Origin of the sequence: Pseudomonas sp. TMW 2.1634 (assembly GCF_001703595.1) — a bacterium.
GTDB lineage: Bacteria > Pseudomonadota > Gammaproteobacteria > Pseudomonadales > Pseudomonadaceae > Aquipseudomonas > Aquipseudomonas fragi.
Genome location: NZ_CP016849.1, coordinates 3603970 through 3777500, shown reverse-complemented (window position 1 = coordinate 3777500; position 173531 = coordinate 3603970). Strand labels below are relative to the sequence as shown.

Genomic DNA, 173531 nt, shown 5'->3' with positions numbered 1-173531 from the left:
TGGCACCTCGATGTCGGCTCATCACATCCTGGGGCTGAAGCCGGTCCCAAGGGTATGGCTGTTCGCCATTTAAAGTGGTACGCGAGCTGGGTTTAGAACGTCGTGAGACAGTTCGGTCCCTATCTGCCGTGGACGTTTGAGATTTGAGAGGGGCTGCTCCTAGTACGAGAGGACCGGAGTGGACGAACCTCTGGTGTTCCGGTTGTCACGCCAGTGGCATTGCCGGGTAGCTATGTTCGGGAAAGATAACCGCTGAAAGCATCTAAGCGGGAAACTTGCCTCAAGATGAGATCTCACTGGAACCTTGAGTTCCCTAAAGGGCCGTCGAAGACTACGACGTTGATAGGTTGGGTGTGTAAGCGCTGTGAGGCGTTGAGCTAACCAATACTAATTGCCCGTGAGGCTTGACCATATAACACCCAAGCAATTTGCTTAGAAGCGAATTGCGGTGTGTGAAGACGATACAAACCGAAAGTTTGCGGTTCACAAAACACCAACTATTACATACCCATTCGCTGGAGCGTGCGCCGTAAGGCAAACGACCTGGCTACCGAATTTCTTGACGACCATAGAGCATTGGAACCACCTGATCCCATCCCGAACTCAGTAGTGAAACGATGCATCGCCGATGGTAGTGTGGGGTTTCCCCATGTGAGAGTAGGTCATCGTCAAGATTAAATTCCAAAATCCCTGTCTGCTCGCGCAGACGGGGATTTTGTTTTTATAGAAGTCCCAAGTTTTCGCAGGCACGTTTTGATAACGGATCTGCCACAGAATTTCTTGACGACCATAGAGCATTGGAACCACCTGATCCCATCCCGAACTCAGTAGTGAAACGATGCATCGCCGATGGTAGTGTGGGGTTTCCCCATGTGAGAGTAGGTCATCGTCAAGATTGAATTCCGAAACCCCTGTCTGCTCACGCAGACAGGGGTTTTGTTTTTGCGGGCCGTAAATCCCCTGCGCCCCACCATTCTCCTGCCCCTCCCCAGCACGATGCCAAGAGCCATCCCTGCGCTTTCGTCGGATTAAACATATTTCAACTAAACGCGGCTAAGTATTGCGCGACTGGTGCCGACAGACTGTTGAGCAATGCGTGTGAGCAGAGCCGTGAAAAGGCTGTACATCACATACGCATCCCACCTTTTGGCATAAGAAGTCCCATGCTATGAATCTCAAGTTCAGCCATAAAATCCTTCTGGCCGCTTCAGGCGTCGTGGTTCTGGCGTTTGCGTTATTCACCTTGTACAACGACTACCTGCAGCGCGACACGATCAAGCAAAACATCGAGTCCTCGGTGCAGCAGGCTGGCAATCTAACAGCCAGCAGCGTGCAGAACTGGCTCGGTGGTCGCATTCTGGTACTGGAGAGCCTGGCCCAGAACGTTGCACATCAGGGCAATCAGGCCGATCTGCCAGGCCTGGTGGATCAACCGGCGTTCACCTCCAATTTCCAGTTCACCTACGTTGGGCAGGCCAATGGCGTGTTTACCCAGCGCCCTGACGCGACCATGCCAGCAGGCTACGACCCCCGCGAGCGGCCTTGGTACAAGCAAGCGGTCAACGCCGGCCAGACCATGCTGACACCGCCCTATAAGGCAGCGGTGGGTGGCTTGATTGTGACTATCGCCATGCCCGTCAAAAAAAACGGGGAGTTGTTGGGTGTGGTGGGTGGTGATCTGAGCCTGGACAGCCTGGTCAAGATCATTAACTCGGTGGATTCCGGTGGTCTGGGTTACGCCTTTCTGGTGAGCAGCGATGGTCAGGTCATCGTCAGCCCGGACAAGGACCAGGTGATGAAGAACCTTAAGGACATTTACCCGTCCAGCGCTCTGCATATTGAGAAGGGTATTCAGCAAGTGACGCTCAATGGCCAGGAGAGGATCATGTCCTTTACTCCGGTCACGGGCTTGCCTTCTGCAGACTGGTATATCGGCCAGTCGATCGACAAGGAAAAGGCTTATGCCCCTCTGTCGAAATTCCGTACCTCTGCGTTGATTGCGATGTTTATTGCGGTGGCCGCGATCGCCCTGCTGCTGAGCATGCTGATTCGTGTATTGATGCGCCCCCTGACAACGATGGGCCGTGCAATGCAGGATATTGCTCAGGGTGAAGGCGACCTGACACGCCGGCTGGTGATCGAGCACAAGGATGAATTTGGCGAGCTGGCCAGTTCATTCAACCAGTTTGTGGAACGTATTCACGCATCCATCAGCGAAGTGTCATCGGCCACTCGCCAGGTTCACGACTTGTCCCAGCGGGTGATGGCATCGTCCAACGCTTCCATTATTGGTTCGGACGAGCAGAGTGCGCGCACCAACAGCGTGGCGGCGGCTATCAACGAGCTGGGGGCGGCTACTCAGGAAATCGCCCGCAATGCCGCCGACGCTTCGCAGCATGCCAGTGGTGCCAGTGAGCAGGCTGATGATGGTCGCAAGGTGGTTGAGCAGACGATTGAGGCCATGACCGAGCTTTCGCAGAAGATCAGCCTGTCGTGTGAGCAGATCGAAACCCTGAATGCCAGCACCGATAATATTGGCCACATCCTGGATGTGATCAAAGGCATCTCTCAGCAGACCAACCTGCTGGCCCTCAACGCAGCTATTGAGGCCGCGCGTGCGGGTGAAGCGGGCCGTGGCTTTGCCGTGGTGGCGGATGAGGTGCGCAACCTCGCCCATCGCACTCAGGAGTCGGCTGAGGAGATCCACAAAATGATTACCTCGCTGCAAGTAGGCTCCCGCGAAGCGGTCAGCACCATGAATGCGAGCCAGGTGTCCAGCGAGGAAAGTGTCGAGGTGGCGAATCAGGCGGGTGCCCGTTTGATCAGCGTGACCCAGCGTATCGAAGAAATCGACGGTATGAACCAGTCGGTTGCAGCTGCTACCGAAGAACAAACCGCCGTGGTTGAAACCCTTAATGTGGATATCAACCAGATCAACCTCCTTAACCAGCAAGGTGTGGTCAACCTCAACGAAACCCTTAAAGACTGCGATGCGCTGTCGCAACAAGCCAGTCGCCTCAAGCAATTGGTCGACAGCTTCAAGATTTGAGGCTCGAAAGGCTGTAACGAGTTATCCACAGGCCTGGCGTTTAAAACGTCAGGCCTGTTTTGCTTTCAGGGTATCCAGATAATAGGTAATAGCCTTTACCCCGCGCTGTAGATGCAATTGCAGCTCTGCAATACAGGCTTCGACATCGTTGGCCCGGGCATGGCGCAGTAAGGCCCGGTGATCGTCCTGGCACAGCTTGCCCAAGTTCATCTGCTTGAGGTTAAAGCGCAGGAAGCGCTCCTCTTCAATAAGCCCTGCTTCAATCAATACCAGCAGCTTTTTATTAGGCGCCTTGCAGTAAAGTGCCTGATGAAACTGGCGGTTGAGTGTGCCGATTTTTTCGAAATCGGTCTCGATTTCGAGTGCCTCGATAAAGTCCCCGGCGGCCTTGAGTTCCTTATCGCTCAGCAGGGGCACGGACAAACGCAGTGCCTGGGCCTCCAGCAAAAAACGCAGCTCGTAGGTTTCCAGCGAGTTGTCTTCGATCAGGGGGGCAACCACTGCGCCCTTGTATTGCACAACCTGCAGCAGACCTTGAGCCTCCAGTTGGCGCAGCGCCTCGCGTACAGGCATGCGGCTGACACCAAACAACTGTGCCAATGCTTCCTGACGAATGGCTGTACCGCAAGGCAAGCGGCCATCAAGGATGGCGTTACGCAGCGTCTCTTCGATCACTGACCGTGCCAAATGGGCGGGTATGGGGTCAGATACAACTATGCTGTTTAGAGGGTTATTTTTGACGGCCACGTTGTAACTACCTACGCCGAAAGATCAGCACGCTTGTTTGGATCCAATTCAAGTTAGGTACTGACCCAATCCCTGTCAAACCTTGTTGCCTATAGTTTAACGTGACTGTGAGATAAGAGATTGCACCGTGCCACTATCTTTCTTGATCAAGGTTCACCACCACGCTCCCTTTTACCAGGAGCTGTGCCCTACAATCGCCGGACTCAGTGCTGCCCACGTCGCAGCGCCAATGCACAGCAGGTGAAGGATGGGCGTACTCAGCAATAACGATATGGGTGAACTGCGGCTGCAACTGCCTGAATCGTCCCATAACGCACTGACTCACCTGGTCCGCCAGCCGTGGCTGTGGTGTATTTTGCTGTTGGCTGCGGGGGTACGGTTTTACGGCTTCACGGCCTCTGCGATCTGGTGCGACGAAGGTTCGAGCCTGATGCTGAGCGCCTACCCGCTGGCCGAAATCTGGTCACATGCGTCCCATGATGTTCACCCACCGTTGTACTTCATGCTGTTGCACGGGTGGATGGCGATGTTCGGTGACAGCCTTGCCTCGATTCGTTCCCTGAGTGTGTTGCCCGGTATTGTGACGGTCATGTTGGGTATGTGGCTTGTGCGGTTGGTCGCCACGCAAAGGGCGGCGTTGCTGGCGGGTTTGCTGCTGGCGTTATTGCCCACCGCCGTGCGCTACAGCCAGGAAGTGAGGATGTATGCGTTGCTGGGGGTATGGCTGATCGCCGCCACGATTGCCCTGGTGTACTGGATCAAGACACCGCACTCATACCGTTATCCGCTCATTTATACCCTGCTGATGGCCGCGGCCTTCTACACCCACTATTTCACCGCATTCTGTGTGATCGCCCATTGGCTGTACCTGTTGCTTTGTGGCCGCGCTACCCGGTGGCTGATCAAGCGTCCTGCCTGGTGGCTGGCCAACGTCGCCATTGTGCTGTTGTTCCTGCCCTGGCTACCGGGGCTGGTGGATTTGCTGCAGCACATGGATGAACTCAAGAGTGGCGGTGATGTGGGTTGGGAGCCCGCTGTGGATGCCCGCTCCTTGCCGGCCATGCTGTGGCAGTTATTGACTCAGGATGAGGGTGATAACCTGCCTTGGCCGGTGTTCTGGCTGTCACCACTGGCGCTGCTGGGCAGCATGGTATGGATGGCGCTGCGTGATGCGACGCCACACAAGTTCACCAGCCTGATCGTGATTTACACCCTGTTGCCGATTCTGGCGATTTACGCGGTGTCTTTTGCTTCGCCGCTGTTTATCGAGCGCTATGTGATGTTTGCCGCCCTGGGTTTGCCGCTGCTGGTAGCCATTGCGGTGGACCGTCTGCTTACGCACAAGCGGGCGCTGGCCATCGCCATCCTGGTCTTGTTTATCGGCACCGAGGCCGTGGGGCTGCGCAGTAATTTCAGTAGCGATGCCGATCATTTCGATCGTCTGGTCGAGCATGTGAACCAGCAGTTCAAGCCCGGTGACCGGATTGTGGTCAGTGACCTGTTCTGGTACTTCAGCTTCGTTTACTACAACAAGACCGGATTCGAGCCCATGCTCTATACGCCGCCTCTGGAGGATGGTACATCCGGGCGCCCGAATGATTATGGGTTTGGCACGTTAGTGAATGCCCACGGTCAAACAATCTATGTCGACCGCTTGAGCGACCTGCCGCCCGGCCCGGGCCGCGTCTGGCTGATCAGCAGCAAAGTGCAGCCGGACGATTTCAGCGCAATTCCCGTGGCCTGGCACAAAGCACAGGACGTGGCCGTCGATGACACGCAGGCTCGTCTATATTTGACCTGCCCCGGTGCCGAATGCGGCGCTGAACCTGAATGGAGTCAACTCGATGCAAAAGCCCACCCATAGCCTGCCATCCTTGTTCAAACAACTGGGCCTGCCGTCCAGCCCGGAAGATATCGAAAAATTTGTCACCACCCATTCGCCACTCAAGCCTGATCTCAAGCTTGAAGATGCTTTTTTCTGGACGCCCGCCCAAGCGGCTTTTTTGCGCGAAGAGCATCTTGAAGACGCTGACTGGGCAGAAGTCGTCGACCAGTTGAACCTGATGCTGCGGCAAAAACCGATCGCAGGTAAGCAGAAATAAATAGCAACACTTGACTGTGATCCTCTGGCCGAGCAATATTAATAGTTAGCAAACTAACTTTATGTGACGCCCCTTGCCTGACACTCTTGATCCACTGCAAATGAGCATCAGCACCGGCATGGTGGTTGCGACTCGCCATTGGCGTCGTGTCTGCCAGGCTACGCTGGTCAACTACGGTATTTCCGAAGCCTGCGCCATGCCGCTGCTGATTATCGGCCGCCTGGGTGAGGGTGTGCGGCAAGTCACTGTGGCCCATGCTGCCGGGATGGAAAGCCCGTCGCTGGTGCGCTTGCTCGATCAACTGTGCAAGGCCGGCTATGTGCGCCGCTGTGAAGATGCCAGTGACCGACGCGCCAAAACCCTGAGCCTGACTGACACCGGGCGTGCTCTGGTGCAATCGATTGAGGCCCAGCTTGTACAACTGAGAAGGGCCGCTCTGGCCGATATCCCGGTGGCTGACCAGGAAGCGGCATTGCGTGTGATCAAAGCCTTTGAAGCGGCCGGACAACTGCCTGACGGAGCGGCCTCTTGAACGGTTTTTTCAGCAGCATGCCGCCTGCGCGTGACTGGTTCTACGGGGTGCGCACCTTCGCCGCATCGATGATCGCGCTGTATATCGCCCTGCTGATGGAAATGCCCCGTCCTTACTGGGCAATGGCCACGGTCTATATCGTCTCCAGCCCCTTTGTCGGACCTACCAGTTCCAAGGCCGTGTACCGTGCCCTGGGTACGCTGATAGGGGCGGCAGCGGCAGTGTTTTTTGTACCGCTGTTTGTCCAGACCCCCTTTTTACTGGTGCTAGTGATCGCCCTGTGGACCGGTATTTTGCTGTTTCTGTCGCTGCACCTGCGCACCGCCAACAGTTATGTGTTCATGCTGGCCGGGTACACCATGCCCATGATCGCCTTGCCGATTGTGGATAACCCGCTGAATGTCTTTGATATCGCAGTGTCGCGTACCGAGGAAATCATGCTCGGCATCGTCTGCGCCGCCGTGGTCGGCAGCATGTTCTGGCCCCGGCGCCTGACCCCGGTGTTTATTGACGCGGCCGCCAAGTGGTTTGCCGATGCGAGCAATTACAGCAAGCACTACCTGGCCCGCGATATTGAGCCGAGCAAGGTCAGCGGCCTGCGTTCATCGATGGTCACCACGTTCAACAGCCTTGAAATGATGATTGGCCAGTTGCCCCATGAAGGCGCGCACCCGCAGACCGTGCGCAATACCAAGGAGCTGCGCGGGCGCATGATCCACCTGCTGCCGGTGGTCGATGCCCTGGATGATGCGCTCTTTGCCCTGGAACGCCGCGCCCCGGAGCTGCTGGACAAGGTCACACCGTTGCTTGATCACGCCAGGGCCTGGCTTGAAAACACCCGCGATGGCGCCCCGGTCCAGCAGTGGCAAGCCTTGCGCCATGAACTCGAAGCATTGCAGCCCAGCGCCGCCGCCCTGGATGATCGCCGCCAACTGGTGCTTTCCAACGTGCTGTACCGGCTGGGTGAATGGATCGACCTGTGGCAAGACTGCCGCAGCCTGCAGGAAGCCATCTCGACCGGTAACCGTGAGGTCTGGCGTGCGGTCTACCGGCATTGGCGCCTGGGCCGGCTGACGCCGTTTCTCGATCGCGGGCTGATGCTTTATTCGGCGTTCTCAACCGTCACCGCAATTGTCGTCGCCTCGGTGCTGTGGATCCTGCTCGGCTGGACCGATGGCGCCAGTGCGGTGATTCTGGCCGCCGTGGCTTGTAGCTTCTTTGCCGCAATGGATGACCCGGCGCCGCAGATCTACCGGTTCTTTTTCTGGACTTCGCTGTCGGTGCTGTTCGCCAGCTTGTATCTGTTTGTGATCCTGCCCAACCTGCACGACTTTCCGATGCTGGTGCTGGCGTTTGCGGTGCCGTTTATCTGCGTCGGTACCCTGACCGTACAGCCGCGCTTTTATCTGGGCACCTTGCTGACCATCGTCAACACCGCCTCGTTTATCAGCATCCAGGGCGCTTACGACGCGGACTTCATGGTATTTATGAACGCCAACCTGGCAGGGCCTGTCGGCCTGCTGTTTGCCTTCGTCTGGACCCTGATCGCACGCCCGTTCGGTGCCGAACTGGCGGCCAAGCGCCTGACCCGTTTCAGCTGGCGTGACATTGTCAGCCTGACCCAGCCCGCCACCCTGGCCGAGCACCGGCAGATGGGCGCGCAAATGCTCGACCGCCTGATGCAGCACTTGCCGCGCCTGGCCCTGACCGGGCAGGACACGGGCAGCGCCCTGCGTGACTTGCGGGTGGCGCTCAACCTGCTCGACCTGCTGGCTTATGCGCCCAGGGTCACGGGTGGGCCGCAACTGTTACTGCGCCAGGTGGTCAGTGATGTGGGCGACTACTTTTGTGCCTGTCTCAAGGCGGGTGAGCGCCTGCCAATGCCAATGGGCCTGCAGATGACGATGGACCGCACCCGTCGCGCCCTCAACGCCAATGACCTGCAAGACGAAGGCGAGGCCCGGGTGCACCTGCTGCACGCCCTCAGCGGCCTGCGCCTGGCCCTGCTGCCGGGCGTTGAATTTATTGTCGATAACGACGACCTGCCACATCCCCGGGTCCAGGGTATTGATGGAGCGCCGCTATGATTGGTGACGTAGATATCAGCGGGGTATTCCTGCCCACGCTTCTGGTATTGATGGGCATTACCTATTTGTTGTTCCTGGTGGTTCACGGGTTACTCACCCGCGTGCACTTTTACCGTCTGGTCTGGCACCGGGCTTTGTTCAACGTCGGTCTCTACGCTCTGTTACTCGGCGTTGTGGATTCGTTCAGTCGATATCTGATGACATGAAAAAACCTTTATTGACCCTGGGCCGTGTCGTTCTCACCTTGCTGGTGGTGACGTTTGCCTGCGTCGTGGTCTGGCGCATGACCATGTACTACATGTTTGCTCCCTGGACCCGTGACGCCCATATCCGCGCCGACATTGTGCAAATCGCCCCCGACGTGTCGGGCCTGATCAAGCAGGTGGATGTGCGTGACAACCAGCCCGTCAGCCGTGATCAGGTGCTGTTTGTGATTGACCAGGAACGCTTCAAGCTGGCGCTGCGTCAGGCCGAGGCCACCGTGGCCGACCGCAAGGAGACCCTGGCCCAGGCCCAGCGTGAAAGCCGCCGTAACAAGGGCCTGGGCAACCTGGTCGCCCGCGAGCTGCTTGAAGAAAGCCAGTCCCGTGAAATGCGTGCCCAGGCCGCACTGATTGAGGCCCAAGTGGCCGTGGACAGCGCCCAGCTCAATCTGGACCGCACCGTGGTGCGCAGCCCGGTGGATGGCTACGTCAACGACCGGGCCCCCCGGGTTAATGAGTTCGTCACCGCAGGGCGGCCGGTGTTGTCGATTGTCGACAGCAGCTCGTTCCACATCGACGGTTATTTTGAAGAAACCAAACTCGATGGCATCCATGTCGGCCAGAGCGTCGATATCCGCGTGATTGGCGACAATGCGCGCCTGCGCGGGCATGTGGAAAGCATCGTGGCGGGCATCGAAGACCGTGATCGCACCAGCGGCCAGAACCTGCTGCCCAACGTTAACCCGGCGTTCAGCTGGGTACGGCTGGCGCAGCGGATTCCGGTGCGCATCGTGTTTGACGACGTGCCTGAAGACTTTCGCATGATCGCCGGGCGCACCGCGACCGTGTCCATAATCGAAGACTCGGCCAAGGCCCAGCCCACCCCGGAGCGCACGCAATGAAAGCCGTTCGCCTGGCAGCCGTAGGGCTGGGTCTGCTGTTGTCGGGCTGCCAGTTGCTGGGCCCTGATTACCAGTTGCCCAAGGACGCTGCGATGCAGCGCCCCGACCTGCAGGGCCAACTGGCGGGCGAGGGCGCCAACGTGGTGTCGGCCCCGGTCCCCGATGACTGGTGGAAGCTCTATCAAGACCCCAAGCTCAACGAACTGGTGCGCCAGGCGCTGGCCTCCAACACTGATTTGCGGGTCGCTGCGGCGAACCTGTCGCGGGCCCGGGCCCAGGTGGAGCAGGCGCAATCGGCCGGTGGCTGGAGCGGCTCGGTCAAGGCCGGCGCCCAGCGCCTGCAGGAGTCCGGTGAAGCCTTCCTGCTGGCGGACAAGGTGCCGGTGGCCAATGTCGGTGACCTGGGCATCAGCACCTCGTACCAGTTCGACTTGTGGGGCACCTTGCAGCGCGGGATCGAAGCCGCGCAGGCCAACGCCGATGCGACCCAGGCCGCGGCGGATACGGCGCGCATCACCCTGGTAGCGGATGTGGTAAGGGCCTACACCCAAGTGTGCGCCGCCAATGAAGAGCACCATATCGCTGAAGAGTCCCTCAAGCTGCAAGCGCAAAGCACCCGCCTGACCCAGCGCCTGCGTGACGCCGGGCGCGGCGATGCAACCCAGGTCACCCGTTCTGAAACCCAGTTCAAGTCGTTGCGCGCAGAATTGCCGCGCTACGAGGCCATGCGCCAGTCCGGCCTGTTCCGCCTTTCGATGTTACTGGCCAGGCCGCTGGACCAACTCCCATCGGGTGTTGCCACCTGCGCCGAGCTGCCGCATATCGCCCAGCTGTTGCCGGTGGGTGACGGCGCAGCGCTGCTCAAGCGCCGCCCCGACGTGCGTCAGGCGGAGCGCCACCTGGCTGCCGCCACCGCCGAAATCGGCGTTGCCACAGGCTCGCTGTACCCGGACATCAGCATCGGTGCCAGCATTGGCACGGTGGGGATTATCGACAATCTGGGCACTGCTCCCACCAACCGCTGGGGCTTTGGCCCGATGTTGAGCTGGACCATTCCGACCAACGGCTCGCGGGCGCGCATCCGTGAAGCTGAGGCCGTTACCCAGGGGGCATTGGCCAAATTCGACGGTGTGGTGCTCAACGCCATCCGCGAAACCCAGACCAGCCTGGTGCAATACACCGCCTTGCTGCAGCGCCGCGATGCGTTGGCAGAGGCCGAAGAGTCGGCCAAAACGGCGGCCGACCAGACCCATCAGTTCTTCCAGGCCGGGCGCGAATCGTTCCTGGCCGACTTGCAGGCGACCCGCACCTACACCGACATGCGTGCGCAATTGTCGGCCGCCAACACCCAGGTCGCCATGAGCCAGATCGACCTGTTCCTGGCCCTGGGCGGCGGCTGGGAAAGTGGACGAACGCAAGCCCCGGCAAACGCCAAACCCTGACAGCGTTGCTATGCTCTGAATTATCGGTATCAGAACGATGGTTCAGGGCGTTTGCGGTCTGTAGCCCTCCTCATCGTGCAGACCCTGCCTGATGGGGATACTAATAATGAAAAACCCTTACGCTCCCGGTTTCTGGTGTGCAGTGGCCGCATTGGTGCTGCTCTCGGCCACCTATTTCTACGGCATCATGCTGGCGCACCAGATCGACAAGGCGTTGATCTTCCTCGACAGCGCCAGCGCGCTGATCGCCGTGATGGCCATAGCCGTGGTGGCCTGCGCCTCAGTGCAAACCCGGCAAATCAAGAAGCGCCAGATCAACCAGGGCCAGACCCGTGTGCTGATCTGGGACACCAAGGTCGCCCTGCGCCGGGTAGAGACGGTATTTGACCGCTATTTCTGGGGCAGCTACTGGCAGCCGGGCCGCACCTTCCAGGAGTTCATGGGCGAACTCACCGGCACCCCGCTGGAAAAAAGCCTCGAAGCCCTGAAAATCCAGTGCCTGAAACTCGACAAGGCGCTGCCCTCCGATGACCGCCAATGGCTCGAAACCGCGCGTGAACTTGCCGATGTGGCGGCAGCGATGGCGCGTGAGCGTTACCAGCTAGATTACTCAGACGTTTCTTTTAATTCTGTAGGAGAAACCTGCATAGACCATGATCTGGAAGTGCTGGTGTACACCTGGAGTGCCAGCCTCAAGAGTTTCGACCATCAACTCGACGAAATTGACCGGCGTTACGCCCAACCGGCATGAAGGCGGTGTGACGCAAGAGCAGCGTCAGTTCTGTTGCCGGTGTTAACCTGCTTGTACTTTTCGGCCCATGAAGGGCTTGGCAAAGACCGCTTTACTTTCAACACAACGGACATTGAACGGGTCAATTGATGAATAAACCATTAGCTGTGCTGGTAGGGATCGTTGTTGTCGCCGGGGCGCTGAACACCGCTGGCGCGTGGTACACCGGCAGCAAAATCGAGGGCGTGCTGCAGACGTCGATTGCACAGACCAACCAGGAGCTGGCCAAGCAACTGCAAGGCACGACCACTCACGGCACCCTTGAGCTGGTTTCCATTGAGCGCAACCTCTACAGCAGCACCGCGCACTATCGTCTCAAGCTGCAGGACGACAAGGCCGGCGCGGATGCACAGCCGGTGGAGTTGCTGTTTGTCGACAATATCGAGCATGGCCCGTTGCCGTGGTCGCGTATCAAGACGTTCAAGTGGATGCCGGTGATGGCGGTCAGCAATTATTCGCTGGAAAAAACCCCATTTACCGAAAAATGGTTTGCCGCCACCAAGGATCAGACCCCACTCAAAGGCCAGGTCACCCTGGGTTACGACCGCTCGATTGACGGCCATATGGAGCTGACGGCCCTGCAGACCCAGCTGGACGAGCACTCGACCTTGAGTTTCTCGGGCATGACCATGCAGGCCCAGACCGATGCCGACGGCCAGAACCTCAAGGCCAAAGGCTACATGGACCACCTCAAGCTCAATGCAATCACGATTGAGAACCCGCCGGTAACAGTCGAGCTCAATGGCCTGACCCTGGCCAGTGACCTGAAGAAAACCGACTTTGGCTTCTATCTCGGGCAGAACGTGATGGCGCTGAGTGAAGGCCAGTTGACCTATGGCGTGAAGCAATCGGTGATCAAGCTCAAGAGCTTCGAGTACGCGGACTCGGCTTCCGCCAATGGCAATTTGATGTCCGGGCGCCTGGCCTACAACGTGGGTGATGTCACCCTGGACGGTAAACCAGTGGGCAGTGCGCAAATGGTCCTGACCGCCAACAGCCTGGATATCCCGGCCATGCAGGCGCTGCTGCAGATTTATCAGAACAAGTTCCAGCCCCAGACCGACGGCACCTTGCCGCAAACCCCGCTGACCCCGGCGGAGCAAGTGCAGATGCAGCTTCAGGTGGAAAAGATACTGGCCTCCAAACCGCAGCTGGCGCTGGAGAAATTCACCATCAAGACCGCCAATGGCGAAAGCCAGCTCAGCGTTGCGATGGGCTTGGCCAAGCCGACTTCATTCGAGCAGCCGCCGGTTGAGGTCACCAAGCAGATGCTGACCGCACTGGAGGCCAAGCTGCTGCTGTCCAAGCCGATGATTGCTGACTTGTCGGCGGTGCAGGCACAACTGGTGGGCCAGACCGACCCGCAAGCCATTGCCAAGATGGCCAGCATGAACAGCGAAATGGCGGGTGTGATGGCAGTGCAGACCGGGTTGGCCAAAGTGGAGGGCAACAACATCCTGGCCTCGCTCAATTACGCGGATGGCCAGGTGGATCTCAATGGTCAGAAAATGAGCCTTGAAGACTTCATCACGGCCATGACCACCCGTTTTGGTGGTGTCGCCAGCCAGTAACTCTGCTATGCCTGCAAATCCCTGTGATCCCTGTAGTCGCTGCCGAAGGCTGCGAGGGGATTTGCAGGGCTTTCGGAAAACGGGGGCTGTCGCCCCCTTCGCAGCCTTCGGCAGCGACTACAGACCCCATCCGTCAGTACGCCAATGACCAGGTCATGGTGTAGGTGCGGCCACGGCCCTGATAGTCATACAGATACTCCGGGCCGTAGGTCGGCGAGTAGAACAGCGCCGCACGCTGGCCCCATACGGTGCTGTACTCCTTGTCCAGCAGGTTCTGGATACCGGCGCTGAAGGTACCGAATTCAGTTTCCTGGCTGCCCATCAAGTCGAACGTGGTGTAACCGCTGATCTTGTGGTCGGAATCGTCTTTAAGCGTAAAGGCATGGTTACCCTGCAAGCGCACATTGCGCCCGTCACCGTGCCAGCCCACAAACGCGGTGGACTTGGACAATGACGCATAACGAGCGTCACGCTTCATCCAGTCGCCTTGGGCGTCCTCTTCCTCTGAACGCACCAGATGCAAGGTACCGCCTGCGTCCCAGCCGTTATTGAAGTGACGGGTCAGTGCGCCTTCAAAGCCAAAATCACGGCTTTTCTTGTCAGTGACATCAATGGTGAGCGTGGCAGCGTCCGTGGTGATGACCTTGTCCGACCAGATGTAGTAAATCGCCGCCTGTGCGTCCCAATCCACATCGGCAAAACGCCAGCCGGTCTCGACCTGACGGCTCTTGATCCCGGCCAGCGGGTTGTCTTTGACGCTCAGGCCCGCCTTGCCGTAGTACTTGGCCGGGTCCGGCAAATCAAAGCCTTCGCTGTAGTTGACCCAGGTTTGATGGCCATTTTTAAAGTCGTAGATGGCACCGAGGTTGAACAGGTTGACCGCGTAATCATTGCTGCCACCGGCAATGCCCTTGAACACACCGACATCGACGTCCATTTGCTGGCGCCGCGCGCCGCCAGACAGGGTCAGGGCATCGGTAAGTTTCCAGTCAAGCTGGGCGTAGGCCGAGTGCCCATCAACCCGGTAACTTGGGTAGCGCGGGGCCTTGCTTTGGGTAACCAGGTCCAGGCCACCGCTTTCGGACGAGATGGCCGAATCGAACACGCTTTGCTCGGCGTTGAAGCGCTCGCGGTCAAGGTCCACGCCATAGGTCAGCTTCAGGCTGTCCCATTGCTTGGCAAACAACGCCTTGAGGCTGGTGACTTCGAAGTTTTGCTGCGACGCGGCGAAGTACACACCTTTGGAGCCTTGCGGCTTGCCGGCGTTGTAGTACGGGAACGGGTAGAAATTGTTGTCTTCCTTGCGGTACGAGCCCTGCAAGTAGAAGTCCTGGCCCAGCAGGTCGGCGTGGTGATAGTTGGCGTTGAACAGCAAGCGCTTGGAGCGCGGCTCCAGGTCGGTGTCGTAGCCGCTGCGGATTTCAGCGTCTTCGAGGTTGGACGGCGCCTTGTCGTGCAGGTTGGGGAAGTAAATGCCGACGCTGCCGTTATTGCCCGAATCGTAGTACTGGGCCAGCAAGTCCAGGTCCTGCACGTCATCGAGCTTGATCGCCAGGCTGCCCATCAGGTCCAGGGTGCGGTTGTATTGCAGGTCGGTCTGGGTGTTGTCGATAAACACCTGGTCGCCCTTGCCATCGTAAAAGGCTTCGTTCTGTTCGCCGGAAATCCCCAGGCGACCATAGACCCGATCCGTGCCGCCGCTGACTGATTGCGAAATGCGGCTGGAGAGGTCGTCGCTGTTGTTGAAACCGCTGGTGGCCGACAGCTCGGTCTCGAATTGTGCGGGGCCGGGCGCGCCCTTTTTAGTCACGATATTGATGATCCCGCCCGTGGCGCCACCACCGTAAAGCGCGCTGGCGCCGGACAGCACTTCGACGCGCTCGACGTTGAACGGCGAGATGCTGTCGAACTGGCGCGACAGCCCTCGGGAGCTGTTCTGGCTGACGCCGTCGATCATCACCAGCACGTTGCGCCCGCGCATGTTCTGGCCGTAGTTGCTGCGCCCTTCGGGGGCCAGGTCGAGTCCCGGCACCAGTTTGCCGATGGCTTCCTTGAGGGTGACACCGGTGTCCAGTTGCTCCTGCAACTGCACCTGGTCGACCACCCACACGGTGCCCGGGATTTCACTGATGGCGGTGCTGGTACGGGCGCCGACGCTGACTTCCAGGGCCTTGAGTTGCAGGCTCTGCGCGGGGGCTTGAGGCTTGCGCAGGATTACCGTGCGGGCATCGCTGAATTGCCAGTCCAGGCCGCTGCCTTCCAGCAGGGCGTGAAGGGCCTGCTCAAGGCTCATCTGCCCTTTGAGCCCCGGGCTGTGTAGCCCGGCCACTTCGGCAGAGGTGAACAGCAGGTGCAGATCGGCCTGGTCGGCAAATTGGGTAAGGGCCTGGTCGAGTTCCTGGGCCGGGACGTCCAGGCTGACCTGGCGGGCGCTTACAGAGGCGCCGGGGGCGGTCGCAGACGCTGTCTGGGCACTGGCGTGCAGCGTGCCGCCCAGGCTGGCCAGCAAGGTTGTGGCCACAAGTACCTGGCGCAGTCGCTGTTCGTTGAGGTGTGCGCCGCGTGGCTTTTTGACGTGCTCGACCATTGCGTGTTTGATCCTTGTCCGGGTTTTTATATCGCGAATGGGAACGGATTCGTTCCTGGTCTTACTACGACGATATGCCCGAGAGGATCTTGCAGTGGCTGTGTGAAATTATTTTCAGTGGACCCATGCCACAAACGGCAGGTAGGTGATGTTGAGGCCGTAACGCTGCTCCAGCGTGTGCAGCAGGTTCTGCGGATCATTGAGGTCGAACACGCCGCTGATCTGCATCGCGCCGAGGGTGGCATCGGGCAGCACGATGCGCCCGTATTGATAGCGCTCCAGCTCGGCCAGCACCTCCTGCAGGGGCTTGCGGTTGAAGATCAGCTTGCCGCGCTGCCAGGCAGTGAGGGCATTGGCATCGACCTGCTGGCGCTCAGCGACAGCCTGGCCTGCTTGGTACAGCGCCTGCTGGTTGGGTTGCAGCTCCAGGGTTTGCGCCTGGTGCTGCACTTGCGCCGCGCCGGAGGCGACCAGGATACGGGTCTGCCCCGCATCGCGGCGCACGCTGAAGGTCCCGTTTTTAGCCGCCACGCGGTCTTGCCCGGCCTGGACAACAAAGGGGCGGGACGGGTCATCGGCCAGCTCGAACAGGGCTTCGCCCTTGCGCAAGGTGACGCTGCGCTGAGTGCCGGTGAAGTCCACCGACAACGCCGTGGCGCTATTGAGCGTGACCCGCGTGCCATCGCTCAACAGCCATTGCTGGCGCTGACCGACGCTGGTGTGATGGGTGTCGGACCAGCTCGGCACAGAGTCCGCAGCGCCATACCCGATCACGGCCAGCACCAGCCCCGCCGCCAGCCCGCTGGCCCAGCGATAAACCCGACGGCGCGGCTTTACGCGGTGTTGCTCGGCGCTGGCGGTGAGGCCGATATCCGCCCATAGCGCTTCGGCTTCCCGGGCGGCGGATGTGTGCGCCGGGCTCAACTGTTGCCAGCGCTGGTAGTCCAGGCGCTGGCGGGCTGTGGCCGTGCCGGAATGCAGCAGCGTTTGCCAGTCGATGGCCTGATCGTCGAGATCATCAGGGGAGGGCGTAGAAAGCATCACGGCACGCTCAGGCATGGTTGTGTTTGAGCCAGTCACGGCAGTGGCGCAAGGCCTGGCCGATGTATTTTGCCACCATACTTGGCGACACGCCCAGTTCGACGGCGATCTGCGCCTGGGTCATGCCGTCGATACGGCTGAGCAACAGCGCCTGGCGGGCATTGGGCGACAGCTGTTGCAGGGCGTCGTCGAGGATGCCGATGCGCTCGGTGGCCAGCAGCAGGCCTTCGGGCGGCAGCCCGGGGTCGGCGATTTCCAGCGATGGCGGCTCGGCACTCAGGTTGCGGGTCTGGCGTTGATCCACGCGCAAGGCATCAATGGCCAGATTGCCCGCCACCTTGAAAATAAAGTGCCGGTCATTAAGTACCGTGACCGTCCTGGGGTCGATTTTCGCCAGCTTGATCCAGGTTTCCTGCGCCACATCCGCCGCCCGATGTCGGTCACGCAGGCGCCGGGTCAGGAACGACAACAAGTCGTCGTAATGCTCCTGAAAACTGGCCAGCAGGCTGGAGGGGGAAGGCGGGGTCATGGAGCATGGGCTCGGGTGTTAATGAGAAGCTGTATCATTAACGATTGCGTGCGCGGGTGCAACGGCTCTTGTGGGGGGGAGCATTGGGTTATAGCGGTGTGGGAGCGTGGCTTGCCCGCGATGGCATCAACGCGGTCTGACAGGACGACCGCGTTGCCTGAATCGCGGGCAAGCCCGCCCCCACAGGTTTCTGCAGACGCGACAAAGCACTGCGCATATGCACATCGGGTTTGATTTTGAAGGGGGGAAAACGCGGTTCCCTTGAACAAGGGAACGCATTCAGGTGCCACAAATAATGGCGGAGAACGGGGGATTCGAACCCCCGACACCCTTTTGAGGTGTACTCCCTTAGCAGGGGAGCGCCTTCGGCCACTCGGCCAGCTCTCCGCGAAACGCCGCGTATAGTAACCAGCCTTTCGTCAGTTGCCCATAGAAAATTTAACCTGATCTGCGTTTTGCCCGCAAAAGCTCAAAATACAGGCGTGCGATCGCTCACCGGTTACTCGATGAGAGGCAAAAATGCTTTGGGATACAGGGATTTGACGCGATTCCCTTGGACAAGGGAAAGAAGAATGGTGCACCAGGCGGGATTCGAACCCACGACCCCTGCCTTCGGAGGGCAGTACTCTATCCAGCTGAGCTACTGGTGCAGCGCGGCGCCATCATACTCATCTGCGTGTCAGCCGTCCATGCCGCTGATTCGTCAGGTGTTTCCTGGCGCGTTATAGGCTATTAATGGGGGCCGGGTAATAAAACGGTGAAGTCTGATGCCTTGTTCTTTTTTTCGAACAGACTATTGTCCTTTACCCCCTTTGACCCTAGGATTCGTTTGAGATTTCAAACGCTCTTGTCTGAGTGCTGAATCGCACGTCCTGTTTTTTGTGCGTCATTTAGATACTTTGGCAGTGAATGACTTCCTGACGGCAGCCTTCTACGGCGCCTTTCTACTTAAATAATTCGCTCCGCGCCTGCGCGGTGCTGTTAAGGAAAGCCCACATGCAGCTCAAAGACGCACAGTTGTTCCGCCAGCAAGCCTATATCGATGGTGCCTGGGTGGATGCCGACGGTGGCCAGACCATCAAGGTCAACAACCCGGCGACCGGTGAAATCATCGGTACCGTGCCAAAAATGGGCGCGGTGGAAACCCGTCGTGCCATTGAAGCCGCAGACAAAGCGTTGCCGGCCTGGCGTGCCCTGACCGCCAAAGAGCGTGCAACCAAGCTGCGTCGCTGGTTTGAGCTGCTGATCGAAAACCAGGACGACCTCGGCCGCCTGATGACCCTGGAGCAGGGCAAGCCGCTGACCGAGGCCAAGGGCGAAATCGTCTACGCCGCTTCGTTTATCGAGTGGTTTGCCGAAGAAGCCAAGCGCATCTACGGCGACGTGATCCCGGGCCATCAGCCGGACAAGCGCCTGATCGTGATCAAGCAGCCGATCGGCGTAACCGCTGCCATTACCCCGTGGAACTTCCCGGCGGCCATGATCACCCGCAAAGCCGGCCCGGCCCTGGCCGCCGGTTGCACCATGGTGATCAAGCCTGCTTCGCAAACCCCGTTCTCGGCCCTGGCCCTGGTTGAGCTGGCGCACCGTGCCGGCATCCCGAAAGGCGTGTTGAGCGTTGTAACCGGCAGTGCCGGCGACATCGGCGGCGAGCTGACAAGCAACCCGATCGTGCGCAAACTGTCCTTCACCGGCTCGACCGAAATCGGTCGCCAGCTGATGGCCGAATGCGCCAAGGACATCAAGAAAGTGTCGCTGGAACTGGGCGGCAACGCACCGTTCATCGTGTTCGACGACGCAGACCTGGATAAGGCCGTCGAAGGCGCCATCATCTCCAAATACCGTAACAACGGTCAGACCTGCGTATGTGCCAACCGCCTGTACATTCAGGACTCGGTCTATGATGCCTTCGCTGAAAAACTCAAAGTGGCGGTGGGCAAGCTCAAGATCGGCAACGGTCTGGATGAAGGCACCACCACTGGTCCGCTGATCGATGACAAGGCCGTGGCCAAGGTCAAGGAACACATCGCTGACGCACTGAGCAAGGGCGCGACCCTGCTGACCGGTGGCAACAGCCTGGAAGGTAGCTTCTTCGAGCCGACCATTCTGGTGAACGTACCGAAAAACGCCGCCGTGGCGAAGGAAGAAACCTTCGGCCCGCTGGCGCCACTGTTCCGCTTCAAGGACGAAGCCGAAGTGATCGCGATGGCCAACGACACCGAGTTCGGCCTGGCGTCGTACTTCTATGCCCGCGACCTGAGCCGTGTGTTCCGTGTGGCTGAAGCGCTGGAGTACGGCATGGTGGGCGTCAACACCGGCCTGATCTCCAACGAAGTCGCGCCGTTTGGCGGGATCAAGGCGTCGGGCCTGGGCCGTGAAGGCTCCAAGTACGGCATCGAAGACTACCTGGAAATCAAATATCTCTGCCTGGGTATCTAACCCGGCGGGTGGTTCAAGCAGAGGGGGCACGAGAGCGATGCTTCCCCTGCGTTTCAAACTGTTAATTTTTGTGGCCGGGAGCGCCATGCCAGTCGATCATCGCATGCTGGCATGGGTGTCTGCCTGGCGCGTCAGCCTTGAACCACGCCGCTTGATCAGCGGCGAATGAGGAACACCATGAGCAACAAGACCAACGCATCCCTGATGAAACGCCGTGAAGCCGCTGTTCCACGCGGTGTTGGCCAGATCCACCCGATCTTTGCCGAATCGGCGAAAAACGCCACCGTTACCGACGTTGAAGGTCGTGAGTTCATCGACTTCGCGGGCGGTATCGCGGTACTGAATACCGGTCACCTGCACCCGAAGATCATTGCCGCGGTGCAAGAGCAACTGACCAAGCTGACCCACACCTGCTTCCAGGTGCTGGCGTACGAGCCTTACGTTGAGCTGTGCGAAAAAATAAACGCCAAGGTGCCGGGCAATTTCGACAAGAAAACCCTGCTGGTGACCACCGGTTCCGAAGCCGTTGAAAACGCCGTGAAAATCGCCCGTGCCGCGACTGGCCGTGCTGGCGTGATCGCCTTCACCGGCGCGTACCACGGTCGCACCATGATGACCCTGGGCCTGACCGGCAAAGTCGTGCCGTACTCGGCCGGCATGGGCCTGATGCCGGGCGGCATCTTCCGCGCCCTGTACCCGTGCGAGCTGCACGGCGTGAGCGTTGACGATTCCATCGCCAGCATCGAACGCATTTTCAAGAACGACGCCGAGCCTAAAGACATCGCCGCCATCATCATCGAGCCGGTACAGGGCGAGGGTGGCTTCTATGTGGCACCGAAAGCGTTTATGGCCCGCCTGCGCGAGCTGTGTGACAAGCACGGCATCCTGCTGATCGCGGACGAAGTGCAAACCGGCGCTGGCCGTACTGGCACCTTCTTCGCCATGGAACAGATGGGCGTGACTGCCGACCTGACCACCTTCGCCAAATCCATCGCTGGCGGCTTCCCGCTGGCCGGTGTGTGCGGCAAGGCCGAATACATGGACGCCATCGCTCCAGGCGGCCTGGGCGGCACCTATGCCGGTAGCCCGATTGCGTGCGCAGCAGCGCTGGCGGTACTGGATGTGTTCGAAGAAGAGCACCTGCTGGACCGCTGCAAGGAAGTCGGCGAGCGCCTCGTAACAGGCCTCAAGGCTATCCAGGCCAAGCATCCGGTGATCGGTGATGTGCGTGCCCTGGGCGCGATGATCGCGGTCGAGCTGTTCGAAGGCGGCGACTCGCACAAGCCGAACCCGACAGCCGTGGCCCAAGTGGTTGCCAAGGCGCGCGACAAGGGTTTGATCCTGCTGTCATGCGGCACTTATGGCAACGTCCTGCGCGTGCTGGTGCCGCTGACCTCGCCAAACGAGCAGCTGGACAAAGGCCTGGCCATCATCGAAGAGTGCTTCGCCGAACTGGTGTAAGCCCCGCGCTTGACGCTGTGACCTGATAGACAAAAAAACCGCTTCGGCGGTTTTTTTGCGTCTGATCCATCGAATTGGGTGTTTTTGCCTGTATCCGCGTGCGCCCTTTGACTAAGGTGCCTGTATCGCACGGGGAGCAAATTGGATGACGGTTGTAGATTTAAAAGCAGCACCCACTGTATTGATTGCCGAGGCCGACCCCTGGACCCGGGATTTGCTCAAGCAAGTGGTGCTGACTGTACGTTGCGACGCTCAACTGGATGTCTGTGGCGACGGCCAGCAGGCGCTTGCACAGTTGGGCAAGCACACCTACGGCCTGGTGATTGCTGACCGTGATCTGCCGGGCATCGGTGGCCTGGATTTGCTGCGCAGCGTTCGCCAGCGTCGCGCAGTTGCCGCGCAGCCCTTTATTTTGCTGAGTGCGCGCAATGACAGCGCCAGTGTGCGTGAAGCATTGCCCCTGGCGCCTACGGCCTACCTGACCATGCCACTGGACATTGCCGGGCTGACCAAGCGCCTCACGGGGTTATTGCTTGAGGCGGGGCAAGAGATCTTGTGTGACGTGCCGGCGCTGGCGCCCGGCATGACCCTCAAGCGTTTTCTGGAACAGCGCCGTGCGTCTTCAGACGGCGCGCCGCTCAGGGTTGATGCACAGTCGGCGCTCAGGAACAGCCTGGGTCCTGACGGGCTTGATCTTGCGCAGCTTGAGCAGCAGGTGCGTACCGATCCACACATCACTGCGGTGCTGATTGCGGCCGCCAACAGCGCGGCGCAGCACCTTGCGAGCCCGGCCCAGACCCTCGCACAAGCCATGCAGCGGCTGGGGCCTGCGCAAAGCCTGAACCTGATACAGGGGCTGACCCTAAAGCCCGGCGCGCAGTTAAGCGATGCGTGCCTGGCGGACTACGCCGAGGGTTATTGGGCCTTGTCACAGCGGGCGGCAGACTACGGCCACACATTGGCAGGCATGCTCAATCTGGATCAGGAGCGTTGTTACTGCGCCGGGTTGTTGCACTGCCTGGGTGATCTGGCCGTGTTGCGTTGCTTGCAGGAGTGGCGCCAGGCCGGTGGTGAACTGGATACCCAGGCCATTGATGTGTCGCTGGCCGAGTTTGGCGCCGCTTATGGCTCGGCGTTACGCACGCGCTGGCGCTTGCCACTGGAGATGCGCGAACTGATTGCGGCCATGTATGTAGTGGTCAACTAATCCCGGACACGACGTTAAGTTTTTTCTCGGCCTGAGCCGGCGTTAGCCCGCCATTAAATTGATGAGGCCGTATCCAGTTGTAGCGATGCATCAAATAATGACTGATGTCTCGTTGTGCCTGCTGAACCGACATATAACCCACTGAAGGTATCCACTCGGTTTTCAAGCTGCGAAATACTCGCTCCATCGGCGAGTTGTCGTAGCAATTGCCCCGGCGACTCATGCTCTGGCTGATGCGGTACCGCCACAGACGCTGACGGAAGTGGCGACTTCCATATTGCGATCCCTGATCCGAATGAAACAGCAGCCCTTGAGGCTTCCCGCGTTGCTCATAGGCCATATCCAGTGCTTTGGTGACCAAGTCAGCATCCGGGTTTCCTGATAACGCCCAGCCCACTATCCGGCGAGCATAGAGATCCATAACCACGGCCAGGTAGTGCCATTTCCCTTGCGCCCAGATGTAGGTGATGTCACCGCACCAAACCTTGTTTGGCTCGGGAACATCGAATTTACGATTCAGTGTATTTGGAATGTCAGGCCGCTCGACCGTTGCTTTTTTGTAGGCATGCGAGCCAGGCTGCTTGCTGATCAACCCCAGTTCCCGCATCAAGCCTCGCACCTTGAAACGCCCGATCTGCTCGCCATCATCCTGCATCATCGACACGATACTTCGGCTGCCAGCAGCGTTTCGGCTCTGGGTGAACAGTTCGTTGACTCGACTGCGTAATCGAATTCTCTCAACGCCCGGAGAACGCCGCCTGAGGTGATGGGCGTAGTAAGTCGAACGGGTGATTTCGAACACCTCGCACAAGCAGTCAACAGGTTCATGGGCGCTTAGCTGATGGATCAGTGCGAACGCTCGAGATCTTCCGACATCAAGAGCGCGGTAGCCTTTTTTAATATCGATTTCTCTCGTTCAAGACGGGCGATTCGGGCTTCCAGTTCCTGGATCTTTTGCTGCTCTGGGGTGAGCGCCTTGCTCTGCGGGGTGACGCCTGTGCGTTCCTGCAGAAGCTGACTGACCCAACGGCGCAGGGCCGACTCGCCAATGCCGAGTGAACGACTGGCTTCGATGCAGCTGTAATTTTGTTTGAGTACGAGGTCAGCAGCCTCGCGTTTGAATTCAGCGGAAAAGACACGACGTTGCTTGGTCATCTGACACCTCGATATGGCGAGCATTCTCGCCTAAATGAGTGTCCGGTTTCATTAGACCACTACAGTATCACTTGGGCGGCGGGGTGTATTCGCGTGAAGCGCTGGTGATGAACCTGGCGGCGCAAGTGGCCAATCTGGAATCTGAGGAGGGGATTGCCGAGGTGGCGGGCGGGAAGACCGCGCGCTTGTTGCGGGTGGGTATGTCGCAGCTCTTGCAACTGATCGATAAACCGTAAAGGTGGGAGCGGGCGTGCTCGCGATTCAGGCGCCGCGGGTGGTCAGGCAAACCGCGGTGGTTGCATCGCGAGCAAGCCCGCTCCCACCTGATCGGTGGAGGCGAGGCCCGTCTTTAAACCGCCGCAGGCCGCAGCGAATAGGTCTTGAGCTGGTGGGCAAAGTCGCGCAGCGACTGGTTCCCGCTGGCTTCAGCCTCGTGTACCCATTCCTTGATCGCCGCCAGCATGTCGTGGCCATTGGTGCTGGTCTTGACCCAGATCTGTTGCAGGGCCAGGCGCTTCTCGTAAATCACTTTCAGCGACTGGCTGTGCTCCAGCATCTTCTCGATCCGCTGGTGATGGCGATCTTCAAGCAGGCTGGTCTCGCGCGACAACAAGCGCTTGGCGCGGCGGAACTGGTGGCGCACCGAATGATCGACCTTGGCCAGCTCTTGCTGCACCAGCGGCGCGATCACCAGCTTGCGGTACTGGGCCATGATCTGGAAACGGTTGTTGAGGATCGCCATCGCGGTGTCCATGTCCAGGTTGCCCTTGCCTTCCACCCGATGGGCAATCGGCGCAACACGCTGAACCTTGGCCAGACGCAAAAAGCTGAAGACCTTGATCCAGGCCCAACCCAGGTCGAACTCCCACTTCTTGACCGACAGCTTGGCCGAGTTGGGGTAAGTGTGATGGTTGTTGTGCAGCTCTTCACCGCCAATGATGATGCCCCACGGCACCAGGTTGGTGGCCGCGTCGCGGCACTCGAAGTTGCGATAACCCACGGCGTGACCCAAACCGTTGACCACGCCTGCCGCCCACACCGGGATCCACATCATCTGGATGGCCCAGATGGTCAGGCCGATGGCACCGAACAGCAGCAGGTCGATGACCAGCATCAGGGCCACGCCGAGCATTTTGTAACGCGAATAAAGATTTCGCTCAATCCAGTCTTCAGGGCAGTTTTTGCCGTAAATGCGCAGTGTTTCAGGATTTTGCGCTTCTTCGCGATACAGCTCTGCACCTTTTCGCAAAACGGTCGATAACCCTTTGATCACTGGGCTGTGCGGGTCATCGACGGTTTCGCATTTGGCGTGGTGTTTGCGGTGGATGGCTGTCCACTCGCGGGTGTTCTGCGCGGTGGTGAGCCACAGCCAGAAGCGGAAAAAGTGTTTCAGGCCACCATTGAGCTCCAATGAGCGGTGGGCTGAGTAGCGGTGTAGATAAACCGTGACACCGATAATGGTCACGTGGGTCATCAACAGAGTGACTGCCACCAGTTGCCAGGCTGACAAGTCGAGAAAACCGTTGTACCACATAGGCTGTTTGGCCCTCGGGAAGATGAAAAAAACTGCAACACGCATTATCACCATGCAGCCAGATAAAACCAGTCGGCCTTTCAGATAAGAGTGCCGGGATGTTTCTTACACTATAATTCCCATTTTTTTGTAGGTGCATTAACTTTCTTATGTCTGTTTCTTCTCGCGATGCCTTGCGTACGGCCTTGTTATACGGGCTGCTAGCGGTTTTCTGGCTGCTGGTAACTGATCATTTATTGAACAGTTATTTCGATGATTCAGCACAATTGGTGCAGTGGCAGCAGGTAAATGGCTATGTTTTTGCCTTGTTCAGCGCCGTACTGATTTTTTTCGCCCGGGCCCGTTTGTTCGATTTTCTGGGCATGAACCCCGGCCTGAAGCGCCAGCGTCAGGATCAGGAGCGCTTGCGGCAGGCGGCAGTGGTGTTTGACTGCACCCGTGAAGGGGTGCTGGTTAGCGACAGCCGCGGGGTGATCGTTCACGTTAATCGTGCCCTGGTGGAGATCACGGGCTACCCGGCCGAAGAGGTGCTTGGCCGCCGCCCGAACATGTTCAAGTCGGGCCGCCACGGCCCCGAGTTCTACCAGGCAATGTTCAAGTCCATCGACGAGCACGGCGAGTGGCACGGCGAAATCTGGAACCGGCGCAAAAGTGGCGAGGTCTACCCGCAGTGGCAAACCGTGCGTGCGATTACCGATGACAAGGGCCAGGTTAGCCACTATGTCGCGGTTTTTTCGGATATCTCCGCGATCAAGAACTCCCAGACCGAGCTGGCGCGCCTGGTTCACCATGACCCCCTGACCGACCTGCCCAACCGCCTGCTGTTCACCGACCGTACCGAGCAGGCGCTGGCTTCTGCGCAACGCCACCAGACCGGCTGCGCGCTGCTGATGATTGACCTCGACCACTTCAAGATCATCAATGACAGCCTGGGCCACAACGTCGGTGACCTGCTGCTCAAGGCGGTGGCCGAGCGTTTGCTCAGGGTGTTTGGCAAGGGCTTTACCGTGGCCCGGCTGGGCGGCGATGAGTTCGCCGTGCTGATCGACAGCTGCGCGCAAGCGAGCCAGGCCGCCGGGCTTGCGCAGCAGGTGCTGGAGATCATGAAAGGCCCGTTTGATGTCGACAAGCATCAGCTGTTTATCAGCGCCAGCGTTGGCATCAGCGTGTTCCCCGGCGATGCGTTGAACGCCGAGCAATTGCTGCGCAATGCCGATTCGGCGCTGTTCAAGGCCAAAAGCTCGGGGCGCGAGGGCTATGCCTTGTACACCGAAGAGCTGACGGCCCACGCCCAGTACCGGGTCGAGGTGGCCAGCGATCTGCGCCGTGCCCTGGAGCAGCAAGAGCTGCGCGTGTACTACCAACCGGTGCATGACCTTAAAACCAGCCGCCTGATTGGCGTTGAAGCCCTGGTGCGCTGGGAGCATCCGCTGCGCGGGCTGTTGGCACCGGGTGAATTTATCCCGATTGCCGAGCGCACCGGGCTGATTGCCGAAATTGACGCCTGGGTGCTGGAGCAGGCCTGTTGGCAGATGGTGCAGTGGCAGGGAGCGGGGGTGGAGCTGGCGTTTGTGGCCGTGAACATTTCCAGCCGTCTGTTTGCCCGGCCCGAGCTGTTCGCGCTGGTGTCCACGGTGCTGGCGGACACCGGCCTGGACCCGGCCCTGCTGGAACTGGAAGTGACCGAAAGTGCGGTGATGGACAACTCGCAAGTGGCCCTGGAGCAGATGCATCGCCTGCGGGCACTGGGTTTGCGCCTGGCTATCGATGATTTCGGCACCGGCTTTTCATCGCTGCTGCGGCTCAAGCGCTTGCCCGTGCAGAAGCTGAAAATCGATCAGGGTTTTGTCGCCGGTTTGCCCGGGGACAATGATGATGTGGCGATTGTGCGGGCCGTTATCGCTTTGGGTCAAAGCATGGGCTTGCAGGTGCATGCCGAAGGCATAGAGCAGGTCGGGCAGGCGCAGTTCCTGCTCGACCTTGACTGCGACCTGGGCCAGGGCTACTGGTTCGGGCGCCCGATGCCTGCCCAGGATCTGGACTGGCAACGGGCGCCGGCGATTCGCCCCTGAACCGGGTTCAGTCCTTTTCTGGCGGCAGGGTCGGCAGCGCGCGCAGGGCGGCTTCGTACCACTCGGTGTTAAAGGCGCGATCTTCTTCGAGGATCGCGTCAATTTCCACGGCCAGCACATGGGCCATCATCTGCAGGATATCGTCGCGCTCGTAGCCAACCAGGGTCAGTTTGTTGAACGTGGCCTTGGCGGCAGGCGGGTTGTCGCTTTCAATCTGGTTTTCAATCGCCTGGATCAGGGTGGATTCGGCGAATTCTTCTTCTTCGTTGTCGATATCGGTTGGCTCGCTCATGGCAGGCTCCTCAAGTAAAGGCGGCCAGTCTAACTGCATTCAAGCCAGTGATGCTGCTAGCCAGCCTGACGGCGAAGCTCTATAACAGCTGCAGCCAACCCCAACACGGCCTGGAGGCTTTGTAATGCTCAAGCTTTATGGATTCGCAGTCAGCAACTACTACAACATGGTCAAGCTGGCGCTGCTGGAAAAGGGCGTGCCCTTTGAAGAGGTGCCGTTTTTCGCTGGCAAGACCCCAGAGGCCCTGGCCATCAGCCCCCGTGGCAAAGTCCCGGCCCTGGGCGTTGCGCAAGGTTTTATCAATGAAACCAGCGTGATCCTCGACTATATCGAGCAAACGCAAACAGGCCCGAAACTGCTGCCGGTTGACCCGTTCGAGCGCGCCCAGGTGCTGGCGCTGGCCAAGGAAATCGAGCTGTATATCGAACTGCCGGCCCGTGCTTGCTACCCCGAGGCGTTCTTCGGCATGCAAGTGCCCGACGTGATCAAGGAAAAGGCGCGCACCGAGCTGCTCGAGGGTATTGCTTCGCTGGGCCGCCACGGCAAGTTTGCGCCTTATGTGGCGGGCGACACCCTGAGCGTGGCGGATATCTACTTCGCCTTCAGCGTTGACCTGGCCTGTGCGGTGGCACACAAGGTGTTTGGCCTCGACCTGCTGGCAGACATGCCGGGGGCCGCGGCCTTGCTGGAGCGTCTGAAGCAAAACCCGCATGTGCAAAAAATCGCCGCGGACAAAGACGCTGCCATGCCACAGTTCCTGGCCTGGATCAGCAGCAAGAAATAACCCTCGCGTTGGCGCTGGATAAAAAAAACGGGCACCCCAGGGTGCCCGTTTTTTGTATTGCCTGACGCTTAACGGCTGGCCAGCAACGCCTTGCCGCGTACAACAGCTGCTTTCACTTGCGCCGGCGCGGTGCCGCCGATGTGATTACGCGCATTGACCGAACCTTCGAGGGTCAGCACGGCAAACACATCGTCTTCGATCTGATCGCTGAACTGACGCAGTTCTTCAAGGCTCATTTCCGCCAGGTCCTTGCCAGTCTCAACGCCGTACTTCACGGCGTGGCCAACGATTTCATGGCAGTCACGGAACGGCAGGCCACGGCGAACCAGGTAGTCGGCCAGGTCGGTCGCGGTGGAGAAACCACGCAAGGCGGCTTCGCGCATGATCGCGTGCTTGGGCTTGATCGCCGGGATCATGTCGGCAAAGGCGCGCAGCGAGTCGCGCAAAGTGTCGGCGGCGTCGAACAGCGGCTCCTTGTCTTCCTGGTTGTCCTTGTTGTAGGCCAGAGGCTGGCCCTTCATCAAGGTCAGCAGGCCCATCAGCGCGCCGAATACACGGCCGCTTTTGCCGCGCACCAGCTCCGGCACGTCGGGGTTTTTCTTTTGCGGCATGATCGAGCTGCCGGTGCAGAAGCGGTCGGGCAGGTCGATAAACTGGAATTGCGCGCTGGTCCACAGCACCAGCTCTTCGGAGAAGCGCGACAGGTGCATCATCGCGATGCTGGCGGCGGCGCAGAACTCGATGGCGAAGTCGCGATCGGACACGTTGTCCAGCGAGTTGCCGCCTACGGCGTCAAAGCCCAGCAGTTGCGCGGTGAATTCGCGGTCGATCGGGTAGGTGGTGCCCGCCAGTGCCGCGCTGCCCAGAGGCATGCGGTTGGTGCGCTTGCGGCAGTCGACCAGGCGCTCGTAATCGCGGCTGAGCATCTCGAACCAGGCCAGCATATGGTGACCGAACGTCACTGGCTGTGCGGTCTGCAGGTGGGTAAAGCCGGGCATGATGGTCTCGGCTTCACGCTCTGCCTGTTCCAGCAGGCCTTTTTGCAGGCGGGTGATTTCAGCCAGGATCAGGTCGATTTCGTCGCGCAGCCACAAACGGATATCGGTCGCGACCTGGTCATTACGGCTGCGACCGGTGTGCAGTTTTTTGCCGGTCACGCCGATGCGGTCGGTCAGGCGCGCTTCGATGTTCATGTGCACGTCTTCCAGGTCGATGCGCCAGTCGAATTGACCGGCTTCGATTTCGCTCTGGATGGTTTTGAGGCCGTCGATGATGCTGTCGCGCTCGGCATCGGTCAGCACGCCGACCTTGGCCAGCATCGTGGCGTGAGCCACGGAGCCCATGATGTCGTGGCGATAAAGGCGCTGGTCGAAAGTGACGGAGGCGGTGAAACGCGCAACGAAGGCGTCGACGGGTTCACTGAAGCGGCCGCCCCAGGACTGATTGGTCTTGTCGGTGCTCATGGATTCGCTCGTAATCGGCTGAGGGGAGTTACACAAATAGTTACCGCGGATCATAACAGGGTTGCCATTCATGGCGTTGACGCAGCTCGGCAGGTTTTTGTGTGAAGTGCGGTATAAATAAATTTCCGAAACGAAATGTATCGTTTGAATACTTTCGCCTTGGCAACCGTCTACAGTTGGTCGTATGGATCAGTCATAGCAGGTCTTTGTAGATTGCCAGACGTATCCGGTATTAAATCGAGCAATCGAGACAGGTGAATTTAGCTGCCAGGTTTGCGGCACTTTTTGGCCTTCGCGCTAGTCTTAGCGTGGATCGCCGTGACAGTCGTCACATCACCTGTCTACGCTATCCTTGTGCGAGACTCACGCAGGAATACAGCGCTATATGAATGTCCTGATCGTTGATGACGAAACCCTGGCCCGCGAGCATTTGAGCCATTTGCTCAGCACGCTCGGGGGTTATACGTTGCTGGAGCCTGGCGCCACCAATGGCGAAGAGGCACTTACCCTGATCGAAAACCTGAAGCCGGATGTCGTTTTGCTCGATATTCGCCTGCCAGGCCTCGACGGGTTGCAGGTTGCAGCCAAATTATGCGAGCGCGAGCTACCGCCTTCGGTGGTGTTTTGCGTGGCCCCTGATGAGTTTTCCGTGCAGGCCCTGCAAGACAGCGGTGTCAGCTATGTGCTCAAGCCGGTCACCGCGCAGGCCCTGAGTGCTGCCCTCAAGGAGGCGCACCGGCCCAATCGCGTGCAACTGGCCGCACTTACCCGGCCGGCTGCGCAAACCGGCAGTGGCCCGCGCAGTCATATCAGTGCCAGAACCCGAAAAGGCATTGAACTGATCCCCATCGACCAGGTGATCTACTTTATTGCCGACCACAAATACGTGACCTTGCGCCACGCGGGCGGTGAGGTGCTGCTGGATGAACCGCTAAAAGCCCTTGAAGACGAGTTTGGTGAGCGCTTTGTGCGTATCCACCGCAATGCGCTGGTGGCGCGTGATCGTATCGAGCGCTTGCAACGCACGCCGCTGGGGCATTTTCAGCTGTTCCTGCGCGGGCTCAACGGTGATGCGCTGATCGTCAGCCGCAGGCATGTGGCGGGTGTGCGCAAGATGATGCAGCAGCTGTAATTCGCGTTCAAAGAAGGCGCGGGCGCGCCGTTTTGGGCCAGGGAGGCCGAGGACTTTCTGATACAAGTCAAAGCTGTTTTGGCTGAGCTGTTATTATCAGCCGTATCTTTTCAGTACGGATTGATCCATGTCCTCTCGCGAAATCCGCATCGCTACCCGTAAAAGCGCCCTGGCTCTGTGGCAGGCCGAATACGTCAAAGCCCGTTTAGAGCAGGCTCACCCCGGTATTTTGGTGACGCTGGTGCCCATGGTCAGCCGTGGTGACAAGCTGCTGGACTCGCCGCTGTCAAAAATCGGCGGCAAGGGCCTGTTCGTCAAGGAGCTGGAAACCGCCCTGCTAGACAACGAAGCCGACATCGCCGTGCACTCCATGAAAGACGTACCGATGGACTTCCCTGAAGGCCTGGGTCTGTTTTGCATTTGCGAGCGCGAAGATCCGCGTGACGCGTTCGTTTCCAATACCTATGCCAGCCTCGACGATTTGCCCCTGGGCAGCATTGTCGGCACGTCGAGCCTGCGCCGTCAGGCCCAGTTGCTGACTCGTCGCCCGGACCTGCAAATCCGTTTTCTGCGTGGCAACGTCAACACCCGTCTGGCCAAGCTCGATGCCGGTGAATACGACGCCATTATCCTCGCGGCTGCCGGCCTGATCCGTCTCGGTTTTGAAGACCGCATCACGTCGGCGATCAGCATCGAAGACAGCCTGCCCGCCGGTGGTCAAGGCGCAGTGGGCATCGAATGCCGTAGCGCAGACAGCGAAATTCATGCCTTGTTGACGCCGTTGCATCACGCCGATACGGCTGTGCGCGTCACGGCCGAGCGTGCGCTGAACAAGCACCTCAATGGTGGCTGCCAAGTACCGATTGCTTGTTATGCCGTGCTTGAAGGCGAGCAACTCTGGTTGCGTGGCCTGGTCGGTGAGCCAAGCGGTGGTGTGTTGCTCAGTGCCGACGCCCGTGCGCCACGTGCAGCGGCCAGCGAGCTTGGGGTGCAAGTGGCCGAGGCGCTGCTGGCACAAGGCGCTGGCGATATCCTCAAGGCCGTTTATGGTGAGGCAGGTCACGAGTGACCGGTTGGCGCCTGCTGCTGACCCGGCCTGCCGAGGAGTGCGCAGCCCTGGCCGATGAGCTGGCGGCTGCCGGTATCTTCAGCAGCAGCCTGCCATTGCTGGCGATTGCCCCGTTGGCCATGAACGACGCCCAGTGTGCGCTGATGGCCGGCCTTGACCGTTATTGCGCGGTGATTGTGGTCAGCAAGCCGGCGGCGCGCCTGGGGCTTGAGCTGATGCGCCAGTACTGGCCGCAGGCGCCGCAGCAGAAGTGGTTCACTGTTGGCGCCGCGACGGCGCAGATTCTCGCCGCCCACGGCCTCGATGTTAGCTACCCTCAATGGGGCGATGACAGTGAGGCCCTGCTGGCAATGCCCGCGTTCACCTCGGCGGTGAGGGGCGTGCAGCCCAAGGTGCTGATCCTGCGCGGGGAGGGCGGTCGCGAGATGCTGGCTGAGCGTCTGCGCAGCCTCGGCGCGCAGGTCGACTATCTTGAACTCTATCGTCGCGAGCTGCCGTCATACCCGCCTGCGACCCTGCATAAGCGGGTTACAGGGGAACGCCTGAACGCGCTGGTGGTCAGCAGTGGGCAGGGTCTTGAACATTTACGCCACTTGGCAGGGGATGACTGGCCGCAGCTTGCACGCCTGCCATTGTTTGTTCCAAGCCCCCGGGTTGCTGAGCTGGCACGCAGCGCCGGGGCGCAACATGTTGTGGATTGTCGTGGCGCGAGCGCTGCGGCTTTGCTGGCGGCGCTGCGGGAACATCCCGCACCTGCTTTCTAATGCAAAGGATGGATTCGTGAGCGAAACAGTCTTGTCCAAAGAACCCGTACAGCCCGCGCCAGAGGCGCCGGTTAAACAAGCCGAACCTGCACCGCAAGGGCGGGGCAATGGCCTGGCCGTTGTCGCCCTGTTGCTGGGTGCTGCCGGTATAGCCGTGGGTGGCTGGGGGGTGTGGCAGGTGCGTCAACTGCAAGCTGCCACCACTGAGCAACTGAGCGACGTACCCGCCCTGGCCGCGCAAACGCTGTCGATCAAGCAGGGCGAGCAACAACTGCTGACCCGGCTCAACCAGTTGCCTTCGGCCAATGAGCTGGATAATCAGCGCCAATTGGTCGTGCAATTGCAAGGCGATCAGCAGCGCCTGAACCAGCGCCTTGAAACCGTGCTGGGCGAGAGCCGCAAGGACTGGCGTCTGGCCGAGGCCGAGCACTTGTTGCGCCTGGCCACCTTGCGCTTGTCGGCCTTGCAGGACATCAGCAGCGCCCAGGCCCTGGTGCAGGGCGCAGACGCGATTTTGCGCGAGCAGAACGATCCGGGTTCATTCGCCGCCCGTGAGCAGCTGGCCAAAAGCCTGACGGCCCTGCGCAGCGTTGAGCAACCGGACCGTACCGGCCTGTTTTTGCAGTTGGCGGCCTTGCGTGATCAAGTGGCGCAGCTCAGCGCCCTGGCCCCGGCCTATCAGAACGCGGGTGACTCGCTGGCAAGCCTCACCGCGGATGGCGATGGCGCGAGCCGTTGGTCCCAGTGGTGGGAGGAGATCTCGCATTACATCCGCATTGATTTCAATGCCGATAAAAATGTGCGCCCGCTGTTGGCCGGCCAAAGCCTGACCCAGGTTCGCCTGGCCTTGAGCCTGGCGCTGGAGCAAGCCCAGTGGGCCGCGCTCAATGGTCAGGAGCCGGTTTACACCCGGGCTTTGGAGCAGGCGCAAGACGTCCTCAAGGGCAACTTCAATGCGGATAACCCGCAGAGCAAAAAAATTCTTGAGCAAGTGGTTGAGCTCAGCAAGCAGCCGGTCACGGTCAAGACCCCGGATCTCGCCGGGGCCTTGAGTGCGGTGCAGGCTTACCTCGAACGTCGGCATGTGAGTGCCGACGAGCCGGGTAAAGCGGCCGACAGCCCTGCGCAGGAGGCTCGTCCATGAAGCGTTTCTATGTGATTGTGTTTTTGTTGATTGCAGCTGCGGCCTGCATCGGCCTGGCAATCGCTGAAGACGCGGGCTATGTGCTGATCGCCTATAAAAACTTCCGCTACGAATCCAGCGTGTGGGCAACCCTCGCCCTGCTGGCCGTGCTGTGGTTGCTGGTATGGGGCATCAAGCTGCTGGTGGAGCTGGTCACGGCGTCTACCGGGCTGGTGAACCCGTGGTCGCGGCGCAACCGCAGCCGGCGGGTACAGATCGCCATCGAGCAAGGCCAGATGGACCTTGCCGAGGGCCGTTGGGCCAGCGCACAAAAGCACCTGGCCCGTGCCGCCGAAGCCGAGCCGCAGCCATTGCTCTACTACCTGGGTGCTGCGCGTGCGGCCAATGAGCAGGGGCACTACGAAGAAAGCGACAACCTGCTTGAGCGTGCACTGGAGCGTCAGCCCCAGGCCGAACTGGCAATTGCCCTGAGCCATGCCCAGTTGCAGGTGGACCGCGCCGACACCGATGGCGCGCTGGCGACCTTGCAAGCGATGCATGAGCGTCATCCGCATAACGTCCAGGTACTGCGTCAGTTGCAGCGCCTGCACCAGCAGCGTGGCGACTGGACGGCGTTGATCCGCCTGCTGCCGGAGCTGCGCAAGGACAAGGTATTGCCGGCCAAGGAACTGGCAGAGCTGGAGCGTCGCGCCTGGGGCCAGAACCTGAGCCTGGCGGCCCAGCGTGAAACGGAGGGCGAGGCGGGGCTGCAGTCGTTGCAGCGCGCCTGGCAACAGCTTACCTCGGCCCAGCGCCAGGAACCCGCGCTGGTGCTGGCCTATGCCGAGCAATTGCGCCAGCTGGGCGCACAAGCCGAAGCCGAAGAAGTACTGCGTGGGGCGCTCAAGCGCAGTTACGACAGCCACCTGGTGCGCCTCTACGGCCTGCTGCGCGGCAGCGACCCGGTCAAGCAGCTGCAGACTGCCGAAGGCTGGCTCAAAAGCCATCAAGGCGACGCCAGCCTGCTCTTGACCCTGGGCCGCCTGTGCCTGCAAAACAGCTTGTGGGGCAAGGCGCGGGACTACCTTGAAAGCAGCCTGAAGGTTGAACGCAACCCGGAAACCTGTGCCGAGCTGGCGCGGTTGCTGGCCCAGCTGGGTGATACAGCGCGCAGCAACCAATTGTTCCAGGAGGGCCTGAATTTGCTCGATGAGCGTTTGCTGGCCTCGCCTTTGCCGGCCACTGCCACAAGCCTGTGACGGTGTCAGTCTGGCGTGTGTTTGGGCACACGTCAGGCTGGGCTGAGTCGTCCGTGAATGCTGTATGAGTTGGCAATTCCTACTCCGCAAGCTCTAAATACTTCACGCTTCTGTAGGTTTTTCCCCGCTTTCTTCAAGAAGTATCCCCTTAAGGCCACCTTGAAAGGGTCAATGGCTTTCATCTACCGTAACCAGCTGTCTATTTTGTTACGGAAAAGCCATGTTTTTGGCAGGCTCACGTTTCATTTTCTTTTTGGCCTTTGCAGTCGGTGCCTTGGTGCTGGGCGCTACTTTTTACCTGGAGTACGGGCCGGGGCTTAAACCTTGTTGGTTATGTCAGGTGCAGCGCTTTTTCTTGCTGGGTTTTTGCTTCGTCAACTTGATGGCTTATGCCCATGCCCCCAAAAGGGTTGGCTTGTGGTGTTACTCCCTTGCCTCCTCGTTGTTTGCGCTGGGCGGTGCGGCAAGTGCCTTGCGCCAGGTATGGCTGCAACAGCTGGGGCCCGATCAGTTGGTGGGTTGCCAACCGGAAGTGGCGTGCAATTGGCACGACATGTCGGCGGGTGAAATCATTTCGATGATTTATCGCGGCAGTGAAGACTGCGCGCATGTTCACTGGACTGTATTTGACTTGAGCATTCCCGAGTTGAGCTTGCTGGCCTTTCTCGTGCTCATTGCTCTTGGTCTCTTTCAGATAAGTCGCTCGATTAATCGCGACAAATTACCGCGTGGCTGCGACGTGAAGTAGCACTTGGGATTAAACACTTGTATGAATTTTCTCTCGTGCGTACCTTGAAGCAGTAGCCGCGCGGGCATAATCTGGCCCGCACGTATCACGGAGTTATGCCGCCCAATGCCCGTGCCATCGCGCAGGTTTTGGTTCACACAGGCCCGGCTGATGTCGGGTGGCATGGGCCCACAAGGGAAGAGAGATCATCATGCTCGAAAGATGCGAGAGTGCTCAGGAACGTTTCAACGGCGTCCACCAGCTGGTAGACCGCTGGTTGCATGAGCGCCGTAAACTTGTGAAGGCTTATGCCGCTCTGCTGGAGCAGCAAAACAACCCCAAGCGTGGGCCGCAAAAAGAGTTTTGCCAGTTGCTGGTCGACTACGTTTCCGCAGGCCATTTCGAGATTTACGAGCAGCTTAATCAGGAGGCCAAGGCCTTTAATGATGAACGCGGGCTTGCCTTGGCCGAGACCATTTACCCGCGTATCAACGTGATTACCGAAGCCGCCCTGGCGTTCAACGATCATTGTGACGGCAAGGCCCATCGCCCTGACTGTGACAAGCTGGCAGAAGAGATCAAGGTGTTGGGCGCTCTGCTCGATGAGCGCTTTGAGCTTGAAGACTGCCTGATCGAAGTGCTGCACAGCGCGCACAAGCAGAAAGAAGCCGCCCAGGCGTAGGCCGCAATCCATTAAAAAACGGTGCGCAATGGCGCGCCGTTTTTCGTTTTTGGGCGGTTATTTTCGCGTAGCGAACAGTTCGATCTCAAACACCAGTGGCGTATTGGGTGCAATCAAATCCCCGGCACCCTGGGCGCCGTAGGCTTGGCTGGAAGGTATCGCCAGGCGCCATTTGGCGCCTACTGGCATCTGCACCAAGGCACTGCGCCAGCCGGCGATCACGCTGTCCAGGCGAAACCATTGAGGTTGGCTGCTGTGGTCGAACACGCTGCCATCAGGCAGTAGCCCCACATAGCTTACATACACTGAATCCTGTGGCCCGGGTTTCGCCCCCTTGCCGGGCTTGAGCTCGGTCAGGATGATGCCGTCCGCCAATTCGCGAGCTTGCGGCTGCTGTTTTTCGACCATCAAGAAAACATCTTCAGCGCTAAGGGCCGCATTGATGCCTGGCTGCGCCTGCCCGGGGTCTGACTGAGCCTGATGCAGCGCCAGAATCTGCCCGATGCGTTCATTTGTCAGGGCCAGCGGTTTGCCTTGGTAGGCGGTATTCAGGCCATCGATCAAGGCCTGGATCTGCAGCTCGGGGACTTCCTGGCGCAAGCGTTCACCCAGGCTTGCGCCCATGCTGTAGGCCAGGTCGTGAGCGTCGCCGGGGGTCGAGGGCGGGGCGGCATGGGCCAAGGGCACAAGGCACAACAACGGCAAAAACAAGTAACGCGGCATGGGGGTTCTCCGGCGTGATGTGCGAGCGATTATGCCAGCGCACGAGCGGCGCCGAGGGTTTAATTCGAGGGCCTGGAAGACGTTTGGGCACTCATTGAATTTAGCGGTAGTGGCCGTTAAAGATTGATCCAGCACAAGTTTTTCGACGCCATGCAACGCGCAGCTATCCTTAGTGTCAACATGCTCTAGCGGCGGTAGTTGCAGAGGTCTAGTATGAGCCGCACTCACTTCAGCCAGGAGGTAAACCATGTCGGCCAATAAGAAGCCCGTTAATACGCCGTTGCACTTGCTCCAACAGCTCTCAGGCAGCCTGCTTGAGCATTTGGAAAACGCTTGCTCCCAAGCGTTGGCTGATGCTGAGAAACTGCTCGCCAAGCTTGAAAAACAGCGTGGCAAAGCACAGGAAAAACTGCACAAGTCCCGCGCCAAACTGCAGGACGCCGCCAATGCTGGCAAATCCAAGGCTCAGGCCAAGGCCAAGGCCGGAGTCAAAGAGCTTGAGCAATTGCTCGATTCGCTCAAGGACCGCCAGACCGAAACACGCACTTATATCCTGCAACTCAAGCGCGATGCGCAAGAAAGCCTGAAGCTGGCCCAGGGTATCGGTCGAGTGAAAGAGGCCGTTGGCAAGGCTTTGTCGAGCCGTGATGCCAAGCCTGCAGCCGCGGCAAAAAAACCGGCTGCCAAAGCGGCTGCCAAGGCTCCGGCAAAAGCCGCCGCCAAGCCCGCCACCAAAGTAGCTGCGGCTAAACCTGCAGCCAAACCTGTGGCGGCAAAACCTGCAGCGGCCCGGCCTGCAGCCAAGCCTGCAGCGGCCAGAACGGCTGCGGCCAAACCTGCCGCCAAGCCCGCAGCAGCTAAACCGGTAGCCGCCAAGGCACCGGTCAAGGCAGCGGTAAAAGCGCCTGTCAAAGCCCCGGTAAAAGTCGCGGCAAAACCTGCAGCCAAAACCGCAGCGGCCAAGCCTGCTGCCAAGCCTGCCGCGGCCAAACCTGCCGCCAAGCCCGCAGCCAAGCCTGCCGTAAGAAGGCCCGCTGCCGCAAAACCTGCCGCCAAACCGGCTGCGACACCTGCCAAGCCCGCTGTGGCATCCGCAGCTGCTGCACCGGCTACAGCCCCTGCGCCAACCCCGGCCACCGCAACAAACTCGGCTACGACCCCAGCCAGCGCTTCCTAAGCGCCATTGATTGCGACGCGCAGCGTCTGCAGCGCGTCGCAATCAGGGTGACCGGCATCGCTGGCCATCCTCTGCAGCCAATCGCAAGCGCCTTGCGATTGCTTCCAGCTTTGAGTCACTGACTCCAGGCGTCGCAACAATGTCCGTTCAGCCTCCAGTTCCAATGCCTTGACCTGCACGCGCAACGCCGCCAGCGCATCGTCGTGGGCGGCCGCTCCTCGCCATTGGGTGCGCAGCTGTCGCAAGGGCTGCACCACCTCGCGCTGCCAGGGCCCGGCACAGGCGCTTAACTGCCCCAGGCGCGATTGATCGCAGGCCACGCCACGCGTCTCAAGCCAGGCGGCGCACAGCAGCAGGCACACATCCATACCCCGGCTCTGCAGGTCAAGGCAGGCCTGCTCCACCCCGGGCCGGGCGTAGAGGTTCAAACAGTAATTCCACAGGTCAGTCTGCATAGTGCAATTCGCGCCAGTTGAGAGGGAAGCTGGTAGACTCCGCCGCCATTATGATCCGACTTCAGAACCTGACTTTACAGCGTGGCCCGCAACGTCTGCTAGAAGACGCCGAGCTGACCCTGCACGCCGGCCACAAAGCCGGTCTGGTCGGCGCCAATGGCGCCGGTAAATCCACTTTGTTCGCCTTGCTGCTGGGTGAGTTGACGCCTGATTCCGGGGATTGTCTGCTCCCGGCCGACTGGCGGATCGCCCACATGCGCCAGGAAATCGACACCCTCGACCGCATTGCGATCGACTATGTGCTCGATGGCGACCAGCGCTTGCGCCAGGTGCAGGCCGATCTGGCCAGGGCCGAAGCCGACGAGGACGGTGCCGCACAGGCGCGCCTGCACGCCGAGCTGGACAGCGCCGACGGCTACACCGCCGATGCGCGGGCACGCAAAATGCTCGCCGGGCTGGGCTTTACCAATGAACAAATGGATCGCCCGGTTGCCGATTTCTCCGGTGGCTGGCGGATGCGCCTGAACCTCGCTCAGGCCCTGATGTGCCCGTCGGATCTGTTGTTGCTCGATGAGCCGACCAACCACCTGGACCTCGACGCCATCCTGTGGCTGGAAGACTTCCTCAAGAACTACCCCGGCACCCTGCTGCTGATCTCCCACGACCGGGACTTTCTCGATGCCGTGGTCGACAACATCGCCCACGTCGACCAGCGCAAGATCACCCTCTACCGCGGTGGTTACAGCGCATTCGAACGTGCCCGTGCCGAGCGTCTGGCCCAGCAACAGCAGGCCTACGAGAAGCAGCAGGCGCAACGTGCGCACATGGAAAGCTACATTGCCCGCTTCAAGGCCCAGGCCACCAAGGCCCGTCAGGCGCAAAGCCGGATCAAGGCCCTGGAACGCATGGAAGAACTGAGTGCGGCCCATGTGGACTCGCCGTTCGACTTTGTGTTCCGCGAGGCGGTCAAGCTCTCCAGCCCGTTGCTGGACTTGTCCGATGCGCGTCTGGGCTATGGCGACAAAACCATCCTGGAGAAGGTCAAGCTGCAACTGGTTCCGGGCGCCCGTATCGGCTTGCTCGGCCCTAACGGCGCGGGCAAGTCGACCCTGATCAAAAACCTCGCAGGCGAGCTGGAGCCGCTGTCGGGCCGCCTGGCCCGTGGCGAGAACCTGGTGGTGGGCTACTTTGCCCAGCACCAGCTCGACTCGCTCGACTCCAAGGCCAGCCCGTTGCTGCATATGCAGCGTCTGGCGCCGACCGAGCGTGAACAGACCCTGCGCGACTTTCTCGGTGGTTTCGACTTCCGTGGTGCGCGTATTGACGAGCCGGTACTCAATTTCTCCGGCGGCGAAAAAGCTCGCCTGGCACTGGCGTTGATCGCCTGGGGCCGGCCGAACCTGCTGCTGCTCGACGAACCCACCAACCACCTTGACCTTGAAATGCGCCTGGCGCTGACCATGGCCCTGCAAGAGTTCAGCGGTGCAGTGCTGGTGGTGTCTCACGATCGGCATTTGCTCAAAAGCACCACGGATGAGTTCATGCTGGTCGCCGACGGCAAGGTGCAGGAATTCGACGGCGACCTCGAAGACTACGCCCGCTGGCTGGCCGACTACCGCTTGCGCAACGCGCCGGTGAGCAACACGCCGGTCAACCCTGACAAGACCGATAAAAAGGCTCAGCGTCAGGCCGCGGCGGCGTTGCGTCAGCAACTGGCACCGCACAAGCGCGAAGCCGACAAGCTTGAGAGCGAACTGGGCAAAATCAACGAAAAGCTGGCGAAAATCGAAACCAGCCTGGGCGACAGCGCCGTTTACGAAGCTGCGCGCAAAGATGAGTTGCGTGATCTGCTGGCGGAACAGGCCAAGCTCAAAGTGCTCGAAAGTCAGCTGGAAGAACGCTGGATGGAAGCGCTGGAATTGCTTGAGTCCATGCAAGCAGAACTGGAAGCCCTGTCCTGATGGAAGCCCTGCACTTGCCTGTGCCCGCAGAACTGATCGCCCCCCTGTGGATTGGTGTGCAAATTCTGCTGATCCTGCTGGCGGGTTACTTTTCCCAGCGTGTGGTGGCGCGTTTTCTGACGCGCCTGAGCGAGCGCTACCCGTTTCCGCCGCAACTGATGATGCCGCTGCGCGGGGGCTTGCGCTGGTTCATCATGGGCAGCGCAGTGATCGTTGTGCTGGAGCGCCTGGGTGTTTCGGCCACCGTGTTGTGGACGGCACTGTCGGGCTTTGTGGCGGTGGCGGCGATTGCCTTCTTCGCGATGTGGAGCGTGCTTTCCAACCTGCTCTGCGCGGTGCTGATCTTCACCGTGGGGCCGTTTCGCATCGGCGATGTGGTGGAGTTGCTCGACACGCTGGACAAGCCCGGCGTCAAAGGCCGCGTCGTGGCCATCAACCTGCTGTACACCACCCTGATCGAGCCTGCGGAATCGGGCAGTGGCAGCAGCATGGTACAAGTGCCCAACAGCCTGTTCTTTCAGCGCTCGGTGCGCCGCTGGCGCGAAGGCGACCTGTAGCGGTAACGGTGGAGAGAATACTCCTGAGTGTTGCCAATCCTGTGGGAGCGGGCTTGCTCGCGATGGCATCACCGCAATGCTCCAGATGCACCGCGGCGCCTTTATCGCGAGCAAGCCCGTTCCCACAGAATCAGCCGTCACCTCAAAAAACGGTGGTCAATTTTCAACCAGCGCATTAGCTTAAGGGACTTGTTACAGATCTTGTCCGAGGTGTGCGATGTCGTTGGAAACGTGGTTGGCCTTTTTTGCTGCCTGTTGGGTGATCAGCCTGTCGCCCGGCGCTGGCGCGATTGCCTCGATGTCGTGCGGTCTGCAGTACGGTTTCTGGCGTGGTTACTGGAACGCCCTGGGCCTGCAACTGGGCCTGGCGTTGCAAATCGCCATTGTCGCTGCCGGGGTTGGTGCCATCCTCGCGGCGTCGTCCACCGCTTTCTACGCGATCAAATGGTTTGGCGTCGCCTACCTCATCTACCTTGCGGTCAAGCAGTGGCGCGCGCTGCCAGCAGACCTGAGCGATGACGCGGCCGTACGCCCCATCGGCAAGCCGCTGGCCCTGGTGTTCCGTGGCTTTCTGGTCAATGTCAGCAACCCCAAGGCGCTGGTGTTCATGCTCGCGGTGCTGCCGCAATTCGTAAACCCGGCCGCGCCGCTGGTGTCCCAATACCTGACGCTGGGCGTGACCATGATCTGCGTCGACCTGATCGTCATGGCCGGTTATACCGGGCTGGCGTCCAAGGTCCTGCGCCTGCTGCGTACCCCCAAACAACAGCGGCGGATGAACCGCACCTTTGCCGGCCTGTTTGTCGGCGCAGCGGGTTTTCTGGCGACGTTGCATCGCGCCACCACCTAAAGGCCTTGAGTCGGGATGATGGGAAGTGAACAATATGTTACTTCTCATTTCCATCCGGATTGATCGATGACCTCCCGCTCGCGTTTTTTGGCATGGCTACTGCTGCCCGTGCTTGCGTTGTGCAGCCTTGTTGCTTCTGCCAACACCCCGGAAGGCGCCTCACAAGCGCTGCACCTGATTGACTACATTGGCGCGGACTATCCGCCCACGGTTGAAAACGGCAAGGTCATCGACGAGACCGAATACCGCGAGCAACTCGAATTTTTGGCAGTGCTCAAGGGCCTGATCGCGGACTTGCCGCAACGCCCTGAGCGTGACGAGCTGGTGCAGGGCGTGAATGCCTTGCAAACCGCCATCGAACAGCGCGAAGACGGCGCCGCCGTTGCCCGTGAAGCGCGCCAGCTGGGGGCCAAACTGGCCGTGGCCTACGAGGTCAGCCAGGCGCCCGCCATTACCCCCGATCCTACACGCGGCGCGCCCCTGTACGCCCAGCATTGCTCGGTGTGCCACGGTGAAACCGGCGCCGGTGATGGCCCGGCAAGCGTGGGCATGACGCCACCGCCAGCCAACCTGCGCGATGCCCAGCGCCTGGACCGCCTGAGCCTCTACGCGATCTACAACACCCTTGGCCTGGGCGTTGAAGGCACTGATATGCCGTCGTTTGCCGACCAGCTGGACGAACGCCAGCGTTGGGACCTGGCCACCTATATCGCCGGGCTGAGTGCCGACCCGCAGGCCGCCAAGGCAGACAAAACCTACAACCTGGCAGACCTTGCCCGTCAAACCCCGAATGAAGTGCTGGCGGCTGAAGGCCCCGAGGCGACAGCCACGTTCCGTGCCCAGCGGGCACAACCGCCGCAAGTCAAACGCGGCCCGGCGCAGTTGCTCGACTACACCAGCGCCACCCTGGACAAAAGCCTCGCGGCGTACCGCGCCGGCGACCGTGAACAAGCCTACGACCTGTCGGTAGCAGCGTATCTGGAAGGTTTTGAACTGGTCGAAAGCTCGCTGGATAACGTCGACGCCAACGTGCGCAAAAGCACCGAAAAAGCCCTGATGGCCTATCGGCAATCGTTGCAGGACGGCTTGCCGATCGAGCAGGTCGAGCAGCGTCTGGAGGCTGCCAAAGCCTTGCTGAAAGAGTCGGCCGGGCTGCTGGGCAGCGATGGCCTGAGCTGGACCTTGAGTTACGTCTCGGGCCTGCTGATTTTGTTGCGTGAAGGTCTGGAAGCGATTCTGGTGCTGGCTGCGATCCTGGCTTTCTTGCGCAATACCGGCCAGCAATCGGCGGTGCGCAGCGTCAATATTGGCTGGGGCCTGGCATTGGTGGCGGGGCTCGCGACCTGGGCGCTGGCGGCCTATGTGATTGACGTCAGCGGTGCCCAGCGTGAATTGCTGGAAGGCTGCACGGCCTTGTTCGCCAGCGTCATGGTGCTGTGGCTGGGTGTGTGGATGCACGACCGGCGCCACGCGGCGGCCTGGCAGGACTACATCAAAAGCAGCCTGGTCAGCGGAGGCGGGCGTTTTGGTTTCGCGATCTTGGCGTTCTTCTCGGTGTACCGCGAACTGTTCGAAGTGATCCTGTTTTACGAAACCCTGTGGCTGCAAGCCGGCCCGGCCGGGCACAACGCAGTACTGGCGGGCGGTGCCACGGCGCTGGTGCTGCTGATGGGGCTGGCATGGATCATCCTGCGGGGCTCGGCCAAGTTGCCTTTGGCGCTGTTTTTCAGCATCAATGCCGCGCTGCTGTGCGCCTTGTCGGTGGTATTCGCCGGGCATGGTGTGAAAGCGCTGCAAGAGGCGGGCATCTTCGGCACAAGGCCTGTGGCGTTCTTTGACTTCGACTGGCTGGGCATTCACGCCGATGCGTACTCGCTGACAGCGCAGGCTGTAGCGATTATGGCGATCATCGTGTTGTACAGCCGTAGCAAGCTGGCGGAAAAACGTCGGGTGCAGGCTTCGTAAATCGTTATACACCTCCCCTTTGTGGGAGCGGGCTTGCTCGCGATGCAGGCGGCGCGGTGCATCTGAAGCATCGCGCTAATGCCATCGCGAGCAAGCCCGCTCCCACAGGATCGGCAACCCTCAGGAGCTATTCTTTATGCGTGTCTGGATCGACGCAGATGCATGCCCCAAGGCGGCGAAGGATCAGGTCATCAAGTTTGCCCTCAAGCGCCAGTTTGAAGTAGTGCTGGTGGCAGGGCAGAGCCAGATCAAGCCAACCTATGCGCTGGTCAAACTGATTGTGGTGCCCAGCGGCCCGGATGCGGCGGATGATTATCTGGTGGAACACGCCGTGCCCGGCGAGCTGGTGATTTGCAGCGATGTGCCGCTGGCCGACCGCTTGGTCAAGAAGGGCGTCGCGGCGCTGGATCCGCGGGGCAAGGAGTTTGACCCGCAGAACATGGGCGAGCGCCTGGCGGTGCGCAATCTGTTTACCGATCTGCGCGAACAGGGCCAGGTCAGCGGCGGGCAGGGCGCCTATGGCGAACGTGACAAGCAGGCGTTCGCCAATGCCCTGGACCGGATCCTGACCCGACTGGCGCGGGGCTGATCAACTTTTTTGAGTCAGCTCCAGTACCCGGTCCACCATCTTGTTGATCCCCGACGCCGCTTCGCTGATGGATTGGGCTAGCATGTAGGCCGGGGTGCTGACCAGTTTGCGCGCCTTGTCTTCAACAATTTCCGATACTTCGCACTCCTGGTGAGTGCCGCCCATTTTGCTGACGGCCGCAGCGGTGTCTGCGTCGGTACCGATGGTGCAAATGACGCCCGGGCCATAAATCTTGGCGGCGATGGCGGGTGAGATGCACATCAGGCCTATGGGCTTGCCCGCTTCGGCAAAGGCCTCGGCCAGGTTCAGCACATCCGCCTGGACCGAGCACGCAGCGCCTTCGGTGGCAAAGCTGGAAAGGTTTTTGGCGGCGCCAAACCCGCCCGGAATGATCAGGGCGTCAAAATCCTCGACCCTGGCTTCACGAATGTCCTTGATCTCGCCCCGGGCAATACGCGCTGATTCCACCAGCACGTTGCGGGTCTCGGGCATTGGCTCGCCGGTCAGGTGGTTGATGACGTGCAGTTGCGCAATGTCGGGGGCAAAGCACTGCACTTTGGCGCCGCGCTGATCCAGGCGCAGCAGGGTGATCACGCTTTCGTGGATCTCGGCGCCGTCATAGACACCGCAACCGGAAAGAATCACGGCAACATTTTTTGTGGTCATATCGCTCTCCTTGTACATGGCGTTAATGTCGCCTGATTTGGCGCTTGATGCCATAGGGTTTCGCTGCAAGTGCGCCTACGCTTGATGGAATGCCGCTCGGGGTGTGCCATGAAGCTGATTCTCTATGCAGTGCCGTTTTTCTTTGTGCTGATTGCTGTCGAGCTGCTGGTCGACCGCTGGCGCGGGATGCGCACCTATCGCCTGGCTGACACCATCAGCAGCCTGAGCGCCGGTGTGCTGTCGACCACCACCGGCTTGCTGACCAAAGGCGTGGGGCTGATCACCTACGCGCTGGCGCTGAAACACCTGGCGCTGCTGCAACTGCCCGATGACAGCCTGTGGGTGTGGCTGTTTGCGTTTGTCTTCTATGACTTTTGTTACTACTGGCACCATCGCCTGGGGCATGAGCGCAACGTGCTGTGGGCCGCGCATTCGGTGCATCACCAGAGCGAGGACTACAACCTGTCCACCGCCCTGCGCCAGACCAGCACCGGGTTTGTGTTCGGTTGGGTCTTTTACCTGCCGATGGCAGTGCTGGGGGTGCCGCTGCTGGTATTTGTCACGGTGGCCACCGTCAACCTGCTCTATCAGTTCTGGGTCCATACCCGCCATGTGCCCAAGCTGGGCTGGTTCGAGTGGTGCTTTGTGACACCTTCCAATCATCGCGCTCACCATGCACAGAATGCTCTGTATATGGATCGCAATTACGGTGGCGTGTTCATTATCTGGGACCGTTTGTTTGGCACCTTTCAGGAAGAAGACGATGCCGAGCCGGTGATTTTCGGGGTGACCACACCGCTGCACAGCTGGAACCCGCTGTGGGCCAACTGGCAGTTCTATGGGCAGTTGCTGGCCGATGCGCAGCGCACCGAACGCTGGCGCGACAAACTGCGAATCTGGTTTATGCCCACAGGCTGGCGCCCGGCGGATGTGGCAGCGAAGTACCCGATGAGCAAGCCGGATTTGAGCCGGTTCGAAAAATTCGAAGTGCCTTTGCCGTTTCGCCAGCAGGTGTATCTCGCGTCGCAATTTGCAGTTTATGTGGCGCTGGGCAGTTATTTGCTGAATCTGGGCGAAACCCTGTCGCCCCAGGCGCTGATGCTGGGCTGGGGGTATATGGCGTTGGGGTTGTTTGTGCTGGGGGCGGGCCTGGAGAACCGGCCCTGGGCGTTGAAACTCGAGTGGCTGCGCCTGGCGCTCAACGTGCCACTGGTTTGGCTGGCCCCTGTGGCGGGGCTGTGGCCGGCCAGCGCATTGGGCTGGGTCGGCCTGTTCAGCTACACGGTGTTGAGCGTGATGGGCCTGTACTTGAGCAGAGACCGCATCACTCGGCTGGCGGGTTGCTGACTTCGATACTGCGCTTGTTCTTTTCTTCAAGTGCGGTCTGTCTGGCCAGGCGCGCATTCTTGAAGCGGCGTCTGGCCCACAGGCACAGGCCGATCAACAGCAAGGCACCGAGTACCCACAGCTCATACTTCTTGACGTTGCCCAGCAGGCCTTCGAGCACGGCGCCAAAGTGGTAGGCGGCGGTGGCCAGGGCAATGGCCCAGATCGCGGCGCCAATACCGTTGAGCAGCAAGTAGCGACCCGGCGGGTAACCCGACAGGCCAATGGCCACAGGCATGACGGTGCGCAGGCCGTAGACGAAGCGGAAGCTCAGAACCCAGATATCCGGGTGCCTGCGAATATGCTCCAGTGCCTTGTCGCCCATAAGTTGCCAGCGCGGTTTGCGCGCCAACAGTTTGCGGCCGTGCTTGCGCCCCAGGAAATACCACAGCTGGTCACCGGCATAACTGCCGAGGAACGCCACGATCATGACCAGTTTGAGGTCCATGTATCCGCGGAACGCCAAGAAGCCTGCGAGAACCAGAATGGTCTCACCTTCAAAGAACGTCCCTAGAAACAGGGCGAAGTAGCCAAATTCTTGAAGAAATTGTTGGAGCATTGTCTGGATGCTGGCGAAATGAACGCGCAGCCTACGCCTTAAGGGACGTTCGGGAAAGTATCGAAATGTGTCTTGACGTTAACAATTCCTACAATTGACGTCTATTTGACCTACATCATTGGCGTTGTCATCTAGTGTTCATGACGAGGCGTTATAACCGTGCGCGTGGAGATTATTGCCTCAAACCTATGGGAGCTGGCTTGCCTGCGATGGAGGCTACGCGACCTGGCAGGCAAGCACGGGTGATGCCATCGCGAGCAAGCCCGCTCTCACATGCCGGTGCCTTTGGAAACAATTTTAATAAATCGCCCTCTAACCAAGCTCTGGCCCACATAAAGCGCCTTGGAGCGGTTTAAACCCACAGGCGTTGATGGCATTCTGGCAACTTGACTGCTGGTGTCGCTTAACTGTTACGAGAGTCAAACCCGCTCTTACAGGAACAATCAATGAATACCGAAGGACTTGCAGAAATCGTTGCCACTGAAGCTCAGCCGATTGCCGAGCCAGTTCCAGAAACCCCGCCTGTATCGCAAGAGCCCGCGCCCGCCGTGGCCGAGGCGCACGCGGCGGCGCATCCGGCGATTGTTGTGCCTGGCCTTGATGACAGCAGCTTGTATATTCATCGCGAGCTGTCGCAGTTGCAGTTCAATATTCGCGTGCTGGAACAGGCGCTGGACGAGTCCTACCCGCTGCTTGAGCGCTTGAAGTTTTTGCTGATCTTTTCCAGCAACCTGGATGAGTTCTTCGAAATCCGGGTCGCGGGCCTGAAAAAGCAAATCACCTTTGCCCGTGAACAGGCCGGTGCCGATGGCTTGCAGCCGCACCAGGCGCTGGCCCGCATCAGTGAGCTGGTGCACGGCCATGTCGATCGCCAGTACGCGATCCTCAACGAGATCCTGCTGCCCGAGCTGGAAAAGCATCAGGTGCGCTTTATCCGCCGCCGGCACTGGAACACCAAGATCAAGGCGTGGGTGCGCAAGTTCTTCCGCGACGAAATCGCGCCGATCATCACCCCGATTGGCCTGGACCCGACGCACCCGTTCCCGTTGCTGGTGAACAAGAGCCTGAACTTTATCGTCGAGCTGGAAGGCATCGATGCCTTTGGCCGCGATTCGGGCCTGGCGATCATCCCGGCACCGCGCCTGTTACCGCGTGTGATCAAGCTGCCTGAAGACGTGGGCGGAGCAGGGGACAACTATGTGTTCCTGTCGTCGATGATTCACGCCCACGCCGATGACCTGTTTCAAGGCATGAAGGTGAAGGGCTGCTATCAGTTCCGCCTGACCCGTAACGCCGACCTGGCGGTCGATACCGAAGATGTAGAAGACCTGGCCCGCGCCCTGCGTGGCGAGTTGTTCTCGCGTCGTTACGGCGATGCCGTGCGCCTGGAAGTGGCCGACACCTGCCCTAAACACCTGTCCGACTACCTGCTCAAGCAGTTCAGCCTGCATGAGACCGAGTTGTACCAGGTCAATGGTCCGGTCAACCTGACGCGCCTGTTCAGCATCACCAGCCTCGACAGTCACCCGGAGCTGCAATACACGCCGTTCACCCCGGCTATCCCCAAGCTGTTGCAGAACAGCGAGAACATTTTTAGCGTGGTCAGCAAGCAGGACATCTTGCTGCTGCACCCGTTCGAGTCGTTTACCCCGGTGGTCGACCTGCTGCGCCAGGCGGCCAAGGATCCGCATGTACTGGCCGTGCGCCAGACCCTGTACCGCAGCGGTGCCAACTCCGAGATCGTGGATGCGCTGGTGGATGCCGCGCGTAACGGCAAGGAAGTGACGGCAGTGATCGAGCTGCGTGCGCGTTTTGACGAAGAGTCCAACCTGCAGCTGGCCAGCCGCCTGCAAGCGGCCGGTGCGGTGGTGATCTATGGTGTGGTCGGCTTCAAGACCCACGCCAAGATGATGCTGATTCTGCGCCGTGAGGCGGGCGAGATCGTGCGTTACGCCCACCTGGGCACCGGTAACTACCACGCCGGCAACGCCCGCCTGTACACCGACTACAGCCTGCTGACCTCTGATGATGCGTTGTGCGAAGACGTGGGCAAGCTGTTCAGCCAGTTGATCGGCATGGGTAAAACCCTGCGCATGAAAAAACTGCTGCATGCACCGTTCACGTTGAAGAAGGGCATGCTCGACATGATTGCCCGCGAGACCCAGTTTGCGCTTGAGGGCAAGCCGGCGCATATCATCGCCAAGTTCAACTCGCTGACCGACCCGAAAATCATTCGCGCGCTGTACAAGGCCAGCCAGTCCGGCGTGCGTATCGATCTGGTGGTTCGCGGAATGTGCTGCCTGCGTCCGGGTATTCCGGGGGTTTCGCACAATATCCATGTGCGCTCGATCATTGGCCGCTTCCTGGAGCACACGCGGGTCTTCTACTTCCTCAATGGCGGCGAAGAGCAGATGTTCCTGTCCAGTGCTGACTGGATGGAGCGCAACCTCGATAAGCGCGTTGAAACGTGCTTCCCGGTCGAGGGCAAAAAGCTGATATTGCGGGTCAAGAAAGAGCTGGAGTGCTACCTGACCGACAACACCCACAGCTGGAGCCTGCAGTCGGACGGGCGTTACATCCGTAACACGCCAACCGGCAACCAGAACCCGCGCAGCGCCCAGGCAACCTTGCTGGAGCGTCTGAGCCTGCCCGTCCTGACGGTGAGCACCGGGCCTTCGGTATAACGCGGTAATGACTGTGGGAGCGGGCTTGCCCGCGATTGGTTCGATGCGGTGTTCCTGAAACATCGCACCGTTTGAATCGCGGGCAAGCCCGCTCCCACAAGTGGTTTGAGTGGTGTCCGGTCAGGACACCGTCAGCACGATACCCACCCGGGTCAGCCATTGCGCTTCTTGCTCGAAGTCGGCCTGGGTCAGCGGGTTTTGTTCCAGCCAGCCTTCAGGGAAGATCACGTCAAGGTGATCGCCCTCGGCGCGCAGCTTGACCTGCGAGGCTTCCTGGTTGCCACGGATGTGGTAGAACAGGATCGCAAAGCGCAACAGCACGCACAGGCGAATCAGCTTGATGCCGTCGGCGCCAAATTCGGCGAACTTGTCTTTGGGAATATTGCGACGATGACCGCGCACCAGCAGCGCGAGCATCAGCTGGTCTTCGCGTGAGAAGCCGGCAAGGTCGGAGTGCTCGATCAAATAGGCGCCGTGCTTGTGGTAATGATAGTGGGCAATGTCCAGCCCCACTTCATGCACCTTGGCCGCCCAGCTCAGCAGTTCACGCCAGATGCCGTCCTTGAGGTCCCAGGACTTGGCCACTTGATCAAAGGCACGCAAGGCCTTGCGTTCAACCCGGGCTGCCTGCTCGCGGTCGACGTGGTAGCGGTCCATCAGAGAGCTCAAGGTGCGCTCACGCACGTCTTCATGGTGATGACGGCCCAGCAGGTCGTAGAGCACGCCTTCGCGCAGTGCGCCATCACAGTGGTCCATGCGCTGCAGTTCAAGGGCATCGAACACCGCTTCAAGAATCGCCAGCCCGGCCGGGAAGATGGTGCGACGGTCAGGCTTGATGCCTTCAAAGTCGATCTTGTCCACTTCACCCAGCTTGAACAGTTTGCGCTTGAGCCAGGACAGGCCTTCGGCGTTGACCTCGCCATTGCCATGCCCGCCGGCCTTGAGGGCCAGGCCAATGGCCCGGATGGTGCCCGAGGAGCCGATGGCTTCATCCCAGGTCAGGCGGTGCAGGGCGTGCTCGATGCTCATGATCTCAAGGCGCGCTGCGGTGTAGGCCTGGGCGTAGCGCGCCGGGGTGATCTTGCCGTCACGGAAGTAGCGCTGGGTGAAGCTGACGCAGCCCATCTGCAGGCTTTCGCGCAGCAGCGGTTCAAAGCGCTGGCCAATGATGAATTCGGTACTGCCGCCGCCGATATCGGCCACCAGGCGCTTGCCCGGCGTGTCGGCGAGGGTGTGGGACACACCCAGGTAGATCAGGCGTGCTTCTTCACGACCGGAAATCACTTCAACGGTGTGGCCCAGGATTTCCTCGGCCCGCACGATAAATTCGTTGCGGTTGCGTGCTTCACGCAAGGCGTTGGTACCCACGATGCGCACGGCACCCAGTGGCATACCGTTGATCAGCTGGGCGAAGCGCTTGAGGCAATCGAGCCCGCGCTGCATGGATTCTTCGGTGAGTTTGCGCTCTTCGTCGATGCCGGCAGCTAACTGCACCTTTTCACCAAGACGTTCGAGAATACGGATTTCGCCGTTCTGGGCCTTGGCCACCACCATGTGAAAGCTGTTAGAACCCAGATCAATGGCGGCGATCAGGGACGGATTCCTTGCTTGGGATTGGGGCATGGTTGAGGGGTCTCGGTCGATAACCTGATCATCGTGCCACGATCAAAGGCTCGCGCCAACGCGCGATGTCAGATGCATTGATATGGAGCACGAAAGCAATGACGTTAGCTGTTATCCCTCAACCCGGCTTTTCAGGTGACCTGAAACGGGCGATATCCGCTCTCATGCACCACTATAGTGAGAGTCAATCGCCCCTCACCTTCCTGAACGCGGTGATGACAGCTATGATGTGCTACGTTTTTGCTTACAACCACGGAGACTTCCATGAGCAGCGATCTTATTAAACACGTCACCGACGCTAGCTTTGAGGCCGATGTTCTCAAGGCTGAAGGCGCTGTACTGGTCGACTACTGGGCTGAATGGTGTGGCCCTTGCAAAATGATCGCGCCGGTTCTGGACGAGATCGCAGAGACTTACAAAGGCAAGCTGACTGTTGCCAAGCTGAACATTGATGAAAACCAGGAAACCCCGGCCAAGCACGGCGTACGCGGTATTCCTACGCTGATGCTGTTCAAGAACGGCAACGTTGAAGCCACCAAGGTCGGTGCGCTGTCGAAGTCGCAGTTGGCTGCATTCCTCGACGCCAATATCTAAGCGTCGATAAAAGCCCCGCTAAATGCGGGGCTTTTTCATGGCTCAAGGACTAGACGCTATGAAACTCAAGTGGTACATTCGGCCCCGCACTGGTTTCTCCACTGCCCCCTGCAAGCCGTCGCCGACGCACTCCTTATCGAATTAGTACGCGATCCTGTCGCCTTCTCTGCGGCGCGGCCTCATTAAGCCCAAAGCTTAATTTCCCTCCCCATAAATGATTACGTCATTCCTATATGAACCTGACTGAACTCAAGCAAAAGCCGATTACCGAACTGCTCGAATTGGCCGAACAGATGGGCATAGAAAATATGGCCCGTTCGCGCAAGCAGGACGTGATTTTCTCCCTGCTCAAGAAGCACGCGAAAAGCGGCGAGGAAATCTCCGGTGATGGCGTGCTGGAGATTCTCCAGGACGGCTTCGGCTTCCTGCGCTCCGCTGACGCTTCTTACCTGGCCGGCCCGGACGATATCTACGTCTCGCCTAGCCAGATTCGACGCTTCAACTTGCGCACCGGCGACACCATCGTCGGTAAAATCCGCCCGCCAAAAGAAGGCGAGCGTTACTTCGCACTGCTGAAAGTCGACACGATCAACTACGATCGTCCCGAGAACGCGAAAAACAAGATTCTCTTCGAGAACTTGACCCCGCTGTTCCCGACTGTACGCATGAAGATGGAAATCGGTAACGGTTCCACTGAAGACCTGACCGGTCGTGTGATCGACCTCTGCGCTCCGATCGGTAAAGGTCAGCGCGGTCTGATCGTTGCTCCGCCAAAAGCGGGCAAGACCATCATGCTGCAGAACATCGCGTCGAACATTTCGCGTAACAACCCTGAAGTGCACCTGATCGTTCTGCTGATCGACGAGCGCCCGGAAGAAGTAACCGAAATGCAGCGTACCGTGCGCGGCGAAGTGGTTGCCTCCACGTTCGACGAGCCGCCAACCCGCCACGTGCAGGTTGCTGAAATGGTGATCGAGAAGGCCAAGCGCCTGGTCGAGCACAAAAAGGACGTGGTGATCCTGCTCGACTCCATCACCCGTCTGGCCCGTGCCTACAACACCGTTATCCCGAGCTCCGGCAAGGTGCTGACCGGTGGTGTGGATGCTCACGCCCTTGAGAAGCCAAAGCGTTTCTTCGGTGCTGCGCGTAACATCGAAGAAGGCGGTTCGCTGACCATCATCGCTACCGCGCTGGTTGAAACCGGCTCGAAGATGGATGAAGTGATCTACGAAGAGTTCAAGGGCACCGGTAACATGGAACTGCCTCTGGACCGCAAGATCGCTGAAAAGCGCGTCTTCCCTGCGATCAACATCAACCGTTCCGGCACCCGCCGCGAAGAGTTGCTGACTGCAGACGACGAGTTGCAACGCATGTGGATCCTGCGCAAGCTGTTGCACCCGATGGACGAAGTAGCAGCCATCGAGTTCCTGGTCGACAAGTTGAAACAGACCAAGACCAACGATGAGTTCTTCCTGTCGATGAAACGCAAGTAATACGGTTTCTCGTACAAAAATAAGGCGCCCCGCGAGGGCGCCTTTTTTTTTACCAAAAATAAAAGGAAGGTTTGTGCTTAACTCCGGTCAATAAAAATAATCTATCGATGAGTTGCAAGCGTATATGACCTCTCTTGTTTATCGCAGGGACATTGATGGCCTGCGTGCTGTTGCCGTACTTGCCGTGGTGTTGTTTCATTTTGGAGTGCCGGGTTTTTCAGGCGGATTTGTTGGCGTTGATGTGTTCTTCGTCATTTCCGGTTATTTGATCACTTCAATCATCTGGCGCCAGCATCAGGCGGCGCGTTTCAGTTTTGTCGAGTTCTGGGCCCGTCGCGCACGGCGCATCCTGCCGGCCTTGTTCGTGATGATGGCTGCGGTGCTGGCCGTGGGCTGGTTCCTGATGGCGCCCAAGGACTACGAAGAGCTGGGTCGCTCGGTGCGTTACCAGGTGATGTTCGTGTCCAACCTGCTGTTTATGCGCCAGGAAGGTTATTTCGATGCTGCCAGTGACCTCAAACCGCTGCTCCACACCTGGTCGCTGGCGGTTGAAGAACAGTTTTATATTGTCTTTCCGTTACTGCTGACCCTGCTTTGCAGCCGGTTCAAGCACTGGCGGCTGGCGTTGTTCAGCCTGTTGCTGGTGTCGTTCGGGCTCAGCGTCTGGGCTGTGGCCCAGCATCCTGAAAAAGCGTTTTTCCTGTTGCCGATGCGGGCATGGGAGCTGTTGGCAGGTGCCATGCTGGCGATTGCGCCTGCCAGCCAGAAACGCCTGACCCCGGCGGCGGCGCAAGGCATCAGCCTGTTGGGCATGGGCCTGATTCTTGTTGCCGTGTTCGGTTATGACAACAGCACACCCTTCCCGGGTGCCGCAGCGTTGCTGCCCGTGCTGGGCGTGGTGGCCCTGATCTGGGCCAATGAGCATCAGAGCACCTGGGTCGGGCGCGTGTTGAGTACGCGGCTCATGGTCGGGCTCGGGCTGATTTCCTATTCCTGGTATTTGTGGCATTGGCCGGTTTTTGTGTTCGGCAGTTATGCCGGCGCGGATGAGTTCGGCCCTGCACTGACCGGCGCATTGATCGCGCTGACGCTGATCCTTGGCTATCTGTCCTGGCGCTTTGTCGAAACGCCGTTTCGTGAGCGTCGACTATTGGCTGGGCGTCGTCAGGTTCTCGTCGCGGCGGGTTTGGGCATTCTGGTATTGGGGATCGCCGGCCAGGCGCTGCGCTGGACCGATGGCCTGCCGTCGCGCTTGTCCGAGCAGGCGTTGCAATACGCACGGGCCAGCGAATGGCGACCTGAGCTGATGGCCTGCATCACCGATGACAAGAGCCCGGCCGACACGCCATTCTGCCGTTACGGCCAATCGCCCGCCGCGCCAGCTCAACTGCTGGTATGGGGCGACAGCCACGCCACGGCCCTGATCCCGGCACTGGACGACAGCGCCCGCCAGCATGGCGTCAATGTGATGCTGGCCAGTTCCGCCGGTTGCCTGCCACTTGAGGGGCTGGAGCACGGTACGCGGTGCGCCGAGTACAACCGTCGTGTCGAACGTACCCTGGCGACCGAGCCCGTGCGCGATATCCTGTTGGTGGCGCGCTGGAGCCTGTACTTGTATGGCGATGCCAAGGGCGATCACGGCCATGCGTTGCGCGATGGCAATGGTCACTATGACCGCGCGGTCGCCGAGCAACGGTTGGCCGATGGCTTGCGGGCGAGGGTCGAGCAATTGCGCAAGGCCGGGTACCGCGTATGGCTGATGAAGGAGGCGCCGTTGCAACCGTTCAATCCGCCGTACCGCCTGAGCCGCCTGGCGATGCTGCACCAGCCCACCGCCGATGTCGGCATGCCGGTCGAAGACCACCTCAGGCAAAAAGCGTTTATCAACCGGTTGTTTGCCGATATCGCGGCCGCTGATTCCCATGTACAGGTACTGGACCCGACCCCGCAGCTGTGCGATGCCTCGGGGTTGTGCCGGGCCGAACAGGACGGTCATTCGTTGTACACCGATGACAATCACCTGTCCGAAATCGGCGCTCGTCTGGTTCTACCGGCATTGGCCCCGCTGTTCGATGACCTGGCGTTGCGTGCTTCGGAGCAGGCCAATACCGCCCGCTGAGCAGCGATAAGCTGCCAGCGGCCGGCATAGCAGGTAGGATGTACGCCTATTTTAGGGGTGCCACCGTCAATGAAATTCAAGGATCTTCGGGATTTCGTGCAGCAGCTAGAGCAGCGCGGAGAATTGAAACGCATCCAGATTCCCGTTTCTCCAGTCCTGGAGATGACCGAAATCTGCGATCGCACGCTGCGAGCCAAAGGCCCGGCCTTGCTGTTCGAAAACCCGACTGGCCACACGATCCCGGTGCTCGGCAACTTGTTCGGCACGCCAGAGCGCGTGGCGATGGGCATGGGCGCCGAGTCTGTCAGCGAGCTGCGCGAAATCGGCAAGCTGCTGGCGTTCCTCAAGGAACCCGAGCCGCCTAAAGGTCTGAAAGATGCGTGGTCCAAGCTGCCGATCTTTCGCAAGATCATTGCTATGGCGCCGAAAGTCGTCAAGGACGCGGTGTGCCAGGAAGTGGTCATCGAGGGTGATGACGTCGACCTCGCCATGCTGCCAGTGCAGCATTGCTGGCCGGGCGACGTGGCGCCCCTGATTACCTGGGGCCTGACCGTGACCAAGGGGCCGAACAAAGACCGTCAGAACCTCGGTATTTATCGTCAGCAGGTGATTGGCCGCAACAAGGTCATCATGCGCTGGTTGAGCCACCGTGGCGGCGCGCTGGACTACCGTGACTGGTGCGAAAAACACCCCGGCCAGCCATTCCCGGTGTCCGTGGCCCTGGGTGCAGACCCGGCGACCATCCTTGGCGCCGTTACCCCGGTGCCCGACAGCCTGTCCGAGTACGCCTTTGCCGGCCTGCTGCGGGGCAATCGCACCGAACTGGTGAAGTGCCGCGGCAATGACCTGCAAGTGCCAGCCACTGCCGAAATCATCCTCGAGGGTGTGATTCACCCCGGCGAGATGGCCCCCGAAGGCCCCTATGGCGACCACACCGGTTACTACAACGAAGTGGACAGCTTCCCGGTGTTTACCGTCGAGCGCATCACCCATCGGATCAAACCGATTTATCACAGCACCTACACCGGCCGTCCACCGGATGAGCCAGCGATTCTGGGCGTGGCGCTCAACGAAGTGTTTGTACCGATCCTGCAAAAGCAGTTCCCGGAAATCACCGACTTCTACCTGCCGCCCGAAGGCTGCTCATACCGCATGGCCATCGTGACCATGAAAAAGCAGTACCCGGGGCACGCCAAGCGCGTAATGCTGGGTGTGTGGTCGTTTTTGCGCCAGTTCATGTACACCAAGTTCGTTATTGTGACCGACGACGACATCAATGCCCGTGACTGGAACGATGTGATCTGGGCCATTACCACGCGCATGGACCCCAAGCGCGACACGGTAATGATCGACAACACGCCCATCGACTACCTCGACTTTGCCTCGCCGGTTTCCGGCCTGGGGTCGAAGATGGGCCTGGATGCGACCAACAAATGGCCGGGTGAAACCACCCGTGAATGGGGTCGGGTTATCGTCAAGGATGAGGCGGTCACTCGCCGGGTCGATGACATCTGGAATCAATTAGGAATAGATTGATGCGTGTAACCTTGCAGCCTTCAGGTGCGGTGCTGGAAACCTTGCCTGGCGAGCGGATTCTCGATGCGGCGCAGCGCCTGGGCTATGAATGCCCGCAAAGCTGTCGCAATGGTAATTGCCACGTGTGTGCGGCCTTGCTGGTTGAAGGCCAGGTGGAGCAGGCGGGTGACGTGCGTGATCATGGCGAGTTCTATACCTGCCTGGCGGCCCCCCTTGAAGACTGCGTGGTGTTGTGGGATGGCGTGCTTGCGTTGGGAGAATTACCGGTGCGTAGCCTGGCCTGTCAGTTGACCGAATGCGTCGATATGGGTGGCGATGTGTGGCGCGTGCGCTTGCGTGCGCCTGCAGGCAAGCCGCCGCGTTATCACGCCGGGCAGTATGTGATGCTGGAGCGTGAAAACGGCGACAAGTCGGCGTTTTCCCTGGCCAGTGCTCCGCATTCCGGGCGCGACCTTGAGTTGCATGTGCTGGTGCGCGAAGACAGCGCCCGCAACTTGATCGAGCAGTTGCAGCGCAACAAGATGGTTCGCCTTGAGCTGCCTTTCGGTGATACGCACTTGTCCGAACTGCCGGACGGGCCGCTGGTGTTGATCGCGGCGGGCACCGGTATGGCGCAAATGCACAGCCTGATCGAGCATTGCCGGGCCAAGGGTTTCAAGCACCCGGTGCATCTGTATTGGGGCGTGCGTCGGCCTGAAGACTTCTACACCTTGGACGAATGGGCCGAATGGGAGAAAACCCCCAATCTGTTCCTGCACAAGGTGGTGAGTGATTTGTGTGGCTGGGAAGGGCGCTGCGGCATGCTGCATGAGGCCGTCTGTGAAGACATCAGCGACCTGGGCAGTGTGCATGTGTATGCCAGTGGCTCGCCGGCGATGATCTACGGCACGCTGGACGCGCTGGTGGCTGCCGGCATGGACGCGCACCAGATGCGCGCCGATGTGTTTGCCTATTGCCCACGGGGTTGAATGTGTGGGAGCGGGCTTGCTCGCGATGCAAGCGACGCGATGTAACTGTTACACCGCGTTGAAACTATCGCGGGCAAGCCCGCTCCCACAGCGACCAGTTGAGCCCTGGCCTTAAAATCGCAGGCCTGTGGTGATCATTGCCGCATTGAAGCCGAGCAACACCAGCTCGGCGGCGACCGGGCCGTAATACGTGCCGACCGAGGGGATGATCACTGGGGCCACGCCGAAGCGGTTGAGCGGGATCTTGTCCTGGTAGTCACCGTGGTAACCCTCCAGCAGGCCGCCTGTCAGCTTCAGATACACCGGGTAAGTGTCGCTATCAAAGCGTTTGCCCGCGTAGGCGTAATACGACCGCTGGCGGAACGAGTTGCGAAAGGTCGCCGCGCCGAACAACCAGTTTGAAGCGTCATGGCGCTCAATACCGATCAGGTCCTGATTGTTGTTGTGCTCAGGGTCGGGGGAGAAGTGCCGGGTATAGACACTGGTTTGCACATACCAGAACCCGTCGTCTTTTTGCTGCGTGCCGTCTTGTGCCAATGCTGAACTGGTATAGGCCAGGATCAACAGGTAGCAAATCCCAATGTATTTCATTCAACAACCTCGTTGGGTGTGCGCCTGCGGCTGGCAACTATAAAGGGGGCGCTTGAACATTCCCTGAACGAAGCGGGTTTAAGCGCAATTGCATCATTTCGCCATCGAACCATACGTCTTGCGGCGCGGGCCATAGACTATTGGGTGCTATAAGATTCATGTCGTTATTTTGTTTACCACATGTAATGCCTGTAGGACCCAATGCCACCTGCACTGACTACGCGTGAATCTGTCTGCCTGAATCTGGATTATCCGCCGCGACTCGATCTCGGGGCGCCGTTGACCCCGGAACAACTGCTCACCTCCCTGCACAGCACTATGGCGCGCCATCAAGGCGGGCCGGTGTGGCTATTTGCCTATGGTTCATTGATCTGGCGCCCGGAATGCGCGGCGGTTGAGCGTGTGCGTGGACGGGTGCATGGTTACCATCGCGGGCTGTATCTGTGGTCCCACGAGCATCGTGGCACGCCGCAATGGCCAGGGCTGGTGTTTGGCCTGGATCGTGGCGGCTCGTGCAGTGGCTTTGCCTACCGCTTGCCGGAAGACAACCTCGATGCTGCGCTGCACGCCCTGTGGCTGCGGGAGATGCCGGTGCCCTCGTATCGGCCGCACTGGCTCACCTGCCGACTGGAAGATGGCAGCCAGGTACAAGCCCTGGGCTTTGTGCTGGAGCGGCATTTGCCCAGCTATGCGGGCAACCTGCCAGATGGCGTGTTGAGCCAGGTACTGGCCAACGCCAGCGGCCGCTACGGCACCACTCGCGATTATGTTGAACAGACCGTGAGCGCTTTGCGCAGCCACGCCATGCCGGATCGTAACCTGGAGGCACGGCTCAAGCGTTGCGGGCCCTGCAAACCGACGACTTAAAGAGCGCGCTGGCCGTTGAATCGGAGCCATCCCACGAAAGGATCGGAGCCTGTGAACTGAGATATCGCGGGGCATACTCATAGTATTTGCCCTTTGCGCCCTTGTCGGCGCGGGGGGAAGACGATGAATCATCTGGTCTGGCTTGTGGTGATGTTGATGGCGTCCGTTGCGCAAGCGCAGGCGCCAACGGCCGATATCAGCGGCGCAACCTGTCTCAAATTGAACCGGGAAATCACCCGTCATATACGTCGCGGCGTCGACTTGCCCCTGGTTGAACTGACGTTGTTCAGGCAAACCCGCCATCGACTGATCGAGGAATATGAGGCAGGGCAGTATCCTCTCGAATTGTTGGCAACAGCTTTGTACGAACTGGCGCGGGACACCGTGAAGGTGGTTGAAGCCTGCCGGCGCAAGCCCAGTCGCAAGTTTGTCGAGATGTTGCCCGAGAGCGTCCAGGCGCTATTGGCACCCAGGGAGCGTTGAGTCAGCAGGCTACGGCTTTGCCGGGATTGGCCGATAAAGGTGGAAAGGCCCGGGTATGCTTGCCCGCCAAACTGTAAAAAAGGAGTGAATTGTGAAAGCGTGGATCATGTTGATGCTGGCCTTGACCTTGCCGATGGCGGCGGTCGGGGAAGAGGCGCAGGAAGGCGGCGACAAGGTCAGCTACATCAGCCTGAGCCCGCCATTTGTGGGTAACTACGGCCTGGACGGCAGTGCCCGGCTCAAGGTGTACAAGGCTGATATTTCCTTGCGCGTGACGGGCGCCGATGCGGCCAAGGCGGTTAAAACCAATGACGCCTTGATCCGTAATCAGTTGGTGGGGCTGTTTACCCAGCAGACCAGCGAAACCCTGGGCAGTGTTGAAGCCAAGGAGAAGCTGCGCCAGGAAGCCTTGAAACAAATCCAGCAGGTCATGACTGCCGAAACTGGCAAACCGATGGTGGACGACCTGCTGTTCAACAACTTGATTGTTCAGTAAAGACGCAGATACCGGCCTGGCTTTTGTGTGGGAGCGGGCTTGCTCGCGATAGTTTCACCTCGACCTGTCTGACGTATCGAGGCGCTTGCATCGCGAGCAAGCCCGCTCCCACATAACCCGTGCCCGGGCTTACGACGCCAGACTCTTGCGAAACCGTGCCAGGGCAATGGCGAAGAACACCAGGCCAATACCTGTCAGGGCCAGCAAGTCCGGCCACACCACGCTCACCCCCGCTCCGCGGAACAGGATCGCCGCGCTCAGGCTGACAAAGTGGGTCGACGGCGAGCATTGCATCACCCATTGCAGCCACACCGGCATGCTGTCCAGCGGCGTGCTGCCGCCCGAGAGCAAAAGCATCGGGATGATTACCGGGATGGCCAGCAAACCGAACTGCGGTGTTGAGCGCGCCAGGGTCGCAAGGAAGATCCCCAGCGCGGTACTGGCAAACAGGTACAGCGCGGTGACCAGCAGAAACAGGGTCAACGACCCCGCCAGTGGCACGCCCAGCGCCCATTTGACGATGACTTCCAGCGACACCCAAGTGCACAGCACCACCACCAGCATGTTGCTCCAGATTTTTGCCAACATGATTTCCAGCGCCGTCAGCGGCAGCACCAGCAAATGGTCGAGCGTGCCGTGCTCGCGCTCGCGCAGCAACGCGGTGCCTGTCAGCACAATGGCCAGAATGGTGATGTTGTTGACGATCTGGATGACGGCCAAAAACCAGCCGCCTTCCAGGTTGGCGTTGAACAACGCGCGGCTGGAAATCAGTGCCGGGCTTTTTGCCGCCGCGTCACCCTGGCCGGCATAGTTGAGCAGTTCGCGCTGGAAAATCTGCCCGATATAGCCCGCCCCCATAAATGCCTGGCTCATCGCGGTGGCATCGACGTTGACCTGCAGGCCGGGTTGGCGGCCTGCCAGCAAGTCGGCCTGGAAGTTGGCTGGCACATTGATCACAAAGGTGTACTGGCCGTTATCCATCGCTTGATCGAGCTGGTCATAAGGCAAGGCTTGTGGCGCTTTGAACTCCGGGGGCAGCAGCGATTCGCCGAGTTTGCGTGACAGGGGGCTGTGGTCTTCATCAATGATGGCAACGCTGGCGTTGTGCACACCGATGATCGAGCTCGACGCCGGCATATAAATCGCCACCGTAAAGGCATAGAGCAAAAACAGCAGCAGCACGCTGTCATGTCGCAGGCTGGTGAGTTCTTTAAGGCCTAGGCGCAGGATGTGCGAGAGCTTGTGCATCAAACCTCCTGCTTCTTGAGCATGATCAGGCTCAGCCCGGTAAACGCGACAAAAAAGCCGAACAGCGCCAGGCATTGCGGCCACAACTGGCGCAGGTCCAGCGCTTTGGTGAAGGTGCCCACTGCGATATCGAGGAAGTGCCCGGCCGGGAACAGCATGCCCATCACTGCCGAAGCACCTTCCAGCGAGGAGCGCGGCACCAGCAGGCCGGAAAACTGAATAGTCGGCAGGCTGGTGATGATCATGGTGCCCAGGATGGCGGCGATCTGGGTGCGGGTGAAGGCGGAAATCAGCAGGCCCATGCTGGTGGTCGACAGCACATACAACAGCCCGCCCAGCGCCAGGGTCAAGCCGCTGCCCTTGAACGGTACGCCAAACAGCCAGCGGTTCATGGCCACCAGCAAGGCCAGGTTGACCAGGCTTACCGCCAGGTACGGTGCCTGTTTGCCCAGCAGGAATTCGAGACGTGTCAGTGGTGTGGCGTAAAAATTGGTGATGGAGCCCAGTTCTTTTTCACGCACGATGCCCAGCGCGGTCAGCATGGCCGGGATAAACGCCAGGATCAGCGCCATGACGCCGGGACCGATGGCATTGACGCTGATGACATCCTGGTTGTAGCGAAAGCGGGTTTCCAGCTTGACTGCGGCTTGCCGGTTTTGCGCCTGACTGCTCAAGGTGGCCAGTTGCTCCAGGTTGGCCTGATGCACGGCCTGCACATAGCTGCGGCTGGTTTCGGCGCGAAACGGCATGCCACCATCGAGCCATGCGGCAACTGTCGGCTGGCGCCCGGCATACAAGTCGCGGCCAAACCCCGGGGGAATTTCCAGGGCGATTTTTATTTCCGAGCGTTGCAGACGCTTGTGCAATTCTTCGGCACTGCGGATCGGTGTGTGCTCTTCGAAATAGCGGGAACCGCGGAATGCTTCGAGATAGGCGCGGCTTTGCGGGCTTTGGTCCTGGTCGTAGACCGCGAAGGCGAGGTTTTCCACGTCCAGGGAAATGCCGTAGCCAAAAATCACCATCATGAACAGCGCGCCCAGCAAGGCAAAGGCCATGCGCACCTTGTCGCGCAGTAATTCCTTGGATTCGCGGCTGGCCACGGCAATCAGCCGGGTCAGGCTGAAACCCCTTTTGCTGACCGGTGGCGGCGCATTGACCGCAGGCTGCGCAGCCGAGGCGGCGCTGGCATCCTGATCGTTCTGGGCCTGCTCCAGGCAGGTGACAAACGCTGCTTCCAGGGTGTCACCGTGGAATTGCTGTTGCAGCGCATCGGGTGTATCGCAGGCCAGCACCTTGCCCGCATGCATCAACGAAATACGGTCGCAGCGCTGGGCTTCGTTCATAAAGTGGGTGGACAGGAAGATGGTCACCCCCTGCTCGCGGGACAGCTCGATCAGCAGGCGCCAGAAGTCATCGCGGGCGGCCGGGTCGACGCCCGAAGTGGGCTCGTCGAGGATCAGCACTTCGGGGCGATGCAGCACGGCCACCGCCAGCGACAGGCGCTGGCGCAGGCCCAGGGGCAGTTCGCCGGACTGTTGTGTGGCCACGTCCCCAAGATCGAAGCGCTCGATCAACTCTTCGATGCGCGGCTCGCTTTCGGCCTTGGGCAAATCGAACAGTTGCGCGTGCAGCACCAGGTTTTGCCGCACACTCAACTCGCCGTACAACGAAAAGCTCTGCGACATGAAACCCACGCGCTTGCGGGTGGCCAGGTCCTTGGCATTTACCGGGTTGCCCAGCAGTTTGGCGCTGCCTTCGGTGGCGGGCATCAGCCCGGTGAGGACCTTCATGGTGGTGGTCTTGCCGCAGCCGTTGGAGCCCAGAAAACCGAAAATCTCGCCCCGGCCAATGGCAAAGCTGACTTTGTTCACCGCGGTAAAGTCGCCGAATCTGAGCGTCAGGTCGTGGGCTTCAATGGCGATATCACTGTTGTCGCTGGTGCGCGGCGGAATCACCAGTGGCTCGCTGCTGTGGCCGCTGTCGCCCTGATAGTGGGTGAAGGCCTCGTCGAGCTTGCCGGTGGTGGTGACCGCCGCCAGTTCCTGGCTCAGGCCGGTGGCAATCAACTTGCCGCGATCCAGCATCAGGCAGTGTTCGAACTGCTCGGCCTCTTCCATATAGGCCGTCGCCACCAGCAGCGTCAGTTGCGGGCGCTGGCTGCGTACATCCTCTACCAGTTCCCAGAAGCGTCGACGTGACAACGGGTCGACACCTGTGGTGGGTTCGTCGAGGATCAGCAGGTCGGGCTCGTGAATCAACGCGCAGCACAGCCCGAGTTTTTGCTTCATGCCGCCTGACAGCTTGCCCGCCGGGCGCTCGGCAAACCGCTCAAGGTCGGTGGCCTTGAGCAGTTCGGCCATGCGTTGCTCGCAGTCGTCTTTCGACAAGCCAAACAGGGTGCCAAAAAAGCGGATGTTTTCGCTGATCGACAGTTCCGGGTAAAGGTTGCCGCCCAGGCCTTGGGGCATAAACGCAATCAGCGGGTACAGGGTGTTGCGATGCCGGCGGTTATCAATCGGGCCGCCGAGCACCTCAAGGGTGCCCTCCTGGAGCTTCTTGACCCCGGCAATCAGCCCCAGCAGGCTCGACTTGCCCGCGCCATCAGGCCCGATAAGCCCGCAGCGCGTGCCCTTGGGCAGGCGGAACGTGATGTCCAGCAGTGCCTGCTGGTTACCGTACCTGTGGCTGATGCCACTGGCGTTTAGCGCCAGATCGCTCATTGCAGATTAGCCGGCCACGGTACATCGGCGGTTCGTACATAACCGGCGCCCGGCATGCCCGGTTTGGCCTGTGGTACGGCGCCTGGGTCGGTAAGGCGCAGTTTTACCCGGAACACCAGTTTTTGCCGCTCGTCGCGGGTTTCAACTTCTTTGGGAGTGAACTGGGATTTGGCTGCAACAAAGGTGATTTTGGCTGGCAGTGCCCGGTCGGGCAGGGCGTCGAGCACGATGCGGGCTTCAGAGCCCACGGTCAATTTGCCGACCACCGAAGCGGGCATGTACAGGTTCATGTACTGATCGCTCGGGTCGATCATCATAAATACCCGTCCGCCCGAACCGAGGACTTCACCGGGCTCGGCCAGGCGCAGCTGGATCACGCCGTTGATGGGCGCGCGCAGGCTGCTGTCGTCAATTTCGCTGGTCAGCTGTGCGACCTGGGCCTGGGATGAGCCGATCGCGGCCTTGGCGGCGGCGACCTGGGCCTGGGCGGCGACGACTGCGGCGTTACTGGTGTCGAATCGGGCTTGTTGCTGGTCCAGTTGCTGGCCGCTGGCAAAACCGCGCTTGGCCAGTTGGCGAAAACGCGTGAGCTCCTGGCTGGCCAGCAGCTTCTCGCTCTGGCGCAGTTGCACGTTGGCTTCGTTGGCGGCCAGGGTCTGGCGGGCGCGCAGCACTTCGGCTTCGGCTTGCGCGCGGCTGGCCTCCAGGGTGCGGGTGTCCATGCGGGCCAGCAATTGGCCCTGGGTGACGCGATCACCTTCATCGACCAGTACTTCGGCCAGGCGCCCGGGTATTTTGGCTGCGATTTGTACTTCCGTGGCTTCGAGCCGACCGTTGCCCATGCTGATGCCTTTAGGGAGGCGGTCGTGCTGGGATTTCCAATAACCGAACCCGCCTGCTGCAATCAGCAAGACAGCCAAAGGGATAACGAAATAATGGGAAATACGGTGGTTGCTAGACATGCCGACATCCTGTGTCACAGAGCGCTCTAGTTTGACGGTTTCAAGGCGGTTGCGACTTGATGCCAGTCAAAGGAAGTCCAGAGCGTAGACGCTAAAAGCGGATGCTGCTTGTCAGGTGAGAGCGGGAGTGTTGTGGGAGCGGGCTTGCTCGCGATTCAGGCGGTGATGTCTGACAGGTAAACCACAGCGATCCCATCGCGAGCAAGCCCGCTCCCACACTAAGCCCGCTCCCACAGCGATCCGCTTTACAGCAACCCCATCACCACGGCCCATTGCTCATCGGTCACGGGCATCACCGAAAGGCGGCTGCCTTTTTGCACCAGCGGCATTTCGGCCAGGGCGGTTTGCTGCTTGAGGTAGTCGAGCTTGATCACCCTGGGGAACGTCTGCTCATGGGCCACCTGCAGCGCACTCCACGGGTTTTTTTCCGCACTGGCCTTGGGGTCGAAGTAATGGCTTTCTGGGTCCAGTGCGGTCGGGTCGGGGTAAGCGGCTTCAACGATTCGGCCTACCCCGGCAATACCCGGTTCGGGGCAGCTGGAGTGGTAGAAAAAAAACAGGTCACCCACCGTCATCGCCCGCATGAAATTGCGCGCCTGATAGTTACGCACACCGTCCCAGCGCGCTTCACCGAGCTTTTGCAAATCCTTGATCGAGAACTCGTCAGGCTCGGATTTCATCAACCAATAGGCCATTTTTCACTCCAGAAACATACTGTGGTTAATTTGCCCGACTATATTTAACTAAACCGACAGTCGGTTGACGCCAGCGTTTGCGTGTGTCTTCGTGTTGCCGCAAAATGCCCGCCTTTTAAGCTTGACGCTGCTGCACGGCCTATAACAAAAACCGTCGCTGACATCGTGTTGATTTGCCTTAAGGAGGGCAATCGATGAAACGCAAACCGGATTTACTGTGGATGCTGGTTATTTTGTTCGGTTTGGGTGTGGTTACAACGGGCTATGCGCAAAGTTTGTGGTCGAATTCGAGCGACGCGCCGATTGAACTGGCGCAACAGCAAGTACAACCTTTCAAACGCTAAACCTTGATGGATGGCCTGTCAGTGGGCGATGTACCACTGCCTGTCCGAGACCGTGCCCTGTAAAGGGACATCCCAACTGGCCTGGGCCAGGCTCTCTACCTTCTGACATTCGTGGGCCAGCCCTACCAGCGTCGGCTTGCGCCAGCATTGGCGTCTGGCCTGATACGCCAGGCTGCGGTCATAAAAGCCGCCGCCCATGCCCAGTCGCCCACCCATAGTATCGAACCCCACCAGTGGCAGCAGCACCAGGTCCAGTGCCCAGACCTTGCGCTGGCGTGCGCGGTTGATGTGGGGTTCGAGAATGCGAAAACGGTTGGGGCGCAGCGTTTCGCCGGGGGCAATGCGTTGAAACACCATTTTGGTTTTTGGCCACGCACTGAGCACCGGCAGGTAGGTGATCTTGCCCCGGCGCTGGGCTTCACGCAGCAGCAGGCGCGGATCGATTTCACCGTCAGTGGGCAGGTACAGGGCGATGTGTTTGGCGCGGCGAAACAGCGGGTGTTGCGCCAGTTGCCGGTACAGGCCACGGGCGGCCTGGCGTTGCTCGCAGGGCGACAGGTCGCGGCGGGCTTTGCGCAGCATTCGGCGAAGTTGCGGGCGGGTAGGCGTCGCAGGTTCGTTCATATGGCGTGCTGTTCAGGATCGAGGCACCGGGTGGTGGCTCGTGCAAGCCAATGCCAGCGGGTTGCTGGCATTGCGCTCGGAAATCAGGCTCCCCGACGTACCGCTGTCGGCTTGGCCCTTGAACCCGAAAGTTCAAGGTGGAAGTTGCAGTAGACCTTAAGGCTTTCCGTCTAGCGGACATGCACACCGGCCCAACGTGCAAGCTCCAGGGTAGTGCGAATCGGCTCAGGGACATCGCTAACTGGCGAATACTCCAGGGAGTGGCGCGAGTATACCCCAAAGTAACGTCTTGAATCAGCTTTGGCGTTCGTTCGGATCAGTGGCCAACACCAGGTCAACGCGATCCAGCAGGTCGCGCACCTGTTCGCGGGTGGAGCTGCTGGTCTGAACTTCGGCGACTTCCTGTTTGTGCAACAGATCGTGGGTGATATTCAGCGCGGCCATCACGGCGATACGGTCGGCGCCAATGACTTTGCCACTGCTGCGGATTTCACGCATTTTGCCGTCCAGGTAGCGGGCGGCGCTCACCAGGTTGCTGCGTTCTTCCTGGGGGCACATGATCGAATACTCTTTGTCGAGAATGTGCACGGTGACGCTACTGCTTGAACTCATGAGTCTTGCTCCAGGGCTTTGAGGCGCGAAATCATCGATTCCACCTTGTTCCGGGCGATTTCGTTTTTTTCAATGAGGTGCGCGCGTTCCTCGCGCCAAGTCTTTTCCTGAGCAATTAAGAGTGCGTTTTGCCGGTTAAGTTGCTCAACCCGGGCAATCAGCAGCTCGAGTCTGGCCATCAGTGCATGCAGGTCGGTGTCTTCCATTGTGTCCTACTGTGAATTTTCTGATGGATGGGGACTGACGCCTCGATGGTCTGGCACGTCTGCCGATGCTAGGATACAAGCCCTCCATTCTAGACATAGCGCCGCTTGGCGCCTAGCTGACCATGCCTATTCAGAATTCCCCGTATCAAGCCTTTGTAACCCTGCTGACCGCCAACGGCCATTCCGTCTCGCCTGCCGAACTGCATGGCCACCTGCTGGGTCGCAGCTGTGCCGGTTCCGGTTTCGATGCTGACGCCTGGCTGGTCGAAGCCGCCGAGCTGTTGGCAGGCGAGCCACAAGACAACGTACGCAATGCCTTGATCGGATTGCAAGAGATGGTCAAGGGTGAACTGACCAGCGACGACATGACCGTGGTGCTGTTGCTGCCCACCGACGACGCGCCGTTGACCGAGCGTGCCGCAGCCCTGGGCCAGTGGTGCCAGGGGTTCCTGTCCGGTTTCGGCCTGACCCGTCGCGCCTATTCGTTGAGCGATGAAGCCAACGAAGTGCTGCGTGACCTGGCGGCCATTGCCCAGGTGCAAGATGCTCTGGAAGAGTCCGAAGACGGCGAAAGCGACTATATGGAAGTGATGGAATACCTGCGCGTCGCGCCGCTGTTGCTGTTCACCGAAACCAAAAAAACCGCTGAAGCCGCGCCCGCCAAGCCTTCGCTGCACTGATTGAACGACAAGAGGGAAACCGTCTGCCCATGATCCATATCCCGAAATCGGAATACGCACGTCGCCGCAAGGCACTCATGGCGCAGATGGAGCCCAACAGCATTGCGATCCTCCCCGCAGCGGCGGTGGCCATTCGCAATCGCGATGTCGAACATGTTTACCGCCAGGACAGCAATTTCCAGTACCTGAGCGGCTTTCCCGAGCCTGCGGCGGTGATTGTCCTGATCCCGGGCCGGGTTCATGGCGAGTACGTGCTGTTTTGCCGCGAACGCAATGCCGAGCGCGAATTGTGGGACGGCAAGCGGGCCGGGCAAGAGGGCGCGATCCGCGACTTCGGCGCCGACGACGCGTTCCCGATCACCGATATCGACGACATCCTGCCGGGGCTGATTGAAGGCCGCAGCCGGGTGTACTCGGCGATGGGCGGCAACCCTGAATTCGACCGCAACCTCATGGAGTGGATCAATGCGATCCGCTCCAAGGCCAACCTCGGCGCCCAGCCGCCCAACGAATTCGTTGCTCTGGATCATCTGCTGCACGACATGCGCCTGTATAAATCGGCGGCAGAACTCAAGGTCATGCGCCATGCGGCGCAAATTTCGGCTCGCGCCCATGTGCGTGCCATGCAGGCCAGCCGCGCCGGTTTGCATGAGTACAGCCTGGAGGCCGAGCTGGATTACGAATTTCGTAAAAGCGGGGCAAAAATGCCAGCCTATGGCTCGATCGTCGCTTCTGGCGATAACAGCTGCATCCTGCATTACCAGGAGAACGACGCGCAGCTCAAAAGCGGCGACCTGGTATTGATTGATGCCGGCTGCGAGATCGACTGCTACGCCAGCGATATCAGCCGTACGTTTCCGGTCAACGGCCGGTTCTCGCCGGAGCAGAAAGCGATCTATGAGCTGGTGCTGGCGGCGCAGGAAGCGGCATTTGCCGAGATCGGTCCCGACAAGCACTGGAACCAGGCCCATGAAGCCACTGTGCGGGTGATTACCGCCGGACTGGTGGCGCTGGGGCTGTTGCAGGGCGACGTTGACGAACTGATCGCCAGTGAAGCCTATAAACCGTTTTATATGCACCGCGCCGGCCACTGGTTGGGGCTCGATGTGCATGATGTGGGCGAATACAAGGTCGGCGGCGAGTGGCGTGTGCTGGAAGCGGGCATGACCCTGACCGTCGAACCGGGTATCTACATCAGCCCCAATAACCTGGATGTCGCCAAAAAATGGCGCGGCATTGGCGTGCGCATCGAGGACGACGTGGTGGTCACCAAACACGGCTGTGAAATCCTGACCGGCGATGTGCCAAAAACCGTCGCCGAGATTGAAGCATTGATGGCGGGCGCGGCATGAGTCGGGTCAATCTGGCCATTATCGGTGGCGGCCTGGTAGGCGCGAGCCTGGCGCTGGCGTTGCAGGCCGGGGCCAAGGCCCGTGGCTGGAAGATCGTGCTGATCGAACCGTTCGCCCCCGGCAACAGCTACCAGCCCAGCTACGACGCCCGCTCCTCGGCGCTCAGCTATGGCGCGCGGATCATCTACGAGCGCCTGGGCCTGTGGCCGTCGATTGCCGAGCGCGGCGAGCCGATCAAGGACATTCATGTGTCAGACCGCGGGCGCTTCTCGACGGCGCGGCTGTCGGCCAGCGAAGAAGGCGTGCCAGCGCTGGGTTATGTGGTCGAGAATGCCTGGCTGGGCCAGTGCCTGTGGAAAAGCCTGGACCCGGACGTGATCAGCTGGCGTTGCCCGGCCGAAGTTATCCACATGCAACCGCTGGAAGACGGCTATCGCCTGACCCTTAACGATGAAACCACCCTGGACTGCGACCTTGCCGTCCTGGCCGATGGCGGGCGTTCGGGCTTGCGCGAGAAGCTGGGCATCCATGTGCGTCAGCAGCCGTACAACCAGAGCGCGCTGATTGCCAATATCACCCCGAGCCAGCCCCACGCGGGCATGGCGTTCGAGCGTTTCACCGACGAAGGCCCGATGGCCTTGCTGCCGTTGCCTGACAACCGCTGCGCCCTGGTGTGGACCCGTCTGGGGATGGACGCGCAGCGCCTGGCGGCCCTGGACGAGCGCAGCTTTTTGAGCGAGCTACAGGGCGTATTCGGCTATCGTCTGGGCACTCTCAAACAAGTGGGTGCGCGGCATCTGTACCCCCTGACCCTGATTGAAGCGCAAGAGCAGGTACGCCCGCATCTGGCGGTGCTGGGCAATGCCGCCCACAGCCTGCATCCGATTGCGGGGCAGGGCTTCAACCTGTCCCTGCGTGATGCCCAGGCGCTGGCCGACGCCTTGTTGGCCAGTGACAAGAACCCGGGTGATTTCGCGACCCTGTTGAGTTATCAACAGGCGCAACAACTCGACCAGCAATTGACCATTGGTTTTTCGGACAAGGTGACGCGGGTATTTGGCAGCGAGCAGCCACTGGTCTCGTTTGGTCGAAACCTGGGCCTGCTCGGCCTCGATCTGCTGCCCCCGGCCAAGCGCTGGTTTGCTCGCCAGGCGATGGGCCTGGGCACCCGCGCAGACAGTTGATGACGAGCGGGGCGAACGCGCCCCGTGTCGATCCATTTTTTCAGGTGCGGCGTACGCCGCTAGCGAGACAGGCTTAAAGCATGGAAATGCGCGCAGATCTGCTGATTGTTGGGGCCGGAATGGTCGGAAGCGCACTGGCGCTGGCGCTCAAGGACAGCGGGCTGAAAATCCTGCTGCTCGACGGCGGCCCGCTGAGCGTCAAGCCCTTTGCTGCCCAAGCGCCCTTCGAACCCCGGGTCAGTGCCCTGTCGGCGGCCAGCCAGCGCATCTTGCAGCGCCTTGGCGCCTGGGACGGCATCACCCGCCGCCGCGCCAGCCCGTATTCCCACATGCACGTGTGGGATGGCAGCGGCACCGGGCAGATCCACTTTTCGGCGGCCAGCGTGCATGCCGACGTGCTGGGGCATATCGTCGAAAACCGCGTGGTGCAGGACGCCCTGCTGGAGTGCCTGCAGGGCAGCTCTATCGAGATGCTGGCCAATGCGCGCATGGAGCAGATGCGCCGCTCTGGCGACGACTGGCTGCTGACCCTTGCCGATGGCCGCACCTTGCGGGCGCCGCTGGTGATTGCTGCCGATGGGGCGAACTCGGCTGTGCGCCGCCTGACCGGCTGTGAGACCCGCGAGTGGGATTACCAGCACCACGCCATCGTCACCAGCGTGCGATGCGCCGAGCCGCACCAGCAGACGGCCTGGCAGCGTTTTACCGATCACGGCCCGCTGGCGTTTTTGCCGCTGGAACGTGACGGTCAGCAGGACTGGTGCTCGATTGTCTGGTCGATCACCCCCGAACAAGCCCAATACCTGATGACGCTGGACGACGCAGCGTTCTGCCGCGAGCTGGAGCTGGCTTTTGAAGGCCGGCTGGGCAGCGTGTTGAATGCCGACCCACGGGTATGTGTGCCACTGCGTCAGCGTCATGCCAAACGCTATGTGGCCGAAGGCCTGGCGCTGATCGGTGATGCGGCGCACACCATCCACCCGCTGGCCGGGCAGGGCGTGAACCTGGGCTTCCTGGACGCGGCGGTGCTGGCGCATGTGCTGCTGCATGCGGTTGACCGTGGCGAGCGTTTGGCTGATGTGCGTGTGCTAAGCCGGTTCGAACGTCGACGCATGCCGCATAACCTGGCGTTGATGGCGGCGATGGAAGGCTTTGAGCGGTTGTTCCAGGCGGACTCGCTGACCGCCCGGTTGCTGCGCAATACCGGTTTGAAATGGGTGAATAAAATGCCCGAGGCCAAGGCCTTGTTTGTGCGTCAGGCACTGGGCCTGAGTGGTGACCTGCCGCCGCTGGCCAAACCCTGATTGATGCCTTTGATCTTGTAGCAGCTGCCGAAGGCTGCGTTCGGCGGCGAAGCCGTCGTAGAGTCAGTGTTCACCGTGAGCCTGACACACCGCAGACTTCGCGCTTGCGACGGCTTCGCCGCCGAACGCAGCCTGCGGCAGCTGCTACGAGTACTTAGCAACATCTGGTAACGGCTCCGCTTCGAGTTAGGTTGAGATGGGAAATGTGATTCACTACCATTTACGCCCGATTCGCATCAAGAGAGACCGCCCTCCATGTTGGCACCCAAGCGTCTACTGACTGCCCTGGCCCTTACCGTATTTGCGAGCAGCGTTTCTGCCGCCGATGAAGTGGTGGTTTATTCTTCGCGTATCGACGAGCTGATCAAACCGGTATTTGACGCGTACACCGCCAAAACCGGGGTCAAGATCAAGTTCATCACCGACAAGGAAGCGCCGCTGATGCAGCGCATCAAGGCAGAAGGCCAGAACGCCACCGCCGACCTGTTGCTCACCGTGGACGCCGGTAACCTGTGGCAAGCCGAGCAAATGGGCATCCTGCAGCCGTTCACGTCCGAGGTGATCGACAAGAACATCCCGCCGCAATATCGCTCCTCCAGCCATGAATGGACGGGCCTGAGCCTGCGGGCACGGACCATCGCCTATTCGACCGACCGGGTTAAACCTGAAGAACTGTCGACCTACGAGGCGTTGGCCGACAAGAACTGGGAAGGCCGCCTGTGCCTGCGCACCGCCAAGAAGGTGTACAACCAGTCGTTGACCGCCACCATGATCGAAGTGAACGGCCCGGAAAAAACCGAAGAAATCCTCAAGGGCTGGGTCAACAACCTGTCCACCGACGTGTTCTCGGATGACATCGCCGTGCTTGAGGCAATCAACGCCGGGCAGTGCGACGTGGGCATCGTCAACACCTACTACTATGGCCGCCTGCATAAGCAGAAGCCGGATCTGGCGGTGAAGCTGTTCTGGCCCAACCAGGCGGACCGTGGCGTTCACGTCAACCTGTCGGGTATTGGCCTGACCAAGTACGCGCCGCACCCTGAAGCGGCCAAGGCCCTGGTGGAGTGGATGACCACCCCTGAAGCGCAATCGATTTTTGCAGGCGTGAACCAGGAATTCCCGGCCAACCCGAGCGTTGCACCCTCGGCTGAAGTCGCCAGCTGGGGCAGCTTCAAGGCCGACGCAATGCCGGTCGAAGTGGCAGGCAAGCGCCAAGCCGAAGCCATTCGCATGATGGACCGTGCCGGCTGGAATTGATCGAACCATGAAGTAATACCTGTGGGAGCGGGCTTGCTCGCGATAGCATTGCCGGGGTTTTATTGGAAACCGCGGCGGTTGTATCGCGAGCAAGCCCGCTCCCACATTTGTTTTCGCATTGTCCCATCCACCTCCGAGAGTTTTTCGTGGCCCATCCTGCCCAACGTCGCTGGTACCCGCTGGTTTTTGTCATTGCTGCCCTGGTGCTGCTGCCGCTGAGCGTGCTGCTGCTGTCCTGGCAAAGCATTGATACCCAGATCTGGAGCCACTTGTGGGACACGCAGATGCCGCGCCTGCTGGGCAACACCCTGACCCTGATCGTGGGTGTGGGCATCGGCGTCACGCTGCTGGGCGTCAGCCTGGCCTGGTTGACCAGCCTGTGTGAGTTCCCCGGCAGGCGCTGGCTGGACTGGGCGCTGATGCTGCCGTTTGCGATCCCCGCCTATGTGCTGGCGTTCGTGTTTGTCGGTTTGCTGGATTTCGCCGGGCCTGTCCAGACCCTGCTGCGTGAATGGTTCGGCATGGGCCTGCGGCTGCCCCGGGTGCGCTCCACGGGGGGGGTGATCATCGTACTGATCCTGGTGTTCTACCCCTACGTCTACCTGCTGGCGCGCACGGCCTTTCTGGCCCAGGGCAAAGGCCTGATGGAAGCGGCGCGGGTGCTTGGGCAAAGCCCGTGGCAGGCGTTCTGGCGTGTCGCGTTGCCGATGGCGCGCCCGGCGATTGGCGCAGGTGTGGCGCTGGCGTTGATGGAAACCCTCGCCGATTTTGGCGCCGTGTCGGTGTTCAATTTCGACACCTTCACCACCGCCATCTACAAAACCTGGTATGGCTTTTTCAGCCTGTCGACGGCGGCGCAACTGGCCAGCCTGTTGTTGCTGGTGGTCATGGTGGTGCTCTATGGCGAGCGCCGCGCTCGCGGGGCCAGCCGGGCCGGTAACGAACGGCCACGGGTCAGCGCCCTGTATCACCTGCGCGGTCCCAAGGCGTGGCTGGCCAGCGGCTGGTGCCTGCTGGTATTTGCCTGTGCGTTCGTGATCCCGATGCTGCAACTGGTGGTGTGGTTCTGGCAGCGCGGGCGCTTTGACCTGGATGAGCGTTACACCGGCTTGATCCTGCACACTTTGTATCTGGGCGCGATGGCAGCCCTGATTACGGTCAGCGTGGCGCTGGTGCTGGCCTTTGCCCGACGGCAGGCACCCACCCCGGCCATCCGTGCCGGGGTCAGCCTGGCGAATCTGGGCTATGCCTTGCCGGGCTCGGTGCTGGCGGTGTCGATCATGCTGGCGTTCAGTTATCTGGACCGCGAACTGGTTATCCCGGTCTCGGGCTGGCTGGGTGGCGCGGGCAAGCCCTTGTTGCTGGGCAGCCTCTCGGCCCTGCTGCTGGCATATCTGGTGCGGTTTATTGCCGTGGCCTACGGCCCGCTGGAAAACAGCCTGGCGCGTATTCGTCCCTCATTGCCTGAAGCAGCCCGTAGTTTGGGCGTCAGTGGTCCGCGACTGTTTTTCAAAGTGTATCTGCCGTTGCTGCTGCCGGGCACCTTGAGCGCTGCGCTGCTGGTGTTTGTGGATGTGCTCAAGGAGATGCCGGCGACCTTGCTGATGCGCCCGTTTGGCTGGGATACGCTGGCCGTGCGCATCTTCGAGATGACCAGCGAGGGCGAATGGGCGCGGGCTTCGCTGCCTGCCTTGACCCTGGTGCTGGTCGGTTTGTTACCGGTCATCGGTTTGATCCGACGCTCGGCCCATCGCATCGGTTAGGTGCCAGTCCTCCTGCATGCGGCTACAATGCGCGGCATTCGGTGCGGTCTGTCTGTCAGGCCAGGTTTCTGCGTGATGTAAGAAAGCCACTTTTTTTGGCTTGAAATGCTCCGCAGCCTGTCCGCACCTTCGCCAAGCCCGGAAGGAGAAACCCATGGGACAGCGTACGCCTCTGTATGACCTGCATCTCGCCCTGGGCGCGAAAATGGTCGATTTTGGCGGTTGGGATATGCCCTTGCATTACGGCTCGCAGGTTGAGGAGCACCATGAGGTGCGTCGCGACTGTGGGGTTTTTGATGTCTCGCATATGACCGTGATCGACATCGCCGGGCTACAGGCCAAGCAATGGTTGCAGCATTTGCTGGCCAATGATGTCGAACGCCTGAACACCCCCGGCCGCGCCTTGTACAGCGCCATGCTCAACGAGCAGGGCGGCGTGGTCGACGACATGATCGTCTACCTGATGCCCGACGGTTACCGGCTAATCGTCAATGCCGCCACCCGCGATCAGGATCTGGCCTGGATGCAGGCGCAGTCCCGCGGTTATGACGTGCAATTGCAGGAGCGCCCGGAGCTGGCCCTGCTGGCCATCCAAGGGCCACAGGCGCGGCATAAAGTCGCCGAACTGGTGAGCCAGGCCCGTGGCCAGTTGATCCAGCAGCTCAAGCCCTTTGAAGGGCAGAGCTGCGGCGACTGGTTTATCGCCCGCACCGGTTACACCGGCGAAGATGGCCTTGAAATCGTGCTCCCTGCCGATCAGGCCCCGGCTTTTTTCAACGATCTGGTGGGTGCCGGTATTTCACCTATCGGCCTGGGCGCCCGCGACACCCTGCGTCTGGAAGCCGGCATGAACCTCTACGGGCAGGATATTCACCTGTCTGTTTCCCCTCTTTGCGCCAATATGGCCTGGACCATCGCCTGGGAGCCTGCCTCGCGCAAGTTCGTGGGCCGCGAAGCGCTGGAGGCCGAAATGGCCGGTGGCGTGCAGCTCAAACTGGTGGGTTTGGTGCTTGAAGAGCGTGGTGTTTTGCGCGCTCACCAGGTGGTTCGCATCGCCAATGTTGGCGAAGGGGAGATCACCAGTGGTAGTTTCTCTCCTACGCTAAGCAAATCGATCGCTCTGGCGCGAGTTCCGATGGCAACGGCTGACCGTGCCGAGGTCGAAATTCGTGGCAAGTGGTACCCGGTTCGCGTAGTCAAACCGACTTTTGTACGTCTTGGCAAAGCCTTGATCTAACGTTTACTGGCGGGCGTGCACTGAGTGCGCGCCGCTGACATTTCTTCTTGAGGACACTGAATATGAGCCTGATCCCTGCCGAGTTGCGCTTTGCTGAAAGTCACGAGTGGGCACGCCTGGAAGCAGATGGCACGGTTACCGTCGGCATCAGCGATCACGCTCAGGAAGCCTTGGGGGATGTGGTGTTTGTTGAACTGGCCGAAGTCGGCAAAGTGTTTGCGGCAGGCGATACCGCAGGCGTTGTGGAGTCGGTAAAAGCCGCGTCTGACATTTACTCGCCGGTATCGGGGGAAGTGATTGCCGTCAACGAAGCCCTGGCTGACAGCCCGGAGTCGCTGAACACCGAACCGTACGCCAGCTGGATCTTCAAGCTCAAGCCAAGCAACACCGCCGAGCTGGAAAAACTGCTGGACGCTGAGGGCTACAAGGCAGCCATCGGCGAGTAATATCGGCTTGATAATTGTGGCAGCGGGCTTGCTCGCGAGGGTCTCACTGCGGTTTACCTGACAGACCGCGTGAGCCGTATCGCGAGCAAGCCCGCTCCCACATGCCGCCTTATGCGGCGCTCAAGACTGCTTTTACTGCCGCCACCGAACGCTCTACATCGGCCTTGGTCATCGCCGTAAACATCGGCAACGACACGATCAGGCGCCCGACACGTTCGGCCACCGGGAACATACCTTCCTTAAAGCCCAACGCACGATACAGGCTCAGCAAGTGAATCGGCGGGTAGTGGTAGCCGATGCCCACACCCAGCGCCTGCATTTCCTTCATAAAGGTTGCGCGTGCAGGCTGGCCGTCCTTGCGCTCAGGCAGCACAAGCTGGAACAGGTGCCAGTTGGTGTTGTTGAAGTCCGCCACTGGCAGTTGCGCGCCGTATTCAGCCTCAAAATCCGCCCCGAAGCATTCGAAGTAATGCTTGGCCAGCGCCCGACGATGGGCGGTGATGGTTTCGATATGGGCAAACTGGCCCAGACCAATCGCAGCGGCAATGTCGGTCATATTGAACTTGCCACCCAGCACATCGACATCCAGACCGTCGAAACCGGTACGGGTCACGCCTTGCAGGCGATATTTCTCGGCCAGTCGTGCTTCTTCTTCATTGTTCAGTACCAGGCAACCGCCCTCGGATGAGGTGATGTTCTTGTTGGCCTGAAAGCTGAAAGACACGAAGTCGCCGCGTGCGCCAATGCGCTCACCTTGCCAGCTGGAACCCAGGGCTTGAGCCGCATCTTCAACCACGCGCAGGTTATGTTTTTTGGCAATCGCGTAGAGCGCGTCCATGTCCACCGGCAAGCCTGACAGGTACACCGGAATGATGGCCTTGGTGCGCGGGGTAATGGCTGCTTCGAGCTTGTTCAGGTCGATATTGCGGGTTACCGGGTCGATATCGGCAAATACTGGCGTGGCGCCGACTTCGATAATCACGTTGGCCGTGGCGACCCACGAAATCGGCGTAGTGATCACTTCATCGCCAGCACCGATACCGGCGATGCGCAGAGCGATTTCCATGGTGCAAGTGCCGGAGTTGAAGGTGCGCACCGGGCGCCCGCCAAAGTACTCGGACAATTGCGCTTCGAATGCCTGAACCTTGGGCCCGCTGGTGATCCAGCCCGAGCGCAACACGTCGCCCACGGCAGCAATGGTGGCTTCATCGATAGAGGGTTTGGAAAACGGCAGGAAAGGCAGCGAGCTCATAGAGGCAGGACGTCCGATGTGAGTGAAATGGGTTAATCGTAGAGCACTAGCATAGCGCCCAAGATCATACCCGCAGGATCGCTCACCTCGGGTGAAAATTCTGTATGGCGGCTGAACCGCAAGGGCCCCGGTGTGTATTGCGTAGCAGCTGCCGAGGGACGAAGGCTGCGTCCGGCTGCGAAGCAGTCGTAAAGTCTGCAATCGCACTGTGTCAGACACACCGTGGGAACAGCTTTTACGACTGCTTCGCAGCCGGACGCAGCCTTCGGCAGCTGCTACAGATGGAGATAATTACTCCGCTGAAGCGTTTTTAGCCAGGATCGCGTTGGCAAGATCCATGTCGCTGACTTTCAGGTTCGGGTTGTCAGCGCGCACTTGCTGCATGGCCGACTCCAGGTACGGGCCACGGATCGAACCGTTGCTGGCCACAAAGCTGCCCGCGTCATCTTGAGCGGCAATGACTTTGCGGTCTTTTTTGAACGTCAGGTAGGTGGACCCGGTCGTCGCACCGGAGGACAGCACATTGCGCCAGAAGCTGTCGGCCATCGCAGAGCCAACAGGAAGGGACAGCAAGGCAATAGCGGCTACAGCATATTTAAGACGCATGACGGTGACTCCGAATAGGTTAGCTATCGAATTGGATTGTATTTAGCCCCCCGGAGTTCCGTAACCTCAAGGCACAATTTCGACGCTCAGCACCGCACCGTTTTGCCCTGTCACGCGCACCGGTGTGCCCACGGCGGCGTCCGGCCCTATGGCCATCCACACACTGTCGCCCACCTTGATTTTGCCCCGGCCCTCAACAATCGCCTGTTGCACGATAAAGGTACGGCCGATCAGTTCGTGGCCGCGACGGTTGAGGTTCGGCTGGTCGCCACTTTCGCCAGCGCCACGCTGGCGCCGCCACCAGAAAACTGCCGTGAGGATCGCCAGCACGCCAAACAGGGGCAGCTGCAGTGTCCAGGGCAGCCCTGGGGCGAGGAACGTCAACGCTCCCACCATCAGGGCGGCCAGACCTGCCCACAGCAGGTAACCACCGGCGCCGAATACTTCCAGGATCAGCAGCACCGTGCCCAGCGCCAGCCAGTCCCAGTAGTTCAGGTGTTGCAGGAACTCCCACATGTATCAGGCCTTTTTGCTGTCAAAAGTGGCTTTGACGATTTCGCTGATGCCACCCACCGCGCCGATCACCTGGCTGGCCTCCAGCGGCATGAGAATGACCTTGCTGTTGTTGGCAGAAGCCAGCTTGCCCAACGCATCGATGTATTTTTGCGCCACAAAATAATTGATCGCCTGCACGTTGCCTGAGGCAATGGCTTCTGACACTACTTGTGTGGCCCGGGCTTCGGCTTCGGCCTGGCGCTCACGGGCTTCGGATTCCAGGAACGCCGCCTGGCGACCGCCTTCGGCTTCGAGGATTTGCGCCTGTTTTTTGCCTTCGGCCGTCAGGATGGCTGCGGCCCTCAGCCCTTCAGCCTCAAGAATTTGCGCACGCTTGATACGTTCGGCTTTCATTTGCCCGGACATGGCGGCCATCAGGTCGGCTGGCGGGCTGATGTCCTTGATCTCGATACGGGTGATCTTGATGCCCCACGGCGCCGTTGCTTCATCGACCGTGCGCAGCAGTTTTTCGTTGATGCCATCACGTTGGCTAAGCATGGCATCCAGCTCCATAGAGCCCAGCACGGTGCGGATATTGGTTTGCAGCAGGTTGCGAATGGCATGCTCGAGGTTGTTGACCTCATAGGCGGCTTGCGCCGTGTTGACCACCTGGAAGAAACACACGGCATCGATCTGTACCGTGGCGTTATCGGCGGTAATCACCTCTTGCGGCGGGATATCCAGCACGCTTTCCATTACGTTGATCTTGCGCCCGATGCGGTCCATCACCGGGATGATGATGTTCAAGCCCGGTTTCAGGGTGTTGGTGTATCGCCCGAAGCGCTCCACCGTCCATTGATACCCTTGCGGCACCACCTTGAAGCCCATGAAGAGCACGGCGATAGCCAGGGCGACAAATAACAGGATCACTGTACCCACTTGCATGATCATTCCTTGTTTTTGAGGTGTAAGAAACAAACGAACGCCGAGTGTAACGATCAAGAAAATTGCCAGGCTGATTAGATTTTAGTCAAAACAATTCAACTACGCGGGGGTAACTCGCAGTGCTTCTTCCAGGGAGGTCGCGGCAGAGGCGACTTTGTGAGCGGCTGCCAGCCTCAGGCTGAGCATGCCTTGAGCGCTTGCCAGCTGACGAATGGCGGTCAGGTCAGTCTGCGGGCCAATCAGTGCCTTGAGCTGTTCGCTCAATACCATGATTTCGCACACACCGACGCGCCCGTGGTAGCCGCTAGCCCGGCACTGGGTACAGCCCACGGGGCGGTACACCGTTATGGGGGTTGCATGGGCCCAGCCCGGGGCAAAGCCCGACCAGGCGTCCGGGTTCAGCGGCTGCGCGGCCTTGCAGTCAGGGCACAGGGTGCGCACCAGCCGCTGGGCCATCACCCCCAATAAGGTGGCTTTGATCAAATAGGGCGCGACCCCGAGTTCCAGCAGGCGGCTGATGGCGCTGGGGGCGTCGTTGGTGTGCAGGGTCGAGAGCACCAGGTGGCCGGTCAGGGCGGCCTGAATGGCCACTTCAGCGGTCTCCAGATCGCGTATTTCACCGAGCATGATGATGTCCGGGTCCTGGCGCAGCAGTGCCCGCACGCCATTGGCGAATGTCAGGTCGATGCCGGGTTGCACCTGCATCTGGTTAAACGCCGGCTCAATCATCTCGATGGGGTCTTCGAGAGTACACAGGTTGACCTGGGGAGTGGCCAGTTGCTTGAGCGTTGCATACAGGGTGCTGGTCTTGCCTGAGCCGGTGGGGCCGGTGATCAGGACAATGCCATTGGCGCGGGTGGTCATTTGCTGCCAGCGTTGCCTGTCTTCGGGGCTGAGGCCCAGTTGGTCGAAGCTCTTGAGCAGCACCTGCGGGTCAAAAATGCGCATCACCATTTTTTCGCCAAAGGCGGTGGGCAAAGTGGCAAGCCGCAGCTCCACCTCAGCACCCTGCGGCAGACGGGTTTTTATCCGGCCGTCCTGGGGCTTGCGCTTTTCGGCGACATTCATCCGGCCCAGGCTCTTGAGGCGACTGACCACGGCCACGGCGACCTGTGGCGGGAACTGGTAAACATCATGCAGCACGCCGTCGATGCGAAAACGCACGCCAGCCTTCTCTCGGCGGGGCTCCAGGTGGATATCGCTGGCGCGTTGTTCAAAGGCGTATTGAAACAACCAGTCGACGATATTGACGATGTGGGCGTCGTTGGCGTCCGGCTCCCGGTCGCCTGTGCCCAAGGTCAGCAGCTGTTCGAAATTGGCCAGGGGGCTGGTTTTCTGGTCGTTGAGCGCAGCCCCTGTGACCGATTTGGCCAGCTGGAAAAACTCCACGCTCAGGCGCTGGATTTCCAGGGGGTTGGCAATGACCCGCCGGATCGGGCGCTTGAGCGAGTGACGCAAGTCGGCCTCCCAACTGCTGACCCAGGGCTGGGCACTGGCAATCGTGATGGCTGAGGCATCGGCCGCCACCGCGATGATGCCATGCCGTTGGGCAAAGGCCAGGGACATTGCCCCGGTCACTGTGGCGGCATCCACCTTGAGCGGGTCAAGGCGCAGGTAGGGTTGCCCGGCATGGTTGGCAAGCCAGGCCGTTAAGGTTTCAAGGTCGAGCAACTTGCCGTCCCGGCCGCCATCGCAAAATTGTTGCTGTGCAAGAAATACCAGAGGGTGCAGGGCGGCGGGTGCTTCATGACTGCGCCGCAAGGCCTGCTCGGCGCAACGTTGCGAGATCCGGTTTTGCCCCAGCAGCGCGGATAACAGAGTGTCGAGGTCCAGCCAGCGGTCATGGGAGGGGGTGATGCGCATAACGGCTCCTTGAGGCATCGGCGCAGACAGATCCTTGTCCGGCCATGAACCTTTAAAGCCTAGTTGCGCTGCGGTGCCCTGCCGGCCGCCAATGGTTGCGAACTATTACCCGCAGGCTTGCATTGCCGGGTCCTTGGCGGCCGGCACGGGTTGCAGCTGCAGGTCGAAAACGCTGATCAGGTTGCGCAGTTTTTCGCCAATGATCTGGGCACGGTGCCAGCTCTGCTCGTGACTGCGAATTTCAATGCTCAAGGTGTCCCCATCGCGGACCGCTTGCACGTGCTGAGGGATCAGTTGCTGCAAGGCAAACAGGTTGAGCACCCGGCACAGCACGTCGGCATCGGCTTCGGCCTGGATACGGAACAGCACCTGGCAAGGCGCGGCATGGCTGGCCCAGACGTCGGGGCGAGGTGAGGGGGTGATGACTTCCAGATGCGGCATGCAAGGGCTCCAGTTCAGGCTGGGGAAATATTTACACGTCGCGCGGGAATTTTTTTATCTAAGATGCTTTGAATTGACGATAAATAGACTTGTTCAAGTCTCAAACTATTCATTCAAAGGTATTTCTATGCAAAGCGAGCTGGATGCTTACGACCGCCGCATATTGGCCCTGCTGCAAGAGGACGCTTCGCTGTCCAGTGCGCAGATCGCGGAGAAGGTGGGGCTGTCGCAATCACCTTGCTGGCGGCGGATCCAGCGGATGAAGGACGAAGGCATCATTCGTGGCCAGGTGACGTTGCTCGATCGCAAGAAAATCGGCCTCAACACGCAAATTTTTGCCGAGATCAAACTTAATGCCCACGGTCGCTCAAACTTCACCGAATTTACTGACGCGATCCGTGGTTTTCCCGAAGTGCTGGAGTGTTATGTGCTGATGGGTGCGGTGGATTTTTTGCTGCGCATCGTGACAGCCGATATTGAGGCCTATGAGCGGTTTTTCTTTGAAAAACTGTCGATGGTGCCAGGCATCCAAGAGGTGAACTCGATAGTGGCGTTGTCCGAGATCAAGTCCACCACCTGCTTGCCAGTCTGAAGCCCTGCACGCAAAACGGCCTTCGCAAGGAAGGCCGTCGGCAGAGGTTGCGCGGTGTTATCAGTGAACAAACAGCGCAATCAGAATAATGATCGGGATTGGAATACCGAGGAAAAACAGCAGAAGTGAGCGCATTTTATTCTCCAGTCAGCGGATAGCCCGAGTTAAACCAGCGGGGTTGTGGTGGTGGGGGTCAGATAGATCACGGCATCGCGGCGACGGCCGCCGAAGGTGGCGCACAGGCTGGCAAAGAAAGCGCCGATCAGCAGGGTGATAAACATCCACAGGGTGGACCAGGCGGCGACTTTGGCGGCCGTGTCAGCAGCTTCCTTGGCCTTGACCTTGGCCTCTTCAACGGCCTGATGGGCCTTGGCGTAAACCTGGTCGACCCGTTGTTCGGCTTCAGGCTGGCTGAGGTTAGTGCGCTGGGCGATGATCTGGGCCAGGTAGGTACGGTCTTCGCTGCTCAATTGGCCGTCATTGGCCAGGCTGTGGGCAAAGATGCGCGCCACGGTGCCATGAGCGGCGTCTTCACTGACAGCGGTACCGCGATCATCGCGAAACAGGCTGTCGATAAAGTAGTCCGAACCTTTATCGCTCTTGCCCGCGGCGGCGCTGCCGGCTGCACTGCTGATCGCCGATGCGGCACCTGAAGCCACGCTGGCCCCGGCTTGCACGCCGCTGCCGATTACGCTGCTGACCGAGCCTGCAACCAGGGTAGCAGTGACCAGCGTGGCCACGGCCCAAGCCAGAAAACCATGGGCGGTGTCGCGAAAGTAGGCTTCATCGCCATGCAAGTTGGTCCACTTGACCCGCAAGCGACCGGCCAGATAACCACCCATGCCGGAAGCAATGATCTGGGTGACCGCCAGCCAGATAATGGCGGTAATGCCCAGGCCCTTGGCGCCCACGCCTTCATTGGCCCAAGGCGAGACGGCAGAAAATCCAAGCCCCGCGCCCAGCATCAGCAGCAGCAGGGAAAGGACGGCAGCAGTGGCAGCGCCGGCAAAGATCGCGGCCCAGGAAACACCTGATTGGCCAGAGGAATCTTGCAGGGCTGCGGGATAGTGCTCAGTGGTCCCGATCATTGTTGTTGTGCTCCTGAATGGTAGGAAGTGCAGCGTTCATTCAGGTCATTGCAGGGGATGTGCCAACCGTATGCCTGCAGGTAATTCCATACCTTTCAATGGCTTGCAAATGGCTGGTTTTTTCGGTGCATGCAGATTGCATGATCAGGGCCAAAACAGGCGGGCGTAATGCATTGAAACAATTTGCCTGGAGCTGGCGCAGGCCAAAAAAAACGGGAGCCTTGCGGCTCCCGTTTTACGCATCAGTCGTTGTGACGATGCTTGTTTTTGCGATGGCCATACGCGTGGCCACGGCCGCGATGGTCGTCGCGGTAGTAGCGACGGTTATCGCGGTCGCGATAGCGGCGATCGTCGCTGTCGCTTTTATTGCCCATGTAGTTACCCAGCGCGCCACCGGCACCACCGCCAGCGGCCGAGCCTACCAGGGCACCTGTGCTGCCGCCGACACTGCGGCCCAGCACGTTGCCGCCTGCAGCACCCAGTGCGCCGCCAATGGCTGCTTCGCCACGGCTGCGTTTGTCGGCACCTACGGCACTACCTGCCGCACCACCCACACCTGCACCAATCGCAGAACCGGTCGAGCCGCCGAGCTGTTGGCCAACAACGGCGCCAAGAACCCCGCCTAATGCGCCGCCTACACCGGCTTCGGTGGTGCCACCGGCCGAGGCTACGCCACTGACCAGGCCAAGGGACAACAAGAGAATCGAGGTGAGCTTCATAAATGAGCCTCAAAGAGATGACGGCGCGATCCTGAGGCTGCAAGCGGTTGGTGACAATCGAAATCCGACGAGTAGCACGAGTTGTACACAATTCTATAAGTTGTTGTTTTTACTGGGGAACTTAATCGAATTTTGCCGGTCTGTTAGCTAGTTCGGTGAGGCCGTTTTCGTAGGAAAACGGCCTTTTTTGTGGCCGCAGTTCAGAGGCGCGCTGCTTGAATGTGGGAGCGGGCTTGCCCGCGATTCAGGCACCGCGGGATGACGGTCAAACCGCGGCGATGCCATCGCGGGCAAGCCCGCTCCCACAATGATCCTGCAAGCCGTGAATTCTGCTGGCCATGCATAATCTGTGGGAGCTGGCTTGCCTGCGATGCAAGCGACGCGGTCTGTCAGGTATTGGGCGGCGATGCCATCGCGGGCAAGCCCGCTCCCACCACAAACGAACAAAAAGTGCTTAGCTGGCCTTGGCCATGATCAACGCCGACGGGCTGGCCGGCTCAAGGCAAATCGCCACAAACTTCGACGTAGGCGTATGGCTACCATCGCCCGTGCTCTCCAGCGGCACCAGCGGGTTGACCTCCGGGTAATAAGCCGCGGCTTGCCCGGCAGGAATGTCGAAGGCCAGCAAGGTGAAGTTCTTCACCCTGCGCTCATGCTCGTCATCCCAGATCGACACGATATCGACCTTCTGCCCCGGCTTGAAGCCCAGGCGGATGATGTCGGCTTCATTGACGAACAGTACGTCACGCTGGCCCTTGACCCCACGGTAGCGGTCATCGAGACCATAGATGGTGGTGTTGTACTGATCGTGCGAACGCATCGATTGCAGGATCAGGTCCGGCTGTTTTCCGGTGGCACGGGTACGGGCGTCCACCAAGTCTTGCGGCAGGACGTTGGGGCGGAAGTTGGCGCGCCCGGACGGCGTATTCCACACCCGCGCACCGGCGGAGTTGCCCAGATAGAAACCGCCTGGGTGCTCAATGCGGGTGTTGAAGTCCTTGAAGCCCGGGATGGTGTCGGCAATCAGGTCGCGAATGCGCCGGTAGTCGGCGACCACCCAGTTCCAGTCAATCGGGTGTGCGCCCAATGTGGCCGCCGCAATACCGGCAATGATCGCGGGCTCCGAGCGCATCTGGTTCGACAGTGGCTGCAACTGGCCATTGGAGGCGTGGACCATGCTGAACGAGTCTTCCACCGTGACCGCCTGCGGGCCTTCGGCCTGGATATCGATGTCGGTACGGCCCAGGCATGGCAGGATCAGGGCTTCTTTGCCGTGCATCAGGTGGCTGCGGTTGAGCTTGGTGCTGATCTGTACGGTCAGCTCGCAATTGCGCAGCGCTTGCGCAGTACGCGGGCTGTCTGGTGTCGCCTGGGCGAAGTTGCCACCCAGGCCGATAAACACCTTGGCGCGGCCTTCAAGCATGGCGTGGATGGCTTCAACCACGTTATGGCCGTTGTCACGGGGCACCTTGAACTGGAAACGGCGTTCAAGCGAATCGAGAAAGGCCACCGGCGGGCGCTCGTTGATGCCCATCGTGCGATCGCCCTGCACGTTGCTGTGGCCGCGTACCGGGCAAAGGCCGGCGCCGGGGCGGCCGATATTGCCGCGCAACAGCATCAGGTTGGCGATTTCCTGGATGGTCTGCACCGAGTGCCGATGCTGGGTGATGCCCATCGCCCAGCACATGATCACGTTTTTACCCTTGAGGTACATGCGGGCGGCGCGTTCGATATCCACCAAAGGCAAGCCCGATTGCTCCACGATGTGATCCCACGAGGTGTCATCGAGGCTGGAGATGTAATCCAGAACGCCCGCCGTGTGTTCATTCAAAAAGGCGTGGTCGAATACCGCCGGCTCGCCTGCGGCCTGGGCATCGCGCTCCCACTGCAACAAAAACTTGGCCATGCCGCGCAGCAACGCCATGTCGCCGCCCAGTGCCGGGCGCAAGTAGGCCGTATTGGTCGGGCGGTCGCCGTTGGTGAGCATTTCCAGCGGGTGCTGCGGGTGCTGGAAGCGTTCCAGGCCGCGCTCCTTGAGCGGGTTGACGCACACCACCTGGGCGCCGCGTTTGACTGCTTCGCGCAGCGGTTCGAGCATGCGCGGGTGGTTGGTGCCGGGGTTTTGCCCCAATACGAAAATTGCATCGGCGTGCTCGAAATCGTCGAACGTCACGGTGCCTTTACCCACCCCGATGCTTTGCGCCAACGCCACGCCGCTGGCCTCGTGGCACATGTTCGAGCAGTCCGGAAAGTTGTTGGTGCCAAATGCGCGCACAAACAATTGATACAAATACGCCGCTTCGTTGCTGGCCCGGCCCGAGGTGTAGAACTCGGCTTCGTTGGGGCTGGCCAGGTTGAGCAAGTGCCTGGCGATCAAGGCGAAAGCCGCATCCCAACTGATGGGGGTGTAGCGGTCGGTTTCCGGGTCGTAGCTCATGGGCTCGGTCAGGCGGCCCTGGTATTCGAGCCAGTAATCGCTTTGCTCCAGCAGCGCGCTGACGCTGTGTTTGGCGAAAAACGCGGCATCGACGCGACGCTTGGTCGCTTCCCAGTTCACCGCCTTGGCGCCGTTCTCGCAGAACTTGACCAGGCCGCTTTCCGGCGAGTCACCCCAGGCGCAGCCCGGGCAGTCGAAGCCGCCGTTCTGGTTGGTCTTGAGCATCATGCGCAGGTTTTTCAGCGCGTTATCGCTGGTCAACCAGGCTTGCGCCACACTGATCAGCGCGCCCCAGCCACCGGCCGGGCCTTTGTAGGGCTTGTAGCGGGGAGTCGGGGTTTTATCGGCTTGATGGTGGATGCTCACGGTTGCTTCTCCTGCGCGGGGCTGTAGACCCGTGGCGCGCTTTTTTGTGGCAGATGAATAAGGTTGAGGTTGTGCCGCCGCGCCCACTGCAGCGCCAGGCCGGTGGGCGAGGACAGGCTGATCAGGGTCTGGATACCGGCGCGCAGCACTTTTTGAATCAGTTCCAGGCTGCAACGGCTGGTGACGATTGCCGCGCCGCCGGTCAGGTCGATGTTTTGGCGTACCAGTGCGCCGATCAATTTATCCAGGGCGTTGTGCCGGCCGATGTCTTCGCGGCCCAGCAGCAACTGGCCCTGGCCATCCATATAAACGGCAGCGTGTACGGCACCGCAGTGCTGGCCCAGGGGTTGAAAGTCGCTGATGCGCTGGCGCAGGCCTTCCAGCCACTGTGCCGGCGGCAAGGGCGCACCGGGCAAGACCTGCAGATCCGGCAAGGCCTGCTCCACTGCTTCCACGCCACACAGGCCGCAACCGCTGGTGCCGGCCAGTTGGCGGCGCTGCTGCTTGAGGTTCCAGAACGCCCGGCTGGCAATTTCGACCTGGGCATATTGCGCAGAGCCTGCACCGGTCAGTTTGAGGTCGTAGATTTCGCTGGGGTCTTGAATGATGCCGCTGCCCAGGCTAAAGCCGACGATAAAGTCTTCAAGGTCGGTGGGGGTGACCAGCATCACGGCCTGGCTGATGCCGTTATAGGCAATCGCCAGGGCGACCTCTTCAGCCAGTGCGGTTTGCGCACCCCCGCTGTGGTCCAGGTTGACGTAGTCATAGCTCTGGCTGGCAGCAGGCGCGGACGCAGCAATGGCAGGCGCCGCGCACAGGGGGCGCTTGGCGTTCATAAGGCGATACCGACAATCAATTGAGCCTTAAGCCTAGGCGCGACACCGTGTCGCGTCTAATCGTCAGTGCTGATCTATTGATAGATGGCGTCGATCATGAGGGGTTTGGCGATTTCGCATAGAACGCAAAACAGGCTTCGGCCAGGGCCGAGCGCGGGGCCTCGCGGCGCATGATCAAACCCAGTCGGGCCAGGGTGCGGGCGTCTTCAATGGGGTGCAGGCGCAGGTGCTCGGTCAGGGCTTCCAGGCCTCCTTCAAGGGGCATGACGGCGCAGCACAAGCCACCGTGGACAGCTTGTAACAGTTGATGAACGGCATCGGTTTGCAGCAGGGGTTGCGGTGTCAGGCCGCGGCTGTGGAAGTTGTGGTCGATGGACTGGCGAAAGTGCATGCCGCTGCTGAGCAGGGCCAGCGGCAGTGTGGTCAACGCCTCCCAGCTCAGGGGCGCTTCGCCAAAGCTGAAATACCGTTGGTCGTAAAGCAGGCCCATGCGGGTTTCTTCCAGGGCAAGGGCGTCGAAACGTTCATGGTCAAGGCGCTCCAGGTAGGAAACGCCCAGGTCCAACTGGTTACTGGCCAGTTGTTCGAGGATTTGCCCGGAACTGAGTGCCGACAGTTCAAACCGCAGCTCGGGATGTTGCTGGTGCAAGTGCTGCAACAAAGGCAGGGGGTCAAAACTGGACAGAGGCACAACCCCCAGGCGCAGGGTGCCGATGAGGTTGCCGCGACAGGCCGCGGCTTCGGCCTGCAAGCCGTCGTAGGCGGCCAGTACGGTGCGGGCCCAAGCCAGCACCCGCTCGCCGGGGGCGGTAAAGCTTTCGAAGCGCTGGCCGCGATTGACCAGTTGCAGGTCCAGTTCCTGCTCCAGGCTGCGCAAGCGCATGGACAGGGTGGGCTGGGTGATATGGCAACGGGCGGCGGCCTGGCCGAAATGCCGGGTTTCATCCAGGGCAATAAGGAATTTCAGCTGTTTGATGTCCATCGTCGCTCCGGGCGCATTTCAGTGCGCGATTCTAACGCGCTTGCTGGTGCCAATGATGGTCTACGCTCTGGGGTCTGGATCTTCCAACCCTAGGAGCGTGATGTATGAGTATTTTCAGCTTTGTGAAAGAAGCCGGCGAGAAACTGATCAACCTGCTGACACCGGGCAACGCCAATGCGGGTGAGGAACTCAAGAAACATGTGCAGGAAGTGGGCCTGGGCAACCCCAATATTACCGCCACGGTGGACGGTGACAAAGTGACGGTCAGCGGTGAGGTGGCGACCCAGGAAGAGAAAGAAAAAATCATCCTGGCGGCGGGCAATATCGAAGGCGTGGCCAGTGTTGAAGACCAGATTACGGTCACAGGCCCGGCCGTTGTGGCTTCGCGTTTTGTGGTGGTGAAAAAGGGCGACACCCTGAGTGCCATTTCGCTGCAGGTGTACGGCAACGCCAACCAGTACAACAAGATTTTCGAAGCCAACAAGCCGCTGCTCAAGGACCCGAACAAAATCTACCCGGGCCAGACGCTGCGTATTCCTGAGTAACCCGACAGCACCCGGTGGGAGCGAGCTTGCTCGCGATGCAGACGCCGCAGTCATTCAGTTAGACCGCGCCGCTGCCATCGCGAGCAAGCCCGCTCCCACGGTTCAGGGGGTCACAGCCCTTCCAGCAACTCGCGATAGTCGCCCAGAGCGGCAAATTCCGCGGTGTCTTTCGGGCCTTTCTGGCTGTCGGGCTGTTTGACTGCCAGCAAGTGGGCCACGCCGAAATCACGGGCACTGCGCAGTATCGGCAGGGTGTCGTCGATAAACAGGCTGCGGCCCGGGTCAAAGCCGATATCAGCCTGCAGGGCATCCCAGAACGCCGGGCTTTCCTTGGGGTAGCCGTAGTCGTGGGAGCTGATCAAACGCTCGAAATACGGAGCCAGTTCGATGCGCTCCATCTTCAACGACAGCGAATCACGGTGCGCATTGGTGATCATGATCACCCGCTTGCCGGCTTGTTTGATGGCCGCCAGAAAAGTGTCGGCGTCGGGGCGCAGGGCAATCAGATGAGCGGTCTCAAGCTTGAGTTCGCGCACCGGGATTTTCAGCTCCTGGCTCCAGAAGTCCAGGCAATACCACTTCAACTGGCCTGCGTTGCCCTCGAACAGCGGCGTCAGCTCCAGATCCGCCATCGCCCGGCTGATGCCATGCAACTCGGCATAGCGCTGGGGCAGGTGCTCCAGCCAGAAGTGGTTGTCGTAATGCAGGTCGAGCAGCGTGCCGTCCATGTCGAGCAGCACGGTATCGATGTCGCGCCAAGGTAAAACGGTCATGCAAAACTTCTCCCACAGGTAAAAATTTCCGACACAGACAATCGGATAAGCCGGGGTATAGTACCCCGTTCATATTGAGGAGCCGCTATGCGCCAAAAACCCACCGTACTTGCCCGTGAAATTGTTGCCAGTAGCCGATTGTTTCGGGTCGAAGAAGTGCAGCTGCGCTTCTCCAATGGCGTTGAACGCACTTACGAACGGTTGGTGGGGCGCGGCAATGGCTATGGCGCAGTCATGATTGTGGCCATGATCGATGCGGAACACGCGATCCTGGTCGAGGAGTATTGTGGCGGCACTGATGAATATGAAGTGTCGTTGCCCAAGGGCCTGATCGAGCCGGGCGAAGACGTGCTGGCCGCCGCCGAGCGCGAGCTGAAGGAAGAGGCCGGCTTCGGTGCTCGCCAGCTTGAGCATTTGACCGAGCTGTCCCTGTCGCCCGGTTACATGAGCCAGAAAATCCAGGTGGTATTGGCCACTGACCTCTATGAAGCACATCTGGAGGGCGACGAGCCTGAGCCGATGCGCGTTGATCGGGTGAATCTGCGTGAATTGTCGAGCCTGGTGCTCAACCCGCAATTCAGCGAGGGCCGTGCCCTGGCCGCACTGTATCTGGCCCGCGATCTGCTGACCCAGCGTGGAGTGTTCCAGCCGTGAGCGGTTTGCCCCATCCCCTGCTTGAAGGCGTGATCAAACTGGCCCATGCCGCTGGCGACGCGATACTGCCGTTCTGGCGTGCCGGCGTTGAAGTCACCGCCAAGGCCGATGATTCGCCGGTAACCGCCGCTGACCTGGCCGCCCATCATATTTTGCTCGATGGCCTGACCGCACTGGACCCGAGCATCCCGGTGCTGTCGGAAGAAGACGCCAATATCGCGCAAAGTGTGCGTGCCGGCTGGACGCGCTGGTGGCTGGTCGACCCGCTGGATGGCACCAAGGAATTTATTTCCGGCAGTGAAGAGTTCACCGTCAACATCGCGTTGATCGAGCAGGGTCGCGTGGTGTTCGGCGTGGTGTCCATGCCCACCAGTGGCCGTTGCTACTACGGTGGTGCAGGGTTGGGCGCCTGGCGTGCGGACGGTGATGCAGTGGTGCCTATCAGCGTGCGCAACTCCCCACCTGCGGGTGAAACGATGACCGTGGTCGCCAGCCGCCGCCATTCCAGCCCTGAGCAGGAACGCTTGTTGGCCGGGTTGAGTGAGCATCTGGGTGAATTGAAGCTGGTCAGTGTGGGCAGTTCGTTGAAGTTCTGTTTGCTGGCTGAAGGGGCGGCGGATTGTTATCCGCGTCTGGCCCCGACTTCGCAGTGGGACACGGCGGCGGCTCAGGGTGTGCTGGAAGGTGCCGGTGGTGTGGTGCTGCAACTGGATGGCGAGCCGTTCAGTTATCCGGCCCGGGCGTCGTTGCTCAATGAATCGTTTTTGGCGTTGCCTGCAAAGGCGCCGTGGCGCGAAAAATTGCTGGACGTGGCGCAACGCTAGTCCAAGCCTGTGGGAGCGGGCTTGCCCGCGATGCAAACGCTGCGGTCCTTCAGCCAGACCGCGCCGCGGCCATCGCGAGCAAGCCCGCTCCCACAAAAACCGACTTAGCGATGCAACACATATTGCCCGCTGAATTTCACCGCATCTTCCCCGCCTTGTGCATTGATCACCCGGGTGTCCAGCGTCAGCCGCGCCCGGCCGTGGCGTTTGTACATGGCTAAAAACTTGTTCCACGGCCCATCATCCGGCGCATCGCATACGGCAATGGCGTCCTCGGTCACCGGCAGCGGGTAGCTGATATGACCTTCCTGAATCACGATATGCCCGTCCTCGATCCCCGCTTCGCGCAGGCTCAAATGCAGCCAGCCCCAACCGGCCAGTACCGCACCGCAATACAGGCTGCCACCGAACATGGTGCTCTTGTGGTTGATGTTGGCTTCAAGCGGCAATTGCAGGCGCAACTGGCGGTCTTGCCAGCCCAGCACCTTGAGGCCCATTTCCCGGGTCAGCGGGATGTCGTGGTGAAGAACTGACTCCAGATAACGACTGTCGCGGTTCATGCTGCGGCCTCTTTAATCAAGTTCATCAGGGTGGGGATGGCTGGCGCTGTCGAAGTTCAGGCCGTGCTTGCGCAGTTTGTCGTGCAGGGTTTTGCGCGGTACACCCAGGGCCTCGGCCAGGCTGCGCATGGAGCTGTGGGAGCGCTCAAGTTCGGCGGCGATCAGGCTTTTCTCAAAATGCTCGACCTGCTCGCTCAAGCCACCCGCCACTTCATTGCCCGTTGCCGGCTGGCCATCTGCGGAGTCATCCAGTGCCAGTTCAAGGCCCAGGGCGAAGCGTTCGGCGACGTTTTGCAACTCGCGCACGTTGCCCGGCCAGGTGTGGCGCAGCAGCAGTGCCCGCTGTGCCGGTTGCAGCACGTTAGGGGTCAGGTCGTGGCGCACGCTGGCTTCACCGGCGAAGTAATCGAACAGCATCAGCACGTCTTCACCCCGTTCACGCAGGGGGGCGATGCGCAGGGGCGCCACGTTGAGCCGGTAATACAGGTCAGCACGGAAGCGGCCCTGATCGGCGGCCTGGCGCAGGTCTTCCTTGGTGGCGGCGATCACGCGGATATCCAGCGGGATCAGTTGATTGCCACCCAGGCGCTCGACCACGCGCTCTTGCAGCAAACGCAGCAGTTTGACCTGCACGTCCAGGCTCATGCTTTCGATTTCGTCGAGGAACAGGGTGCCGCCATTGGCAAATTCAAACTTGCCGATACGTCGCTTTTGCGCGCCGGTAAAGGCGCCGGGCTCATGCCCGAACAGCTCGCTTTCAACCACGGACTCAGCCAGGGCCCCGGCATTGATCGCCACAAACGGACCGTGACGCCGTGCCGATAAATCATGCAGCGCGCGGGCGACCACCTCTTTGCCCGAGCCGGTTTCGCCGAGGATCAGCACATCGGCCTTGGTGGCGGCCAGCGCGCCGATCTGTTCACGCAAGCGCAGCATGATCGGGGAGACCCCCACCAGGCGCGTGCTCAGCAACTGGCGGTCACTCAACGCCAGGCGCAGGCTGCGGTTGTCCAGCACCAGGGCGCGCAAGGCCAGTGCGCGGCGCACGCTGTCGAGCAGGGCATCGCTGGCAAAGGGCTTTTCGAGAAAGTCATAGGCGCCGGCGCGCATGGCCTGCACTGCCAGCGGTACATCACCGTGACCGGTGATCAGCAGCACCGGCAGTTCCGGGTCCTGGCCATGCAGTTGCGCCAGCAGCTCAAGGCCGTCCATGCCCGGCATGCGGATATCACTGACCACCACCCCCGGCCAGTCCCGGCCGATGCGCTCGGCCAGGCCGTTGGCTTCGGCCAGCGGCAGCACGTTGAGGCCGGCCAGGTCCAGGGTCTGGTACAGGGCCTGGCGCAGGTGTGGGTCATCATCGATCAGGATGACCTGAACCCGTGGATCGATAGGCTGGCTCATGACCTGGAGTCCTCCGAAGCTTGCAAGCTCACGCCCGGCGCACCGGCGCGCAGTCGCAAGGTAATTAAAGCACCGCCTTCCTTGTGGTTGGCAAATAGCAATTCGCCGCCAAAGGCGCGGATCAGCGTGTCACAAATGGCCAGGCCAAGCCCCAGCCCCTGAGTGCGCGTTTTGGTGGTGTAGAACGGCTCTCCGGCACGGCCCAGAGCCTCCATGCAAAACCCCGGGCCGTTGTCGCGAATGTACACAGTGACGCCCTCCGGCGTGGATTGGGCACTTAGCCACAAGCGTCGCGGTGGGCCTTTTTCGGTCAGGGCATCGAGGGCGTTGGCCAGCAGGTTGCCCAGCACCTGGCGCAGGCGGGTTTCCCCGGCTTCGACCCACAGCGTGGCGGCGGGCAAGTCGCGGATCAGCTCCACCTCCATGCTGCGTCGGCGCTTGGCCAACAGCGCCAGGGCATCGTCCAGCGCCGGCTGCAGGGCAACACTCTCCGGGGCATGGCGGTCGCGGCGGGCGAAGGCGCGCAAGTGGGCAATGATCGAAGACATGCGCCCGGTCAGTTCGTTGATCAGCTTGAGATTGCCGCGGGCATCGTCGATACGCTGGTGGTCGAGCAGCACTTCGGCGTTTTCGGCATAACTGCGGATGGCCGCCAGCGGCTGGTTGAGTTCGTGGCTGATGCTGGCCGACATGGTGCCCAGCGCCGACAGTTTGCCGGCCTGCACCAGATCGTCCTGGGCGCGCACCAGCTCCTGTTGTGCATGTTCACGCTCCAGCACCTCTTCACGCAGACGCCGGTTAAGCCCTTCAAGGTCGCTGGTGCGCTCTGCCACACGCATTTCCAGGGTGCGGCGGGCCTTGGCTTCAAACGCGATGCGGTCCAGGTAGTGGCGCCGGCGCTGCATCATCAGGCCGATTAGCAGCATGACCACCAGCAAGGTGGCGCCACCGATGGCCAGCACCGTGCGCACCGAGCGGTCGATAAGCACGCGCGGGGCGAGAATATTGACGCTCCAGCCGGTCTCGTCGATTTTTTGGGTTTGAACCAGCCAGGCATTGAGGTCCAGGTTCAGCGGTTTTGGGTCGCTGGTCGGGTAGGGCAGGATGGCGAAGATGGCCTGGCGTTCTTGCGGCGACAGTTCGCGGGTGGCACGGAAGCGCCATTCCGGGCGCGAAGTGAGGATCACCACGCCATTGCTGTCGGTGGTCAGCAGTTGCTCGGGGGTGTTGCCCCACAATTGCTCGGTGTGGTCCAGGTCGACCTTGACCACCAGTACGCCGAGTTTTTTATCGCCGTCGCGAATCGGTGCCGCGAAGTAATAACCGCGTTTGCCGGAGGTGGTACCTAGCCCGAAAAAGCGCCCGAGCTTGCCTTCCATCGCTTCGCTGAAATACGGGCGAAAAGCGAAATTGCGCCCGATAAAGCTGTCGCTCTGGTCCCAGTTCGAGGTGGCCAGGGTATCGCCGTGGGTGTCCAGCAGGTACATGACCACGGCGCCGGTCTGGTTGCTGATGTCGTCAAGCAGCTGGTTGGCCCGGGCCTGGATTTGCGGGTCGTCGGGGTTGGCCAGCACGGCGCGCAGGTCAGGCAGTTCGCCGAGGATTTGCGGCAGCACTTCATAGCGATGCAGCGTGCCCAGCAGGTTGGCGACATACAGGTCGAGGGTCTGGCGGTTTTGCCCGGCCAGCTCACTGCGGTAATAGCGCTCGGCCAGGTGTTGCAGCGGCCACAACAAAGGCGCGAGGCATATCGCCAACAAGGCCAGGCTGCGCCAGCGGGGTCTGCGAGGAACGGAGGAGGTGGTGATCATCGGAAAGCTGCGCCGCAAGAGTACGTTGCAGTATACCCAACGAACCCTGTGGGAGCGGGCTTGCTCGCGATGCAAACGGCGCGGTTTATCAGGCAGACCGCAGTGATGTCATCGCGAGCGAGCCCGCTCCCACAAGGGGATTGGCGTTAGTCTGGTTGCTCGGCCAGGCACGCGCTCAATGCAGCCTCCCAGTCGGGCTGGGTGACGCCCCATTCGCGGGCCAGCCGGCTGCAATCCAGGCGCGAGTTCTGTGGCCGTGCCGCAGGCGTCGGGTAGGCGCTGGCGGGGATGGGCTCCAGCGTTGCGCACGCCTTACCTTGTGCCGTCAGGTGGCCGGCGATGGCCTGGGTAAAGCCAAACCAGGACGTTTCGCCACTGGCGGTCAGGTGATAGGTGCCCCATGCCCCGGCATCACCCGCTTGCCAGCGCTCGATCAATGCCCGCGTGCTTTGGGCGATGGTGCCGGCCCAGGTCGGCGCGCCGACCTGATCTGCTACCACGCGTAGCTCTGAACGCTCCTGCAGCAAACGCTGCATGGTCAGCAGGAAGTTTTTACCGTGGGTCGAGTACACCCAACTGGTGCGCAGGATCAGGTGGCGGGCACCGCTCGCCGCGATCGCCAGTTCACCCGCCAGCTTGCTTTTGCCATACACGCCCAGCGGGTTGGTGGCGTCGTCTTCGGTATAGGGCGCAGCCTTGCGGCCATCGAACACGTAGTCGGTGGAGTAGTGGATCAAGGGGATGCCCAGGGCCGCCGCTTCTTCAGCAAACACGCCAGGGGCGATGGCATTGATCGCAAAGGCCAGTTCCGGCTCGTTTTCGGCCTGGTCCACGGCGGTGTGGGCTGCGGCAATGATGAGCAGATCCGGCTTGTGCGCCCGCACCTGGGCACGGATTTGCCCGGGCTGGCTCAGGTCCAGCACATCGCGGCCCAGGACGATCAACTCGCCCAGGCCGGCAAGGTGCTTTTGCAACTCAACGGCCACTTGACCGGTCTTGCCGCTGATCAGGATTTTCAATGGGGTTTTGAAATCAGTCACGCGATCAGGTCCTTTGGTTCGGTGAAGCCCAGGCGCTGGCCCTGGTAGCTGCCGTCTTGCACACGCTGGCACCACTCCAGGTTGTCCAGGTACCACTGCACGGTTTTGCGCAGGCCGGTGTCGAAGGTTTCTTCGGGTACCCAGCCCAGCTCGCGCTCGATTTTGCTGGCGTCAATCGCGTAGCGCTGGTCGTGGCCCGGGCGGTCCTGGACGAAGGTGATCAGGTCGGCAAACTGCGCCACGCCTGCCGGGTGTGCGGGTGCCAGTTCTTCGAGCAGGGCACAGATGCTGCGCACCACGTCGATATTCTTCTGCTCGTTGTGGCCGCCGATGTTGTAGGTCTCGCCCACCACCCCTTCGGTCACCACTTTAAGCAGGGCGCGGGCATGGTCCTCGACGAACAGCCAGTCACGCACTTGCAGGCCGTTGCCGTATACCGGCAGCGGTTTACCGGCCAGGGCGTTAAGGATCACCAACGGGATCAGTTTTTCGGGGAAGTGGAACGGCCCGTAGTTGTTCGAGCAGTTGGTCAGCAGCACCGGCAACCCGTAGGTGCGGTTCCAGGCGCGGACCAGGTGGTCGGACGCTGCCTTGCTGGCCGAATACGGCGAGCTTGGCGCGTAGGGCGTGGTCTCGGTGAACAGGTCGTCGACGCCGTGCAGGTCGCCATACACTTCGTCGGTGGAAATATGGTGGAAGCGGAAGGCGCTTTTTTCCGGCTCGGGCAGGGTCAGCCAGTAAGCGCGGGCAGCTTCGAGCAGGCTGTAGGTGCCGACGATATTGGTCTGGATAAAGTCCGACGGCCCGTCGATGGAACGGTCCACGTGGGACTCGGCCGCCAGGTGCATGATCGCCTGGGGCTGGAAACGCGCAATGATCGCGCTGACCGCCGCCTGATCGACGATATCGGCCTGCACGAACTCGTAACGGGTATCGGTGGCAATGCCTTGCAGCGATTCCAGGTTACCGGCGTAGGTCAGCTTGTCGAGGTTGAGGACTTCGTGCCCGGTATTTTTGATCAGGTGACGGATCAACGCTGAACCAATAAAACCGGCGCCGCCGGTGACTAAAATGCGCATGTGGTGATTCCTTATTCCCTGAAGGCCTTTAAACATATGAGGCATAGCTTGTGGGGATGCGCCGGGGGGTGCAAGTGGGCGTTGTCGGGAACTTGTGTGCGAACCTGGAAATACAGATTTATATCGATATATTTTCGACTAAATATCATTTTTCATGAGCAAATTGATTTTATTGCCGATATTTATCGGCTATAAGGATGCTCGCCGTTGACGCAGTACTGAGCTGCGTCCACTGTCATGTTTTTTCGTACTCAACACCCAGACGCTTTCCAGGAGTCCAGATGACCACTTTGCACAGTTCGCCGCGCGCTGACGGCTTTCATATGCCTGCCGAATGGGCTGCGCAGACCCAAACCTGGATGATCTGGCCCGAGCGCCCGGATAACTGGCGCCTGGGCGGCAAGCCGGCCCAGGCGGCCCATGTAGCGGTGGCCAAGGCCATTGCGCGTTTTGAGCCGGTAACCGTCGGCGTGTCGGCCGGCCAGTACGAAAATGCCCGCGCGCAACTCGATATGCCGAATATTCGTGTGGTCGAAATTTCCAGCGACGATGCCTGGGTGCGTGACAGCGGCCCGACCTTTGTGATCAACCACAGCGGCGAAGTGCGCGGCGTAAACTGGGATTTCAATGCCTGGGGCGGTTTTGACGGCGGTTTGTACTTCCCGTGGAACCGTGACCAACAAGTGGGCAGCAAGGTGCTGGAAATCGAACGTTGCCCGCGTTATTACACCGAAGGCTTTGTGCTTGAAGGCGGCTCGATCCACGTCGATGGTGAAGGCACGCTGATCACCACGGCCGAGTGCCTGATGAACCGCAACCGTAACCCGCATCTGTCACGCGAAGAAATCGAAGACGTACTGCGTTCGCACCTGGCCGTGGACAAGATCATCTGGCTGCCGGACGGCCTGTTCAACGATGAAACCGACGGCCATGTGGATAACTTCTGCTGCTACGTTGCGCCGGGTGAAGTGTTGCTGGCCTGGACTGACGACGAGCGTGACCCCAACTACGCGCGCTGCCATGCAGCGATGAATGTGCTGGCAACCAGCACTGACGCCAAGGGGCGGCCGTTCGTGGTACACAAAATGCCGATCCCGGGGCCGATGTATGCGACCCAGGAAGAGTGTGACGGTGTCGATAAAGTGGCGGGTAGCCAGGACCGTAATCCGTCCGAGCGTCTGGCGGGTTCTTATGTGAACTTCCTGATCGTCAACGGCGGCATCATCGCGCCGAGCTTTGACGACCCGATGGATGCGCAGGCCAAGGCCATCCTGCAAAAGATCTTCCCGCAGCACGAAGTGGTCATGGTGCCGGGTCGTGAATTGTTGCTGGGTGGCGGCAATATCCATTGCCTGACCCAGCAACAGCCTGCACCGTACAAAATCTGACTGGTGTGGGAGCGGGCTTGCCCGCGATAAATGCGCTGCGGTCTGTCTGACATACCGCGGTGATTCAATCGCGAGCAAGCCCGCTCCCACAGGGTCGCTATTTGTTCAGAACTTGTACGTCCCCGTCATCACCAGGCTGCGCGGCTCGCCCGGCATGATCTGCGCCGCACTGGTGGCCGACGCATAGTAGTAACGGTCGGTCAGGTTGGTCAGCGCCCCGCTCACATCCCAGTCTTTTTCGCGATAACCCGCCAGCGCATCCCAGCGTCCGTAGCCCGGCAATATCACGGTGTTCTGGTTGTCGGCGTAACGCTGGCCCACCAGGGTCAGGCCCGTTTCGGCGTACCAGCCCATCTCCGGCTTCCAGGTAATAAACAGGCTGCCATTGTGCTTGGCCACGCCATTGATGCGTTTGCCCTCAAGCCCGTTGTTGTCCTTGACCACCGTTGCATCCTGCACACCCACGCCGCCGCGCATGTACCAGTTGCCGCCCAGCTTGCCGCTGGCGGTCAGTTCGATGCCGCGTGAGCGTTGCAGGCCGGAGAGCAGGGTGATGGTCGGGTCGTCCGGGTCCTTGGTACGGCGGTTGTAGAGCTCCAGCTCATACACCGCCAGGGTGGTGCTCAGACGGTCATCCAGCCAGTCGCTCTTTACGCCGATTTCCTTTTGCTTGGTCAGCTCCGGGCTCAGGTCGTTGGTGTTGCCTGCAGCACCGGGGGTGATGCCGATCAGGCCGCCGCCCACCGGGGAGAAGGTCTTGGTCCACGAGGCGTAGAACGAGTGGTTTTGCAAGGGTGTCCAGACCACGCCAAGTCGCGGGCTGGTGCTGTGGCTTTTGCGTTCTTCGGTCGGGATCAAGGGCCTGAGATGGTTGGTGGTCTCGACGTTAAAGCGGTCGTAACGCAAGCCGGCCAGTACCTGCCATTGATCGTTGAGGCGAAGCTGGTCCTGAACATACAGGCCCTGGCTCTCGACTTCGGTGTGGTTGTCGCTGGAAATCACCATCGGCCCGGTCGGGCGCAGGCTGCGATCGGGGTTGTACACATCTACTGGCGGTACGCCCCCGGCTTTGTAGAGTTTGGGGTCGCGGCGCTGGCTGCCGAGTTCCAGCCCGGTCAGCAGGCGGTGCTCCAGGCCGAATGTGTCAAAGCCGCCTTCGATTTCGAGGTTGTTGAAAATATTGCGGGTGGTCATGTCCTGCTGCCAGCTCTGGCGGTTGACCTTGTTGATTTTCGGGTCGTAGCCGGTCAGGTAGGTGTTTTCGAACTGGCTGTCGAGCTTGAACACGCCCAGGGTATGGCGCAGTTGCCAGTTGTCGCTCAATTCGTAGCTCAGGCGCGAGCGCAGGTTCTGGACTTTATCGTCGATAAAATCGTTTTGCCCGCCGTAGGTGGTGCCACGGCTGACATCCGCCGGGCGCCCGTCGATGCTCGGAATGCCGCGATCCGGGGTGCGGTTGTAGCGGTTGTATTCGTATTGCACCAGCCAGTTCAGGTCGGGGGTGATTTGCCAGCTCATCGAGGGTGCGAACAGTTGGCGGTTACCGCTGACGTGATCGCGAAAGCTGTTTTTGTCTTCGTTGCCCATGTTCAGGCGCAGGCTGATGGTGTCACTCGGGTCGGTGCTGAGGTCGGCATACAGGCTGCGCAAATCCTCGCTGCCGCCCTGGGCCTGAACGCTCGACTGGCGACCGAACTGCGGCATTTTGCTGACGCGGTTGATGATCCCGCCCTGGCTACCGCGACCGTATAACACTGCCGCAGGGCCTTTGAGCACTTCGATGCGCTCGATGTTGTGCAGGTCGCGCACGTATTGGCTGTCGTCGCGAATGCCATCCAGGTAAAAGTCGTTGCTGGCGTCAAAACCGCGAATGCGCAGGCTGTCAAAGCGCGTGTCGGCCGTGCTGCTGACGTTGGGAATCCCGCTCAGGGCTTCGCCAATGCTGTTGATCCCGTAATCGAGGACGTTAGCGGTTTTTACCGAGTCGATGGCTTGTGGCACATAGCGCGCCGGGGTTGATGTGCGGGTGGCGGTGGTGACGTCCTTGACCCGTGGGTCATCTGCTTCGGCTTCGCTGGCGCTGATCGACAGTTCGGGAAGCACGGTGGCAGCGTTACTGAGTCCGGCGTACAGCAAGGCACACAGCCCCAGATTCAAGGGCGTTAAACGGCGAGGGGAGAGCATGGTTGAGGGGTGTCCGGCAGTTGTAATAGTTGGTTATATTTTTAGGGCGCGAATGGTAATGGTTCTTGTTGCTTTATGTTAAGAATTACCAATTGCGACGTCTGCAAATATGTATCTATTTATTTCTCAGTCCTGCAGTCCTTGCCGCAGCTGATTCGCCCGGTTCACGCAACACACTAAAAGGCAGACCGGCGTTTTTCCCCCGGCCGCGCAAGGCTAGGCTGGCATTCTGATTTTTTTGCTAATCCGGAGCCCGCCATGATCGCCACACCTGTTCTGCATTACCTCTACGACCCCCTGTGCGGTTGGTGCTATGGCGCCAAGCCACTGATCGACGCCGCGCGCAACATTTTGCCGGTCGTGGCCCACGGCGGCGGGATGATGACCGGCGCACAGCGCCAGACGGTGTCGGCGCAATTACGCGATTACGTGATGCCCCATGACCATCGTATTGCCCAATACACCGGGCAACCCTTTGGCGAGGCCTACTTTGAAGGTTTGCTGCGCGACACCACGGCAGTATTCGATTCGGCGCCGCCGACCACCGCGGTGCTGGCCGCCGAGCAATTGGCCGGACGCGGCCTCGACATGCTGGGGCGGTTGCAAACGGCGCATTACGCAGAGGGCCGGCGGATTGCCGATAAAGAAGTGTTGCTGGCAGTGGCTGCCGAAATGGGCCTGGATACCGATGGCTTCCGCGCCGCTTACGCTGCGATAAGCGGCGAAGTGACGCAGGCGCACTTCAAGGCCAGCCGCCAATTGCTGTCACGGGTAGGTGGCCAGGGCTTTCCGAGCGTTGTGCTGGAGCAGTCCGGGCAATACCGGGTGATCGATCTGGGGCCGTATCTGGGCAAGCCTGAAGCCTTTGCAGCCTGGCTGCGCCAGCAAGAGGGCATGCCCGCCGAAGGCGAAACTGTTTCAGCGCCTACCTGCGGTCTGAGTGGCTGCCAGTAACAATTGCTGACATATCGGTCAGAACTTTCTCAAGTGACGGCAATTAACAAATTTTTCACGAAATTGACACCTCGCCGTCACGGCGGCTAGGATCCCTGCCAACGCCTGTGGCGATAAGCCATACACCAACTTTTCGAAAGACCTGCACAGTCTTCGTGCGGGTCTTTTTTGTTTATGTGAAGCAACCACCACTCAATGTTTCAGCTTGAATCCCACAGCGCGCTTCTATTCAGAAATAAGGAAAATAATATGTTGAACAAACGGATAGGTCTTCTCGCTCTGGGCGTACTGAGTGCTACCCAGGCAATGGCTAACGATCAAGCTGACGCAAAAGGTTTTGTAGAAGACAGCCACCTCAATGTATTGGCGCGCAACGCCTACATCAGCCGTGACTACAAAGACCACAAACAAGACAAAGCCGAATGGGGCCAGGGTTTCCTCGGTACCTTCACTTCGGGCTTCACCCAGGGCACCGTGGGCGTGGGTGTGGATGCTTTTGGCATCTACGCACTGCGTCTGGATGGCGGCCGTGGCAAAAGCGGCGCGGGCGGTATCGACTTCTTCAAGCAGGGCGCCAGCGGTAAAGCGGCTGACGACATCGCCAAGGCTGGCGCTGCGGTGAAAGTGCGTTTCTCCAACACGGTGCTCAAGTACGGCGACCAAATGCCGGCGCTGCCAGTGCTGATGTATGACAACTCGCGTCTGATGCCGGAAAGCTTCACCGGTACCCTGTTGACCTCCAAGGAAATCAACGGCCTGGAAATCAACGTCGGTCGCTTCACGGCCGAGTCGCGTAAAAGTGCTGAAGCACGCGACAGCGGTGACCTGAAGAGCATCAACGTGTTCGGTGGTAGCTACAAGTTCACTGACAACCTGTCGGCGTCCCTGTACGGCTCCGAAATGGAAGACGAGCTGAACAAACAGTATGTGGGCGTGACCTACGCGATCCCGCTGCAAGACAAACAGTCCCTGACGTTTGACTTCAACGGCTACCGTACCCATGTCAAAGAAGACTACGCCCGTGACGTGCTGAAGGTGGATGGCCAGGACAACAAGATCTGGAGCCTGGCAAGCACCTACGCCTTTGGCGCACACACCGTGACCCTGGCGTACCAGAGCAGCACCGGCGAAATCGGCTACCCGTACGGCGGCTATCGCAACGCAGGCGGCGTGGGCGATGGCGGCAACACCATCCTGCTGGCCAACTCCTACTGGTCCGACTTCAACGCCAAGGACGAACGTTCGTGGCAGTTGGGTTATGGCTTCGACTTCGGTGCCGTTGGCATTCCGGGCCTGACCTACAACATCGCCTACGTTCGCGGTACCAACATCGACGACGGTTCCGACCGTGGCCGTGGCACAGAGCGCGAAATCTTCAACCAGGCCAAGTACGTCGTACAAAGCGGCCCGGTCAAGGACCTGAGCGTGCGTCTGCGTGGCTCGTGGTTGCGCGTATCCAACAATGCCAGCGACTACAACGTGGGCGGCAACGAAGTTCGCGTATTTGTTGATTACCCGATCAGCATTTTCTGATGCTACCCGCCTGCTAAACAGGCTGGACATCTGAACAAAAACGCCCCGACTGGTTCGGGGCATTTTTTTTTGGCCGCGATTAACCGCGCCGCAAGTTACCCATCCGGATGAAACCATCACTCACACTTGAGCTGGACCGAGAACTAGTTGGCCATTAGCTGAAGTGCTTAAGATTATTCCCTTGAGATTATATTCCTTGGGTGGCATATTTTGAGCATGACATGGAACGTTGAGTACACCGACGAATTTGGCTACTGGTGGGAAAGGCTCAGTGAAAAGGAACAGGTCAGCGTGGCGGCCAGTGTCAAATTGCTAGAGCTGCTCGGGCCGGCCCTGCGCTTCCCCCATTGCAGCGATATCAAGGGTTCGCGGCATGGCAACCTTCGAGAGCTGCGTGTACAGCATGCGGGCCGCCCTTATAGGGTGCTTTATGCCTTTGACCCGCGTCGCTGCGCCTTGCTGTTGATTGGCGGTGACAAGACCGGCCATGACCGGTGGTATGAAGAGAACGTCCCTGTTGCACAAAGGCTTTACGACGTTCATTTACAAACACTGATTGAAGAGGGCCAGAATAATGGCTAAAAAATTTTCCGGGCTTGAAGCGCGCATGAGCCCAGAGGCGCGGGCGCAAGCCCAGGCTTTGTACGTCCAGCATTTACAAGAAATGCCGTTGCATGAGCTGCGCAAAGCCCAGGCGCTCAGTCAGGAAACGCTGGCCAAAGCACTGAATATCAACCAGGCAGCCGTTTCTAAAATGGAGCGGCGTACGGACATGTATATCAGTACGCTGCGCAATTACATCCAGGCCATGGGGGGCGAGCTGGAAATTATCGCGACCTTTCCGGATGGTCAGATCAAAATCGAAAACTTTGCTGAGTAGAAGTGATCACGCAGACTCTGCAGATCCTTCCCCGGCACACTCGTGCAACCAGCTTATAAACACCTGCAAGCGCTTGGGCACTACGCTGAGCGGTGGGTGTACGAGGTAGTAATCGTAGTGGCCACACTGGCTGAAACCGCCAAAAGGCAGCACCAGTTCGCCGCGATCAATCCGTTTTTGCACCAGTTGCTGACGGCCGATGGCGATGCCTGCGTGGCTCATCGCTGCCGTGACACAGAGGTCCGAACGGTCGAAGGTCAGGGTGCGCTTGGGCAGTGCCGCGAGCAGGTGGTGCTGTTCGGCCCACAAGGTCCACTCGGCGTCATAGGCGGCATGATCCCAGGCCAGGGAGTCGTGCAGGGTGGTGCAGTGGCTCAGGTTTTGCGGGTTCTCATACAGACGGTGACGCTGCGCATATTTCGGGCTGCACACCGGCGCCATTTGTTCGCGCATCAATCGATGGCTGGTCAGGCCGGGGAATTCGCCGTTGGCGTAGTACAGGGCCAAATCTATTTTGCGTGTGCGAAAGTCGACATTGTCATTGCCCACCCGCAGGTCCAGTGATACCAGCGGGTAGCGCTCGATAAAGTCCGCCAGCCGCGGTACCAGCCAGCATTGGGCCACCGAAGGCCTTGCGTAGAGGGCGATGGAGCCGGCAATTTCCGCTTGTGAGGAGCGCTCGAGTGCCTCGGATAATTCCCCCATTGCACTCTGCAAAATCTCGAAAATTCGCTCGCCTTCGTCAGTCAGGCTGACCTGGCGGGTAAGGCGCTGGAACAGTTTCATGTTCAACGCGGTTTCAAGCCGACTGATGCGATGGCTGACGGCGCTGGCGGTCAGGCACAGTTCCTGCGCCGCTCGGGCAAAACTTAGATGGCGGGCGGCCACCAGAAAGGTATGCAGATTGGCGAACTGGCTGCTGTTGAGCCGTGAGCTGATGCGGGGCGGAAGGTTAAGCACGGTGGTTTTCCCTCAAGCCAAAGGCCGGCTTCTGGCGGGATGTGGCGATGGGAGCATCTTGCCACATCCGCTTTGCGCCTGAATCAGCCCAGCAGCTCACGGCCCTTGGCCAGGTAGGCCTCCATTTCGTCGGCAGGCACCATATTGCCCCCCGTTGCCCAAACCAGATGGGTGGCGTTTTGCATCGCTTGCGAGTCCAGCCCGGCGCGGGCCAGGTAGCCTTGCTGCTCGCCCTGCACCCGGGCAATCCCGGGTACACCCGCCAGCGCCGAAGGCTCAAGGCGCAGGCCTTCGCTGCGTTCCATCAGGGCCAGCAGGCTGTACATTTCTTTGTCGCTGACCGTGTAGAAACCGTCGAGCAGACGCTGCATGGCCTTGCCGACAAAACCCGATGCACGGCCGACCGCCAGGCCGTCTGCTGCCGTGACATTATCGATGCCGAAATCCTGCACGCTGACCTCATCATGCAGCCCGGTGTACACACCCAGCATCATGCACGGTGAATGAGTGGGCTCGGCGAAGATGCAGTGCACCGCGTCACCGAAGGCCAGCTTGAGGCCGAAAGCTACGCCGCCGGGCGCGCCACCTACGCCGCAAGGCAGATACACAAACAGCGGGTGCCTGGCATCCACGCTGATCTGCGCGCCAGCCAGTTGCTGCTTCAGGCGCTCGCCGGCCACAGCGTAACCGAGGAACAGATTGACCGAGTTTTCATCGTCGACGAAATGACAGGCCGGGTCGGACTCTGCCTGCTGGCGACCCTGGGCCACGGCCACGCTGTAGTCACTTTCGTACTCGACCACGGTGACACCGTGGGAGCGCAGTTTGTCTTTCTTCCATTGCCGGGCGTCCGCCGACATATGCACGGTGACATCAAAGCCCAGCGCGGCGCCCATGATGCCGATCGACATGCCAAGGTTGCCGGTGGAGCCCACGGCGATCTTGTACTGGCCAAAAAAGGCCCGCGCCTTGTCGCTGTGCAGCAGCGCGTAGTCGTCTTTGAGGGTCAGCAGGCCACCGGCCAGGGCCAGGTCTTCGGCATGCTTGAGTACTTCATAAATACCGCCACGGGCCTTGATCGAACCCGAAATCGGCAGATGGCTGTCGCGCTTGAGCCACAGTGCACCGTTCAAAGGCTGGCCGTAGCGCTCGGCGAGCAAGGGCTGCAGGTGGGTGAGCGGGACAATGTCCGACTCGATAATGCCGCCACTGCCTGCGGTTTCCGGGAAGGCACGCTCAAGAAAAGAGGCAAAGCGCGCCAGGCGGGCGCTGGCATCGGCGACGTCGGCAGCGCTCAGCCCTACATCGCCCAGCGCCTGCGCGACTGGTGCCACACCCGGGTTGAACCAGGTGGTCTCTTGCAGTGCGACCAGCTCGCGAATCAGCGGGTAACTGGCGCACCAGCTTTCAAGTGTTCTGCCCAAAATCATGACGGGGTCCCTTTAAACGTTAAGGCGAAAAATACCGGTTCAATCAAACAAAGCGCGACAGCAGCAGGGTCAGGCCCAGAGCGATCGTCGACGCCAGTACGGTGGCCGTGGTGAAGGTTTTCAAGGCGTCGGTCAGTGACACGCCCAGGTACTCCTTGACCACCCAGAAGGCCGAATCCGTAACGTGGGTCCAGCCCATTGCCCCGGCACCGATGGCAATGCAGATGATTTCTTTGCTCACCGTCGGGTGCGCGCCCAGCATGGGTAACACCATACCTGCGGCGCTGATCATTGCCACCGTTGCCGAGCCGACGGCGAAGTGCATCAAACCGGCCACCAGCCATGCCAGCACAATGGGGTTCATGTTCAGTTGGGTCAACGAGGCGGACAGCGCATTGCCCACGCCGCTGTCGATCAGGATGCCGTTGAATGCGCCACCGGCGCCGATAATCAACAGGATGCCGGCCAGCGGCGGAAAACTCTTTTGCGTGTGGGCGAGCAAGTCGGCCATCGACAGGCCGCGGCGTAAACCCAGCGCCCAATAGGCAAACACCACGGCAATCGACAGGGCGATCAGGGGCGTGCCCAGAAACGAAATCACGCTGAATGCCGTGGAATCATGGGGCAGGCCGGCAGCGAAACTTTTACCGACCATCAGCAGCAACGGCAGGGCGATGGTCAGCAGGGTGATGCCAAGGCCCGGTAAGTCACGGGTCTGGCTGTCATCACAATGCTCGTTCAAAAATGCTTCCTGAGTGGCTGGCGCCTCGGGCTTGCACACCAGCTTGACCCACAGTGGCCCGGCAATCACGGCGGTCGGCAGCGCGACAATCAAGCCATACAGGATCACTTTGCCGACATCGGCGCCCAGCATCCCGGTGATCGCCATCGCGGCAGGGTGCGGCGGCAGCATGCAGTGCACGGCCATCAGCGACACGGCCAGCGGTACGCCCAGGTACAGCAGATTGATTTTGGTTTCTTTGGCGACCACATAGATCAGCGGAATCAGCAGCACGAAGCCCACTTCGAAAAACACCGGGATGCCGGCAATAAAGCCGACCAGCATCATGGCCCACGAGGCGCGTTCCTTGCCCAGGGCGCGCAACAGCGCCTGTGCGATGCGCTCCGCGCCGCCGGACTCCTCCAGCATCTTGCCCAGAATCCCGCCCAGGCCAATGATCGTTGCCAGAAACCCGAGGGTTCCGCCAACACCTGCCTCATACGATGAAGCAATTTTTACCAGTGGCATGCCCGAACCGATCCCCACCACAAAGCTCGCAGCGGTCAGGGCCAGAAAGGCATGGACGCGGACTTTGACGATCAGGAAGACAATCAGGGCGATGGCGCAAAACAACACCAGCAAAAGAGTGGGACCGCTGTGCATGGAGGGTGCTCCGGGAGGCGCTTTTATTGTTGAAATAAGTGATCGACGTCACTTTGCTTCCGGTAATTAGAGGTTACATCTGCGCGGGCTGACAAAGGATGGTTTTTCACGGTACAGATGATGTGGGGTCATCTGTCAGGAGATATTCATGCGCACTGACGACTGGAGCCTTGATTACAGATGACATTATGTAAATTTGGTGGTTATAGTAACCACTCTTGAAGGTGGCGAATTTGAATAGCCGACAGCTGATAACCGCACTGGAAGCTGACGGTTGGTATCTGGTACGGAGCAAGGGAAGTCATCACCACTTCAAACACCCGACAAAGCCGGGGCTGGTAACGATTCCTCACCCGAAGAAAGATTTACTGACCAAAACGATCAACAGTATTTTGAAGCAAGCTCAGCTTTGACGAGCAGGCTGCTTTGACCAGCCCTGTGGAGGTTTTGAACATGCTTTACCCAATAGCCATTCGCCCTGGCGATGAACAACATGCCTGGGGTGTAGACGTGCCGGATATTCCCGGGTGCTTCTCTGCGGGGGAGGATCTTGACGACGCGATGGCCATGGCACGCGAAGCCATTGAAGGGCATCTGGAGATGTTGGCAGAGGATTGCAGCCGGATTCCTGTGGCAACCCCGGTAAGCGCTCATGTCTCCAACCCGGAGTATGAGGGCTGCATCTGGGCATTGGTCGATATCGATATCACCAGATACCTCGGAAAGGCGGAAAAGCTGAATATTACCTTGCCCGGGAACCTGCTGAATCGGATCGATGAGTATGTGAAACATCATCCTGAGCAAAAGAGCCGTTCAGGATTTCTGGCCTCGGCAGCATTGAAGGTTCTGCAACAAGCGTAAGCCGCAGGAAAGGGCACCTCGCGCAGCCCCATGATCGTGGGGGCGAGCCTGCTTGCGAAGTTCTGCAGGCCTTCGCGAGCAGGCTCATGCCCTCAGATCAGAAATCCCAGCGGGTGGTCAGCATAAAGTTGCGCGGCTCGCCGTAAATCGCCGAGTTATAGAAGCCGATGTTGGTGTAGTAGTACTTGTCGAACACGTTGTTGACGTTGAGCGTGGTCGACAGGTTTTTCGTGAATTGATAACGGGTCATCAGGTCCACCACCCAGTAGGGTTTTTGCGAGAAGTCTTCGTAGCGGTCTTTGGGGCTGTTGTACATCTCTTGCCAGGACGTGCTCTGCCAGCGTGCGCCACCGCCTACGGAAACCTTGTTCAGGTCGCCCTTGAGTTTGTAGATGGTGTAGAAGCTCAATTGATCCTCGGGCTCGAAGGTCGAGATTTTCTTGCCGGTGTCATCGCGTACCACCTTGTGCGTGTACCCCGCCTGCAGGCTCCAGCCCGGGCTCAGCTCACCGGATATTTCCAGCTCGTAGCCTTTGGTTTTCGCAGCGGTGCCCTTGAAGGCGTAGTTGGGCGGGGTGGGTTGCAGGTTGTTCCAGGCGTCGTCGGGGATGGGCCGGTTGCTTTCCTTGACCTCGAAGTACGCCAGGCTGGCGTTCAGGCGGCCATCGAAAAATTCGCTCTTGAGGCCGATTTCATAGTTTTCGCCCTCGTCCGGGTCAATCAGCTTGCTGTTGCGGTCCAGGTTGTAGAACTCCTGCGGCATAAACACATCGGTGTAGCTGGCATACGCGGTCAGGTAGTCAGTCAGGTCATAGGTGATGCCAGCATAGGGAATCAGGCGCCCCGACTCACGATAGGTATTGGTGGTGCCGGTGAGCGTGTAGTCGACCACCCGGCCGCCCAGAAACACTTTCAAGTCATCGGTGACATTCAGGCGGGTCGTGGCGTACATGCCGGTCTGGCGCACGGTGTCGTCGTTGATTTGTGAGGCATTGCCCCAGTCGGGCTTGGCCAGATGCCCGTCCCAGTTGAAGTAATCGACCAGGTTGGGTTGGGCGAAGGTCACGTCCCAATAGCCTTTGCCTTTCCAGTTGGCTGTGCTGATCGAGCCGCCCAGGACCAGGTCATGCTCACGGCCGAGGAATTCGTAAGGGCCGCTGACATACAGGTCGGCCGCGTCGCTGGTGGTATCGCCCTTGTAGCGCTGGGCGTTGATTTTGGCAGTGCCATCGGCCGCCGGCTGGTTGAACTGGATGGCACCCAGCTGGGCATCGTAGCCATTGAGCTTGTGGTCCAGTTGCAGCTTGGCCACCCAGCCGCTGCCCAGGTCCTGTTCAAGGGTGGCAAAGACGGTGCGGGTGTATTGCTGCCAACTGCTCCAGTCGGTGGCGTTGCTGAACGAGCGCTTGGCGCTGTTGATCTCGCCCGCGTAGTTGTACAGCGGGAAGCTCCCCGACCAGGTCGAGCCCTGGGGTTTGTTGTCCTGATAATCGGCGCCCACGGTGAGCAGGGTGTCGGGCGTGAGGTCGACTTCAAGGATGCCGTAGAACACCGAGGTCTGGTTGGAGTAGCGGTCGATATACGACTGCCTGTCCTGATAGGCCGCTACTGCACGGCCGCGCACATTGCCGCTTTCGGTCAGCGGGCCGCTGACGTCCACTTCAGTGCGATAGTTGTCCCACGAGCCTGCGCCTGTGGTGATATGGCCGTGAAAATCGCTGGTGGGCTTCTTGCGCACCAGGTTGATGGTGCCGCCCAGGGAGCCTGCGCCGCTGAGCAGGCCCGAGGCGCCCTTGAGTACCTCGATGCGGTCATAGATGGCCATGTCGCTCAGGGTATTGCCCGCCGAATAGGCAACGTTACGCACGGCAGAAGGAATGCCGTCGTACTGGAAGTTGTTGATCGAGAAACCGCGCGAGTAGTAGTTGGTGCGGTCGGTGTCATAGGCCGAGACGGTGATACCGGGCGTATGGCGCATCACGTCGTCGACATTGTCGAGCGCGAAGTCATCCATGTGCTGGCGGGTGACCACGCTGATCGACTGGGGTGTTTCGCGGGGTGTGAGCACCAGGCGGGTCGCGGTGGCAATGGCGCCCGGGGTGTAGGAGCCGGTACCTTCGGTGACAGTGCCCAGCTGGTTGGTGATCACCTGGGTGGCGCCCAGTTCCAGGGCATCGGCAGTGTCGCTGGCGACCAGCACATAACCGCCATTGCTCTGGCGCTCAGCTTGCAAGCCGCTGTTGGCAAGCAGGCGGTCCAGGCCTTCCTCGATGCTGTATGAACCTTCGAGCCCGGCGGTAGTGAGATGGCGGGCCTGTTCAGTATCGAACGAAATGGTAACCCCTGCTTGCACGTCGAACTGGGTGAGGGCGCTGCCCAGCGGGCCTGCGCCAATGCGATACACCGTCTGGCTTTGCGCCGACGCCTCGGTGGGCATCAGGGCAAAACCGTAGAGGCTGGCGAGGGACGCGCCCAATACCGCCAGGCGCACAGCGCGGGTTAGTTGAGTGGTGGCAATGCGGCGAAGCGGGGGCATTGGGTGATCCTTGCGTTGTCATGGCAGAAATTCGCTGTGATCGCGACTTATGTCATTGACGGATGAGAATCGAAATCAGCAAGGTTAAAGGCCAAAGCATTTGCCCCTGTCCTCAGGCCGGCTCGATGCTGGCCCAGTAGCGGGTCAGAAAACGCACCTTCACTGGTAGGGTTTTGCTCAGGTTTTCCAGGATTGTTTCAGTGTCATCGATACGAAAAGCCCCGGAGATGCGCAAGTCCGCCACCGCTGCCGCGCAGCGCAGAACCCCCGGGCGATAGCGGCCCAGCGCCTCGACAAAATCGCCCAGGCGCCAGTCGTCCACGCTCAACATGCCTTTTACCCAGGCCGTGGAGGCAAGGGGCAAAGGCTCGACCACGCCGATGTCATCGCTGTCGAACGTCACTTGTTGCCCGGCCTCCAGGCGCAGGCACTGGTCGATGTGCCCGTATGGACGAATCTCGACGGCCGATTGCTCCACGCCGACCCGCGTTTGCCCGGGCAACTGCCGGACGCTGAAGCGGGTACCGAGGGCGCGCACGCTGCCGTCTTCGGTGTGGACGATAAAGGGACGCTGGCTTGGGTCCCTGGCGGTCTGCACCAGAATTTCGCCACGGTGCAGGCGGATCAGCCGCTGTTTTGCGTCGAAGTGGATATCCAGCGCCGTGTCGGTGTTCAGCTCCAGCTGCGAGCCATCGTCAAGGCGCAGCGAGCGCCGCTCACGGATGCCGGTGCGGTGTTCGGCAAGCATCGAGCGATAGGGCACCTGCCCGGCAGCCAGCCATGTCCCGCTGCCAACGGCCAGCAGCATGCCGAGTATTTTCAGCACGTCTCGGCGCTGGGCCCTGGCGGCATCCAGGCTGCTGAGGGCTGCTTTTGGCGCGATCATCGCCCATTGGCGTTGCAACTTTTCGACCCGGGCCCAGGCTGCGGCGTGTTGTGGGCTGGCCTTGAGCCACGTTTGCCAGGCGAGGGTGCAGGCCTCGTCGGCGCTGCCGTCGTTAAGCTGTACATACCAGGTGGCAGCGGCTTCAAGGGTCTTGAAGTCCGGGGCGGCGGGCATCAACTGTCGACCAGCAACAGGCAGCGGGTCATGGCGCGAATCAAATGATTCTTGACCGTGGTGACCGACACCTCAGAACGCTCGGCGGCGGCCACATAGGTCAAGCCTTCAAGCTGCACGGCCAGGAAAATATCCCGTGTGCGGGGCCCCAGCTCATCGAGCAGGCTGTCGATGGAAACCAGGGTTTCGATAATCGACAGGCGGACTTCGGGGGAAATATCCACAGGCTCGGGCTTGAGGGCCAATGCCTGCAGATAAGCCTGCTCGATGGTGCGGCGGCGCACCTTGTCGATTAACAGCGAACGGGCGATGGCGCTCAGATACCCGCGTGGCTCGCGGATGGGGGCGTCATGGCGTGCGGTCATCACCCGCAGGAACGTGTCCTGGGCCAGGTCGCAGGCATCCGCCGTATTGCCCAGGCGCACGCGCAACCAGCCCTTTAGCCAACCGTTGTGCTCACTGTAGAGCCGCTGAAGAACTGAATGATCGAGCGCCGACATATGAATGCGACCAAAATGTAATTGGTAATTGTTCGCATTATTGTGATGGCAGAGTGTTTATGCAAGGGGGTTTTATTGGGAGGGGGCGGGCAGGGGCAGCACTGCTGGAAATTGATTCGTCCGAGTGCACAGCGTGTAACACAACTCTAAGTCGATCGTGTTTTTCTGTGTGTAGTGTGTGTATTTTTCGGTTGCGCCATTTTTCAGTGGTGTGTAGCGTACACACAATGCGTGGTGATCAAATGCGAAGTCGTGAACTTATCGAGTTGCTGATGGCGGATGGGTGGTTTGAGATCGCGGTTAAAGGAAGTCACCATCAGTTCAAGCACCCAGCCAAAGCGGGTCGGGTAACGGTTCCGCATCCCAGGACAGAAATTGCCAAAGGGACGCTGCACAGCATTCTCAAATCCGCAGGTCTCAAAGGAGAGTTACGGTCATGAAATTTCCAGTGGTAATACATAAAGACGCAGATTCTGAATTCAGCGTGACGGTGCCTGATGTGCCGGGCTGTTTTTCTGCAGGGGCCACCTTTTCGCAAGCGCTGGATAACGTGCAGGAAGCATTGGCTTTGCATCTGGAAGGCATTGTTGCGGACGGCGGTGAGCTACCCCAGGGCAAGGACGTGGACGCCCATCTGGAGAATCCGGATTATGTCGGCGGGATATGGGCAATCGTTGACTTTGATTTGACGCCTTATCTCGGCAAGTCGGTTCGGTTCAATGCGTCTTTGCCAGAGAACCTGTTGCAGCGTATTGATGAACGAGTCAGCAGGGACCACCGCTATGCGTCCCGTTCGGGGTTTCTGGCCACAGCGGCATTGCGCGAGCTGAGCGTTCAGAACTTTTGATCGGTTCAAGAGCGTCACCATGTGGTGCTCTTCAGTCTTCTCCAAACCCCGAAAACAAAAAAGGCCCACCTTGCGGTGAGCCTCTTTCGGTATTGCGTATGGTGCCGGCACCAAGAGTCGAACTCGGGACCTACTGATTACAAGTCAGTTGCTCTACCAACTGAGCTATACCGGCGTTATGGGCGACGAGTATACCCGGATGTTTGAGCTTGTAAACCCCTGATAACAGACTATTTTCACGTTTCTGACCGGCGCTCGTCGAAGTACTGGCGCAAGTGCTCGACCGTGACCCGGACTTTGGCCGAATTGGCCAGTGGCGCTGCGTAGACCGCCCAGATATTGGCCTGCTGGCGATAGTCCTGAAGGATATGTACCAACTTGCCGTTTTCCAGGCTTTCGCGCACGTCCCACTGCGAGCGCAGCAGGATGCCACGTCCGTCGATCCCCCATTGGTGCACCACTTCGCCGTGGTTGGCCGACAGCGCGCCGGTAACTTTCACGCTTTCTTCGCCCTGCGGTCCTTGCAGGCGCCACAGCCCGAACGGGTGGTCGCGCTCCTTGATCACCAGGCATTCGTGGCCCGCCAGTTCCGCCAGGGTGCGCGGCTCGCCGTGGCGTCGTAGGTACTCAGGGCTGGCGCAGAGCACGCGGGCGTTGTTGGCCAGCAGTTTGGCAATCAGGTTGGGCGCAATGTGGTCGCCGATGCGGATATCCAGGTCGTAGCCTTCTTCGATCAAGTCCACCAGGCGGTCGAACATGTCGAAGCGGATGTCCAGCGCCGGGTAGCGCCGCGACAGTTCTGATAGCGCGGGGCCAACATGGCGACGGCCTAATCCGAAGCTGCTGACGACATGCAACTGCCCCCGGGGCTCCTGATGCAGCGCCGACACTTCGTCGCTCATTTGCTCCACGGCATCAAAGATATGCAAGGCCCAGTGGTAGACACGTTCGCCATCATCGGTGACGGCCACGCGACGGGTGGTGCGGTGCAGCAGGCGCACGCCAATGCTTTGCTCCAGCAGTTGGATGCGTTTGCTGACATACGCCGGGGACACCCCCAGCTCGCTGGCCGCGGCGGCAAAACTGGAGCGCCGGGCCACGACCACGAACACGCGCAGGTCGTCGAGATTCGGCAGATTGTTCACGAATCGTGTCTTATCCATCATCAGTTCGCCTGATTATCTTTGTATTGGCGCTTTATATCATGGGCCCACTTCTCCTCATCAAGAGTTCGCCCCATGAGCAAGACATTCAGAATTGCCGCCATCGCCGGTGACGGTATTGGTAACGAAGTACTGCCGGAAGGCCTGCGCGTTGTGGAAGCGGCGGCCAAAAAGTGGAACCTGGACCTGTCGATCGAGATCATCGAGTGGGCCAGTTGCGATTACTACGAGCGTCACGGGCAAATGATGCCGGACAACTGGTTCGAGCAGCTCAAGGGCTTCGACGCCATCTATTTCGGCGCCGTGGGCTGGCCCGACAAGGTGCCGGATCACATCTCGCTGTGGGGTTCGCTGCTCAAGTTCCGTCGCGACTTCGATCAATATGTGAACATTCGCCCGGTGCGCCTGTTCCCTGGCGTGCCATGCCCGCTGGCGGGGCGTGAGCCCGGCGATATCGACTTTGTGGTGATCCGTGAAAACACCGAAGGTGAATATTCCTCGGTAGGCGGGCGGATGTTTGAAGGCACCGAAAACGAATTGGTCCTGCAAGAATCCGTATTTACCCGACGCGGCGTAGACCGGATTCTCAAGTACGCTTTTGAAGTGGCCAAGGAGCGCCCACGCAAGCACGTCACTTCGGCCACCAAGTCCAACGGCATCTCCATCAGCATGCCGTATTGGGACGAGCGCACCGAAGCGATGGCGGCCAACTATCCGCAGGTCAGCTGGGACAAGCAGCACATCGACATTCTGTGCGCCCGTTTCGTCCTGCAGCCCAACCGTTTTGATGTGGTAGTGGCCTCCAACCTGTTCGGCGACATTCTCTCCGACCTCGGCCCGGCCTGTGCGGGCACCATCGGCATTGCGCCGTCAGCCAACCTCAACCCGGAACGTAACTTCCCGTCACTGTTTGAACCGGTACACGGTTCGGCGCCGGATATTTACGGGCAAAACATCGCCAACCCGATCGCGATGGTGTGGTCGGGTGCGCTGATGCTGGAATTTTTGGGCAAGGGTGATGAGCGTTATCAGGCCGCTCATGACGGGATCTTGCGTGCCATCGAAAATGTGATTGCCAGTGGTCCGAAAACACCGGATCTGGGTGGCACGGCATCGACTCAGGACGTCGGAAAAGCGATCGCCGCTGCACTGGCGTAACGTTCCGGCCACGTAAGGCAAAAGCCGCGGAGCAGAAACTTGCAAGCCCGCCAAACCTCCCGAAAACCGGGGGTTCGGCGGGCTTTTTGGCGTGTTCAAAGATGAGTGGGGTATGGCGAAAATTCCTGCGGATCCAGTTGCAAAAGGCCAAATCTCAGGGCATATTGTTAACCGAAAGATATGTGTTAACCATCAGTTAACGGTCGGATTCAACGGCGTGAAAGGAGTCCTTAACAGCGGTAAGTGCTGACGTAGAACCGTGCAGTAAGAGAAAAAACTCTCTCTCTGGAGACTTAAATGTCCAATAACAATAAAAAAGATGTCTTTTTGATATCAACTAGCCTGATTGCTGTACTGGCCACCGTTGCAGGCCTTGCCTTCTTTCCGCAACAAGCCGAGACCACCGCCAACATGCTGTTCGAGTTGGCCTCCCGTACCTTTGGCACTTCGGTGCAGGTGTTCGTGTTTTGCTGCGCCCTGGTGGTGCTGTATATCGCGTTCAGCAAGTACGGCAACATCCGCCTGGGTAACGGCAAAGCCGAATACCCGACGGTCACCTGGGTGTTCATGTTTATCTGCGCGGGCATGGGCTCGTCGACCCTGTACTGGGGCGTGATGGAGTGGGCGTATTACTACCAGACGCCCGGTCTGAACATTGCCGCAGGCTCGCGAGAAGCGCTGGATTACAGCGTCAGTTATTCGTTCTTCCATTGGGGGATCAGTGCCTGGTCGTTGTATGCCTTGTCGTCACTGGCAATGGCATATCACTTCCATGTGCGCAAAAAGAGCGGCCTGAGCCTGTCTTCGGTCATCGAAGCCGTCACCGGTTTCAAGGCCCAAGGGCCAGTAGGGCGGATCGTCGACCTGGTGTTTTTGCTGACCATGTTTGGCGCCCTGACCGTATCCCTGGTGCTCACCGCCTCCACCCTGACCCGCGGCCTGTCGGCGCTGACCGGCATGCCGGATACCTTCACCACCCAATTGATGGTGATCGGTGTGGTGGCGGTGGTGTTCTCGCTCAGTTCCTACATCGGTATTGCCAGTGGCATGCAGCGTCTGTCGAAGATGGTGTGTATCGGCGCGCTGGTGTTTGCCGGCGTGGTGCTGCTGGTTGGCCCCACGCAATTCATCATCAACAATACCGCCAATTCCATTGGCCTGATGATGCAGAACTACGTACACATGAGCCTGTTTACCGACCCGCAAGGTGATGGTGCCTTCACCCGCAACTGGACGGTTTTCTACTGGCTGTGGTGGGTTTCCTACGCACCGGGCGTGGCCATGTTTGTGACCCGTGTGTCCAAGGGCCGCAAGATGAAAGAAGTGGTCGCCGCGATGTTGATGGGCGGCAGTTTTGGCTGCTGGTTCTTCTTCGGCACGCTGGAAAGCTACAGCATGCACCAGTTCATGAGCGGGGCCATTGATGTGCCGCGCATCCTGACGGAGCAGGGCGGTGAAACGGCGGTGGAGATGCTGCTCAGTGCGCTGCCGTTCGGCCAGATTTTCCTGGGGGTTTACCTGTTCATCATGGCGGTGTTCTGTGCCTCGCACATGGACGCAGCGGCCTACGCCGTTGCCGCCACCAGTACCCGCAACATGCAGGAAGGCCAGGACCCGTCGCCGACTCACCGCTTGTTCTGGTGCATCGCCCTGACCCTGGTGCCGCTGGCCATGCTGTTTGCCAAGGTCTCGCTGTCGACCATGAAAACCGCCGTGGTGCTGACTGCCATTCCGTTCATGGTGATCCTGCTGACCAAGATCTACGGCTTCCTCAAATGGATGTTCGAGGACTACAGCGCCATGCCGGCTTATCTGATCGAGGAGGAAGCCGTATCCCGCGGTAACGACCTTGATTATGTGGCGGCGTTTGAAGTCGCAGCCCACAGCCCCGCGCCCAAGGTCGAGGCAAAGGCGGTACCCGCAGCCCTGAGCTGATTATTGTTGTGAACCACGCGCAGGCCCCGGCACTCCGGTGCCGGGACCTGAGCGGTTTTTTTTGCATGTCTTGTTAGCCAGTAGTTGTCTGTAATTCACTGGTTACATAAAAACAGCCTGAAACAGGGCGACGTGCGGCCTGCCCCGCCCTCTGAATTGCCTGAGAGAGACCAGATGAACACTATCGTGAAATTGCCTGCCGACTTCTGCACCAATGCTGACGAAGCGCACACCATTCCCGCGTCCTACTACACCAATCAGAACGTGTTCGAACTGGAGAAGGAAAAGATCTTCGCCAATACATGGATTTGTGTCGGCCACCGCAGCGAAGTTGCCAACAGCAACGACTACATCACCCGCGAAGTGATCGGCGAAAGCATCATCGTCGTACGTGGTCGCGACAGTGTGCTGCGCGCGTTCTACAACGTATGCCCGCACCGTGGCCATCAGTTGCTGAGCGGCAGCGGCAAGGCCAAAAACGTGATCACCTGTCCGTACCACGCCTGGACCTTCAAGCTTGATGGCGAACTGGCCCATGCGCGCAACTGCGACAACGTGGTCAATTTCGACAAGGAAAACTCCAGCCTCGTGGCCCTGCGGGTCGAGGAATACGCCGGTTTCATCTACATCAACATGAACAACGAAGCCGGCACCGTGGAAGAGCAACTGCCGGGCCTGCAAGCCCGCCTGCGCGAAGCCTGCCCGGTGGTGGATGACCTGCACCTGGCGGCCCGTTTCGTCAGCGATACCCCGGCCAACTGGAAGTCCATCGTCGACAACTACCTGGAGTGCTACCACTGCGCCCCCGCCCACCCCGGCTTTGCCGATTCGGTGAGCGTCGACGAGTACTGGCACACCCTGCACGGCAACTGGTCGCTGCAATTCGGTCACGCCAAGTCGTCGGAGAAATCCTTCAAGTTCGATGAATCGATCAAGGATCCGTCCTTTAGCGGTTTCTGGGCCTGGCCGTGCACCATGTTCAACGCGCCACCGGGCGGCAACTTCATGACCGTGATCTACGAGTTCCCGGTCAGCGCTGGCGTGACCATGCAGCACTACGACATCTACTTCCTCAACAAGGACATCACCCCCGAGCAGCAGGCGCTGATCGAGTGGTACCGCGACGTGTTCCGCCCCGAAGACCTGCGTCTGGTCGAGAGCGTGCAACGCGGTCTGCAATCGCGTGGTTATCGCGGCCAGGGCCGGATCATGGCCGACCGCAGCCGCAGCGGCATGAGCGAGCACGGCATTGCGCACTTCCACAACCTGATCGCCGTCGCCCATCTGGACGATTGATCCCGATCACGCCGCAGCATGCCTGCGGCGTTTTACCCCATTAAGAGGAGTGTCCTGCGTGCAGCTCAACGACCCCCAATTGTTTCGCCAACAGGCTTTTATCGATGGAGCCTGGGTGAATGCCGACAGTCGGCAAACCGTAGATGTCACCAACCCGGCCCAGGGCCAGTTGCTCGGCAATGTGCCGCTTATGGGTGGCAGCGAAGCGATTCGCGCCATCGAAGCCGCCGACGCCGCGTTGCCCGCCTGGCGTGAGCGCACGGCCAAGGACCGCGCACAGATCTTGCGCCGCTGGTTCGAGCTGATCCTGCAACACGAAGACGATCTGGCGCAGCTTATGACCCTGGAACAGGGCAAGCCACTGCACGAAGCCGTGGGCGAGATTCGCTACGCCGCATCGTTTATCGAGTGGTTTGCCGAAGAGGGCAAACGCATTTATGGCGACGTGATTCCATCGCCGTCCACCGACAAGCGCCTGCTGGTGATCAAGCAGGGCATTGGCGTCTGCGCGGCCATTACGCCGTGGAATTTCCCGGCGGCGATGATCACCCGCAAGGTCGCGCCGGCGCTGGCAGCCGGTTGCACCATCGTGGTCAAGCCTGCCAACGAAACGCCGTTTTCGGCCCTGGCCCTGGCGGAACTGGCCCAGCGTGCAGGCATCCCGGCCGGTGTGCTGAATATCGTGACAGGTGATGCCCAGGCCATTGGCGCGCAACTGACCGGCCACCCGCTCGTGCGCAAACTGAGCTTTACCGGCTCGACCCCGGTGGGTCGCCTGCTGATGAGCCAGTGCGCCGAAAGCATCAAGAAAGTCTCGCTGGAGCTGGGCGGCAACGCGCCGTTTATCGTGTTCGCCGACGCGGATATCGAGGCCGCCGTCGAGGGGGCCATCGCCGCCAAATACCGTAACGCCGGGCAAACCTGCGTGTGCGTCAACCGCTTCTATGTGCATGACGCGGTCTATGACCAGTTCGCCAGTAAATTCGCCGCCAAAGTCGCGCAGCTGAAGGTCGGCCATGGCAATGAAACCGGTGCGCAAATCGGCCCGCTGATCAGCCTCAAGGCCGTGGAAAAAGTGCGCCTGCTGATCGACGACGCCGTGAGCAAGGGCGCGACCCTGTTGCTGGGCGGCGGCGTACACGCGCTGGGCGAGCAGTTCTTCGAACCCACCGTTCTGGGTGATATCCGCAAAGGCATGTTGCTGCTGGACGAAGAAATCTTCGGCCCGGTTGCGCCCCTGGTGCGCTTCCACAGCGATGCCGAAGTCGTGGCCCTGGCCAACGACACGTTGTACGGCCTGGCGGCCTACTTCTACAGCCGCGATATCGGCCACGTGTGGCACATCGCCGAGCAACTGGAATACGGCATGGTCGGCGTCAATACCGGGCTGATTTCCAACGAAGTCGCGCCGTTTGGCGGGGTCAAGCAATCCGGTCTGGGCCGCGAAGGTTCCAAATACGGGATCGAAGATTACCTGCAATTGAAATACCTGTGCCTGGCGGTCTGAGCCGACCGCACCGGGTCATGAATCAGGCGGTACGCGAGTGCCGCCCTTTAGCGCAGTAGAGGTTTTGCGATGGCCAACACATATCAAATGCTTGCCGCCCGTGTGATCGGGGTGGAGCAGGTGACGCCGCTGATCAAACGTTTCACCCTGGTACGTCAGGACGGCAAATTGCTGCCGGACTTCACCGGTGGCAGCCACATCATCGTGCAGATGAAAGACGCCGACGGCCGTCAGCACAGCAATGCCTATTCATTGATGAGCGACCCGCGCCAGACCGCCAGTTACCAGATTGGCGTGCGCCTTGAGGAGCAGTCCAAAGGCGGCTCGGCCTTCATGCACCAGCAGGTCGAAGTCGGCACCGAGCTGATGATTTCCACGCCCAACAACCTCTTTGCCATCGACCCCAAGGCCGGCCGGCATGTGTTGATTGCTGGTGGCATCGGCATTACCCCGTTCCTGTCGCAGGTTTATGAACTGCGCGACAGCGGCGCCGACTACCAACTGCACTATGCCTTCCGCAGCCCCGAGCACGGTGCGTTCCAGGATGAACTCAGCGCCGGGCCTCATGCCGGCCGTACTCGCCTGTATGCCGACAGCCTGGGGCAGTCGCTGAACCTGACCGAACTGATGGGTGCGTTGGCCAGCGATGCGCACGTCTATGTCTGCGGCCCCAAACCGTTGATTGATGCGGTGATCGCCACCGGCAAGCAGTTGGGCCTGGCCGATGATCGCGTGCATTGGGAACAGTTCGCCGCCGCGCCCGTGACCGGCGGCGCATTCACGCTGGTATTGGCCAAGTCCGGCCAGGAGCTGCGCGTCGAAGCAGGCATGAGCATCCTCAAGGCCATCGAAAAAGCCAATGTCGACGTTGAATGCCTGTGCCGCGAAGGCGTGTGCGGCACCTGCGAGACGCGCATCCTTGAAGGCGAGGCGGCGCACAATGATCAATATTTGAGCGATGACGAAAAGGCCGCCCAGCAAACTATGATGATCTGCGTGTCCCGTGCCCGGGGCGAACGGCTGGTGCTGGACTTGTAATGCGGCTGGCGTGATCGCGTCGGGGGGCGACAGGGGTGTGTGTATAATCGCGACGCCCTGCGCCTTGCGTGATCACGGACTTGTCATGACTGAAGATAGCTTTGCCTTTCGCCTGAAGGAGCTGCTCGAACACCACAAAATGACCTTGCAAGCGGTCGGCACTGCCTTGGGCATTTCGCGTACGGCGGTGCATAAGTGGACCCGTGGTGGCGAAATCGACTACAGCAATCTGCGCAAACTGGCTGACCTGTTCAAGGTCAACTGGGTGTGGCTGCGCTATGGCGAACAGGCGGTGCAGGACCTGCAGGGGGCGGCCTCGGTGGAGCTGCCGATGACCGATGTGCGCCGCAAGTACATCGCCGACATCATGGAAAGCGAAGCACGCATGACCCTGGCGCAAGAGAACGCCGGGATCGTGACGTGGGAGTGGAACCTGATCACCGACGAGGTGTTCTACTCGGCCAACGTCGAGCGGGTGTACGGCTGGCAGGTCAACAGCAACGACGATTTCTGGCCCCATGTACTGCCTGAAGACAAGGTGGTCATGAATGCGCTCTACGACGAGTGCTTCGCCAACAACACGCCCTATGAATACGACTTCCGGATATTTCGCCCCGATGGCGAGATGCGCTGGATTTCGTCGCGGGCCATGCCGCTGAACGACAGCGCCGGGCGCCCGGTGAAAATGATCGGCATCAGCATGGACAACACCGCCCGCAAGACCGCCGAACAAGCCTTGCGCAAAAGCGAAGAGGCCTTCCGCGCGCTGTTCGAACTGGCCTGCGGCGCCATTGCCTACGTGGACCTGGACGGCAGCTGGCGTCGGGTCAACGACAGCCTGTGCCAGTTGCTCGGCTACAGCGAGCAGGAGCTGCGCCAGCTGACCTTCCAGGACCTCACCCACCCCGATGACCTGCAGGCCAACCTTGAGCAGTTGCAGCTATTGCTCGAGGGCAAGATCAGCAACTACGACCTGGAGAAACGCCTGCGCTGCAAGGACGGGCACTTTATCTGGACCCATGTGCGCACCTCGTTGCAGCGCAACTCCCAGGACGACAGCCCCGAGCACCTGATCAGCGTGATCGACGACATCACCCGCGAACGCGCCGAACGCCAGGCCCTGCTGGCACGCATCGAAGAACTGGAACGCCTGCTTCAGGGGATATGACTTTGCTGTTGTGGGAGCGGGCTTGCTCGCGATGGGATCGCTGTGGTTTACCTGACAGACCGCAGCGCCTGAATCGCGAGCAAGCCCGCTCCCACAACAAGCCCGCTCCCACATGGGCGTGAGGGTTAGAGGACAAACCCCAGCTCAAACAGGGTGCCGCTGTCATCGCTGATCACCCGCACCTGCCCGCCATGCAATTGCATGATCGACTGCACGATCGCCAACCCCAGCCCGCCCGAATCCCCCGGCTGGGCCCGCGACGGGTCGACCCGGTAAAAACGGTCGAACAGCCTGTCGATATGTTGCGGGTCAATCGGCTGGCCGAGGTTGTGCACGCCGATCCAGCACATTCCCGCCTCGTCGCGCCGCCGCAGGCTCACGGTCGAACCCGCTCGGGCATGGCGCACGGCATTGGCCAGCAGGTTGCCCAGTGCCCGTTGCAGCAATTGCTGATCCACCGTCAACGGCCCGCGCAGCTGATTTTCCAGCAGCAAGCCGCGATCCTCGGCCAGCGCCTCGAAGTAATCACACAGCCCGTCACCCACTTCGCCAAGGTCCAGGGTTTGCAGCTGTAACGGGCGCTGCCCATGCTCGGCACGGGCGAGGAACATCAGGTTTTCGGCCATGCGGTTGAGCCGTTCGTATTCCTCGATATTCGATGCCAGAACCTCCTGGTACTCAGCCGCGCTGCGTGGCTGGTTCAGGGCCAGGCTGTTGCTGCCCAGCAGGTTGTGCAGCGGCGTGCGGATTTCATGGGCCAGGTCGGCGGAAAACTGCGACAGCCGGGCAAAGCTGTCTTCCAGCCGCGCGAGCATGGCGTTGAGGGCCAGCACCGGCTCCTTGAGCTCGCTGGGCATGGTTTCGGTGGGCATGCGCCGGTCAAGGCTGCGCGGGTCGATATGGCGCATGGCCTGGGCCAGTTCGCGCAGCGGCGTGAGGCCACGGCGCAACAGCAGCAAGCCCAGCCCGAAGGCCAGCAACGTGCCCAGCCCGGCGGCCATGTACAAACGCATGCGGTAACTGGCGAGCATTTGCTCACGCTCATCCAGGCGCTTGCCTACGGTCACGCTGAGGACTTCATCTGCCGGGCCACGGGCCATGCCGGCGAGCAATACGGTCGCGTCCACGGTCTTGATATCGGCGCGCTGCGGCGCCCGGTCCTGGGCGATGGGTGGCAAGTCCGGCAAGGCTTGTTGGTGGGGGTTGATGGCGATGAGCGGGCTGCCATCGGCACGCTTGACCAGCAGCACGCTGTCCAGGTTGCCGAGCATGTTCTGGTACAGGCGCGGGCGCTCCTGCAGGGCTTCGAGGCTGTCACTGTCATGCAGCAGGGCGCGCACTTGCTCAAGGCGCCCGAGCAGGGCTTGATCGTCGCGAAAGGTCAATTCAGCAGCCAGTGAGCGGTACAGAAACACCCCCACCGCACCCAGCACCAGCGCACAGGTCAGGGCAATCGCCAGCGCCAGACGCCAGGCGATGGATTTACTCATCGGGCGCTTCCAGTTGATAACCCACACCGCGCACGGTGTGGATCAGCTTGGGCATGTAGGGGTCGTCGATCTTGGCCCGCAGGCGACGCACGGCGACTTCGACCATATTTGTGTCACTGTCGAAATTGAGGTTCCACACCTGCGAAGCGATCAGGGTACGGGACAGCACTTCGCCCTGGCGGCTGGCCAGCAGTTGCAGCAGGGCGAACTCCTTGTTGGTCAGGCTGATGCGTTGGCCACCCCGGCTGACGCGGCGGCGCAGCACGTCGATTTCAAGATCGGCGATGGCATACGACTCGGCCTCGCGCAGGGGGCCGCGGCGCAGTAAGGTGCGGACCCGGGCGAGCAACTCGGCAAAGGCGAAGGGCTTGAGCAGGTAGTCGTCGGCGCCCAGCTCCAGGCCGCGCACGCGGTCTTCGATGGCGTCCCTGGCGGTCAGGAACAGCACTGGCGTGGCGCCGCGCTGGCGAATCAGTTGCAGCAATTGCCAGCCATTGAGCCCCGGCAGCATGACGTCGAGGATGATCAGGTCGTATTCCTGCTGCTCGATAAAGTAACGCCCGTCCAGGCCGTTCAGCGCCACATCCACGGCAAACCCCGACTCCCTGAGGCCCTTGGCCAGGAAGTCGGCCGTCTTGGCTTCGTCTTCAACCACTAACAAACGCATCGCACACCTCGATCAATCGTCTGCACAGGCTAGGCGCCTTCGGCGGTGTTGCCTATTACAAACTTGTAATGCAACTGACGGGGTTCTGACGAAGGTCGCAGGTTACGGTGGCCCCATTCGTACAGGAGCTTGCCCATGATGCTGAAAACCTTGTTGTTGTGGACTGCCGTTGGCGTTGCCGGCGCGGCCCAGGCGGCGCCGAATCTGGCGCGCCATGCCGATCTGGACCTGGCCACCGCCCGCCAGTTGGCCGACGCGACCCTCAAGCACTGCACCGGGGCGCTGAGCGTGCTCGACCGCGGTGGCAATGTGCTGATGGCGCAGCGCCCGGAAGGCGTTGGCCCGCACAACCTGCTGGCGAGCCAGCGCAAGGCCTATACCGCGCTGTCGACCAAAACCCCGACCCGCCTGTTTGCCGAGCGTGCGCGTAACAACCCCGAGGCCGCCAATCTCAACTCCATCGCCGAGCTGTTGCTGTTGGGCGGCGGTGTGCCGTTGTTCGCCGAAGGTGAACTGGTGGGTGCGCTGGGCGTGGCCGGGGCGGGCGGTGCTGAGCAGGACGAAGCATGCGCCATCCAGGCTACCGGGCAAGTTGGCCTGACCATTCAACGTTAATTACTGTTTAACCACTGAGGAATAACCATGAAATCGTTGCGAATCACCCTGGCGGCGTTGAGCCTGAGTGCGGTGTCGAGCCTGGCCCTGGCAGCGGGTAACCCGTTGAGCGTGCATGTGCTCAACCTTGAAAACGGCTTGCCGTCACCGGGCGTCAACGTGACCCTGGAGAAGCATGTGGGCAAGGACTGGCAGCCGCTGGCCCAGGGCGTGACCAACGAGCAGGGGCGTATCGGCGAGCTGTTCCCGGGCAAGCAGGCGTTCGAGGCGGGGGAGTACCGGGTGGTGTTCAAGACCGGCGAGTACTTCAAGAAGGTGGGCCGCGATACGTTTTTCCCGGAAATCCCGGTGATTTTTGAAGTGAAGAATGTGGATCAGCATTACCACATTCCGTTGTTGCTCAGCCCTTATGGGTTTTCGACGTATCGCGGGTCGTAGGCCTGCAAAAACCTGTGTGGGAGCGGGCTTGCTCGCGATTCAGGCGCTGCGGTTTTTCCGGTAAACCACAACGATCCCATCGCGGGCAAGCCCGCTCCCACAACAAGCCTGCTCAAACAGAGTTATCCACAGCGCTGCGCAAGCACCATCAAGTTGCGAGGCGTCAGCTGGCTGTCGCAAAACTCGCCGACCTGTACCTCGTAGCCGTTTTCTTGCAGGTACAGCGCCCGGTCGAGCACCAGCCACAGCTCCAGTGGGCGACGAAACAGCCCGCGCACCAACTCCAGATTGCGCACCTGCGCCAATCGTTCCCAACCTGCCGCTTCCAGTGCCGGCCAGTCTTCGTCGCCGCGTGTGGATAAGTTCTTCAGCGCCGCCAACCCCTCGCAATACTCGGCAAACGGTTTGCCCAGCCAGGCACTCGGCAGTGAGGGTGTGGATAAGTATTCGTCGCACTGACGATGCTGACGTTGCCACAAATCAAACCCCAAACGCCGTGCCATCGACTCGTCGCGCTGGCGCCGCACGCGGCTGCCGGCGGTCACGGTTTCGCTCATGGGCAGGCTAAGGTCTTCCAGTGACAACTGCAGGTGCGAAGCCTTGGCCACTGTGGATAACGCTTGATAGTGCGTCGCGCTGATGCGGTTGTAGCAGCAGGGTGACACGGCAAGTTGTCCACAGCCTGCCGCCGTGGCCAACTGCAGCAGGCGCACATGCAGATCGCCGCAGGCGTGCAGCGCCACGGGGGTCATGTGGGCGGTGAGCTGCATGGCCGTGTCGGGGGCGAGCACGTCCTGTTGCACATGCCGGGCGGGCAAGTGATGGCGCTGGCTCAGTTGCTCCCCGGCCTCGATCAGGGCAGGGTCGTATTCCAGGCACGTCAGCTGCTGGTCGGTGCTCAACAACCGTCGCCCCAGATGGCCTTTGCCCGAGCACCAGTCCAGCCAGTGGGCGGGCTTTTGCGCAAAGCTCAGGCTTTGGGCGAAGGCTTCGATCTGTTGCCATTTGCGCCCCGGTACGTCCACCTGCAGGCGCGGGTTGGCGGGTGCAAGGGCGTGGGTGGGCAAGCGCTCGACCCGGCTCAGGGCGAGGGAGGTCGCCGCCAGTTCAGGGAACGGCGCAGGGGCGGGCAGGTGTTGGGGATGGTTGTGGCTGGCTTCGGCGTCTTGCAGCGAACGCTGGCGCAACCACTGCGCCAGTTCGGGGTGTTGCGCTTCCCACGGCAGGTTCAGGTGAGTGAAGGGCCGTGGGCGCCAGAGGTGCTGGTGGTCGTGCAGAAACCTGTCCAGCGCCTCGAAGCGGGCCAGCAGGTCAGCGGCCCTGGCAGGCATCGACGCGCAACCAGCGCTCCAGCAGTTTGAAGCCTTGGATCAGCACAAACGACATGATCAGGTAAATGGCCCCGGCAGCCAGGAACATATCCACTGTCTGGTAGTTGCGCGCAATGATGGTGCGGGTCATGCCGGTCAGTTCCAGCAGGGTCACGGTACTCGCCAGCGAGCTGGCCTTGAGCATCAGGATCACTTCGTTGCTGTAGGCCGGCAGGCCGATGCGCGCCGCGCGAGGCAGGACGATATGCACCAGGGTCTTGAAGCGCGACATGCCCAGCGCCCGTGCCGCCTCGATTTCACCCGGCGGGATGGCCTGGATCGCGCCACGCAGGATCTCGGCGATGTAGGCGGCGGTGTGCAGGGTCATGGTGATGATCGCGCACCAGAACGGGCTGCGCAGGTACGGCCACAACGCGCTTTCACGCACCACATCGAACTGCGCCAGGCCGTAATAGACCAAAAACAGCTGGATCAGCAGTGGCGTGCCACGGAAGAAAAAGATGTAGGCGTAAGGCAGCGAACGCACATACCAGAGCTTGGACGAGCGGGCGATGCCCAGCGGGATGGCCACGATCAGACCGGCGAGCACAGAAACGGCGGTCAGCTCCAGGGTCAGGGTTGCGCCCTGCATCAGCTTGGGCAGCCACTTGAGGATTACTTCCCACTCCATTACGTCCTCCTCACGAAGCCGCGCGCTGCGCGTTTTTCAAGCACGTGCATGGTGCCCATAGCCAGTACGGTCAGGCCCAGGTACATCACGGCTGCCACCATGTAGAAGGTGAACGGGTGTTTGGCGAAGGTCACGGCGTTTTGCGCCTGACGCATGATTTCTTCAAGACCGATAACCGACACCAGTGCGGTGTCTTTCATCAGGATCATGAACAGGTTACCCAGGCCGGGCAGGGCGATACGCCACATTTGCGGCAGCACCAGCTTGGTGAAGATCCGTGGTTTGGACAGGCCCAGTGCCATGCCCGCTTCGCGGTGGCCCTTGGGGATGGCCAGGATGGCACCACGGAATACTTCGGTGGCATAGGCACCAAAGCACAGGCCCAAGGCGAGCACACCCGCGGCAAAGGCGCTGAGGGTGAGGTCGGGCATGCCGATGTATTCGCCGATGGCGCGTACCAGATTCACGCTGCCGAAGTAGATCAGCAACACCCAGAGCAGTTCGGGCACGCCGCGAACCAGGGTCGAATAGGCGCCGCCCAACCATCTAAGCGGTTTGAAGGGGGATGTTTTGGCCAAGGCACCGAGCAATCCGAGCACCAGGCCCAGACACAGCGCAGTGAGTGCCAGTTTGACGGTCATCAGCGCGCCAGCGGCAAGCGCCGGGCCGAATCCGTATAAATCGATAGTCATGGGGTAGGCAGGCTTTGCTAGGGACCGGCGCGCCCGCAGGCGCACCGGTCAGGCAGGTCAGTAGATGCTGAACGGGAAGTACTTGTCGTTGATCTTCTTGTACGTGCCGTCTTCAACGATTTGCTTGAGGGCCAGGTTCAGCTTGGCGCGCAGTTCGTTGTCGCCCTTGCGCAGGGCAATACCGACCTTGTCGTCTTCGTTGACCGGCTCACCCTTGAACTCGTATGCCTGGCCAGCCGGGCTTTTCAGCCAGTCGTAGTTGGCGTACTTGTCAGCCAGCAGCGCATCTACGCGGCCCGACGTCAGGTCGAGGTAGGCGTTTTCCTGGGTGTCGTACAGGGAGATGGTGGCGTCAGTGCCCAGGTTGTCATCCAGCCAGGTTGCGGCCTGGGTCGAACGCTGGGTGCCCAGGGCCTTGCCCTTGAGGGACGCGAGGTCGGTTTTAAAGTCGACTTTTTTCGGCGCAATGAACTGCTGCTTGTTGGAGTAGTACGGGTCGGTGAAGTCCACCGCCTGCTTGCGCTCGTCAGTGATCGACAGCGACGACACGATGAAGTCGTACTTTTTGGCGTTCAGGGCCGGGATGATGCCGTCCCAGTCCGAGGTGACGATTTCACACTCGGCTTTCATCTTGGCGCACAGGGCCATAGCGATATCGGGGTCGAAGCCGACGACTTCACCACTGGCGTTCTTGTTGTTGAACGGTGGGTAAGCCCCTTCAATACCGACTTTGTACTTGTCTACAGCCAGGGCGTTGGCGCTGAAAACCAGTGTGGCGGCAGCGGCCATGAGAAGCTTTTTATAGGTCTGCATTCGTGTTGCTCCGTTAGCGGTTGCTGGACATGAATTGTTTACAGCGCGCCGAAACCGGGTTGTCGAACACCTGTTCTGGCGACCCTTGCTCTTCGATCAGGCCCTGGTGCAAAAACACTACTTCGGTGGACACCTGGCGGGCAAAGCCCATCTCGTGGGTGACCAGCAGCATAGTGCGACCTTCTTCGGCGAGCGCGCGGATCACACTAAGTACTTCTTGAACCATTTCCGGGTCAAGTGCCGATGTTGGTTCATCGAACAGAATGACTTTGGGCTGCATGGCCAGGGTGCGGGCAATCGCTGCGCGTTGCTGCTGGCCGCCGGACAATTCAGAGGGGTAGGCATGGCGTTTTTCGGCAATGCCGACCTTGGCCAGCAACGCTTCAGCCACTTCGATGGCCTCGGCCTTGCTTTGCCCCAGCACGCGACGGGGCGCCTCGATAATGTTGTCGAGGATGGTCATGTGCGGCCACAGGTTAAAGTTTTGAAACACAAAACCCAGTTCGCTGCGCATGCGGTTGATCTGCTTGCCGTCGGCCGCGATCAGTTCGCCATTTTTGGCTTTTTTGAGTTTGAGCTCTTCCCCGGCGACCACAATCTGGCCTTCGTGGGGGTTTTCCAGCAGGTTGATGCAGCGCAGCAGAGTGGACTTGCCGGAACCGGAAGAACCCAGGATCGAGATCACGTCGCCGTCGCGTGCGGTCAGCGAGATACCCTTGAGTACCTCAAGCTCGCCGTAGCGTTTGTGCAAGTTGCGGATTTCAAGCGCGGGCGTGGCCAAAGCCATGTGCGTTCCTCATTGTGTTCGGGTGCGATCCTGCTGTTGGGCGGCCTTCCTGGCGCAGGCCAAGCTAGCATAGGGTTGCAGAGGCAACCAGCCGCCCTGAAGACACAAAAGGCGTGGGGGTGGCAGTTTGTCGCATCGCTACAGCAGAGTGTCGCGCCGACAACAACCGACCCTGTATTTCGCCGTTCGGCCAGACAGGTGTCGCTTAAAAAAGGTCGCGATGTTGCCAGCTTTGGCCCGGTGTTGGAAGCGCGAACCTACTAAAGGTTAAAGATGTGCACTGCTTTTGGGCCATATGGGCGGTTTTGGGTATTTTTGGTGCGCCGAGACCTCAGTAACTGAGTGTTTCGGTAACGAATGGGCGAAAAGCCATTAGCCTCAATGGCTTGCAACGTCTGTTGCAAATCGTTGCAGCCCGCGCAAACCGTGCATTTGTCACATTCTGGCTCACTTATTGCGTCAAGGATTCTAAACGCCCCGTTGGTTACTTTTTACGAAGGTCAACGCGGGTGCTCGGAATGGCTTCAATGAAAGGTAGTCCCAATGAGCAATACGCAATCCTCTAGCGGCCTGGAACAAGGGCTCAAACCACGGCATGTGACCATGCTGTCGATTGCCGGTGTTATCGGCGCCGGTTTGTTTGTCGGTTCCGGACACGCGATTGCCCAAGCGGGCCCCGCCGTGCTGCTGGCTTATGCCGCGGCAGGCACACTGGTTGTATTGGTGATGCGCATGCTGGCCGAAATGGCCGTTGCCTCGCCGGACACCGGTTCGTTCTCCACCTACGCCGACCGTGCCATCGGGCACTGGGCCGGTTTTACCATTGGCTGGCTGTACTGGTGGTTCTGGGTCCTGGTGATCCCGCTGGAAGCGGTCGCCGCCGGCACCATCCTGCATGCGTGGTTCCCGGATACGGCGATCTGGGTGTTTACCCTGGTCATCACCCTGTTGCTGACCGCCACCAACCTGTTTAGCGTCAAGAACTACGGCGAGTTCGAGTTCTGGTTTGCGCTGGTCAAGGTGCTGGCGATTATCGGCTTTATCATTTTGGGTGTGCTGGCCATTTTCGGCTATCTGCCTACCAGCCAGGTCAGCGGTGTCGCGCATCTGTCCGATACCATCGGTTTTATGCCCAATGGCATGGGCGCCGTTCTGGCTGCCATGCTGACCACCATGTTCTCGTTCATGGGCACTGAAATCGTCACCATCGCGGCGGCGGAATCCAAAGACCCGAGCAAGCAGATCACCAAGGCCACCAATTCGGTGATCTGGCGTATTGGCCTGTTCTACCTGGTGTCGATTTTCATCGTTGTGGCCCTGGTGCCGTGGAACGATCCGAGCCTGGCGCAGTTGGGTTCCTACCAGACCGTACTTGAGCGCATGGGTATCCCGAATGCCAAGCTGATCGTGGATATCGTGGTACTGATCGCCGTCACCAGTTGCCTGAACTCGGCGCTCTACACCTCTTCGCGCATGCTGTACTCCCTGAGCAAACGTGGTGATGCACCGGCTGCGGCCAAGCGCACCAACGCTGCGGGCACGCCTTACTGGGCGGTGATGATGTCCACGGGTGCAGCCTTTGTGGCGGTATTCGCCAACTATGTGGCCCCGGCTGCCGTGTTCGAGTTCCTGCTGGCCAGCTCTGGCGCGATCGCGCTGCTGGTGTATCTGGTGATTGCCGTGTCGCAACTGCGCATGCGCCAGAAGCGTACGGCTCTGGGCGAGAACATTTCGTTCAAGATGTGGCTGTTCCCGGGGCTGACCTATGCAGTTATCGTCTTTATCGTGGCTATTCTGACGGTCATGCTGTTCCAGGAAGCGCATCGCGTTGAAATCATGGCTACCGGTTTGCTAAGCATTCTGGTGGTGGTGGCAGGCCTGCTGGTAGCACGCCGTCGTCGCATTGAGAAGTTGGGGGCACCGGTACTCAACTGAGGCCAGGACGGTTCTCGCGGTTGAATACCCAGAAAAACCGTCATCCTTCGGGATGGCGGTTTTTTTGTGCCTGTAAGGGGGGGATTTTGCGACCGCTGATCACTATCTGGCGGTTTTTTCCCATTCAGTGGGAATCGAATTTCAGCTAATGGGAAACACCGTGCACCATGCAGGCAAGAGCATGGGGCCAACAATGAACTACAACACGCCAACTGATCGCTTGCTGCAAATCCTCGTCAGCCTGGGGCAATCCGCCGAGGCGATCTCCGCCAAGGCGCTTTCCGAGCAACTGGGGCAACCGCTGAGCAGCACCTATCGCCACCTCAACACCCTGTTGCGCTGGGGCCTGGCCGAAGAGAACGGCCAGGGCCGCTATCTGCCAGGGCCTGCCTGTTTGCAGCTGGCGAAAAAATTTGACCGCGAAGCGGTGCTGGTGACGCTGGCCAAACCTGAACTCAAGCGTCTGGCCGAGCAAAGCCAGGAGAGCGTGGCCTTGATGGTGCCGAGCAACGGTCAGGCGATTTGCATTGAGCTGGTCGACAGCCCGCAACCCCTGCGCTGCTGTTACCAGAAAGGGCTGGCACAGCCGCTGTTGGTCGGCGCTTCTGCGCGGGTGCTGCTGGCGTATATGGATGAGGCGCAAAGCGTGTCGGCGCTTCTGGCGCAGGGCGTCGAGCCAGAAGAAGTTGCCACCTATCAGCGCAGCTTTGCCCAGATCCGCGCTGCCGGTTATGCCGTGAGTGTGAGTGAGATCGACGACGGTATTTGGGGCATCAGCGCACCGCTGCTCGACAGCCGCAATCGCCTGCAAGGCGCCATCAGCCTCATGGCCCCGGCCACCCGGGCACACACCCGCAGTGAACGCCTGATCCGCTGGACCCAGGACGTAGCCCTGCGCCTGAGCGCCCGGCTCGACTGAATTTGACTGGAGTTTCAAACATGACGGTTATCCCCGACATGTCCTTGTGGACAGGCCGTATTGATGCCGCTGAAGGGCAGGGCGCGTTGCGCTGGCATCAATGGGTCAAGCCTGTGGCCGATGGCCTGCCAGCGGGGGCTGCATTGATTGGTTTGGCCTGCGATGAAGGGGTCAGGCGCAATCAGGGCCGTACCGGTGCCCGCCAGGGGCCGCAGGCTTTGCGCAAGGCCTTGGCCAACCTGGCATGGCACGGTCACGCGCCGCTATACGACGCCGGTGATGTGAGCTGCGCGGGCGATGATCTGGAGGGCGCGCAGCAAGGCTATGGCGAACAGGTCAGCCATTTGCTCGACCAGGGGCATTTGCCATTGGGCCTGGGTGGCGGGCACGAAATCGCCTTTGCCAGCTTCAGTGGTCTGCTCGATCACTTGCGCCGCAAACACCCGCAGCCACGGATCGGCATTCTCAATTTCGATGCGCATTTCGATTTGCGCCACGCCGAACAAAGCAGCTCAGGCACACCCTTCCGGCAGATTGCCGAGGCTTGCCAGCGTTTTGACATGCCGTTCACTTATTGCTGCCTGGGTGTCAGCCAGTTGAACAATACCCAGGCCCTGTTTGCACAGGCCGAACGCCTGAATGTGCGTTACCGCCTCGACCGGCAAATGAACAGCTGGGACATCCGCGCCTGCGAAGCGTTGATCGATGATTTCCTGCAAGACGTCGATCACCTCTACATGACCCTTTGCCTCGATGTCCTGCCCGCCAGCCAGGCACCCGGCGTCAGTGCGCCGTCTGCCCACGGAGTGGACATGCAGATCGTCGAGCATCTGGTGCGCCACGCCAAAGCCAGCGGCAAATTGCGCATGGCCGACATCGCCGAGCTCAACCCGAGCCTGGACATCGACAACCGAACCGCCCGCATTGGCGCGCGTCTGCTCGCCAGCCTGATTGATTAAGTTTTACGCAAATCCCTGAAACCGCTTGTTGAATCATAAGAAAAAGAGAAATTCGCCATGCTGACATTCGAACTGGATGCGCTGAGCACCCTTGCTCTCGCGTTGCTCCTGCTGGGCCTGGGTGCCCAACTGAAAAAGCGCAGCTACTGGCTGCGTCAATTGTGTGTCCCTGCACCGGTCATCGGTGGTTTCGGGTTTGCCTTGGTGATCTGGTTATTACGTGATCAGCAACTGCTCAACCTGACCCTCGACACCAGCCTGCAAACCCCGCTGATGGTGGCGTTCTTCACCACCGTAGGTTTGGGCGGCAGCCTGGGGTTGTTGCGCAAGGGCGGCAAGCTGCTGTTTATCTACCTGGGCGCGTGCTGGGGCCTAGCGCTGGTGCAAAACGTGGTGGGGGTGAGTGTAGCCAAGCTGCTGGGCATCGACCCGTTGCTGGGGATCATGGCCGGGGCGGTGTCACTGGAGGGCGGTTTTGGTGCGGCGGCAGCCTTTGGACCGATTGCTGAAAACCTGGGGGCGGTCGGGGCTACGACTGCCGCGCTGGCCGCTGCAACCTTCGGCATGGTGGCCGGTGGTTTGCTGGGCAGCCCGCTGGCGCGCTGGCTGATCGAGCGCAACAAACTGGTGGTCAAGGCCGAAGCCGCGGGCAGCCTCAAGGCGTTCGAAGACGTGGTCCACACCCCTGTGGCCGCGCTGGATGCCGCAACCCTGCTGCGTTTGTTGACCTGCATTGTGGTGATCATGGTGCTGGGGTTCTGGCTGGGCTCCAGCTTGCAGCAGCATCTGGGTATCGTGTTACCGAGCTATGTGGGGGCCATGTTCGTCGCGATCATCCTGCGCAACCTCAATGACCGGGCCCAGGTGATCGAGGTGCCTGACCATGCCGTCAGCACGATCGGCGATGTGTGCCTGGGCATGTTCTTGACTATGGCCATGATGAGCTTGAAGTTCTGGGAGCTGGAGAAGCTCGGCTTGCCGTTGCTGGTGATTCTGGTGGTGCAGGTGGTGATCATGATCCTGCTGTGCGTGTTCGTCCTGTTCCGCCTGTTTGGCCGCAACTACGACGCTGCGGTCTTGTGCGCGGGCTTCATGGGGCACGGGCTGGGCGCGACGCCCAATGCCGTGGCCAATATGGGGGCCATCTGCGATCACTATAAAGTCTTCTCGTACAAGGCCTTTATCATCGTGCCGCTGTGTGGGGCGGTGCTGATCGATATCGTGGCGATCCCGATGATCACCTGGTTTATCAACGCCTTCAGCTGACGGGGTGGATGTAAAACGGCCGCTCTCCCGTCAAGGAGGCGGCCGTTTTTATGCAGCATTCAAATGTGATAGCTGCAGGGCATTGCGCTGTTAACCATCAGACCATTCTTGGGACCGTGAAGCGAAACTCGCTGCCTTCTCCCGGTGTGCTTTCGGCCTGCAACTGGCCGCCGTGGGCCTTGATAATGCCCTGGGAGATATACAGCCCCAGGCCCGTGCCCAGCGCGTTGCCTTCCTTTGCCGTCCAGTAGCGGTCGAAGATATGCGGCAACTGCTCGGGGGCAATGCCCTTGCCCGAATCCCGCACGCTGAACACGATATCGTCCCCGTTGGACATGGCCGCCACGCCGATTTTGCCCTGTGCGGGGGTGAACTTGATCGCGTTGCCGATCAGGTTGGACAGCACCTGGAACAGCCGCTCGGGGTCGGCGTTGATTTTCAGGTCGGGCTCGGCGTGGAAGGTCAGCTCCACAGCCTTGTCCAGTGCCAGCGGCGCGAGCAACGACAAGGCTTCTTCAAAAATCTGGCTCACCTCCAGCGGCTGTGGGCTGATGGTGTAGCGCCCGGCTTCGATTTTCGAGGTGTCGAGCAAGTCGTCGAGCAGCACGCTCATGCGACTGCTGGCCTGTTGCATGGTGTCGATGGCCGAGGTGATGCGCCGCGACGTATGCGGGCCGTCGCTACTGAAGGCCTTTTGCATCATGCCGCAGAGCATCGAAATAATGGTCATGGGGTTGCGCAGGTCGTGGGAGACCACCGCCACCAGCTCGTCGCGTGCGCGCACGGCCTGTTGCTCGCGCAGCACCTGGCGCGACAGGTCGTTTTCCAGGGCCGAGCGGCGCAGGTCATTGGCGGCAAACAGATCGCCGTGGCTCCACTTGGTCGAGATGCCGTCCATCTCGACTTTCCAGATTTCGAAGGAGGTGCGCGGGCTCAGGCGCAGGCCGTTGCTGCCGGCTTCCAGGTTCAGCGGCTTGTTGGGGTCGCCGCTCCACTGGATGCTTTCCTTGACCTCACTGCGAAACCACAGCACGGCGTTGTCCACAGGCTTGGGCAGGGTCATGGCCAACAAGCCGCTGGCGATGTCCTTGTACTGCGCTGCCGGGGCATGCAGGGCGCTGAGGTTATGGCTGGAGAACACCGGCTGGGCGCTGTCCTTGAACCATTGGTACAGCTCGCGGGTGGCTTCGGGGGACGGGCACTGGCCATAACGGTGCAGCACCTTGTCCTCCAAAATCGCCACACCGCTGGCGCCGGTCAGTGCCATCAAGGCTTCGGGCATTTGCGCCAGGCCATCAAACACGGCTTCGGTGCTGTGCACCATAGCCGCGTTGAGGCGTACCAGGGCATCCATCTTGGCTTCGCGCTGACGGCTGATTTCCAGAGTTTGCAGGGCGCTGATCTGCAGGGACAGCACCTGGCCGATGGTCTGGCAGGCCATGCGCAGTTCATGGGGCACGTGCAGCGTCTGGCGATGCCCGCAACTGATCAGGCCCCACAGGCGCTCGCCGTCCATCAACGAAATGCTCATGGACGACAGCACGCCCATGTTCTTCATGTACTGGCAGTGGATCGGCGAAACACTGCGCAATACGGCCCCGCTCAGGTCCAGTGCTTCGCCGGTGTCCGGGCGCAATGTGGGAATCAGCGGCACGGGCTGGTAATCGGCGTTCGGAATAATGCGCAACCAGTGGGTGCGGTACAGCTCGCGGGCTTGCTCCGGGATGTCGGAGGCCGGGAAAAACATGCCGTTGAACAACTCCATCGCGGGTGAAGAGGCTTCCGCGATGACCTGACCGTGGCCTTCATCCTGAAAGCGGTAGATCAGAACGCGGTCGTAGCCCGTCAGCGCCTGGATCTCGCGTACGCAGATTTCATAGAGCGCGGTGAGCGTCTTGGCCCCTTGCAGGCGTTGCAGCATGCGGCTCAGGTTGCGCACCTTGTTCATGGTGCTGTGGATTTGCGAGGCGTCGGGCTTGAGTTCCAGCTCCAGTACCAGAATGCCCTTGTCGCGGTGCAGCAGGCCTTCGTATTCACGCCCCTGCAGGTTCAGCGCCAAAGGCGGTGCATCGGTCAGGGTGGCGTAGACCGCGGCCTGCTGCACCGCGTTGGCGGCTTCGGAGCCGCTCAGGGCGGCCAGCGGTAGGCCCAGCAGCGATTCGGCACTGATGCCGAACATGGCCTGCACATTGGCGCTGACCTGCTGGATCTGCAGGTCGGGTTCCGACAGTGTCACCAGCAGACCGTGGGGCTGGATTGCTCCGGGAAAGCGAATGGGTTCATCAGCACAATTGGCCAGCAAGCGTTCAAAGGCTTGAGGGTCCTGTGGATTCATAACAAAACCTCCTGACGTTCGAGCCAGTGCTCGAAACAGCTAAACGTAGAGCGGGCAGCCTGTACGGTTTCGCCTCGCGCTTGTGCATCGAGGGGTACGCTGCCCAGAAAATCCATAAACGCCTTCCACTGCCGGCCGGTCGCTTGGCCGTAGACGTAAAGAAAAGCGCAGCCGTTGTGCGCTTCCAGGCCCAGGCGTTCCGACATCTGCTTGCGCAGAATGTTGCCGCCCAGGGTGGCGCCTTCCAGCACATACAGCACCCCCAGCATGGCGGCTTGGCTGTGTATTGCGGGCAGGGTTTCGCACAACGCAAGGGGTTGAACGCTTACACCCAGAGCCTGCAAGTCCTTACACAGTGCGGGGGTCTTGAGCCGTTGCTGCAGGTCAAATCCGTCCACACGCCAGGGGCTGTGCAGCAGCCGGTTCTCCAGTTCGTGGTAGAACCCGTAATAGGCGCTTAACAGCCGCGTATAGCGTTCAAGGTCGAGTGTGTCGCTGAAAAACGGCAGGCGTTTCTCAAGGGCTACATGACGTGTATGTGTGCCGGCGCGCAGCTCATGCAGAACGGCCGATACCGCTGATAAAGGTTGGTCTTGTGACATGCCTTGTAAGACGGCTCTCTGTGTGCGCGTTGAGATGGCGCTCATGACTGTAGGAGGTCATGGCATTTAAAAAGTGCAATTAATTTGCCACAAAACCGGGCAGAACGGCGGTTGGCATGGGTGTGCGAGTCGGCCAGTTCAGCGTGGCGGCTTCGTTCATGTACCACTGGCGAGCATGCTCGCTTTCGACCCGTAGCAGGGGGCTCAGAGCTGTGTTGGGTGTGTTCACGGGAAGCGGCAGGTTCATGGCAAGTGCCGCGCATTGACCAAAGGGGACATTGAGAATGTCACTGCCATTTTGTATTGGCAGTTGGTTTTTTGCGGGAAGCGTCTTAAATGTAAAGATGAAAATTACCGATTCAATGTGAGGTGCTCATGCTCGAATTACGCCCCAATTGCGAATGCTGTGATTGCGATTTGCCGCCAGATTCAGCACAAGCGCGGATTTGTTCATTCGAGTGCACCTTTTGCGCGACGTGTTCCGAGCAACATTTGGGTGGGCTTTGCCCCAACTGCGGGGGCGAGCTGTTGGTGCGCCCGCGCAGGCCGGTGAGCAAGCTGGCGAATAATCCGCCGTCCAGTGAGCGAGTGTTCAAGCCTGAAGGCTGTACGGCGCGTTGATGGTTTGAGGTGACCTCAGCCAGACGCATTTGTGGTGCCTGCATCGCGAGCAAGCCCGCTCCCACAATGGCCCTGCCGGCATCCCGTGTTATGAGCTTGGCAAAACCTGTGGGAGCGGGCTTGCTCGCGATAGGGGCGACGCGGTCTTTCAGGGGGTGCGGCTGAGTACCTGGCCTGGCACATCTACGCTCAATTCCCCCTGCTGCAACCACTGCAAGGCAATCGGCCATAAGCTGCTCTGAAAGCGGCTATGGAAAAACGCGAAATGGCCGATGGCTGTTTCGCCAATATCCTGCGGCTTGATGCGCAGATGTGTACGCGGGCTGGCGCTGAAGTAGCTCAGCAATCGGTCGATGGCCGCCACGGTGCCAAAAGGGTCGTCGCTGAAGCTGATGGCCAGGGTTGTGGCGGTAACGTCGGCAAAGGGCAGGGCGGCCAGGCTGCGTGCGCTGGGGAGTTGTTCGAAGCGCGTGCTGAAGGCGCCCCAGTCCTTGACCACGCCGGCCGGGGTATCTTCAAGCCAGCCCAGGCGCTTGCCGGGGAAGTAGCCGCACACACGGGTCAGCAACGGCATGAAGCCGTGCCATTTGGCGAGCATCTGCCAGCGTTGTGCAGGCGCGTAGTCGCGCCAGTGGGCAAATTGCGCGCCCACTGTCACCAGATGGCGAATAGCTTGCCCGGACGCCGCCAGGCCCGCCGCGCAGCCGCCAAAGCTGTGGCCAACCACGTCGACCGGCTGGCCGGGGTATTCGCGCAGGGCGCGCTTGAGCATGGCGTCTGTGTCCAGCGCGCCCCAGTCTGACCAGGAGGCCGCAAAGCCGCGCAACGATCCGCGACGGGAGGCGCCGATGCCGCGGTAATCGAACAGCATCACATCCATGCCGTGGCTGAACAGGTATTCGGCAAACCGCGAGTAATACTGGCAACGCACCGAGGTGGCGGCGTTGATGATGACCACGGCCCGCGCACTGTCCGGTGTGCGCTGGCGCCATTCGAAACCGCCCAACAGGTAACCGTCAGCAGCAGGCTCGGTGAACGCCCGGCTGACAGGTTCGAGCAGGGCTGCGGTCAGTGCACGCTCCGGGCGTTGCGCTCGGTCAGCAGGCGCGAGGCTTCGACGTAGGCTTTCTGGAATGCCGGGGTTTCGATCCAGGCCACGGCGCTGTCTTCATCGTCGCCATGCACGGCAATGCGGTATTCGATCAGCAGGCCCATGAGGAAGTCGGTGGCCGGTTCTTCTTCCTCTTCCGAGATCACCAGCTCCAGTACCGGGTATTGCAGGAACACCAGGCACAGGGTCTGCAGGTTGATGGCTTCGGCGGCTTTCATGGCCTGGAACAGGTCGTCGAAATCGGCCGGGTCGAAACCGTTGTCGAGGATGTCCTGGAAGTTGAAGGTGCTGAGGTCGATCTTCACATCATCGAACGGATTGTCGATCAGTGCCCCGGCCGATGCCTTGGCCGGTTTGCCCACGCGGTTCTGCTTGGCTTTGGTTTTGGCCCGCTGCGCGTTTTTTTGCTGCTTTTTTGGCGATGACATAAAGGTGTGTCCTTTGCAGGCTGATCAGAGGATTGAACCCCATCTCTTTGCAATCGCCAAGAGAGGTGGCGCCGCCGGGTATAAATAACGGCCAAAAAAAAACCCGCACTAGGCGGGTTTTTCTGTGTTTTGGCGTGGTGTGAACACCACATCAAAACTGAATGTGGTGCCCAGAGACGGAATCGAACCGCCGACACGGGGATTTTCAATCCCCTGCTCTACCGACTGAGCTATCTGGGCAACGGGGCGCATTAGAAGCCTTTTTCGATAACCCGTCAAACACTTTTTTGAAAAATATTTAATTATTACCGTCGCTTACGGACCAAAGCCTTTAAAACCGGGGTTTATTCGGTTGGCGGAACGTAGCCTTCGGCCTGGGCGTATTCTTCGCCGCTGAAGAACTTGTCCATTTCGCCCTGCAAATATTTACGGTCTTCGGCGTTCATCATGTTCAGGCGCTTTTCGTTGATGAGCAGGGTCTGGTGTTTTTGCCAGTCAGCCCAGGCCTTGGCCGAAACGTGTTCAAAAATGTCCTGGCCTTTGGCACCCGGAAATGGAGCGCGCTCAAGGGCAGGCAGTTCTTCTTTGTACTTGCGGCAAATGATGGTGCGGGTCATGACGACTCTCCAGCGTTCAATAGGTCGGCTGCGCGTTTGAGCAGCTTCTTGACCGGGGCAGCAAGGCCCAGGCGCGGCGGGGTGGCGAGGTTATACCAGAGCCAGTCGGCCTCGGCCATGTGATGGCCAGACTCGTTGACGTGGATCAGCCAGGGTTCAATGGCCAACTGGAAATGGCTGAAGGTGTGGGTCAGGCCGGGCAGTTCGTGTTGCGCGCCCAGGGCCAGGGAGTGTTGCAGCGCCAGATGCTCGATGTCCTGCAGGTCATCCAGCTCGGGCAGGCTCCACAGGCCGCCCCACAAACCGGTCGACGGACGGCGGTAAAGCAGGATCTCGCCCCGGGCATTGGCCAGCATCGGCATCAGCGTGCGCTTTTGCGGGATGGTCTTGCGCGGCTTGGGGATCGGGTAGCGGGTTTCCAGGCCCAGCAAATGCGCTTCACAGCCGCTTTCCAGCGGGCACAGCAGGCAACTGGGCTTGCTGCGGGTGCAGAGCGTGGCGCCCATGTCCATCATCGCCTGGGTGTAGGCGTTGACGCGGTCGTGGGGGGTGAAGCGCTCGGCAGTGGCCCACAGCTGTTTGGCCACCTTGGGCTCGCCCGGGTAGCCCTCCTGCGCTGTGTAGCGGGCCAGCACCCGCTTGACGTTGCCGTCCAGGATCGGTGCCCGCAGGCCCATGCTCAGGCTGGCAATTGCACCGGCTGTGGACAGGCCGATACCGGGCAGTTCGACCAGTTTCTCCACATCGCGGGGGAATTGGCCGCCATGTTCGGCGACGACGATCTTGGCAGTCTTTTGCAAATTGCGCGCACGGGTGTAGTAGCCAAGGCCGGTCCACAGGTGCAGCACTTCGTCTTCCGGGGCGGCGGCCAGGGCCTCGACCGTCGGCAGTGAAGCCATGAACCGGTCGAAGTAGTTCAGCACGGTGCTGACCTGGGTTTGCTGCAACATGATTTCCGAGACCCACACCCGGTACGGGGTGATGCCCTGTTGCCAGGGCAGGTCGTGGCGGCCGTGGTGGTCATACCAGTCCAGTACCGCCGTTGAAAATTGCTCGTCTCTCATCGGTTGAACAGCCCCTTGAGGGCGTTTTTAAGTTCAGGGCTGACCCTGTCGCCAAGCTTTTCTTCAAGCTTGTCGGTGAGCTTGTTGCCCGCAACCTTGGCTGCGACCTTGCCCAGGCCTTCCTTGTCCAGACGGCAGGCCTTGGCCCCCAGTTCCAGCGGGCCGCGGCAGCGCAATGGCAGCTCGATGCCGACAAAGTTCTTGCCCACCTGGCACGCCGGGTCCGGCATGGCACGGGTGTCGCCTTCAATCACGATGCCCAGTCGGTAGTCCATGCCCAGCACGCGCAGGTCGATGTCGCCATCGCCTTTAACGCTCAGGCCGGGGATGCGCACGATCATGTCCGGGTTACTGGCTACGCCGTTACGGAACACCAGGCTGCCCTTGAGTTCCTTGAACGGGGTGTCTTTGCCCAAAGGGGCGCCGCTCAAGGTCTTGCGGTTGAGCACGGAGATGCCTTTGCACAGCTGCTGTTCAAGGTTGGCATTGAGCAGCACGCCGTCATTGAGCACAAAACTGGCGGTGCCGTTGAGGCTGGAAATCAGCGCACTCTGGCTGTTGCCACTGCCCGTGACGTTGCTGTTGAGGGTCAGCAGGCCGGTCACCGGTGGTTTTTGCCCCTGGCTTTGCAGGATTTTTTCTACCGGCACATTGGTGATGCGGGTTTGCAGTTTGACCACCGGCAGCATGGGTTGTACGTCCAGGCTGCCGTTGGCGGCAAAGCTGCCTTTGTAGAGGCTGCCGCTGAGATTGTCGAGGGTCAGCACGCCGGCCTTGCTGCTGGCCTTGAGCGCGGCATTCTGGATCGGCAGTTTGCTCAGGGTCAGTTGGCCAAAGCTGATGTCGGCATTCAGGTCGAGCGCCTTGAGGCGGGTGACCGGGATGATTTTTGCGGTGCTCCAGCCGCTCTTGGTCGGCGCGTCCGGCAGTGGCGTATCGCCCGATGCGGCCAGGGCGCCGGCTTCGCTGCCCTGGACTTCTGCCTTGCGGGCGACGCTGGCGCTGTTGGCTTCGGCCGATTTTGGCGGCATGTAGCGATCGGCGTCGAAGGTGTCGCCCTTGAGCTGGATGCGCACGGCTTGTTTGGCGAAGTCGTCAATGGCGACAAGGCCGGTAAAGGTGCTGTCATCGACTTTCAAATTGAGCTCGTCAAGGGTCACGCTGGTGGGCGTGCCCGACAGGCGGCTGACCAGCTCGACCTTGCTCAGGCTTTCAGGTGCCATCGCGGGCAGCGGGTGGCCGATGCTGTCAAGGAAACGGGCCAGGTCGAGCTGGGCAATCGACAGGCCGCCGCTGATTTGCGGTGTGGTGTCGAGGCTGTTGGCCTTGAGTTCACCGAGGGCGCGCAGCTGGTTGGCGGAGATCTTCAGGCTGCTCCATTCGGCGACGTTCGCTGCCAGATCAACCAGGATTTGCCCCTGTGCGGCGAACGTCATGGTTTTGCCCTGCAGCGGCTCACCCGAGGCTTCGCCCGTGACCTTCATGTCTTCAAACTGATAGCGCTTGAGCACGCGGTCAAAACGCAGCTTGCCGTCGACTTCAGTCTTGACCCGCATCACTGGCTGGTTGGTGCCCAGGAAGGCCGTCAGCTTGACCGGGATGCTGGTGGCTTCGTGAACCGGGCCGGTGCTCAACTGGATGCTCTCGGCGCTGAACTGCTTGCCGCTTTGCTCGTCGTTGTATTCAACCCGCGCGTTGTTCACGGTCAGGCTGTCGATATCGAGTTTGAGCGGCTGGCTGGCGCTGTCAGGCTTGCTGGCCGCAGCGGGTTCGGTGCCGGCGGTTGGCGCGGTGGCGGCGGTGGCCGGTTTGCCGATGTCCTGCCAGTTACCGTGGCCGTCCTTGTCGCGGGTCAGGCGCAGGTTCAGGCCTTCGACCCGCACATCGCTCATCTGCACTTCTTTGCGCAGCAGCGGCAGCACGCGCACGGACAGGCCGAGCATCTGCAGATCGGCAAAAGGCTGGGTTGGCGCCGCGAGGGTGGCGACGCTGGCGTCGTGCAGCTCCAGGCCAAGCCAGGGGAAGAGGCTCCAGCCGATGTCGCCATTGAGGGTCAGCTCAATGTGGGCTTTGTCACGGGCTATCTGGCGAATCTCGTCTTTATAGTCGTTGGGATCGAACAGATGGCTGAGGGCAAAACCCAGGGCCACGACGATCAGCAACAATCCGAGAAGCACCAGACCCAGGATTTTGCCGAACGCTTTCATGGGCGAGTCCTTGTAGGTCTGTGTGAAGGTAAGTTTTAAATTCAGCCGCAGAGTATAGCGCCACGCGCACGCCGACTGGGGGGTGGATAGTAGCGGATCAGTTGCTCGGCCAAAGACCACATCAGGTTAGGACCAGGCCTGCGCTCAAATGGTAATCTTCGTCTGTTTTTCGGGCCTTCTGCGGCGAAATGCCGCGTCTTTACCCAATAAAAACGGCTGTGTGCCCAAGGGCGCCAAAGTCAGGGGTCGAGTGTGTCCGGGGAATCACTTCATTACCTGGGGGAAATAACCATGACTAGCAGCAACGCTGCAGGCAGTCCTGCTCTACAGCCTGCGTTCCTGTCCAAGGAGCGCATCATTGCCAAACCCGGCTTCAACCGCTGGCTGGTGCCACCCGCTGCACTGGCCATCCACCTGTGCATCGGCATGGCCTATGGCTTCTCGGTGTTTTGGCTGCCGTTATCCAAAGCCCTGGGCGTGACTGCGCCCGTGGCCTGCGCACCGGACATGGGCTTTATCGCGCAAGTGTTCTCGTCGCAATGCGACTGGCCGATTTCGATGCTCGGCTGGATCTACACCCTGTTTTTCATCTTCCTGGGTTGCTCTGCAGCCGTGTGGGGTGGCTGGCTTGAGCACGCCGGGCCGCGCAAGGCCGGTGTGGTGTCGGCGTTGTGCTGGTGCGGCGGGTTGCTGATTTCCGCATTGGGTATTTATACCCACCAGATCTGGTTGATGTGGCTGGGCTCGGGGGTTATCGGCGGTATTGGCCTGGGGCTGGGCTATATCTCGCCGGTGTCGACACTGATCAAGTGGTTCCCGGACAAGCGCGGCATGGCTACGGGCATGGCGATCATGGGCTTTGGTGGTGGGGCAATGGTGGGGGCGCCGTTGGCTGCAGCACTGATGAACCATTTTGCCGGGCCTGACGGTGTGGGCGTGTGGCAGAGCTTTGTGGCAATGGCGGCGATTTACTTCGTGTTCATGATCGGCGGCGCACTGTCCTACCGCGTGCCACCGACCGGCTGGAAACCCGAGGGCTGGAAGGCACCGGCAAAAAAAGCGGCCAACGCCATGATCACCCAGCGCCATGTACACGTCAGCGTGGCCTGGAAAACCCCGCAGTTTGCGCTGGTGTGGCTGGTGTTGTGCCTTAACGTTTCGGCCGGTATCGGCATCCTGGGCATGGCCTCGCCACTGTTGCAGGAAGTGTTCGCGGGCAAGTTGCTGGGCAATGACCTCACCTTCAGCCAGCTGGATGCCGCGCAATTGGCGCAGATCGCCGCGATTGCCGCGGGGTTCACCGGTTTGCTGAGCCTGTTCAACATTGGCGGGCGATTCTTCTGGGCGTCGTTCTCGGATTACCTGGGGCGCAAAAACACCTACTTTGTGTTCTTCGCACTGGGTTTTGCGCTGTACGCGATGATTCCCAACCTGGGTCATCTGGGCAACGTGTCGCTGTTCGTGGCGGCGTTCTGCATCATCCTGTCGATGTACGGCGGCGGGTTCGCCACGGTGCCGGCGTATCTGGCCGACCTGTTCGGTACGCAAATGGTCGGTGCGATCCACGGTCGCCTGTTGACGGCCTGGGCCGCTGCGGGCGTGCTGGGGCCGGTGCTGGTCAACTACCTGCGCGAGTATCAGCTGAGCATTGGGGTTGAGCGTGCGGCGGCGTATGACATCACCTTGTACATCCTCGCGGGGCTGCTGGTGCTGGGCTTTATCTGCAACCTGCTGGTGCGCCCGGTGGCCGACAAATACTTCATGACCGACGCCGAGCTGGCCGCCGAACAGGCGCTGGGGCACGACAAGGGCGCCGACGCCAGCACATCGCTGGAGTGGAAAGCCGCGCCGGGCAGCCGGCCATTGGTGATCGCCGCCTGGCTGGCCGTGGGCATTCCCTTGCTGTGGGGCGTGTGGGTGACGGTGCAGAAGACGGCGGTGTTGTTTCACTGAGTGACGTGTTGAGTCTGCGCTGACGCCATCGCGTGCAAGCCCGCTCCCACAGACGGATTGCGTCTCTGTGGGAGCGGGCTTGCTCGCGATTCAGGCGGTGCGGCCTGTGAGCCAACGCGCATTACGTCAGCCGCCTCACCCTTAATGTTTCTGTTTGCCTGACCCGTGCCTATAATGGCCACCTTTTTCGCCCAATGATTTTGCGGAGCTGGTGATGGCCGAACGTAAGGCGTCAGTCGAGCGCGATACTCTGGAAACCCAGATTAAAGCCTCGATCAACTTGGATGGTACCGGTAAGGCCCGATTCGATATCGGTGTTCCTTTTCTTGAGCATATGCTCGACCAGATCGCCCGACATGGGCTGATCGACCTGGACATCGAGTGCAAAGGCGACCTGCATATCGACGATCACCATACCGTCGAGGATGTCGGCATTACCCTGGGTAAAGCCTTCAGCGAAGCCGTCGGCGACAAAAAAGGCATGACCCGCTACGGCCACGCTTATGTCCCGCTGGATGAAGCGCTGTCCCGTGTAGTCATCGACTTTTCCGGTCGTCCGGGTCTGCAAATGCATGTTCCCTACACCCGCGCCACCGTAGGCGGCTTCGACGTTGACCTGTTCCAGGAGTTCTTCCAGGGCTTCGTCAACCACGCCAACGTCAGCCTGCACATCGACAACCTGCGCGGCACCAACACCCACCACCAGATCGAAACCGTGTTCAAGGCTTTCGGCCGCGCCCTGCGCATGGCTGTTGCACTGGATGAGCGCATGGCCGGGCAAATGCCTTCTACCAAGGGCGTGCTCTGATGCAGACAGTGGCGGTAATCGATTACGGCATGGGTAACCTGCACTCGGTGGCCAAGGCGCTGGAACACGTTGGCGCCGGCCGGGTGCTGATTACCAGCGATGCCAGCGTGATTCGCGAAGCCGACCGCGTGGTGTTTCCGGGTGTGGGCGCGATTCGCGACTGCATGGCGGAAATCCGTCGCCTGGGCTTCGACGCGCTGGTGCGCGAAGTCAGCCAGGATCGTCCGTTTCTCGGTATTTGTGTCGGCATGCAAGCCTTGCTCGACAGCAGCGAAGAGAACGGCGGCGTTGATTGCATCGGCCTGTTCCCGGGCGCCGTGAAGTTTTTCGGCAAGGACCTGCACGAAGACGGCGAGCACCTCAAGGTGCCGCACATGGGCTGGAACGAAGTGCAGCAAAAAGTCGATCACCCGCTGTGGCACGGCATCCCCGACCTGGCGCGTTTCTACTTTGTACACAGCTACTACATTGCGGCGGGCAATCCTCGCCAGGTAGTCGGTGGCGGGCATTACGGCGTTGATTTCGCCGCAGCGCTGGCCGAGGGCTCGCGCTTCGCGGTGCAGTTCCACCCGGAAAAAAGCCATACCCACGGCTTGCAGCTGCTGGAAAACTTCGCGGCCTGGGATGGCCGCTGGTAATGGCGCCGCGCAAGAAGCCGCCGATTCTCACGCTCACCCCCGAGCAAGAGAGCGAAGCCAACAGCAAGATCAAACGCTTTATGGAAGACCGCTTCGAACTGGACCTGGGTTCGTTCGAGGCGGCTGAAATCCTTGAGCTGTTCACCCGCGAAATCGCCCCGCATTACTACAATCGGGCGATTTTCGATGTGCAAGCGCACCTCAAAGAGAGGTTCGAGAGCATCGAAAGCGATCTGTGGGCGCTCGAGAAGAACTGATTTCCGAGTCTCAGACTCCCGAATTTGAAGGTTTGCCACATGCTGATTATTCCCGCTATCGATCTTAAAGACGGTGCCTGTGTACGTCTGCGCCAGGGCCGTATGGAAGACTCCACGGTGTTTTCCGATGACCCGGTGAGCATGGCTGCCAAATGGGTGGAGGGCGGTTGCCGCCGTCTGCACCTGGTCGACCTGAACGGCGCCTTTGAAGGCCAGCCGGTCAACGGCGAAGTGGTCACCGCCATTGCCAAGCTGTACCCGCACCTGCCGATCCAGATCGGCGGCGGGATTCGCTCCCTGGAAACCATCGAGCATTACGTCAAGGCGGGCGTGAGCTATGTGATCCTGGGTACCAAGGCAGTGAAAAACCCTGAGTTCGTGGCCGAAGCCTGCCGCGCATTCCCGGGCAAGATCATTGTCGGTATGGATGCCAAAGACGGCTTCGTGGCCACCGACGGTTGGGCTGAAGTCAGCACCGTGCAGGTCATCGACCTGGCCAAGCGGTTTGAAGCGGACGGCGTGTCGGCCATCGTTTACACCGACATTGCCAAAGACGGCATGATGCAGGGCTGTAACGTGAGCTATACCGCTGCGTTGGCTGCTGCTACCAGCATCCCGGTGATCGCTTCGGGTGGCATCCACAACCTGGGTGATATCAAGGCCCTGATGGATGCCAAGGCCCCGGGCATCGTCGGCGCCATCACCGGCCGTGCCATCTACGAAGGCACGCTGGATGTTGCCGAGGCGCAAGCCTTCTGCGACAGCTACAAGGCCTGAGGAGAGACCCATGGCGCTGGCCAAACGCATCATCCCTTGCCTGGACGTGGATAACGGCCGCGTCGTCAAGGGCGTCAAGTTCGAGAACATTCGCGATGCCGGCGACCCGGTGGAAATCGCCCGTCGCTACGACGAACAGGGTGCTGACGAGATTACCTTTCTCGATATCACCGCCAGCGTCGATGGTCGCGACACCACGCTCCATACCGTCGAGCGCATGGCCAGCCAGGTGTTTATCCCGCTGACCGTGGGCGGCGGCGTGCGCTGCATCCAGGACATCCGCAACCTGCTCAATGCCGGGGCCGACAAGGTTTCGATCAATACTGCCGCGGTGTTCAACCCCGAGTTCGTGGGCGAGGCTGCGCAGCATTTCGGTTCGCAATGCATCGTGGTTGCCATTGATGCCAAGAAAGTCTCCTTGCCGGGCGAAACCCCGCGCTGGGAGATTTTCACCCACGGCGGGCGCAAGCCTACAGGGCTCGACGCGGTCGAGTGGGCCATGAAGATGGAAGGCCTGGGCGCTGGCGAGATCTTGCTGACCAGCATGGATCAAGACGGCATGAAAAGTGGCTTCGATCTGGGCGTGACCCGTGCCATCAGCGATGCGCTGGGCATTCCGGTGATTGCCTCGGGTGGCGTGGGCAACTTGCAGCACCTGGCTGACGGCATCCTTGAAGGTCACGCCAGTGCGGTACTGGCAGCGAGTATTTTCCACTTCGGCGAATACACTGTGCCAGAGGCCAAGGCGTACATGGCCGAGCGCGGAATCGTCGTCCGTTAAGGCCAAAGGCTACTGGACAGCATGGCGTGCCCACGGCACTCTTGAGCACGCCATGGATTCAGGTCGCCTGTCATGTTCAAACGCTTTTTGCCTGTTCTCGTCAGTTCCACGATGTGGCTGGCGAGCACCGCTTTTGCGGCCGATACGTCGAACCCGTCGATCGTATTGCTGACTGAAAACTTCCCGCCCTACAACATGGCCAAAAACGGCAAGAATTTTGCGCAAAACGACAATATTGAAGGCATCGCCGTCGATATCCTGCGTGAAACCTTTAAACGTGCCGACATCTCCTACAGCATGACCCTGCGTTTCCCTTGGGAGCGTATCTATCACCTGGCCCTTGAAAACCCCGGCTACGGCGTATTCGTCACGGCCCGCGTGCCCGAGCGTGAAAAACTGTTCAAGTGGGTAGGGCCCATCGGCCCGGACGACTGGGTGTTGCTGGCCCGAGGGGATAGCCCGATTACCCTGACGTCCCTTGAGCAGGCCCGCCAGTATCGGGTGGGGGCTTACAAGGGCGACGCCATTGCCCTGTCCCTTGAGAAGCAGGGGCTGGCGCCGGTGATCGTGTTGCGTGATCAGGACAACGCCCGCAAGTTGCAGGCCGGGCAAATCGACCTGTGGGCCACGGGGGCGCCGGCCGGGCAGTTTTTGGCGCGGCAAGTGGGGATTTCCGGGTTCAAGACGGTGTTGCGCTTTCATCAGGCCGAGTTGTATCTGGCGCTGAACAAGGATGTGCCTGACGAGTTGGTGAGCAAGTTGCAGAAGGCGCTGGATCAGCTAAGGGCTGAGGGCGTGCTACAGAAGATCAGCGCGAAGTACCTGTAACCCCAGGTACTGCCTAACCTGTGGGAGCGGGCTTGCCCGCGATGGTATCCCCCCGGTTTGCCTGACAGACCGCATGCCTGCATCGCAGGCAAGCCAGCTCCCACAAGAGCCAGCAGGTGCGTATCCCGTTTTCAGCGGTAAACCCCGTCCTTCCCATGCCCGGCCATCGCCTTGTTGCTGCGTACGCCGATCATCTGCCTGATATCGATCCAGTCAATGCCCTGGGCCTTGAGCCTGGGCAGCTCGCGTTCGAGCACAGCGAGGGTTTGCGGATAGGGGTGGCCGATCATCACTGCCGAACCCTGCTTGTGCGCCAACTTGATCGCGGTTTGCAGCTGTGTGGTGATCGCCTGCTCGGTGCGCACGTCATCGAGAAACACATCCCGTGAAACACTGGCCAGGCCGATCTTTTGTGCTTCGGCTGCGGCGACCGTCTGCGCGCTGGTGCGGCTGTCGACAAAGAACTTATGGCGCTGCTGCAAATTGCCCATTAGCCAGGCCATCGCTTGCGGCTGGGAGGTCATGCGGCTGCCCATATGGTTGTTGATGCCGCTGGTGTAGGGCACAGCCTTGAACGCTGCATCCAGGCGTTTTGCCAGTTCGTCGAGCGGCAAGTCCGGGTGCCAGGCAAAAGGCCCGGTGGCCGGGTCCATCGGCATATGCAAGATCACGATCTTGCCGGCCTTGTGGGCTTCACGGGCAAATTCGGCGGCATGGGGGGTATCGGGCATCACGGCGGTGGTGACCGGGCCGGGCAGGGCCAGCACGCGGCGGTCCCGGGGCAGGTTTTGCCCCAGGTCATCGATGATCAGGCTCAAGTAAGCCTTGTGCGGTGTGGCGGGCGCGCTGGCCGGTGCCGCGTGGGCGGCACCGGTCAGGCAGCAGAGCAGGGCGAGGGCCGGGAAAAGACGCACCTCAGTTGCCGCGAGTGATGCTCAAGCCTTTAAGCAGGCTCAGGGCCTGGCTCAGCTGGAAGTCATCGTCCTGGGGCATTGGCTTGGCTTTGGGGCCGGAGCCGGTCGGTTTGTCGGCACCGCCGTTGCCATTGCCGAGGTGACCTTGCAGGTCGGCCTCCTTGTAGTACTCGGTGTCTTGCTCGCGGGTGATCTTGGCGCGGCTGACTTCGATGTCCGGCACGATGCCCTGGGCCTGGATCGAGCGCCCGTTCGGAGTGAAGTACAGCGCCGTGGTGATCTTCAGCGCGCGGTCATTGTTCAGTGGCAGTACGGTTTGCACCGAGCCTTTGCCGAAGCTGGTAGTGCCCATCACCACGCCGCGTTTCTGATCCTGCAAGGCACCGGCGACGATCTCGGACGCCGAGGCGCTGCCGCCGTTGATCAGCACCACCAATGGCACGCCTTCGCTCAGGTCCTTGCCGGTGGCCGAGAAACGCAGCTCGGAGTTGGCAATGCGGCCCTTGGTGTAGACGATCAGCCCCTTGGTGATGAAATGGTCTACCACTTCAACTGCCGACTGCAGCACGCCACCCGGGTTGTTGCGCAGGTCGAGGATGATGCCCTTGAGGCGTTTATTGCCGTTTTCGCGGCGTAGTTTGGACAGTGCTGCGGCCACTTCTTCGCCGGTCTTGACCTGGAACTGGGTAATACGGATATAGCCGTAGCCATCTTCAAGCAGCTGGGCCTTGACGCTCTTGACCTGGATATTGGCGCGGGTCAGGGTCACGTCGAAAGGCGTGCCGCCGTTGCGCACCAGGGTCAGGGTGATTTTCTGGCCGATCTTGCCGCGCATTTTGTCCACGGCTTCGGTCATGCTCAGGCCGCGAGTGGGCTGGCCATTGATCTTGACGATAAAGTCACCGGCCTGGATGCCGGCCTTGCTGGCAGGGGTGTCGTCGATCGGCGAGACGATTTTGATGTTGCCGTCTTCAGTGCCGACCTCAATACCCAACCCGCCGAACTCGCCGCTGGTGCTTTCCTGCAGCTCGGCGAAATCTTCCGGCCCCAGGTAGGCAGAGTGCGGGTCGAGGTTGCTGAGCATGCCCTTGATGGCATTCTCCAGCAGGGTTTTGTCGTCTACCGGCTCAACATAGGCGGCCTTGATCCGATCCATGACCTCGGCAAATGTGCGCAGCTCTTCCAGAGGCAGCGGTGCCTTGGCGCTGGTAGCAGCCCCGGCTGGCGGAATGCTCGGCTCGGCAGCAAATGCCAATGGCGAGCCGATCAGCAGAGCGATCGTCAGGGCCAGCGAGTTGAGGCGGGACAAATGCGGCATGTTGAGCGAACTCCTACGTATTAAAGGTGATGGACTCATCCCTGAGTGCGACACCATTGTGCAGGGTCGCTTGGGCGTCCCTGCTGACGAATAGCAAAATACAGTGCTGGCGTGGCCTGACCACCGCTGTTGCCCACGGTGGAAATCACCTCGCCGGCTTTTACAACGTCGCCGGCAGACTTGAGCAACGTTTGATTGTGGCCATACAAGCTTAAGAAACCATTACCGTGGTCCAGAATCACCAGTTGGCCTGCACCGCGCAGCCAGTCGGCAAACACCACGCGACCACCGTGTACGGCGTGTACCTGGGTGCCGGCACCGGCACTGATCATCACGCCGTCCCACTTGGTGCGCGAGTCGTCGCCACGGGTTTCACCGAAGCGTGCAAGCAGTCGACCATCAACCGGCCACGGAAGTTTGCCCCGGGCTTGAGAAAAAGCACCGCCGTAGGACGCACCTGCGCTGGAGACCAATGGCCCCGGCGTGGATTGCACCGGTTTGCGCGGGGCGTCGGTGGCCATCGAGGCCGCCTCGCGCTGGCGTCTTTTCTCGGCTTCCTGTTGCGCAATCAGGGCTTTTTGTCGTGCCTGTTCGGCTTCGCGGGCCTGGCGGGCGAGCGTTTCTTCGATGGTCTTGAGGACTTTAGCCAGATCGGCCTGATCTTGCTCGCGAGCCTGCAGCTTCTGGTCGCGGTCCTTGACGTCGGTATTGAGCTTGGCCAGGACTTGCTGACGCTCTGCACGCACCTTGTCGAGCTCGGCGCGCTGGGTGTCCAGGCTGCTTTTCTGGGTCAGCAGTTGCGCTTGCTGCAAGTTGATATCGGCTTCGACATTGGCCAACTGGCGCAGGGTTTCGTTAAACCCCTTGAGCTGGGCCAGGCGGGCTTCGCTCAGGTAATCGTAATAGGTGAGCGTTCGGGCGAACTTCTCGGGGTTTTGCTGGTTGAGCAGCATCTTCAGGTATTCCTGACGCCCGCCCTGATAGGCGGCACGGGCCTGAATGGCGATCAGGCGTTGCTGTTCAAGTTTTGCGCTGTGGAGTTTTTTTTTCTCGCTATCTAGGCGCAGCAGCTCGCCTTCACTCTTTTTTAGTTCTTGTTGCAGGGCTTCTACCTGCTTCTCCAGCTTGCCGATTTCGGTTTCGGTGCCGCGCAGGTCTTTCTGCACGCCGGATTTTTCTTCCTGGAGCTTGCCCAGGAGCTTTTTCAGCTCGCTGATATCCTGGCGCGTAGCATCCAGCTGCTGTTGGGTTTGCGCGCGCTCGTCGGCAAACGCCGGTTGGAGCAGGCATGCGAGGGTCAGGGCTATAAGGGCGCGAAGCATGGGGCGGGCGACACCTGGGGAACGGGACGGCCTAGTATGCCCGCCCTCGTCACCTATAAGAAATGGATGAAGGTGAAATTGTAGCCGTTGATCCTGTGGGAGCGGGCTTGCTCGCGATAGCATCACCACACAATGCCTGATGCACCGCGTCGCCGGTATCGCGAGCAAGCCCGCTCCCACAGGCATTGCATTGTTTTATGCGTCAACCAGAATCGATTTGCCGGTCATCTCTTGCGGCTGAGGCAGGCCCAGCAGCTTGAGCATGGTCGGCGCCACGTCGGCCAGTACGCCGCCTTCGCGAACCTTGAGCGCACGCTTGCCCACATAGATGAACGGTACGGGTTCGCAGGTGTGGGCGGTGTGTGCCTGGCCTGTGGACTCGTCTTCCATTTGCTCGACGTTGCCGTGGTCAGCGGTGATCAGGGCTTCGCCACCAACCTTGTCCAGCGCTTCAACGATACGGCCCACGCAGGCATCCAGGCACTCAACCGCTTTGACGGCGGCGTCGAATACACCACTGTGGCCGACCATGTCGCCGTTGGCGTAATTGACCACAATCACGTCATAACGCTGGTTTTCGATGGCGTCGACGATATGGTCGGTGACTTCGGGGGCGCTCATTTCCGGCTGCAGGTCGTAGGTGGCGACTTTCGGCGACGGCACCAGAATGCGCTCTTCGCCCGGGAACGGTTCTTCACGCCCGCCCGAGAAGAAGAAGGTCACATGGGCGTATTTTTCGGTTTCGGCGATGCGCAGCTGGGTTTTGCCGTTTTTGGCCAGGTAATCGCCCAGTACGTTTTCCAGGCTGCCGGGGGCAAATGCGCTGGGTGCCGGGATGCTGGCGGCGTATTGGGTCAGCATCACGAAACCGGCCAGCTTTGGCTGACGGGCGCGGGCGAAGGCATTGAAGTCGTCTTCGACGAACACGCGGGTCAGTTCGCGGGCGCGGTCGGCACGGAAGTTCATGAAGACCACGGCGTCGCCGTCTTCAACCTTCACGGGCTCGCCGATGGTGGTGGCCTTGACGAACTCGTCGCTTTCGCCACGCTCGTAGGCCGCTTCCAGGCCTTGTTGGGCGGTGGCGGCGTTGAACTCGCCCTTGCCGTCGACGATCAGGTTGTACGCCTGCTCTACGCGGTCCCAGCGATTATCGCGGTCCATTGCGAAGTAACGGCCAATCAGGCTGGCGATACGGCCCTTGCCCAGGTCCTTGAACGCCTCGTCCAGCAGCTCAATGGACGAAGCCGCGCTTTTTGGCGGGGTATCGCGGCCATCGAGGAAGGCGTGCAGGTAGATTTTTTCTGCGCCGCGTTTAAAGGCCAGCTCGGCCATTGCGATCAGGTGATCCTGATGGCTGTGAACACCGCCATCGGACAGCAAGCCCAGGATATGCACGGCCTTGCCTGCACCCACGGCTTTGTCGACCGCGGCACAAATGGTCGGGTTTTCAAAGAACTCGCCATCGCGGATGGATTTGGTGACACGGGTGAAATCCTGATACACCACGCGGCCGGCGCCCAGGTTCATGTGGCCGACCTCGGAGTTGCCCATCTGGCCGTCAGGCAGACCGACATCCATGCCCGAACCCGAGATCAGGCCGTTCGGCATGCTCGCGCAAAGACGATCCAGCACCGGTTTCTTGGCCGAATAAACGGCGTTGTATTCGTGACTTTCACTGTGACCGAAGCCATCCAGGATGATCAGGACCAAAGGTTTAGGCGTGGTAGTCATAGATCCCACTCGTGGCTGGTTTATAAGAAGGTATGCAGAGGACGCGCAGTTTAAAGCGAAGTTCATGTGGCGTCACCGCCGGGCGGGGTTTGGCCGACCAAGGTGGCTGTGTATACTGGCCCACATTTTACGACCCTGGAACCTTCTGATGGTTGAGCACCTGATTGCATTTGCGACTTCTCACTACCTGCTTGTAGGCGCGTTTGTCATCCTGCTGGCGCTGTTGATCGCCCACGAGATGAGCCGTGGCGGGCGCAGCATCAGCACGGGCGAACTGACGGGCCTGGTCAATCGCGACGAAGGTGTGGTGATTGATATTCGCCCGGCCAAGGATTTTGCCGCCGGCCACATCGTGGGTGCTATTAATATCCCGCAAGACAAACTGATGGCGCGCATTGCCGAGCTGGACAAGCACAAGGGCAAGACCATCATTCTGGTTGACGCTGCCGGCCAGCACTCGGGCGGCCATGCCCGTGAGCTGCTCAAGGCTGGCTACAATGCGGCCAAGCTGTCTGGCGGCATTTCCAGCTGGCGCGCCGACAACCTGCCAGTGGTGAAGTAAGCATGTCCAAGGTCATCGTTTACTCCAGCGACTACTGCCCTTACTGCATGCGGGCCAAGGCCCTGCTTGAGAACAAGAGTGTTGCCTTCGAAGAAATCAAGGTCGACGGCAAGCCACAGGTACGCGCCGAGATGGCGCAGAAGGCCGGTCGCACGTCGGTCCCGCAAATCTGGATCGGTGACAAGCATGTTGGCGGATGCGATGACCTGTTTGCTCTTGAGCGCGCAGGTAAATTGGATGCGCTGCTGAACGTCTGACTCTCATTCTCTATAAGCCCCAAGATCAACAAGGATCTGTGATGACTGACCAACAGAACACCGCTGCTGTTAGCGATGAAGACACCGCTCCACAATTCTCCCTGCAGCGCATCTACGTGCGTGACCTGTCGTTCGAAGCGCCAAAAAGCCCGGCGATCTTCCGTCAGCAGTGGGAACCGAGCGTTGGCCTGGACCTGAACACCCGTCAAAAGCCGCTGGAAGGCGACTTCCACGAAGTGGTTCTGACCCTGTCGGTTACCGTTAAAAACGGCGACGAAGTGGCGTTTATTGCTGAAGTGCAACAGGCTGGCATCTTCCTGATCAAAAACCTTGATCCAGCGTCGATGAACCACACCCTGGGCGCGTTCTGCCCGAACATCCTGTTCCCGTATGCCCGTGAAACCCTGGACAGCCTGGTAACTCGCGGCTCGTTCCCGGCGTTGATGCTGGCTCCGGTGAACTTCGATGCCCTGTACGCGCAAGAATTGCAGCGCATGCAGGAAGAAGGCAGCCCGACTGTTCAATAAACAGACGATTGCCACAAAAAAAGCGCCTTAAGGGCGCTTTTTTTGTGTGTGGGAGCGGGCTTGCTCGCGATGGAATCGCTGCAGTGCAACAGGTACACCGCGTAGCCTGCATCGCGGGCAAGCCCGCTCCCACAGGCGTGGTGTGGTTACTTGAACCCTTGCTGGCGCCAGGCTTCGTACACGGCGACCGCCACGGTGTTGGACAGGTTCAGGCTGCGGCAGCCTTCGCGCATGGGCAGGCGCAGGCGGTGATCGCCGTCCAGGGCGTCGAGCACTTCAGGCGGCAAGCCACGGCTTTCAGGGCCGAAGAGAAAGGCATCGCCCTCGGCAAACTGCACGTCGTGAAACGGCTTCGAGCCTTTGGTGGTGAAGGCAAACAGGCGCGGATGGCCCAGGCTTTCAAGGCAACTGGCCAGGTCGGCATGCCGCTTGAGTGGCGCATACTCGTGATAATCGAGCCCGGCCCGGCGCAAGCGCTTGTCGTCCAGCTCAAAACCGATAGGCTCGATCAAATGCAGGTGGCAGCCGCTGTTGGCGCACAGCCTGATAATGTTGCCGGTATTCGGCGGAATTTCTGGTTGAAAAAGGATGACGTGAAACATGCACGGCTCCGAACTTAAAGATGGGCAGCATTCTACGCCTGAAGAGGACCCGCGACCGAAACTATGGCCACGGGTTTTGGGTTCTTTGGTGATAGTGGGCGTGATGGTGGGGATGATGATCGGTCGTTTGACCGCGCCAACCCCGGTTGAGCTGCAACAGGTGGACGTGCTGCCCGGTGGCCTGGTGGTGTGGTTCAGCGCCGAGCCCAAGCTGCATGGCGAGTTGGTCGACGGCACGCTGGGGTTGTTGTTCGATGCCAAGGGCAAGGTGCAGAACGGCCAGTTGGTGTTTAACGGCAAGAGCGTGAATTGGCGGCTGCGTGATACAGATGGCGGGTTGCTGCTGACCCTGGTGGCGGCCCGTGCCTTGCAGGGCGATTGGGCCGGGGCGCCGCAGGATGGGCGCTGGCGGTTGCAGGTGAACCTGCGAGAGTAATAAAAGAGGGAATTCCAGCCTGCCTGTACCGGGTTCCCCAAAAGCGTTGTGCGCGTTGATGCAAAAGGCATCAAGGCTGCGAGTGTAAAAGTGGGGAGTCTTGACCTGCCTGTATCAAGGTCCCCTAAACCGGTGTTGCGTGTAATAGGTATTGCAGGGCGCGTGCCAGTTTTTGTTTTTTTCTGAAAATTGCTTCTTGAGTACGCAAAAGCCCCGGAATCCGGGGCTATTGTTTGGGGGCTGATTTTGTTTCCGGGTTTGGCGCAAACCCTTGGGCTAGAGCTGTGCACGATATTGGGGCAGGTTGCTTGAGGGTGGTGCGGTCAGATCAAAAGCGCCCTCAGGCCTCGTCGCCCTCATCCTCGTCGCCATCGATCTTCATGCCCAGTTCCTTGATCTTGCGGGTCAAGGTGTTGCGGCCCCAGCCCAGCAGCACCGCAGCGTCGCGGCGACGGCCCGCCGTATGCTTGAGCGCGGTTTCGATCATGATCCGCTCAAAGGTGGGTACGGCACTGTCGAGCAGGTTCGACTGGCCACGGCCCAGCGCCTGGTCAGCCCACTGGCGCAGCGCCTGCTCCCAGTTGGTCACGGGGGAGGCGTCCTGTTGCAGGTTCAGCAGCTCCGGGGGCAGGTCACCGATATGTACTTCGCGACCCGATGCCATCACCGTGATCCAGCGGCAGGTGTTCTCCAGCTGGCGCACATTGCCCGGCCACGGCAGGTTTTTCAGGTATTGCTCGGTCTCGGCCTTGAGCAGCTTGGGCTCCACGGACAGCTCTTGCGCAGCGCTGCTGAGGAAATGCCGGGCCAGGGTCGGGATATCTTCGCGACGGTCCGACAGGCGCGGGATATGGATGCGGATCACGTTCAGGCGGTGAAACAGGTCTTCACGAAACTTGCCGGCTTGCACCAGGGTTTCCAGGTTCTGGTGCGTGGCGGCGATGATGCGTACGTCAACCTTGACCGGCGTGTGCCCGCCAACCCGGTAGAACTCGCCATCGGCCAGCACCCGCAGCAGGCGGGTCTGGGTATCGGCCGGCATGTCGCCGATTTCATCGAGGAACAAAGTGCCGCCATCGGCCTGTTCAAAACGGCCGCGGCGCAGGTTCGCAGCGCCGGTGAAAGCGCCTTTTTCATGGCCGAACAGCTCGGATTCCATCAGGTCCTTGGGGATCGCTGCCATGTTCAACGCGATAAACGGCGATGCGGCGCGCGGGCTGTGGCGGTGCAGGGCGTGGGCCACCAGCTCTTTGCCCGTGCCTGACTCGCCGTTGATCAGCACCGTGATGTTGGAGTGGCTCAGGCGGCCAATGGCCCGAAACACCTCTTGCATGGCCGGCGCTTCGCCGATGATTTCCGGAGTGGGGGCCAGCGTTGGCGCCACGGCCAGGCCTTGTTGTTCCTGGGCGTGCTGGTTGGCGCGCTTGACCAGGGACACGGCGTCATCAACATCAAACGGCTTGGGCAGGTACTCGAACGCACCGCCCTGGTAGGACGCCACTGCGCTGTCCAGGTCGGAATGAGCCGTCATGATGATCACCGGCAGGCGCGGGTGCTGCTCGCGGATTTTGGCGAGCAGGTCCAGGCCGCTGGAGCCCGGCATGCGGATATCGGAAATAATCACGTCAGGCTGCTGGCGAGCCAGTCGGCTCATGACCCCATCGGCACTGTCGAAACTTTGTGTGGTCATGCCTTCCTGTTGCAAGGCTTTTTCCAGGACCCAGCGGATTGAACGGTCGTCGTCGACGATCCACACGGTTTCACTTCGGCTCATGTCGATGCGGCTCCTTGTTCCAGTGGTAGAAAGATCGAGAAGAGTGTGTGGCCGGGGTGGCTTTCACACTCGATCAACCCCTGGTGCTGACTGATGATGTTTTGCGTGATGGCCAGGCCCAGCCCGGTACCGTCCGGGCGGCCGCTGACCATCGGAAAAAACAGGGTGTCTTGCAGCTCGGCGGGTATGCCCGGGCCGTTGTCGATAATTTCGATTTTGGTGACCAGCCGGTGGCGTATATGGCCAATGGTGAACTGACGCATGGCGCGGGTACGCAGGCTGATGCGACCCAGGCGCAGCTCGTTCTGGCTGCCGATGGCCTGCATCGCGTTGCGTACGATATTGAGTACTGCCTGGATCATTTGTTCGCGGTCGATCAGCAGGTCGGGCAGGCTCGGGTCATAGTCACGCACCAACGTGATGCTGCCCTGGGTCTCGGCCTCGACCAGGTTGCACACGCGTTCAAGCACTTCGTGGACGTTGGTCATGGCCAGCGACGGCAGTTTGTTGGAACCCAGCATGCGGTCGACCAGGTTACGCAGGCGGTCAGCTTCTTCGATGATGACGTTGGTGTAGTCGCGCAGGTTTTCGTCGGGCAGTTGGCGGGCCAGCAACTGTGCCGCGCCGCGAATGCCGCCCAACGGGTTCTTGATTTCGTGGGCCAGGCCGCGCACCAGCATCTTGCTGGTTTCCTGCTTGGACAGCTGGGCTTCTTCTTTGGTGATGCGCAGCAGGCGGTCACGGGGGTGGACTTCAAGCAGCAGCAGGGTGCCGCCATTACTCAAAATGGGCGTTACGGCGTAATCCACCGTCAGGTTTTGGCCCGTCAGCGAGGTCAGCATGGCTTCGCGCTTGGTAAACGGGTGTGCTTGCTCAACCGCCTGGCGCAGCGAGTGCAGTGCCTCGGTGGACTCAGTGAACAGCTCGCTGATGAATTGCCCGTGACTGCGTTGACCGCTGATCGCCAGCAGCATCTCTGCCGCCGGGTTCATGTACTCAAGGCGCAGGTCGGCATTGAGTAGAAGCGTTGCGGTGGTCAGGTTGTCGAGTAACAGTCGGTGCAGGGCGTCACTGATGGTCATGGGCCGATCCCGGATTGCGTGCGCGGGTGAAGCGCTGGTGCAAGGAAAATGCAAAAACCAAACCAAGGCTCCGAAAAGAAGCGTCGCCCCCCTGAAATAGGCGTTTACAACTTGAGCGCATATCGCTGCAATCCGGCTTGCGAGTGTTTTTGAACCAAATTGGGCTGGTTAATGCACTATCAAACTATAGTTGCACCAATATAGTGCAATTTAGATGAATGGATTCAGTTGCTTGAAAAAGGCCTTGGGATTGTTGCTATTGCCGCAGCCGGGCGTCTGTAGCAGCTGCCGAAGGCTGCGTTCGAGCGCGCAGCGGTCGCAAACCCTGAGTGCGCGATTGCACAGAGACACCGCAATTTCTGATGTGGCGACCGCTTCGCGCTCGGACGCAGCCTCCGGCAGCTGCTACGGGCCTTGCGTGGTTAATGGGACAGGGGCATGCCAGGTGTGCCGGCATAGAACACGATCAGTTCAACCGGGGCCTTGCCGCTGGTACCGCGATGGGAGGTGTTGACCATCTCGGGCAGCGCCTGGCCAGGCCCAAGTGTGGTTTTGTGCAGGCCGTCTTCGGTTTCAACCGTCAGTTCGCCAGCCACCACATAGGCGATATTAGGCATGGGGTGCGTGTGCCATTTCAGTGCGGTGCTGGCCGGAAGGGTGATTTTGACCACGGTGAATTCCGGCTTGCCGTCCGGCCAGGTGTAAGGGGTGCCAATCCACGATTGCCCGGTCTTGAGCAGTTGCTCGACCTTAACCGCAGTGGGTGGGCTGGCGCAGCCCAGCAGAAGCAGGCAGGCGCACGACAACAGCAGGGCTTTGAGGGTGAGTAGGGGGTGCATGTCAGTCTCCAGTGGTGAGGGCCATAAACTACCCATCACCCAATCAGGTGGCTGTCAGGGACTGACACGAATCCAGAAGCTCTGATCCGATGCTTGCGTAAGACGACGCCCACAAAAAAGCCTCCCGAAGGAGGCTTTTTCGAATCACGCCGCTTGCGCGGGCGTCACCGGATTAGCAGCTGTAGTACAGCTCGTATTCCAGTGGGTGCACGAAGGTACGAACCTGGATTTCTTCTTCGCTTTTCAGGGCGATGTACGCGTCGATGAAGTCGTCGCTGAAAACGCCGCCTTTGGTCAGGAACGCACGGCCCTTGTCCAGCTCTTCCAGGGCTTCTTTCAGGCTGCCGCAAACTTGTGGGATCTCTTTGGCCTCTTCAGGTGGCAGGTCATACAGGTTTTTGTCAGCTGCGTCGCCAGGGTGGATCTTGTTCTGGATACCGTCCAGACCAGCCATCATCAGTGCTGCGAAGCACAGGTACGGGTTGGCTGCCGGGTCCGGGAAACGTGCTTCGATACGGCGAGCTTTAGGGCTGGACACGTAAGGAATACGGATCGAAGCCGAACGGTTGCGAGCCGAGTAGGCCAGCATGACCGGTGCTTCGAAACCTGGTACCAGACGCTTGTAGGAGTTGGTAGCCGGGTTGGTGAAGCCGTTCAGGGCCTTACCGTGCTTGATGATACCGCCGATGAAGTACAGGGCAGTGTCGGACAGGCCGGCATAGCCTTCGCCTGCGAAGGTGTTCTTGCCATCTTTGGAGATGGACATGTGAACGTGCATACCCGAGCCGTTGTCGCCGTACAGAGGCTTTGGCATGAAGGTAGCGGTGCGGCCGTAGGCGTCTGCCACGTTGTGTACGCAGTACTTCAGGGTCTGAACTTCGTCAGCCTTTTTCACCAGGGTGTTGAACTGCACGCCGATTTCGTTCTGGCCAGCAGTTGCCACTTCGTGGTGGTGAACTTCGATAACCAGGCCCATTTCTTCCATGGCGTTGCACATGGAGGTACGGATTTCGTGGTCATGGTCGAATGGCGGAACCGGGAAATAGCCGCCCTTGACGCCAGGACGGTGGCCTTTGTTGCCGCCTTCCACGTCCTGGTCGGACATCCACGAACCTTGTTCGGAGTAGATCTTGAACATCGAACCGGAGATGTCGGACTTGAACTTCACCTGGTCGAAGATGAAGAACTCTGGCTCCGGGCCAACGAAAACGGTGTCGCCGATACCGGTGGACTTCAGGTATTCCTCGGCACGGGTAGCGATGGCGCGTGGGTCGCGGTCATAGCCCTGCATGGTCGAAGGTTCGATGATGTCGCACACCAGGATCAGCGTAGGCTGTTCGGTGAACGGGTCCAGAACGGCCGTGCTGTCGTCTGGCAGCAGGATCATGTCGGACGCTTCGATGCCTTTCCAGCCAGCGATGGAGGAGCCGTCGAACATTTTGCCGTCGGTGAAGAAGTTTTCATCCAGCGCATCACGGGCCGGCATGGTCACGTGGTGCTGAGTGCCTTTGGTATCAGTGAAGCGCAGATCAATCCACTTGACGTCATGATCTTTGATGAGTTGAACCGACTTCGACATAGTGTCCTCCGGGGTGGCTTAGGGCGGGTAGTGGAATGCCCTTAATAAGTGGTTGATGCCGGCGCGAATACTCTGCCAAGGCAACCTGCCTCACAAGGGAGCAAATTGCATGCCAGTGCCCCGACTTGGGCGTAATGCGCCAATCTCAAGCAGGTAAGCGGGGCAGACTACCGATTAGCGGCGTTTATCGCACTCAAATGAAGCGAAATCGGGCGTTTATGTTCCATTTTGGTGCGACGAAAACCGTTTGTACGATAACTGGTTAAACCTTGAGCAATTTCCGCTATAATCCGCGCCCCCCTTTTTTGGCAGGCTGCTCGCGCGCTGTTTTCATGAAACTAATCGTTAAAGTCTTCCCCGAAATCACTATCAAGAGCCGTCCGGTTCGGATGCGTTTCGTCCGTCAATTGGCCAAAAACATCCGCACTGTGCTCCGCGATCTGGACCCGGCTGTGGTGGTGACGGGCGTGTGGGACAACATCGAGCTGCAAACGCGCGTAACCGACCCTAAAGCCTTGAAAGAAATGACCGAACGCCTGAGCTGCATGCCGGGTATCGCGCATTTCCTGCAGGTCGACGAGTACCCTCTGAGCGACTTCGACGACATCGTTGAGAAGTGCAAGCTGCACTTCGGCGATGCACTGGCGGGCAAGCTCTTTTCGGTGCGTTGCAAACGCGCTGGCAAGCACCCGTTTACCTCGATGGAAGTCGAGAAATACGTCGGCAGCAAGCTGCGGCGTGAGTGTGGTGCAGCTGGAATCGAGCTGAAAAAGCCCGAAATTGAAGTTCGAATTGAAATTCGCGACCAACGGTTGTTTGTGATTCACAACCAGCACGACAGTATTGGTGGCTACCCGCTGGGTTCGCTCGAGCAGACCCTGGTGCTGATGTCGGGTGGGTTCGATTCCACCGTGGCGGCCTACCAGATCATGCGTCGCGGCCTGATGAGCCACTTCTGCTTCTTCAACCTGGGCGGTCGTGCCCATGAACTGGGCGTGATGGAAGTCGCGCACTATATATGGAAGAAGTACGGCAGCTCCCAGCGCGTGCTGTTTGTCAGCGTTCCGTTCGAAGAAGTTTTGGGCGAAATCCTCGGCAAAGTCGATAACAGTCATATGGGCGTCATTTTGAAGCGTATGATGTTGCGCGCTGCAACACGTATTGCCGAACGCCTGGATATCGAAGTGCTGGTGACCGGGGAAGCGATTTCCCAGGTGTCCAGCCAGACACTGCCCAATTTGTCGCTGATCGATTCGGCTACGGACAAACTGGTGCTGCGCCCGCTGATCGCGAGCCACAAGCAGGACATCATTGATTTGGCGGAAGAGATCGGTACGGCCGATTTTGCCAAGCACATGCCTGAATATTGCGGGGTGATTTCGGTCAACCCCAAGACCCACGCCAAGCGCAACCGCGTGGAGTATGAAGAACAACAGTTTGATATGGCCGTGCTCGAGCGTGCGCTTGAGCGGGCCAAACTGGTGCCGATTGATCGGGTGATCGATGAATTGGGCCAGGACTTGCAAGTCGAAGAAGTCAGCGAAGTGCTGGCGGGCCAGATCGTGATCGACATCCGTCACCCGGATGCTCAGGAAGATCAACCGCTGGAACTGGCTGGCATCGAAGTACAAGCGTTGCCGTTCTATGCTTTGAACAGCCGCTTCAAGGAACTGGATGACACCCGTCAGTACCTGTTGTATTGCGACAAAGGCGTGATGAGTCGCCTGCATGCTCACCATTTGCTCAGTGAGGGACATGCCAATGTGCGCGTTTATCGACCGAGCTAAGAGCCCGGGGCTGTATGCCTGTGGCCTGCGTCACCGGCCCCCCGACGCCGCCGTCAAGCTGTAACGGCTTGCACGGACTCTACTGTTAATCGCTGCCTGGACTCAGTCAGCACACCGAATCCTCTGATCGAGATACACAAGTGATCGAAAATCTACGTAACATCGCCATCATTGCTCACGTTGACCACGGTAAAACCACCCTGGTAGACAAACTCTTGCGTCAATCCGGCACCCTGGAGCGCAACGAGCTTAACGACGAACGCGTAATGGACTCCAACGACCAGGAGAAAGAGCGCGGTATTACCATTCTGGCGAAAAACACCGCCATCAACTGGAACGGCTACCACATCAACATCGTGGATACCCCGGGCCACGCCGACTTCGGCGGCGAAGTTGAACGCGTAATGTCGATGGTTGACTCCGTTCTGCTGCTGGTTGACGCTCAAGACGGCCCTATGCCGCAAACCCGTTTCGTGACCAAGAAGGCTTTCGAAGCCGGCCTGCGTCCAATCGTGGTCATCAACAAGGTTGACCGTCCAGGCGCGCGTCCGGACTGGGTTCTGGACCAGATCTTCGATCTGTTCGACAACCTGGGTGCTACCGAAGAACAGCTGGACTTCAAAGTGGTTTACGCCTCTGCCCTGAACGGTATTGCTGGTCTTGACCACACCGACATGGCTGAAGACATGACCCCGCTGTACCAGTCGATCGTCGACAACGTACCAGCACCAGCTGTAGACCGTGACGGTCCGTTCCAGATGCAAATCTCGGCACTGGACTACAACAGCTTCCTGGGCATTATCGGCGTTGGCCGTATCGCTCGTGGTCGCGTCAAGCCGAACACTCCGGTTGTTGCCATCGACGCTGACGGCAAGCGCCGCAACGGTCGTATCCTGAAGCTGATGGGTCACCACGGTCTGCACCGTGTAGACGTTGAAGAAGCTTCGGCAGGCGACATCGTTTGCATCAGCGGTATGGATTCGCTGTTCATCTCCGACACCCTGTGTGATCCGATGAACGTTGAAGCGATGAAGCCGTTGACCGTTGACGAGCCAACCGTTTCCATGACCTTCCAGGTAAACGACTCGCCATTCTGCGGTAAAGAAGGCAAGTTCGTGACTTCCCGTAACATCAAGGAACGTCTGGACAAAGAGCTGCTGTACAACGTTGCACTGCGCGTTGAAGAAGGCGACTCGGCTGACAAGTTCAAGGTATCGGGCCGTGGCGAGCTGCACTTGTCCGTACTGATCGAAACCATGCGTCGTGAAGGCTTCGAAATGGGCGTTGGTCGTCCAGAAGTAATCATCCGCCTGGTTGACGGCGTCAAGCACGAACCGTTCGAAAACGTCACCATCGACCTGCCAGAAGAATCCCAGGGCAAGGTGATGGAAGAGATGGGCCTGCGTAAAGGCGACCTGACCAACATGGTGCCGGATGGCAAAGGCCGTGTGCGTCTGGAATACAACATCCCTGCTCGTGGTCTGATCGGTTTCCGTAACCAGTTCCTGACCCTGACCAACGGTGCTGGCATCCTGACCTCGATCTTCGACCGTTACGACGTGATGAAGTCGGGCCACATGTCCGGCCGTCAGAACGGCGTTCTGGTATCGGTTGAGACTGGCAAGGCACTGACCTACTCCCTGGAAACCCTGCAGGCGCGTGGCAAGCTGTTCGTTGAGCACGGTCAAGAGATCTACAACGGTCAGATCGTTGGTCTGAACAGCCGTGACACCGACATGGGCGTTAACCCTACCAAGGGCAAGAAGCTCGACAACATGCGTGCTTCGGGTAAAGACGAAACCATCGCTCTGGTTCCACCTGTTCGTTTCACTCTGGAACAGGCTCTGGAATTCATCCAGGACGACGAGCTGTGCGAAGTAACTCCTAAGTCCATCCGTCTTCGTAAGAAGATCCTGGACGAAGGCGAGCGTACCCGCGCTGCTAAAAAGGCCAAAAACTAAGTTACTTAGTTAGCGGTTACAAAAACGCCCCCGACCTTGCGGTCGGGGGCGTTTTTTTATGTCTGGCATTTGACGCATTTACCGTTGCCCGCGCTGCGACGAGCGCGGTCTGTCAGGGTATTTGCGTAAAGGCCATCGCGGGCAAGCCCGGCTCCCACAGGGGGCTGTGGTAATTGTGGGAGCGGGCTTGCCCGCGAAGCGATCTGTCAGTCGATTCTGCGCTGCAGGTTAAAAATCCATCAGCTTGACGCTGCTGTTCTTGCGCTCAACGGCCTTGGGCACATAGGCGCAGTAACCAGGGCGCGGGCCGATCCGCGGGTGGTTGCGGCAGGTGTCCGGGCGGATGTCGTAGATGGTGCACATGCGCGACTTGCGATCCAGGTACAGGCAGTCGTTATTACTCATGCGCTGCAGGGTGAAAATCCCCGACTTCTGGTTGAAGCGCTCCACGATCCCTTCTTTTTGCAGGCGCTTGGCGATGTTCTTCGGCGGGTCGCCCATCTCGAACTCATCGACGATGCCGATGCGGATCAGGTCTTTGATCTTGACCTCGACCGGCAGCGTGCAACAGCTGGAAACACAGGAGCCGCACATGGGCGCGGAGTATTTGGCCCAGGTATCGAGACGGTCGATTTCCGCGGCGGCGATCAGGTTGGACTTCATCAGGCTTGTATTCCAGCGTGCATCAGGGCGCGCGATCATACCGGGGTTGGTGAATGTGTGAACAACCATTTGCCGGTTTTTCGATCAGGGCCATGTTTTAAAGCGTTCGACTGCGAATGTGCCTTGTTTTGGGGCAGGGCTTGGTTGATCAGTTTTTTTCAGGCAAACCGCCAAAAAAGCCGTAAACAAAGCGCTTTATTTCTGGCCAAGGGTCTAGGCTGAATCCACTCGTTCTTCAAATCGCCCCATCTCGATTGAGGTTGTATCGATGTCCCAGGAACCGCTTGTTCGTGACGCACAGGTGGCGGCTTTCCGTGCCGCTGTAGTAGCCAAACTGACTTACGCGGTGGGTAAGGACCCGGAACACGCGTTTGACCATGACTGGTTTGAAGCCATAGCCCTGGCCGCCCGCGACCATATGGTCGAGCACTGGATGGATAGCACCCGGCAGATTTATCGCAAGGACCAGAAGCGGGTGTACTACCTGTCGCTGGAGTTCCTGATCGGTCGCCTGCTGTACGACAGCCTGAGCAACCTGGGGCTGCTGGAGGTGGCGCGGGAAGCGTTGGGCGAGCTGGGCGTGGATCTGGAACGCATCCGTGTGCTGGAGCCGGATGCAGCCCTTGGCAATGGCGGCCTCGGCCGGCTGGCAGCGTGTTTTATGGAAAGCATGTCGACCCTGGGCATCGCCGCCCACGGTTATGGCATCCGCTACGAACACGGGCTGTTTCGCCAGAGCATTGTCGATGGCTGGCAGCAGGAGCAAACCGAGAACTGGCTGGACTTCGGCAACCCCTGGGAGTTCGAGCGCGCCGAAGTGCTGTACTCGGTGGGCTTTGGCGGCTCGGTCGAAACCAAGCAGGATGAGCAGGGCCAGCTGCGGCAAATCTGGTGGCCGGGCGAGACGGTGCGGGCGATTGCCTATGACACGCCGGTAGTGGGCTGGCGCGGTGCCAGTGTGAACACCCTGCGCCTGTGGCGGGCGAGGGCACTGCACGACCTGAACCTTGGCCGTTTCAACGCCGGTGACCACCTGGGCGCGGTAGCCGAAGTGGTGCGCGCTGAAAGCATCTCCCGCGTGCTGTACCCGGCGGACAGCAACGAGGCCGGGCAAGAGCTGCGCCTGCGCCAGGAGTTCTTCTTTGTTTCGGCCTCGCTGCAGGATCTGCTGCGCCGCCACCTGCACGTTCATGACACGTTGATGAACCTGGCCGAGCACGTCTCGATCCAGCTCAATGACACCCACCCCTCGATCGCCGTTGCCGAGCTGATGCGCATCCTGGTCGACGAGCACGGCGTCGAGTGGCATGCCGCGTGGCAGGTCACCGTTGATACCTTGTCGTATACCAACCACACGCTATTGCCCGAAGCGCTGGAAACCTGGCCGGTGGGTCTGATGGAGCGCCTGTTACCGCGCCATATGCAGATCATTTACCTGATTAACGCGCACCATATCGATGCCTTGCGAGCCAAGGGCATTCACGATTTTGACGTGCTGCGTGCCGTCTCGCTGATTGAGGAGGACCACGGCCGCCGGGTGCGTATGGGCAACCTGGCATTTCTCGGCTCCCACAGCGTCAACGGGGTTTCCGGGCTGCACACGCAATTGATGCGCAGCACCGTGTTCGCCGAGCTGCACAAGCTCTACCCCGACCGCATCAACAACAAGACCAATGGCGTAACCTTCCGCCGCTGGCTGTTCCAGGCCAACCCGCCGCTGACCGCCATGCTGGTGGATGCACTGGGGCCTGATGTGCTCGATGAAACCGAACACAAACTGATCAAGCTGGAGCCTTTTGCCGGGCGGGCAGACTTTCGCAAACGCTTCGCCGAACAGCGCCTGCAAAACAAATGCACCCTGGCGGCGCTGATTTATGAGCGTTTGGGGGTTGTGGTCAACCCTGAGGCCCTGTTCGATGTGCAGGTCAAGCGGATACACGAATACAAGCGCCAACTGCTCAACCTGATGCACACCGTGGCGCTGTATCAGGCCATCCGGGCCGAGCCGGGCAACCCGTGGGTGCCACGGGTGAAGATTTTTGCCGGCAAGTCGGCGGCCAGTTATGAGCAGGCCAAGCTCATCATCAAACTGGCCAATGACATCGCCCGCGCCGTCAACAACGACCCCACCGTGCGCGGCCTGCTCAAGGTGGTGTTTATCCCCAACTACAACGTCAGCCTGGCCGAAAGCATCATCCCGGCGGCGGACCTGTCCGAGCAGATCTCCACTGCCGGTTACGAAGCATCGGGTACCAGCAACATGAAGTTCGGCCTCAACGGTGCGCTGACCATCGGCACGATGGATGGCGCCAACGTAGAAATGAGCGAGCGGGTGGGGACCGAAAACATGTTTATCTTCGGCCTCAGTTCGCAGCAGGTTGAAGCGCGCAAGCGCAATGGCGAGTTCCATGCCGCGCCGGACGTGGCCGCTTCACACCGGCTTAATGACGTGTTGCAGGCGATTCGTGGCGGGGTGTTCTCCCACGATGATCCGGCCCGCTACACCGGCCTGGTGGACTCGCTGATCGAATATGACCGGTTCCTGGTGTGTGCCGACTTTGATGCGTACTGGGATGCCCAGATGCGCGTGGAGCACCTGTGGCACGACAAGGAAGAATGGTGGCGCAAATCCGTGTTGAATACGGCGCGCATGGGCTGGTTCTCATCAGACCGGACCATTCGTGAATACGCGACCGATATCTGGAAAGCGTTGTAGGAAGTTTCACACACTGTGGGAGCGGGGTATCTGGTGGCTGTTTTGGAACCCGTTCGGCCAGTTCTCAGTCTGATTAGAAGATTTGCACGGCAACTCGCGCTAAACTGCGCGGGTTTTTCGCCCCCTCCCCCTTGTTCGGAGCCTTACATGTCCCGCGTTACCCTGAGTCGCTATTTGATCGAGCAGACCCGCAGCAACAACACGCCTGCTGATTTGCGTTTCCTCATCGAAGTGGTGGCGCGTGCTTGCAAAGAGATCAGCCACGCCGTGTCCAAAGGCGCCCTGGGTGGTGTGCTGGGCAGCATGGGCACCGAAAACGTGCAAGGTGAAGTGCAGAAGAAGCTCGACGTGATCTCCAACGAGATCCTGCTCGAAGCCAACGAATGGGGCGGTCACCTGGCCGGCATGGCGTCCGAAGAAATGGACAATGCCTACCAGATCCCGGGTAAATATCCGAAAGGCGCCTACCTGCTGGTATTCGACCCGCTGGACGGTTCGTCGAACATCGACATCAACGCGCCAGTTGGCACCATCTTCTCGGTACTGCGTTGCCCGAACGAATACCTGACCCAGAACGAGCCTTTGAATGAAAAGGCCTTCCTGCAGCCAGGCACCCAACAGGTCGCTGCCGGTTACGCCATCTACGGCCCGCAGACCATGCTGGTACTGACCCTGGGCGACGGCGTCAAAGGCTTTACCCTGGACCGCGAAATGGGCAGCTTCGTCCTGACCCACGAAGACATCACCATTCCTGACGCTACCCAGGAATTTGCCATCAACATGTCCAACCAGCGTCACTGGGAAGCCCCGGTACAGCGCTACGTTGACGAGCTGCTGGCCGGTGAAGAAGGCCCGTTGAAGAAAAACTTCAACATGCGCTGGATTGCCGCCATGGTTGCCGACGTGCACCGCATCCTCACCCGTGGTGGTCTGTTCATGTACCCGCGCGACAGCCGTGAGCCGTCCAAGCCGGGCAAGCTGCGTTTGATGTACGAAGCCAACCCGATGTCGTTCCTGGTGGAACAGGCTGGCGGCGC

Annotated in this window: 158 protein-coding genes, 4 tRNA genes, 3 rRNA genes, 1 other RNA gene and 3 pseudogenes (2 of these 169 only partly in view); 94 read left to right on the top strand and 75 right to left on the bottom strand. The window is 60.1% G+C overall.

Going from position 1 to position 173531, the window contains the following annotated elements:
* The 5 genes and pseudogenes from BFC21_RS17830 to BFC21_RS27855 form a co-directional block, all read left to right on the top strand.
* Positions 1–412, top strand: a 23S ribosomal RNA gene (locus BFC21_RS17830); it begins 2482 nt to the left of the window's first position.
* Between the two features lie 146 nt (positions 413–558).
* Positions 559–674: ribosomal RNA gene (gene rrf / locus BFC21_RS17825) — 5S ribosomal RNA — on the top strand.
* Positions 675–779: 105 nt separating this feature from the next.
* A 5S ribosomal RNA gene (rrf, locus tag BFC21_RS17820) occupies positions 780–895 on the top strand.
* Between the two features lie 273 nt (positions 896–1168).
* Positions 1169–2194: pseudogene (locus BFC21_RS27860) on the top strand (cache domain-containing protein); the annotation flags it as partial.
* 69 nt (positions 2195–2263) lie between these two features.
* Positions 2264–3049 carry a methyl-accepting chemotaxis protein gene (locus BFC21_RS27855; RefSeq protein WP_369782720.1) on the top strand — a complete coding sequence of 262 codons (786 nt, stop codon included), beginning with the start codon at positions 2264–2266 and terminating at the stop codon, positions 3047–3049.
* 48 nt (positions 3050–3097) lie between these two features.
* Here the strand turns inward: BFC21_RS27855 and BFC21_RS17810 are convergent, their stop codons facing one another.
* The gene (locus BFC21_RS17810; protein WP_095004417.1) at positions 3098–3796 is read right to left on the bottom strand and encodes a GntR family transcriptional regulator; all 699 of its coding nucleotides are present in this window, start codon (positions 3794–3796) and stop codon (positions 3098–3100) included.
* A gap of 247 nt (positions 3797–4043) precedes the next feature.
* On the opposite strand from BFC21_RS17810, the gene BFC21_RS17805 reads away from it, so the two are divergent.
* The 9 genes from BFC21_RS17805 to BFC21_RS17765 all read left to right on the top strand — a co-directional run bounded on the left by BFC21_RS17805 (position 4044) and on the right by BFC21_RS17765 (position 13425).
* Positions 4044–5660, top strand: coding sequence for a glycosyltransferase family 39 protein (locus tag BFC21_RS17805; RefSeq protein ID WP_095004416.1), 1617 nt, complete (start codon positions 4044–4046; stop codon positions 5658–5660).
* Complete coding sequence (locus tag BFC21_RS17800; RefSeq protein ID WP_016782968.1) at positions 5641–5898, top strand: DUF2789 domain-containing protein; 258 nt, start codon at positions 5641–5643, stop codon at positions 5896–5898. Before BFC21_RS17805 ends, BFC21_RS17800 begins: the two co-directional genes overlap by 20 nt.
* Before the next feature lie 100 nt (positions 5899–5998).
* Positions 5999–6430 (top strand): MarR family winged helix-turn-helix transcriptional regulator, encoded by a 432-nt coding sequence (locus BFC21_RS17795; RefSeq protein ID WP_016782970.1) that lies wholly within the window; start codon positions 5999–6001, stop codon positions 6428–6430.
* The gene (locus tag BFC21_RS17790) at positions 6427–8517 is read left to right on the top strand and encodes an FUSC family protein (RefSeq protein WP_095004414.1); all 2091 of its coding nucleotides are present in this window, start codon (positions 6427–6429) and stop codon (positions 8515–8517) included. The genes BFC21_RS17795 and BFC21_RS17790 overlap by 4 nt, the downstream gene beginning before the upstream one ends.
* Positions 8514–8723 carry a DUF1656 domain-containing protein gene (locus tag BFC21_RS17785; protein WP_016782973.1) on the top strand — a complete coding sequence of 70 codons (210 nt, stop codon included), beginning with the start codon at positions 8514–8516 and terminating at the stop codon, positions 8721–8723. The genes BFC21_RS17790 and BFC21_RS17785 overlap by 4 nt, the downstream gene beginning before the upstream one ends.
* Positions 8720–9622 carry an HlyD family secretion protein gene (locus BFC21_RS17780; protein WP_088378536.1) on the top strand — a complete coding sequence of 301 codons (903 nt, stop codon included), beginning with the start codon at positions 8720–8722 and terminating at the stop codon, positions 9620–9622. Before BFC21_RS17785 ends, BFC21_RS17780 begins: the two co-directional genes overlap by 4 nt.
* Positions 9619–11064: an efflux transporter outer membrane subunit gene (locus tag BFC21_RS17775; RefSeq protein ID WP_088378535.1), complete on the top strand. Its 1446-nt coding sequence runs from the start codon at positions 9619–9621 to the stop codon at positions 11062–11064. The genes BFC21_RS17780 and BFC21_RS17775 overlap by 4 nt, the downstream gene beginning before the upstream one ends.
* Positions 11065–11170: 106 nt before the next feature.
* Complete coding sequence (locus tag BFC21_RS17770) at positions 11171–11815, top strand: hypothetical protein (RefSeq protein WP_029611664.1); 645 nt, start codon at positions 11171–11173, stop codon at positions 11813–11815.
* Between the two features lie 128 nt (positions 11816–11943).
* Positions 11944–13425 (top strand): YdgA family protein, encoded by a 1482-nt coding sequence (locus tag BFC21_RS17765; RefSeq protein WP_088378534.1) that lies wholly within the window; start codon positions 11944–11946, stop codon positions 13423–13425.
* 133 nt (positions 13426–13558) lie between these two features.
* On the opposite strand, the gene BFC21_RS17760 is transcribed toward BFC21_RS17765, so the two are convergent.
* The 5 genes from BFC21_RS17760 to BFC21_RS17740 form a co-directional block, all read right to left on the bottom strand.
* Positions 13559–16012, bottom strand: a complete 2454-nt coding sequence (locus BFC21_RS17760; protein ID WP_232462675.1) for a TonB-dependent receptor — start codon at positions 16010–16012, stop codon at positions 13559–13561.
* Positions 16013–16126: 114 nt separating this feature from the next.
* A complete protein-coding gene (locus tag BFC21_RS17755; protein ID WP_120266409.1) occupies positions 16127–17071 on the bottom strand; it encodes a FecR family protein in 945 nt (314 codons plus the stop codon).
* On the bottom strand, positions 17064–17582 hold the full coding sequence (locus BFC21_RS17750; protein ID WP_029611667.1) for an RNA polymerase sigma factor: 519 nt from the start codon (positions 17580–17582) through the stop codon (positions 17064–17066). Before BFC21_RS17750 ends, BFC21_RS17755 begins: the two co-directional genes overlap by 8 nt.
* Positions 17583–17878: 296 nt before the next feature.
* A tRNA-Ser gene (locus BFC21_RS17745) sits at positions 17879–17969 on the bottom strand.
* A gap of 186 nt (positions 17970–18155) precedes the next feature.
* A tRNA-Arg gene (locus BFC21_RS17740) sits at positions 18156–18232 on the bottom strand.
* Between the two features lie 346 nt (positions 18233–18578).
* Here BFC21_RS17740 and gabD point away from each other — a divergent pair.
* The 3 genes from gabD (at position 18579) to BFC21_RS17725 (ending at position 22689) form a co-directional block, all read left to right on the top strand.
* Positions 18579–20021 (top strand): NADP-dependent succinate-semialdehyde dehydrogenase, encoded by a 1443-nt coding sequence (gene gabD / locus BFC21_RS17735; protein ID WP_016782989.1) that lies wholly within the window; start codon positions 18579–18581, stop codon positions 20019–20021.
* 177 nt (positions 20022–20198) lie between these two features.
* Positions 20199–21482 (top strand): 4-aminobutyrate--2-oxoglutarate transaminase, encoded by a 1284-nt coding sequence (gabT, locus tag BFC21_RS17730; RefSeq protein ID WP_016782991.1) that lies wholly within the window; start codon positions 20199–20201, stop codon positions 21480–21482.
* 145 nt (positions 21483–21627) lie between these two features.
* Positions 21628–22689, top strand: a complete 1062-nt coding sequence (locus BFC21_RS17725) for an HDOD domain-containing protein (RefSeq protein ID WP_120266408.1) — start codon at positions 21628–21630, stop codon at positions 22687–22689.
* On the opposite strand, the gene BFC21_RS17720 is transcribed toward BFC21_RS17725, so the two are convergent.
* Positions 22682–23844 (bottom strand): IS3 family transposase gene (locus tag BFC21_RS17720; RefSeq protein ID WP_087148787.1). Its coding sequence is split into 2 segments (ribosomal slippage): positions 22682–23589 and positions 23589–23844, totalling 1164 coding nucleotides; the frame shifts between segments, so codons are not numbered across the junction. The genes BFC21_RS17725 and BFC21_RS17720 overlap by 8 nt on opposite strands.
* A 65-nt stretch (positions 23845–23909) precedes the next feature.
* Here BFC21_RS17720 and BFC21_RS17715 point away from each other — a divergent pair.
* Positions 23910–24080, top strand: a pseudogene (locus BFC21_RS17715) (histidine kinase); the annotation flags it as partial.
* A 113-nt stretch (positions 24081–24193) separates the two neighbouring features.
* Here the strand turns inward: BFC21_RS17715 and desA are convergent.
* Positions 24194–25378, bottom strand: coding sequence for a delta-9 fatty acid desaturase DesA (gene desA, locus BFC21_RS17710; RefSeq protein ID WP_162939401.1), 1185 nt, complete (start codon positions 25376–25378; stop codon positions 24194–24196).
* 149 nt (positions 25379–25527) lie between these two features.
* Between desA and dibA the strand changes: the two genes are divergently transcribed.
* Entirely contained in the window at positions 25528–27450 is a 1923-nt protein-coding gene (dibA, locus tag BFC21_RS17705) for a phosphodiesterase DibA (protein ID WP_120266407.1), read from the top strand.
* Positions 27451–27457: 7 nt separating this feature from the next.
* Here the strand turns inward: dibA and BFC21_RS17700 are convergent, their stop codons facing one another.
* Entirely contained in the window at positions 27458–27742 is a 285-nt protein-coding gene (locus tag BFC21_RS17700; protein WP_016782995.1) for a hypothetical protein, read from the bottom strand.
* Between the two features lie 124 nt (positions 27743–27866).
* On the opposite strand from BFC21_RS17700, the gene BFC21_RS17695 reads away from it, so the two are divergent.
* Positions 27867–28526: a glutathione S-transferase family protein gene (locus BFC21_RS17695; protein WP_088378529.1), complete on the top strand. Its 660-nt coding sequence runs from the start codon at positions 27867–27869 to the stop codon at positions 28524–28526.
* A gap of 68 nt (positions 28527–28594) precedes the next feature.
* On the opposite strand, the gene argH is transcribed toward BFC21_RS17695, so the two are convergent.
* The gene (gene argH / locus BFC21_RS17690; protein ID WP_083369690.1) at positions 28595–29989 is read right to left on the bottom strand and encodes an argininosuccinate lyase; all 1395 of its coding nucleotides are present in this window, start codon (positions 29987–29989) and stop codon (positions 28595–28597) included.
* Positions 29990–30246: 257 nt separating this feature from the next.
* Between argH and BFC21_RS17685 the strand changes: the two are divergent.
* The 8 genes and pseudogenes from BFC21_RS17685 to BFC21_RS17650 form a co-directional block, all read left to right on the top strand.
* Positions 30247–30378: pseudogene (locus tag BFC21_RS17685) on the top strand (sensor histidine kinase); the annotation flags it as partial.
* Positions 30375–31121: a LytTR family DNA-binding domain-containing protein gene (locus BFC21_RS17680; protein WP_016782997.1), complete on the top strand. Its 747-nt coding sequence runs from the start codon at positions 30375–30377 to the stop codon at positions 31119–31121. The pseudogene BFC21_RS17685 and the gene BFC21_RS17680, both read left to right, overlap by 4 nt.
* Positions 31122–31248: 127 nt before the next feature.
* Complete coding sequence (gene hemC / locus BFC21_RS17675) at positions 31249–32190, top strand: hydroxymethylbilane synthase (RefSeq protein ID WP_088378528.1); 942 nt, start codon at positions 31249–31251, stop codon at positions 32188–32190.
* Positions 32187–32954: a uroporphyrinogen-III synthase gene (locus BFC21_RS17670; RefSeq protein WP_088378527.1), complete on the top strand. Its 768-nt coding sequence runs from the start codon at positions 32187–32189 to the stop codon at positions 32952–32954. Before hemC ends, BFC21_RS17670 begins: the two co-directional genes overlap by 4 nt.
* Positions 32955–32970: 16 nt before the next feature.
* Positions 32971–34098 (top strand): uroporphyrinogen-III C-methyltransferase, encoded by a 1128-nt coding sequence (locus BFC21_RS17665; protein WP_120266406.1) that lies wholly within the window; start codon positions 32971–32973, stop codon positions 34096–34098.
* Entirely contained in the window at positions 34095–35336 is a 1242-nt protein-coding gene (locus BFC21_RS17660; protein ID WP_016783001.1) for a heme biosynthesis protein HemY, read from the top strand. The genes BFC21_RS17665 and BFC21_RS17660 overlap by 4 nt, the downstream gene beginning before the upstream one ends.
* 220 nt (positions 35337–35556) lie before the next feature.
* Positions 35557–36084, top strand: coding sequence for a disulfide bond formation protein B (locus BFC21_RS17655; protein ID WP_088378525.1), 528 nt, complete (start codon positions 35557–35559; stop codon positions 36082–36084).
* A gap of 190 nt (positions 36085–36274) precedes the next feature.
* Positions 36275–36745: an Rsd/AlgQ family anti-sigma factor gene (locus tag BFC21_RS17650; protein ID WP_016783003.1), complete on the top strand. Its 471-nt coding sequence runs from the start codon at positions 36275–36277 to the stop codon at positions 36743–36745.
* A gap of 57 nt (positions 36746–36802) precedes the next feature.
* Here BFC21_RS17650 and BFC21_RS17645 read toward each other — a convergent pair whose 3' ends face one another.
* A complete protein-coding gene (locus tag BFC21_RS17645) occupies positions 36803–37468 on the bottom strand; it encodes an FKBP-type peptidyl-prolyl cis-trans isomerase (protein ID WP_120266405.1) in 666 nt (221 codons plus the stop codon).
* A gap of 247 nt (positions 37469–37715) precedes the next feature.
* Between BFC21_RS17645 and BFC21_RS17640 the strand changes: the two genes are divergently transcribed.
* Positions 37716–38645: an AlgP family protein gene (locus BFC21_RS17640; protein ID WP_120266404.1), complete on the top strand. Its 930-nt coding sequence runs from the start codon at positions 37716–37718 to the stop codon at positions 38643–38645.
* Here BFC21_RS17640 and BFC21_RS17635 read toward each other — a convergent pair.
* A complete protein-coding gene (locus BFC21_RS17635) occupies positions 38642–39100 on the bottom strand; it encodes a TIGR02444 family protein (protein ID WP_088378523.1) in 459 nt (152 codons plus the stop codon). The two genes, BFC21_RS17640 and BFC21_RS17635, sit on opposite strands and share 4 nt — an antisense overlap.
* A 50-nt stretch (positions 39101–39150) precedes the next feature.
* On the opposite strand from BFC21_RS17635, the gene BFC21_RS17630 reads away from it, so the two are divergent.
* The 5 genes from BFC21_RS17630 to BFC21_RS17610 all read left to right on the top strand — a co-directional run bounded on the left by BFC21_RS17630 (position 39151) and on the right by BFC21_RS17610 (position 45022).
* A complete protein-coding gene (locus tag BFC21_RS17630) occupies positions 39151–41061 on the top strand; it encodes an ATP-binding cassette domain-containing protein (RefSeq protein WP_088378522.1) in 1911 nt (636 codons plus the stop codon).
* On the top strand, positions 41061–41618 hold the full coding sequence (locus BFC21_RS17625) for a mechanosensitive ion channel family protein (protein WP_088378521.1): 558 nt from the start codon (positions 41061–41063) through the stop codon (positions 41616–41618). Before BFC21_RS17630 ends, BFC21_RS17625 begins: the two co-directional genes overlap by 1 nt.
* 217 nt (positions 41619–41835) lie before the next feature.
* A complete protein-coding gene (locus tag BFC21_RS17620; RefSeq protein WP_016783009.1) occupies positions 41836–42468 on the top strand; it encodes a LysE family transporter in 633 nt (210 codons plus the stop codon).
* A gap of 66 nt (positions 42469–42534) precedes the next feature.
* Entirely contained in the window at positions 42535–44433 is a 1899-nt protein-coding gene (locus tag BFC21_RS17615) for a cytochrome c/FTR1 family iron permease (protein WP_088378520.1), read from the top strand.
* A gap of 136 nt (positions 44434–44569) precedes the next feature.
* Entirely contained in the window at positions 44570–45022 is a 453-nt protein-coding gene (locus BFC21_RS17610; RefSeq protein WP_016783011.1) for a YaiI/YqxD family protein, read from the top strand.
* Here the strand turns inward: BFC21_RS17610 and elbB are convergent, their stop codons facing one another.
* Positions 45023–45688 carry an isoprenoid biosynthesis glyoxalase ElbB gene (elbB, locus tag BFC21_RS17605; protein ID WP_016783012.1) on the bottom strand — a complete coding sequence of 222 codons (666 nt, stop codon included), beginning with the start codon at positions 45686–45688 and terminating at the stop codon, positions 45023–45025.
* A gap of 108 nt (positions 45689–45796) precedes the next feature.
* Here elbB and BFC21_RS17600 point away from each other — a divergent pair, with 108 nt between their 5' ends.
* The gene (locus BFC21_RS17600; RefSeq protein WP_088378519.1) at positions 45797–47035 is read left to right on the top strand and encodes a sterol desaturase family protein; all 1239 of its coding nucleotides are present in this window, start codon (positions 45797–45799) and stop codon (positions 47033–47035) included.
* Here BFC21_RS17600 and BFC21_RS17595 read toward each other — a convergent pair.
* Positions 47013–47633: a DedA family protein gene (locus BFC21_RS17595; protein WP_016783014.1), complete on the bottom strand. Its 621-nt coding sequence runs from the start codon at positions 47631–47633 to the stop codon at positions 47013–47015. The genes BFC21_RS17600 and BFC21_RS17595 overlap by 23 nt on opposite strands.
* 446 nt (positions 47634–48079) lie before the next feature.
* On the opposite strand from BFC21_RS17595, the gene ppk1 reads away from it, so the two are divergent.
* Entirely contained in the window at positions 48080–50317 is a 2238-nt protein-coding gene (gene ppk1 / locus BFC21_RS17590) for a polyphosphate kinase 1 (RefSeq protein ID WP_083369688.1), read from the top strand.
* A 120-nt stretch (positions 50318–50437) separates the two neighbouring features.
* Here the strand turns inward: ppk1 and ppx are convergent, their stop codons facing one another.
* Positions 50438–51940 carry an exopolyphosphatase gene (gene ppx, locus BFC21_RS17585; protein ID WP_083369687.1) on the bottom strand — a complete coding sequence of 501 codons (1503 nt, stop codon included), beginning with the start codon at positions 51938–51940 and terminating at the stop codon, positions 50438–50440.
* Positions 51941–52204: 264 nt separating this feature from the next.
* Here ppx and trxA point away from each other — a divergent pair, with 264 nt between their 5' ends.
* From trxA to BFC21_RS17560, 5 genes are all read left to right on the top strand, one after another.
* A complete protein-coding gene (gene trxA / locus BFC21_RS17580; protein WP_016783018.1) occupies positions 52205–52534 on the top strand; it encodes a thioredoxin TrxA in 330 nt (109 codons plus the stop codon).
* 233 nt (positions 52535–52767) lie between these two features.
* Complete coding sequence (rho, locus tag BFC21_RS17575) at positions 52768–54027, top strand: transcription termination factor Rho (protein WP_016783019.1); 1260 nt, start codon at positions 52768–52770, stop codon at positions 54025–54027.
* A gap of 124 nt (positions 54028–54151) precedes the next feature.
* Entirely contained in the window at positions 54152–56146 is a 1995-nt protein-coding gene (locus BFC21_RS17570; RefSeq protein ID WP_088378518.1) for an acyltransferase family protein, read from the top strand.
* A gap of 69 nt (positions 56147–56215) precedes the next feature.
* On the top strand, positions 56216–57682 hold the full coding sequence (ubiD, locus tag BFC21_RS17565; protein WP_088378517.1) for a 4-hydroxy-3-polyprenylbenzoate decarboxylase: 1467 nt from the start codon (positions 56216–56218) through the stop codon (positions 57680–57682).
* Entirely contained in the window at positions 57682–58650 is a 969-nt protein-coding gene (locus tag BFC21_RS17560) for a CDP-6-deoxy-delta-3,4-glucoseen reductase (protein ID WP_086799403.1), read from the top strand. The genes ubiD and BFC21_RS17560 overlap by 1 nt, the downstream gene beginning before the upstream one ends.
* 111 nt (positions 58651–58761) lie before the next feature.
* Here BFC21_RS17560 and BFC21_RS17555 read toward each other — a convergent pair whose 3' ends face one another.
* Positions 58762–59241 carry a sn-glycerol-3-phosphate transporter gene (locus tag BFC21_RS17555; protein ID WP_177342595.1) on the bottom strand — a complete coding sequence of 160 codons (480 nt, stop codon included), beginning with the start codon at positions 59239–59241 and terminating at the stop codon, positions 58762–58764.
* 201 nt (positions 59242–59442) lie between these two features.
* On the opposite strand from BFC21_RS17555, the gene BFC21_RS17550 reads away from it, so the two are divergent.
* The 3 genes from BFC21_RS17550 to BFC21_RS17540 all read left to right on the top strand — a co-directional run bounded on the left by BFC21_RS17550 (position 59443) and on the right by BFC21_RS17540 (position 61087).
* Complete coding sequence (locus BFC21_RS17550; RefSeq protein WP_371914919.1) at positions 59443–60108, top strand: gamma-glutamylcyclotransferase; 666 nt, start codon at positions 59443–59445, stop codon at positions 60106–60108.
* Between the two features lie 123 nt (positions 60109–60231).
* Positions 60232–60591: a hypothetical protein gene (locus BFC21_RS17545; protein WP_086799401.1), complete on the top strand. Its 360-nt coding sequence runs from the start codon at positions 60232–60234 to the stop codon at positions 60589–60591.
* Positions 60592–60682: 91 nt separating this feature from the next.
* Positions 60683–61087, top strand: a complete 405-nt coding sequence (locus BFC21_RS17540; protein WP_016783026.1) for a flagellar basal body-associated protein FliL — start codon at positions 60683–60685, stop codon at positions 61085–61087.
* A 129-nt stretch (positions 61088–61216) separates the two neighbouring features.
* Here the strand turns inward: BFC21_RS17540 and BFC21_RS17535 are convergent, their stop codons facing one another.
* The 4 genes from BFC21_RS17535 to BFC21_RS17520 form a co-directional block, all read right to left on the bottom strand.
* Positions 61217–62335 (bottom strand): ABC transporter permease, encoded by a 1119-nt coding sequence (locus tag BFC21_RS17535; protein WP_088378516.1) that lies wholly within the window; start codon positions 62333–62335, stop codon positions 61217–61219.
* Complete coding sequence (gene rbbA / locus BFC21_RS17530; RefSeq protein ID WP_120266403.1) at positions 62335–65055, bottom strand: ribosome-associated ATPase/putative transporter RbbA; 2721 nt, start codon at positions 65053–65055, stop codon at positions 62335–62337. Before rbbA ends, BFC21_RS17535 begins: the two co-directional genes overlap by 1 nt.
* Positions 65052–66017, bottom strand: a complete 966-nt coding sequence (locus BFC21_RS17525) for an HlyD family secretion protein (RefSeq protein WP_088378514.1) — start codon at positions 66015–66017, stop codon at positions 65052–65054. Before BFC21_RS17525 ends, rbbA begins: the two co-directional genes overlap by 4 nt.
* Positions 66018–66262: 245 nt before the next feature.
* Positions 66263–66712, bottom strand: a complete 450-nt coding sequence (locus BFC21_RS17520; protein ID WP_088378513.1) for an EVE domain-containing protein — start codon at positions 66710–66712, stop codon at positions 66263–66265.
* 194 nt (positions 66713–66906) lie between these two features.
* Here BFC21_RS17520 and BFC21_RS27325 point away from each other — a divergent pair, with 194 nt between their 5' ends.
* On the top strand, positions 66907–67056 hold the full coding sequence (locus tag BFC21_RS27325; protein WP_016783031.1) for a hypothetical protein: 150 nt from the start codon (positions 66907–66909) through the stop codon (positions 67054–67056).
* Between the two features lie 18 nt (positions 67057–67074).
* Here the strand turns inward: BFC21_RS27325 and BFC21_RS17515 are convergent, their stop codons facing one another.
* The 4 genes from BFC21_RS17515 to BFC21_RS17500 all read right to left on the bottom strand — a co-directional run bounded on the left by BFC21_RS17515 (position 67075) and on the right by BFC21_RS17500 (position 68498).
* On the bottom strand, positions 67075–67680 hold the full coding sequence (locus BFC21_RS17515) for a 5-formyltetrahydrofolate cyclo-ligase (RefSeq protein ID WP_088378512.1): 606 nt from the start codon (positions 67678–67680) through the stop codon (positions 67075–67077).
* Positions 67681–67765: 85 nt separating this feature from the next.
* A non-coding RNA gene (gene ssrS / locus BFC21_RS17510) (6S RNA) lies at positions 67766–67943 on the bottom strand.
* Positions 67944–67974: 31 nt separating this feature from the next.
* A complete protein-coding gene (locus tag BFC21_RS17505) occupies positions 67975–68292 on the bottom strand; it encodes a cell division protein ZapA (protein ID WP_016783033.1) in 318 nt (105 codons plus the stop codon).
* Positions 68289–68498, bottom strand: coding sequence for a TIGR02449 family protein (locus BFC21_RS17500; protein WP_016783034.1), 210 nt, complete (start codon positions 68496–68498; stop codon positions 68289–68291). The genes BFC21_RS17505 and BFC21_RS17500 overlap by 4 nt, the downstream gene beginning before the upstream one ends.
* Positions 68499–68620: 122 nt before the next feature.
* On the opposite strand from BFC21_RS17500, the gene BFC21_RS17495 reads away from it, so the two are divergent.
* From BFC21_RS17495 to gcvH, 8 genes are all read left to right on the top strand, one after another.
* On the top strand, positions 68621–69178 hold the full coding sequence (locus BFC21_RS17495) for a YecA family protein (RefSeq protein WP_088378511.1): 558 nt from the start codon (positions 68621–68623) through the stop codon (positions 69176–69178).
* A gap of 29 nt (positions 69179–69207) precedes the next feature.
* Entirely contained in the window at positions 69208–70530 is a 1323-nt protein-coding gene (gene pepP, locus BFC21_RS17490; RefSeq protein ID WP_120266402.1) for a Xaa-Pro aminopeptidase, read from the top strand.
* The gene (gene ubiH / locus BFC21_RS17485) at positions 70527–71714 is read left to right on the top strand and encodes a 2-octaprenyl-6-methoxyphenyl hydroxylase (protein ID WP_088378509.1); all 1188 of its coding nucleotides are present in this window, start codon (positions 70527–70529) and stop codon (positions 71712–71714) included. The genes pepP and ubiH overlap by 4 nt, the downstream gene beginning before the upstream one ends.
* A gap of 86 nt (positions 71715–71800) precedes the next feature.
* Entirely contained in the window at positions 71801–73018 is a 1218-nt protein-coding gene (locus tag BFC21_RS17480) for a 2-octaprenyl-3-methyl-6-methoxy-1,4-benzoquinol hydroxylase (RefSeq protein ID WP_177342612.1), read from the top strand.
* A gap of 255 nt (positions 73019–73273) precedes the next feature.
* Positions 73274–74275 carry an extracellular solute-binding protein gene (locus tag BFC21_RS17475; protein WP_016783039.1) on the top strand — a complete coding sequence of 334 codons (1002 nt, stop codon included), beginning with the start codon at positions 73274–73276 and terminating at the stop codon, positions 74273–74275.
* Positions 74276–74421: 146 nt separating this feature from the next.
* Positions 74422–76038, top strand: coding sequence for an iron ABC transporter permease (locus tag BFC21_RS17470; RefSeq protein ID WP_088378507.1), 1617 nt, complete (start codon positions 74422–74424; stop codon positions 76036–76038).
* 154 nt (positions 76039–76192) lie between these two features.
* On the top strand, positions 76193–77275 hold the full coding sequence (gcvT, locus tag BFC21_RS17465) for a glycine cleavage system aminomethyltransferase GcvT (protein WP_086799384.1): 1083 nt from the start codon (positions 76193–76195) through the stop codon (positions 77273–77275).
* Between the two features lie 62 nt (positions 77276–77337).
* The gene (gcvH, locus tag BFC21_RS17460; protein WP_088378506.1) at positions 77338–77721 is read left to right on the top strand and encodes a glycine cleavage system protein GcvH; all 384 of its coding nucleotides are present in this window, start codon (positions 77338–77340) and stop codon (positions 77719–77721) included.
* Positions 77722–77830: 109 nt separating this feature from the next.
* Here gcvH and BFC21_RS17455 read toward each other — a convergent pair whose 3' ends face one another.
* From BFC21_RS17455 to BFC21_RS17430, 6 genes are all read right to left on the bottom strand, one after another.
* A complete protein-coding gene (locus tag BFC21_RS17455; RefSeq protein WP_088378505.1) occupies positions 77831–78973 on the bottom strand; it encodes a DegT/DnrJ/EryC1/StrS aminotransferase family protein in 1143 nt (380 codons plus the stop codon).
* Positions 78974–79264: 291 nt separating this feature from the next.
* Positions 79265–79579: a DUF2388 domain-containing protein gene (locus BFC21_RS17450; RefSeq protein ID WP_016783044.1), complete on the bottom strand. Its 315-nt coding sequence runs from the start codon at positions 79577–79579 to the stop codon at positions 79265–79267.
* A 66-nt stretch (positions 79580–79645) separates the two neighbouring features.
* Positions 79646–80095, bottom strand: a complete 450-nt coding sequence (locus BFC21_RS17445; protein WP_120266401.1) for an NfeD family protein — start codon at positions 80093–80095, stop codon at positions 79646–79648.
* 3 nt (positions 80096–80098) lie between these two features.
* A complete protein-coding gene (locus tag BFC21_RS17440; protein ID WP_088378504.1) occupies positions 80099–81019 on the bottom strand; it encodes an SPFH domain-containing protein in 921 nt (306 codons plus the stop codon).
* Positions 81020–81118: 99 nt separating this feature from the next.
* Positions 81119–82882: a GspE/PulE family protein gene (locus BFC21_RS17435; RefSeq protein ID WP_120266400.1), complete on the bottom strand. Its 1764-nt coding sequence runs from the start codon at positions 82880–82882 to the stop codon at positions 81119–81121.
* Between the two features lie 105 nt (positions 82883–82987).
* The gene (locus BFC21_RS17430) at positions 82988–83323 is read right to left on the bottom strand and encodes a hypothetical protein (protein ID WP_088378502.1); all 336 of its coding nucleotides are present in this window, start codon (positions 83321–83323) and stop codon (positions 82988–82990) included.
* A gap of 127 nt (positions 83324–83450) precedes the next feature.
* On the opposite strand from BFC21_RS17430, the gene BFC21_RS17425 reads away from it, so the two are divergent.
* Positions 83451–83915, top strand: a complete 465-nt coding sequence (locus tag BFC21_RS17425) for an Lrp/AsnC family transcriptional regulator (protein WP_016783049.1) — start codon at positions 83451–83453, stop codon at positions 83913–83915.
* A 164-nt stretch (positions 83916–84079) separates the two neighbouring features.
* Here the strand turns inward: BFC21_RS17425 and BFC21_RS17420 are convergent, their stop codons facing one another.
* The 5 genes from BFC21_RS17420 to BFC21_RS17395 all read right to left on the bottom strand — a co-directional run bounded on the left by BFC21_RS17420 (position 84080) and on the right by BFC21_RS17395 (position 90343).
* Positions 84080–85003 (bottom strand): hypothetical protein, encoded by a 924-nt coding sequence (locus BFC21_RS17420; RefSeq protein ID WP_088378501.1) that lies wholly within the window; start codon positions 85001–85003, stop codon positions 84080–84082.
* Positions 85004–85245: 242 nt separating this feature from the next.
* Complete coding sequence (locus BFC21_RS17415; protein ID WP_016783051.1) at positions 85246–85722, bottom strand: glycine zipper domain-containing protein; 477 nt, start codon at positions 85720–85722, stop codon at positions 85246–85248.
* Positions 85723–86176: 454 nt separating this feature from the next.
* Complete coding sequence (locus BFC21_RS17405) at positions 86177–88525, bottom strand: FdhF/YdeP family oxidoreductase (RefSeq protein WP_120266398.1); 2349 nt, start codon at positions 88523–88525, stop codon at positions 86177–86179.
* On the bottom strand, positions 88522–89361 hold the full coding sequence (fdhD, locus tag BFC21_RS17400) for a formate dehydrogenase accessory sulfurtransferase FdhD (RefSeq protein ID WP_088378499.1): 840 nt from the start codon (positions 89359–89361) through the stop codon (positions 88522–88524). The genes BFC21_RS17405 and fdhD overlap by 4 nt, the downstream gene beginning before the upstream one ends.
* 94 nt (positions 89362–89455) lie before the next feature.
* Positions 89456–90343 (bottom strand): LysR family transcriptional regulator, encoded by an 888-nt coding sequence (locus tag BFC21_RS17395; RefSeq protein ID WP_088378498.1) that lies wholly within the window; start codon positions 90341–90343, stop codon positions 89456–89458.
* A 104-nt stretch (positions 90344–90447) separates the two neighbouring features.
* Between BFC21_RS17395 and lysM the strand changes: the two genes are divergently transcribed.
* A complete protein-coding gene (lysM, locus tag BFC21_RS17390; protein ID WP_016783055.1) occupies positions 90448–90888 on the top strand; it encodes a peptidoglycan-binding protein LysM in 441 nt (146 codons plus the stop codon).
* Between the two features lie 110 nt (positions 90889–90998).
* Here lysM and yrfG read toward each other — a convergent pair whose 3' ends face one another.
* Positions 90999–91661: a GMP/IMP nucleotidase gene (gene yrfG / locus BFC21_RS17385; RefSeq protein ID WP_016783056.1), complete on the bottom strand. Its 663-nt coding sequence runs from the start codon at positions 91659–91661 to the stop codon at positions 90999–91001.
* 87 nt (positions 91662–91748) lie between these two features.
* On the opposite strand from yrfG, the gene nudE reads away from it, so the two are divergent.
* Both nudE and cysQ read left to right on the top strand, forming a co-directional pair.
* Positions 91749–92315: an ADP compounds hydrolase NudE gene (gene nudE, locus BFC21_RS17380; RefSeq protein WP_120266397.1), complete on the top strand. Its 567-nt coding sequence runs from the start codon at positions 91749–91751 to the stop codon at positions 92313–92315.
* Positions 92312–93139, top strand: a complete 828-nt coding sequence (gene cysQ / locus BFC21_RS17375; RefSeq protein ID WP_120266396.1) for a 3'(2'),5'-bisphosphate nucleotidase CysQ — start codon at positions 92312–92314, stop codon at positions 93137–93139. Before nudE ends, cysQ begins: the two co-directional genes overlap by 4 nt.
* A 104-nt stretch (positions 93140–93243) precedes the next feature.
* Here the strand turns inward: cysQ and BFC21_RS17370 are convergent, their stop codons facing one another.
* The 5 genes from BFC21_RS17370 to rfbB all read right to left on the bottom strand — a co-directional run bounded on the left by BFC21_RS17370 (position 93244) and on the right by rfbB (position 99033).
* Positions 93244–93699 (bottom strand): YiiD C-terminal domain-containing protein, encoded by a 456-nt coding sequence (locus BFC21_RS17370; protein WP_088378496.1) that lies wholly within the window; start codon positions 93697–93699, stop codon positions 93244–93246.
* A 12-nt stretch (positions 93700–93711) separates the two neighbouring features.
* On the bottom strand, positions 93712–95103 hold the full coding sequence (locus tag BFC21_RS17365; protein WP_095004385.1) for a sigma-54 dependent transcriptional regulator: 1392 nt from the start codon (positions 95101–95103) through the stop codon (positions 93712–93714).
* Positions 95100–96914 carry a sensor histidine kinase gene (locus tag BFC21_RS17360; protein WP_095004384.1) on the bottom strand — a complete coding sequence of 605 codons (1815 nt, stop codon included), beginning with the start codon at positions 96912–96914 and terminating at the stop codon, positions 95100–95102. The genes BFC21_RS17365 and BFC21_RS17360 overlap by 4 nt, the downstream gene beginning before the upstream one ends.
* 146 nt (positions 96915–97060) lie before the next feature.
* Positions 97061–97933, bottom strand: coding sequence for a dTDP-4-dehydrorhamnose reductase (gene rfbD / locus BFC21_RS17355; protein WP_120266736.1), 873 nt, complete (start codon positions 97931–97933; stop codon positions 97061–97063).
* A 17-nt stretch (positions 97934–97950) separates the two neighbouring features.
* On the bottom strand, positions 97951–99033 hold the full coding sequence (gene rfbB / locus BFC21_RS17350; protein WP_016783063.1) for a dTDP-glucose 4,6-dehydratase: 1083 nt from the start codon (positions 99031–99033) through the stop codon (positions 97951–97953).
* A 281-nt stretch (positions 99034–99314) separates the two neighbouring features.
* Between rfbB and aguA the strand changes: the two genes are divergently transcribed.
* Positions 99315–100421, top strand: coding sequence for an agmatine deiminase (gene aguA, locus BFC21_RS17345; RefSeq protein WP_088378494.1), 1107 nt, complete (start codon positions 99315–99317; stop codon positions 100419–100421).
* A 105-nt stretch (positions 100422–100526) separates the two neighbouring features.
* Here the strand turns inward: aguA and BFC21_RS17340 are convergent, their stop codons facing one another.
* Complete coding sequence (locus tag BFC21_RS17340; protein WP_088378493.1) at positions 100527–102605, bottom strand: TonB-dependent siderophore receptor; 2079 nt, start codon at positions 102603–102605, stop codon at positions 100527–100529.
* 258 nt (positions 102606–102863) lie between these two features.
* Between BFC21_RS17340 and BFC21_RS17335 the strand changes: the two genes are divergently transcribed.
* The 4 genes from BFC21_RS17335 to BFC21_RS17320 all read left to right on the top strand — a co-directional run bounded on the left by BFC21_RS17335 (position 102864) and on the right by BFC21_RS17320 (position 105972).
* Complete coding sequence (locus tag BFC21_RS17335; protein ID WP_120266395.1) at positions 102864–103559, top strand: DsbA family protein; 696 nt, start codon at positions 102864–102866, stop codon at positions 103557–103559.
* Positions 103560–103808: 249 nt separating this feature from the next.
* Positions 103809–105092, top strand: coding sequence for an OprD family porin (locus BFC21_RS17330; protein WP_086799352.1), 1284 nt, complete (start codon positions 103809–103811; stop codon positions 105090–105092).
* Positions 105093–105308: 216 nt separating this feature from the next.
* Entirely contained in the window at positions 105309–105674 is a 366-nt protein-coding gene (locus tag BFC21_RS17325) for a type II toxin-antitoxin system RelE/ParE family toxin (protein WP_088378491.1), read from the top strand.
* Positions 105667–105972, top strand: a complete 306-nt coding sequence (locus tag BFC21_RS17320) for an XRE family transcriptional regulator (RefSeq protein ID WP_016783069.1) — start codon at positions 105667–105669, stop codon at positions 105970–105972. Before BFC21_RS17325 ends, BFC21_RS17320 begins: the two co-directional genes overlap by 8 nt.
* Before the next feature lie 6 nt (positions 105973–105978).
* Here BFC21_RS17320 and dsdC read toward each other — a convergent pair whose 3' ends face one another.
* The 3 genes from dsdC to BFC21_RS17305 form a co-directional block, all read right to left on the bottom strand.
* On the bottom strand, positions 105979–106932 hold the full coding sequence (gene dsdC, locus BFC21_RS17315) for a DNA-binding transcriptional regulator DsdC (RefSeq protein WP_120266394.1): 954 nt from the start codon (positions 106930–106932) through the stop codon (positions 105979–105981).
* A gap of 83 nt (positions 106933–107015) precedes the next feature.
* Positions 107016–108362: a D-serine ammonia-lyase gene (gene dsdA / locus BFC21_RS17310; protein ID WP_095004380.1), complete on the bottom strand. Its 1347-nt coding sequence runs from the start codon at positions 108360–108362 to the stop codon at positions 107016–107018.
* Between the two features lie 43 nt (positions 108363–108405).
* Positions 108406–109746, bottom strand: coding sequence for a gluconate:H+ symporter (locus tag BFC21_RS17305; RefSeq protein WP_088378488.1), 1341 nt, complete (start codon positions 109744–109746; stop codon positions 108406–108408).
* A gap of 233 nt (positions 109747–109979) precedes the next feature.
* Between BFC21_RS17305 and BFC21_RS17300 the strand changes: the two genes are divergently transcribed.
* Complete coding sequence (locus BFC21_RS17300) at positions 109980–110159, top strand: type II toxin-antitoxin system HicA family toxin (RefSeq protein WP_095004378.1); 180 nt, start codon at positions 109980–109982, stop codon at positions 110157–110159.
* 40 nt (positions 110160–110199) lie between these two features.
* Positions 110200–110607 (top strand): type II toxin-antitoxin system HicB family antitoxin, encoded by a 408-nt coding sequence (locus BFC21_RS17295; RefSeq protein WP_095004377.1) that lies wholly within the window; start codon positions 110200–110202, stop codon positions 110605–110607.
* 97 nt (positions 110608–110704) lie between these two features.
* On the opposite strand, the gene BFC21_RS17290 is transcribed toward BFC21_RS17295, so the two are convergent.
* The 3 genes from BFC21_RS17290 to BFC21_RS17280 form a co-directional block, all read right to left on the bottom strand.
* Complete coding sequence (locus BFC21_RS17290; protein WP_088378487.1) at positions 110705–113143, bottom strand: TonB-dependent siderophore receptor; 2439 nt, start codon at positions 113141–113143, stop codon at positions 110705–110707.
* A 112-nt stretch (positions 113144–113255) separates the two neighbouring features.
* Positions 113256–114203: a FecR domain-containing protein gene (locus tag BFC21_RS17285; protein ID WP_120266393.1), complete on the bottom strand. Its 948-nt coding sequence runs from the start codon at positions 114201–114203 to the stop codon at positions 113256–113258.
* On the bottom strand, positions 114203–114703 hold the full coding sequence (locus BFC21_RS17280) for a sigma-70 family RNA polymerase sigma factor (protein ID WP_120266392.1): 501 nt from the start codon (positions 114701–114703) through the stop codon (positions 114203–114205). Before BFC21_RS17280 ends, BFC21_RS17285 begins: the two co-directional genes overlap by 1 nt.
* A 242-nt stretch (positions 114704–114945) precedes the next feature.
* Between BFC21_RS17280 and BFC21_RS17275 the strand changes: the two genes are divergently transcribed.
* Positions 114946–115143 (top strand): type II toxin-antitoxin system HicA family toxin, encoded by a 198-nt coding sequence (locus BFC21_RS17275; RefSeq protein ID WP_081481088.1) that lies wholly within the window; start codon positions 114946–114948, stop codon positions 115141–115143.
* Complete coding sequence (locus BFC21_RS17270) at positions 115140–115550, top strand: type II toxin-antitoxin system HicB family antitoxin (protein ID WP_016783077.1); 411 nt, start codon at positions 115140–115142, stop codon at positions 115548–115550. Before BFC21_RS17275 ends, BFC21_RS17270 begins: the two co-directional genes overlap by 4 nt.
* Positions 115551–115649: 99 nt before the next feature.
* On the opposite strand, the gene BFC21_RS17265 is transcribed toward BFC21_RS17270, so the two are convergent.
* A tRNA-Thr gene (locus BFC21_RS17265) sits at positions 115650–115725 on the bottom strand.
* A 61-nt stretch (positions 115726–115786) separates the two neighbouring features.
* Positions 115787–116713 (bottom strand): LysR substrate-binding domain-containing protein, encoded by a 927-nt coding sequence (locus BFC21_RS17260; RefSeq protein WP_088379546.1) that lies wholly within the window; start codon positions 116711–116713, stop codon positions 115787–115789.
* A gap of 75 nt (positions 116714–116788) precedes the next feature.
* On the opposite strand from BFC21_RS17260, the gene BFC21_RS17255 reads away from it, so the two are divergent.
* The 6 genes from BFC21_RS17255 (at position 116789) to BFC21_RS17230 (ending at position 124815) form a co-directional block, all read left to right on the top strand.
* Positions 116789–117871 carry a tartrate dehydrogenase gene (locus BFC21_RS17255; protein WP_088378484.1) on the top strand — a complete coding sequence of 361 codons (1083 nt, stop codon included), beginning with the start codon at positions 116789–116791 and terminating at the stop codon, positions 117869–117871.
* 297 nt (positions 117872–118168) lie between these two features.
* On the top strand, positions 118169–119806 hold the full coding sequence (locus BFC21_RS17250) for a BCCT family transporter (RefSeq protein WP_088378483.1): 1638 nt from the start codon (positions 118169–118171) through the stop codon (positions 119804–119806).
* Between the two features lie 174 nt (positions 119807–119980).
* The gene (locus BFC21_RS17245) at positions 119981–121102 is read left to right on the top strand and encodes an aromatic ring-hydroxylating dioxygenase subunit alpha (protein WP_088378482.1); all 1122 of its coding nucleotides are present in this window, start codon (positions 119981–119983) and stop codon (positions 121100–121102) included.
* A 58-nt stretch (positions 121103–121160) separates the two neighbouring features.
* On the top strand, positions 121161–122609 hold the full coding sequence (locus tag BFC21_RS17240) for an NAD-dependent succinate-semialdehyde dehydrogenase (protein WP_016783082.1): 1449 nt from the start codon (positions 121161–121163) through the stop codon (positions 122607–122609).
* A 69-nt stretch (positions 122610–122678) separates the two neighbouring features.
* Positions 122679–123647 (top strand): PDR/VanB family oxidoreductase, encoded by a 969-nt coding sequence (locus tag BFC21_RS17235; protein WP_088378481.1) that lies wholly within the window; start codon positions 122679–122681, stop codon positions 123645–123647.
* 85 nt (positions 123648–123732) lie between these two features.
* Positions 123733–124815, top strand: a complete 1083-nt coding sequence (locus BFC21_RS17230) for a PAS domain-containing protein (RefSeq protein WP_088378480.1) — start codon at positions 123733–123735, stop codon at positions 124813–124815.
* Between the two features lie 125 nt (positions 124816–124940).
* Here the strand turns inward: BFC21_RS17230 and BFC21_RS17225 are convergent, their stop codons facing one another.
* Together BFC21_RS17225 and BFC21_RS17220 are read right to left on the bottom strand one after the other, a co-directional pair.
* The gene (locus tag BFC21_RS17225; RefSeq protein WP_120266391.1) at positions 124941–126305 is read right to left on the bottom strand and encodes a heavy metal sensor histidine kinase; all 1365 of its coding nucleotides are present in this window, start codon (positions 126303–126305) and stop codon (positions 124941–124943) included.
* Positions 126298–126972 carry a heavy metal response regulator transcription factor gene (locus BFC21_RS17220; protein ID WP_016783086.1) on the bottom strand — a complete coding sequence of 225 codons (675 nt, stop codon included), beginning with the start codon at positions 126970–126972 and terminating at the stop codon, positions 126298–126300. Before BFC21_RS17220 ends, BFC21_RS17225 begins: the two co-directional genes overlap by 8 nt.
* A 135-nt stretch (positions 126973–127107) precedes the next feature.
* Between BFC21_RS17220 and BFC21_RS17215 the strand changes: the two genes are divergently transcribed.
* Positions 127108–127587, top strand: a complete 480-nt coding sequence (locus tag BFC21_RS17215; RefSeq protein ID WP_088378478.1) for a heme-binding protein — start codon at positions 127108–127110, stop codon at positions 127585–127587.
* Between the two features lie 27 nt (positions 127588–127614).
* Positions 127615–128025: a hydroxyisourate hydrolase gene (gene uraH, locus BFC21_RS17210; protein ID WP_086799328.1), complete on the top strand. Its 411-nt coding sequence runs from the start codon at positions 127615–127617 to the stop codon at positions 128023–128025.
* 122 nt (positions 128026–128147) lie between these two features.
* On the opposite strand, the gene BFC21_RS17205 is transcribed toward uraH, so the two are convergent.
* Genes BFC21_RS17205 through BFC21_RS17185 form a run of 5 tightly spaced genes read right to left on the bottom strand, consistent with a single transcriptional unit; the run spans position 128148 to position 132318 of the window.
* Positions 128148–129356 (bottom strand): methyltransferase, encoded by a 1209-nt coding sequence (locus BFC21_RS17205; RefSeq protein WP_088378477.1) that lies wholly within the window; start codon positions 129354–129356, stop codon positions 128148–128150.
* On the bottom strand, positions 129337–130026 hold the full coding sequence (locus tag BFC21_RS17200; protein WP_088378476.1) for an ABC transporter permease: 690 nt from the start codon (positions 130024–130026) through the stop codon (positions 129337–129339). Before BFC21_RS17200 ends, BFC21_RS17205 begins: the two co-directional genes overlap by 20 nt.
* Positions 130026–130718 carry an ABC transporter permease gene (locus tag BFC21_RS17195; RefSeq protein ID WP_029611681.1) on the bottom strand — a complete coding sequence of 231 codons (693 nt, stop codon included), beginning with the start codon at positions 130716–130718 and terminating at the stop codon, positions 130026–130028. Before BFC21_RS17195 ends, BFC21_RS17200 begins: the two co-directional genes overlap by 1 nt.
* A gap of 57 nt (positions 130719–130775) precedes the next feature.
* Positions 130776–131531 (bottom strand): ABC transporter substrate-binding protein, encoded by a 756-nt coding sequence (locus BFC21_RS17190; RefSeq protein WP_016783093.1) that lies wholly within the window; start codon positions 131529–131531, stop codon positions 130776–130778.
* 13 nt (positions 131532–131544) lie between these two features.
* On the bottom strand, positions 131545–132318 hold the full coding sequence (locus BFC21_RS17185; RefSeq protein ID WP_088378475.1) for an ABC transporter ATP-binding protein: 774 nt from the start codon (positions 132316–132318) through the stop codon (positions 131545–131547).
* 543 nt (positions 132319–132861) lie between these two features.
* On the opposite strand from BFC21_RS17185, the gene gabP reads away from it, so the two are divergent.
* From gabP to gltS, 4 genes are all read left to right on the top strand, one after another.
* Entirely contained in the window at positions 132862–134253 is a 1392-nt protein-coding gene (gene gabP, locus BFC21_RS17180; RefSeq protein WP_088378474.1) for a GABA permease, read from the top strand.
* A 193-nt stretch (positions 134254–134446) separates the two neighbouring features.
* Positions 134447–135172: an IclR family transcriptional regulator gene (locus BFC21_RS17175; protein ID WP_016783096.1), complete on the top strand. Its 726-nt coding sequence runs from the start codon at positions 134447–134449 to the stop codon at positions 135170–135172.
* A 20-nt stretch (positions 135173–135192) separates the two neighbouring features.
* Positions 135193–136131, top strand: a complete 939-nt coding sequence (gene hutG / locus BFC21_RS17170) for a formimidoylglutamase (protein ID WP_088378473.1) — start codon at positions 135193–135195, stop codon at positions 136129–136131.
* A 57-nt stretch (positions 136132–136188) separates the two neighbouring features.
* Positions 136189–137397 (top strand): sodium/glutamate symporter, encoded by a 1209-nt coding sequence (gene gltS, locus BFC21_RS17165; RefSeq protein WP_088378472.1) that lies wholly within the window; start codon positions 136189–136191, stop codon positions 137395–137397.
* Between the two features lie 97 nt (positions 137398–137494).
* Here the strand turns inward: gltS and BFC21_RS17160 are convergent, their stop codons facing one another.
* Both BFC21_RS17160 and BFC21_RS17155 read right to left on the bottom strand, forming a co-directional pair.
* Positions 137495–139732: an ATP-binding protein gene (locus BFC21_RS17160; protein WP_120266390.1), complete on the bottom strand. Its 2238-nt coding sequence runs from the start codon at positions 139730–139732 to the stop codon at positions 137495–137497.
* Positions 139729–140334 (bottom strand): biliverdin-producing heme oxygenase, encoded by a 606-nt coding sequence (locus BFC21_RS17155; RefSeq protein WP_088378470.1) that lies wholly within the window; start codon positions 140332–140334, stop codon positions 139729–139731. The genes BFC21_RS17160 and BFC21_RS17155 overlap by 4 nt, the downstream gene beginning before the upstream one ends.
* A gap of 375 nt (positions 140335–140709) precedes the next feature.
* Here BFC21_RS17155 and BFC21_RS17150 point away from each other — a divergent pair, with 375 nt between their 5' ends.
* The gene (locus BFC21_RS17150; protein ID WP_081481089.1) at positions 140710–140955 is read left to right on the top strand and encodes a DUF1272 domain-containing protein; all 246 of its coding nucleotides are present in this window, start codon (positions 140710–140712) and stop codon (positions 140953–140955) included.
* 148 nt (positions 140956–141103) lie between these two features.
* Here BFC21_RS17150 and BFC21_RS17145 read toward each other — a convergent pair whose 3' ends face one another.
* The 6 genes from BFC21_RS17145 to BFC21_RS17120 form a co-directional block, all read right to left on the bottom strand.
* On the bottom strand, positions 141104–142027 hold the full coding sequence (locus BFC21_RS17145) for an alpha/beta fold hydrolase (RefSeq protein WP_232462836.1): 924 nt from the start codon (positions 142025–142027) through the stop codon (positions 141104–141106).
* On the bottom strand, positions 142024–142494 hold the full coding sequence (locus BFC21_RS17140; RefSeq protein ID WP_016783103.1) for a hypothetical protein: 471 nt from the start codon (positions 142492–142494) through the stop codon (positions 142024–142026). Before BFC21_RS17140 ends, BFC21_RS17145 begins: the two co-directional genes overlap by 4 nt.
* A gap of 164 nt (positions 142495–142658) precedes the next feature.
* Positions 142659–142734, bottom strand: a tRNA-Phe gene (locus BFC21_RS17135).
* A 104-nt stretch (positions 142735–142838) separates the two neighbouring features.
* On the bottom strand, positions 142839–143111 hold the full coding sequence (locus BFC21_RS17130; protein WP_016783104.1) for an oxidative damage protection protein: 273 nt from the start codon (positions 143109–143111) through the stop codon (positions 142839–142841).
* Positions 143108–144175: an A/G-specific adenine glycosylase gene (mutY, locus tag BFC21_RS17125; RefSeq protein WP_088378468.1), complete on the bottom strand. Its 1068-nt coding sequence runs from the start codon at positions 144173–144175 to the stop codon at positions 143108–143110. Before mutY ends, BFC21_RS17130 begins: the two co-directional genes overlap by 4 nt.
* Positions 144172–146382 (bottom strand): AsmA family protein, encoded by a 2211-nt coding sequence (locus BFC21_RS17120; protein ID WP_088378467.1) that lies wholly within the window; start codon positions 146380–146382, stop codon positions 144172–144174. Before BFC21_RS17120 ends, mutY begins: the two co-directional genes overlap by 4 nt.
* Before the next feature lie 291 nt (positions 146383–146673).
* On the opposite strand from BFC21_RS17120, the gene BFC21_RS17115 reads away from it, so the two are divergent.
* The 7 genes from BFC21_RS17115 to BFC21_RS17085 all read left to right on the top strand — a co-directional run bounded on the left by BFC21_RS17115 (position 146674) and on the right by BFC21_RS17085 (position 152424).
* The gene (locus tag BFC21_RS17115) at positions 146674–148335 is read left to right on the top strand and encodes an OFA family MFS transporter (RefSeq protein WP_088378466.1); all 1662 of its coding nucleotides are present in this window, start codon (positions 146674–146676) and stop codon (positions 148333–148335) included.
* Positions 148336–148549: 214 nt separating this feature from the next.
* Positions 148550–149143: an imidazoleglycerol-phosphate dehydratase HisB gene (hisB, locus tag BFC21_RS17110; protein ID WP_016783108.1), complete on the top strand. Its 594-nt coding sequence runs from the start codon at positions 148550–148552 to the stop codon at positions 149141–149143.
* Positions 149143–149781 carry an imidazole glycerol phosphate synthase subunit HisH gene (gene hisH / locus BFC21_RS17105; protein ID WP_088378465.1) on the top strand — a complete coding sequence of 213 codons (639 nt, stop codon included), beginning with the start codon at positions 149143–149145 and terminating at the stop codon, positions 149779–149781. The genes hisB and hisH overlap by 1 nt, the downstream gene beginning before the upstream one ends.
* Positions 149781–150038, top strand: coding sequence for a DUF2164 domain-containing protein (locus tag BFC21_RS17100; protein ID WP_016783110.1), 258 nt, complete (start codon positions 149781–149783; stop codon positions 150036–150038). Before hisH ends, BFC21_RS17100 begins: the two co-directional genes overlap by 1 nt.
* A 39-nt stretch (positions 150039–150077) precedes the next feature.
* Positions 150078–150815, top strand: coding sequence for a 1-(5-phosphoribosyl)-5-[(5-phosphoribosylamino)methylideneamino]imidazole-4-carboxamide isomerase (hisA, locus tag BFC21_RS17095; RefSeq protein ID WP_088378464.1), 738 nt, complete (start codon positions 150078–150080; stop codon positions 150813–150815).
* 10 nt (positions 150816–150825) lie between these two features.
* Positions 150826–151596 carry an imidazole glycerol phosphate synthase subunit HisF gene (gene hisF, locus BFC21_RS17090; protein ID WP_003438568.1) on the top strand — a complete coding sequence of 257 codons (771 nt, stop codon included), beginning with the start codon at positions 150826–150828 and terminating at the stop codon, positions 151594–151596.
* Positions 151597–151668: 72 nt separating this feature from the next.
* The gene (locus tag BFC21_RS17085) at positions 151669–152424 is read left to right on the top strand and encodes an ABC transporter substrate-binding protein (protein WP_083369680.1); all 756 of its coding nucleotides are present in this window, start codon (positions 151669–151671) and stop codon (positions 152422–152424) included.
* 131 nt (positions 152425–152555) lie between these two features.
* On the opposite strand, the gene BFC21_RS17080 is transcribed toward BFC21_RS17085, so the two are convergent.
* From BFC21_RS17080 to gpmI, 4 genes are all read right to left on the bottom strand, one after another.
* Positions 152556–153338: a divergent polysaccharide deacetylase family protein gene (locus BFC21_RS17080; protein ID WP_095004361.1), complete on the bottom strand. Its 783-nt coding sequence runs from the start codon at positions 153336–153338 to the stop codon at positions 152556–152558.
* A gap of 1 nt (position 153339) precedes the next feature.
* Positions 153340–154656, bottom strand: a complete 1317-nt coding sequence (locus BFC21_RS17075) for a S41 family peptidase (RefSeq protein WP_016783114.1) — start codon at positions 154654–154656, stop codon at positions 153340–153342.
* A 35-nt stretch (positions 154657–154691) separates the two neighbouring features.
* A complete protein-coding gene (locus BFC21_RS17070; protein ID WP_088378462.1) occupies positions 154692–155978 on the bottom strand; it encodes a murein hydrolase activator EnvC in 1287 nt (428 codons plus the stop codon).
* Positions 155979–156173: 195 nt separating this feature from the next.
* Positions 156174–157709 (bottom strand): 2,3-bisphosphoglycerate-independent phosphoglycerate mutase, encoded by a 1536-nt coding sequence (gene gpmI, locus BFC21_RS17065; RefSeq protein ID WP_088378461.1) that lies wholly within the window; start codon positions 157707–157709, stop codon positions 156174–156176.
* Positions 157710–157857: 148 nt separating this feature from the next.
* On the opposite strand from gpmI, the gene BFC21_RS17060 reads away from it, so the two are divergent.
* From BFC21_RS17060 to secB, 3 genes are read left to right on the top strand one after another with little or no spacing between them, the layout of a single operon-like run.
* Entirely contained in the window at positions 157858–158271 is a 414-nt protein-coding gene (locus BFC21_RS17060; RefSeq protein ID WP_086799305.1) for a rhodanese-like domain-containing protein, read from the top strand.
* Between the two features lie 2 nt (positions 158272–158273).
* Positions 158274–158528, top strand: a complete 255-nt coding sequence (gene grxC, locus BFC21_RS17055) for a glutaredoxin 3 (protein WP_088378460.1) — start codon at positions 158274–158276, stop codon at positions 158526–158528.
* A gap of 41 nt (positions 158529–158569) precedes the next feature.
* Positions 158570–159055 (top strand): protein-export chaperone SecB, encoded by a 486-nt coding sequence (gene secB / locus BFC21_RS17050; protein ID WP_003438592.1) that lies wholly within the window; start codon positions 158570–158572, stop codon positions 159053–159055.
* 146 nt (positions 159056–159201) lie between these two features.
* Here the strand turns inward: secB and trmL are convergent, their stop codons facing one another.
* Complete coding sequence (trmL, locus tag BFC21_RS17045) at positions 159202–159657, bottom strand: tRNA (uridine(34)/cytosine(34)/5-carboxymethylaminomethyluridine(34)-2'-O)-methyltransferase TrmL (RefSeq protein ID WP_016783119.1); 456 nt, start codon at positions 159655–159657, stop codon at positions 159202–159204.
* Here trmL and BFC21_RS17040 point away from each other — a divergent pair.
* Entirely contained in the window at positions 159656–160093 is a 438-nt protein-coding gene (locus BFC21_RS17040) for a hypothetical protein (RefSeq protein WP_088378459.1), read from the top strand. The genes trmL and BFC21_RS17040 overlap by 2 nt on opposite strands.
* Before the next feature lie 340 nt (positions 160094–160433).
* Here BFC21_RS17040 and ntrC read toward each other — a convergent pair whose 3' ends face one another.
* The 4 genes from ntrC to glnA form a co-directional block, all read right to left on the bottom strand.
* Complete coding sequence (gene ntrC, locus BFC21_RS17035; RefSeq protein WP_088378458.1) at positions 160434–161867, bottom strand: nitrogen regulation protein NR(I); 1434 nt, start codon at positions 161865–161867, stop codon at positions 160434–160436.
* A complete protein-coding gene (gene glnL / locus BFC21_RS17030; RefSeq protein WP_088378457.1) occupies positions 161864–162949 on the bottom strand; it encodes a nitrogen regulation protein NR(II) in 1086 nt (361 codons plus the stop codon). Before glnL ends, ntrC begins: the two co-directional genes overlap by 4 nt.
* Positions 162950–163371: 422 nt before the next feature.
* Complete coding sequence (locus tag BFC21_RS17025; RefSeq protein WP_088378456.1) at positions 163372–163788, bottom strand: cupin domain-containing protein; 417 nt, start codon at positions 163786–163788, stop codon at positions 163372–163374.
* Between the two features lie 172 nt (positions 163789–163960).
* Complete coding sequence (gene glnA / locus BFC21_RS17020; RefSeq protein ID WP_016783124.1) at positions 163961–165367, bottom strand: glutamate--ammonia ligase; 1407 nt, start codon at positions 165365–165367, stop codon at positions 163961–163963.
* Between the two features lie 332 nt (positions 165368–165699).
* Here glnA and thiI point away from each other — a divergent pair, with 332 nt between their 5' ends.
* Together thiI and typA are read left to right on the top strand one after the other, a co-directional pair.
* Positions 165700–167154, top strand: coding sequence for a tRNA uracil 4-sulfurtransferase ThiI (thiI, locus tag BFC21_RS17010; RefSeq protein ID WP_088378455.1), 1455 nt, complete (start codon positions 165700–165702; stop codon positions 167152–167154).
* A 140-nt stretch (positions 167155–167294) separates the two neighbouring features.
* The gene (gene typA / locus BFC21_RS17005) at positions 167295–169115 is read left to right on the top strand and encodes a translational GTPase TypA (protein ID WP_016783126.1); all 1821 of its coding nucleotides are present in this window, start codon (positions 167295–167297) and stop codon (positions 169113–169115) included.
* Between the two features lie 228 nt (positions 169116–169343).
* On the opposite strand, the gene BFC21_RS17000 is transcribed toward typA, so the two are convergent.
* Complete coding sequence (locus BFC21_RS17000; protein WP_029611685.1) at positions 169344–169781, bottom strand: YkgJ family cysteine cluster protein; 438 nt, start codon at positions 169779–169781, stop codon at positions 169344–169346.
* Between the two features lie 265 nt (positions 169782–170046).
* Here BFC21_RS17000 and BFC21_RS16995 point away from each other — a divergent pair, with 265 nt between their 5' ends.
* Positions 170047–172494, top strand: coding sequence for a glycogen/starch/alpha-glucan phosphorylase (locus tag BFC21_RS16995; protein ID WP_088378454.1), 2448 nt, complete (start codon positions 170047–170049; stop codon positions 172492–172494).
* Positions 172495–172641: 147 nt separating this feature from the next.
* Positions 172642–173531, top strand: partial view of a class 1 fructose-bisphosphatase gene (locus BFC21_RS16990; RefSeq protein ID WP_088378453.1) — the 5' portion only. It continues 121 nt past the right edge of the window; the window shows 890 of its 1011 coding nt (coding positions 1–890); the start codon lies at positions 172642–172644; its stop codon lies beyond the right edge, outside the window.

Bases quoted from the DNA above. Each gene is read 5' to 3' on its own strand.
- hisF (WP_003438568.1), top strand. From the start codon at position 150,826: ATGGCGCTGGCCAAACGCATCATCCCTTGCCTGGACGTGGATAACGGC.
- BFC21_RS17615 (WP_088378520.1), top strand. From the start codon at position 42,535: ATGACCTCCCGCTCGCGTTTTTTGGCATGGCTACTGCTGCCCGTGCTT.
- BFC21_RS17325 (WP_088378491.1), top strand. From the start codon at position 105,309: ATGACATGGAACGTTGAGTACACCGACGAATTTGGCTACTGGTGGGAA.
- pepP (WP_120266402.1), top strand. From the start codon at position 69,208: ATGATCCATATCCCGAAATCGGAATACGCACGTCGCCGCAAGGCACTC.
- BFC21_RS17255 (WP_088378484.1), top strand. From the start codon at position 116,789: ATGAGCAAGACATTCAGAATTGCCGCCATCGCCGGTGACGGTATTGGT.
- BFC21_RS17285 (WP_120266393.1), bottom strand. From the start codon at position 114,203: ATGCCCGCCGCCCCGGACTTCAAGACCCTTGAAGCCGCTGCCACCTGG.
- BFC21_RS17635 (WP_088378523.1), bottom strand. From the start codon at position 39,100: ATGCAGACTGACCTGTGGAATTACTGTTTGAACCTCTACGCCCGGCCC.
- BFC21_RS17655 (WP_088378525.1), top strand. From the start codon at position 35,557: ATGTTTTTGGCAGGCTCACGTTTCATTTTCTTTTTGGCCTTTGCAGTC.
- BFC21_RS17645 (WP_120266405.1), bottom strand. From the start codon at position 37,468: ATGCCGCGTTACTTGTTTTTGCCGTTGTTGTGCCTTGTGCCCTTGGCC.
- BFC21_RS17620 (WP_016783009.1), top strand. From the start codon at position 41,836: ATGTCGTTGGAAACGTGGTTGGCCTTTTTTGCTGCCTGTTGGGTGATC.
- BFC21_RS17075 (WP_016783114.1), bottom strand. From the start codon at position 154,656: ATGCCGCATTTGTCCCGCCTCAACTCGCTGGCCCTGACGATCGCTCTG.
- BFC21_RS17785 (WP_016782973.1), top strand. From the start codon at position 8,514: ATGATTGGTGACGTAGATATCAGCGGGGTATTCCTGCCCACGCTTCTG.
- BFC21_RS17525 (WP_088378514.1), bottom strand. From the start codon at position 66,017: ATGTCTAGCAACCACCGTATTTCCCATTATTTCGTTATCCCTTTGGCT.
- BFC21_RS17725 (WP_120266408.1), top strand. From the start codon at position 21,628: ATGACGGTTGTAGATTTAAAAGCAGCACCCACTGTATTGATTGCCGAG.
- BFC21_RS17765 (WP_088378534.1), top strand. From the start codon at position 11,944: ATGAATAAACCATTAGCTGTGCTGGTAGGGATCGTTGTTGTCGCCGGG.
- BFC21_RS17275 (WP_081481088.1), top strand. From the start codon at position 114,946: ATGCGAAGTCGTGAACTTATCGAGTTGCTGATGGCGGATGGGTGGTTT.
- BFC21_RS16995 (WP_088378454.1), top strand. From the start codon at position 170,047: ATGTCCCAGGAACCGCTTGTTCGTGACGCACAGGTGGCGGCTTTCCGT.
- BFC21_RS17555 (WP_177342595.1), bottom strand. From the start codon at position 59,241: ATGAAATACATTGGGATTTGCTACCTGTTGATCCTGGCCTATACCAGT.
- BFC21_RS17450 (WP_016783044.1), bottom strand. From the start codon at position 79,579: ATGCGTCTTAAATATGCTGTAGCCGCTATTGCCTTGCTGTCCCTTCCT.
- BFC21_RS17750 (WP_029611667.1), bottom strand. From the start codon at position 17,582: ATGACCCCGCCTTCCCCCTCCAGCCTGCTGGCCAGTTTTCAGGAGCAT.
- BFC21_RS17270 (WP_016783077.1), top strand. From the start codon at position 115,140: ATGAAATTTCCAGTGGTAATACATAAAGACGCAGATTCTGAATTCAGC.
- gltS (WP_088378472.1), top strand. From the start codon at position 136,189: ATGCTGACATTCGAACTGGATGCGCTGAGCACCCTTGCTCTCGCGTTG.
- trxA (WP_016783018.1), top strand. From the start codon at position 52,205: ATGAGCAGCGATCTTATTAAACACGTCACCGACGCTAGCTTTGAGGCC.
- uraH (WP_086799328.1), top strand. From the start codon at position 127,615: ATGAAATCGTTGCGAATCACCCTGGCGGCGTTGAGCCTGAGTGCGGTG.
- BFC21_RS17155 (WP_088378470.1), bottom strand. From the start codon at position 140,334: ATGTCACAAGACCAACCTTTATCAGCGGTATCGGCCGTTCTGCATGAG.
- nudE (WP_120266397.1), top strand. From the start codon at position 91,749: ATGCGCCAAAAACCCACCGTACTTGCCCGTGAAATTGTTGCCAGTAGC.
- BFC21_RS17185 (WP_088378475.1), bottom strand. From the start codon at position 132,318: ATGGCTTTGGCCACGCCCGCGCTTGAAATCCGCAACTTGCACAAACGC.
- BFC21_RS17330 (WP_086799352.1), top strand. From the start codon at position 103,809: ATGTTGAACAAACGGATAGGTCTTCTCGCTCTGGGCGTACTGAGTGCT.
- BFC21_RS17130 (WP_016783104.1), bottom strand. From the start codon at position 143,111: ATGACCCGCACCATCATTTGCCGCAAGTACAAAGAAGAACTGCCTGCC.
- BFC21_RS17365 (WP_095004385.1), bottom strand. From the start codon at position 95,103: ATGAGCCAGCCTATCGATCCACGGGTTCAGGTCATCCTGATCGATGAT.
- BFC21_RS17280 (WP_120266392.1), bottom strand. From the start codon at position 114,703: ATGTCGGCGCTCGATCATTCAGTTCTTCAGCGGCTCTACAGTGAGCAC.
- BFC21_RS17085 (WP_083369680.1), top strand. From the start codon at position 151,669: ATGTTCAAACGCTTTTTGCCTGTTCTCGTCAGTTCCACGATGTGGCTG.
- argH (WP_083369690.1), bottom strand. From the start codon at position 29,989: ATGAGCACCGACAAGACCAATCAGTCCTGGGGCGGCCGCTTCAGTGAA.
- BFC21_RS17800 (WP_016782968.1), top strand. From the start codon at position 5,641: ATGCAAAAGCCCACCCATAGCCTGCCATCCTTGTTCAAACAACTGGGC.
- BFC21_RS17415 (WP_016783051.1), bottom strand. From the start codon at position 85,722: ATGAAGCTCACCTCGATTCTCTTGTTGTCCCTTGGCCTGGTCAGTGGC.
- BFC21_RS17795 (WP_016782970.1), top strand. From the start codon at position 5,999: ATGAGCATCAGCACCGGCATGGTGGTTGCGACTCGCCATTGGCGTCGT.
- BFC21_RS17160 (WP_120266390.1), bottom strand. From the start codon at position 139,732: ATGAATCCACAGGACCCTCAAGCCTTTGAACGCTTGCTGGCCAATTGT.
- BFC21_RS17215 (WP_088378478.1), top strand. From the start codon at position 127,108: ATGATGCTGAAAACCTTGTTGTTGTGGACTGCCGTTGGCGTTGCCGGC.
- BFC21_RS17220 (WP_016783086.1), bottom strand. From the start codon at position 126,972: ATGCGTTTGTTAGTGGTTGAAGACGAAGCCAAGACGGCCGACTTCCTG.
- BFC21_RS17595 (WP_016783014.1), bottom strand. From the start codon at position 47,633: ATGCTCCAACAATTTCTTCAAGAATTTGGCTACTTCGCCCTGTTTCTA.
- gabD (WP_016782989.1), top strand. From the start codon at position 18,579: ATGCAGCTCAAAGACGCACAGTTGTTCCGCCAGCAAGCCTATATCGAT.
- BFC21_RS17775 (WP_088378535.1), top strand. From the start codon at position 9,619: ATGAAAGCCGTTCGCCTGGCAGCCGTAGGGCTGGGTCTGCTGTTGTCG.
- BFC21_RS17535 (WP_088378516.1), bottom strand. From the start codon at position 62,335: ATGCACAAGCTCTCGCACATCCTGCGCCTAGGCCTTAAAGAACTCACC.
- hisH (WP_088378465.1), top strand. From the start codon at position 149,143: ATGCAGACAGTGGCGGTAATCGATTACGGCATGGGTAACCTGCACTCG.
- BFC21_RS17445 (WP_120266401.1), bottom strand. From the start codon at position 80,095: ATGTGGGAGTTCCTGCAACACCTGAACTACTGGGACTGGCTGGCGCTG.
- elbB (WP_016783012.1), bottom strand. From the start codon at position 45,688: ATGACCACAAAAAATGTTGCCGTGATTCTTTCCGGTTGCGGTGTCTAT.
- hisA (WP_088378464.1), top strand. From the start codon at position 150,078: ATGCTGATTATTCCCGCTATCGATCTTAAAGACGGTGCCTGTGTACGT.
- BFC21_RS17420 (WP_088378501.1), bottom strand. From the start codon at position 85,003: ATGATCGGGACCACTGAGCACTATCCCGCAGCCCTGCAAGATTCCTCT.
- BFC21_RS17515 (WP_088378512.1), bottom strand. From the start codon at position 67,680: ATGAACGAACCTGCGACGCCTACCCGCCCGCAACTTCGCCGAATGCTG.
- BFC21_RS17440 (WP_088378504.1), bottom strand. From the start codon at position 81,019: ATGCAAGTGGGTACAGTGATCCTGTTATTTGTCGCCCTGGCTATCGCC.
- BFC21_RS17435 (WP_120266400.1), bottom strand. From the start codon at position 82,882: ATGCGCATCACCCCCTCCCATGACCGCTGGCTGGACCTCGACACTCTG.
- BFC21_RS17495 (WP_088378511.1), top strand. From the start codon at position 68,621: ATGCCTATTCAGAATTCCCCGTATCAAGCCTTTGTAACCCTGCTGACC.
- BFC21_RS17480 (WP_177342612.1), top strand. From the start codon at position 71,801: ATGCGCGCAGATCTGCTGATTGTTGGGGCCGGAATGGTCGGAAGCGCA.
- BFC21_RS17335 (WP_120266395.1), top strand. From the start codon at position 102,864: ATGATCGCCACACCTGTTCTGCATTACCTCTACGACCCCCTGTGCGGT.
- BFC21_RS17025 (WP_088378456.1), bottom strand. From the start codon at position 163,788: ATGCACCCCCTACTCACCCTCAAAGCCCTGCTGTTGTCGTGCGCCTGC.
- BFC21_RS17340 (WP_088378493.1), bottom strand. From the start codon at position 102,605: ATGCTCTCCCCTCGCCGTTTAACGCCCTTGAATCTGGGGCTGTGTGCC.
- BFC21_RS17455 (WP_088378505.1), bottom strand. From the start codon at position 78,973: ATGAGCTCGCTGCCTTTCCTGCCGTTTTCCAAACCCTCTATCGATGAA.
- glnL (WP_088378457.1), bottom strand. From the start codon at position 162,949: ATGACCATCAGTGACGCCCTGCACCGACTGTTACTCGACAACCTGACC.
- BFC21_RS17500 (WP_016783034.1), bottom strand. From the start codon at position 68,498: ATGGAAGACACCGACCTGCATGCACTGATGGCCAGACTCGAGCTGCTG.
- lysM (WP_016783055.1), top strand. From the start codon at position 90,448: ATGAGTATTTTCAGCTTTGTGAAAGAAGCCGGCGAGAAACTGATCAAC.
- BFC21_RS17235 (WP_088378481.1), top strand. From the start codon at position 122,679: ATGGCCAACACATATCAAATGCTTGCCGCCCGTGTGATCGGGGTGGAG.
- aguA (WP_088378494.1), top strand. From the start codon at position 99,315: ATGACCACTTTGCACAGTTCGCCGCGCGCTGACGGCTTTCATATGCCT.
- BFC21_RS17505 (WP_016783033.1), bottom strand. From the start codon at position 68,292: ATGAGTTCAAGCAGTAGCGTCACCGTGCACATTCTCGACAAAGAGTAT.
- BFC21_RS17230 (WP_088378480.1), top strand. From the start codon at position 123,733: ATGACTGAAGATAGCTTTGCCTTTCGCCTGAAGGAGCTGCTCGAACAC.
- gabP (WP_088378474.1), top strand. From the start codon at position 132,862: ATGAGCAATACGCAATCCTCTAGCGGCCTGGAACAAGGGCTCAAACCA.
- BFC21_RS17305 (WP_088378488.1), bottom strand. From the start codon at position 109,746: ATGCACAGCGGTCCCACTCTTTTGCTGGTGTTGTTTTGCGCCATCGCC.
- grxC (WP_088378460.1), top strand. From the start codon at position 158,274: ATGTCCAAGGTCATCGTTTACTCCAGCGACTACTGCCCTTACTGCATG.
- gcvT (WP_086799384.1), top strand. From the start codon at position 76,193: ATGGGACAGCGTACGCCTCTGTATGACCTGCATCTCGCCCTGGGCGCG.
- BFC21_RS17320 (WP_016783069.1), top strand. From the start codon at position 105,667: ATGGCTAAAAAATTTTCCGGGCTTGAAGCGCGCATGAGCCCAGAGGCG.
- BFC21_RS17770 (WP_029611664.1), top strand. From the start codon at position 11,171: ATGAAAAACCCTTACGCTCCCGGTTTCTGGTGTGCAGTGGCCGCATTG.
- trmL (WP_016783119.1), bottom strand. From the start codon at position 159,657: ATGTTTCACGTCATCCTTTTTCAACCAGAAATTCCGCCGAATACCGGC.
- gcvH (WP_088378506.1), top strand. From the start codon at position 77,338: ATGAGCCTGATCCCTGCCGAGTTGCGCTTTGCTGAAAGTCACGAGTGG.
- BFC21_RS17295 (WP_095004377.1), top strand. From the start codon at position 110,200: ATGCTTTACCCAATAGCCATTCGCCCTGGCGATGAACAACATGCCTGG.
- BFC21_RS17360 (WP_095004384.1), bottom strand. From the start codon at position 96,914: ATGATCACCACCTCCTCCGTTCCTCGCAGACCCCGCTGGCGCAGCCTG.
- BFC21_RS17475 (WP_016783039.1), top strand. From the start codon at position 73,274: ATGTTGGCACCCAAGCGTCTACTGACTGCCCTGGCCCTTACCGTATTT.
- BFC21_RS17140 (WP_016783103.1), bottom strand. From the start codon at position 142,494: ATGTCATCGCCAAAAAAGCAGCAAAAAAACGCGCAGCGGGCCAAAACC.
- ppx (WP_083369687.1), bottom strand. From the start codon at position 51,940: ATGCCCCAATCCCAAGCAAGGAATCCGTCCCTGATCGCCGCCATTGAT.
- BFC21_RS17550 (WP_371914919.1), top strand. From the start codon at position 59,443: ATGCCACCTGCACTGACTACGCGTGAATCTGTCTGCCTGAATCTGGAT.
- BFC21_RS17560 (WP_086799403.1), top strand. From the start codon at position 57,682: ATGCGTGTAACCTTGCAGCCTTCAGGTGCGGTGCTGGAAACCTTGCCT.
- BFC21_RS17150 (WP_081481089.1), top strand. From the start codon at position 140,710: ATGCTCGAATTACGCCCCAATTGCGAATGCTGTGATTGCGATTTGCCG.
- BFC21_RS17100 (WP_016783110.1), top strand. From the start codon at position 149,781: ATGGCGCCGCGCAAGAAGCCGCCGATTCTCACGCTCACCCCCGAGCAA.
- dibA (WP_120266407.1), top strand. From the start codon at position 25,528: ATGTCTGTTTCTTCTCGCGATGCCTTGCGTACGGCCTTGTTATACGGG.
- BFC21_RS17520 (WP_088378513.1), bottom strand. From the start codon at position 66,712: ATGGCCTATTGGTTGATGAAATCCGAGCCTGACGAGTTCTCGATCAAG.
- BFC21_RS17260 (WP_088379546.1), bottom strand. From the start codon at position 116,713: ATGGATAAGACACGATTCGTGAACAATCTGCCGAATCTCGACGACCTG.
- hemC (WP_088378528.1), top strand. From the start codon at position 31,249: ATGTCCTCTCGCGAAATCCGCATCGCTACCCGTAAAAGCGCCCTGGCT.
- BFC21_RS17245 (WP_088378482.1), top strand. From the start codon at position 119,981: ATGAACACTATCGTGAAATTGCCTGCCGACTTCTGCACCAATGCTGAC.
- BFC21_RS17780 (WP_088378536.1), top strand. From the start codon at position 8,720: ATGAAAAAACCTTTATTGACCCTGGGCCGTGTCGTTCTCACCTTGCTG.
- BFC21_RS27855 (WP_369782720.1), top strand. From the start codon at position 2,264: ATGGCATCGTCCAACGCTTCCATTATTGGTTCGGACGAGCAGAGTGCG.
- mutY (WP_088378468.1), bottom strand. From the start codon at position 144,175: ATGAGAGACGAGCAATTTTCAACGGCGGTACTGGACTGGTATGACCAC.
- ubiD (WP_088378517.1), top strand. From the start codon at position 56,216: ATGAAATTCAAGGATCTTCGGGATTTCGTGCAGCAGCTAGAGCAGCGC.
- fdhD (WP_088378499.1), bottom strand. From the start codon at position 89,361: ATGAACGCCAAGCGCCCCCTGTGCGCGGCGCCTGCCATTGCTGCGTCC.
- BFC21_RS17755 (WP_120266409.1), bottom strand. From the start codon at position 17,071: ATGCCTGAGCGTGCCGTGATGCTTTCTACGCCCTCCCCTGATGATCTC.
- BFC21_RS17250 (WP_088378483.1), top strand. From the start codon at position 118,169: ATGTCCAATAACAATAAAAAAGATGTCTTTTTGATATCAACTAGCCTG.
- rfbB (WP_016783063.1), bottom strand. From the start codon at position 99,033: ATGCGCATTTTAGTCACCGGCGGCGCCGGTTTTATTGGTTCAGCGTTG.
- BFC21_RS17805 (WP_095004416.1), top strand. From the start codon at position 4,044: ATGGGCGTACTCAGCAATAACGATATGGGTGAACTGCGGCTGCAACTG.
- glnA (WP_016783124.1), bottom strand. From the start codon at position 165,367: ATGTCGAAGTCGGTTCAACTCATCAAAGATCATGACGTCAAGTGGATT.
- BFC21_RS17700 (WP_016782995.1), bottom strand. From the start codon at position 27,742: ATGAGCGAGCCAACCGATATCGACAACGAAGAAGAAGAATTCGCCGAA.
- BFC21_RS17760 (WP_232462675.1), bottom strand. From the start codon at position 16,012: ATGGTCGAGCACGTCAAAAAGCCACGCGGCGCACACCTCAACGAACAG.
- BFC21_RS17115 (WP_088378466.1), top strand. From the start codon at position 146,674: ATGACTAGCAGCAACGCTGCAGGCAGTCCTGCTCTACAGCCTGCGTTC.
- ppk1 (WP_083369688.1), top strand. From the start codon at position 48,080: ATGAATACCGAAGGACTTGCAGAAATCGTTGCCACTGAAGCTCAGCCG.
- BFC21_RS17630 (WP_088378522.1), top strand. From the start codon at position 39,151: ATGATCCGACTTCAGAACCTGACTTTACAGCGTGGCCCGCAACGTCTG.
- BFC21_RS17040 (WP_088378459.1), top strand. From the start codon at position 159,656: ATGCACGGCTCCGAACTTAAAGATGGGCAGCATTCTACGCCTGAAGAG.
- gabT (WP_016782991.1), top strand. From the start codon at position 20,199: ATGAGCAACAAGACCAACGCATCCCTGATGAAACGCCGTGAAGCCGCT.
- BFC21_RS17545 (WP_086799401.1), top strand. From the start codon at position 60,232: ATGAATCATCTGGTCTGGCTTGTGGTGATGTTGATGGCGTCCGTTGCG.
- BFC21_RS17175 (WP_016783096.1), top strand. From the start codon at position 134,447: ATGAACTACAACACGCCAACTGATCGCTTGCTGCAAATCCTCGTCAGC.
- BFC21_RS17600 (WP_088378519.1), top strand. From the start codon at position 45,797: ATGAAGCTGATTCTCTATGCAGTGCCGTTTTTCTTTGTGCTGATTGCT.
- BFC21_RS17650 (WP_016783003.1), top strand. From the start codon at position 36,275: ATGCTCGAAAGATGCGAGAGTGCTCAGGAACGTTTCAACGGCGTCCAC.
- BFC21_RS17060 (WP_086799305.1), top strand. From the start codon at position 157,858: ATGGTTGAGCACCTGATTGCATTTGCGACTTCTCACTACCTGCTTGTA.
- BFC21_RS17680 (WP_016782997.1), top strand. From the start codon at position 30,375: ATGAATGTCCTGATCGTTGATGACGAAACCCTGGCCCGCGAGCATTTG.
- BFC21_RS17370 (WP_088378496.1), bottom strand. From the start codon at position 93,699: ATGAACCGCGACAGTCGTTATCTGGAGTCAGTTCTTCACCACGACATC.
- BFC21_RS17610 (WP_016783011.1), top strand. From the start codon at position 44,570: ATGCGTGTCTGGATCGACGCAGATGCATGCCCCAAGGCGGCGAAGGAT.
- BFC21_RS17625 (WP_088378521.1), top strand. From the start codon at position 41,061: ATGGAAGCCCTGCACTTGCCTGTGCCCGCAGAACTGATCGCCCCCCTG.
- BFC21_RS17395 (WP_088378498.1), bottom strand. From the start codon at position 90,343: ATGGACATCAAACAGCTGAAATTCCTTATTGCCCTGGATGAAACCCGG.
- BFC21_RS17070 (WP_088378462.1), bottom strand. From the start codon at position 155,978: ATGCTTCGCGCCCTTATAGCCCTGACCCTCGCATGCCTGCTCCAACCG.
- BFC21_RS17640 (WP_120266404.1), top strand. From the start codon at position 37,716: ATGTCGGCCAATAAGAAGCCCGTTAATACGCCGTTGCACTTGCTCCAA.
- BFC21_RS17190 (WP_016783093.1), bottom strand. From the start codon at position 131,531: ATGCAGACCTATAAAAAGCTTCTCATGGCCGCTGCCGCCACACTGGTT.
- secB (WP_003438592.1), top strand. From the start codon at position 158,570: ATGACTGACCAACAGAACACCGCTGCTGTTAGCGATGAAGACACCGCT.
- BFC21_RS17570 (WP_088378518.1), top strand. From the start codon at position 54,152: ATGACCTCTCTTGTTTATCGCAGGGACATTGATGGCCTGCGTGCTGTT.
- BFC21_RS27325 (WP_016783031.1), top strand. From the start codon at position 66,907: ATGAAACGCAAACCGGATTTACTGTGGATGCTGGTTATTTTGTTCGGT.
- BFC21_RS17425 (WP_016783049.1), top strand. From the start codon at position 83,451: ATGCAAAGCGAGCTGGATGCTTACGACCGCCGCATATTGGCCCTGCTG.
- BFC21_RS17205 (WP_088378477.1), bottom strand. From the start codon at position 129,356: ATGCCTGCCAGGGCCGCTGACCTGCTGGCCCGCTTCGAGGCGCTGGAC.
- ntrC (WP_088378458.1), bottom strand. From the start codon at position 161,867: ATGAGCCGAAGTGAAACCGTGTGGATCGTCGACGACGACCGTTCAATC.
- dsdA (WP_095004380.1), bottom strand. From the start codon at position 108,362: ATGATTTTGGGCAGAACACTTGAAAGCTGGTGCGCCAGTTACCCGCTG.
- thiI (WP_088378455.1), top strand. From the start codon at position 165,700: ATGAAACTAATCGTTAAAGTCTTCCCCGAAATCACTATCAAGAGCCGT.
- BFC21_RS17225 (WP_120266391.1), bottom strand. From the start codon at position 126,305: ATGAGTAAATCCATCGCCTGGCGTCTGGCGCTGGCGATTGCCCTGACC.
- BFC21_RS17200 (WP_088378476.1), bottom strand. From the start codon at position 130,026: ATGGAGTGGGAAGTAATCCTCAAGTGGCTGCCCAAGCTGATGCAGGGC.
- rho (WP_016783019.1), top strand. From the start codon at position 52,768: ATGAACCTGACTGAACTCAAGCAAAAGCCGATTACCGAACTGCTCGAA.
- yrfG (WP_016783056.1), bottom strand. From the start codon at position 91,661: ATGACCGTTTTACCTTGGCGCGACATCGATACCGTGCTGCTCGACATG.
- BFC21_RS17695 (WP_088378529.1), top strand. From the start codon at position 27,867: ATGCTCAAGCTTTATGGATTCGCAGTCAGCAACTACTACAACATGGTC.
- BFC21_RS17430 (WP_088378502.1), bottom strand. From the start codon at position 83,323: ATGCCGCATCTGGAAGTCATCACCCCCTCACCTCGCCCCGACGTCTGG.
- ubiH (WP_088378509.1), top strand. From the start codon at position 70,527: ATGAGTCGGGTCAATCTGGCCATTATCGGTGGCGGCCTGGTAGGCGCG.
- BFC21_RS17660 (WP_016783001.1), top strand. From the start codon at position 34,095: ATGAAGCGTTTCTATGTGATTGTGTTTTTGTTGATTGCAGCTGCGGCC.
- rbbA (WP_120266403.1), bottom strand. From the start codon at position 65,055: ATGAGCGATCTGGCGCTAAACGCCAGTGGCATCAGCCACAGGTACGGT.
- gpmI (WP_088378461.1), bottom strand. From the start codon at position 157,709: ATGACTACCACGCCTAAACCTTTGGTCCTGATCATCCTGGATGGCTTC.
- BFC21_RS17120 (WP_088378467.1), bottom strand. From the start codon at position 146,382: ATGAAAGCGTTCGGCAAAATCCTGGGTCTGGTGCTTCTCGGATTGTTG.
- hisB (WP_016783108.1), top strand. From the start codon at position 148,550: ATGGCCGAACGTAAGGCGTCAGTCGAGCGCGATACTCTGGAAACCCAG.
- desA (WP_162939401.1), bottom strand. From the start codon at position 25,378: ATGTGGTACAACGGTTTTCTCGACTTGTCAGCCTGGCAACTGGTGGCA.
- BFC21_RS17290 (WP_088378487.1), bottom strand. From the start codon at position 113,143: ATGCCCCCGCTTCGCCGCATTGCCACCACTCAACTAACCCGCGCTGTG.
- BFC21_RS17195 (WP_029611681.1), bottom strand. From the start codon at position 130,718: ATGACTATCGATTTATACGGATTCGGCCCGGCGCTTGCCGCTGGCGCG.
- hutG (WP_088378473.1), top strand. From the start codon at position 135,193: ATGACGGTTATCCCCGACATGTCCTTGTGGACAGGCCGTATTGATGCC.